The sequence below is a fragment of the Streptomyces toxytricini genome, from assembly GCF_014649915.1.
Taxonomy (GTDB): domain Bacteria; phylum Actinomycetota; class Actinomycetes; order Streptomycetales; family Streptomycetaceae; genus Streptomyces; species Streptomyces toxytricini.
The window spans coordinates 1-230,686 of sequence record NZ_BMTY01000005.1 but is presented as its reverse complement, the minus strand read 5'-3'; the positions used below and the strand labels follow the sequence as shown (position 1 = coordinate 230,686).

Genomic DNA, 230,686 nt, shown 5'->3' with positions numbered 1-230,686 from the left:
GTCGTCCCGGACGGACCGCACCGAGGTTGGATCCCCATCGAGGTCGACGGCTGCGATCGTGCGGCCGCCTGCGCGGAGATCCGCGGCGAAGGCGTCGTCGAGGAAGCCCTTGGAGTGGGCAAGGTAGACGGTGCGCACTCCGTCGCCCGGGAGGCGGTCGAGCCACGTGCGGAAGCGGCGGTACATGGCGTTGGCCGTGGCCCTGGTCGGCAGTGCGACGAAGCAGCCGCCGGCCCGCGTACGGGAGGCGAACACCTCGGCCACGGCGAGGGCCGCCTCGGTCTTCCCCTCCCCCATCGGCGCCTCGATGATCATCAGGCCGGGGGCGGGGGTCGCCCGAGCCAACCGGACGGCCTCCGCCTGCAGCGGCCGGACGGTGGAAAGCCCGAAGCGGGATACAAACAGTCCCCGCGAACTGCCCCCTACAGCCGGCGCGGTCCAGGGCGGCGGCAGCTCGATGCCGCGCCATGCGGCCTCGATGCGGTCGGTGTCGCCGCGGTGTCGTTCCTCGGGGTAAAGGAGAAAGAGGTCGGAGTTGCTGGCGATCCAATCGGCGAGGATCACGAGGCCCGACAGCACGACCTGGACGGGCTGGGGCAGCTTGACGACCTTCCATTCGTGCAGGCGTTCCTGCACGCCGTAGGCCGTGGTGGCCGCGTCGAGCAACTCGGTCTGCACGGCTCGCCACAGGCCTTCGGAGGGGCCGGGGGTGCGCAGCAGCTCGGGGTGCTGGTGCAGGGCGTGGAAGTGCTCGTGGCCGGGCAGCACCCCATGGTGCCCGCCGACGGCCCCGGCGAACGCCATCGCCGCCCGCGGCGACCACCCGCGCCCCTCCAGCCACTCCTCCACGATGACCTGGCCAGCCAAGCCGTGCGGGGCCCGCCTGCGGGCATCGCCGAACTGCCGGGCCGTCGGCATGTCCAGCCCGGCCGACCGCATGCGGTCGGCGAGCTGGTCGACCTGACAGGCGAAGGCGGGCGTTGCCTTTCCGATGTCATGAACGGCCGCCAACCACACGGCGAGCCGCCTCGCATCGTTCTCACCACCAGGGAGGCTCTCCGCCACGAGGCGCCGGACGTGGTGCGGTAGCCACACGTCCCACAACCGCTCCGCCATCGCGGCGGAGTCGGCCATGTGCCGCCACAGCGGCAGCCACTTCGCGGTCGACGCCTCGTGCTTGGCCCATACGGTGCGCGCCGCAGGAGACAGCGAAGCGCTCCAGTGCGGTGCGTCGTTGCACATCTCGATCCCCCAGGCCCCCGGTACGCGCGCCCGGGCGGGAATCCCCATTCCCGCCCCGGAAGCGGACTCCCAGACTGACCGCGCGAGCGAAACGGGAGCTCGTTCATGATCTGGGCAGGAGGCGCATTCCGAACGCCACTTCCCAGACATCACCCATATGGGTGAACGACGCGTGCCGGCGACGACCCACGCAAAGGCCTGCCGAAAACCAGGCGGCGGGCGGTCCCCGATCACACACTTGACCTCAACCACAGTCGAGCTTTTAGCGTCGAGCCGACTGGCAGTACGAGGGGCGGGAGGACTCCAAGGTGACGACGCTGGTGACGGGGGCCACGGGAAACACAGGGCGGCACGTGGTGGCGGAACTGCTGCGCAGGGGCGAGGCGGTACGGGCTCTCACCCGCGACCCGGCTGCGGCCGCGGCGCTGCTCCCGCAGGGAGCCGAGCTGGTCCAAGGCACGCACACACAGCCGGATCAGCTGACGGACGCCGCGTTCCGCGGCGTAAGCCGCCTGCACGTCACGGTGACGGCCGGCCTCGCCGAGGTCGGCCCGCAGCTGGTCCGCAGAGCGGTGGACGCTGGGATCGAACGGATCACCGTCCTGTGGGGCGGCTGGATCGGGCCGGTCGAAAGGGCGGTGGAGGAGTCCGGGGTGGAGTGGACGCGCCTGGAGCCGCAGGAGTTCATGTCCAACACGCTGACGTGGGCGGACTCGGTGCGGCAGGAGGGCGTGGTGCGCGAGCCGTACGATTTCCCGAGCGCCCTGGTGCACGAAGCCGACATCGCGGCGGTGGCGGCCACCGCCCTGCTGGAGGACGGCCACACGGGCAAGGCCTACAACCTGACGGGCCCCGAGGCGCTCACCCCAAGCGAGCGGATCACGATCCTGTCGCGGTCGATTGGGCGCGACATCAACCTGGTCCGCATCACACACGAACAGGCGATCGAGCGCCTGATGGCGACGGGCGTATCGCGGGCGGACGCGGAGTACGTGGTGGGCTGGTACGCGAAGCCGACCGAGGACTCCACGACGGTGGTCAACACGGTCGAGCAGGTGACGCACCACCCGGCCCGCACCTTCACCCAGTGGGCCGAGGAACACGCGGCCGACTTCCGCCACCGGGCGTGACGCCGAGGCGCCGAACGAAGCCCGATCCCCCGCTTGCAGGCGGAGACGACCTCTGGCCAGGCTTCCAGGGGCGCGCCCGCCTGCGCGGGGAGCAGTCGACGCCGAGGGTGCGGGCCCACTCCTCGTCGGGGTCATCCCCGCGTGCACAGGGATCAGATGGGGGTGCACAGCGGCAGCCATCCGGCCCGGGGGTCATCCCCGCATGTGCGGAGCATGACGTCGAGGTCGTGAGGTACGGCCGGGACGAGGGGTCATCCCCGCGTGTGCGGGGAGCAGGCATAGGGGTCTCGGCGGTGCAGGATGGGCAGGGGGTCATCCCCGCGTATGCGGGGAGCAGCGGGTGCCGGCGCGGGGGATCGCGCGGCGCTGGGGGGCATCCCCGGGTGTGCGGGGAGCAGCGCAGGGTCGCGGCTGTTCGCAGCGGCCGCGGGGTCATCCCCGCGTGTGCGGGGAGCAGAGCGGCAGGTAGCCGTGGTGGTCCTTGGCGTGGGGGTCATCCCCGCGTGTGCGGGGAGCAGATGAGCCTGCCGAATCGCCGTCGCACCGTCTCGGGGTCATCCCCGCGTGTGCGGGGAGCAGTTGGCGATCTCCTTACGGGCGGCGCGGCGGCGGGGGTCGTCCCCGCCTGTGCGGGGAGCAGCACCCTGGGCCACGCCCCGGAAGAAAGGGCCCGGGGTCATCCCCGCGTGTGCGGGGAGCAGTGCCCCTGCGTGGCCTCGGGCGGCAGCAGCCCGGGGTCATCCCCGCGTGTGCGGGGAGCAGGGCCCCGCCTACGAGGTTAAGTGAACCGTCACGGGGTCATCCCCGCGTGTGCGGGGAGCAGGCCACGACCTCCACACCGGTCGTGTTGGCCGCGGGGTCATCCCCGCGTGTGCGGGGAGCAGACCTTCAGCGTCCAGACCACGACCGTCGGCCCGGGGTCATCCCCGCGTGTGCGGGGAGCAGATCCGTGCCAAGGGTGGCGACGTACAGATCGTGGGGTCATCCCCGCGTGTGCGGGGAGCAGCGCTGCGGTGGTTGCCGCGGGCTCGGGCGTAGGGGGTCATCCCCGCGTGTGCGGGGAGCAGGCGTGGGTGCAGCACCTCCCCGTCGCGCCGCCGGGGTCATCCCCGCGTGTGCGGGGAGCAGGGCGGCGCGGGCGTTGGTGACCGGGTCGAAAAGGGGTCATCCCCGCGTGTGCGGGGAGCAGTGCAGCGCGCTGTACTGCGCCACGACGGGGCTGGGGTCATCCCCGCGTGTGCGGGGAGCAGAGGCCGCACCCTTCAAGGGTGCGGCCTCCTCTGGGGTCATCCCCGCGTGTGCGGGGAGCAGATGGCCGGCCTGTCGGAGGCCCAAAGGCAGCGGGGGGTCATCCCCGCGTGTGCGGGGAGCAGCGCCCGAGGTAGCGGCCCAGGATCATCGCGACGGGGTCATCCCCGCGTGTGCGGGGAGCAGACTACGTGAGCTGCGATGTTATGCGACAAGGGACGCGGTTCCGAGTACTTTCGCAGTATCCGGCATTTCGTGTTTACGACTCAAATCAGGTTTTTCGTTTGCGAGGAACAGCAGGGTCGGCGCGCGTGCGCCGCGGTGGCCGGCAAACGGCAGGGGCGACCGTCACCCCGTCGTCAGGGCGTCCTCCACCGCCGCCATGAACGCCGGGTCCAGCATCGTGTGCACCGCCGTGTCGCGGGCCGGGTCCAGGCCCGTGTCGTGGCATGCCGTGCTCAGCAGGTAGCGGTCGGCCAGGACCGGGTGGGTCGCGAACGCCCATTCCCCGCCGCCCGCCGGCGTGCCGTCCGGGGCGATCAGGCCGCCGCTGCGCAGGCCGAAGCCGAACTCGGTGAAGCCGAGCTGGAGGCCCTGCCCGAGGGCCTTGGTATAGGCCTCCTTCAGCGTCCACAGCCGCAGCAGCTCCGCGGTCTGCCGCTCCCCCGACATGCGGGCGAGTTCGGCGTGTTCGGCCGGCGTGCACATGTGGCCGCGGAGCAGCTCGAAGGACATGCGGCGGTCGGCCGGTTCGACGTCGACCCCGATGCGGCCGGTGCGGCAGACTCCGACCGCGATGAGGTCGTCGGTGTGGCTGAGGCTGATGTCGATCTGGTCGAGGCCGCGGATGAACGGGCGCCCGCCCAGCTTGTACGCGAGGTCGAACTCGGCGGGGCCGGTGCGCAGCGCGGCCGCCGCCGTGTACTTGATGATCATGCGGGAGGTCAGGAAGCGGTAGCGGATCGCCGCGTCGGCGGTGCCGCGGTAGCGCTGCCAGTCGTGGCCGAGCAGCGGGCGCAGGCCCGGTTCGGCGAGCGCGGCGGGCAGCCATTCGCCCCAGGTCGCGTACACGACGGCGCTGCCGAACCGGTCCAGTCCGCGGTGGACCTCGTCCCACGGCCCCTGCGGGCCGGGGACGTGGACGGGCGGCGCGATGCGCGTCGGCGCGGTGCGCGGTGCGTCCGTGGCGGTGCGCGGTGCGTACGGGGCGTACGCGTCCGGTGCAGTACGCGGCTGGTCCGGCATGGGCGGGCTCCTCCTGTGGGCGGTTCTGGGGCCGGTGCGGGGCGGGGGCTTCGCCGGACGTCACCGCGCGAGCGGGAGCCCGTCGAGGTCGCAGCTGCGGCCGTCGCGGTAGCGCGCGGACAGTTCGGCGAGCATCCGGTCGAGGACGCCGTCGGGGAGTTCCGGCACCGGGATGCCCATGCGGCGGCCGAGGCGCGTCAGGGCGAGTACGGCCCAGGCCGGGTCGGCGAGGAACGGGTCGCGGCCGTCCTGCGACCGGGACTCCCACACCCCGAGGACGCTCGCCGCGGCGAGGACCAGGGCGTACCGGTCGGAGAGGGTGACGACGGCCGGGTCGGTCAGCGCCTCCCGCGTCTCGGGGATGCGCAGGCAGCGGGCGCGGAGCCCGCGCAGCTCGTTGACGAACGTCTCGGCGAGCTCCGCGAGCACGGCGAGGTCGGTCACGGGGCCGCCGTCGGCGCGGTGCGGTGCGAGGCGTTCGGCGGCGCCGGCGAGGGTGGCGGAGAGGAAGTCGTCGCCGCTGGCGATGCCGAGCAGCCGGTAGTCCAGTACGGGCAGGGGCGCGCCGGCGCGGAACAGCGCGGGCGGCGGCTCCTCGGCGCTGAACCAGGAGCGTTCGGCGAGGCTGCGCAGCTGCGGGACGATGACGGCCTGGCAGGCGGCCGTGCCGGTGTGGCCGAGGCCGGCGACGGGCAGGTCGCGCACCAGCTTGTCGAGGGAGCCGTACTGGGGGCTGCGGTGCTCGTACCCGTGCGAGCCGAGGACGGACGCGAGGGCTTCGAGGTCCTCGCGCAGCAGGTCCGGTACGACGTACTTGACGGCGGCGGCCAGGACGTGGCTGCGCTCGGGCAGCAGGCTGAGCGCGCGCAGCGCGGTCGTCGCCATGCTGTCGCAGGCCAGCAGGTCGGCGAAGACGCCGGTGAGCGGCTTGTACCAGCGGCGTACGGTGCGCCCGCCGCGGCCGGGGGTGACGGCGCGGACGGCGGAGTGCAGGACGGTGTCGGCGGCCGCGACGGCCAGGGCGGGGATCAGGCAGCGGTTGACCTGGAAGGTGCGCAGGGCGAGGGCGACGCCTTCGCCGGGCCGGCCGACGAGCGCGGACGACGGCACGGGCGCGCCGGTGAACTCCAGGCCGGAGAACAGCCCGCCGCGCATGCCGGGGGTGGGGACGCGGGGCAGGCGGGTGACCGTGCCGGCGGGGAGGTCGGCGGGGTCGAGGAGGAGGACGGAGTGGCTGCGGGGGCCGCGTTCGGGCGCGGTGCGGGCCCAGACGACCCAGGCGGCGGAGCGGGACGCGTTCATGATGACGTCCTTGCGCCCGCTGAGGGTGAAGCCGGAGCGGCCGGGGGTGGCGGTGAACTCGTCGCGGAGGATGGCGTTGGCGTGGGCGACCTCGTGGTGGACGATCGAGGCGCGGCCGCCGCGCAGGAGCAGCCCGGCGGTGTCGGCGCGCTGCCGCTCGGTCCCGGCGGCCCAGACGGCGGCGGTGCCGAAGAGGGACGTGATGCCGTAGCCGAAGCCGAGGGCGACGTCGCGGCGGAAGACGGGGCGGAGCACCTTGGCGAGGAGGTCGGCGCGGGTGAGGCGGCCGCCGAACTCGGCGGGCACGAACTCGGCGCCCAGCCGGGCATCGGTGAGCAACTGTTCGGTGGCGACGGGGGGTTCGCCCCGGGTGTCGGCGGCGAGGAGCTCGGCGAGGCCGTGCGGGTTGGCGGGGTCGAGCGGATCGCCGAGCAGCGCGTCGAGCCGCGCGGCCCGGGCGAGGGCGGCGGCCTCTTCGGGCGCGACGGCGGGCGGCCCGGCGGGGACGGCCCGGCCGTGGGCTGTGCCGACGGGGCCGGGGACGGCGGCAGCGGTCCCGGCGGTGGTCTCGGTCGTCGTGGCCATGGCGGCGTGGATCAGCTCCTTCGTCACAGGGCTCGGGGGCTCGGGCCTCACGGAGCCGCGGGGCCGGGCTGTTCCGTAGCCGGTCCGTAGCTGGTCCGTACGGACGACCAGCGTCGCGACGCCCACTCGACATCCACTCGAACCCCCGTCCAGTCCCGGCGGCGCTCCCCTCCACCGCCGCGGGCGGTGGGCGGCCCTGTCGGCAGGCGCGGTGCGGTTCCCGCCCGCCGCGCGGCGATACGCCGCTCAAGGGAGGTTCGAAGGGAACACGATGCGGGCTGGGGAGATTGGCCCGTGCCAGTGGATGCGTACGGGAGGTGCCATGAGCGCGAGGAGCGCGGGCCGCGGGACGTGGGTGCGCCGGTTCCATCCGGCGCCGGATGCGGCGGTGCGGCTGGTGTGCCTGCCGCATTCCGGGGGGTCGGCCAGCTACTTCTTCCCGTTCTCGCGGGCGCTCTCCCCCGCCCTCGAGGTGCTCACCGTCCAGTACCCGGGGCGGGGTGACCGGCGGGCGGAGCCGTTCGTGACGGACGTGCGGGAGATGGCGGACCAGGTGTACGCCGAGCTGCTGTCCTGGTCGGACCGGCCGCTCGCGTTCTTCGGGCACAGCATCGGCGCGACCGTCGGCTTCGAGGTGGCGCTGCGGCTGGAGGCGGCCGGCATCGAGCCGCTCGTGCTGTTCGCGTCGAGTCGCCGGGCGCCGTCGACGCACCGGGAGGGCGAGTACGACAACATCGCCGATGACGAGTGGGTGCTGTCCACCGTGAAGGACCTCGGCGGCACCCCGGACGAGTTGCTCACCGACGACCGGCTGCTGCGGCTGAGCCTGCCCGTGCTGCGCGCCGACTACGAGGCCGCGCGCTCCTACCGGTACCGGCCCGGGCCGCCGCTGCGCTGCCCGATCGTGGCTCTGGTCGGTCAGCGCGACACGAAGGTGTCGCTGCGGGAGGCGGCGGCCTGGCGCGGGCACACGGACGCGGAGACGGAGTTCCACTGGTTCGACGGCGGGCACTTCTACCTCAACGACCACGTCGAGGACGTCGTGGGGATCGTCAGGGAGCAGTTGCTGCCCGCCGCCGTCTGAGTGGTCGTCAGCCGCCGTCGGAGGGCGGTGCCGCCGTGCGCAGGGTGCGGGCGAGGCCGCGGGCGGATGCGGCGACGGCCACGGGCGGCGGGCGCCAGCCGTGTGCGCCGATGCGCCGGGCGACCTCGTACGCGAGCTGCCCGGCGCCGGAGTAGCCGCCGAGCAGCAGCGGTTCCCCGGCGGCGAGTGCGGGCCGCAGGGCGCGCAGGCAGGCTGCGGCGTCCGCGGGCGGTGCGACGGTGGCGAGGGCCTGAGGGCCGCGGTGGGCGTCGGCGACGCCGGCGTAGCAGTCGGCGGTCGCGCCGGGCGGCGGGACGAGCAGGACCGTCCCGGCGCCGGGATGCGCGGCTGGCCGCAGCTCGACCAGGCCGGTGCCGCGGACCGCGGGCGGGCCGGTGGGGGCGGCCGGCCCGGCGGCCTCCGCGAGGAGGCGCAGGAACTCCCTCGCGGGCGTGGTGCCGTCGGCGTCGGCCGGCAGTTCGCGCAGCAGCAGCGCGGTCTGCGCGAGCGCCGCCTCGGCCTCCCGGTCGGGGATGCGGGTGCGGTCGTTCACGGCGGTCAGCACCAGCCCGCCCTCGCAGTCGTGGTGCGCGCGGATGGCGATCGGCAGCGCCGTGTACGCGTCGACGGCCTGGGGCCGCCCCAGCTGTACGCCTTCCTCGGCGAGCTCGGCCTCGACCGCGGCCGGCGGCCCCGGGTGGAAGGGCGGCCCTTCAGGCGGGTCGAACGCGAGGAGCGAGGCGGTCAGTTCGCTGTCGGTGCTGCGGCCGCTCCAGGTGTGGATCTGCCCGTGCGAGACCCATTCGTACGAGGACGCCCCGAGCGCCGCCCCGGCCAGGTCTGCCAGCAGCCGGGTGACGGGCGCCGACGGGTCGACGCGGACGTGCAGCGGCAGCGGCCCCTGGAGAGGGGCGGGCAGGCCGGCGGCGCCGCGGAGGGTGATGCCGCGCCCGGACGCGGCGACGGCGAACGCGACGGGTGCCGGCCGGAACCCGGAGCCGGTCCCGCGGTGGAGCAGCAGCGCCCAGGCGGCGCCGAGCGCGGTGGACTCGGCGGCGCCGTGCCGTGCGGCCCATTCACGCAGCCGGACGGCCTCGCCGGGAGTCAGCCGGATCCGGGCGCGGCCGTGCCCCGTGCGGGCGGGTCGGTCGTCGCGGGCTGCGGCGGCCGTGGCGGCCGTGGCGGCGGGCAGGGTGCGGGAGTCGGGCGGGGGGACGGCGCGGGCCCAGTAGGCGCGGGGGGCGGTGTCGTCCTGGCGGGCGAGCCAGTCGAGGTGGTCGCGCACGTCGGGGCGGCGTTCGCCGCCGCGGGTGCGGCCGGCGGCGAGGTAGGCGCGGTAGAAGGAGCGCAGCAGCAGCCGGACGCTCCACCCGTCGAGCAGGGCGTGGTGGAAGGTGAGGATGACGCGGGTGGGGCCGGCGGGGCCGGCCTGCTCGTCGAGCAGCGCGATGCGCAGCGGGCCGGGGTGGTGCAGGTCGAAGGGGCGGAGGCGTTCCCCGACGAGCAGCGAGTGCCAGTCGGCGGAGCCGTACGGGTGGCGTACGGGGTCGGGGGCCGCGTCCGGGTGTACGACGACGCACGGCCCGGCGGCGGCCGAGTCGGCGGCGTGTTCGGCGAACGCGGCCCGCAGTACGGGCTCCTGCGCGGACACCGCCCGCCATGCGTCGCGGAAGCGGCGGGTGTCCAGGGGCCCGTACCAGCGCCAGTGCAGCTGCTCGACGTGCAGCGGCGCGGCCCCGGACCGTGCGGTGAGCGCATCGAGCAGCACTTCCCGCTGCCGGGCGGATGCGGGCATCCCGAGTGGCGGGACGGCCACGGCCCGGCCGGTCCCGGCGCGAGCGGCCGCACCGCCGGCGCCGGCCGCGTCGGCCGTACCTGTGGCTCCTGCCGCGCCGGCGACATCGGCCGTCCCGGTGGCAGGGGTCGCGGTCGCGCCGGCGACATCGGCGGCACCCGTGGCATGGGGCACATCGGCCGCAACCGCACCGGCGGCACCGACGGCAGTCGCCGCGCCGGCGGTACGGGCCGTCCTGGCTGTGCCGCCCGCATCGGGCGCACCTGCGGCACCGGCTGAACCAGCCGAACCAGCCGAACCATCCACCCCTTCGGCGCCGACAGTGCCTCTGGCACCAGGAGCACCGGCCGTACCAGTGGCGCCCGGACCGCCCGCACCGATGAGCCGGCCCGCAACAGCCACGCCGGCCCCACCACCCGCACCTGCCACCCGCGTCCCCGCTTCCTGCGGTGCGGCGCGGTGGGCGGGCAGCGCGTGCCCCGTCGGCCCTTCCGTGTCCTCGCGTGCGGCAGTGTCCGGCGCCGCGGCGTCCGCATCAGCGGTAGCCCGCGGCGCTCCGGCGGTCAGCAGGTCGGCGAGGGCGCCCGGCGGGCAGTGGCCCGGCTCCAGGTGCAGGGTGTGGTGGGTCGCGGAGTGCCGGTGCAGGGTGTGGGTGCTCGGCGGGAGTGCCGCCAGCGCGGCCTGCAGGGCGCCCGGGTCGAGTGGGCCGCGCAGGTCCAGGGCCGGTGCGGAACCTGGGGCGATGACCACGGTCAGGGCGGCTGCCATGCGTCCCCCTCCTCGGCGTCGGCCTGCAAAGGGGACCATGATGCATGCCCATGCCACGTATCGCTGACACGGCCTGACGTGCCACCGGGGTGACGGCGGAGCCCCGCCGGAGGGGGCGTGGGTGGAAGGGTTCCGGCGGGGCCCTGCCGTGCCGCGGTCGCAGGCACCGCGGGTCTGGGGCCGGCCTGCCGCACGGAGCAGCGGGCCGGGTTGGCGGCCGGCCCGCCGCGGGCGGTCGGCCTCGTTCGAGGGCCTGCCCTCGGGACGGTGGACCGGGTCGGCGCACCGGCTCACCGGGCGGCAGGCCGAAGGCGGCGACCGACCCGTGGCACGGGGTGGGCGGTCGGGACCGACCCGCTGGGCGGCGGGCCGGAGGTGCGGTCGGTGATCCGCGGGAAGCGACCGGCCGGGGTCGGAGCCGACCCACCGGCCGGCGGATCGGGGCCGCGGCTGACCCACCGGCCGGCGGATCGGGGCCCGGCTGACCCGCAGGCGGCTCACCGGCAGGCGGCCCACCCGCCGGATGCGGCTGCCCGCAGCGGCAGCGTGCCGGGTCGGAGGCGACCCACCCGTCGGCGGGGCGCGGCCGCCTGCCCGGTGTAGGCGCCCGGCTCCGGACGAGTTGCTCCGAGCGGGCCGGCCGCCGACTCCGGCCCGCTGCAGCCCGTCGGCAGGCAGGCCACCGACTGGGCCGACTGCTGCCTGTGGGCCGGCTTCCCGCACGCGGACGCCCAGGTCGGTGGTGGCCCGGCGGAGGTGGCGGCTGCCGCGGCAGACCCGACGCATGCCCCGCGGCCCCCGCTACAGCGTCCGCACCGCCGTCTCCGCGTGCTGCTTCGCCAGGGTCAGCGTCGCCGTGCTGTTGCGGCCCAGCGCCTCGCGGACGTACGCGCGGGCCTGCGCAAGCGACGTTCCGGGGCCCAGGACCCGCTCCACCGCCTCCTCACGCAGCAGGACGCTGTGCTGCGAGACCGCGGTGACGCCCGTCTCGTCCGGGATGACCGACCACTCCCCCGTGTGCGCGGCCATCAGCGCGGGCCTGGTCGTCTGCTTGTAGACGATGCGGCCGGCGTGTGGGAAGCAGACCCGTACCGACTCGGTGGTGTGCACCGAGCCGTCCGCGGTCAGGGTGTCCATCGCCATCAGCTGCACCCCGGGCTCGTCCTCCCTGACGTCGAGCCGGGAGACGTGCGGCAGCAGCCGCGGCCAGTCGGCGACGTCGTACAGGAAGGCGTACACGAGTTCCGCGGGGCCGTCGATGCGGACGGAGTCCTCGAAGGTGAGGAGCAGGTCGTCCAGGCGGCTCCACTGCTCGGCGGTCTCCTTCAGCTGCTCGAGCTCCGCGCGGCTGTTGGTGTCGGTTGCCCGCCGGACCCATGCGGCGTCCGCGGCCCGGTCCCCGTCGACGGTGAAGTCGTGTTCGAGGAGCAGGCGGCAGCGGCCCGGCCCGCGCGGTTCGACCGTCCAGCTGCCGCCCATGGCCGTGGTGGGGGCCGCGGGCAGCTCGTGGCGGAAGTCGATGCGGTGCCGGGTGGCGTCGAGGGTTCGGCGGGAGAGCCAGGACCGGACGGTTCCGTTCGCCGTGGCCCACATGTGGAACCGGTCGTGGACGCCGTCGAAGTCCAGGCGCTCCACGTGGATGCTCGCGGGGACGAACAACGGCCACTGGGTCGTGTCCGCCACCAGCCCGTAGACCACGCCGGCCGGCGCGGCGACGTCCATGGTGTAGGACGCGCGGTGCACTCGCTGGACAGCCATCACACACCTCTCTCACGCTTGATGCAGAGTCTGTCGGAGTCCGCTGGAGCCCCCGTGGAGCCGTCTTGGAGCCGCCGGGCGCAGACGTGCCTCACGCCGCGCGGGCCACCGGAACCGCTGCCGCCGCCGCGCGCGCCGCGGCCTCCGCGTCCCGCTTCGCGTGCGTCATCGTCACCGTGCTGTTGCGTCCCAGCGCGTCGCGTACGTAGCGCCGGGCCGCCGCCAGGTCGGCGGTCGGGCCCAGGACGCGCGTCACGGCGTCCGGCCGCAGGACGACGCCGTGGCGGGAGGTGACCGTCGACCCGCGGGCGTCGCCGGCGACCGTCCAGGCGCCGGTGTGCGCGGACATGAGGGCCGGCGGCCGGGTCTGCTTGTAGACGATGCGGCCCGCGTCGGGGAAGCACACCCGCACCGACTCGGTGGTGTGCGACGACCCGTCCGCGGTCAGGGTGTCCATCGCCAGCAGCTGCACCCCGGGCAGGGCCGGGTCCTCGGTGAGGTCGAGGCGCGCGACGTGCGGCAGGAGGACGGGCCACCGGTCGGCCCGCTCCAGGAAGGCGTACACCCGCTCCGGCGGGGCCTCGACCCGGACGGTGTCCTCGAAGGTCATCACGAGCTGGTCCATCAGCGCCCACCCGCCGGCGATGCGGGCGAGGCTGTCGAGTTCGGCGCGGCTGTTGGCGTCGGTGGCGCGCTCGACCCAGGCGATGTCCTCGGGGCTGTCGCCGGTGACCCGGAAGTCGTGCAGCAGCGTCAGCCGGCACCGGTCGCCGCCCAGCGGCTGCACCTCCCACGTGCCGGTCATCTCGCTGAGCGGCGGCGCGGCGGCGTCCTGCCGGAACTCGATGCGGCGGTTCCCGGCGTCGAGGACGCGGCGCGAGGTCCACGTCTTGACCTGGCCGTTCGCGGTGGCCCACATCCGCAGGTGCTCGTTGGTCCCGTCGTGCGCGAGGCGCTCCACGTACACGTTGGGCGGGAAGAGCAGCGGCCACTGCACGGGGTCGGCGATGAGCCCGTAGACGACGCCGGCCGGCGCGTCGACCTCGATGTCGTGCACCGTCCGGTGCATCTCCCCCACTGCCTCGGCGATCTTCGTCACGGTCGTTTCCGCCCCTCTCTGCGCCATCAGAAGTTCCCCAGTCCGCCGCAGACGTTGAGCGCCTGCGCCGTCACCGATGCCGCCAGGTCCGTGGTCAGGTAGCCGACCATCGCCGCGACCTCCTCGGGTGTCGCGTACCGGCCGAGCGGGATCTTCGCCTCGAACTGCTCCTGCACGTCCTCGACGGTCGTCCCCCACGCCGCCGCGTAGCCGGCGCGGACCCGCTCCGCCATGGGCGTCTCCACGTACCCGGGGCAGACGGCGTTCACCGTGACCCCCGTCGGCGCGAGCTCCTTGCCGAGGGCCTTGGTGAAGCCGACGACGGCGTGCTTGGAGGCCGAGTAGGGGGCGCCGAGCAGGACGCCCTGCTTGCCGGCGGTGGAGGCGATGTTGATGATCCGGCCGTTCGCGGCGTCGGCGAGGCCGCCGTTCCTCAGCACCTCCCTCGTCAGCAGGAAGACGCCGTTGAGGTTGGTGTCGATGACGTCGTACCAGAGCTCGTCGCTGATCTGGGCGGTCGGTCCGCCGCCGCTGCGTCCCGCGTTGTTGACGAGGACGCCGATCGGCCCGAACCGTGCGACGCAGGCCGCGACGAGCGCGGCGACCGATTCGCCGGAGCGGATGTCGGCCGCGGTGCCGTCGACGTCGAGGCCTTCGGCGCGCAGTTCGGCGACGGTCTTCTCGACGGCTTCGGCGGTACGGGCGCACAGGAAGACGCGGTGGCCGCGCCGGCCGAGGTCGCGGGCCACGGCGAGGCCGATGCCGCTCGTGCCGCCGGTGACCAGGGCGACCGGCCGGTGGGGTGCCGGAGCCGGTGTCGGTGCTGTCATCGCTGACCCTCCAGGACTCGTGGTGTGGACTCGACCGTGTCGCGGACCGCTGGAGATCCGCCGGACACCTGCTGGAGGACCTGTCGGCGCTGCTGCTCCGCCAGTGCCTCCGCGCGTGCTTCCGCGCGCGCCTCGGCGTACGGCCGCAGCTCGTGGACCTCGGCGAGCCGGCCGAGCGGGGCGAGCGCCCGCTCCAGGGCCCGCCAGCCGAGGACGGTCCCGCCCGCGGCGGCGTAGCCGTCGGGCCGGATGAGGAGCCAGCCGCCCGGTCCGAGGGCGAGGGTGCGGCGCAGCAGGCCGTCGGGGTCGGGCAGGGGGGAGGGGCCGCGGCCGGTGGTGTCGCCGACGGTGCGCACGGAGAGCCAGTCGCCGTGCTCGGCGGCGGTGGCGCGGGCGACGCGCAGGGCTTCGCCGGGTCCGGCGGCGGCCCACAGCAGGGTCCAGCGGGGGTCGCGGAGTTCGGCGGTGAGGGCCTGCGCGCCGGGGGCGTCGGGGTGCCGGGCGGCGGCGGCCGCGGCGCGGGACCCGGCGGGCAGGCCGGGGCCGGCGGCGGGCGTGGACAGGGGGCTGTCGGGGTAGGCGAGGCGCAGCCCGGACATGCCGCCGAGGACCTTGCGCTGGATGGCGCGGCGCAGGGGGGTGATGTTGCGGACGAAGGTGAAGACGACGGGCAGGGCGACGCCGGCGAGCCGGTTCTTGAACTGGACGAGGAAGGTGGCCTTGCGGGTGGAGCCGAGCAGCGCCCGCCCGACGGGGACGCGCTCCATGCCGTACGTGGCGAGGAGCTCGGGTCCGGCCTGTCCGCGGTCTGCCATGGCGAGCTTCCAGCCGAGGTTGTAGGCCTCCTGGATGCCGGTGTTCATGCCCTGCCCGGAGGCGGGGCTGTGGACGTGGGCGGCGTCGCCGGCGACGAAGCAGCGGCCTTCCCGCATCCGCGGGACCATGCGCTGCTGGAAGGTGAAGACGGAGCTCCAGGAGGGTTCGCCGACGGTGACGGGGCGGCCGAGGCCGGCGCTGAGCTTGCGGGAGAAGCGTGCGGCGACGTCGGCGGCGTCGTAGGGGTCGCCGGGGCGGCGTACGGGCGCGGTGTCGAGGAGGCGCCACCGCCCGGCCTGCTGGTAAGGGACCATCATCAGGGCCTGGCCGCCGGTGTGCGCCCAGTAGATGGTGTCGGGCGGGAGGTCGGTCTCGACGGCGGCGTCGGCGAGTTCCCAGGTGTCGCGGGATTCGCCGATCAGGGGCAGGCCGAGCTGTTTGCGGACGGTGCTGTGGCCGCCGTCGCAGCCGACGAGCCAGGGGACCTCGTACTCCTCGCGGGTGCCGTCGGCGTGTTCGAGGGTGGCGCGGACGGCGCTGTCGTCCTGGTCGAGGGCGGTGAGCCGGACGCCCCATTCGATGGTGACGCCGAGCCGGGAGACCGCCTCGCGCAGCAGTTCCTCGGTGCGGGTCTGCTCGATGACGAGGCTGTACGGGTGCCGGGTCGGCATCGTCTCGTAGTCGGCTTCGAGGCGGACGAGGCGCCGGCCGGCGGCGTACATGGTGAAGGCCTGGTTGCGGCGGCCTGAGGCGAGGAAGGAGTCGACCAGGCCCATCTGGTCGAAGGTCTCCAGGGTGCGGGGGTGGACGGCGACGGCGCGGCTGGTCGCGGCGGGGCCGGGGGCGGCGTCGACGAGCCGTACGGGCAGGCCGCGGCGGGCGAGTTCGTGGGCGGCGGTGAGGCCGACGGGGCCCGCGCCGACGACGAGGACGCGGGCGGCCCGGCCGGCGGGCGGCGCGGTGGGCGTGCCGGTGGCTGCCCGCAGGGCGGTGGTGGGCCGCGGGGGCGTGGTGGTCCGGGTCCGCATGGAGGTGGCTCCTCTGGTCGGGCGGTTCGGGCGGTTCGGGCGGGTCACAGGACGGCCTCGGCGGGAGCCGGAGCGGCACCCCCGGCAGCTGCTTCGGCGGCGGCGCGGGCCCGGATGTCCTTGCGGAGGCCGGCGCGTTCGGGCTTTCCGGCGTGGTTGCGGGGGACGGCGTCGAGGACGTCGACGCGGCGGATCTGCTCGAAGCCGGCGAGGCGCTCGTTGGCGGCCTCGACGACCGCGTCGGCGAGGTCGAGCCGGCGGGCGGCGGGCGCGGCCGCGTCGCGCAGGACGAGCCCGAGCCAGACGACGGCCCCGTGCACGGGGTCGGGCCAGCCCGCGGCGACGCAGTCGGCGACGCGCGGGTCGGCGGCGACGATCCGCTCGACGGCGGTGGGCGAGACGAGCTCGTTGTCGTACTTGAAGACGTCGCCGAGCCGGTCGACGAGGAACAGCGAGCCGTCCTCGGTGCGGTAGCCGACGTCCCCGGTGGAGAACCATCCGTCGGGGGCGAGGGCGGGGCAGGGCCGGTCGAGGTAGCCGGCCGTCACCTGCGGTCCGCGGACCTGCACCTCGCCGGTGGAGTACACGTCCAGCGGGGTGCGCGTCTCCAGGTGGACGATCCGGAACTCGGTGCCCGGTACGGCCTTCCCCACGGACCCCGGCTTCGGGTCGTGCGGGTCCTGGCAGTGCGAGAGCGGCGACAGCTCGGCCATCCCGTACCCCTGCACGACGGGCACGCCGAGCCGCTCCTCCAAGGCGCGGGCGGCGCTCGGCGCGAGCGCGCTGCCCCCGGACAGGACGGCGGTCAGGCCCGTCCCGGCGGGGAACGGGCCGGCGACCCGGTCGTCGGCGGCGAGGGCGTGCAGGCGGGCGGGGAGCCCGTAGTAGTGCGTGGCGGACACCTCGGCCGCCAGCGCGAGCGAGGCGACCGGGTCGGGGTCGGGGCACAGCACCTGGAAGGCGCCCGCGAAGACGGCCGAGTTGAGGTGCATCACGTGGTACAGCGGCAGGTGGTTGAGGGTGACGGAGTCGCTGCCGAGCCGGTGCGCGGCGGCGATCTGCGCGGCGTTCGCGACGAGGTTGCGGTGGCTGAGGCGGACGCCCTTGGGGCGGCCGGTGGTGCCGGTGGTGAACTGGATGCACGCGTCGGCGTCGAGGTCGGCCCGCCCGGGCGGCAGGCAGGCCCGCTCGGCGGGGCAGTCCAGCACGGCGGCCAGCGGCACGGCGTCGCCGGGGACGACCCCGTCCGGCGCGTCGGTGACGACGACGGTGCGCAGCGCGGGCAGCCGGTCGGCGAGCTTCAGCAGCGTCTCGGCGGTCGCGGTGGGCACGAACGCGATCTCGACGGCGGCGGCGGTGCACACGTGCAGCAGGCCCGCCTCCTTGAGCAGCGGGTTGACCAGGACGGCCGTGTTGCCGCTGCGCACGGCCCCGTAGTAGGCGGCGGCGAAGCCGGCGTCGAGGGTGTTGGCGACGCCGATGCGGGCGCCGCGGCGGCCGCACGCCTCCTCCAGCCAGGCGGCGACCCGGTCGGTGCGGGCGTCGAGCTCGGCGAACGTGACGGTCCCGGCCCCGCCGGCCCGGCCGTGGCCGGCGCGGATCGCCCAGCCGGCGGGGTCGCGGACGGCGGCGCGGCGCAGCAGGCCGTCCAAGGGGAGTTGCGGGTACACGAGTGTCGGCATGGTGCGTCCTCCTGCTGGCTCCCGATGGGGCGGTCGCGGCTGCGGCACGCTCACCACCCTGGGGAGGAGTGCTTGAGGAGGCTTCGAAGGGTGCTCGACCTGGGCCGCAAAGACTGTGGTGACCCGACGGAGGGAGTCCCATGAGCACCGGCACCGAAACCGGCATCCGCCCCGAAACCGCACCGGCCACGTCCGAGTTCGGCCCGCTGTACGCGGAGGTCCAGCAGTTCTACGCCCGCCAGATGCAGCTGTTCGACTCGTTCGAGGCGGAGGCCTGGGCGGCGACGTTCACCGCGGACGCGGTCTTCGACGTGCCGACGCTGCCGGAGCCCGTACGGGGCCGGGCCGGCCTGCAGGCGAACGTACGCCGCAACCGGCAGGCGGAGGAGGCGACCGGGGACCGGCTGCGGCACTGGATCGGCATGCTGGACGTCCGTCCCGCCCCGGACGGCACGCTCCGCACCCGCGCCTACGCGCAGGTCCACCTGACGCCGCGGGGCGGGGAGCCGCGGCTGTACCGGATGTGCGTGATGGAGGACACGCTGGTCCGCGCGGAGTCGGGCTGGCAGGTGGCGCGGCGCCTGGTGACCCGCGACGACCTGCGCTGACCGCCCCGGGGGGGATCCCCGGCGGGTGGCCGTCGTACGGCGAAGAGCCACCGCCGGACCGGACCGGGTGGGCACCCGGCGGTCTGGCGGTGGCTCTCGCGCCCGTCGTCGTCTTGGTACGGGGGGCGCCGGAGGCGGCGCCGGCCGCTCAGACGGGGGCCCGTTCCGAGAGGACCCGGTTGACCATGTCGAGGTAGCGGCGGGGCGTGTCGGCCTCGTCGAAGTCCTCGCCGTCGAGGACGATGCCGAACTCCCGCTCGATGTAGCCGGTGGTCTGGAGCACGGCGAGGGAGTCGTAGCCGAGCTCGAACCAGTACTGGTCGAGGACGTCGCCGTCCAGGTCGACGCCCTCCTCCTCTCCGGCGCACTCCCGCAGGATGCGGGTCAGACTGCTGAGCTCCAGGCGGTTCATGCAACACCTCTGTTCGGTGGTCGAGGGGGTGTGGGGAAGGGGGTGACGACGTACGAAGGGGCGGCCGGGGGTTTCAGGCCGCCGGGGCGCGGACGACGACGGCCGAGTTGAAGCCGCCGCGCCCGCGGGCCAGGACCAGCGCGGTGCGCAGCCGCAGCCCGGTGCGGGGGGTGCCCGTGACGAGGTCGACGGGGCAGTCGTCGGCGGGGGCGGAGGTTCCGGTGGTCGGCGGGACGACCTGCTCGTGCAGGGCCATCAGCGCTGCGGCGAGGTCGAGGGCGGAGCCGCCGGCGGCGAGCCGCCCGGTCATCGACTTCGGGGCGGTGACGGGCACGGCCCTCGGCCCGAACAGCTCCGCGAGGGCCTCGGCTTCCAGGCGGTCGGCGGCGCGTTCTCCGGCGGCGTCGGCGAAGACGACGTCCACGTCGCCGGGCCCGATGCCGGCGTCGGCGAGCGCGGCCCCGGCCGCGGCGCCCAGCCGACAGCCGCCCCCGGCCCCGCCCGCGGGTCCGTCGAACGCGGCCCCGTGCCCGGCGACCAGCCCGTAGATGCGCGCTCCGCGCTCCCGCGCCCGGGCGGCGTCCTCCAGGACCAGGTGCGCCCCGCCTTCGCCGACCACGTACCCGCTCGCGTCCGGGTCGAAGGGCAGGTAGGCGCGCGCCGGGTCGGGCTCGGTGCTCAGCCCGCCGCCCGCGAGGTGCGCGGCCCACCCCCAGGGGCACAGGGAGGAGTCGATGCCGCCGGTGACGACGAGGTGGGCGCCCTTGCGGATCTGCCGGCGGGCGTGAGCGGTCGCGTCCAGCCCGCCGGCCTGCTCGGTGACGATGACGCCGCTGGCGCCGCGCAGCCCGTGCCGGATGGAGATCTGGCCGCTGTTGACTGCGTAGAACCAGGCGAAGGACTGGTACGCGCTGACGTGCCGGCCGCCGCGGCTCCACAGCGCCTCCAGCTCGCGCTGCCCGAACTCGAACCCGCCGGCGGAGTTGGCGGTGACGACGCCTGCCGCGTAGTCGGGCAGGTCGGCGGGGTCGGCGCCGGCGTCGTCGAGGGCTTCCTTGGCGGCGGCGAGCGACAGGCGGGTGACCCGGTCGGTCTGCTGGAGGAGCCGGCTCGGGACGTGGTCCTCGTCGACGAACCCGGGCACCTCGCCCGCGAGCCGCACCGGGTAGGGGGAGGCGTCGAAGCGGGTCAGCGGGCGGATGCCGCTCTCGCCGCGCAGGACGGCGGCCCACCAGGCCTTCAGGCCGAGCCCGTTGGGGGCGGCGACGCCGATCCCGGTGACGGCGGGGGCGGTGGCTGCGGTGGTGCTCATCGGTCAGTCCTCGGCCTTCGGGGTGAGTCCGGGGTCGGTCAGGATCATCGCGCTCTGGAAGCCGCCGAAGCCGCTGCCGACGGTCAGGACGGCGTCGGTGCGCCGGGAGCGGGCGGTGAGCGGGGTGTAGTCGAGGTCGCAGGCGGGGTCCGGCTCGTGCAGGTTCGCGGTCGGCGGGACGGTGTCGTGCTCGATGGCGAGGGCGCAGGCGGCGACCTCCAGTGCGCCGATCGCACCGAGGGAGTGGCCGATCATCGACTTGATGGAGCTGACGGGCACCTCGTACGCGTGCTGCCCGAGGGCCCGTTTGAAGGCCTCGGTCTCGTGCTTGTCGTTCTGCTTGGTGCCGGAGCCGTGCGCGTTGACGTAGTCGATCCGGTCGGGTGCGAGGCGCGCCTCGTCGAGGGCGGCGGTGATGGCGGCGGCCATCTCGACGCCGTCGGGGCGCAGTCCTGTCATGTGGTACGCGTTGCTGCGCGAGGCGAAACCGGCGATCTCGGCGTAGATGTGCGCGCCGCGGCGGCGGGCGTGCCCGTACTCCTCCAGGACGAGGACGGCGCAGCCCTCGCCGAGGACGAAGCCGTTGCGGGTGGCGTCGAAGGGGCGGGAGGCGGTCGCCGGGTCGTCGTTGCGGGTGGAAGTGGCGCGGATCGCGTCGAAGCAGGCCGCGGTGATCGGGGTGATGGGCGCTTCGGTCGCGCCGGCGAGCATGACGTCGGCGCTGCCCTCGCGGACGAGGTCGACGGCGTGCCCGATCGCGTCGAGGCCGGAGGTGCAGCCGGTGGAGACGAGCGCGACTGGCCCCTGGGCTCCGGCGGCGCGGGCCACCTCGGCGGCCATGGAGCTGGGAACGAGGTAGTCGTGCAGGTGGGCGACGGCCTTGGTGTGGTCGACGAGGCGGCGCGTGCCGCGCTCGCTGACGACGCCGTACTCGGCGTCGAGCCCGGTGGTGCAGCCGAGGGCGCTGCCGAGGGTGACGCCGGTGCGGACGGGGTCGAGGGCGGCGCCCGCGTCGGCGACGGCCTCGCGGGCGGCGGTGAGGGCGAACAGGGCGGCCCGGTCGAGGCGCGCGGACTCCTCGGCGGTGAAGCCGTGGGCGAGGGGGTCGAAGTCGGCCTCGGCGGCGACGCGGGAGCGGAAGGAGGAGGCGTCGAAGAGGCTGACCGCGCGGGTGGCGGTACGCCCCTCGGTCAGCAGCGACCAGAACTCCCGGGTGCCGGGCCGGCCGGGGGCGACGACTCCGATGCCGGTGATGACGACGCGTCTCATCGCGTCCCTCCCTGTTCCCGATCCTGCTGCTGCTGTTGCTGTTGTTGCTGTTGCTGTTGCTGTTGTGTGCGGGCGCGCCGGACGACGCGGGCGGCCCGGCCGAGGAGGCGCGGCAGCTCGCGGTCGCGGACGAAGAAGTGGCCGCCGGGCAGGGTCCGCTGCACGAACCGGCCGGTGGTCCAGTCCCCCCACGCGGCGAGCGCGTCCGCATCGGCGAGGCGGTCGTCGGCGCCGCCCACGGCGAGCAGCGGTACGTCGACGGGCCCGTCGGCGGCGGCGCGCAGCGACAGGGCGAGGCGCAGGTCGTCGCGGAGGACGGGCATGACGTGCCGGTGCCACACGTCGCCGGGGCGGGTGTCGGGCGGTGCGGCGCCGTATCGGTCGAGGACGGCGAGGAGTTCGGCGTCCGGCAGTTCGGCGGCGGCCGCGAGCACGGCGGGCGTGCCGGGCGGCGGGCAGGCCCCGACGGCGAGCAGCGCGGGCTGCGGAAGCCCGGTCTGCCGGAGGGCGCGGGCGACGGTGTAGGCGATTGTCGCGCCGAGGCTGTGCCCGTACAGGACGTACGGGACACCGGGCTCGTCGGCGATGTGCTCGAACAGCGGCCCCAGGTCGGCGAGGAGCGCCTCTCGGGTGGTGACGCGCGGCTCGCGGCGACGCCTGTCACGGCCGGGCAGCGGCCAGGCGATGGTGTCGACGCCGCTGCCCGTGCTCCGGCTCCAGCGCCGGAACGCGGAGTCCCCGGCCCCTGCGTGCGCGAAGCAGTGCAGTCGTACCGCCATCTCCACCCTCCCCGTTCCGCGATGTCGTCCCGACCCTCGCGGAAGCCGCTGGAGACCTGCTCGAACCCCGCTGCGCGCCTGCTGGACCGGCACCGCGCGGCCCGGTACGGCGGCACGGCAGGGGCAGGCGCAGGGGGAAGGCAGCGGCTGCGGGCGCCGGGCCCCTAGGCGGCGTACAGGTCGAAGGTGGACACCCGGCGCGGTCCGGCGACCACGTCGAGGGCCGGGTCGACGGTCAGCATCGCCTGGTGCAGCCGCTGCAGCTGCGGCGACGGCTCCACGCCCAGCTCGTCGATCAGCCGGGCGCGCAGCCTGCGGTAGACGTCGAGCCCGGTGGCCTGGCGGCCCGAGCGGTACAGCGCGACCATCGCCTGCGAGTGCAGGCCCTCGTGCTGCGGGTGCCGGGCGATCAGCTCGGCGAGCTCGGCGAGGAGTTCGGTGTGCCGGCCGAGCCGCAGGTCGGCGTCGATGCGCCGCTCGACGGTGACGAGGCGGCTCTCCTCCAACCGCATGACCTCGATCTCCAGGATCGGGCCGACCCGCACGTCGACGAGGGCCGGGCCCTGCCATATGGCGAGGGCCCTGCGCAGCATGTCGGCCGCCTGCTCGTCGTCGCCCGCCTCGAAGGCGCTCTGGCCGCCCGAGACGAGCGTCTCGTACTCGTGGACGTCCACGGACTGCGGCTGCACCTGGAGCAGGTACCCGCCGTGCCGGGTCGCGAGGACGTCCTTGGCGCTGCCGGGAGTGCCGGGGCCCATGGCGGTGCCCAGCCGCCTGCGCAGCTGGAGGATGTACGTCTGGAGGGTCGTGAGCGCGCTCTGGGGCAGGTTGGTCCCCCAGATCTCCTCCATCAGGGTGGGCACGGGCATCACGCGGCCCGGGTACAGGGCGAGCAGCGCCAGGATCTGCCGCGGCTTGCCGGCCGTCGGAACAATCGACGCCCCGTTGACTTCGGCACTCAACGGACCCAGAACCTGAATCTTCATGGATTCCTCCGCCTGTTTGTCGAGTCCCATCGATTTTCAGACTCCGAACGGGAACGGTAGCCCGGCCCCGGACAATGTCCCGGAATTCTTGAGCAGGCATCGAGCGGGCCTCCGACGGCGGTGCTTGCAGCGCCCGTTCGAGCTGCTAGATTCCGAACCGGGGTCGGTTTTTGCGCGCATCCCACCGGATCTCCGGGAGGAGGCAGCATGGAATTCGGCGCGTACAGCGGCAGCGGGGTGGAGTTCCGCATCCTGGGCCCGGTGGAGGTCCACGACGGCCGGACCGGGGCGCGGGTCGTGCCGTCGGGCCCGAAGCAGCGGACGCTGCTCGCCGCGCTCGTCGTTCGGGCCGGGGAGGTGCTGGCCGCGGACCGGCTCATCGACGAGCTGTGGGGCGACCGGCCCCCGGCGTCCGCCGCGAACGCCCTGCAGGCGCACGTGGCGCGGCTGCGCCGGCTGCTGCCGCAGGGTCCGGCCGGCCCGGACGGCGACGCGGCGGAGTGGATCAGCACGCATCCGCTGGGCTACCTGCTGCGGCCGGACGGCGCGTCGAGCGACGCGCAGCGCTTCCAGCTGCTGTCCGCGGAGGGCCGCGCGCTCCTCGCCGAGGACCCGGACCGGGCGACCGGCCTGCTGCGGTCGGCGCTCGCGCTGTGGCGGGGGCCGGCCCTGGACGGCGGGGCGCGGGGGCCGATCTGCGCGGGCGAGGCGGACCGGCTGGAGGAGCTGCGGCTGACGACGCTGGAGACGCTGTACGAGGCGCGGCTGCGCTGCGGCCGGCACGCCGATGCGGTGCGCGAGCTGGAGCGGCTGACGGCCCGTCATCCGCTGCGGGAGCGGTTCTACGACCTGCTGATGCTGGCCTTGTACCGGTGCGGCCGGCAGGGCGAGGCGCTCGGCGTGTACGAGCGCGCCCGCCGGCGGCTGGTCGACGGGCTCGGCGTGGAGCCGGGGCCGGCGCTGCACGGCCGGATGGAGGAGATCCTGCGGCACGCCCCCTCGCTGGCGGCCCCGGGCCCGGCCGCGGCGGCGTACGCGGGCCCGGATCCGGCGGCGTACGCGGATGCGGAGGCGGAGCTGCCGGCGCTGCGGCGGGAGATCGCACTGCTGGGCGACCGGATCGCGGTGCTGGGCCGACAGCAGCAGGTCCTGCTGCGGCGGCTCCAGGAGCTGTCCGGCGCGACGGCCCGCCCGCGCCTGCCGCAGCGGGTTCCGGATGTCGGCAGGCGGGCAGCGAAGGCGCTCGCCGATCCGTCGTGGGGACTTTCCCCGACCGTCAATTCGGACAGGCCCTGAGCACCCCTCGGATAATCGTGCGGTATTTCCCGTCCGATTCTCTACCGGCAAGCCACACGGCGGAGCAGCCCGACACCCCGGAAGAGTTATCCGGTTCGGGAACCGGAAAAAGACCGGACGACGCCCGGAAGGCCCGCGGAAGGCGACTCGAGGGCGGTTCGCCATCGAGTACGGGAAAAACAGGGCGCGGTCCGGCCCGGTCCGGTCCGCCGCCCCGCGGCGGGTGTTCGGCACGGGCCGCGCCCGTGGGTGCTACCGGGTGGGGCCGCCGCCGAGCCAGTGGGTGCTGCGCAGGAACGCCGACGGCGGCAGCGGGACGACCACCGCCCCCGCGCCGGACCGGCCCTGCTCCAGAGCGGCCCAGTCCACGTCGACGCCGGCCAGCCACAGGTCGCGGAGCTGGTCCAGGCGGCGGCCCGCCCACAGGGCGGCAAGGTAGGCGCGGGTCTCGGGCACGGCGCCCAGGCGCAGCGGGTCGGCGCCGCCGTGGCGCAGGTCCGTCGCGTCCTCGGGGGCGAGGCCGGCGAGCCGCCGGGCCAGCCGGTCGGTGTCGGTGGCGAGTGCGGCGTACCGGCAGGGCATGGCGGCGCGGCCGGTGCGGAGGCTGCGGGCGAGGGCGGCCAGCCCGGGCCGCGGGCCGGGGGCGGTGAGGAAGGCGGCGAAACGGTGGGCGGTGGCGGCCAGATGGGCCGGGGTGGGTGCGGAGAGCAGCACCAGCTCGGCCTCCTGCCCGCCCGGTTCCCCGGCCCGCTCGCGGGTCCGTACCCGTACGGTCTCGGCGGCCTGCGGCAGCGGTGCGGCCCGCTCGGGGGCGTACTCCTCCAGGACCGCGTACGCCTCCACGCCGCCCGCACCCCGTACGAAGACCGCGGCACGCACCGGGCCCGCCGTGCCGGCCGGATCCGGGTCCTCGGCCGGCTCCCGGCCGGGCCGGGGAAGCGGCGTGCCGTGGCGCAGCAGGAGGACGGCCCGGGCGAGCACGGCCATGCCGGTGGCGGCCCCGGCGGCGCCGACGGCGGCGGCCACCGAGGCGGCGTCCTCCACGGGCGGCGCCGCGGCCGTACCGGGCCCGCTCTCGCGGAGGGCGGCCCGGACGAGCCGCTCCGCGGGCCCGCCGGCCGCGCCGGGTCCGGCGGGGACGTGCCCGACGGCGCTGCCGCGGATCAGGCAGTGCACGGTGTCCCCGTCGGCGAGGGCCCGTTCGAGCGGCTTCAGCACGACGGCGCCGACGGCCTCGCCCGCTCCGGGCGGCCGGCCGGAGGGGTGCAGCAGCAGCCGTACGCCGCCGACGAGGGCCGCCCGGCACTCTCCGCGGCGCAGGGCGGCCAGCGCGTGGTGGAGGGCGACGAGGACGGACGACTCGGCGGTGTCGAGGGTGAGGCCGGGGCCGGTCAGGTGGAGCAGCGCGGACACGCGGTTGGCGAGGTTCCAGGTGTCGGGGCGGGGCGCCGGGCGGCCGCCGTCCCGCTCGCCGGCCGCGGCGGCGGCAGCGAGCAGTGCGTACTCGCCGCTTCCGGCGGCCGCGTACACGCCGAGGCTGCGGGGTGTCCCGTCGTCGGTGCGCAGGGCGTCGAGGCGGCTGCCGGTGCAGCCGGCGTCTTCCAGCGCCTCCCAGGCGGTTTCCAGGAAGAGCCGTTCCTGCGGGTCGGTGAGCGCGGCTTCGGCGGGGTCGATGCCGAAGAACTCGGCGTCGAAGTCCTCTACGGCGTCCAGGTAGTGGCCGGTGCCGGTGGCCGTCCGGCCGGGCGGCGGGCCGGAGGCGGTGGAGTGCCCGCGGCGCAGCTGCCGCCACACGGCGGAGGTGTCGGGGGCCTGCGGCTGGCGGAGGGCCATGCCGACGACGGCGACGGGCGCGACGGCGCCGGCCTCCCCGCCGCACGGCACGGCGGGCGCGGCGGGTGTCCGGGCGGCGGTGGCGCGGGCGGGACCGGACGGCGCCGCTGCCGGAACGGCCGGTGCGGCCGCGGCGGCAGGTGCGGCAGGGGCTCCGGCGGCGACCGGCACGGCCGCCGGGACGACCCCGGCGAGGAGGGCCATGGCCTGTCCGCGGTCCAGGGTCCCGTCGCGGAACCGGGTCAGGATCTCCCTCTCGTCCATCCGGACGCGACTTCTGCTAGCCGTGCCGCGACAGCAGGACGAGCGCCTCGTCCACGGTGAGCCGGTCGTCGCGCACGGCGTCGAGGAGGACGTCGAGCTCGCGCGCGCCGAGGGTGGCGGGCGTGCGCGGCGCGGCCCGCAGGGTTGCGGCGACGTGCTCGGACAGGGCGGCCAGGTCGGGGTGGTCGTAGAGGACGACCGCGCGTTCCCGCAGGCCGAAGGTGCGGTTGAGGGTGGCGACGAACTCGGCGCCGAGGACGGAGTCGAGGCCGAGGCCGGTGAAGTCGGCGGCGGGGCCGATCTCCCACACGTCGCAGCCGAGGACGGCGGCGAGCTGCTCGCGCAGCACCTCGGCGACCCCTCCGGCGGGCGGGGACGGCGGCAGGCCTGCTTCCGCGGGGGCCGGCGGCGTGTCCGCCGGGAGGCGGCCGGAGCCGTGGCCGGGGCGGGGGGCGGCCGCCCGGTGAAGCTCCGCGGCGACCTGCGCGGCGAACGACTCCGGGGTGGGGTGGTCGTAGAGGTCGGTCGGCAGGATCGCCGTGCCGTGGCGGGCGTTGACGACCGCGACGAGTTCGACGGTGAGCAGGGAGTCCATGCCGAGGGACTGGAAGGTCTGCCGCGGGTCGATCCGGGCGGCGTCGATCCGCAGGACGTCGCCGAGGACGCCGACGACGTCGGCCAGGACGTCGTCTGGCACGGGCGCGCCGGCCGCCACGGCAGCGGGCATGGCGGCGGCGTCGGGGAGCGGGTGTTCACCGGTCGTCATCGGCGGCACTCCAGGGGTTCGGCGGTACCGGGGCGGCGCGGCGCCGTCGCGGGCACGGACGGCCCGGCCGACTCCTCCCCCGGCGGGTGGACGGCGTACGCGGCGGCGGTGCCGGGGACGAGGCCGGGCAGCAGCAGCTCCCACATGGCGGCGACCCTGCTGCGCAGTTCGTCGTTCGGCATGCCGGCGGCGGCGAGGGCCTCGATGCCGCAGGCGGCCGCGGCGACGAGCGATTCGGCGCTCTCCCAGCCGAGGCCGGGGCGCAGTTCGCCGGCGTCGCGGGCCTGCCGCAGCAGGGTGCGGACGGCGCCGAGCCACGCCCGGTGGAAGTCCGCGGTTCCGGCGGGCCGGCCGGTGCACTCCTTGGTGATGCGGAAGCTCGCCGGGACGGCGGGGTCGTCGTGCAGGGCGCGGGCCAGCCAGTGCGTGGTGGTGACCAGTGCCTGCAGCGGGGAGGCCCCGGCGGCGCGCAGCTCGCGCACGGTGTCGCCGAGCAGGGCTGCGCCGCGCTGCTGGACTGCTTCTGCGAGTTCGTCCTTGGAGCCGAAGTGGAAGTACAGGGCGCCTTTGGTGACGCCGGCGGTGCGGGCGATGTCGCCGAGCGTGGACTGCGCGTAGCCGTTGCGGTGGAACATCTCGGCGCCGGCCCGGACGAGCCGCCGGCGGGTGCGCTCCGACCTCTCCTGCACGGCTCCGCCTCCCCGGACCGCGGTCCTGCCGCCGGCCCTGCCCGCGCTGCCCGCGGCCCCGGCCCTGCCTGCGGTCCCGGCCGCGGTCCTGCCCGCGGTCCCGGCCGCGGCGCCCGTGGCCCCGGCTGTGGTCCTGCGCGCGCCGGCCATGTCAGCCGACGCGTACGAGCCGCTCGCTGGCCGCCTTGGCGGCGCTGTCGAGCTGGTTCTCCGGGGCCGCCATCAGGATGGAGCGCTGCAGTCTGCGCAGGGCCGCGGAGGGTTCGATGCCGAGCTCGCGCACGAGGGTGGCGCGCAGCCGCTGGTAGACGTCGAGGGCTTCGCCGCGGCGGCCGGAGCGGTGCAGGGCCAGCATGAACTGGCCGTGCAGGTTCTCGTGGGTGCGGTAGCGGCTGACGAGGACGGTGAGCTCGGCGAGCAGCTCGCGGTGCCGGCCGAGGCGCATGTCGGCCTCGATGCGCTGGTCGAGGGCGCAGAGCCGGGTCTCCTCCAGCCGCCGCGTCTCCATGTCGAGCTGGACGCCGCCCTGGACGTCGGCGAAGGCCGGGCCGGACCACAGGGACAGCGCCTCGCGGAGCAGCCGGGCCGCGCCGGGGAAGTCGTCCGCGTCCATGGCGCGGTAGCCCATGCCGGCGAGGCGGTCGAACTCGCGGACGTCGCTGGTGCCGCCGCCGCTGTTGAGCAGGTAGCCGCCGGGCAGGGTGACCAGGACGTCCTTGGCGGTGCGCCGGGCTGCGGCCGCGCCGCCCTCCGCGGGGTGCCCGTCGGAGCCGCTCTCGGCGGACCGGGCCGCGGCCTGGTCGAGGGCGGCGGCGATGAGGGCCCGCAGCTGGAGGACGTACGTCTGGAGGGTGGTGCGGGCGCTGCGCGGCGGGGTGCCCGCCCACAGCTCCTCGATGAGGGCCGAGACCGGGACGACCTGGTCGGCATGGAGCGCGAGCAGCGCCAGAACCTGTCGCGGCTTGGGGGCGGTCGGCGTAATGGAGACGCCCTGTTCCCGAACCGCCAGTGTGCCCAGTACTTCGATGTCCACGCCGTACTCCCCTGGTTCGTGGATGAGCCGCACTCAGTAAAAAACAGGTCCGACGGTTTGTCAATACAAAACCGACCGTGCTGTTTTGACCCGTCGTCATGCTTGAGGACCGCTCAACTTGCCTGTTCAGGCGGTCAGTTCACTGGCATACGGCCAGGTGGCGACCTTGTGGACCACACCCGCATCCCACCGGAATCATGCCGCGTCCCGCCTGAAACAGACCGGAGGGTCTCTACAGCGGGCAGCCTCCGGCGACCTCGATCCCCTCGACGACCGCTTCCGGGACGAGGGCCGGCAGCAGCAGCCGCCAGAGCCCGGCGACCGCGGCGGCCGAGAGCCATTCCGCGTCGCGGACGCCGAGGACCTCCAGGCCCGTGGTGGCGGCGGCCACGGCGGCCGCCGCGTCCCGCACCGCCACCCCGGCGCGGAGTTCGCCCGCAGTCTCCGCGCCGCGCACCGCCTCCTCGACCCAGGCGCGCCAGTGCCCGCGCAGGTCGTGCCGCGGCGGGCGGGAGGACTCGCCGGCCAGCTGGAAGCCGGCCCGCAGCACGGGGTCGGTCCGCAGGGCGCCGGCGAGGCGGTGGGTCGTGTCGACGAGGTGCTGCACCCGACCCTTGCCGGGCGGCGGGAGCGGCCCGCCGACCAGATCCGCCAGGCGTGCGAGTGCGGCGGCCTCGACGGCGTCGGCCAGGACGGCCTTGCTCGCGAAGTGGAAGTGCAGGGCCCCGTTGCTCACCCCGGCCAGTGAGCTGATGGCGGCGAGCGAGGCGACCGAGTACCCCTCTCTGCCGAAGACCTCGGCTGCGGACCGGATCAGGGTTCCACGCGTGCGGACGGCGCGCTCCTGCTTGGTCATCGACTGCTCCGTCAGTGCCGGGGGGTGCCGTGCTCGCCGAAGACGGACCGGAGTCGTGCTCGGAAGCCGCGGCGCACGGAAGGGGGCAGGCCAGCAGCCCCAACTGACGACGACTCTAACAAACCGCCCGAGCGGTTTTTACTGCATGGCGGCAGGCAACCGGCCACAAGGGCGCAGTTCGGACAGGCCCGCCCTCCCGTCACGGCAATCTCCATTCGAGGTCCCCTCAAGGGCCACTCAGGGCCGACTCATCCCCCTCCCTCACCCCCACACCACAGCGACCAGCGGAAACGCCGGACGGGGTCCAACTGGCAGGCAAGGAGCGGGCAACTCGGAGTCAACGCCTCCGCCAATTTCGGCAACGCACTCCGACAGCCACTAGAAATTAAACCGGTTGGTATGTAGTTTTCCCGGCCAAGGGCAACCCGTACCCGACTCGCTCTCAAACGGACCCAGGGGGGATCGATGTCTGCGAGCACGTTCCAGGTTGAGCGCACCACGTTCGACGGAGACACGAGGGGGGCCTTCGCGGCGTTCGCCGCCCGGCCCGGCAGCTCCTTCTCCACATCTCTGACGACGACGGTCCCGAAGGAGCTGGTGCACCGCTCGGCCGTCGCCGAGGTGGTGCTCACCGACTGGGCCAGGGTGGACGACACCCATTTCGTGATGGCGGCCCAGTGGCCGCGCGGCCACAGCTTCTTCACCCCCGTCGCCGGCGGATACCACGACCCGCTGATCGCCTGCGAGACCGTCCGCCAGATCGGAATCCTGCTGGGACACGCCGAGTTCGGCGTGCCTTTCGGCCACCACTTCGCCATCCGGGACATCTTCATCGACGTCGAGCCCCGGCACCTGCGGGTCGGCCTCGAACCCGCTGCACTGACGATCGACGTCACGTGCACGGAGGTCAACCGGCGCGGAACCGCTCTGTCAGGTCTGCGCTTCGAGGCGGTGCTGCACCGGGACGGCCACGTCGTCGCCACCGGCGGCGGCTCCTTCTCCTGCATGGCGCCCGCCGTCTACCGCCGCATCCGACGCGGCCACACCCTCGACGGCGACTGGTACCGGCTGCCGCTGATCAGCCCGGCGGCCCCGCAGAGCGTGGGCCGCATGTCGCCCATGGACGTCGTGCTCTCGCCCACCGGCGAGCAGGACCGCTGGCAGCTGCGCGTGGACACGAGCCACCCCGTGTTGTTCGAGCACGCGGTGGACCACGTGCCGGGCATGGTCCTGCTGGAGGCCGCCCGCCAGGCCACGGCCGCCGCGCTCGGCCGCTCCTCCTACCTGCCCCTCGGCCTGGCCAGCGAGTTCACGAAGTACGCGGAGCTGGACGCCCCCTGCATGATCGAGGCGGTGCGCGCCCCGCACACCGGCCCCGAGGGGGAGGAGACCGTGGTGGTGACGGCCCTCCAGGCCGGCGAGGCCGTCTTCACCTCCACGGTCAGGGCGGGCCGCCACGAGTCGTGACGGCCCGGCCGGTCCCGGAGCGGCGCCGCCGCGCCCGCAGCCCCCTCCGCGCCCTCCGCGCCCTCCGCGCCCTCCGCGCCCTCCGTCCGGCCGTCACCCGCCGGCGAAGGCCGCCAGGTGGTCGGCCGCCCACCGGTGGAAGGAACCCGCGGGCCGCCCCAGCAGGCGCGGAACCGTACCGTCCACCCCGGCTTTCGCCCCGGCCCGCTGCCGCTCCGCGCTCTTCAGCAGCGCCTCGACGACCTCCGCGGGGTGGCGTGCGGCGAGCGCGGCACGCGCCCGCTCCGCGCCCAGCTCCTCGAAGCGCAGCGGCCGCCCCAGCAGCCCGGCGAGCACGGCCGTCTGCCCGGCGGCGGTGAGCGCCTCCGGGCCGGTCAGCGTGTGCGCCCCGCCCGGCGGTATCCGCCCGGTGAGCGCCCGAACGGCCACCTCGGCGACGTCCCGGGGGTCGACGCAGGAGTTCGGCGAGCGGCCGTGGAGGGCCCGTACGACCCCCTGTTCGCGGACGGACCCGGCCCAGGAGAGCGCGTTCGACATGAAGGAGCGGGGGCGCAGCAGGGTCCAGGCCGTGCCGCAGGTGCGCAGGAGTTCCTCGTTGCGCCGCTGCCAGCGGGTGACGGCGTCGTCGGCGAGGGGGTCCTCGACCGCGGCGGCGGAGAGCTTGACGACGTGCCGCACGCCGGCCGACCGCGCGGCCTGCAGGAACCGGCCGTCATCCTCCTCCACACGGTTGGTGACGAGGAAGACCGCGTCCGCCCCCGCCAGGGCGGCTTCGACGGAGCGCGGATCGCCGAAGTCTCCGCGGACGACCTCGGCGGCCGCGGGCGCTCCCGCGATGCGTTCCGGCACCCGGGCCATCACGCGAACGCGCACGTCGGAGGGGAGGAGGCGGAGCACTTCGCGGCCGATCGCGCCGCTGCCGCCGGTCACAAGGATCATGGGCGTCCCAACTTGACTGAAAGTTACACCTGTTAGTGGTGCGGGGTCCTCGGAGCCGTTACGCTTTGTAAAATACGAACTGGACGGTTTTTTCTGAGCCTTCATCGGTTCGCCTAACCCGAGGAGGTAGGTGCCACGTGGCTGAGCAGGTCCGTGCCATCCGCACACGCAAGACGATCCTCTCCGCAGCGGCCAAGATCTTCGAAGAGCGCGGTTACCAGGCGGCGACGATCTCCGAGATCCTCACCACCGCAGGGGTGACGAAGGGGGCACTGTACTTCCACTTCCAGTCGAAGGAAGACCTCGCGCAGGGAGTCCTCGCCGAACAGGACCAGCAGCTCTCGGTCCCGCCGCGCGCGTCCAAGATGCAGGAGATCGTGGACGTGGTGATGCTGCAGGCCCACCGCCTCCAGACCGACCCGATGGTGCGCGCCGGCGTCCGCCTGTCGATGGACCAGCTGGCCCAGGGCCTGGACCGCAGCGGTCCGTTCCTGCGGTGGGGCGAGGTCGGCCTGGAGCTGCTCCAGCGGGCGCAGGCCCAGGGCGAGCTGCTGCCGCACGTCGTGCCGTCCGAGACGGCCGACGTCATCGTGGGGTCCTTCGCGGGCATCCAGTCGATGTCGCAGGCGATCTGCGAGTACCAGGACCTGGTGGGCCGGGTGTCGGCGCTGATGCGCCACGTCCTGCCGAGCGTGGTCATCCCGTCGGTGCTCGCCTCGCTGGACCTGTCGGAGCACCGGGGCGCCGCCGTGTACGCGGAGGCCCTGGAGAACCTCACCGCCGCCCGCGAGGCCACGCCCGCCGGCGCCGCCTGACGACCGCCGCCGCCGGGACCGGGGTACGCCGCGGCCCGGCGGGGGCGACCGCGGCCGCTCCGGCCGCCGCGCCCAACTGCCTTCCGCTCGGGCCCTCTCCGGGGCGGCGGGCGACAGTCACCGACCCTTCAGGATCCGGCCACTCCTGAGGGGCTATGGTCACGTCCGGTTAACATTCCACTCAAGGTTGAGGTGCTAGCGTCACCGTCAGGGGGCGGCCACCGCACCCCCGGTCCGCCGTTGTGTGCACCGACTCTTGCCGTGGGAGGAGCCGAGCCGTGACACGATCCCGAACCGGCCGGTTCCTCTTGGCGACACTGGCCGCCACCCTTCTGGCCCTGCTGTTCGCCCGCGGTGACGGGGCACCCGAAAGCCGCCCCCTGCCGGCGCTCGCCGTCGGCACGGAGACCCCGCTGTGCGACGAGGCCGCGCCCGCGGCGAAGTCCGCCCCGAGCCACTGCCGCAACGCCGTCCGCTCCGGATCCACCGGCGTGGACCGGCCCGGCCGGAGCGGCGACCGCCCGGCGGACCGTGAAAGGCCCGCAGCCGCCGCCGACACATCCGGCCCCTGCGTGCCGGCCCGCATGTCGGGGTCGAGACGCCTCGCGGCGATCCAGGCCTTCCGCTGCTGAACAGCGCCGTGCACCGCGCCACGGCGCCCGCCCCCGGCGGCTGACCCCGCCCCGCTCCGCCGTACCCTGCCGCGGCGCGTGCCGCCGTACGCCCGCACCCCGCGCCCCGCTGCCCGTACGCCGGAACGCCGGAACGGGTGCACCGGAACGCGTCGGCGGCCCACCGCCCCGCGCTGCTTCCGCACGCCCCTCGGCACGGCGTTCCGACGCGCTCGGAACGCAACCGACGCGCTCGGAACGCAACCTGCCTGCCACACGTACCGACGTTTTTCGGACTCATTCCATCCTCTAGCGCCCCTTGAGTCACTCCTTACTCACTTCACAGCACACGTCACACCGACGCGCCCTCAGACGCATCAGGAGGCATGACATGCAACACCTCATCGAGCACGCCCGCGCCTTCCCGGAGCTCGCCGTGCAGCCGGAGGAACTGAGCCGGCTCGCCTCCGGCCAGTCCCCGTACGCCCTGTTCATCACCTGCTCCGACTCCCGGGTCGTCCCCTCACTGATCACCGGGGCCCGGCCCGGTGAGCTGTTCGAGCTGCGCACCGCCGGGAACATCGTCCCCCGGTACGACCAGCCGCACCCCGCCGGCGAATCCGCCACCATCGAGTACGCCATCGAGGTGTTAGAGGTCTCCGACGTCATCGTGTGCGGGCACTCCCACTGCGGCGCCGTCGGCGCCATGGCACGCGGGGACGACCTCACGGCCGTGCCCGCGGTCCGCGAGTGGCTGGAGCAGGCCACTCCCCTCCCGGCCGGCGCCGACGCCGCGCCGGCCGACCTCTCCCGCCCGGTCCAGGCGCACGTCCTGGACCAGCTCGACCGGCTGCGTGCCTACCCGAGCGCAGCGGCACGCCTCGCCGACGGCCGACTGCGGCTGCACGGCTGGTTCTACGAGGTCCACACCGGTTCCGTACTGGCCCACCAGCCGGACGCCGACGCCTTCCTCGCCCTGTGAGCGCGCACGACAAGACCGCCGGACGGCGGCTGCCCCACCCGTCGGACCTGGCCCGCGACTTCGGGGCCTCGGTCGTCGTCTTCCTCGTCGCCCTCCCGCTGTGCGTGGGCGTCGCCGTCGCCTCCGGAGTGCCCGCCGAGCTCGGCCTGGTGACCGGGATCGTCGGCGGGCTCGTCGCCGGCGCGATGCGGGGCAGCAGCCTCCAGGTGTCGGGACCGGCCGCGGGCCTGACCGTGCTCGTCTTCGAAGCCGTCCAGGAGTTCGGGGTGGCCGCGCTCGGCGTGCTCGTCCTGTCGGCCGGACTGCTCCAGATGCTGATGGCCGCGCTGCGGCTCGGCCGGTTCTTCCGCGCCATCTCCCTCGCGGTCGTCGAGGGCATGCTCGCCGGCATCGGGCTGGTCCTCATCGCGGGCCAGCTGTACGCGATGGCCGAGGTCAAGGCACCCTCCGGCGGGCTGGAGAAGATCCTCCAGCTGCCGGGCACACTTGCCGGAGCCCTCGGCTCCGCCGCCTCGCCGGCCGCGCTCGCCGTCGGCGCCGGCACCATCGCCGTGCTGGTGCTGTGGAAGCGGCTCCCGAAGGCCGTGCAGACGGTGCCGGGGCCGCTGGCCGCGGTGGGGCTGGCCACTGCGGCCGTGTACCTGCTGGGGCTGCCGGTGGCGAAGGTCGAGGTGCAGGGGCTGCTGGACGCGGTGGACCCGCCGGGCGCGGGCGACTTCGCGCAGCTCGCCGGGATCGGCGCCGTCGGCACCGTCCTCGCCTTCGCCCTGATCGCCTCGGCGGAGAGCCTGTTCTGCGCCGCCGCAGTCGACCGGCTCCACGACGGGCCGCGCACCGAGTACGACAAGGAGCTCATGGCCCAGGGCGCCGGGAACGCCGTCTGCGGGCTGCTCGGGGCCCTGCCGATGACCGCGGTCATCGTCCGCAGCGCCGCCAACGTGCAGGCGGGCGCGCGGACCAAGGCGTCCCGCGTGCTGCACGGCGTGTGGCTGCTGCTGTTCGCGGCGCTGCTGCCGGCCGCCCTCGGGGTCATTCCGGTGGCCGCGCTGGCGGGCGTCCTGGTCCACGCCGGCGGCAAGCTGATCCCCGTACGGGAGATCGGGTCGCTGTGGCGGGAGCACCGCGGGGAGGCCGTCGTCCTGGTGGCCACGGCCGTCGCGATCGTGGCGGTGGGCATGTTCGAGGGGGTCCTCGTCGGGCTCGCACTGGCCGTGGCCAAGACGGCGTGGGAGACCTCCCACGTCCGCGTCGAGGTCGTCGACAAGGGCGCCGGCCCGATCCAGGCCCACCTGACGGGCAACGCCACCTTCCTGCGGCTGCCGAAGATCCTCGACACCCTGGAGTCGCTGCCGCACGACAGGCCCGTCGAACTGCACCTCGGCGGCCTGCGCCACCTGGACCACGCCTGCCGGACGGCGCTGGAGAACTGGGCCGAGCGGCACGCCTCGGAGGTGACGGAACCGGTCGGGGTGCCCTCGCCTGTCTGACCGGGCCCGGTCCGGGCCCGGACCGGGCTCGGACCTGCCGCCCGGAGCCGACGGGGCCCGCCGCGACCGTGCGGCGGGCCCCGTCCGCACACCCTCCGGAAGTTTCAATTCCGGTTCCGCTTCCCATTCCGGTTCCGTATGGCAGGCGCGGGACCGGTCAGGGCAGGACCGCCCGGGCGGGCGCGGCGAAGTGCGCCGACAGCGCAGCCTCCAGCCCCTCCCCACCCGGCGCCCAGGCCACGTACCCGTCCGGCCGCACGAGCAGCGCCTCGTACGGGACCTCGGGCACGGGGCGCGCGCGGACCACGCGTACGACGCCCTCCCAGTCGCGGGCCGTCTCCGGGTGTACGCCGCCCCCGTCCCCGAAGAGCAGCAGCAGTGGCCGGCCCTCCTGGAGCAGCCCGATCACGTCGGTCTCCCCCTGCTCGGTGTGGAGCGCGACGTTCGGCAGGAACGTCCCGCCTCCGGAGGGCGTGCGTCCGGTGCAGCCGGGGAGGACCGTGTCCTGGGCGCTGATCATGTTCCGCAGGAGTCCGGCGTCGCGGTCCGCCGACAGCAGGGCGGCGAAGAGCCCGCGGAGGGCGTCGAGTTCGGGGCCGGGCCGCATCAGGGCGAGCTGGGCCCGGGTGTTGTCGAGGACCCGGCGGGCGGCGGGCCTGCGTTCGCGGTCGTAGCTGTCGAGGAGGCCGGGGCCCGCCTGGCCGTGGACGGCGAGGGCGAGCTTCCAGCCGAGGTTGAGGGCGTCCAGCACTCCGGTGCTCAGGCCCTGGCCGCCGATCGGGAAGTGCACGTGCGCGGCGTCCCCGGCGAGGAAAACGCGGCCCCGGCGGAACTTCCCGGCCAGGCGGGCGAAGTCGCTGAACCGGCCGAGCCAGCGCGGCTCGTCCATCGCGATGCGGCGGCCGGCGATCCAGGCGACCTCCCGCCGCAGCTCGTCGAGGGTGGGCGGCAGGTGGCGCTCGCTGTGGGCGCCCGCGCAGTTGAGGGTGCGGATGTGCGTGTCGCCGGTGTGCGGATCGCTCTTGGCGACGATCCAGCCGTGCGGGGTGCGGTGCCAGCCGTCGGCGAGGGCGCCGTCGCGGAGGCGGACGGTGCCGGTGAGTGCGGAGACGGTCGCGGGGTGCGTCTCGGAGGTGATGCCCGCCTGCTCGCGGACCGTGCTGCGGGCGCCGTCCGCACCGACCGCGTAGCGGGCTGTCAGGGTCAGGGGGCCGTGCGGCCCCTCGGCTCTGACGGTCACCGCTCCCCCGTCCTCGGCGGCGCCCTCCGACCCCGCACACGGCGCCGGCGTCTGGCGGATCTCCGCGACCCGGTGGCCGCGGAGGATCCGCGCGCCGGCCTGGCGGGCCCGGGCCTCGAAGAGCCGCTCCAGCTCTGCCTGCGGCCATTTGAGGATGGGCTCCGGCTCGCCCTCCGGCGCCGTGATCACCAGGCCGGGCAGCCCGGCGAAGTGGAACGGGCAGCCGCAGCCGGCGCCGCCCGCGGACAGCGGCACGTGCTCCGGGAGGTGCCCGCGCCGGGCCAGGCACTGCACGGCCCGCGCGTGGAGGGTCGTCGCCTTGGGCCGCTCGGACACCGCGTCCTGCGCCTCCAGCACCACGGTGTCGACCCCGTACCCGGCCAGTTCGGCCGCGATGAGCAGCCCGACCGGCCCCCCGCCGATGATCACCACTTGTGCCTGCATATCCGATGCGCCCCCCTGCTCGCCTTCGACTGAAGCCGTGCCCGATCGGTGTGCGGGCGCCCGCCGGCCGGCGTCCCCCGCACGACGCGGAACCATACCGGATGGCCGGTTCTTTCGTAACGGCCTGAAGTAGGTGTAACTGCCTTGTAGCACAGGCGAGTTGCGGGGCCGTTTAGCATTTCGGCATGGAAAGCGAACTGCCGGACCACATGGAGGAACTGGTCGACCTCCAATGGGCGTACGACGCGGCACACGACATCGTGAAGCGCCTCCAGGAGGAGCTCGCCGGCGTGGAGGAGTGGACCGACGAGCAGCACGTGGCCTGGCGGGACGCGTGGGAGGACTGGCGCGAGGTCGGAGAGCCCCTGGAGGACATGCTGGAGCACTACGCGGAGACCCTCGGGCTGGACGTGGACGAGCTCCGGGCGGCGGTGGAGCGCGAGGCCGGCCACGACCCGCAGCCGGTCGGCGCCTGAGGGACCGGGCGCGGCGGCGCCGCCGCGGCCGGTCCCTCCTGCTTTCGGTCCCTGCACGGAACCGCAGGTCAAGCCCCTGCACCGGCGCCGGCAGCGACTGAAGCGACTCAAAGTTCCGATAAGTGAAGCGAACTACTGCGACGCGGGCCCGGCCTCGCCGGCGAGCAGCAGCTTCTTCTGCGGCTTGCCCATCGCGTTCCGCGGAAGCGACGCCACGAAGCGGACCTCTCGGGGCCGCTTGTGCACGGACAGGTGGGCGGCGACGAAGTCGGTGAGTTCGGCGCCGGTCACTCCCTCGGCGACGACGAAGGCCACGATCCGCTGACCCAGATCCGCGTCGGGCACCCCGACGACCGCCGCCTCCTGCACCTTCGGGTGGTCCAGCAGGGCGTTTTCGATCTCCCCGGCGCCGATCCGGTACCCACCGGACTTGATCATGTCGATGGAGGCCCGCCCCACGATCCGGTGCACCCCGTCCTCGTCGACGGCGGCGATGTCGCCCGTACGGAACCACCCGTCCCCGGTGTACGCGGCCGCAGTGGCCTCCGGCCGCCCCAGGTATCCGGAGAACAGCGTCGGCCCGGTGAGCTGGAGCTCCCCGATCTCCGCGCCGGGCTCGGCGGCGATCCGGGTGCGGATGCCGGGCAGCGGGGTGCCGACCGTGCCGGGGCGCACCTCCCCGCCGGCCCGACCGCTGACCGTGATCAGGGTTTCCGTCATCCCGTACCGCTCCACGGGCCTCAGCCCCGTCAGCCGCTCCAGGTCCCGGAAGACCGGCGCGGGCAGGGCTGCGCTCCCGGAGACCAGCAGCCGCGCCCCGGACAGGGCGCCCGCGGCCTCCGCGTCGGCGGCGATCCGGGACCACACCGTCGGCACCCCGAAGTACAGGCTGCCACCCGCCCCCGCGTACGCGTCGGGGGTCGGCTTCCCGGTGTGCACGAGCCGGCTTCCGGTGCGCAGCGCCCCGAGGACACCGAGCACCAGGCCGTGCACGTGGAACAGCGGCAGCCCGTGGACGAGGGTGTCGTCGGCGCTCCACTGCCAGGCTTCGGCGAGGGCGTCGAGGTCGGCGGCGATGGCGGCACGGGTGAGGACGACCCCCTTGGGCGCCCCGGTCGTCCCCGAGGTGTACAGCACGAGCGCCGGACCATCCGGTCCCCCGCCCGCACCGGCCGGGGCTGCGGCTGCCCGCCGCGCGAAGTCCACGTCCACGGTGACGGCCCCGGAGTCCTTCAGGATGTGCTCCCGCTCCGCCGGGCCGGCGTCGGGCGGCAGCGGCACGAACGGCACCCCCGCCAGCAGCCCGCCGACCACCGCGGCGACCGTCTCCAGGGACGCCGTCGCGGTCACGGCGAACGCCGGCGCCCCCGCCACGTCGGCCGCGACCGCGCGCGCAGCGGCGAGCAGCTCCTCGTACGAGGCGGCCCGTCCGGCGACGACAACCGCGTCCGCGCGGTCCCCGTACGCCCCGTCCAGTGCGGTCAGCACGCCCAGCCTCCTGCCGGTCGATGCCGGATGCCCTCACCCGGCGCTCCACGGCCAGGCTACGGCCTTTCAGCACGGCGCCCGACCCCAGAACAGGCCCCCGCGCAGCCCACGACAGCACCCGCGCCGCGCCGTTACGATCAGCACCCAAGGGGGATACGGACGTGGAACTCGCAGCACTCGCCTCGCTCATCGCCGCCACCGTCACGACGGGCCTCATGGCGGGCCTGTTCTTCGCCTTCGACGTGTCGGTGATGCCGGCGCTGAAGCGCTGCGACGACCGCACGCTCATCGAGGTGATGCAGCGCATCAACACCGCGATCGTGAACGGCTGGTTCCTCACCGGTTTCCTCGGCGCCCTCCTCTTCACCGGTCTCGCGCTCGCACTGCACCTCGCGGGCGGTGGCGCCGGCCGGGTGACCGCCCCGCTGACGGCCGCACTGATCGCGTACGCCCTCGCCCTCGCCGTGACCGGCCGGACCAACATCCCGCTGAACAACGCCCTGGAACAGGCGGGCCCGGCGGACCGCGTCCCCGACCCGGCGGCCGTCCGCCGGGCCTTCGAGTCCCGCTGGGTCCCCGCGAACCGCCGGCGCACGTTCCTCTGCACGATCGCCCTGGCCTGCCTTGCCTGGACCCTGACGGCCCGCTGACAAGGCTCCCCGCGTACGCGGCGAACCCCTGTCGCAGTGCGCCACCATGACGACCCGTCGCCGTGAACACCCCTACCGGGGGCCCGGATAGGGTGCGCCCATGAGCACTGCCGCACATGCACATCTGCGCTTGGAACCGGTGACCGCCGCCAACTTCGACGCCGTCTGCGCCGTCGAAGTCCGCCCCGACCAGACGCACCTGGTCTCCCCCGTGGTCAAGTCGCTTGCCGAGGCGTACGTCCACGGACCGGCCGCCTGGCCGCGCGCCGTCGTCGACGGCGAGAAGGTCGTCGGCTTCGTGATGGCGTTCCTGGACATTGCGTGGAATCCGGAGAAGGACCCGGCGGACATCCGCTCCGGCATCTGGCGCCTGAACATATCCGCCGCCCACCAGGGCAAGGGCTACGGCCGCTTCGCGGTCGAGGCGGTCACGGCGGAACTGGCCCGCCGTGGTGCGTCCCACGCCTACGTGACGTGGGAACCCGGCCCGGGCACCCCGGAGCCGTTCTACCTCAACCTCGGCTTCCGCCTCACAGGCGAAGCCTCAGGCGGCCAAACGGTCGGCGTCCTCCCCCTCACCCGCCGTTAAGGCGCCGGGCGTCCGCGTGGCCGCCCGGCGGCCCCGACCCCTCCGCGGCCTGGGAGCGGAAGCGGGCTTCCGCTCAGGGGGTTGAGATGGTCACGTCGCCGGAGGTGGCCCTGACAGTGAGCGTGGACGCCGCGGCCGGGTCCGTGGGGACCTTCACCTCGCGCCTGCCGGAGCTGGTGGTCACGTCGGCTTTGTACGGACCGCCCGGGACTTTCAGCGTCACGCTGCCGGACCCGGTGTCCGCTTCGACCGAAGAGGCGTTGGCGAAGTCCAGCCGGGTCGTGCCCGAGTCGGTGCGGACCACGGCGCTCGGGCCGGCCAGCGCGGTGCCCGTGACGGAGCCGGAGGAGGTCTCGACCGCGAGCGGCCCCGCGATTGCCTCGGCCTTCACCTCGCCGGAGCTGGCCCTGATCTCGGCAGCCCTGACACCGGTGACCTCGATCGCTCCGCTGGTGTTCCCCACGGTGACCTTGGCTGCGGCCGGAACCTGCAACTCGTAGTCGACGTAGCAGTTGTCGCAGCCGTTGGTGAAGGTCAGCACTCCCCCGGTGACCCCCTGCCTGGGCTTGGGCTCTGCGGCGTCGCGGTAGTGGACGGTGCGGTGGACGGTCACCCCGGGACCGTCGCCGGCTGTGATCCTGATGGATCCGCGGCGGGCGTCGGCCACCTCGACCGCGCTGACAGCCTCGGAGACCGTGGCGGCGGCGGTGGTCTTCAGCTGGTCGCCGCTGTCGGAACATCCGGTCAGCAGGAGGCTTGCGGCTAAGGCCGCGGTCAGCAGGGCGATCCGTCGGACGGTGGTCACGGCGTTGCTCCCCATAGGGGCAGGATCCCCTCACAGGGCCCTGGGCCTCGGCGCTGTCGTTCGTCACTGCGGTCAGGTCAGGGGCATCCTCGCAGAGCCGGCACAGCCTGTCGGGCCCCCGGAAGGCACGAAGTACCTCCCTGAGGTTCTCTTAGGCGAGCCCGACCAAGAGCCCGCCGCGTAACCCGTCGCGTACATCGCCTGCGTACCACCCCTCCCCCCACCGGGCAGCCAGCTGGCATTAACGCCGTTAACACCCGACACGCCATCCAGCGTCTCAGCGGTGGTCGCCGGTCACCCGGTGGGATCCATATTCCACACCGGCGGCAGGTCGCTGCCACAGAAGACTCAGACGAAGTCGTCCTCGCGCACGATGTTGTGCTCCCGGCAGCGGGTGCACCGTCGGAACACGACCTCATGGGTGAAACCCGACGGCCGCGGGAGCGCTACAGCGTCCAAAGCGCGGGCGACCTCTGCCCAGGAGCGGCCGTCCGGGCAGTAGCCCGTGGACTGGTTGCTGACCTCGCTCACAGCCCACCGACCTGCTTCGCGTACGAAGCCGATCTCCCCGGCGCTCAGAACCCGGTCCCCACCGGCGCAAGCCACATGCTCGCTTCGCCTCGGCGCCAGCCGGAGCACACCGTCCACCCCGACCACGAAGGTGAACGGCTCGGCCAACTCCTCCGCCGGTTGCTCCGCGATCCACCCATCAAAGTCAGCCGCCGAGCCGATCCGGCGCCCGCCCACACCAGACCGGACCGCTGCCATCAGTTCGGCCGGTCCGACGTACCGATAGCTCCGCTCCCACTCACCCACGGCAGCCAACCTAAAACACCCGACACGCCTTCACACGAGTCGCCACCGCGTGGACCGGCACCAGACCATTAACGCCGTTAACACCCCGCCGCGACAGCCCCTCCCCCGCACCACACACCCCACAGCCATTAACGGCGTTAACGCCTGCCCCTTCCCGGGCCACGACAGCCTGGCGCCCTGACCGTTAACGCCGTTAACGCTGAGAGCCGCGCCGCTTCCTCGGAAGCCCGAAGCCGAGCGAGGATTAACGCCGTTAACGCAAGCGCGCACCGGCGCACCTCCCCGCTGCCGCACGCGGCCGGACCGTTAACGCCGTTAACGCCCTGCGGTGCCGGCGCTCCCCCGTACGCCCACACGCCCGCCACCGTTAACGGCGTTAACGCCCGGCTCCGGTGGCTCGGCGAGGTCCGCGATCATTAACGGCGTTAACGCTCCCCCGCGCCGAGCGTTGTCGGCGGGCCCGCGGCGGCAGGGGGCTGGGTGCGGAACTGTCGGGGGCTGAGGCCGCGGACCCGTTTGAATGCCGTCGACAGGGCGAACGCCGAACCGTAGCCCACCCGTCGGGCGACGGTCGCCACGGTGGCGTCCGGTTCGCGGAGGAGGTCTGCGGCCAGAGCCAGCCGCAGCCCCGTCAGGTACGCGATCGGCGGCTCCCCCACGACCTCCGCGAACCGTCTCGCCAGCGCAGCCCGGGACACCCCGGCCTTCCGCGCGAGCTCCGCGACCGTCCAGCCGTGGGCCGGGTTCTCGTGCAGCAGCCGTACCGCCCGCCCGACCACCGGATCGGACTGGGCGCGGTACCAGCCCGGCGCGCCCGACCCCGGATCGGCGAGCCAGGCGCGCAGCACCCCGATCAGCAGCAGGTCGAGCAGCCGGTCGAGGACGAGTTCCTGGCCCGGCTCGTCGCGGGAGACCTCGGAGGCGAGGAGCCCGATCAGCGTGGCGTCGACCTCGGCCGCCGGTCGTACGAGGACGGTCGGCAGGGCTCCCAGCAGTCTCCGCCCGACCTCGCTCGGCTCGGTGTAGGTGCCGCTGAGCATGACGGCCGACCCGGATTCCGGCACCGTGGTGCCCCAGGTCCGGACGCCCAGGTCCATCGTCCCGTTGACGTCGGTGCCGTCCTGAAGGCTGCAGTTCTGCTCGACGTCCACGGTGATCTGCACCGGCGTCCCCGGCTCGTCCGCCAGCGTGTACGGCTCCGGGCCGCGTACGACGGCGACGTCCCCGGGTGCGATCCGGACGGGCGCGCCCCCGTCCGGGAGCAGCCAGCCCTCCCCGCGCACCATCGTCATGACGGTCAGCGGTGCCCGGTCCTCGATGCGGACCGCCCAGGGCGGATCGAAGACGGACTTCAGCAGGACGGCGCCCCGCGCCTTCGGTCCTTCGAGCAGCCCGCTCAACATGTCCATGCTGCCCCGCTCACACGTCCCAGACTCCGGTCGCCGCGGCCTCGCGCACGTACGCGGAGAAGTCCCGCGGCGGCCTGCCGAGCACTTCCTCGACGCCGTGCACGAGGTGGGCGTTGCGCCCGTCCAGCAGCAGCCCGAACAGGTCGGCGAAGTCCTCCGGCTGCCCCTGCTCCCGGAGGACCGCCCGGAAGTCCGCGTCGGAGACGGGCACGTACGTGATCTGCCGCCCGGTCGCCTTCGACAGCTCGGCCGCCACATCGCCGAAGGACAGCAGCCGCGGCCCGGACAGCTCGTAGGTGCGGCCGATGTGCCGGTCGTCCTCCAGTGCCGTGACCACGACGTCGGCGATGTCGTCGGCATCGACGAACGCCTCGACGGCATCGGCGGTCGGCAGCGCGAATTCACCGGCGCGGACGGATTCCAGGAAGAAGTCCTCGTCGAAGTTCTGGTTGAACCAGCTGGCCCGGACGACCGTCCAGTCGGCGCCCGACTCCTTCACCGCCTCCTCGGCCCGCTGCGCGGCCTGCTCCCCTCGCCCGGAGAGCAGCACCAGCCGGCGCGCCCCAGCGGCGACGGCCGCCTCCGCGAAGGCGCCGACCTGCTCGGCAGCGCCGGGGAACGACAGGTCGGGGTGGTACGTCACGTACACCCGGTCGACCCCGTCGAGAACGGCCGCCCAGCCGGCCGGCTCGTGCCAGTCGAAGGCGGGCTGCCCGCTCCGCGACCCGACCCGTACCGGACGGCCCTTGTCGCGGAGCCGGGCGGCCACGCGCCGCCCGGTCTTGCCGCGCCCCCCGATGACGAGGGTCGTACCGGTCGCTGATTGTGTCTGCGTCTCTGTCTGCGTCATGCCCCCAGTCAAGCCCGTCGCCCCGAGACGGAACATGGCCGAGAGGCTCGTCTGCATACGCGTGCGTCTAGCCGATGCGGACTTGTGTGTTCTGGCAGGCCGTCAGCAGCCAGCGGCCGTCGTCGCCGCGCGTCATCACGTACAGCGGCGCGCCTTCGCTCTCCGGGCGCCCTTCCGCGTCGGTGTACAGCTGGCGCACCTTCACGGCGGCGACGTCGGGCCGTAGGAACTGCGTGTGGACCACCTCGTAGGTCACCTCGCCGTCCCAGCTCGCTTCGGGCAGGACGGACCGGGTGAAGTCGGCTATCGCATCGAAGCCGATGAGGACCTTGCCGTGTGCAGTGGTCCACAGGGCGTCGGGGTGGAAGAGGGCGAGGAAGCCCTCCGCGTCCTTGGCTCGCTGGGTGCGCTGCACGTCGGCGACAACCTGCTCGATGGCCTTCAGGGCCGTGTCTTCTCCGCTCATGGCTCCGATCCTCGGCCCTCAACTGTGGTCGAGGTCAAGGAATGTGATCACATGTCGCTATGACCAGCACGAAAACGCTCTATCTGCTCTGCTCCGCCGCACCGCCCGTGTTCGACGTGGCCCACGTGATCGAGGACGCCCAGTCCCGCGGGTGGGACGTCTGCCTGGGACTCACCCCGACGGCCGCGCACTGGCTCTCCGGCAGCACCGACGGGCTGGCCGCCCTCACCGGGCATCCGGTGCGCTGGCAGTACAAGCTTCCCGGCGAGCCCGACGTCTGGCCCGCGGCCGACGCGGTGCTCTTCGCCCCGGCGACGTTCAACTCCGTGAACGCGTGGGCGCTGGGCCTGACCGACCGCTTCGCGATCGGCATCGCCGCCGAGGCGATCGGCAAGGGCACCCCGGTCGTCACCATGCCGTGTACGAACGCCGCCTTGGCCGCGCACCCGCAGTTCGAGCCGTCGCTGGCGACCCTGCGCACAGCCGGCGTGACGGTGCTCTTCGGCGAGAACGGCTTCGTCCCCGGCCCGGCGGGCCAGGACGCCCCGCCGCACTTCCCCTGGCAGACGGCCCTGAACGCCCTGGACGCACCGCCCGCTCCGTAGCCCGGCACCGCGAACGCCGCAGGGCTGTTTCGAGGCTGGACCGTTAACGCCGTTAACGCCCTCGCCCCCGGCGAACGGCGGCAGGGCATTAACGGCGTTAACGCTCGACCGGTCCCGGGCTGAACCAGCCACCTGATGGGGGAGGGGCGTTAACGGCGTTAATGCTCAGCCCGACCCTGGGAAGGCAACCCGGCCACCGGCGGGGGAGAGGCGTTAACGCCGTTAACGCTCGGCCCGCCCGCAGTCGGCCCGGTCGCCCAACGGGGAGAGCGTTAACGCCGTTAACGCCGTCGCACCCCTCCACCCGCTCAAAAAGTACCTGTCGACTGGTATTTTTTGGCGTCCTCCCACTACATTGGCTCCGGTGCAGGCCCGTCCCATGGCCCGTACGAGAACCGCCGCAGCGGCGCAGCCGCTCGGCTGAGAGCGGCAGGAGTGGCGTACGTGGCGAGGGCCCGGCAGGAACGTGCCGAGATCACCCGGCAGGCGATCCTCGACGGCGCCGCGAAGGCCTTCGACAGCAGCGGTTTCGGCGGGACCAGCCTCAGCGATGTCGTCCGGCACGCCGGAGTGACCAAGGGCGCCCTGTACTTCCACTTCCGCTCCAAGGAAGCCCTCGCCCGCACGCTGATGGACGAGCAGTTCCAGGTCTCCCCGGACGTCCCGGCCATCGAGGACCCGGGCCTCCAGACGGTCATCGACCTGTCGCACCAGATGGCGCACGGACTGCGCACGAACGTCCGCATCCGCGCCGGCATCCGGCTCGTCATCGAGTTCGGCTCCTTCACGAACCCCGACCCGGCGCCTTACGACGCGTGGATCGAGACGGTGCGCATGTGCCTGGCGCCGGCCCGGGAGCGGGGGGACCTCCTGCCGTCGCTGGACGTGAACGAGCTCGCGACGTGCCTCGTCGGCTCGTTCACCGGCATCCAGGTCACCTCGCACGTCCGCACCGGGCGCAACGACCTCCACGACCGGGTCAGCGACCTGTGGACGTTCCTGCTTCCCGGGATCCTCCCCGCGGACCGCATACCCCTCTTCGCGGCCGCCGGATCGCCTGCCCTCCGTGCCGAACTCGGGCTGCCGGTCGCAGAGTCGTCGGTGGTCGCGGCCGGCTGAGCCCGCCGGTCCGGCCGAGCCGGCCCGGCCCGATCGCGCCGCCCAGGGCGGCCTCGCATGCGCCGTGGTGAACCACGGGGGTGCTCGCTACGGCGTGTGCGAGGCCGCCCTGTCGGTTCTTCGGACCCTCCGTCACGCGCTCCCGCAGACCCGCGTATCCACACCTGGATCCAATTCGTTAGCAAAACCCAAGCGCGCCGCCCACACACACCGCAGAACGTTAGTAAAGTCCCTCTCATGACTTCTCCCACCCCGAGCGACCGAGAGAAGGTCGTCTCCAAGCTGCCGCCGTGGCTCCGCCAGGAGTTGAAGATCCGCACCGCCCAACTCCGGGTCGACATCCAGGACGCCGTCCACCAGGGCATCGCCCAGTGGAGCGCGCTCGCGTCCGCGCCGTCCTCCGTGGACACCTCCGGCGCCGAGTCGTTCTCCACCTGGCTGCCCGCCGGCCAGTGGGAGTCGTTCCGCGCCGATGCCAGGGACCGCGGCGTCTCCCTCATCCAGGGCCTGGCCCAAGCGGTCAGCCTCTGGCTGGAGATGAACCCGGCGCCCACGGTCCAGCGCCCCTCGGTCGTCCGCCGCATCGTCGTGTGCAACCAGAAGGGCGGCGTCGGCAAGACCGCCATCACCGCCGGCACCGGCGAGGCCCTCGCCGAGGACCCCGACTCCCTCCACCCGGTGCGCGTCGCCCGCCAGTTCGCGGTTCCGCCGGCCGCGGGCTCCGGCAGCTCGCTGGACCTGGAGGACCTGCCGGGTCTCGGGATGCGCGTCCTGCTCGTCGACTTCGACCCGCAGGGCCATCTCACCAAGCAGCTGGGCCAGCAGCCGCTGCCCATCGGCGGCGACAGCCTCACCTGCCACATGGCGGGGGAGGCCAAGGGCCCCCTAGCCGACCTCGTCGTCCCGATCCCGGACGAACGGTTCGGCGACCGCCTGCACCTGCTGCCCGCCTGCACGGACGCCTTCCTCCTCGACGTCCGCCTCTCCACGGTCCGCGCCCGTGAGGCCTCACTCGAACGGGCCCTCACTCCGCTGGAGTCGGACTACGACGTCGTCATCATCGACTGCCCGCCGAGCCTCGGGCTCAGCATGGACGCCGCGATCTACTACGGGCGCCGCCGCGAGAACGAGCAGCCGGGCGCCTCGGGCGCGCTGATCGTCGTCCAGGCGGAGGACTCGTCGGCCGACGCCTACGACCTCCTCACCTCCCAGATCAACGACCTGCGGGACGACCTCAGCCTCGACATCGACTACCTCGGGCTGGTCGTCAACCTGTACGACGGCCGCCGCGGCTTCATCGCGACGTCCTCGCTGCAGGCGTGGATGGACATAAAGGATCCCCGTGTCGTCGCGGTCGTTCCCGACCTGAAGGAACAGCGCGAGGCCGTCCGCGTGAAGCAGCCCCTCTTCGTCTACGCGCCGAAGGGCGACCAGGCGGTCGCGATGCGCGCCCTCGCCAGGGAGATCTCATGAGCAAGGCCGACAAGCTCGGGGTTTCGGCGTCCTTCGCCCGGGCCCAGCCGGTGGGCGTCAGCTCCCGCCGCGCCGCCATCGCGGAGGCTACGGGGGCCCCGACCTCCGGGGTCCAGCCGCCGTCGGAGGTGCCGATCGAGGCCCTCGCCCACAACCCGTTCAACCTCCGCGAGGACCTGACCGAGCTGGACGAGCTGGCCCAGTCCCTGCTCTCGCGCGGCCAGCTCCAGCCCCTCGCGGTCGCCACGCGCATGGCGTTCATGGAGGCGCACCCGGGGCAGACCGACGGCTTGGGCCGGGCCCCGTACGTGGTGATCGACGGCAACCGGCGCCTGGCGGCAGCCCAGCTGGCGGGCCTGAAGTCGATGCACATCCACGTGAACGACTCCCTCGCCGCCTCGGCCGCGGACATCCTCGAGTCGGCGCTCATCGCGAACGTCCACCGGGTCGACGTGGCACCCATGGACCAGGCGCGTGCCCTGCAGGAGCTCGTGGAAGTCCACGGTTCCCAGGCCCAGGTGGCCAAGCGGCTCGGGAAGACGCCGGCGTGGGTGTCGCAGCGGCTGGCGCTGCTGAACCTGACGCCGGAGCTCCAGGAGAAGGTGGACACGGGGGAGCTGAAGGTGGAGCCGGCCCGCCGGATCGGCCGACTGCCGCAGGAACAGCAGGAGGCGGCGGCCGCGGAAGCGGCGACGGTCACCCCGCGCCAGCGCACCCACACCCCGCCGCCCGCGCCGACCCCGGCTCCGGCACCGACTCCGGCCGCCCCGGCGACGGCCGCACCCGCGGCCCGTCCGACTCCGGTCGCACCGACGGGCACCCCGGCCGGCACGGCAACAGGCACGGCGGCCGGCACGGGTCACGCGTTCGGCCAGGGACCGTCGCCCGCTGGCCACCCGCGCATCATGATCGCGACGGACTCGCCGGAGACGATCGCGGACGCCCTGACGGCGCACCTCACGCCGGACGACCTGAAGGCCGTCACGGAGCTGCTCATCACCCGTATCTGAGGCGGCGCGGCGGCCGCCGGCGTTAACGCCGTTAACGGCGTTAACGCCTCGGCGCCCCCGCCGCCGACGACGGGGGAGGGATCGGGGAAGGGACCGAAGGGACTGAAGGGACTGAAATTCGCCATGAGCTTCAGTCGTCTTTCGGCCACTAATTCAGCTGCCACAGCGCCCGCCGCGTCAAGGACAACGACCTGAAACGCACCTGAAAGGGACCGGAACGAGACCCTCGGGCGACCGGTTCAGGCGACGGTCGGCGCGGACAGCCCGCGCTGCGACCGCGCGGTCTTCCTGCCGACCTGCCGCGGCTCGATCGTCCGCGGGTCGACGGCCTCACCCGGCGCGCCTTCCCGGTACAGGCCGTCGGGCTCGGCGTCACGGTCGTGGGGCAGCAGGTAGAAGACGCGCCGCTTCTGCAGGCCGCTGTCCGGGTCCGCCTCCGCGGTGTCGCCGAGCTCGGTGAAGCCGATCATGCGGCCGTCGCGGTGGTAGCGCGGCTTTCCGCGCCGGCGGGGGGTCTTGTCCAGGGCCTGGCGCACGTAATCGAGCTGTTCGGGGTCCTCCAGCCACACCACTTTGTCCTCGTGGGCGAGATCGCTTGCCGTCAGTAGCGAGCTCATGGCCTGGGTCCTTCCTCGTTCACGTCGGCCCTTCCGGGCCCCTTGTTCGTCCACGCCGGGGGCGGCGCCGAAACCGATATGCGGCAGTGCGCTGCGGGCCGCCGCCGCCCGGTGGGTCTGTTCATCTTCCTTGTCCATCGTAGGCGTGCCCGCCCCGGGGAGGCTGCACACGTCCGGCCGGTCACCTGGAACCTGCCCTGTTCGCCTCACGCGGTGGCTGTTCCTCGTCGGTGAGGAGGGCCAGACCGGGGTAGAACTTCTGGCCGTTCGAGCGGAGCATCTCGCTCGGTGACGCGACGCCGACCTCGGCCCGGATGCGTGTGGCGAACGCGCGGGTCGTGGCGGGGCGCAGTCCCTCGCCGTCGAGGCACCATGCACTGTACGCCCGGTAGAGGGCTCCCTGCTCCACTTTCAGATCACGGGGTTCTGCCAGGTCCGCCCCGGTGGTGCAGCATTCCGCGAGGAACCGCCCGATGTGGTCCTCGGTCGTCGCGTAGGCCTGGGTGGCGGTGCGGACGACGCTGGGGCCGGTCAGGGCGGGCTTCGTCGCGAGGTAGGCCTTCGCGCCCTGGATCATCCAGTTCAGGATGCCGGGGCCCTCCTCGGTCACCAGGATGTCCGCCAGGTTGTCGATCTTCCGGTGGTCGGGGACGACCCGCTCGAAGGGGATGAGCCGGATGCGCCGCCAGAAGGCGTGCCCGCCGGTGCCGACCTCGGGGCGGTGGTTGCCGAGGAGCCACAGCTTGTGCGTGGGCTCGAAGCTGAAGAAGTCCTGCCGCATCCGGCGGGCCTTGAGCCGGTCGCCGCCGGTGAGGAGCTTGACGCGGGCTTCGTCGAACTTGTCGTGCGGCTTGAGCTCGCTGCAGACGAACAGGCGGCGCCCGTGCAACTCCGTCAACTCGGTGGAGTGCTCGTTGAACTTGCCGCGCTCCATCAGGAAGCCGGGCGGGGCGACGTCCGCGTAGTCGCCGAGGATCTTGATGACGACGTCGAGGAGCGCGGACTTGCCGTTCGCGCCGACGCCGTAGAGGAAGGGCAGGACCTGGCCGCCGACGTCGCCGGTGACGGAGTAGCCGAGCAGGAGGTGCAAGAAGTTGATCATCTCCTTGCCCTTGTCGTCGTCCCCGAACGTCTGGTGGAGGAAGTCGTGGAACCGGGGCGTCGGCATGGCCTCGGGGGCCAGGTAGGTGGCGCGGGAGTGCAGGTCGCGGGTGGGGTCGGGCTTGCGCAGGTCGCCGGTGCGCAGGTCCACGACCCCGGCGGGGGTGCACAGCGCGTACTTGTCGCCGTCCAGTGTGTCGGGGTCGAGGGCGAGTTCGGGGGAGGCCTTCGCCTGGGTGAGCATGGCCTTCACGCCGGAGGTGGACATGGCGCGCTTGCGGTGCTGGGCCAGCTCCCGGTCGGTGAAGACGCCCCGCGGGTCGTGGGTGGGCAGGTCCTCGGCCATTTCGCCGGCTGCCCAGATGGCGGCCTTCTCCCCGCCGGTCCGCTTCCACCGGTACTCGTCCCACACGTACCAGCCCAGTCCCTCCACGTGCCGGAACCGGTGGTGGTGGAGGTGGGCGAAGAGCTTGGCGTTGCCGCGGTCGGTGAGGTTGCGCAGCAGGCCGCCCGCGATGAAGTCGTTGAGGGGGCCGGGCGCCTGGGCGCCGCCCTGCTGGGCGGGCAGGCGGCGGCCGGCCGCGGCTGCGGCGGCCGGTGCAGCCGGTGCGGGGTCCGGAGTGAACGCAGCGAGCTGTTCCGCCGCGGCCTGGGCGTTGAACCCGGTGCTTTCGGCGCTGCTCATGGGCATTCCTTGGGGTGGATGGGTCGGTCGCTTCCGGCGCGCAGCCCTGCTTCGACGATGAGGCGGTTCCGGCGCTGCTGGTGTGGTCGGGCGTGGTCGGCGGCTTCGAGGAGCAGGAGGCGGCCCTCTCCGTGGTCGAGGTGGCCCGCGGCGGCGAGCCCTCCGGCGGTGAACGCGGCCCGGTTGAGCTTCTCGCTGAAGGCCGTCCCGGCGGGGGCTGCTCCGCAGGCGCGTACGTCGTCGAGGAGCGGGCCGAGGAGGCGCCGCCCGGCCTTGCCGCGGGCCGCGGGCCGCGCGGGGCTCCGCCGGCCTGCCAGGGGGCCTCGAGGGGCCTCTGAGGGGCCTTCAGGGGCGGGCGGGGCCTCGTCCGGGGCGTGCCCGGTGCGGACGAGTTCGGCGGTCAGCCACAGGGGCAGCGCCGCGGGCACCCGGGCGCCGGGCAGCGCCTCGTACACCCCGGCCGCCGTGCGGGTGGTCGGCGCGACGATGTACCCGCCCACCGCACGTACGTCGACCTGCCAGGCGAGGGCCGCCCGTGAGCCCGAGCCGCTGGAGCTGCGGAAGGCCGGACCGTCCTGGGGGACCCGGTACCAGATGTGCATGCCGCCGGAGGGCGTGCGCACGCGCAGGGTCGAAGTGTCCTCACAGGGGTGGGGCCGGGAGCGGTACGCGGCCAGCAGCGCCAGGGTGTCGTAGCCGTTCCGCAGGCCGGTGAGGTCGACCCGGTCGTCGACGGGAATGCCGGGCAGCAGCTTCCGGCGGTCGGGCAGGGGGGCGGGGTGGGCGTCCACGTCGATGACGACGAGCCGGGCCGGGCCGCAGGAGACCCCGATGCCGAACCCGGGTTCGGCGCGCCACCAGCGCCGCAGGGTGCGGAGGTCGGTGGTGGCGGCGTGGAAGCCGTGGCACCAGCGGCCCTCGGAGTGGCAGGGACAGGCGGCGGGGGAGTGGTGGGCGCCGCGGCAGTCGGGGCAGTTGGCGGCGGGCGTCTTCGCCCCCGGGGCGAGCGGGTGGACGGGGTAGCCGCGTCGTGCCAGCCAGGTGGCCACGTCCAGTGCCGACCCGCCACTCACTGCGTGTGGCAGGCTCTCGGAATAGACGGGCACTGGCTCTTCCTTGACGCGGTGTCGGCGACGGTCGTTCCCATCCCTGAGCTGCTCCCCGAGGTGTGCGCTGGCCTGCGCCTCAGGGACCAGAGGGACTCAAGATTCACTATGCCGGAGGTTACCCCAGAGTCCGCGCCGACCTGGGGTGTAACGGCCGCACTATCCGGAATTCAGTCCCTTCAGTCCCTCAGACCCTGACTTTCTCACCTGGTTCGTCCCGAATGGCGCCTTCTCCGGCCAGGTGTGCGTCCGGGCGTGTCGCGACCGCCGCATGGATCGCTCCTCGACTCCTCCCCGAGCCGTGCTCGACAGTTCCTCCCTCGGAGGGGGTCTCCGTCGGCAGGGACCGAACGCCGACCGTCCGCCGGACCGACTGCTGGACCGAACCCGGCCCCGGGCGTTCGGTCCCTCCCCGCCGTAGGCGCCCGATCCGTCTCCGGGGTGGCCGTCAGTGGGGTCCAGGTACTGAAGGGGCTGGACCCTCGTTCAGTCCCTCTTCGTGTGGTCCCTTTGTAAAAGTGCAGGTCAGAGCGCTGGAAGGGACGGAACAGGGACTGAAGGGACTCGGAATCACTACTTCCACTCTTTATGTGCGTGCGTGTATGCGCGGGCGTAAGTATGACTGCATGTCTCTGGGTAGCTCATAACTAGCGATTTCAGTCCCTTCGGTCCCTGGGAAACGAGAGGGAGGCCGCTGACCTGCAGGTTTGCGCAGTGACTGAAGGGACAGGGACCGAAGGGTGCTCACCGGCGTTCAGTCCCCCCGGTGAGGGGAGGGAGTACAGGGGGAGGGGGCCCTCCGGAGAACCGCCGGAGGCTTCAGTCCCTGCCGCCGACCGACAGGGACGCAAGGGGAGGCGAGGGACCGACCGCGGCCGGGGGAGCGCTGCACGGCCCACCGGAGGGCCGGGGCTCCGAGCATGGCCTCCGCCCGGCCCCGTCCCGGGCGACACCGCCGCGAGGGCACCCGTGATTCCGTCCCCCGGCCGAGCCGCGGCCCCGACCGGCCCTTGAGGCCAGTGCCGCTCGGAAGGCCCTCAGGGCGCTCGTGGGGACCGCAGGTACGCCGAGGGCGCGCGCGGAGCCTCCCAGGGCCCGTCACGGTCCTTCAGAGGCCTCCAGAGGCCCCGAGGAGCCTCACCGGGCAGTGCCGCGCCCCCGAAGCGTCCGGCAAGCCGCCAGGGCAGGCAGGAGCCGCCTGGAGCGCCCTCACAAGCTCCGGGCCGCCAGCGACCTCGCAGCGGGCTCTACAGCTCGAACTCGACGTGTTCCAGGTCGGTGTACTCCACCAGCAGGCCCTGCGCGCGCCGCCCCTGGTCCTTGAAGTAGATCTCCTGCAGCCCCTCCGCGGCGATCTGCCGGAGCTGCTGCTCGGTGGCACCGGCCTCCTGGGCGTCGAAGAGGCGGCCCGCGAACTCCGGCGGCAGGGCCACCGTGAGGTGGCGCAGCCGGGCGTCGTCGGTGGTGCCGGGCGCGGCGGTGTAGCCGAACCGCGCCCGCGTGTCGATCATGATTCCGCCGGTGGTGGCGGCGGCCTTCCGGGCCCGCGCCCGGACCTGCGGCTGCCACCGCCTGCGCACCTCACGCTCCAGGCGGGCGGCGAGTTCGGGCCGGGGCCGCTTCAACTGGTCGCGCACGTACCGTTCGACGGTGCGCCGGCTGACGCCGAGGAGCCGCGCGACCTCTCCCGTACGGCCCTTGTACTGCCTCACCAGGTAGCGCATCTGCGCGCCCGCGCTCTTCGGGACGGGACGGGTGAACGCCGCCTGCAGGGCCCCTTCCAGGCCTTCCCCGACCGTGTCCATCGGGCGCCACCTACTCTCCGTCGTCGTGGGCGGTGATCCGGCCGTCCTTGATGTACCGGGCCAGGTTCAGGTCGTCCCCGTGCTCCTCGCGCACGCCCTCGGCCCACAGCACCGTCTGGGTGCCCTCGTGCTTGACCATGCCGGGGGAGACCCCGAGCTGGAAGCCGCCCTTGAGGGGCTTGCCGTCCTCGTAGGGGAGGAAGTCGAGCGGGCTCGGCCCGTCGGAAGCGTACACAGCGCAGTCCGACAGGACGGCGACCGGGAAGCGGCCCGTCGCGGCGGCGAGGTTGCGCATCTTGCGGTGCATGTTGACGCGGGCGCGGGAGATGACGGCCGCCCGGATGTCGGGGCGCCACGTCGGCCGCTGCAGGGCGGGCCAGGGCTGCCCGGGCCGCCAGCCGCCGCCCCTGGGGCGTTCGCGGAGCTTGCCGATGCCGCCCTTGACGGTCGCCTTGATCGCGGTCAGGACCAGCGCCAGCTCCGGGTCGACCTCGCGGTGCCGGGCCATCGCGTCGAGGAACGCCTGCGGCTCCATGCCGGTGGTGACGCCGAGGTCGGCCATCGTGGCGACGTACGCGTCCCGCAGCCGCCCGTACCAGGCGTCCAGGTAGCGGCCGGTCTCGGCACGCAGGTAGCCCTCCAGCGGCTGTACGGACCAGCCGAGCTCCACCGCGTACGCCACCGTCGGCGTCGCGTACCAGGCGGGCCCCTCCGGCCGGACCCCGGTCGGGGTGAACGGCGACGGCAGGCGCGGGTCGAGCTCGACGTGCGAGAGGTCGACGAGCCAGCAGCCGGGCACCTTCGCGTCGAAGGCCGGGCGGGAGACCCTGGTCGGCGCGCCGAGCCCGACGACGGCGCCGTTAGCACCCGCGGCAAACGCCATGTTCACGTCGATGCCCACGACGTACGGCTTCAGGCACTCCTCGTCGGTGAGGGGCCGCGCCCAGTCGTACGCCTCCTCGACCAGCATCTCGGCGGGGCCGCGCTGGTGGAAGCGGGGGAGGTGCGCGAGCAGGGGGTGCCCGTCGGGCGCCTCGGGCGGCGCGCAGTCGACGGGCTGCGTGCCCAGCGAACCGGGGTTGTGCTCGCTGTGGCGGCGCCCGGACGCGTCCGGCTCGCCGGCCCGGGTCGGCGGGTGCAGGGCGGTCATCAGCTCCAGGCCGTTGACCGCGGTCGAGCCCCGCGGAGTGATGACCCGGGTCGCGTACGTGCCCAGCAGCCGGGCCAGTTCGGCCGGCGGCAGGTCGGCGGCCCCGCCCCAGGAGCGGGCGTCGAGGGCGTCCCAGCCGAGGACGCACAGCTGCACGCAGGAGCGCCGGCCGCCCTGCGCGGGCCGGTAGATCCGGGCCCAGGGGCCGAGGCCGCGCCGGGTGAGCTGCCAGTCCGCCTTGGCGAGCTGCTTGACCGCCTTGTGGTCGTCCGGCAGCCGCCCGGAGAGCCGCTCCTGCGGCGAGAGGCGCGCGGGCAGCCCGTAGCGCTCGGCGGCGGCGTCGGTCAGCACCAGCACCGGGTCGGAGTCACGGCCGCTGCGGTGGAGGCGCGGCGCGCCGAGCATCGCCTCGCCGAGCGCCCACTCGACGAGGGCCGGCAGGGAGGCGGCGGGCACGTCCAGGACGATGCCGCCGACGCCGTACGCGACGACCTGCCGGTCGGCGTCGGCGTCGAGGACGACGAGCGGGCCGTTGGAGAACCGCGCCTCCCCGGCCACGGTGGCGGACTGGCGCCCGGGCCCGCCCGCAGCGCGGACGGCGGGCCGGGACCCGGACCGGACGTCAGCGGCGGCAGGAGCGGGGGCGGGGGCGGAAGCGGCGGGGGAGGGGGCAGCCGCAGGCGAGGGGACGGAGGCGGCGGCAGGGCCGGCAGCCGGGACTGAGGCACCCTCAGGCCCCGCGGCCCCGGCTCCGTCGGCCGTCGGGGCGGTCGGTTCGCCCCCAGCCCGGCCGGCAGGCCCGGCCTCTTCCCCTGCTCCGGCATCGGCGGCGGCCGCCTCCTCCTCGGGCGGAGGGAAGCGCTCGGCGAGGCCCTCCAGGAGCCGGGCGTACGCCGCGCGCTTCGGAGGGCGGGGATCCGTACGCCCGGCCTCCCACCCGCTGACCGTCTCGCGCCGGGTCTTCAGGGCGGCCGCGATCTGGTCCTGGCTCAGCCCCGCGGCCTCGCGCAGGCGCCGGCGCTCCGCGGGATGCGGCAGGGGATCCTGCGCGACCTGCTCCAGCAGCGCGTCGACCGCGCTGAACAGCTCGTTCTCAGTGGACACAGCGGTCACCTCCGCCCCCAGCCTAGCCGGAACGCTCGTGAATCCCGCACCCAACGCCACGCGGATCGCACACCGCAGCATGATCATCCGGACCGGATACCGTTCCCGGCAGAACAACCGCAGCAGGCAACGGGGGACACGATGGCGCGCAGGGCCGGCAAAGGCCGCCGACTGGCGGCGGACGACCGGACGTACATCTGGTCGGTACGCCACGCCCACACCCGCCGCGAGGACGGCGGCTCCGAATGCCGCGAGTCCCTGACGCTGACCCACGGCCGCGCCCGGCGCGCCGTGCTCAGGATCGTCTTCCGGGACAGCCCGGGCCGCTGGAAATCCGACGGACTGGCGCTGTCCGGCTTCGTGTTCACGTCCCGGGAGGAGTGGCTGAACCTCAACGAGCCGGGCACGGTCCTCGCCTCCTCGACGCGGCCCTCGTCGCGGGCTGGGACCCCGCCGCCCCGAAGGTGACGGAAGCGGACGGCTGGAACCTCTTCCACGCCGCCGTGGCCGCCCGCCGCCTCCCGCCGCGCCGTCAGGTCCGGCCCGCATCCCAGCAGGTCAGCGCGCGGGCCGTCCCGTGACCGCCTCATTTCCCCGCGGGCTGTGGCGCGCCCCGGGTCCCGCCCCGCAGTCTCGATGGCGAGCCGGCCGGAGCGGTCGGCCCACCCGCACCTCGGAGGGGGAAACAGCATGCGCTTCACCAAGAAGTTCGCCGCCGTCGCCGGAGGCCTCGCGCTCACCGGTGGTCTGCTCGTCGGCGGGGCGGGAGCCGCCAGCGCCGAGCCGCAGGCGGCATCGGACTGCCCGTCGGGGTACTTCTGCGTGTGGTCGGGCTCCAACTACACCGGCCGCAGGCAGCAGGTCGCGCGCACGAACGACGACCTCACCCAGTACCCGGTCTTCCAGAGCTTCAAGTCCTGGTACAACCGCGGCGCGTCCTGCGACTTCAAGTGGTACTCGGAGAAGAACCAGGGCGGATCCAGCGGCATCGTCCCGCGCGGCTTCAAGAAGTCCGACAACGCCACCCACTACATCAAGTCGAACACCTGGGTGAACTGCCGCTGACCCGGCGGCGGACCCGCCCGGGCAGCGGGGCGGCGTCCCACCGGGGCGCCGCCCTCCGGTGTCACTGCGCCGGCGGGTGTGCGGCGAGCCAGTGGCGGGCGATCTGCTCGCGCGTGGCGATCCACGCCCCGCCGAGCTGCGCGACGTGCCGCAGGAACCCGTCGAGCGCCCGGATCCGCCCGGGCCGGCCGATGATCCGGCCGTGCATGCCGACGCTCATCATGCGCGGCCGGTCGGCCCCCTCGGCGTGCAGCGCGTCGTACGTATCCACGAGGTAGGCGAGCATGTCGTCGGCGGTGGTGAAGCCGTGCACGATCAGGAACTTGAAGTCGTTCGCGTCCAGGCTGTACGGCAGGACCAGGTGCGGCCGGCCCGCCGCCTCGACGTAGTACGGCAGGTCGTCCGCGTAGTCGTCGGAGTCGTAGAGGAAGCCGCCCTCCTCGGCGACGAGGCGCCGCGTGGCCGCGCTGGTCCGGCCCGTGTACCAGCCGACGGGCCGGCGGCCGGTGAGCCGCTCGACCGTGCGGACGGTGTCCGCGATGTCGGCACGCTCGGTGTCCTCCGGCACGTCCCGGTAGTCGATCCACCGCCGGCCGTGGCCCGCCACCTCCCAGCCGGCGGCGCCCATCGCCCGCCCGGCGTCTGGGTTGCGCTCCAGCGCCTGCCCGACCGCGTGCACGGTCACCGGCACCCGGTGTGCCGACAGGGTGCGGTGCACGCGCCAGAACCCGGCGCGCGCCCCGTACGCGAACATCGACTCGGCGTTCAGGTCGCGCCCGCCGACCACGGGCGGCGCGCCCACCACCTCGTGCAGGTAGGCCTCCGAGGCGGCGTCGCCCTCCAGGACGCTGCTCTCGCCGCCCTCCTCGTAGTTCAGGACGAGGCTGACGGCGACCCGGGCGCCGCCGGGCCAGGCGGCGTGCGGCGGCTCGGCGCCGTAGCCGGCGAGGTCGGGCAGTGGCTCGGACACGCGCCGCACCCTACCCGTCCACCGCGCCCGGCCCCCGGACCCGCCGGGGCGCCGCGCCGACACCCGGCGCGGCGCCCCGGCGCCCGTACGGGGACCGCCTGGCCGCCGTCAGTACAGGATCCGCTTCAGGAACCCCTCCAACCCCTGGACGATCCGGGCGATCCGCTCGTCCAGGTCGAGCGTCTCGTCCATCTGCCCCATCGGAGCCGCGATCTTCTTCCGCGCGTACGCGGAGCAGGCCAGGTTCCGGCAGGCGTACAGCCCGACCGAGTTCCCCAGCCGGCCCTCCTTGCCGCCCTTGAGGGCGGAGAAGAGGGCCGTCCCGCCGACCGGGTGCGAGGTGTAGCACAGCCCGCAGATGGACTTCCGGCGGAAGTCCGCCGTCCGGCGGGTGGCCCGCAGCTCCACGCCGACCGGCCCGTCCGGCCGCTCGGCGACGAGGTAGGCGCGGCTGAGGTCGCGGCCGTCCGTCCACGCGTAGAAGTCGCGGTCCTCCCAGTCCACCCCGTCCAGGACGGGCACGGTCAGGGCCCGGGAGCGGCTCTTCGACATGTTCACGAACGCGCGGCGGATCTCGTCCTGCGTGACGGGCTTCACCGGTTCCCCCCGGCGGTACGGGCCGTGCGGGCGCGGCGGACGACACGGGGGCCGTCGGCGTCGGCGTCGGCCACAGGGGCGGCGGCGCCCGCTTCGACCGCCCGGGCCAGCCCGGCGACGGTCGGCTCCCGGAAGAACTGCTGGATCGGCAGGGCCACCCCGAACCGCGACCGGATCGCGTTCACGGCCCGCACCACCAGCAGGGAGTGGCCGCCGAGGGCGAAGAAGCCCTCGTCCCGGCCGACCCGCCCGACACCGAGCAGCTCCTCCCAGATCGCGGCCACCGCCCGCTCCGTCTCCGACTCGGGAGCCTCGTAGGGGCGTTCCGCCGCCCGGAGGTCCGGGTCCGGCAGCGCCTTGCGGTCCAGCTTGCCGTTCGGTGTCATCGGCAGCGCGTCCAGCACGCAGAACGCGGCCGGGACCATGTGCTCGGGCAGGGCCGCCGCCGCGTGTGCGCGCAGCAGCCCCTCCACCCCGGCCGCCGGAGAACCCGCCGCGGGGACGGCGTACGCGGCCAGCGCGAGCCCCGCGGACGGCAGGTCGACCGCCAGGACGCGGACCTGCTCGACCGCCGGATGCGCGGAGAGCACCGCTTCGATCTCGCCGAGCTCGATGCGGAACCCGCGGATCTTCACCTGGTCGTCGGTGCGGCCGAGGAAGTCCAGCGTGCCGTCCCGCTGCCACCGCACCAGGTCCCCGGTGCGGTACATGCGGGCCCCCGGCTCCCCGTACGGGCAGGCCGTGAAGCGTTCCGCGGTCAGCGCCGCGCGCCGCAGGTAGCCGCGGGCCAGGCCGGCGCCCGCCAGGTACAGCTCGCCGGCGACTCCGGCGGGCACCGGGTTCAGGTCCCCGTCCAGGACGTACGCGCGGATGTTCTCCATCGGGCGGCCGATCGGCGGGTTGCGGTCCCAGCTGCCCGTGCACTCCATGACGGTGACGGCCACGGTGCTCTCGGTCGGGCCGTAGCTGTTGACGAACCGGCGGTCCGCGGTGGCCCAGGCGGCGACCAGGCCGGCCGGGCAGGCCTCGCCGCCCACCGACACGAGCCGCAGGCAGGTCAGCCGGTCCGGGTCGAGCAGCGGCAGCAGGGCCGGGGGCAGGTCGGCGACCGTGACGCCCGCCTCGCGGATGAACTGCGTCAGCAGCTCCGGGTCCCGGCGCTGGTCGGCGTCGGCGACCGCGAGGGTGGCGCCGGCCAGCAGCGGGCAGAAGATCTCCAGCACGGAGACGTCGAACGTCGGCGTCGCGAAGTGCAGGACGGTGTCGGCGGCGGTCATCGCGTAGTAGTCGTTGGTGGTCTCCAGGAAGTTGACCACCGAGTGGTGCTCCACCACCACGCCCTTCGGGCGTCCCGTCGACCCCGAGGTGTAGATGACGTACGCGGGGTGGGAGGGGGTCAGCGGCCGCACCCGGTCGGCGTCCACCGGGTTCGCGGAGTCCTGCGCGAACCCGGCCGGCTCCGCCCCGTCCAGTACGGCGGCGACGTCCGCGGCGGTCAGGACGACCGCCGGAGCGGCGTCCTCCAGCACGGCGGCGGTCCGCGCCTGCGGGTGCGCGGGGTCCACGGGCAGGTAGGCGGCACCGGCCTTCAGCACGCCGAGCATGGCCGCGACCATCTCCGCGGACCGCGGCAGCACCAGCGCCACCAGGTCCTCCGGTCCGGCGCCCCGCGCGATCAGCCGCCGGGCGATCCGATTGGCCCGCGCGTTCAGCTCCGCGTACGTCAGCACCAGCGGTCCGGTGCGCAGCGCCACGGCATCCGGGGAGGCCGCCGCCCGCTCCTCGAACCGCCGGACGACCGTGTCCGGTTCCGCCGGGTGCCCGCTGCCGCTCCAGCCGGTGAGCAGGAGCTCGCGCTCCTCCGGCCCGAGCAGCCCGACGGCCGCCGTCCGCTGGTCCAGGTCCTCGGCGAAGGCGTCCAGCATGCGCACCAGCCGGTCCGCGAAGGACTGCGCCGTCTCCCGGTCGAAGAGGTCCTCGCCGTACTCGACGTAGCAGTCCATGCCGGCGGGCGCGCCGTCGGCGGCGCGGCTCTCGGTCAGGTCGAAGTGCAGGTCGAACTGGGCGGCGTCGATGTCGACGGGCAGCGGCGAGGCGGCCGCCCCGGGCAGGTCCGGCAGGTCCTCGGTGGTGTTGTGGAGGGCCAGCATCACCTGGAAGAGGGGGTGCCGGGACATCGAGCGGGCCGGGTTGAGGACCTCGACGAGCCGCTCGAAGGGCACGTCCTGGTTCTCGTACGCGGCGAGGTCGGCGGCGCGGACGCGGTGCAGGAGCTCGCGCGCCGTCGGATCGCCCGAGGTGTCCGTGCGCAGGGCCAGCGTGTTGACGAAGAAGCCCACGAGGTCGTCGAGGGCCTCGTCGGTGCGGCCCGCGATCGGGGTGCCGATCACGATGTCGGTGCTGCCGCCGAGCCGGGTCAGCAACGCGGCCAGCGCTGCCTGGACGACCATGAACAGGCTGGAGTCGGTCTGCTCGGCGACCTCCAGCAGCCTCCGGTGCAGCGGCGCCGGCACCCGGAACGGCGCCATCCCGCCCCGGTGGGAGGAGACGGGCGGGCGCGGCCGGTCGGCCGGCAGTACGGTCTCCTCCGCGACCCCGTCCAGGACCTCGCGCCAGTGGGCGAGCTGCCGGGAGACGGTGCTGTCCGGGTCGTCCTCGTCGCCGAGCAGCTCCCGCTGCCACAGGGCGTAGTCCGCGTACTGCACGGGGAGTTCCGGCCCGGTGTACGAGGCGCCGTCCAGACGGGCGGCGTACGCGGCCGACAGGTCCCGCCACAGCGGCCCCATGGACCAGCCGTCGCCGGCGATGTGGTGGACGACGAGCACGAAGACGTACGCGTCGGGGCCGGTCGCGAACAGGTGGGCCCGGACGGGCAGGTCGGCGGTGACGTCGAAGCCCTCCGCAGCCGCGCGGGCCACGGCGGCGGCCGCGTCAGCCTCGGCGACCTCCTCGGTGTGCAGGACCGGCCGGGCGTCCGCCGCGTCCAGCACCCGCTGCAGCGGGCCCTGCGGCGAGTCGGGGTAGACCGTCCGCAGGATCTCGTGCCGGGCGGTGAGGTCGCCGAGCGCGGCTTGGAGGGCCGGCACGTCCAGGGCGCCCGTCAGGCGGATCGCGGAGGGCATGTTGTACGCGGCCCGCTGGCCCTCGAACCGGTTGAGGAACCACAGCCGGCGCTGCCCGGAGGACAGCGGGACGGTCTCGGGGCGCTCGGCCCGGACCAGCGGCCTGCGCACCGCGTCCCCGCCCGCGGCGCCCGCCAGCGCCTCGGCGACGGCCGCCACGGTGGGCGTCTCGAAGACGGTGCGGATGGGGAGTTCGGCGCCGAGCTCGGAGCGGATCCGGCTGATCAGCCGGGTGGCCAGCAGGGAGTGGCCGCCGAAGGCGAAGAAGTTGTCGTCGATGCTGTCCCAGGGACGGTCCAGGACCTCCCCGAACAGGCCGCACAGCGCCCGCTCCAGAGCGGTCCGCGGCGGCCGGCCGGTCAGTTCGGCGTCGAGCGCCGGGGCCGGCAGGGCCCTGCGGTCCAGCTTGCCGTTCGGCGACAGCGGGAAGGCGTCCACGGCCACGAACGCCGTCGGCACCATCGCCTTCAGCAGGAACTCCTCCGCGTACCGGCGCAGCTCCTCCGGATCCCAGCCGTGCCCGGCGGCGGGCACGGCGTACGCGGCCAGGTACTTGCCGCCGGGCCGGTCGTCCCGGGCCACGACCGCGACCTGGGCGACCGAGGGGTGCCGGGACAGGACCGACTCGATCTCGCCCGGCTCGATCCGGATGCCGCGGATCTTCACCTGGTGGTCGGCGCGCCCCAGGAACTCCAGCTCGCCGCCGGGCAGGCGGCGGGCGAGGTCGCCCGACCGGTACACGCGGCTGCCGGGCGGGCCGTACGGGTCGGCGACGAACCGCTCGGCGGTGAGGCCGGGCCGGTCCGCGTAGCCGCGCGCCACGCCCTCGCCGCCGATGTAGATCTCGCCGGCGACGCCCGCGGGCACCGGGCGCAGCCGCTCGTCCAGCAGGTAGACGCGGGTGTTGGCGATGGGGCCGCCGATGGGGGCGGCGTCCGGCCAGTCGGCGCTGTCGCCGGTCAGCGAGTACACGGTCGCGCCGTGGGCCTCGGCCGGGCCGTAGAGGTTGTGCAGCCGGTGCGCGGGGTCGGCGTGGCGGGCGCGGGTCCGGCCGGTCAGGGTGAGCGCCTCGCCGGCCTGCTGGACGTCGGTCAGGGAGGGCAGGGCGAGGCCCAGCTCGTCCGCCGCCTCGTACACCGCGTCGAGGACCGGCGCGGGCGCGTACAGCTCGTTGACCCGGTGGCGGTCGAGCCAGCGGGCGAGCTGTTCGGCGCTGCGCCGGGTGTCCTCGGTGGGCACGACGAGGGTCTTGCCGCAGATGAGGCTGGCGAGGATCTCCTGCACCGACACGTCGAAGCCGACCGACGTGAACTGGGCGGTGCGGGCGCCCTTCATGCCCTGCATGGTGTCCCGCTGCCACAGCACCAGGTTCCGCGGGCCCGCGGCGGGCATCAGCACGCCCTTGGGGCGGCCCGTCGAGCCCGAGGTGTAGATGACGTAGGCCGTGTGCAGGTCGTGCAGGGGAGCGGTGCGGTCGGCGTCGACGGGGTTCGCCGCGGGGTGCGCCGCGATCTCGGCGGCCGTCGCCGTGTCGTCCAGCAGGAGGGTGGTGAGGCGGTCCGGGACCAGTTCCGCGGTCCGCGAGTGCGCGAGGACGAGGGCGGGAGCGGCGTCCTCCAGCAGGTACGTGATGCGGTCGCGCGGGTAGTCCGGGTCGACGGGCACGTAGGCGGCGCCGCTCTTGAACACCGCCAGCAGCCCCACGACCATGTCCGGCGAGCGGGGCACCAGCAGGGCCACCGACCGCTCCGGTCCGGCGCCGCGCGCGATCAGGGCGCGGGCCAGCCGGTTGGCGCGGGCGTTGAGCTCCGCGTACGTCAGCGTCTCGTCCTCGAAGAGGACGGCCGGTGCGTCGGGCGTCCGCTCGACCTGCGCCTCGACCAGTTCGGGCAGCGTGTACGGGGAGACGGGCGCCCCGGTGGCGTTCCAGCCGGCCAGCTCCTGCGCGCGCTCCGCCGGCGAGAGAAGGTCGACGTCGTCCACGCGGGTGTCCGGCTCGGTCAGCACGGCCCGCAGCAGGGCCAGGTAGTGGCCGGCCATCCGCTCGATGCGGTCAGCGTCGTAGAGGTCCCTGCTGTAGACGAAGCGGCAGACGGTGCCCTCCGCCTTCGCCTCGAAGTGCACTTCGAGGTCGAAGCGGGTGACGTCCTCCTCCACCTCCAGGACGCTGGTGGCCAGGCCGGGGGCGGCGGGCTCCTCGGCGAGGTCGAGGTAGTTGCACAGCACCTGGAAGAGCGGGTTCAGCCCGAGGTCGCGGTCCGGGGCGAGCTCCTCCACCACGCGGGCGAACGGCGCCTCCTGGTCGGCGTGCGCGGCGAGCACCGTGTCCCGGGTGGCGCGCAGCACGTCGCCGAGGGGCGCGTCGCCGGACACCCGGCAGCGCAGGGCCACGGTGTTCACGAAGAACCCCATGACGCCCTCGAACTCGGGGCGGGTCCGGTTGGCGACGGGAGCGCCGACGATGACGTCCTCCTCCCGCGTGTACCGGTGCATCAGCGCGTTGAATGCGGTGAGGAGCACGGCGAACGGGGACAGCCCCTCGCGCCGGCACAGCTCCCGCAGGCGCTCCTCCAGGTCCGCGGGCAGGGCGGCCAGGACGGTGCCGCCGGAGAAGGTGGGCCGGGGCGGGCGGGGCCGGTCGGCGGGGAGGCGGGGGGTCGGCAGCTCGCCCGCGAGGCGTTCGAGCCAGTGGTCGAGCCGGCGGCGCAGGTCGCCGCCGGCCAGCGATTCGCGCTCCCAGGCCGCGTAGTCGGCGTAGTGGAGCGGCAGGGCGGGCAGGGCGGCCGGCGTGCCGCAGACGTGGCCCTCGTACAGCTGCCAGAGTTCGCGCGCGAAGACGCCCTCGGACCAGCCGTCGGTGACCGTGTGGTGGAAGTTGATGAAGAGGTAGTGCCGGGTGGCGGCCGTGCGGTAGACGGCCGCCCGGATCAGCGGGCCCTGCGTGAGCGAGAACGGGATGCGGGCCGCCGCGCGGATGGCGCGCAGGACCTCCTCCTCGGCCGCCTGCTCCGTCGGGGCGCTCACCTCGGTGCACGGGACGTCGAGGGGGAGCCGGCCGGCGATGCGCTGGACCAGCTCGCCGTCCTGCTCGGCGAAGGAGGAGCGCAGCACCTCGTGCCGGTCGACGAGGTCCTGGAGGGCGGCGCGCAGGGCGGGGACGCGGAGGGGGCCGTCGATGCGGATGGCGAACGGGACGCTGTACGCGGCGCTGCTGCCGTGCAGCCGGTCGAGGAACCACAGCCGCTGCTGGGCGCTGGAGGCCGGGAGCAGGCCGTCGCGGGGGACCGGGCGGACGGTGTCGGGGGCGAAGAGCTCCTTCTTGTTGCCGAGCAGCATGCCGAGCAGCTCGGCCTGCAGGGCCTTGGCGGCGGCGTCCGCGGTGGCGGCCGCGCCGGTGTGCGCGCCGGTGTCCGGGGCGTCCTGGACGAGGTCGTGGGGAGTCATGTCAGCGGGTCCGGTCCTCGGTGAGTACGTCGCGGACGATGGAGACGGCCTTGTCGATGTCGGCCGCGGACACGCCGTTGTGCGTCACTGCCCGCAGCCTGCCGTGCCCCAGCTCGGCCAGGGAGAGCCCGCGGTAGCCGGCGGCCTCGACGAACGTCTGCCAGGTGAAGCGCGGGTCGGTGACCCGGAACATCACGATGTTGGTCTGCACGGCGGCGGGGTCGGTCTCGATCCCGTCGATTCCGGCCAGGCCCTCGGCCAGCCGGCGGGCGTGGGCGTGGTCCTCCTCCAGCCGGTCCAGGCCGTCCAGGGCGACGAGGCCGGCGGCCGCGATGATCCCGGCCTGCCGCATGCCGCCGCCGAGCATCTTGCGGGCCCGTCGGACCTCGGTGATGAAGTCCTCGCTGCCGGCCACCATCGAGCCGATGGGCGCGCCGAGGCCCTTGGAGAGGCAGAACTGCACCGAGTCGGCGTACTGGGCGATGTCCGCGGCGGGGATCCCGAGGGCGACGGCGGCGTTGAACAGCCGGGCGCCGTCCAGGTGCACGGCGACGTCGTTCTCGTGGGCGAACTCCCAGACCTCCTTCATGTAGGACTGCGGGAGCACGACGCCGCCGCAGCGGTTCTGGGTGTTCTCCAGGCAGATCAGGGAGGGCAGGGCGAACTGCTCGTCCTCGGGATCGTCGGGGAATCCGGCGCGCAGGTCGGACAGCAGGAGCCGGCCGTCGGGCTGGTTGGGGATGCGCTCGTACATCACGCCGCCGCAGACGGTCGCGCCGGCGGCCTCGTAGATGTAGATGTCGCTCTCGGCGCCGACCAGCATCTTCGAGCCGCGGGGCGCGTGCACCAGGATGGAGGCGAGGTTGGCCATGGTGCCGCTCGGCATCAGGCAGGCGGCCTGCTTGCCCAGCAGGTCGGCGGAGCGCTCCTCCAGCAGGCGGACGGTCGGGTCCTCGCCGTAGACGTCGTCGCCCAGCGGGGCGTCGTTCATCGCGCGCATCATCGCCGGGGTGGGCAGGGTGAAGGTGTCGCTGCGCAGTTCGATCATGGTCACGGGTCTTCTTCCCCTACTTCGCGGCGGACGCGTCGGCGTCCAGCCGGACGGTGATGTGCTGCCGGGCCGCACCGAGGGCGGCCGCGACCTGCGCGGCGTCGTCGCCGCGGGCGATGACGTGGCCGAGCCGGTTGTACGCGTTCTGCGGCGGGCGCACGGGCCGCCCCGCGGCCGCGGTGACGGTCACCCGCTCGACCCCTTCGGCGGCCAGCGCCCCGTCGGTGCCGTCGACGGAGACGAGCGTGCCGGGCCGGTCGGCGAGCAGGAAGCGGATGCCGGCGTGCCCGGACCGGCGGGCGGCGAGGTCCACCGGGAGCCCGGCGGCCGCCCGGATCTGCTGCTCCAGCAGGTCCGATCCGGTGGCGAGCCTGATCAGCTCCGGGATCATGCCGCCGGCCAGGCGCGGGTTGATCTCGATGACGGCCGGGCCCTGCGCGGTCAGCTTGACCTCGGTGTGCGTCGGCCCGAAGCGCATGCCGGTCGCCTTCAGCGCCCGGGTGACGGCGTCGGTGAGCGCCGCCCGCTCCACCTCCGGGAGCGCCGCCGGGAAGTCGTGCCCCGACTCCACGAAGTACGGGATGCCGGTGAGGTGCTTGGCGGTGACGCCGACGCAGACGGCGTCGTCACCGTCACTGAACATCTCGACGCTGTACTCGGGGGCGTCGACGTACTCCTCGACGAGCACGGTGCGGGCCGTGGGCAGGCCGCGGACATTGGTCTCGACGGCCAGGATGCGGGCGGCGTGCACGGCGGCCTCGGCGGCCGTGGAGCACAGCAGCACGTCGTTGGAGCCCGAGTCGTCGGCGGGCTTGACGACGCAGGGCAGGCCCACCGAGGCGACGGCCTCCTCGGCACGGGCGGCGTCCGTCACCACCGCGAAGCGCGGCTGGGGGACCCCTGCCGCCTCCAGCGTGCGCCGCAGCTCGGCCTTGTTGCGGCAGCGGTTCGCCGCCGCCTCGTCGTTGCCCGGCAGGCCCAGCCACTCGGCCAGTCCGGCGACGGCCGGCACGTAGAAGTCGCTGGTCGTGGTGATGCCGGCGACCTCCTCCCGCCGGAACCGCTCCTGGATGGTGCGGCGCAGCGCGGAGGCGTCGTTGGTGTCGCAGACCACGATCCGGCAGCCGGTCTCCGCGGCCCCGGCGTACCGGTCCGGGTTGCTCGTCAGCAGGACGGCGGTCAGGCCGAGCCCGGCCGCGGTGCGCAGCGCCTGGACGCCGGTGCCGCTGGTGTTCGCCTCGACGAACAGCAGGTGGCGGGGGCCGGCGGGCCGGCCGCCGAGGTCGGCGCAGGACCAGGAGCGGACCGGCGTGCCGTACTCCACGGGGACCGGGGCGTCGGAGCAGGCGAGCTCCTCCAGCCGGTGCGCCGCCCAGTGCTCGTCGCTGAAGACGGTCTCGGTGTAGCGGTCGCCGCGGTCGGGGAAGATGCCGACGATCCGGCTGCCCGGCTCGGCCGAAAGGGCCAGGTGGCGCAGGACCCGGTAGACGGAGCCGGAGGTGTTCCCGGCGAAGATCTGCTGCTCCCGGGCCAGTTCGCGGGTCGCGGCGAACGCCTCGCGGTCGTTCAGCCAGTGGATCTCGTCGATCGCGGTGCGGTCCAGGTTGTTCGGGTGGAGGCTGTTGCCGAGGCCGCTCTGCAGCCGGCCGGGCACGTCCGGCTGGTCGAACAGCGTGCTGCCCACCGAGTCCACGCCGACCACCCGCAGCCCGGGCAGGCTGCGCCGCAGGGCCCGGCCCGTGCCGCACAGCGAGCCGCCGCTGCCGACCGCCCCGACCAGGGTGTCGAGCGGGCCGAGGTCGGCCAGCAGCTCCGCGGCGAGCACCCGGTAGGCGCCGGGGTTGTCGGGGTTGCTGTACTGCTGGGGCCAGAAGGCGCCCGGCAGCTCGCGCATCAGCTCGGCCAGCCGGTCGAGCCGCGCCCCCTGCCAGCCGCCGTCCGCCATCGCGGCGACCACGTGGACCTCGCAGCCCAGGGCGCGCAGCTTCGCCAGCGTCGTCGGATCGGTCCGCGGGTCGGTGACGATGTGCACCGGGTGCCCGAGCGAGCGCCCGACCAGGGCGACGCCGAGCGCCATCGTGCCCGAGGAGCTCTCCACGATCGGCGCGCCGGGCCGCAGCACGCCCAGTCGGCGGGCCTCGGAGACGATGTTCCGGGCGACCCGGTCCTTCATCCCGAAGGCGTTGGCGAGTTCCAGCTTCGCGTACACCCTGGTGCCCTCGGAGGCGGGCACGTCCAGCCGGACCAGCGGCGTGTGGCCGACCGCGTCGTTCATCGATTCGAAGATCATGTTCATGCCCCCCAGGCAGATTCGGTGCTCGCCCCGCGAGCCGGCACGGGGGTCTCCCGCACCGTCACTTCCATGGAGCTGGCGCTCCAGACGTCTCCGCGGCCCAGCGACCGGTGCACCGTCGTCGTCCCCGGCAGGCCGGCGCAGGCCGCCAGCGCGGACCCGACCTTGACGGCCAGCTCCGGGTCGTCGGCGGCGTAGAGGATGCCGAGCACCGTGCCGCTGTGGGCACAGGCCACCCCGAGCCCGCCGGTCTCCGCGCAGATCCGCTGCAGCTCCGGCAGGCTGCGGCGCGACCGGGCGGCCGCGTTGAGCTCCGCGCTGCGGGTCGCGACCCGGCCCACGGCCGGCAGGTCGCCGGCGCGGACGGCCGCGCACAGCTCGTCCAGCAGGACGGCGTACTCCGCCTTCTCCGCCTCGCCGACCCGGCGGGACTGCCGGTTGTGCGCGATGGTGTCGACCTGGCCGCCCTCGTCGTGCCCGACGATCACCAGCGGCGGCAGCACGCCCAGTTCCTCGCGGAGTTCGGCCTCGCGGTGGTGGTAGGCGACGATCTGGTCGTACATCACCCCGTCCGTCGGCTCGATCCTCCGCATGAAGGACTCGATCTCCGCCGCGCCGAACGCCGTGCCCACCGCCGCGCCCACCGCGCGCACCGTGGCCACCAGGTCCGCGGACGAGCTCGCCATCCCCTTGCCCTCGGGCAGCTCGCTGCTCAGCTCCAGCGAGCCGCCCCCGGTCCGCCCGGCCGCCGCAAGCGCCAGCTCGGCGATCCGCACCGCCTTGCGCTTGTGCGGCGGCCAGACGGTGAAGCCCTCCCGGCCGGGGGAGTGGCGGAAGACCGCCCGGCTCCACCCCGCGACCGGGAACGTCACCATGAAGTGCCGGTCGCCCTCCGGCAGGACACCCTGGAGCAGCTCGCCGAACGTGCCGAACGCCGTACCGGTGCCGCAGATGTCGATCTCAGCCGCCATGGGGCTCGCGTGCGCTTCCATTCCCGTCCTCCCCCGTCGTGCCGGCGGTCGCCGCCGCCCGCTCCGCCCACTCCCGTACGAGCCGCTCGTGCTCCTCCTGCTGCGCCCCGAGCGCCGTGCGCACCGCGTCCGGGTGCGCCGACCCGCTGGACCGCATCCGGCGCAGCGCCTGGCCGACGTCGAAGGCGTCGCCCAGCGTGGCCGCCGGGTCGGCCAGCTCGTGGCCCTGGTCCAGCGCGGCCCGGCGCAGCAGCTCCGGATCGCCCTCGGCGGGCTTCCGGCCCGCCGCGACCGCCGCCACGATGTACCGGCCGGCGATCACCTGCGCCCGCCGCCACGGCACCTCCTCGCGCAGCGTCAGCGAGTTGGCCAGGGCGAAGCCGCCGAGGAACTCCCGCTCGCAGACCTCGGCCATCCGGTCGGTCCGGAAGGACAGGTGCCGCAGCACCTCCGTGAACAGCCGCATGGTGCTGCGCAGCGCCTCGAACGCCTGGTAGACGTGCGCCCCCGCCTCCTTCGACACCTCGACGGTGTTGGAGTACGGCGTGTTGCGCTGCCCCAGCGTCACGTCGATGTGGAAGGACGACAGGTGCGAGCTGCGGCCCCGGATGCGCTCCAGGATCGGGAAGTTCTTCTTCTGCGGCATCGCCGAGGAGATGCCGGACAGCTCGTCGGGCAGGTCGATGAACCCGTACTCGCTGCTGCCCCAGGCGAGCAGGTCCGTAGCGAACCGGCTCAGCGCCACGCCCAGCACCCCGAACTCGGCGGTGATCTCCAGGGCCCAGCCGCGGGAGGCCACCGACATCAGCGCGTTCGGCTGCGCCCGCCGGAACCCCAGCAGCGAGGCCATCCGGTCCCGGTCCCAGGGCAGCTCCTGCCCGGACATGGCGCCCGCGCCCAGCGGGCAGGCGTCGATGCCGTCGTACGTGGCCAGCAGCCGTCGCAGCGTGTGCTGCACGTGCTCGGAGACCGCCGCCAGGTAGAAGCCCGGCGTGATGATCTGGGCGGCCTGGTGGTGGGTGTAGCCCGGCATCGGCAGGTCCACCGTCGCCGCGGCCAGCTCCCGCGCGGCGGCCTGGAAGTCCAGCAGGGAGCGCGCCGCACCGACCAGCCGGTTGCGGGCGAACATCAGCTGGGCGCACGCCTGGAGGTCGTTGCGGCTGCGGTCCAGGTGCCAGGCCGGCACCGGCGCGGACAGGCCGCTCTCCACGTGCCGCTCCAGCGCGAACGCGATGTCGGACATGTTCGCCTGCTGCTGCCCCGTGATGACCTCGCGGGTGGCGCCGCAGAGCAGGCCGTCCAGCTCCCGCGCCTGCTCGGGCGAGATCAGCCGCATCCGCGCGTACTCGGCGACGAGCGTCCGCTCGATCTGCACGTAGTACGGGAGCAGGTGCTCTGCCTCGTAGGCGAACTGCGGGTCGAGCAGCTCGTCCCGGAGGAGGGCGCTGGGGCCGCTGGATATGCGGCCCGAGAGTGTGTTGTCCATGCTGTACCGCCTCACACCGCTACGGGTTCGGCGTCGGGGATCTCCCGCACCGACCGGACACCGGAAAGAAGGATCACGACACCGGAGAGCAGGACGCCGACCGCGCCGAGCACCAGGGTCTGCTGGGTGCCGAGGGCACCGCCGAGGAAGCCGCCGGCCAGGGCGCCGACCGGGGTCACGCCCATCACGGCCATCCGGATGGTCGCGTTCATCCGGCCCTGCAGGTGGTCCGGGGTGACCGCGGACCGCAGGCTGCGCTGGTTGACGTTGTAGATGATGATCATGGCCGAGTCGACGAAGTGCATGACCACGATGAGCAGCGAGGCCTCCGTCTTCGGCAGCTGCGTGGCCAGCGGGATCAGCAGGGCCGCGAGACCCGCGATGCCCAGCGAGACGACCATCGCCCGCCCCAGGCCCAGCAGCCGGCTCGCCCGCTCGGCGACCAGGGCGCCGACCAGGGCGCCGGCCCCGGCCGAGGCGAAGATCAGGCCGATGTAGAAGGGCTCCACGCCCAGCGTGCGCGTGACGAAGATCAGGAATACCGGCTCGATCACCAGCGTGAAGAGGTTGAAGACGAGGGTGGCGGTCACCAGGGTCCGCACCACCGGGTTCCGCAGCACCGGCTGCGCGCCCTCGGCGATCTCCCGCCACATGTTCGGCTTCACCACCGCCCCGCCGTCCGCCTCGGGGAGGGCCGGCGCGGGCTTGGCCTCACGGTGCCGGATCAGCGCCGTGAAAACGGCGGAGACCAAGTACGTCACCGAGTTGACGATCACCGCGAAGGGTGCGGAGATCATCTGGAGCAGGCCGCCGCCCATCGCGTTGCCCGCGATGTCGGACGCCGAACTGCTCAGCTCCAGCTTGCTGTTGCCCTCGACGAGGTCCTTGCGGTCGATCAGCAGCGGCAGGTACGAGGCGCTGCCGATGTCCGACACCACCGTGCAGGCGCCGACGGCCAGCGACACCGCGAGCAGCAGCGGGAAGGAGAGGAAGCCGCCCGCCCATCCGACGGGCAGGAGCAGCAGCAGCGCCGCCCGCACCAGGTCGGTGAGGATCAGGATGGGCCGCTTGGCACTGCGGTCCAGCCACACCCCGGCGAACAGGCTGATGAACAGGTACGGCAGGCCCTCCGCCGCCACCAGGACGCCCATCTCGAACGGCGTGGCCTCCAGGGAGACCGCGGCGATCAGCGGAAGTGCCACGGCGGTGACCTTGGAGCCGAACAGGGACGCGGTCAGCCCGAGCCACAGGTTGCGGAAGTCGGCGTGCCGCCACAGGGTGGTTCTCCTGTCGGTCACGGTCGGGGCCCTTCCCGGTTGTTGTCGTACATGTCTCTCGCTATCTCCTGGGCGTGCGCGCCGCGCACGATCCCGTAGTGGTCGGTGTCGAGGTCGCGTACGGTCAGGCCGGCTCCGGCCGTCCGCCGCCACGCCTCGGTGAATCCCGCCCGGATGCCGTCGGTGCTGCGGTAGAGGCGCACCGCTCCGGGGAAGACGGGTGGCCGGTAGGCCGCCGCGGCCCGCAGGTTCGCCCGGAACACCGCGTGGTGGCGGGCCAGGTCGTCCGGTTGCGGGGCGCCGCCCGGGTCCGCCGCGTGCAGTGCCCCGCGGATCAGCCGCAGGCCCTCGCCGGCCCCGCCGCCCGCGACCGCCGAGGCCAGCGCGGCAGCCGTCTCCGGCGGCACCTCCGCGCCCGCGGAGGAGGCCAGCAGGTCCTCCAGGAAGTGCAGGAGCACCTCCGCCTCCGCGCCCGGCGCACGGCCGCCGTCGGGGTGGCCGCTGTCCACCAGCGCGAGCAGCTCCACCCGCTCGCCCGCGGCGGTCAGCCGGACCGCCATCTCGTGTGCGACGAGCCCGCCGAACGACCAGCCGGCCAGGCGGTACGGGCCCGCGGGCCGGACCTCCCGGACGGCGCGCAGGTACGCCTCGGCCATCTCCTCGACGGTCTGCGCGGGCGCGGACCCGGCGTCGAGCCCCGCCGCGGCGAGCCCGTACACGGGCTGGTCGGCGCCCAGGGCCGCCGCGAGCTCGCGGTAGCACAGCACGCCGCCGCCCGCCGGGTGCACCAGGAAGAGCGGGTTCCGGCTGCCGGCGTCCCGCAGGGGCACCGCCGCCCCGGGCCGGACGGCCTCGCCGCCGCGGACCAGCTCCGCCTGCCGGGCGACCGTCGGGTGCGCGAGCACCGCCGAGACGCCCAGCCGCAGCCCGAACACCGCGTTGATGCGGGAGACGAGCCGCAGCGCGAGCAGCGAATGCCCGCCCGCCGCGAAGAAGTCGTCCTCCACACCCAGGTCGTCCGCGCCGAGCAGCTCGGTCCAGATGTCCAGCAGCCGCGCCTCGTCGCCGTCGCGCGGGCCGACGGCCGCGGCGGAGCGGGCGAGCGCCCCCTCGGCCGGCGCCGGCAGGGCCTTGCGGTCCAGCTTGCCGCTGCCGGTCAGCGGCATCACGGCCAGCTCCGTCCACGACGACGGCACCATGTACGCGGGCAGCGCGTCCGCCGCGTACGCCGAGAGCACCGCCGGATCGGCCGCGCCCGCGGCGCCCGGCCGCATGACCACGTAGGCGGCGAGCCGGTCCCCGCGCAGCAGCACCGCGCACTCGGCGACGTCCGGGTGGCCCGACAGGACCGCCTCGATCTCCCCGAGCTCGATCCGGAACCCGCGCAGCTTGATCTGCGCGTCGGTGCGGCCCCGGTACTCCAGCGCTCCGTCCGGCAGGTGCCGTACGAGGTCCCCGGTCCGGTAGAGCCGGCGCGCCACCCCGGCGCGGTCGGTGTGCCGGACGAAGGCCCGGTCGGTCAGGTCCGGCCGCCGGTGGTAGCCCTCGGCCAGCTGGACGCCTCCCAGGTACAGCTCGCCCGTCACCCCGCGCGGCACCGGCATGCCGTGCCGGTCCAGCACGTACAGCTCGGTGTTGGCGACCGGCCGCCCGATGGGCACCACGCCGCTGCCGTCGTCCGTGCACCGCCAGTAGGTGACGTCCACGGCCGCCTCGGTGGGCCCGTAGAGGTTGTGCAGCTCCGCGGTGAAGCGGGACAGGAAGCGCTGCTGGAGGTCGTGGGGGAGGGCCTCGCCGCTGCACACCACCCGCGTCAGGCTCGTGCACGCCGCGGCGGCCGGCTCCTCGACGAACGCCTGCAGCATCGACGGCACGAAGTGCACCGTGGTGATCCGCTCGGCCCCGATCAGCTCCGCCAGGTACACCGGGTCGCGGTGGCCGCCCGGCGCCGCCAGCACCAGCACGGCACCGGTCAGCAGCGGCCAGAAGAACTCCCACACGGACACGTCGAAGGTCGCCGGGGTCTTCTGCAGCACCGGCTCCCCGGGCCGCAGGCCGTACTCCTCCTGCATCCACAGCAGCCGGTTCACGATGGCCCGGTGGGAGACGACGACGCCCTTCGGCGTGCCCGTCGAACCCGAGGTGAAGATCATGTACGCGGCGTCCCCGGGCCCGGCGGCCCCGGCGCCGGCGGCTCCGGCCTCCGCGCCCGCGCCGGCGGCTCCGGCCTCCGCCGCGTCCGGGTGCAGCACGACGGTGCCCGGAGCGGAGACCTTCGCCTCCCACTCCGGCAGCGTGATCACCAGGGGGATGCCGGCGTCCGCCAGGATCCCGCGCAGCCGCTGCTCCGGGTGGTCCGGGTCGAGCGGGACGTACGCGGCACCCGACTTCAGCACCGCGAGGAGGCAGACCGGCAGCTCCGGCGAGCGCTCCAGCAGCACCGCCACGAATCCGCCCGGCCGGGCCCCGCGCGCCCGCAGCAGATCCGCCAGCCGCTCCGCCCGCTCGTCCAGCTCGCGGTACGTCAGCCCGCCGCCGCCGAAGCGGACCGCCGGGGCGTCCGGCGTGCGCCGGGCCTGCTCCTCGACCAGCGCGTGCAGCACGTGCGTCCGCTCGTAGCGGCGGGCCGTGCCGTTCCACTCCCGGAACAGCCGGTGCTCCTCCGCGGACAGCAGGTCGGCGGTCTCGTAGCGGCCCTCGGGATCGGTGGCCATGGCGGTCAGCGCGGCGGCGTAGTGGCCGTGGAACAGCTCGATCTGCGCGGCGTCGAACCGGGCCGTGTCCCAGCGCAGCCCCAGGCCGAGCCCGCCGTGCACCGCGTCCCGGTAGAACTCCGCCCCGAACGGGAAGTTGGTGTGGGCGACACCCCGCGCGTCGAGGACCTCCACCTCCGACTGGCCGTCCAGCTGCCGCTCGACGTGGAAGTGCGTGTAGTTGAAGAACGACTCGAACGGCTCGGACACCCCCGTGCACCGGATGATCTCCGCCAGCGGGTAGCGGCGGTGCCGCAGGATCTCCAGGTCCAGCGCCGCCGTCTCGCGCACCAGGTCGGACCAGCTGCCGCCGGCCAGCCGGCCGCGCACCGGCAGCGTGTTCAGGAAGACGCCCAGCGCCAGGTCGCCGTCGGCCTCCTCGCCCCGCCCGTTGTAGACGGCACCCGTCACCGGGTCGTCCGTGCCGGTCAGCAGGCCCATCACCCGCAGGTGCGCCGCGAGGAGCACCGTCCGCAGCGGCACGCCCAGGTCCCGGCCGAGCGCGGTCAGCCCTTCCAGCACCGCATCGGGCAGCGCCCGCTCGGTGAACTCCATGACCGCGCCGGCCGCGTCCTCCGGCCGCCCGGCGGCCACTGCGCCCCGCGGCAGCCTGGTCAGGGTGGCGCCCTCCAGCTGCCCGGCCCAGAACCGGCGGCTGTCCTCGTCCTCGACCGCCGCCCGCTCCAGCGCCACGTACGAGGAGAAGCGCGACCGCAGCGGAGCAGCGGACGGCGCTTGCGCGCCTGAAAGCGCGCGGCCGTAGCGCAGCAGCAGCTCGGCGTACAGGGAGCGCTCGCTCCAGCCGTCGAGGATCGCGTGGTGCTCGGTGATGTACAGCTGCACGGTGTCGTCGGGCCGCCGCTGCACGTGGAAGCGGATCAGCGGGGCCGTGCCCCAGTCGAAGCGCTCGGCGTTCTCCCGCACCCAGCGGCGCTCCGCCGCGGCGTCCGCCGCGTCGGGCGTGAGACCGCTCAGGTCCTCGAAGGTGACCGGCGGCGCCACGTCCGCGTGGACCAGCTGCAGCGGCTCCCGGAAGCCGCTCACGTCGAAGGACGTCCGCAGGATCTCGTGCCGGGCCAGCAGCCCCGCCACAGCGTCCCGCCAGGCGTCCTCGCTGTGGCCGGCCCTGATCCGGTACGTCGAGACGTTGTGGTACTCGCTGCCCGCCCCCGACAGGTCGCCGTGGAACAGCATGCCCTGCTGGAGCCGCGTCATCGGGTACGCGTCGTCCAGGCCGTCCGGGAGCTGCGCCCGGTCGGCCGGGTCCAGCAGCGAGAACGGCGGGTGCACGGCCGGCGCGGCGCCGCCCCCGGCGCCCTCCGCGGCGGTGGCCGCCGCGGCCAGCGCACGGACGGTCTGGTGGGCCATCAGGTCCTGGAAGCCGATCCGCAGACCGGCCTCGCCGGCCAGGGCCAGCAGCCGGATGCTGCGGATGGAGTCGCCGCCCAGCGCGAAGTAGTTGTCGTCGACGCCCACCCGCTCCACGTCCAGCACGCGGGCCCACACCTGCGCCAGCAGCTGCTCGGCGGGCGTGGACGGCGCCGCGTACGCGCGGCCCGAACCGGTCCGGGCGGCCTGCGGGGCGGGCAGCCGCTTGCGGTCCACCTTGCCGTTCGCGGTGAGCGGGAACTCCGGCAGCACCGTGAACGCCGCCGGGACCATGTGGACGGGCAGCCGCCGGCCGGCGTGCGCCCGCAGCACCTCGCCGTCCAGCGCCCCGGCGTCCGCTCCGGTCCGCGGGGTGACGTACGCGGCGAGCCGGGCGTGCCCCTCCGCGTCGGTGTGCACCAGCACCACCGCCTCGTGGACCAGCTCGTGGTCGACCAGAGCCGCCTCGACCTCGCCCAGCTCGATCCGGAAGCCGCGCAGCTGGACCTGCGCGTCGGTGCGGCCGCAGTACTCCAGGTCCCCGTCGGGCAGCCGGCGCGCCAGGTCGCCGGTCCGGTAGAGCCGCTCGGCCGGGTCGTCGGAGAACGGGTGCCGGACGAACCGCTCGGCGGTCAGCTCCGGCCGGTTCAGGTACCCGTCCGCCAGGCCGGCGCCGCCCACGTACAGCTCGCCCAGCACACCGGCGGGCACGGGCCGGCCCCGCGGGTCCAGGACGTACAGGTGCAGGTCGGGGATCGGCTCGCCGATGACGCTGCCGCTGCCGGCCTCCAGGTCCTTGAGGGTGATCGGGCGGTGGGTGACGTGCACGGTCGTCTCGGTGATGCCGTACATGTTCACCAGTTGCGGGGAGGCGTCCCCGTGCCGCTCGAACCAGCCGCGCAGCGAAGCCGGTTCGAGGGCCTCGCCGCCGAAGACGACGTAGCGCAGGGCGAGCTCCGACGGGTCGCCGCCGGCGGCCTCGTCGGCCCGCATCAGCTGGTGGAACGCCGACGGCGTCTGGTTGAGCACGGTGACCCGCTGTTCGCGCAGCAGCCGCAGGAAGGCCGCCGGCTCCCGGCTCGTCTCGTACGGGACCACGACCAGCCGGCCGCCGTGCGCGAGGGCGCCCCACAGCTCCCACACGGAGAAGTCGAACGCGTACGAGTGGAACAGCGTCCACACGTCGCCGGGACCGAAGCCGAACCAGTGGTCGGTGGAGGTGAACAGGCGGCTGATGTTGCGGTGCGGGATGAGCACGCCCTTGGGGCGGCCGGTCGAACCGGAGGTGTAGATGACGTACGCGAGGTCGTCCGGGCCCGCACCGCCGTCGACCGGCGTCTCCGGGTACGCCTCCAGCAGCTCCCGGTCGGCGGCCACGTCGACCACCGTGCCCTCGAAGGCTGCGGCGCCCTCCCCGGCCGGACCGGCCCACCAGCGCGGAACCGCACCGCCGGTCACGATCGTCCGCAGCCCGGAGTCCTCGACCATCAGGCGCAGCCGGTCCACCGGGTACGCCGGGTCCAGCGGCACGTACGCCCCGCCGGCCTTCAGCACCGCGAGCAGCGCCACCACCAGGTCCGCGCACCGCTCCATGCTCAGCCCGACCATCACACCGGGGCCCACGCCGAGCCCGCGCAGGTGGTGCGCGAGCCGGTTGGCCCGCCGGTCCAGGTCGCCGTAGCCGATGCGCAGCCCGCCGTCGACCAGCGCCACGGCGTCCGGCGTGCGGGAGGCCCACTCGGCGAACAGCTCGTGCACCGGCCGCAGCCCGGAGGCCGGCGCCGGGGACGCCGCGGGCGCGGGCGCCAGCACGGCGCACTCCTCCTCGGACAGCATCCGCAGCGCCGACACCGGGACGTCCGGCTCCGCGACGACGGCCTCGACCAGCCGGGCGTAGTGGCGGGCCAGGCCGTCCACCACGGACGCCTCGAACAGGTCCCCGCGGTACTCGAAGATCCCCGTCGCACCGTCCGCGGTGTCCGCCACGTCCAGGGACAGGTCGAACTTGGCCGTGCCGGAGTCCGTCGCCAGCGGTTCGCCCTCGATCCCGGCGAAGCGCAGCGCCTGGTCGCCGACCTCGTTCATGCCGAACATCACCTGGAAGACCGGCGACGACTCGGCGTCCCGGTCCGGATTCTTCATCCGGACCAGCTCCTCGAACGGCATGTCCTGGTGCTCCTGCGCCTCGAGGACCCCGTCCCGCACCCGGGCCAGCAGCTCCCGGAACGTCGGGTCCCCCGACAGGTCGGTCCGCAGCACCGTCGTGTTGACGAACAGGCCCACCGCGGACGCGAACTCGGCCCGGTGCCGGTTCGCGATCGGCGTGCCCACCAGGATGTCGTCGAGCCCCGTGTAGCGGTTCAGCAGCAGGTCGAAGACCGCCAGCAGCCCGTGGAAGAACGTCGCGTCCGCGTCACCGCACAGCTCCCGCAGCCGCTCGGCCGCCGCCGGCAGCGGGAAGGCGAGCGACGCCCCGCGCCGCTCGGGCGCCGCCGCACCGCGCGGCCGGGTCACCGGCAGCCGCATGACCGGAAGGTCCCCGGCCAGCCGCTGCTCCCAGTACGCGCGCTGCCGCGCCGCGGCCGGGCTGTCGAGCCACTCCTCCTGCCAGCAGGAGTAGTCCGCGTACTGGAACTCCACCTCCGGCAGCGCGGCGCCCGCCCCCGACACCATGGCCTCGTACACCTCGGACAGCTCGCGGAAGAGGATCTCGCACGACCAGCCGTCGGAGACGATGTGGTGCATGCCCACCAGCAGCACCGACTCCTCCTCCGCCACGCGCAGCAGCCCGACCCGGAAGAGCGGTCCCCGCGCGAGGTCGAACGGCCTGGCCTCCTCCGCCCGGACCCACGCCCGGACGACACCGTCGGTGTCCTCCGGCGCGCGGCCGAACCGGGCGGCCGCGGCCGCCACGTCCGTCTCCGCCCACTCGAAGGCGGCCTCCCGGGCGACGAGCTGGAGCAGCTCGCCGTCCTGGACCACGAACCGGGTCCGCAGCGCCTCGTGCCGCTCGACCAGCACGCGCGCCGCCTCGCGCAGCGCCCCGCCGTCCACGGCGCCGCGCAGCCGGTGGAAGAGCGGCATGTGGTACGTGGGCGCATCGCCCGCGAGCTGCTGCAGGAAGTACATGCGGTGCTGCGCCCGAGAGGCGCGGAACTCGTAGATCTCCTCTGCGAGTCCCTCTTCGGCTGCGCCGGGCAGTCCGGTGTTCACGAAGTCCCCATCCCTTGGTGCGGGGCGGACCGGGGCCGCCGGCCCCCGTCCGCTCTCGTCGTTGTCGTCGCCGTACGGCTCAGCGCAGCAGCGCCAGCAGCGCCTGCATCTCGTCCACGCTCATCCCGCTGATCCGCGACCTGAGGTGCTGGTCCACCTCGTCGGCGAAGTCCCGCAGGCCCGGCGCGGCGAACACCGTCCGCAGCGGCAGCTCCAGCCCGAAGCGGGAGCGGAGCCGGCCGGTCACCTTCGAGGCGATCAGCGAGTGGCCGCCCAGCTCGAAGAAGTTGTCGTCCGGGCCCACCGCGTCGAGATCCAGCACCTCGCACCAGATCTCGGCGACGGCCCGCTGCACGGGCCCCTCCAGCGGCGCGCGCCCGCGCTCGGCGCCGCCGGCCGCCTGTACCGGGTCGGGCAGCCGGTGCCGGTCGATCTTGCCGTTGGCGTTGAGCGGCAGCCGGTCCATCACCAGCAGGAACGGCGGCCGCATGTGCTCGGGCAGCCAGGCCGCCATGTGCCGGCGCAGCACGTCGGTTTCGGGCGCCGCGGCCGGGTCGAGCGGCGTGACGTAGGCCGCCAGCCGGTAGCCGGACGCCCCGCGCGAGGCCACGACCACGGCGTCCCGGACCAGTTCGTGGTCGCGGAGCACCGACTCGATCTCGCCCAGCTCCACCCGCATGCCGCGGATCTTGATCTGGTGGTCGTTGCGGCCGACGAACTTGATCGAGCCGTCCGCCCGCAGGTACCCCTGGTCACCCGTGCGGTACAGCCGCCCACCGGCGCCGAAGGGGCTCGCGACGAACGCCTGCGCCGTCTTCACCGGGTCGTTCAGGTAGCCGCGGGCCAGGCCGAGGCCGCCGATGTACAGGTCTCCGGTGACGCCGACGGGCAGCTCGTTGAACGCGGCGTCCAGCACGTGCACCGTGTTGTTGTCGAACGGCGCCCCGACGCTCACCGCGCCGCTGTCCGCCGCGTCCGCCGCTCCGCAGGTGCGGATGGTGGAGTCGATGGACACCTCCGTCGCCCCCCACGTGTTGTGCAGCGCGCCCGGCATCGTCTCGGCGAAGCGGCGCACCGCCGCCGGGGTGAGCGCCTCACCGCTGGACACCGTGTTGCGCAGCGCCCCGAGCGCGATCCGGTCCTCGGGGGTGACGGACTCCATCAGCAGGTTCAGCATGCTCGGCACGGTCTGCAGCAGCACCGTCCGGTAGCGCTTGGCCGCCTCCAGCACCGCCTGCGGGTCGCGGTGCAGACCCGGCTCGATCAGCGCGATCCGGCCCCCGTACATCAGCGGCCAGAACAGCTCCAGCGCCGAGTCGTCGAAGGTCAGCGTCGTCTTGTGGAGCACCGTCTCGCCGGGCCGCAGGGCGTGCTGCTTCTGCATCCACACCATCCGGTTGACCCAGCCCTCGTGGCTGCTGGCGACGCCCTTCGGGGCGCCGGTCGAGCCGGAGGTGTAGTAGACGGACACCAGGTTCCGCGGGTGCACGGCCACCTCGGGCCGGTCGCCGGGAAGCGCCGCGATCCCCGCCCAGTCGGCGTCGACCCGCACGACGTGCGCCACCTCGGGCGCGGAGTCGACCTGGCGGCCGAGGGTCAGGCAGACCTCGGCGCGCGCGTCGGCCGAGATCTGCGTCAGCCGGTTGCGCGGGGCCTCCGGGTCGAGCGGCAGGTAGCCGGCGCCCGCCTTCAGGACCGCCAGCAGGCCCACCACCAGCTCGGGGGAGCGGTCCATGCACAGGCCGACGACGTCGTCCGGGCGGACGCCCAGGCCGACGAGGTGGCGGGCCAGCCGGTTGGCGCGCCCGTCCAGTTCGGCGTACGTCAGCCGCTCGTCCCCGAAGACCACGGCCTCGGCGTCCGGAGTGGCGTCGACCTGGTCCTCGACCAGCGCGTGCAGGCAGCGGTCGGCCGGGAACTCCGCGGCCGTCGCGTTCCAGGCGTCCAGCTGCGCCAGCTCGGCCGGCGTGCACAGCCGGAACGAGGCGAGGCGGCCGTCCGGGGCGTCCAGGACCTGCCCGAGCAGCCCGAGGAAGTGCTCCACGAGCCGCTCGGCGGTGGCCCGGTCGTACAGGTCGGTGCTGAACTCCAGGTCGCAGTCGAAGGACCCGCCGGGCCGCCGCGTGACGAACAGCGTCGTGTCGAAGCGCGAGGTGGCGCCGTCCACCGGGACCGCCTCGGTCCGCAGCCCTTCCAGGGGCAGGTCCTGCGCCTCGTCGTCCTGGTACGCGAAGACGGTCTGCACGAGCGGCGCGTGGCTGCTGACGCCCTGGAGGCCCAGCCGCTGCACGATCTGCTCGAACGGCACGTCCTGGTGGTCCAGCACCTCCAGGCAGGTCCGGCCGACGGCGCGGACGTACTCCCGGAAGGTGTCCCCGGCGCGGTGGCGGGCCCTGAACGGAACCGTGTTGACGAAGAAGCCGACGAGCCCGTCGAGCCCCGGGTGGTGGCGGCCGGCGACCGGCGTGCCGACCACCAGGTCCTGCTGGCCGGTGTACTTGTGCAGCGTCAGCAGGAACGCGGAGAGCATCGTCACGTAGACGCTCACCCCGTGGTCCCGGCCCGCCTCCGCCACGCGGCCCCCCAGCTCGGGGGAGACCGTGAACCGCACGTGGCCGCCGGCGTAGGAGTGCACGGACGGCCGCGGCCGGTCGGTGGGGAACGCCGTCAGCTCCGGGGCGCCGGCGAGCTCCCGCTCCCAGAACGCCAGCTGGCGCCCGCCCGTCCCGCCGTCGAGCCAGTCGCGCTGCCATGCGGCGAAGTCCGCGTACTGCACGGCCAGGGGCTCGCCCTCCGCGGGCCGGCCCGCGCGGGCCGCCGCGTACCCCGCGCCCAGGTCCGCCAGGATCACCCCGGTGGACCAGCCGTCGGTGACGATGTGGTGGAAGGTGAGCAGCAGGTACGCCTCCCGGTCCCCGGTGCGGAGCAGCGCGGCCCGGAAGAGCGGCCCGGCGGCCAGGTCGAAGGGGGTCGCCACGTCGGCGAGGATCCGCTCGCGGGCCGCGTCCTCCGCGCCGCCCCCGGCATCCCGCAGGTCGGCGACGGCCAGCTCCACGGCCGCCCACTCCGCGGCCCGCTGCACGGGCCGGTCGTCCTCCGACACCATCGAGCTGCGCAGCACGTCGTGGCGGGAGGCCAGGTGGTGCAGGGCGGCCCGCAGCGCCTCGACGTCGAGGTCCCCGTGGATCCGGTACAGCATCGGCTCGTTGTAGGCGGGGGACTGCGGGTCGAGCTGGTGCAGCAGCCACAGCCGCTCCTGGGCGTGCGACAGCGGCCGCGCGGAACCCCCTGCGGCCTCGGACGCCCCGGCGGTCGCGGTGACGGCAGCGGCAGACTCGGCCTCGCCGTGCACGCGGACGCTGCCGTGCAGGGCGGCCGCCAGCCGGGCGGGGCTGCGCTGCTCGAACAGCCAGGCCAGCGGAACCTCGCCCGACACGCCCGCACGGATCCGCATCACGGCCCGGGCCGCGAGGATGGAGTCACCGCCGTGCTCGAAGAAGTCGGCCTCGGGCGCGACTTCCGGCAGACCGAGGGTGTCCGCGAACACCCGCGACAGCCAGGCCGCGGTGTTCTGCAGGGATTCCTGCGGTTCGACCCGCTCCTGTGGGTCCTGCGGAAGCTTGAGGGCAGCGTGAGAAGACAAGGGTGTTCCCCCGACGAAATAGGCACACGGCGCGAACGCGCGAAAAGGACGATCGAGGGCAGGCGGAAGGGGCCTCCCCCCGCTTCCGGGTTCCCTCAGGGCTCCCGGGCAAGGGTGGTCGCCGCTCGGCGGCCCGACGGTGGGTCGGCGGCCGAGCGGCCGGCGGTGCGGGCGCTGCCCGCTGCACGGCTCACCGTGCTGAGGCGGCCGGACCGGCGCGTGGTCTTCGGCGACCCGCCCGGCCGGACTCCGGTGACGGGCCGGGCGGGCGGATCACCGCAGCCGGATGCGGCGAGGCGGCGGGATCCGGCGGGGCCGGGTCAGAGACCCGCCGAGCCCTCCATGGCCTCGACGAGGCTGGTCGGCCGCATGTCGGTCCAGTTCTGCTCGATGTAGGCCAGGCACTCCTCGCGCCGGCCCTCCCCGAAGACCGCGGTCCAGCCCTCGGGCACGGTGACGAACGACGGCCACAGCGAGTGCTGGTTCTCCGAGTTGACCAGCACGAGGTAGGTGCCGTCGGCGTCCTCGAAGGGGTTGCTCATGGTTGCTCCTGATCTCTTCCTGGGGCCCGTCCGGCGGGCGCCGCCTCAGGCGTCGCGCCCGGGCGCTCCCCAGCCGGTGTCGATGCGTGCTGCCAGGTTCTTGGTGCGCGGTGCTCCCCAGCCGGTGTCGGTGCGTGCTGCCAGGTTCTTGGTGCGCGGTGCTCCCCAGCCGGTGTCGGAGACGCCGTCGGCCGCCTGTGCGGCGGTCGGCCGGACGAGGCCGGCGGCCGCCGTACCGGCCGCGCCCATGAGGACGGCAGCGGCGGCGGCGAGCACGCAGGTGTTCCGGACAACGGCGGTGAAGTGCCTCATTGCGTTCCTTAACAGCAGTTCTTCGGGGGAAACCTCACCGGCATCCCCCTGCGCCCCCTGGCACGCCCCTCACTCTTCCAAACCATCACGGCCGAATCTTTGCGAATGGTGGATCATCAACGTGCATGTCCGCATGATGAGCACTGGATGTACCTACGTGAACCCACGCCAAACGGACGCAACTGACGCCCCGCACCCCTCGGACGTCATGCGCGCCGCCTACCGCCACGCACTGCGCCGGCCCTCCGTCACCTCGGAGGACGTCGCGGCCGGCCTGGGCATCTGTCCGGCCGAAGCCGAGCGGGCCTGCACGGAACTGACCACGCTGGGCCTGCTGCGCGAAGACGCCGGGCGGCCGTCCGCCTACGTCGCCGTGGAGCCCGAATCCGCCGCCGAGCGCGTGATCGCCCCGATGGAGCGCGCCATCCGCGCGCAGCGCACGGCCGTCGAGACCCTCCGCGGGCAACTTCTGGAGTACAGCCGCATCTACGAGGAACGGCCCGCCCCCGGCGCAGGCCGCGAGGGTGTGGAGTTCGTCGCCGCACTGAGCGCCACGCGGGCGGCCATCGCCGAACTTGCCGCCCGGTGCGAGACGGAGGTCCTCACCTCCCAGCCCGGCGGCGGGCGCAGGGCCGAGGTCCTCCAGGAGGCCATCGCCCGGGACGAGGCGATGCTGGAGCGGGGCGTCAGCATGCGCACCCTCTACCAGCACACGGCCCGTTTCAGCCAGGGCACGCGCGAGTACGTGGAACGGGTCTCCCAGCGCGGGGCCGAGGTGCGCACGCTCGACGACCGCTTCGTCCGGTTGCTGGTGTTCGACCGCAAAGTGGCCGTCATCGGAGTGGAGGACGATCCGGGCGCCGCGATCATCGTCCGCGAGCCGAACCTGGTCCACTTCATCCTGAGCACCTTCGAACTGTGGTGGGTCAGCGCCACACCGTTCCCGCTGGAGTGGAACAACCGGGACGTCGCGGACATCTCCGAGCAGCTGAAGCAGCGAATCACACTGCTGCTGAGCGAGGGCCTGACCGACCAGTCCATCGCCACCCGCATGGGCATGTCCGTCCGCACCTGCCGCCGCCACATCGCCGAGATCATGGACCGCCTCGGCGTGAAGAGCCGCTTCCAGGCGGGCTACCTCCTCGGCGCCCAACGCGCGGCCGCCCGCCCGGACGCCCCGCCCACGCCGCCCGTCGGGGACTGACACCCGCCGCGAGAAACGGAGGCCGCCCCGTTCACCTGCGCGGTCAGTAGGATTCGGCCATGACTCACTCGGGGGACACAACGCACACCATCACCACGCGCGGCCAACTGACCGCACTCGCCCTCCTGCTGGCAGCCATAGCCGTACTGGCGAAATGGCACGACGGCCCGGCCTTCTGGGGCGGCGCCCTCCTGGGCCTCGCCGGCCTCGGCGGCTACTTCACCCGCTTCGACAGCCCCCGCGGCGCAGCCCAGTGGCTCCTGGCCGCGGTCGGCTTCTGCATGGTCGCCATGTTCACGATCCAACTCCTGATCGGCGTCTTCTCCTGACCCGCAGGAGGCCGGCCGGAAGGCGGCCGGTGTGGAACTGATCGGCTTCTACCGCGAGCTGCAGTCCGCGCCGCGGGACGTCTTCCGCAGCTCGCTGCGGGACCAGGTGAGGAGCGGGACCGCGTACCCGAAGGCGGAGGTCACGGGGTACTTCATGGCGGGCCATCCGGTTTTCGACGTCATGGAGAGCACGCGGGACGTCCTGGAGGGGCGGTTCACGGTGCCCGGAGGGTCCTCGCTGCTGTCCGACGGCCGCTTCGTGTGGCGCGCCGACCTGGCCCGGTACGTGGACGCCTACAACCTGGCGCTCCCGGCGGCGTTCCTCTCCTTCGCCGAGGGCAACGGGTTCTCCGTACCCGCCCCGGACCGCGAGCGGTTGCTGCGCATCTCCGTGGCCGCGGGGCGGGCACTCGGGTTCCGCGAGGCGGAGGGATCCGGCCCGGATCGGCGGGCGAGGGCGCCGCGGAGCGGCCGCGAGGCCGATCGGCCGGAAGGGGAGCAGCAGTGACCGGGGACGCGTTCCCGTGCATCGTCTGCCGGAGCCTGACCGTCGAAGTCCGCGGGCACCACGAGATCTGCCCCGTCTGCGGATGGCAGGACGACGGCGGGGACTACCGGGATCCCGACCGGTACGTCGGCGGCCCCAACCGCGTCACGCTCCGGGAGGCCCGCGAGAATTACCGCGCCTTCGGCGCGAGCGAGCGGCGGCGTGCCGGCCGGGTCAGGCCGCCGCGCCCCGAGGAGGCCCCACCGCCGGAGCCGCCCGCGAGGGAGACCCCCGTGCAGGCCCCCGGCTGGCTCGGCTTCGTCGCCGATCCGGGTCCGGTCCGCGAGGTGTTGGGCGGGCAGCCGGTGCCGGAGCTTGACGGTGTCACCGTGCGGGAGTTCACGTGGCAGGCGGGGCCCGAGCCCGAGCTGCTGATCCGGTTCGACATCCCGGTCCACCCGGCCGGCCCTCCCGGCGTGTGGAGTCCGTCCGGCTTCGACGCCGTCCGGGTGGAGCTCCGGCTCCTCGGCGCGGAAGGCGCGTTCGAAGCGGCCCGTGGCTGCGATCCCGTCGGCCGCATCACGCTGGGCGCGGGCGGCGTCTCCCCGATCGCCGTGTCCGTCGAGGCCGAGCGCTTCCGAGCCAGGGTGAACGCGCGGGCGGCGCACATCCGCCGGGTGACCGCCTACAGGCGGAACTGAGCCGCAACGGTCCTCAGCCACCGCACACCACCCGCAGCCGGCGGCGTCGCCAAGGCGAAAGCACCTCCCGCGGCCAGGACCGCGACGCCCGCGGCGAGCGCCGGGGCCGAGTCCGGGCGGTGCAGGACGAGCGCCCACGGTTCGGCCCCGCCGTCCGCCCGCCCCCCGACGCCGGCGCAGACCAGCGGGTAGGCCGCGGTCAGCGGTGCCGCGACGCGGTGGCCGACGACCGGGGTGAGGAGCAGGGCGATGCCCAGGTAGACGGCGGTGTTGCGGCCGACGGCGCCCGCGATGCCGGTGAAGCCCACGACGTAAGCGAGACCGCTGACGGCGAGGGCCGCCCCGGCGAGCCCGACGGCGAGCACGGCGTCCCACCGGTGCACGGCCCGCACGGCGGTGTGCTCTGCCGGTGATGCGGCGCGGCCGGTGCCGTTGGCCCACAGCACCGCGGGAAGCAGCGCGATCAGCCCCGCCAGCAGGAACGGAATCGACCGTAATGCCGGAATCTTCCACTCCACCGATCGCCGCCCGCAGATGGCCGAAACCCGACCGAGGGCGGCCAACACCGCCCCCGCGGAGGGCCGAGGCCAGGCGGGCTGCAAGGATCACCTCTGCACTCCCGACGGTGGCCGGGAGTGATCCGCCTACGATCCACCTACCCGAAAGACGGGAGGACCGGCCGTGGCCGGCACCGCCTTCCTGGCCTCCTTCATCACGACCGGCCGCCTGCACGGCATCGGCATCGGCTCGACCCTCGCCGAGGTGGACCGGGCCCTGCCGCACCGCCGCGTCGACGTCGTCGGCGAAGGCGGCGCCTCGCTGCGCCGCGACTACGGGTTCGTCGAGCTGTACTTCAACCCGGGGGACGAGTGGGTGGTGTCCGGCGGTTCCCTCGAGCTGCACCGCCTCGCCAACGCCCCCGACCAGGCGGCGCGGTGGGCCGTCGGCACCGGGGTCGCGTTCGACCGGTACACCGCCTGGGCCGACGTACGGGCTGCACTCTCCCGCATCCCGCAGGCCCCGGCGCTCACCCCCACCGGCCAGGGCGGCTTTCGGGAGTACCGGGCGGAGGCGTCCGGCGTCTCCGTGCTCGTCGTGGACGACGCCGACGAGAAGAGGGGCTACCACGCGGGCCACGGGGACGTGTGGAGCGTCAGCCTGTGGCGGCGCCAGAGCGGGCCGGCCGGCGCCGCGCGCTAACGCAACGCGGCCGCGACCAGGCCTTCCAGCGCCTCGCGCCGCACGTCGCCGCCGCTGACCAGCGCGTCGAAGACGAGCCCGTCGAGGCAGGTCAGCAGCGTGTGCGTGCGGTCCTCGACGTCCTCGACGCCCCGCGCGGCGAGAAACTGCCGGACGGCCTCGCGGCCGGCGTTGTCGCGCGGCGTGAGGATCTCGCGCAGCTCCGGATCGCGCACGCTCTCGACGGCGCAGGCGTACCGCGCGAGCGAGCGGCGGCGGCCCTCACCGCTGAGCCGCTGCCGCGCGAGCAGCTCCATGCCGCCCACCAGGTCCTCGACACCGCGCAGCGGCGGCAGTCCCTCGGCCGCCGCCTGCAATTCGGCTTGGTCGAGCCGGACCAGGCGCGTGACGAGCGCCGTGAGCAGGGCGGCCCGGGTCCGGAAGTACGCCGACGTCGTCCCGGGCGGCATCCCCGCCCTGCGGTCGACGGCCCGGTGGGTCAGACCGCGGATCCCCTCCTCGGCGAGTACGCCGATGGCCGAGTCCGCAAGAACAGTGCGCCGATCCGAAACCGTGGAAGCCATACCCCTTTCTACACCTGTAGATGCTCGGATAAGTTTCTCTTCTACAGGTGTAGAAGGCCGGGAGGGTGCGACGTGGTCGGCACGGCAGTGGTGGTCGGAGGAGGCATCGGCGGGCTCGCCGCCGCGATCGGCCTGCGCCGCATCGGATGGGACGTCACCGTCCTCGAACGCGCGGCCACCCTCGAGGACGCCGGCGCCGGCATCTCCCTCGCCGCCAACGGCCTGCGCGCCCTGGACGAGATCGGCCTCGGCCAGGCGGTGCGCGCCGCCTCCCGCGGCCAGTACACCGGCGGCACCCGCACCCCCCGCGGCCGCCGGCTGTCCCGGATGGACGGCGCGGCCCTGGAGAAGGCGGTCGGCTCGCCGATCATGGGCATCCCCCGCTCCACCCTGCACCGCCTGCTGCGCGCCGCCCTGCCCGCCGGGGCGCTGCTGACCGGCGTCCGGGCGGCCTCGGTCGAACAGACCGCCCCCGACCTGGTCCGGGTCGACTGCGGGGACACCACCCTGCACGCCGACCTGGTGATCGCCGCCGACGGCATCGGCAGCAGCATCCGCGGCCGCCTCTTCCCGGACCACCCCGGTCCCGTCCACAGCGGATCGACCGTCCTGCGCGCCATCACCGACCATCCCGTCGGCCTGGCCACGGACTTCGAGCTGACCTGGGGGCGCGGCGCCGAATTCGGGCACATCGCCTTCCCGGACGGGCGGGCCGAGTGGCACGCCGTCCTCGGCCTCCCGCCCGCCACCCGGTTCGCCGACCCCCTGGCCGAACTGCGCCGCCGCTTCCACGACTGGCACGACCCGATCCCCGCCCTCCTCGCCGCGACCCGCCCCGAAGCCGTCCTCCACCACGACGTGGCCGAACTCCTCACCCCCCTCCCGTCGTACGCCGTCGGACGGATCGCCCTCCTCGGCGACGCGGCACACGCCATGACCCCCCACCTCGGACAGGGCGCCTGCCAGGCGCTGGAGGACGCGGTCACCCTGGCCGCCGCACTCGCCGCCACCCCCGACGCCGACGCCGCGCTCACCCGCTACGACGCCGAGCGCCGCCCGCGCAGCCAGGCCGTCGCGCGGGCCGCCCGCCAGGCCGGGAGGATGGGCCGGCAGCTCTCCCACCCCGTGGCGGTAGCCCTGCGGAACACGGCGATGCGCCTGACCCCCTCCCGCGCCTCGACCCGCATGATCCTCCGCCACCACACCTGGACACCGCCCCGCCTGCCGTGACCCCCGGCCCGGCATTAGGCTCGTGACCGGTCACGTCCACCGACGACGGGGGGTTCCGGACATGCGCGGGAGAGTGACGGCGGTCAGCAGCAACGCAACGTACTCGTTCACCAAGCCGAACCGGGACGCCATCACCCTGCTCACCGGCCTCGGCGTGGAGGGCGACGTCCACGCCGGGGTGACGGTCAAGCACCGCTCGCGCCTCGCGCGGGACCCCACCCGGCCGAACCTCCGCCAGGTCCACCTCATCCACGAGGAGCTCTTCGCCGAGCTCGCCGGCGAAGGCCACGAAGTGACCCCCGGCGACCTCGGCGAGAACATCACCACGAGCGGCATCGACCTGCTCGGCCTCCCGGCCGGCACGCTCCTGCGGATCGGCGACTCCGCAGTCCTGCAGGTCACCGGCCTCCGCAACCCCTGCCTGCAGATCGACCACTTCCAGGACGGCCTGCTGAAGCACGTCGTCGGCCGCGACGCGGACGGCACCGTCATCCGCAAAGCCGGAATCATGGGCATCGTGAAGGAAGGCGGCGTCGTCCGCCCCGGCGACCCGATCGAGGCCCAGCTGCCCGCCGGCCCGCACCGCCCCCTCGACCGGGTCTGACCCGTCCGGCCGCCCCGCTACGCCCGCCCCCGCGCCAGCATCGCCGCCGCGGCGAGGCCGGCGAGCCCGATGACGCCCAGGGCCGCCATGGCGGCCGCGTACGCGCTGCTGCTCAGCCCGGCGACGAGGATCGTGCCCGCGATGGCCGTGCCCAGCGACGAACCGAGGTTCGAGACGCTGCGCGAGAGTCCGGAGATCTCGCCCTGCTGCGCCTCGGGGAAGCTGGACTGGACGACGTTCACCGACGGCGTGAGCATCGCGCCGAGCCCCAGGCCGATCAGCAGCAGCCCCGGAGCGAACGCCCACGGGTCGGTGAAGGCACGCGCCAGCAGGATCAGTACGGGGATCCCGGCGATCGTGAGCGCGAACCCGGCCAGGATCAGCGTCCGCTGCGGCCAACGCTTCGCCAGGCGCTCCGCGGCCAGCGACGACACGAGCAGGCCGACGGTGGCCGACGTGAAGATGACGCCGGTCTCGATGGCGTCGTGGCCGCGGACGACCTGGAGGTAGGTCGCCACCACGAACGACGTCCCCATCAGCATCAGCCACTGCACGTTCTGCGTGACCAGGCCGAGGTTGGAGGTGCGGTTGCGGAACAGGCCCAGCGACAGCAGAGGCTCCTCCCCACGCCGCTCCTTCGCCGCCACCGACCGGAAGAACCACAGCAGGACGAGCGCGCCGAGCACCAGCAGGGCGAGCATCAGCCACAGGTTGTCGTCGGCGGCCAGGATCCCCATAACCAGGAGGATCAGGCCGGCCGCGGAGAGGACCGTGCCCCGGACGTCGAAGGGCCGCGTCGGGTCCGGCGGCAGGGGGTCGTCGATCCGGCGGGCCAGCAGCAGGATCACGGCGATGACCAGGGCCTGGAACACGAACGCCGCACGCCAGCTGAGGGCGGTGGTGATGAGCCCGCCGATCAGCGGCCCGGCGGCCGCCCCGACCCCGCCGAGCGCCATGATCACGCCGAACGCCCGGGCGCGGGACGTCAGATCGGGGTGGAGCAGCGTCGTCAGGATGTAGACGGGCGGGATCAGCAGGGCCGTGCCGATGCCTTCGAGGATCGAGTTGCCGAGGATGAGGACGCCCAGCCCGGGCGCGGCCGCGCTCAGCAGCGCGCCGACGGCGTACACGAGCAGGCCCGCCATGAAGCAGCGCTTGCGGCCGTAGCGGTCGGTGAGCTTGCCGCCGGGGATCATCAGCGCGGCCATGACCAGCAGGAACACGGTGATCGCGGTCTGCACGCCCTGGACGGTCGTGTCGAGGTCCTCGCTGATGTCCGTGATCATCACGTTCATGTTGGAGCCGGCGAAGCTGCAGATGAACTGCGCGAGCGCCAGGGCGGTCAGCACGGTCCGCGAGGCGGGTGCGGGCCGGGCGGCGGGGGAGGGCGCCTCAGCCATCGACACCGCCGTGCACGCCCGCACCGGCGCCGGCCCCGCCCGCGCCGGTATCCGAAGCCTGTTGCAGCTGCTCGTCCAACGCCATCGCGGCCGCGACCAGCGCCAAGTGGGTGAAGGCCTGCGGGAAGTTCCCGAGCTGCTCGCCCGACGGGCCGATCTCCTCGGCGAACAGCCCGACGTGGTTCGCGTACGTGAGCATCTTGTCGAACGCATAGCGCGCCTGGTGCAGCTTCCCGGCGCGGGCGAGCGCCTCCACGTACAGGAAGCTGCACAGGTTGAAGGTGCCCTCCGAGCCGCGCAGCCCGTCCGGGGACGCCTCCGGGTCGTAGCGGTAGACCAGGCTGTCGCTGACGAGTTCGCCGTCCATGGCGGCGAGCGTGTGCTCAGCCATGCCGGGTCGCGGGGCGAGAGGAACCCCACCCGGGGCATGAGCAGCAGCGACGCGTCCAGGACGTGGGTGTCGTAGTGCTGGACGAACGCCTGCCGTTCCGTGTTCCAGCCGCGGTCGACGATCTGCCGGAAGACCGTGTCGCGGGCCTCGGTCCAGCGGGCGGTGTCGGCGGGCCGGGAGTGTGCGCGCGCCAGGCGGATGCCCCGGTCGAAGGCGACCCACGTCATGAGCCGGCTGTACGTGAAGTCCTGCCGGCCGCCGCGGGTCTCCCAGATGCCCTCGTCGGGGCGGTCCCAGTGGTCGGCGAGCCAGTCCAGGAGATCGCTGAACGTCTTCCAGCCGCGGATGTTGCCGATGTCCCCGGTCTGCGCCAGCGCGTCCGCGGCCTCGCCGTAGATGTCGAGCTGGATCTGGTCGGCGGCCGCGTTCCCGGCCCGTACGGGCGCCGAACCGCGGTAGCCCTCCAGGTGGTCCAGGACCTCCTCGGTCAGGTGCGGCTCGCCGTCGACCCGGTACATGATCTGCAACGGCTCACCGGACGCGGTGCCGCCCGCCTCCAACCGGTCGCGCAGCCACGCGCGGAAAGCGTGCGCCTCCTCGACGAACCCGAGGTCGATCAGCGCCCCGACCGACAGCGAGGCGTCCCGGACCCACGTGTAGCGGTAGTCCCAATTCCGCTCGCCTCCGACCTGCTCCGGCAGGCCCATGGTGGCCGCCGCGATCGGCGCTCCGGTCGGGGCGTAGGTGAGCAGCTTCAGGGTGATCGCCGACCGGTGGACCATGTCCTGCCAGCGCCCGCGGTACGTGCACTTCCGCAGCCATGACAGCCAGTAGGTGCGGCACGCCTCCAACTCGGCGGCGATGCCGTCCACATTCGGGGCGGCGGACAGTTCGGCGCCCGCCCCCGTGCTGGTCAGCACCACGGCCGCGGTCTGGCCCGCCTCCAGGGTGAACGACGCGGTGACGTCCTGCCCGTCCTCCGCCAGCGCGATGCCTTCGGTGGCCTGCACCTGCAGGTCGGTGCCGGGACCCGCGAGGACCGCCGTACGGTCGTCGACCCGGCGCAGGGTGTGGGCGGCGCGCGCGTAGTCGAAGCGCGGCCGGCAGACGAGCGTGAACGGCAGGCTGCCCCGCACGACCCGGACGACCCGGACGATCCGGTGCCGGTCGGTGGCGGCGGCGGAGTCGAGCGGCAGCATGAAGTCGGCGACTTCCCCGACCCCGCCCGGTGCCATGTACCGGGTCACCAGGACGGCCGTGTCCGACAGGTAGAGCTGCCGGACCGTGACCCCCTCGACGTCCGCGGACAGCCGGCAGTGCCCGCCCCGATCGGCGTCCAGCAGCGAGGCGAACACGCTCGGGGAGTCGAACCGGGGCGTGCACCACCAGTCGATCTCCCCGCGCGACGACACCAGCGCCGCGGTCTGCAGGTCGCCGATCAGACCATGCTCGGCGATGGGCGGGTAACGATCCACCGGCACTCCTCCACCACGACGTCCGGACCCGCACCGCGCCAGGCCCGGATTTCCTCACTCCACCTGATCGACGGCCTTCCCTGCCGGACCGCGCCTCCCAGCGTGCGCCGCGCCACCCCACCCCGCGCGCCGACCCGCCGACACCGCCCCCACGGACCAGCGCTTCGCCGGAACAGGACCGCTCGCCCGCGGCGGCTACTGGGGTGAGGCGGCTTCGCGCTGGTAGATGTCCGGGATGCCGTCGGCGTCGGCGTCGAGCGTCTCCTCCTCGTAGAGGCGCCTGTACACCGTGTTGCGGCGGCGCAGCATCAGTGCGGCGAGGACTGCGGAGAGCGCGGAGCCGATGAGGACGGCGGCCTTGATCTGCTCGGTGACGGCCTGACCGGGGAAGGCCAGTTCGCCGATGAGGAGGGAGACGGTGAAGCCGATCCCGGCGAGGACGGAGAGGCCGAAGACGTCGGCCCAGGCGAGGTCGGGGTTGAGGCGTGCGCGGGTGAAGCGGGCGGCGAGGTAGGTCCCGCCGAACACGCCCAGGATCTTGCCGACGACGAGGCCCACCACGACGCCGAGCGGTTCGGGCCGGGTGAACACGTCCGCGAGAGCCGCCCCCGAAATGCTGACCCCCGCGGCGAACAGCGCGAACAGCGGCACGGCCACACCGGCGGAGAACGGGTGGACGAGGTGGGCCACCCGCGACCCGGGGGAGGCGTCCTCGCCCTTGTCGGTGGTCGTGCGCAGGATCAGGCCCATGGCGACGCCCGCGACGGTGGCGTGGACGCCGCTGTTGTACATCAGGGCCCAGGTCGCGAGCCCGAGCGGGACGTACCACCACCAGCCGCGCACCCGGAACCGCTGGAGCACGTAGAAGACGGCGAGCCCGGCGAAGGCGCCGCCGAGGGCCCAGAAGTTCAGTTCGGCGGTGAAGAAGATCGCGATGACGAGGATGGCGCCGAGGTCGTCGACGACGGCGAGGGTCAGGAGGAACGCCCGCAGCGCGGCGGGCAGGTGCGTGGAGATGACGGCGAGGACGGCCAGCGCGAACGCGATGTCGGTGGCCATGGGCACGGCCCAGCCGTCGAGGCTGCCGCCGCCGAGGCCCGCGGTGAGCGCGTACAGGGCGGCGGGCACGGCCATGCCGCACAGGGCGGCGACGACCGGCAGCGCGGCGGTGGCCGGAGTGCGGAGTTCCCCGACGACGAGTTCCCGCTTGAGCTCGATGCCGGCGACGAGGAAGAAGACGGCGAGGAGGCCGTCGGCGGTCCAGTGCCCGACGGAGAGGTCGAGGCCGAGCGCGGGGATGCCGAAGTGGAAGTCCCGGACCTGCGTGTACAGGTCCCCGAGGGGGCTGTTGGCCCAGACGAGCGCGATGACCGCGGCGGCCAGGAGCACGAGCCCGCCGACGGTCTCGGTGCGCAGGGCCTCGGCGACGGCGCGGCGCTCCGGCCACGGCAGGAGGCCGAGGAACGGGGAGCGCTCGGGCGGCGGGGCAGCGGTCATGGCGGGAGAACCTCCGGGCGTCGGCAGTAGCAGGGCACACGGCCCCGAGGACGCCGACCAGACTTCCCGGCACACCCCGCGTCGGCCCTCGGGCAGGAGGGCGTCTTGACGCGTTCCTCACACCCTATCGGGACGGGCGGGATGTCGCCAGGGGGGCTTTGACGTGCAGCAATGGCAGTGAGGGCAGCGATGGCAGTGAGGGCAGCGAGGGCGGCAGTGGGTGGCGGTCCGGGCAGGGGAGAGGGCCCGTACCCCTCCAAGGCGCGAGGATGGGTACGGGCCCTCGAAGGAGCCGGGCCGCGGGGATGCGGTCAGACGGTGGTCTTCTCCGGCTCCTGGTCGGTGGTAGCGCCGTCCTCGTCCGTGTCGAGGCCGGCGTCGCGGCGGCGGACGAAGTCGAGGAAGGAGTTGAGCTCCCGCTTGACGACGGGGGCCAGCAGGTACAGGCCGATGATGTTGATGACGGCGAGCATGAACAGGACCGCGTCGGCCATGTCGATCAGGGTCTGCAGGGTCAGCAGCGAACCGGCCACCGCGACGAGCGTGTACATGACCTTGAAGGTGAGCTCGCTGGCCTTGCTGCGGCCGAACAGGTGCGTCCAGGCCTTCATGCAGTAGTAGCCCCAGGTCAGCACCGTGGAGATGGCGAACAGCATGACCGCGATGGTCAGGATGTACGGGAACCAGGGCAGGACGGTCGCGAAGGCGTCGGAGGTGATGGTGACGCCGCCGATGGACTCGCCCTTGCGGGCCTCGCCCCAGCTGGCCGGGTTGGCGATCACGATCGTCAGCGCGGTCATCGTGCAGATGATCACGGTGTCGATGAACGGTTCCAGCAGGGCGACCAGGCCCTCGGAGGCGGGGTGCTTGGTCTTGACCGCGGAGTGCGCGATCGGGGCGGAGCCGAGACCGGCCTCGTTGGAGAACGCGGCCCGCTTGAAGCCGATGATCAGCGCACCGAGGACACCGCCGGCGACGCCCTCCGGGTTGAAGGCGCCCTCGATGATCGTGGAGATCGCGGCGGGCACGGCCGTCACGTTGACGGCGATGACGACGAGGCAGGCGGCGATGTAGATGCCGGCCATGGCCGGGACGAGCTTGCTCGTGACCGAGGCGATGGAGCGGATGCCGCCGAGGAGCACGATGCCGACGAGGGCGGCGATCAGGATGCCGAAGAACAGCGCGCCCGCCGAGGAGCCGAGCATGCCGGACTCGCCGCCGGTGACGGAGACCAGCTGCGCGTAGGACTGGTTGACCTGGAACAGGTTGCCGCCGAAGAGGCCGAAGAACAGCACGAACGCGGAGGCGAGGACGGCGAGCACCTTGCCGAAGGTCTTGCCGCGGGCGCCGAAGCGGTCGGCGAGCCCCTTGGGCAGGTAGTGCATCGGGCCGCCGGAGACGGATCCGTCGGCGTGCACCTCGCGGTACTTCACACCGAGGGTCACCTCGACGAACTTCGTCGCCATGCCGAGGAGGCCGCAGAGGATCATCCAGAACGTGGCGCCGGGGCCGCCGATGGAGACGGCGACGGCGACACCGGCGATGTTGCCGAGGCCGACCGTGCCGGACACCGCGGCGGTCAGCGCCTGGAAGTGGTTGACCTCGCCGGCCGACCCCTTCTCGTCGTACTTGCCGCGGACGACGTTCACCGCGAGGCGGAACTTGCGTATCTGCACGCCGCCGAACCAGGCCGTGAAGACGACACCGGCGACGACCAGCCAGGCGACGATCAGCGGCAGCTCCGTGCCGGCGACCGGGACGGAGTAGAAGACGACCTCGCCGAGCCACTTGGCGATGGGCTCGAAGAAACCGCTGACGGCCTCGTCGACGGAGTCGGTGAAGGAGTCGAGTGACATGTGGCAAAACCTCGATGGCGCAGACCGGTCCTGTGCGGGGGACCGGTGTGAAAGTGCGGGCTTTGAGCGAACGCCGTTGTCCGATCGGCGACCCGTGGCGCCGCCGGTCCGCGGAATCGGACCGATGAGGGCGCCTTGGCCGTGCTGATGGAGCAGCGTGGTGCTGCCGCGGCCGGGTGGAGGCCGCCGCTCCGGATCTCCGGCGAGGGGTGGGCCGAAGTGGAGTTGCGAATTCCTAGCACGGTCTTTACGTAACCTTTAGTGATCGATCTCACATTGGCCGAAAATATGTGGTGTTTGCCCAGGTTCGGTGATCTGATCGTTATGCGGATCTGAGGTTCCGCTGAGCGAACGATCAAGAGATCCGTGACCCGGGCAACTCCGCTCCAGCCCTGCATACCCGGGCAAAGCCCCTGACGCGGCCCGATCCGACCCCTCAGCGCCGCCGCCCCGTCCGGTGCACCGGCCGCCGGACGGCCCGCGCAGGCCGCCCCGTCCGGGCCGGAATCCGGCCACCGGCGCGCCCGCGCCCCCCGGCCCCGCGCCCGTACGGAGCGGTGATCTCCGCCCAGCGCGCCGCCTGCTCCGGGGTGAGGGCGCCCCGCAGCGCAGCCAGCTTCAGCAGGTTGGCCTCCGTGCCCGTCGCGAGGGCCTGCGCCTCCGCCCGGTAGTGGTCGTCGACCACCGCGGCCGCCTCCGCCCCGTTCATGGCGGGGGACAGCCGCTCCACGATCCGGTTCATGTTCCGGTAGGAGCCCTGCAGCCGGAACGGCGGCTCCGTCCGGTCCGCGTCGGCCTGCGCCGCCGAGGCGATGTACGCGGCGTTCACGGCGAGCACGGTGCTCCGCGCGGCCGTCAGATGGCCGAGCAGCGCCGTGATCTCCTCCACCTCCGCCGGCGCGTACGGGTGCGACAGCCGGTCCGCGCGCGCATCCGGGTCCCCCTCGGCCAGCCGTACGAGGAGGGCGAGGTCGGCGCGGTCCCGTCCGGCGAGCGGCGCCAGCACCGGGTGCGAGGTCAGGGCGTTCTCGACGAAGCTGAACGCGAAGGCCTCCTCCCGCCCGGTCAGCACGTCCCCGAGGTTCCACACGTCCGCCCGGTTGGCGAGCATGTCGGGAATCCTGAACCGGTCCCCGGACTGCGTGTACGGGTTCCCGGCCATGCACACCGCGAAGCGCTTGCCGCGCAGGTCGCGGCCGTTCAGCGTGCGCGTCGCGTCGCACAGCGGGATGAACTGCTGGAGCAGCTCCGCGGACGTGTGCTGGATGTCGTCCAGGTACAGCAGCACGTTGTTGCCGGCGTCCAGCGCGAAGGCCACCTTCTCCAGCTCCCGCCGGGCCGCCGCGTCCGGCGCCGCCTCCGGGTCGAGGGAGGTGGTGGCGGGCCCGAGCGCCGGCCCGTCCACCTTCACCAGCAGCAGCCCGAGCCGCTGGGCGACGTACTCCACCAGGCTCGTCTTGCCGTAGCCGGGCGGCGACAGGAGCAGCAGCAGGCCGTGCGTGTCGGTGCGCCGTGCGTCGCCGGCCGCGCCGAGCTGCTTGGCGAGGCTGTCGCCGACGAGCGGCAGGTACACCTCGTCGATCAGCCGGTTGCGGACGAACGACGGCATCGGCCGCGGCCGGTACTCGTCGATCCGCAGCCGCTCCCGCTCGGCCGCGAGCAGCCCGGCCCGCTGCCGCTGGTGCGCCCGGAACCCGGGGACGTCTGCGGCCGCGAACGCAGCCGTTCGGGTGAGGAACTCCGCCAGCTGCAGCGGCAGGGCACGGTCCCGCACCCGGGCGTGCGCGCCGAGCAGCCCGGTCACGGTGGCGGCCGTGGCGCCCTCCACCGGGTACCGGGGCAGCGACGGGCACAGCTCGGCGGCCGCCGCCTCCTCCACCGTCCCCGCATCCGCGCGGTGCCCGGTCGCGGCCGCGAACGCGCCGAGCCAGCCCTCCACGAGCTGCCGCCGCTCGGCCAGCCCGGACAGGACCGCCAGGTCCTCGTCGTACGGGGCGCCCCCGCCACCGCCCGCGCCGCGGCGGAACGCATCCAGCAGCCCCCGGGCGGCCGCCGACAGGGCGAAGCCCTCCGGCCCGCAGGTCAGCTCCTCCAGCAGGTACGCGGCAGCCCCCTCCGGGTCGGCCCCGCCCGCCCCGAAAGCCCCGATGGCGCGGGCGAGTTCGTCCTGGAGGTCCCGCAGCGCCGGGGCCGCTCCGAACAGGTCGCGGGCACGCCCGAGCGAGACCGCCCGCCGGCCCAGCGCGTCGCGCTCACGTCCGCCCGGCCCGTGCGCCCAGAACAGCGCGGCTGCGGCCCGCTCCCGAGCCGGGTGCCGCAGCAGCCCCGCCTCCCGGTGCAGCCGCACCAGCACCCGCAGGACGGCGGCGGCGTCGTGGTCGTGGATCCCCCGCTCGTACCCCTCGTCGTACGCCTCCTCGGCCGCCCGCCGCACCAGTGCGTCGAGCCCGTCCCCCGCGGCGGCCAGCGCCTCCGGGCCGTGTCCGGACAGCACCCGCGCGGCCAGGTACTCGGCCCGGTACACCTGCGCCGACTCCGACGGCAGCACCCGGTCCCAGTACGGCCGGCTCTCCGCGAAGCCGGGGTCCGCGACCGGCCGCCGGTAGTCGGTGCCGGTCAGCGCGAACGCCATGCCGTCGCCGCAAGGCACCAGCGTCAGCTCGGCCGCCTGCCGGGTCACCGCGAACCGGTGCCGGCCCAGCCGGACCGTCCCGCCCCCGTCCGCGTACAGCTCGGCGCGGTCCCGCAGCGCCCGTCCCGCCTCCTGCCGGGCGGCGGCCAGGCGCCCCGTCAGCTCCTCCGCCCGCACCGAGTCGCCGAGCGCCCGCAGCCGCTCCACGGTCCGGCGCACCCCGGCCACCACCGGGTCCGAGCTGAAATACGTGTTCACCGCGTCGTCGTCGCCGAGCGTGCAGGCCCGGCGGACCACCGTCTCCAGCACCCGCTGCGCCGACGCCGCGAGGGACTCCGCGCGCCGCGCGCCCGCGTCCTGGAGGGTCTGCCGGCGCGCGGAGAACGCGTCCTGAACCTCGGCGCGCTTCTCCGCGATCCGCGCGGTGAACTCCTCGTTCTCGGCGAAGCGGGCTTCCAGGTTCTCCCACTGCACCAGCAGCCGGGCCAGCTGCGCATCGCACTCCTCGGGCGTGCCGGCCGCGGCCGCCGCACCCGCCGCCAACTGCCCCAGCAGCGCGAACTCCGCGGCGAACTCCGCGCCGCTCTCCTCGTGCAGCAGCTCCCGCCTGCGCGTCTCCAGCCCGGCCCGGGCCCGGTTCAGCGCCCCCAGCACTTCCCCGATCCGCTCCAGGACGCCCGCGCGCCCCGCGGGGTCGCCCGCCTCCAGCCCCGAGGCGACCTCGGTCAGCTCCTGCAGGCCGAGGACGAGGCCCTCCACCTCCCGGCGCAGCGGATCGGCCTCGGCGGCGGTGGTGATCGCCTCCGCGGCGTCGGCGAGCCGGCGGGCCTCGGCGGCGTGGCCGTCGAACGCGTCCGCCCGCCGGAGGAAGGCCATGGCGCGTTCGGCAGTGGAGCCGATGGCCGAGGCCACCTCTGCGGCCAGCGCCTCGACGGCGCCCGTGTCCGCGTACCGCATCCCGGTCAGGGTGACCAGGTGCCCCTGCGCCCGGCGCAGTTCGGTGATGCGCGCGATCCACTCCCCGGCCCCGGCCGGCGCCTCCCCGCGGATCCGGCGCAGCAGGCCCGCCACGGTCCGGCCGGCCTCGGCCAGCGCGTCGGCCGCCCGCGCGGTGAGCGCCCGTACCGCCTCGAACTCCGCCAGCACCTGTTCCGCCGTCGCCCGTACGGCCGCCAGCGCGGCGTGCAGGTCGACCGCGTCCGGCGCCGCGCCGGCGAGCTCCGCCAGCCACGGGAACCGGTCGCCGGCGCGGACGCAGTCCGCGAGCAGCGACTCGTACAGCGCTGGCGTCGCCGCGGAGGCCTCCGTCTCCCCGGCGGCCGCGGCGCGGCGGGCGACGGCCGTGGTGTCGGCGACGGCCCGCACCAGGTCCGGGTTCCCGATCCGGGCGAGCGGCCCCTCCGCCGCGGACGCCCCCTGCGTGTCCGACGTGAACGGCGTGCTCCACTCCTGTACGGCGTGGGACCGGCCGGCGCGCCCGTCCCCCGCCCGCAGCACCACCAGCGTGCCGTCCTCGAACCGGGCCAGCCCCTCGCACGGCAGCGGCGCCGCGACCTCCTGCCGGATCAGGCTGTAGGGGTGCAGCAGCCGGCGGTTCCCCGCCCGCTCCTGGAAGACGTACAGCACGTCCTCGCCGTTCGGGGAGGCCACCGAGTGGTCGAACTCCAGGCCGGCGGTGTCCGTGTCGAACGTCCGGACGGTGCCGTCGGCCAGGCAGTAGCCGCCCGGGAAGACGATGCCGCCGTCGTCCGGGAGCCGGCGGCAGGACAGCCCGATGCCGTCCAGCCGGACCACCGTCCCGGTCACCGCGTTGAAGACGAGGTGGCGCCGGGTCTCCTCCTTGTACGGCAGCACCCGCAGCAGCGTCAGCGGCCCGACGACCGCGTACGCGATCTCGGCGTCCGCGAGGGACTGGAGGGACTCGTCCACCGGCTCGCGGTGCACGAGCCCGGATCCGGTCTCCGTGTCGTCCTCCGTCCTGATGCTCAGCGCCCCGCCGACCGTGGAGACGTAGAGCCGCCCGTCGACCGCCGCATGCGGGTGCCGGCCCGGTACGTGGTCGTCCCGGGTGACCTCCCGCCACCGCACGTCGTGGGCCGCGGGGAAGACGTGGTCGCGCTCGCCCCGCCCGTCCAGGAAGCGCACCGCGCCGGCCGGGCCGGCCTGCCAGCGCAGGACCCGGATGTCCTCGGCCTGCTCGCCGGTGCGGAAGACGGCGAGCAGGGTGTCGTCGACCCGGCGGAGGCGCTGGAGGCGGGCCCCGTGGTAGTAGCGGTGGAGCTCGTCGAACTCCCGTCGGAACGCCGGGTCGTCGAGGAGCCCGGGCACCGCGTCCTCGGGCAGCGGCTCCAGGTTCCTGTCGTACAGCGCCAGCACGTCCCGTACGGACGTTTCGTCACCGCGCGCGGCGGTCCCGCGGTAGCCGAACAGCAGGCAGTCGCCGACGCCCACCAGGTCCGCCGGGATCCGGGCTTCCTCCGTGCGCAGGTGCCCGGAGCCGGCGAGCGCGACCCCGGCCGAGCCGAACGCCGCGACGCGGGCCGCGTTCAGGGCCTCGGCGCCGCGGGCCAGCTCGCCGGCCTGGGCGGCGAGCCGCCCGCGCAGCACTTCGCACGCCCCCGTGTCGGCGCCCGTGGCCGTGTCCCTGCCCGTGCTCATGCGTGCTGCTCCTTCGCGTACGAGATCGTGAGGGGCCGTGGAGCCGCCGCCCCCTCCGCGGCGGCTCCACGGCCGTCGACCGCACCCCCGTGGCGGTCAGTCCCGGGCGGCGCCGTCCACTCCGGCAGCCGCGGATTTCCCGGCGAGCTCGCCCACCGGCATGTCTGCCAGGCCCAACTCCCTGGCCTTGGCCATCAGCGCGTCCAGCTGCCCCGAGCCGGCCGGCATGAGCCGCATCAGCAGGGCCGAGACGGTCAGGTCGCGGACGCCCGCGGCGGACGTGTTCGCCACCGCGCGGGTGAGGTCGTCGGTGAAGGACCCCGAGCCGTCGAGCCAGGAGGCGGCCAGCGCCTGCGCCGTCTGCGAGTTCTCCACGAACCCGTCGACGGCCCGGCCCATCGACATCGCGCCCACGATCCGGTCGAAGAAGGCGGACTCGCCGCCGACGATGCTGATGTCGGCGCTCTCCAGCCCCGTCGCGAGGACCGTGGCCTGAGCCTGGGCAACCTGCCGCTGCGCGTCCAGCCCGGCCAGCCGGATCTCCTTCTCCGCCTCCAACCGCAGCCGGTACTCCTCGTGCGTCCGGGACGCCTCGTCCAGGGCGGCCATCGCCGCCGCCTTCTCGGTCAGACCCGCGGCCTCGGCCTTCAGCTTCTCGCCGACGCCCGCGGCCTGCGCCAGCGCCAGCTCGCGGGCGCCCTCCGCCTCGGCCCGCAGCCGGGCCGCCGTCGCCTCGGCCTCGGCACGGCCGGCCTTCTCGACGACCTCGGCCTCCCTCTCCCGTACGGCCACCCCCGCCAGGCCCGCCGCGGCCGCCTCGGCCTGGATCCCCTCGGCCAGGCGGATCTTGGAGCGCGCCTCCAGATCGGCCGCCTTGTTGCGGGCCTCGGCCAGCGTGAGCTCCTGCGCGGCCCGGTGCACGGCCGCCTGCTCCGCCGCCTCGGCGGCCTTGATGTCCTTGACCAGCCGCTCCTGCGCCTCCGCCTCCGCGGCGATGACGATCGCCTGCCGGCTGCGCTCGGCCTCCTCGACGGCCCGCAGCCGCTTGATGGACTCCTCCTGCTCCGCGACCGTGCGGTCCACGGCGATCCGCTCGCGCACGACCTCCGCGATGTCCCGCCGCTCGTTCTCGACCTCCTTGTCGGCGGCGATCCGCGTCAGCTCCGTCTCCCGCTCCCGCGCGATGACCTCCAGCAGGCGGTCCTTCTCGATGCGCTCGTTCTCCACCGCGATGACCCGCTCCCGGTTCTTCGCGGCGACCGCCACCTCGCGGGCCTGGTTCTCCCGCTGGATGCCGAGCTGCTCCTCCGTCTTGAGGAACGCGCTCTGCGCGCGCAGCCGCTCCTCCTCCACCACCCGCGCCGTCTCGGCCTCCTCCCGGGCCCGCGCGGTCTCCACCTCGCGCCGCTGCCGGATCTCGGCATCGGCCTGTCGGCGCTCCAGTTCGAGGATGGCCTCGCGGGCGTCGACGTTCTGGCGGGTGATCTCCTTCTGCTCGTTCTGCCGGAACTCGTTGGTGCGGACGTTCTCGATGGCGGTCAGCTCGGTGATCTTGCGGATGCCCTGCGCGTCCAGGATGTTCCCGGCGTCGAGCTGCGAGACGGGCGTCTGCTCCAGGTAGTCGATGGCCGCGTCCTCCAGGCTGTAGCCGTTGAGGTCGATGCCGATGATCTCGATGATCTTGAAGCGCAGTTCGTCGCGCTTGGTGTACAGGTCGGCGAAGTCCATCTGCTTGCCGACCGTCTTCAGCGCCTCCGAGAACTTGGCGTTGAACAGCTCCTGCAGGGTCGCCTTGTCGCTGGCCCGCGCGGTGCCGATGGCCTGCGCCACCTTGATGACGTCCCCCACCGTCTTGTTGACCCGGATGAAGAACGAGATGCGGATGTCGGCCCGGATGTTGTCCCGGCAGATCAGGCCGTCGCGGCCGGTGCGGGAGATCTCGATGGCCTTCACCGAGATGTCCATGACCTCGGCCTTGTGCAGCACCGGCAGCACGACCTGGCCGGTGAAGGTGACGTCGACCTTCCGCATCTTCGAGACGATCAGGGCCTTGCCCTGCTCGACCTTCCGGAACAGCCGGGACAGCACGACCACCGCGGCGATCGCGACGGCCAGGACGCTGAGCAGCAACAGGCCGAGGCCCGTCGTGACGACATCCATGAGTTACCCCCTCCACATCAGTGCCGGGCGGCTCAGCCGAACCGCTCCGCGAACCGGCCGACGCCGACCCCACCCGCAACCGGCGGGCAGAGGGCAGCGCCCCCCACGCCGCCCGCGAGGCCCCCATCCTGTTCCGCGGGCGGGCGCCCCCACATTGCCGAATCCCGGCAGTCTTCCCGCCCGTTCACCGCGCCGTCGCGGTGACCAGCCAGGCGTTGCTGCGCAGCCGCACCCCGTCGGCGCCTTCGCGGGGGCGGAGTACGTCGACCAGCCGCCTCCGCGCGTCGGCGGCCGTGGCGGGAGCGGCACCGGCGAGGAGGTGGCGCAGGGGTCCGGAGGACAGCAGGAGGTCGGCCGCGTGCTCGGCGTCGTCCCCCCATGTGCCGAGGGCCGTCACGTGCTCGGCGCGTACGTCGTCCCAGCCCGCCCGCTCCAGCAGCGCGACGGCGGCACCGGGCGCGGAGAGGGAGAACATGCCGGGCCCGCCGGCTCCGCCGAAGCCGTGCGGCGGCAGGAGGCCGGCGAGGGCGGCCAGGGCGGTCAGCCACTCGTTGCCCTCGGGCTCGGCGGCACACAGCAGGGCGGCGCGGCCGCCCGGGCGCACCGCGGAGGCGATGTTGCCGAAGGCGGCGACGGGATCGGTGAAGTACATGACGCCGAAACGGCTGATCACCACGTCGAAGGCGCCGCGGGGGAGGGGGTGGACCTGCGCGTCCCCCTGCTCGAAGCGGACGCCGGCGAGGCCCTCGCTCCCGGCGGCGGCCCGGGCCTGCTCCAGCATCGGGCCGGAGAGGTCCAGCCCCAGGGCGTTGCCGCCGGGTGCCGCGGCGCGGGCGGCCAGGCGGGTCGTGGCGCCGGCGCCGCAGCCGACGTCGAGGACGCGGTCGCCGGGCGCGATGGCCGCGGCGTCCAAGAGGGGCTGGTCGAAACCGGCGTTGACGGCGTCCCAGCGGTCCCGGTGGGCGGCCCAGTGGCTGCCCTCGTAGCCGTTCCAGGCGCGGGACTGGTCGGTGTTCGCGATGCCGTTCATGGGGTGGAACCTCCCGGTGCGCAGACGTGGCGGAGCCAGACAGGAGCCCTAGAATGGGCGCATGCCCAAACAGTATGGGCGCATGCCCATACTCGCAACACCCCTAATCTCCGGAGGACTTGATGTCACCACGCGGCGTCGCCATCCCCGATCTGCGCGCCCGGCTCTTCGAGGCGGCCGAGCGGGTCCTGGCCCGCGACGGGGCCGCCGCCCTGACCAGCAGGGCGGTCACCGCAGAGGCCGGCTGCGCGAAGGGCGTCCTGCACACGCACTTCGCGGGGCTGGACGAGTTCGTGGCCGAGCTGGTGCTGGACCGCTTCGCCCGCACCGCCGAACTCGCCGCGGCCCTGCCCGCGCAGGCGGGCGACGGCACCCCCGCCGGCAACCTCGCCGACGTGGCCTCGGCGGTGCTGGCCCTCGACCCCGGAGTCGTCGGCCTGGCGGTGACCCGCCCGGCGGCGGCCATGCGGGTCCGGGAGGCGTGGGCGGCGGGCGCTCCCGGCTTCGGCGCGATCCAGGCGTCGGTGGAGGCGTACCTGAACGCGGAACGCGCCCTGGGGCGCGTCGCCCCCACCCTGGACACCGTTTCCGCGGCCCTGGCCCTGGTGGGCACCCTGCACCACCTCCTGATGACGGCCCACCCCGCAGCGCCCCGCCCGCACACCCACGTACAACCCCTGCTCCGCACCCTCCTCGGCACCCCCTGACGGGCCCGGTCCGAAGGCGGGCACCGACGAACCGACGGCGCCCGCCTCGCCCGGGACGGCGAGACCCGCGCCGTCCTCCGACACCGGCAAGGCCACGAGCGCCGAGGCCGTCCGCCGCCTCAAGGACCCCGGTCTGACCCCGACCCTCCTCACCGGCGACAACCGGACCGCCGCCGAAGCCTTGTCCGCCGAGGTCGGCACCGAGAAGGCCATCGCCGAAGTCCTGCCCCGGGACGAGGCCGACGTCGTCAAGCAGCTCCAGGCCGAGGGTGCGGCTCGTGCGGCCGCCGGATCCGTGGCAGGCGGATCGCCGGAGGCGAGCACTACCCGGACCACCCGTACCCTGCCGCCGAATCCCCGGCCGTGGTCGTCAGCAGCCCGCACGGCGGCATGCCGACCCGTTGAACACCCGACGGCCGGCCGACCGTGCCCGGGCGGGGCGGTCAGTACGCCCCGATGGACCAGAAGACCCCGACCTCGTCGTCGGACACCGCGATCAGCCCCAGCTCATCGAACAGGTCGATGCCGCCCAGGTACTCGCCGGTGGTGAACCGGTGCGCCCTCGTGCCCCCGAGGCCGGCCCGGACGAAGTCCCGCCGGGGATCCGCGGCCGCGTCCAGGGCGTTCGTCCAGAACCGGGCGTCCGGCCCGAAGCGGTCCAGCAGGAACCGCGCGTCGGCCAGGAGCCCGTCGCGCTCCGGCCGGTCGCGCACGGGCCGTTCCTCCCACCACTCCTCCGCCATGACGGCGAGCGCACCGACGGCCGCACCGCGCTCCAGCTCGTACAGGCGGTCCGGGAACCCGGCTGCAGGCGGGGGCTCGAAGGGGTACGCCGGCACGACGGCGCGGGCACCGCTCGTACGGTCGCCGTAGAGCCGCAGCCAGCCGCGAGGGTCCGGGACCTCCCGGTGCATCACAGCCAGTACGTCCTCGGCCCAGTCCTCGTGCCGGCGCGGGCCGGTGGCGAGGAAGACGTACGGGTCTTCCAGCAGGCGCAGGGCCGCCGCGTTCCAGGGGCTTCGGCGCCGCCGGAGCTCCATGAGCACACTACCGGCACTCCAGGCGAACACGTCCGCCGGCGACCGCGGAATGCGGGCCAGCTCTGCGTACGCCCACCGCAGCAACTCCGCGGCCGCACCGTCCCCCGCGGCCGCAGCCGGCTCCCTCGGCACCTCCGGTACGGCGACCCGGTTGCCGCGCCCGAGCTCGACGGCTGCCAGCCACAGGTCCTCCAGCCGGGCGTCGAGGAGGTCGAGGGCGGCGCGCTGATCGTCCGACGTGCTCATGAGCCGACCCTAAGCCGACCCGGCCCGCCGTGACCCGCGGGCTCCCGGCCCCGGTACGCGGCGAGGGGCGCCGCCCGCGTGAGCACACGCGGGGCGACGCCCCTCCGCCGGTACGGGGATCAGCAGGCGCCCCCGCTCACGTGCGCGGCTCCCACCGGAACCGGCGGGCCGCGACCCACGCGAACAGCGCCGTCCACACGGCCGCGATCACGACCCGGACCACCGACTCACCGAGGCCCAGTTCACCGGTCCAGCCCGACCGGAACAGGTCCACCGTCGGGGACAGCGGCGCCCACAGCAGCGCGTCGGCCACCGGCTCCGGCAGCACCTCGCGCGGGATGTAGATCCCGGAGACCATCGGCAGTACGAAGATCGCGGGCAGCGTCGCGACCATGACGGACTCGGCGGTCCGGCACAGCGCGGCGGTGGCGGCGGCCATGGCGATCATCAGCACGATCCCCGTGACCAGCCCCGCGGCCGCGGCGCCCAACTGCCTCGGGGCCGCGCCGAACATGACGGACAGCGCGACGCCCACCACGACGATCTGCACCACGGCGACGGCGACGTACATGGAGGCGCCCCCGGCGAGGATCACCGCGTCCGAAGCCTCGCCCGTACGGAGCCGCTTCAGCACGAGCTCCTCCCGGCGCGCCACGTACAGCCCGGTCACCGACGAGTAGAGGGAGAAGATCAGCAGGATGCCGGCAGCCGTGGACACCATGAGCGGCCCGGGGTTCAGGCCGTGGCGGGCCAGGTCCATCTGATCCTGCACGTACCGCATCGACAGCAGGATCATCAGGGGAACGAACACGACGAAGACGTAATTCGCCTTCACCCTGTTGAACAGCGTCCACTCGATGCGGAACAAGGTCTTCATGTGCCGGATGGCGGGGCGGCTGTTCATGCCTCCTCCTGCGTTTCTGCCGCGTCGTCCGTGTCGTACGCGTCGTCGTCGGTGTCCGTCACCCGGGCGATGGAGATGAACGCCTCCTCCAGGGAGGCCGGCCGTGCCGTGAACCGGTCCAGCTCCACGTCGTGGTCCTCGGCCCAGGCCAGGATCCGGGCGGCGTCCTTCTGCAACTGCCCCGTGGTGACGGTGATGCGCCCGCCCCGCTCCTCGACCGCCCCGCCGACGGGGAGGTCCTGCGCGCTCCACTGTCCCGACAGGCCGAAGGTCAGCGTCGCAGGATGGCCGGAAACGATCTCCGAGACCGTTCCCGACGCCGCGATGCGCCCACGGTGCATGATGGCCAGCTCGTCGGCCAGCGACTCCGCCTCCTCCAGGTAGTGCGTGGTCAGCAGGATCGTCGAGCCGCGCTCGCGCAGCTCCTTGACCAGCCGCCAGGTCGCGTGCCTGCCCTCGGCGTCCATGCCCGCGGTCGGCTCGTCGAGGAACAGCACCTCCGGGCTGCCGAGCGTGGCGACGGCCAGGTCGAGGCGCCGCTTCTCCCCGCCGGACAGGTTCTTGACGAGCACGTCCGCCCGGTGCGACAACCCGGCGAGTTCCAACGCCTGCGCGACCGGCCGCGGCCGCGACGTCAGCCCGGCCCACATCTCGACGCTCTCCCGCGCCGTCAGATGCGCGGTGAAACCGCCCTCCTGCAGCATCGCGCCCGTACGGGGGCGGATCCGCGCGCGGTCGGCGACCGGGTCCAGGTCCCCGAACAGGCGTATCCGCCCGCGGTGCGGGGCGGCGAGGCCTTCCAGCATTTCGACGGTGGAGGTCTTGCCGGCGCCGTTGGTTCCCAGCAGGGCGAACAGTGAGCCGGGTCTGACGGTGAAACTGACACCGCGCACGGCCATGAAGCCGCTCTTGCCGCGTCCGTAACGACGCCAAACGTCATCGGCATGGATATGGCTGGATTCCGCTACTGCCATGGGGCCTTCCTCAAAGTGGGCGCGCCGGTGGCGATCCTCAAATCTTCCTCAGGCTCTTACCTGCACTGACCCAAGATTGAACCATGTGTGTTTAAAGTGATCTTGCCGCAGAGCGTCTGACCACCGCTCAAACGCCGCAGACAAAAGCCGCTGTCGCCTTCACTGTGGGCAGCGGCCGAGGGGGAGAACTGCTGTGCCCGACTATGCCATTGCACTGAGCCGCCCGGACTTGGACGCGTTGCTGCGTGACGTGATACCGCTGCTCCGGCGCCAGGCGTCGCGACTGCTCGGCGAGGACGCCGACGACGCCGTCCAGACCGCCTGCCTGAAGCTGCTGAAGGCTGCGGACGCCTGGCTCGCGCACCCCAACCCGACCGCGTACGCGATCCGCGCGGTCACCACGGCTGCCTACGACCTGAAGAGACGCCAGTCCCAGGACATGCCGGTCGGCCAAGTGCCCGACCGGCCGCAGGCCGGCGACGCCCTGGCCCTGCGCGAAGCGCGCTGGGAGGTCGAGCGCCTGCTGGCCGAGGTACCGCGCAAGCAGGCGGCCGCCATCTTCCTCGTCGACGTGCAGGACTACACGATCGACGATGCCGCAGCCGTGCTCGGCGTCCACCGGGGCACGGTCTCCCGCGCCAGGCAGCACGGCCTCCTCGCCATGCGGAAGAGGGCCCTCTGCCGGGGCGTCCGCCGGGCCTCCTGAACCCGCCGGAAAAAGTTTCCAGGGGCAGTCATACGAAGGGCGCCCCGCTGCGGTTGATCAGATGGAAGGGCCGCGGGGGCGGGCTCGATGGGCCGGAAGTCCCCGCGCTCGCGAACGGGAGGCCCTCGAGACGCGTACGAACGACCCACCCGCGCATGGAGGGAGTCCCATGTCCGACCAAGAATCCCGGAGTGCTCTCATGCTCTTGCACAAGGTGAACCAGAACGCCTCGCTCACCGGCCCGCTCTCGCAGCGGACCCTGGAGGGCGCTGTCTCGCCCGTCATGGCCACGCCGTCGCTGGTCTTCACCCCGTGCGCCGGAAAGGCGGCGGTCCTCGTCACCGCCGCGGCCGTCGGTTACGCCACCGCGAAGGTCAAGTAACCCGCCGTCGGCTCACCGCCGGCGCACACACCGCACATTCGGCATGCCACCGCGCCGCGCCCGAAAGGGCCGCCGGCCGCGCCGCGCGCCGCACAGCGCCTTTCCCGTGTCCGAACGTCCATGCCGCGTACCCGCATTTCCGCGGCACAGGGACACGGCCGGCCTTCAAGGCACGCGCGTCCGCGCACATCCCCACCCGCCCACCCCGAAACGGGAATTCGAAGCGGGACGGGTTCCACAAAGACTTCCCGCTGCCCGCTTCAGGCGGACAGCGGGATGATCCGCAATCCACAAAACAAGCCAGTAAAGGAAAAGCACCGTGCTGATCCAGAAGGTCAACCTGAACTCCGCCGTCAGCGGCGAGCTGCACGCCGGCTCCCCCGCGGGTGCCGCGGCGCCCGTCATGGCCACCCCGGCCATCATCGCCACCCCGGTCATCGCCAAGACGGCCGGCTACGTCGTCGGCGGCGCCGTCGTGACCGGCGCCGCCGCGGTGGCCTACAAGACCGCCACCGGCTGATCGAGGCGGCCCCGGCCGGTTCCGGCTTCCGGTCCCCGACACGGACCGCGCCCCGTATCCGGCCCGCATACGTGTGACCGGTGCCGGCAGACAGTCCACATGTCTGCCGACACCGGACGCACTCTTCCCCGTATTACCAGACAAGTGGAGGAACAGCCATGTCCGTGCTGATCGAGAAGGTCAACGCCGGTGCCGCCCGCGCCGCCGAGAGCCCGGTCGCGCCCGTGATGGCCACCCCGGCCGCGTTCACCGTCGGCTTCGTCGGCGGGGCCAAGGCCACCGCCATCATCGTCGCCGCCGCCGGCGTCGGTGCGGCCGTCAAGGCCTGCCAGAAGTAAGCGGACCAGGGGCGGCGAGCCTTCAGCGGTTCCCCCGCTCTCCGCCCCTGCACCCCTCCGGCCCTCCACCCACCCATGCTGCGATCAGGAACAGATCATGCTGTCACGTCTCCGCCGAGTCGCTGAAGCGGCGTGTGCGCACCCGCTCGCCACAGCGGAACGGCTGTCCGCCGCCACGCACCTGCTGTCCAGCCTCGAATACCTCGTCCGCCGGACCGACCGGCAGCCGGGCGGCCTGAACGACTGGAACCACACCAGGTCCCAGGTGCCCGGCCGCACGAAGGCCACCCAGGCGGTCAAGGACTTCGTCGCCCGCGAGCCGGTCACCCAGGCCGTCCACGCCTCGCGGGTCCTGGCCGCAGCCGTCCTGATCTCGCCGGTGCGGAACAACTCCGTACGCATGGCCGCCAACGCCTACCTGGTCGGCAGCCAGCTCCTCATCTACCCGCGGCACCTGTTCGGCACCGACGGATCGGACCAGGTGTCCTTCCTCGTGCAGACGGCCGCCGCCCTCGGCCGCGCGGGCGGCACAGACGCCACCCGCAACGCCGCCGTCCAGTTCATCGGCGCCCAGACCGTCCTGTCGTACGGCGCATCCGGCTGGGCCAAACTCCCCGGCGACGCCTGGCGTTCCGGCGACGCCCTCGCCAAGATCATGCGCACGCAGACCTACGGCGACGAGTGGTTCTTCAACAAGCTGGAGAAGTACCCCGCCGCGTCCCGCGCCATCTGCCACGCCGTGCTGGCCCTGGAGTGCGGCTTCCCCCTCCTGCTGCTGAAGAAGGGCAAGTACGTGGACGCCGGGCTGGCGGCCATGGGCGCCTTCCACCTGGCCAACGCCCGCTTCATGGGACTCTCCCGCTTCGCCTGGGCGTTCGTCTCCACCTACCCGTCCGTCCGCGCACTCGCCAAGGGCACCAAGGAGGCGGCGTGAAGCCCCTGACCTTCCCCCGCCTCACGGGCGCCGGCCTGGCGGCATGCCTCGCCGCCGGCGTCGCCCACCAGGCCTACGCCGAACTCGTGACCCGCACCCGCCGCCACGCCGGCTTCGAACGCCGCCGCGTCCGCTGCGACAGCGGCAACATCATCACGTACCACGTACGCCGCGGCACCCCGGGCGGCCCCACCCTCGTGTGCGAGGCCGGGCTGATGAACACCGCCACCTCCTGGCTGCTCCTCGCCGACTTCCTCGACCCGTCGATCTCCGTGCTCGTCTACGACCGGGCGGGCTACGGCAGCTCGCTGCGCCGCTGCCCCGAGGACTACTCCCTGAAGGAGTCCGTCGGCGACCTCCTCCAGGTCATCGCCGACGGAGTCGACACCGACGGCCCCTGCATCCTGGCAGGCCACTCGCTCGGCGGCTACATCGCCCACCGGGCGGCCGCCGAGGCCCCCGACCGCGTGGACGGCGTCGTCCTGGTCGACCCCAACCACCCGCGCGAGCTCATCCACTCCCGCAAGCAGCGCGAGGGCGCCCGCGCCGCCAACCTGACCATGAAGCTGGGCCCCTGGTCCGCGACCCTCGGCGCCGGACTGCTCATGGACAAGAAGGGCATGTTCGCCTTCGCGGCCGGCAGCCCCCACCACCGGGCGCTGCGCCTGGAGGGCTCCGCCCCCTCCACCTGGCGCGCCGCCCTGCGGGAGTGGAACTACTCGTACGCCTTCATGCTCGACGGCGGCCGCCCCCTCGACCGCCTCAGCACGCCGGTCTGGGTCATCGCCGCGGAGTCGACCGTCCGGGACATCCCGGAACACCACGACCTCTACGAGGAGTACGTCGCATCCGGCCACGGCGGCAGCATCATCACCGTCCCCGGATCCACGCACGTCTCCGTCACCGGCGGAATGGAACACGCCCCGCACACCGCCAAGGCGATCGAGCAGGCGGTCGCAGACGCCGCCGCCCGCCGCGGCGAGGACGACCCGAACCGGAGGGAAGCGGCATGAGCAAGGCGAAGACCGTGATGCAGCAGGCCGTGCCGGCCGTCCTCGCCGGATGGTTCGTCGCCTCCGTCCTCAGCCAGCACCCCGACCGCAGCTACGACAAGCTCCGCAAGGCCGACAAGACCGGGACCGGCATCCTCATCCCGAACTGGCGCTTCTTCGCCCCCAACCCGGCCGTCGACGACCAGCACTTCCTGTACCGGCTGGCCACCGCCGACAAGTCGGAGCACACCGAGTGGCGCGAGGTGTACTCCATCGCCCCGCGCAAGCTCGTCCACGCCTTCTGGTTCCCCGGCCGCCGCATCGAGAAGGCCATCTTCGACGTGGCGTCCACCCTCCTCCACAACCCCGGCGCGATGACACCCCTGCACCAGGAGGCGAAGGAGGGGGCCTACCACCTCATCAACGAGTTCGTGCGGCAGCGCCTCACCCCCGAACCGGGCTACCCCCTCTTCCAGGTGATGCTCGTCCGCTACTCCGGCTACGACCACAGCGAGGACCCCAAGTACGACATGGTCTTCGACTACGAAGAGGTGAACCGGTGACCCGGGACGTCCAGTACGGCACCGCCGTGGCATCCGTGTACGACACGCTGATCGCCCCCGCCATGCCCACCGGGGACGCAGTGGACCGGCTCCGGCCCCACGTCGCCGGCGGCCGCGTCCTCGAGATCGGCGTGGGCACCGGCCGCATCGCCGCCCCCGTCGCATCGATCGCCGCCCACGTGGTCGGCGTCGACAACTCGGAGCCGATGCTGGAGCAGTTCCGCGCCAAGGGCCTCCCCGGCAACGTCGAGCTGGTCCGCGCCGACTTCCGCCGCCCGCTCCCGGTCGCCGGCACCTTCACCGCCGCGTACTCCACCATGGGATCCCTGGCGTGCGTGTCCTCGCGCGACGAACTGACCCGCGCCCTGGCCCACGTACGCCAGGCCCTGGAGCCGGGCGCCACCCTCTCGCTCGAGTACTACTCCACCGCCACCTACCGCCCCCTCGTGGCCCTGCACACCCTGACCGTGCCGACCCCCGACCGCCCCGGCACCACCACCTTCACGGTGACCCTCGACGACGCGGACGTCCTCACCATGGACACCCGCATCGACGAGGACGGCAAGGCACCGGTGCTCTTCGGCGAGCAGGTCCTCCTCATCGAACGGGACGACGTCGAGGCCTGCCTCGCGCGCGCCGGCTTCACCGTCGAGGACGTCGCCCCGGCCGGCGAACACGAGCCCTACGACTGGTACACCGCCCGCGCCGACGGGTGACGGGCGCCGGGGCCGGCTCCGAGGCAAGGCAACGCAACTCTTCCGAATGAGGGCTGACGAGTGAACATATCCAAGATCGTCCGAGGGCACCGGCTGCTCCTGGCCGCCGGCGTCGTCCTCGGCCTGGCGGGCACCGCGGCCACCCTCCTCCAGCCGCTGCTCATCGGCCGGCTCATCGAAGCCGTCGCCACGGACAAGCCCACGACCTGGCCCATCGTCAGCATCGCGGCCCTCTTCCTCGCCGACGCGGCCCTGGCCGCCGCACACTTCTACCTGATCGGCCGCGCCGGCGAGAACATCGTCCTCGACATGCGGACCACGCTCACCGGCCGGCTGCTCCACTCCCGCATCCCGGCCTTCGACCGCCTGGAACACGGCGACGTGTTCACCCGCACCGTCGCGGACACCTCACTCGCCCGCGTCGCCCTCTCCTCCTCCGCCGCCCAGATCGTCACCTCCGGGTTCACCGCCCTCGGCTGCGTCGCCGTCATGGCATGGATCGACTGGAAGATGCTCCTCGTCACGGTCGGCTGCCTCGGCGCCGCCAGTGCGATCGCCCTCACCGTGGCCCGCGCAGTCCGCAAGGCCGCCGTCACCAACCGCGAGGACACCAGCGCCTACGGCTCCGGCCTCCTGCGCGTCCTGGGCGCCCTGACCACCGTCAAGGCCTCGCGGGCCGAGCAGCGCGAAGCCGAGCACCTGGGCGGCCTCGCCGAAGCCGCCCGCACCAGCGGCATCCGCGTCACCCGCCTGTCGGCGCTGCTCATGCCCGCCATGAACGTCGGCACCCAGGTCTCCCTCGCCGTGGTCATCACCTGGGGCATGGCGCGCACCGCCACCGGCAGCCTCCCGCCCCAGGACCTCACCGCGTTCATCATGTACCTCTTCTACCTGGTCGCCCCGCTGGTCACGTTCTTCATGTCGCTCGGGGAGTTCCAGCAGGGCCGGGCCGCCATCGACCGCGTACGGGAACTGGCCGCCATCGAACAGGAGCCGGACGGCACGGCAGCGCCCCGCACTCCCGCCCCCGGCCGGCCCGCGGTCGAGTTCGAGGACGTCACCTTCACCTACGAGGGCGGCGCCGCCCCCGCGACGAACGGCGTCTCCTTCTCCCTCCCCGCCACCGGCGTCACCGCCGTCGTCGGCCCCTCCGGCGCGGGCAAGACCACCCTCTTCCAGCTCATCGAACGCTTCCACACCCCGGACCGGGGCACCATCCGCCTCTCCGGCACCCCCACCGCGGCCATGCCCCTGGACGTCCTGCGCTCCCGCATCGGCCTCGTCGAGCAGGACGCCCCCCTGCTCCGCGGCACCGTCCGCGAGAACCTCACGTACGCCTGCCCGGACGCCGGCGAGGACGACATCGCCCGGGCCGTGGCCGCCGCCCACCTGACGGACGTCATCGACGCCCTGCCCGACGGCCTCGACACCCGCCTCGGCGAGGGCGGCAGCGGCCTCTCCGGCGGCCAGCGCCAGCGCCTGGCCATCGCCCGCGCCCTGCTCACCCGCCCCGACGTCCTCCTGCTGGACGAGGCCACCTCCCACCTGGACTCCGACTCCGAGCGGGCCCTGCGCGACGCCATCACCGAGATCAGCACCCGCTGCCAGGTCCTCGCCATCGCGCACCGCCTGTCGACCACCATCGGCGCCGACCGCATCCTCGTCATCGAGGACGGCCGCCTGCGCGCCAGCGGCACCCACGCCGAGCTGATGGAGCACGACTCCACCTACCGGCGCCTCGCCGAGGCCCAGCTCGCCCCCGTGGGAGCCGCCGCATGACCGACGCAGCAATCGTCGGCACCGGCCCGAACGGCCTGGCCGCCGCCGTGACCCTCGCCCGGGCGGGCCTGAAGGTGGCCCTGTTCGAGAAGGCCGACAGGCCCGGCGGCGGCCTGCGCAGCGTGCCGCTGTTCGACTCCGGCGTCGTGCACGACATCTGCTCCGCCGTGCACCCGATGGCCGCAGCCTCCGCCTTCTTCCGCCGGTTCGACCTCCAGGGCCGCGGCGTCCGCCTGCTCCAGCCCGACATCCCCTACGCCCACCCGCTGCCGCACGGAGGCGCGGCCGCCGCCTGGCGCAGCGTCACCCGCACCGCCGCACACCTGGGCGCGGACGCAGCCCGCTGGACCCGCCTCATGGGACCGCTGGTCGCGCACTCCCGGTCGGTCGTCGACCTGGTCCTCTCCGACCAGCGCACCCTCCCGCGCGATCCCGCCGCCGCGGTGCGGTTCGCCACACGGGTCCTGGAGCATGCGATGGGCCTCACCGCCTTCCGGACCGAGGAGGCCAAGGCACTCCTCACCGGCGTGGCCGCCCACGCCGTGGGCCGGCTGCCCTCCCTGGCCTCGGCGGCGGTCGCGATGCTCCTCGGCCACACTGCGCACAGCAGCGGCTGGCCGCTGCCCGAGGGCGGCAGCGCCCGCATCGCCGACGCCCTGACGGCCGACATCACCGCGCACGGCGGCTCCTTCCACACCGGGTGGCACGTCCGCGACCTGTCGGAGCTCGGCGACGTCCCGCTGGTCCTGCTCGACGTCGGCCCCAAGGAATTCCTGGCGCTCGCCGGCTCCCGCCTCCCCGCCCGCTACCGGCGCGCGCTCACCCGGTTCCGCTACGGCCCCGGCGCGGCCAAGGCGGACTTCCTGGTCGACGGCCCCATCCCCTGGGCGAACCCCCTCGTGGGCCGCGCCGGCACCGTGCACCTGGGCGGCACGCACGCCGACATCGTCCGGCAGGAGAACGCCACCGCGGCCGGCCGGAGCATCCCCGACCCCTTCGTCCTCGTCGTCGACCCCGCGGTCACCGACCCCGGCCGCGCCGCCGGAGCCAAGCGGCCCGTATGGGCGTACGCGCACGTCCCCCACGGCGACACCCGCGACCCCGTCGACCTGATCCGCCGCCGCATCGAGGCGTACGCCCCCGGCTTCACCGACACCGTCCTCGCCTCCCGGGGCATGTCGGCCGCCGCGTACGAGACGTACAACCCGAACTACGTGGGCGGCGACATCGCCGCCGGCGCGATGACCCTGCGGCAGTCCCTCGCCCGCCCCACCGCCCGCCTCGACCCCTACACCACCCCGCTCCCCGGGGTGTACCTCTGCTCGGCGTCCACCCCGCCGGGCCCCTCCGTGCACGGCATGTGCGGCCACCTCGCCGCCCTTTCCGCGCTCCGCCGCCACCACGGCGTCACCGTCCCGCCCTCTCTGGGCCCGAAAGAAAAGGCACTGCTCTGATGCGCATCCGCTCCTGGGCCACAGCGATCACCGCTGCGGCGTGCTGCACACTCCCCCTCGCCGCCCCGGCGGCCGCCGCCGACGAGAAGCCGGCCCGCGGCGTCGCATGGTCGGCCTCCCACGAGACGGCGACCGCCTCCGGCGGCCGCTGGGTGGAACGGTCCTCCACGGGGCTGCACCAGCTGGTCGCCGAAGGACGCCTGGCCAACACCGGCGACGGCTGCTACTCGGTGTGGGCGCGCTTCCAGTTCGACTTCGTGCCGACTCCGCCGCGCAAGCAGGCCACCGTGTGCGGCAACGACACCGTCGACGTCCGGGTGACCCAGTCGTACATGCCCACCACGACCGGCTCCATCGCCGTCTGCAAGGGTTCGGAGAACGCCCGGGACTGCGGCCCCTGGCAGAGCCTCACCTCCTGGCCCGTCACCCGCCCGTAAACCCCGTCCCGAAAGGAAGGAAGCCATGAACGGCATCGACAAGCAGGACCTGGACCAGCTCATCACCCACACCTACGCCGAGATCAAGACGGCGATCACCTCGCACAGCGAGAAGAGCCTCCTGATGTACAGCCAGGCGCTGAGCACCCTCCTGGAACTCCGCCGCCAGCTCACGGAGAACCCCCCGACCACCTGACCCACCCCCGACCGGCAGGGCCTGGCGGCTCCAGGCCCGGCCCTGCCGGCGGGTGGGATACAACAGCTGCATGACGGTCTTCCACTGCGCGAAGTGCGGTACGGCGCTCACCCCGGACCTGCGGGAACTCCGGGCAGTCCCGGACGCCGCGGCACCCGCCGCGAGACGGGGCCGCACGACGGAAAGCACCGCACCGTCGACGGTCCCGCGAGGCGCGTACGCGATCGACCCCGACCCCTGGGGCGCCCCCTTCACGACCCCGGACACGCAGCCGGCATCCCCCCACCCGGCCCGTGCCCTCCTCATGCCGCCCGGCATGACCGGCATGGTGCCCGCCGGCCCGAGGAACTCGGTGATCGTCCACCCGGAGGACGCTGCAACCCTGCAACTCGCCGACTCCCTCGGCATCCACCACGGCTGCTGCGGCCCGCTGGGCACCGGCGGCCCCAACATGACGTGCCCGTGCGGCGCGAAAGCGGCCACGCTCGCCGCGGACTGCATGGGCCCGCACGAACTCCACCTGGATCCCCTGCGCACGTACGCCGTCCCATCGGCATGAGGGCCGGCGCGCGCCCGGCTCAGCCGGTGGGCGCCCACCGCCGTCCCAGCGTGTCGTACTCGTACCGGGGCAGCCCCGCGATGGCGCTGGTGCGGAACGGCCGGCCTTCGTCATCGATCCGTACGGTGCCCTTGCGGCCCTGTGAGGACCAGTCCAGCTCCAGGTACCAGCGGCAGTCGCACGCCTTGGTCCCAGCGGTGACCAGCAGCACCTCGGGCTCCTTCGCCGACACCCGGTACGGCATGCTCACGGCGGGGATCGGCGTACCGGAGTCGTTCCCGGCGACCGCACGGGCGAGGGGCCGGTCCTTGTCCAGGTCCACGGCGAAGTACCGGGGCGTGATCGCCCCGCCGCAGCCCTGGCCCATGGCGTACGCGTTCCCCCGGACCGGCCCGGCCCGCCCGACCACCCGCACGCGCAGCGCCTCCAGCACCACGGCCGTGTCGCTGCGCCCCTGCACCGACAGCCGCACCGACGTCTCGCCGCCGTGCACCGCACCCTGCGCCGCCGCCCAGGGCATCCCGTCCTGCGGGGCCGGCGGCGGCGGAACCCGCCCCGGCGCCTCGGTGATGACGTAGTGGTGTCCGCAGTCGAACTCCCACCCGTGCGAGTCGACGACCCAGGTGAACGGCAGCGCCTCGGACGGCGGGGCAGAAGGAACCCCGGCCGGGCGCGAGGCGCCCGCCTCCCCTTGGGGCTCCCCGGGGCCCGCAGCCGACTCGGCGGCCTCGGCCGGCTCGGAGGCGGGGCCGCCGTCCGGCCCGGGCGAGGCACCCAGCCCCTTCGACCCCTCCACCACCGGGCCGCCGACCTGCGACGCGGAGGCATCGGCGGGCACCCGCCGCCCCTCCGGCAGCACGGACAGCGCCGCGAGCGCCCCGAGCGTCGCGAACACGGTGAAGACGGCGGCCAACCCGGCCACGGGACCCCGGCGGCGGTACCAGGGGCGGCGCCGCTGAACCGGAACCACGACGGCGGCCTCGCCGCCCGCAGGGCCCGTCCCGACGACCGGTTCGCCGTCAGGCTCCGCTGCCGCAGTATCCGGTCGGAGGGCCGGCCGCGACCGCTGCCGGGCAGCCACGGCCAGCAGCCACCGCCGGTGGAGCTCCAGACGCTGCTCCGACGTCGCCCCGCACAGCACCGCGAACCGCTCCAGCGGTGCGAAGTCGACCGGCACCGCATCGCCCGCGCAGTACCGGTGCAACGTCGAGGTGTTCATGCCCAGCCGGCGGGCCAACGAGGCGTAACTGCGGTCCGTCCGCTCCTTCAGCTCCCGCAGCAGCGCCGCGCACTCCGCCACCTCACCGCCGCCGTCGCCCTGTGCCGACACCGGTCCCCCCGTCCTCGTACGACCCCGCCCCGCCCGGGACGGCATCCCAGGCATCCCGTATACCTGCACGTCAGACGGCCTGGGATGGTTCCACCCCGCCGGACCGGCCGGAGGTCGTTGCGCCCGGCCGCCGCGATCACCGATGCTCTTGGTGTCGCACCGGCCGGGCCCGCGCCGACCAGCCGGCCCCGCCGCGGCAACCACATCTATGCAGCCACCCACGGGGGACACCCATGTCCATGCGCATCCGCACCAGCGCCCTCACCGCCGTCACCGCGACCGCGGTCGCGGCCGGCACGCTCCTCACCGCACCGGCCGCCGTCGCCGCGCCGAAGCCCGCCGCACCGAAGTTCCTGTCGGCGTCCCAGCTGCCGCCGCACCCTTCCTCGTCCTGGACCGCCGGCCCGGTCACCGAGGGCTTCCCGGAGACCCTCGGCCTCTGCGTGAGCACGGAGGGCGTGCCCTCCTACGACTACCGCTACCGCGAGTTCCGGACCGACCTGGACACCACCGCCGTGCAGCTGACCGTCGTGGCGGACACCCCGGCCCTCGCCAAGGCCCTGGCCAAGCACTACGACGACCTGATCCGCACCTGCGCCGCCCGCATCGAGAAGTCCACGCCCGACGTCGAGGCCGAGGGCCGCGACTACGGCAAGCTGCCGGTCGAGGAGGGCGCCCGCGTCCGCGGCCTGCACACCGAGACGTCCTGGGGCGCCAACGACATCGCCCTCTTCTCGGTGGGCCGGGACGACAAGACCGTCACGGTCGTCCGCTGGGCCCAGATGGGATCCTTCAAGGACGCCCCCGTCCCCGCCTTCAAGAAGACCACCACCACGGCAGTCGCCAAGCTCCACTGACCACCACCGACGCCGCCCTCCCGCACTCTGCCCGCGCAGAGTGCGGGAGGGCATGCGACCACCGCGGAAGCACCCTGGCGCAGATGACTGAGGAGTGCACGGTGCCTCACCTCGTTCGTCATGTCCGACTGGTCCCGGGTGAGTGCGACGAACCAGCGGGGTATCCGCCCTGGTCGTGCTCGGCGAGTATGAAGACCTCCGGTCGGTCGAAGGAGGAGTTCAACACCTTCGTGCCCAGGCGCCTGGCCACGTCGACGGCCGCGAGACTCGCCTTCAGCAGTTCTCGTGTCTCCACAGCCGTGAGCTCGGAGGCATCACCCCGGTTCGAGGAGGCTCTAACAGCTGAAGACCGCCGCAGCGTCGTCACTGCCGATCACCATGGGCACCGGACTCCGCCGGTCTCGTGACCGCCTCCCCCCGACATCCCCCTCCCGCGACGCCGCGCCACGACCGCGCCCGTACCCCGGTGGTGTGACCGTGGGACGGGCTCGGTCGCCGGTGAACGGCGTTCTACTTGGTCGTGGTGGCGGTGAGGTCGATCGGGCTGGTGAGGGTGCCGGGGACGGCACGCCAGTCGGTCCAGGTGCCCAGCGTGGTGTCGAGGGTGATGTTCTGGACCTTGCCGTCCGCGCCGGTGGCGTACACGAGGACGTTGTTGGCTGCGGCGGCGCTCGTGACGCGGGTCAGGCCGCTGCCGCCGATCTTGGTCCAAGCCGGCTTCCACCCGCGGGCCAGGTAGTCTCCGGTCTGCGTGTTGAGCGCGCCGTCGGAGCCGATGGCCTGGACATGGACGGTGTGGCCGGTGAGGGAGACCGCGATGTCGGTGGCGTCGGTGAGGTTGCCCGGCAGCTCGCCCCAGGCGGTCCAGTTGCCGGTGCGGCTGTCGAAGTCGCGACCGTAAACCCTGCCGCCGTTGATGCCGTAGAGGCGGACGAAGGGGCCGGCCTTGACACTGGCGATGCCGGTCAGGCCCTTTGCTCCGGCGACGGGGGTCCAGGTGTCGTTCCAGCGGCCGGCGTTGTAGTCGCCGGTCTGCGAGAACAGGTCACCGTTCGAGCCGATGATCTGGACGTGCAGAACGTTGTTGATCATGGCGGCGGAGACGTCCTTGACACCGGTGGCGCCACCGGGGACGGAGGTCCAGTTGCCCCAGGCGCGGGTGCGGGGGTCGTATGTGCGGTCGTAGACCCTGCCATCGGCGATGCCGACGTAGCGGACGACGCCGCCGTGGTCCACTGCGGTGAGGTTCGAGACGGTGGCACCGCCGACGTTGGCCCACTCGGCGCCGAAAGCACCGGTGTCCAGCCTGCCGCTCTGGCTGAACAGGGTGCTGCCGGCGGCTGCGGCGAGGGTCACCTTCGAAGGAGTGACGGAGACCGCGGCTCCGATGTCGGAAGCCCCCGAGAGACCGCCCTGGAGCTCGGTGAAGGCGCTCCACGAACCGGTGGTGGTGTTCATGGAAGCCTTGCTGACCCTGCCGTCGCCGACGGCGTAGAGCTCGACGCGGTTCCCGGACGGGATGCTGCTGATGCGGGTGAGGCCGGTGCCGCCGACCTTGGTCCAGGCGTCGTTCCAGCGGCCGGCGTCGTAGTTGCCGACCTGTGTCCAGATGCCGCCGTCGGAGCCGATGATCTGTACGTGGACGGTGTTGCCGATGGTGCTGGAGGCGATGTCGACGGCACCACTGACGCCACCGGGGACAGCGCCCCAGGCGGACCACTTGCCGGTGTGGGTGTCGTAGTCGCGGCCGTAGACACCGCCCCCGCCGATACCCTGGACGTGGACGGTGGTGCCGGTCACGGCGCTGGTGACATGCGAGAGCCCGACTGCGCCGACCGCGGTCCACTGCGTGTTCCAGCGGCCAGCCCTGTAGTCGGCGGCCTGCTGGTACAGGTTGCCGTCCGAGCCGACGATGAGCACGTGGACCGTGTCACCGACCAGGGCGGCGGAGATGTCCTTGGCTCCGGCGGCGTCGCCGGGGGGCTGGTTCCAGCCGGACCACTTGCCGGTCGAAAGGTCGAGGTCCTGGCCGTAGACGCGCCCGCCCGCGATGGCATAGGCACGGACGGAATCCCCGTGGCGCACGGTGCTCACCCGGGAGACGTCCTGACCGTCGACCTTCCCCCACGACGCGCCGTACTCGCCGTACCCGAGGTCGCCGACTTGTGACCACATGGTGCCGCCGCCGGCTGCGAGCAGTGAGACCTGGTCGCCGTTGCGGGGGGCGACGACTTGGGCGATCCAGGCACCCAGGTCGTCGACACGCGCGGATACGGCGCCGGTGCGGGTCTCGGCCGGGTTCGTGCCCAGACATCCACCCTGCCAGGAACGGCTATTGACGGCCACGATTTCCCCGGCCGCGTCCAGTAGCGGGCCGCCCGTGTCGCCCTTGCAGAGGGCGTCGGCACCCTGGCCGGATATCGCCAGCGTTGTGGCGTCGGAGCCGTTGACGGTGAAGGCGCCGGTGTGGAGCTTGCCGGGGACCCACTCGGTCTTCGTCCGACCGAAGCCCGCTGCGGTTACGGGGGCACCGGCCGCCGGAGCCCTGTCGGCGCGCTTGGCCGGGGTGATGCCGGCGGCCGGGGTGGCGAGTCGAGCCAGGACCACGTCCCGGTCGGAGGCGCTCCCGGAGACCTCGACGATGTCACGAGTCTGACTGTTGCTCAGCACGGCGGTCGACCTGAAGGCCGGCGTGCCTGCCGGGACCGGCTTGTCGGGCGTGGTCGCGAAGCAGCTGGCGGCGGTGAGGACCCAGCGCGGGTCTATCAGCGTGCCGGTGCAGGACCGGCTGTCGGCCTCGTCACCGATGGCAAGCTTCACGGTGTGGGCGTACTGGTCCGCAGCGGCTTCCGGCCCGGTGACCGCCTGAGCGGGACCGGCCGATACGAGAGCCGCGGCGACCGCGGTGGCGGACACCAGGAGACCGTTCATCCGCGCGGAGCGCAGATGGGGTGCAGACATGGTTCTCCCTAGAAAACAGGGCGCCGGCACACGGGTTGGTGCCGAGCGGGCCGAGGCGTCCGCAGGACATCGGCCATGCGGTTGCTCGGACACGGGAAAGTGCATTGGACTTCAGTTCAGGCTCTTGACCTGATGCACGCCAGGGCCTGAGGTGCTGAGGGCCGCGAATGGTGGAAGAAATCCAACGGCCGTGGTGATTACTTGGCCGTCCGAATTTCCATGAGCATGAAGTCGCGGCCCTGGGCGTCAGCACTCTCGCCGACCGGAGTCCACACGTTCTTCTTCACCTCGAACGTCTTCTCTTCTGTGCCGGCCGACATCTCCACCTGAGTGTTGTAGCTGTTACCCATGACGAAGTAAACCGCGGGGATTTCCAGGGCCAGGTAGCCACTGGGGCCGCTGACGCTGAAGCAGGTCTTTCCGTTCTTCCGGTCCCAGACCTCAAGCAGGTCGGTCGCGCTCCCGCAGTCGGCGAGGAGGATGTTGCCATCACCGCGCTTGAGCGTTATGCGCCGCTCCGCGAGGATCTTGTCGGCGTTCGGGTAGGCGAAGTCTTCAATCGCGTAACCAGGGCTTTCGTCGGCGATCGCCTTCATCGCGGTCGCTTCCGAGGCGGTTCCGCCCTCAACTCCGCTCGCCATCGCGGCCCACGCCAAGACGCCGGCCGCCGCAGCCGCGCCACCGGTTCGCACCATTGCCTTACGTGCCTTCATCGCTGTCCTAGTCGTCGGTTTCGAAGAATGTCTAAAGGTGCTTCAACGCTGGAGGTGAAGGCCGTTGGTCGGCCGACGGGAAACGGTGCGTGTACGGACCATCTCTCCCTGGAATCCTCCACCCCAGTCGGATCGTAACTGCTCGAACACGGTCCCCCTAATCGGAGGAATAAGTTCCGGGTCTGTCTTTGGCTCAAAGCGTGTCGTCCACTCCAGGTCGCAGGTGTTGAATACGCCGGGGGCCGCATATGGTCACCTGTCGTGGCCCGCCCGACTTCCGCGCGAACATGGGGCACCTGAGCGCGGCCAAGGCAATTCCCCGTCTGGCGACGCGCCGCCGTGCGCATGTCCCTCGACCCCAGACGCTGATCCCGAAGGACTTTTTTTGGACACCATTTACTGGAGCAGGCGGCGTGTCCTCACAGCTGCCGCTGCCACCACGGCTGTCGTCACGACCTCCAGCCTCGTGCTCAACCCCACAGCGGCATGGGCCGATACACCGCGGCCGACTCCGGATGGCGACGGCGGTGACCCTTTCAGGCTGCCCGACACCCCCCGGGCCAAGGCCGTCAAGGCCTGGCTGCTGGGTGGCAAGGGGGTCCGCGCCGCCGCGGAGGCGGCACTGGCGGGGACGGACGCCGATGTCCAGACCTTCCTGACCGTCACCCTTCCCGCGGAGACCGCGGTGGACAACCGCGTCGCCGTCGTCAGCTCCCTCGCGCGGGGCGGCAAGGGCACCCGGCGCGACGCCATCGCGGCGCTCCAAGCGGGCGACGCCGCCATAGCCGCCTACCTTGCGGGCGGATACAAGTCGGCCATCACCGAAGACCTCCGCGTGGCCACCGGCATCGTGATGGCCAACGGCGGCAAGGGCGTGAACCGCGCAGGGAACGACGCCGTGAACGCCGGCACCCAGGCCGCGCTGGAGGAGTTCCTCAACGAGGGCCAGTACACCGCCCGCGAACAGGACATGCGCGTCGAGGTCGGCCGGCTCTCCTTCCTTGGCGGTCCGGAGGTGCAGAAGTACGCCTCCCGTGCCATGTCCGGCACCGCCGCCGACATCGAATGGTTCCTTGAGACCGGCCAGCACATCGCACGCGCCCGCGACCAGGAGGCCTCCAAGATCGAGGAACTCGTCGCAGTCGTCGAACGCGAAGGCAAGAAGGCCGACGCGATGACGAAGCAGGCCGAGGAAGCCTCGGCCCGCGCCATCAAGGCCGCGGACCAGGCCAAGCAGGCGGCGGAGAAGGCCGCGTACGAAGCCCAGCAGGCTCAGGCCGATGTGGTTAGGTCCGGCAGGGCGGCCCGCAGTGCCGCCGACGCCGCGAAGGACGCGGCCGACTCGGCGCGCGTCGCGACCAGTGCCTCCCACGCCGCCGTTCAGGCATCCCGGCGCGCCGCTTACGCCGCCGCCGCGGCGAGCCAGGCGGCGGCCACTGCCGGCTCCGCCGCCGCCCGTGCGTACGGCGCCGCCATAGCCGCGTCCAAGGACGCGTCCCAGGCAGCCGCAGCCAAGGACGCCGCCATGGGCGCCCGCAACGCCGCGGCCCGGGCCCGCAGTGCGGCGTCAGCGGCCGACTACGCCGCCAACGCCGCATCCCAGGCTGCAGGCGCTGGAGCCGCCGCCGCGTCGGCCGCTCGCAACGCTGCCGCCGCCGCGCGGTCGTCGGCGGCGGCAGCCGAAGCCGCAGGTGTCGCCCAGTCCGAGGCCGCGACGGCCAAGCGTGAAGCCCAGATCGCCAGCACGAACGCCCAGATCGCCACCAACGCCGCCGGCATGGCCCAGACCCTCGCGAACAAGGCGGCGACAGCCGCCCGCACCGCCCGCGACGCGGCGAACAGCGCGGCCGACCACGCCGAGAAAGCCGCGACTGCAGCGGAATGGGCGGTCCAGTACGCCGGCCAGGCAGTGGAGTACGCGAAGAAGTCGACTGAGTTCGCCAACGAGGCCAGCCAGGCGGCGAAGGTCGCCACCGACGCCGTCGCCGAAGCGGTCAAGGTGGAGCGGGCCGCGCGGGAGGCCGAGTGGCAGCGCCTAGAGCAGGAAACGCAACAGGCCATCGAGGAGACCCGCCTGCTCAAGCGTATCGAGGACCTGGAACGCGCGGAACTCGCCGAGAAGCGCACCCAGGCCGAGCAGGCCGAGCAGGCACAGAAGGACCTCATCGCCCAAGCCGAGTCAGCGCTCAAGGCCGGAGAGCTGGACCGGGCTGCCACCCTCGGGCGCAAAGCCGCCGTCGCCATGCTGCGTTCCAAGGGTACGTGGTCCCTCGAGGCGGCGAGGTTCGCCCTGGCCGGCACCGACTCCGACGTCCACGTCTGGATCGACACCGCCCGGCGCCTTGCCCAGCGGCAGGATGACAGGGAGACCAGCCTCTACCTCGCCCGGACCTGTGCCCCGGACATCGCCGAAGCCGCGACCAGAGCGCTGGCAAGCACCGACGGGGAAGCCGCCACGAAGTTCCTCGCAGGTGGTGCCATCGAGGCCGCCGCGACGGAGAACCGCGTCATGGTCGGCCGCATCCTGGCCGGCAACCCCGGCAAGGCGGTGACGAAGGCGGCGCAGGAGGCACTGAACGCCGGAACCGCCCAGGCCCTGCACGACTTCGTCAACATCAAGCACGAGGTGGCGCAGCAGGAGGACGACTCGGTCGCCACCGCAACCCTCATCGGCACGGGGGGCCCGTACACCCAGGCCCATGCCAAGGCCGCGTTGGAAGGCCCGGCGTGGATGCGCCGCAACTTCATCGCCTCGGTCCAGTACAAGACCGCTCTCCTCGACTACGACTCCGCGACCCACATCGCTGCCATGCAGGGAGCGATCGCCGCCGCCACGAAGATCGCGTACGCGGCCCAGGAGAGCGCCCACCGCGCCCAGGAGGCGGCAGCCAAGGCCCGTGACGCCGCTGCCGAGGCTGTCCAGTGGGCGGACAAGGCGAAGCAGTCGGCAGTACAGGCCGCCACCTACGCACAGCAGGCGAACACGCACGCGAACAACGCCGAGCAGTCGGCGGCGTCTGCGCAGGCTTCGGCCGACCGGGCGAAGAAGGCGGCGGCCACTGCGCGTACCGCCGCGCGCGCGGCGAACTACTCCGCCAACCGCGCCTTGGACGCCGCCCGCAGCGCGGTCGCCTCCGCCAACGCCGCTCAGGCGTCGGCTGCTTCTGCCCACGCCTCCGCCGTCCAGGCCGGTAAGGACGCGAAGACGGCGGCGTCGGCAGCGAGCGAAGCGCACCAGATCGCCACGGACAAGCGGACGGCCGAGATCGCAAAGGCCGCCAGGAAGGCGGCCGAGGAGGCGCGCGCGGACAAGGAAGCCGGGAGGAACCCGGCGGACACCCCCGACAACGACTCCGTCAAGAACGACCTTCCCTGGTGGAAGGACGTGAAGTGGTGGGCAAATGCCGCGAACTGGGCGAGCATCGGCACCGGATTCCTCGCCGCCGGCTTCGGTGTCGCCGGCATCTTCTTCCCGCCGTTGGAGTTGGTCGCCGGTGGCCTGGCATGGACCTCCCTCGGTCTGTCCGCCGTCAGCACTGTGCTCACCGGCATCGGCTACGGATGGACGAGCGGCGAGTTCAAGACGTCCCTCGGGGGTACCGCTCTGGGACTCCTCACCTTCGGCCAGTCCAAGTGGATCGGCGCGCTCAGCAAGGTCGACGGCAAGGTGGTGGCCCCCGTGGCCACCAAGATCACACAGTTCGGACACGACCTGATCTCTCCGGTCACCGGCCTGTTGGGCACACTCGGCTTCTGAGGCAGCCGAGGCAGGTGCGCGGTCCTGGGCCGGCGGAGTTTGGCGCTGCCGGCCGTACCGCATCCCGCTCGGCTCGGGCATCGCGGTCCGCAGTTCGAGCACCCCCGGTTGGTGAGGGACACCGGTTCCACCCGCCACGATGTGCGTCCCCTCGCTTTCGCGCCATTCTCAGCGTGGCCGCCACGAAGCGGATTTCATGTGATCGAATGGACGCATGGCGGATGCACGTACAGCCCTGGGGCCGCTGGAACGGGTTGAAGACCTCTGGGTGGTGGGAGACTCACGCCGCGTCGGCGGATCGTGGCTCGAGTTCCGGACGGAGGGGCTGTACCGGCAAGCGCCCGAGGGCGGCGAGCTGATCCCCTGGTTCAGAATCATGCTGGGCGTCGGCGTCTACCTCGGACGCGGCTACCCGCGTTCAGGCCAGTACACGATGGCGGGCATGCTCGGCAACATGCCCGGCCCCTTCAGAGGGCATGGTGGCGGCCACCTCGACATGACGCTCCGCCACCCCTACGAGGACCGCAAGCTGACCTTCCACCGGCACGCACGTGCCTACCGGATCATTGACACGTTCCTCTTGGAACAACTCCTGTCGCAGCTCGTGACCGCAAACGAGGCACACCGCCTCGGTGACCCGGACTGGCTGAGCCGCGTGGTCGCCCGTCTGACACCGCTGAGCCCCTGGCTGACGCGCAGCCGGCTCACCCGAGCGGTGGAGGAGGCTTGGCAGGGCTGATACACGTGGTAGCCGGGCCGTGCGCACCAAGGGTGCCTGCGAATAGGGGTTGTCCTGGAGGTAGGAGGGAGGTATCCCGCCGGATCCTGCGGTGGCGGGACCGCGGTGTTCAGCGCGTAGGCCTCGCCGCCCAGCGGGCCGGCGGGCGCCCGCCTTACCACCAACTGGCGGGATCGCGAGTGTCCTTCGTCGACGACGAATCTGGTCATCTTACCGGTCGGCGCCGAAGGGGCGATCAGCGTCTCTGACGGAGCCTGGTCTGACAGGGACGTCGTGGCTACGTCGTCGGTCACTACACGAAGGACGGGAAGGCGGCCTTCCCACCGCACGGTCCCTACCGCTGCTTCCCCCCGTCTGCCCTCTCCTGCTCCAACGGAGTGGGGCGCCATTCAGCCCCGTCCGGCCGGGGAGGCAAGGTAGGCTGCTTCTGCCCGCGCCGTTGCCGAGCGCGGAACAAGCGGGGGTACGGGTTACTCCTCACAGCCGCCTCCACACCGCCCACCGCACGGATCTCCACGAGATCCGCGGTGCCCGGGTGTACGGGCATCGATAGGATCGGCACTTACTTCGCAGTAACAACGGTGTCGCTGACACCGCCGACTCCCCGAGGTTTCATGTCCGACCGGCCTGTCCTTGCCGGGGATCGCGGCCCGGCGCTCGCCGAGGCAGCACCCCTCCCTGCCCAGCTCTCCAGGAAGCCTTGGTTGGGCGGTGGGAGAGCCTGGCGGTCGACCCGTGAGCGCGGGTCTGACCGTGCGCCGCGAATACTCGTCCTGGACGGGCTCCGGCTGCTTGCCGCCCTGTCGGTGGTCCTGTTCCACTACCTGGCAGGCTCCGGGACCATCCCATGGCAGAGGACAGCGGTCGAGCTCTTCCCCACCCTGCACCAGGTCGCGGAGTTCGGCTGGCTCGGCGTCGTCTTCTTCTTCATGATCAGCGGCTTCGTGATCTGCATGTCCGGCTGGGGCAAGTCGCTCCAGCAGTTCTGGCAGGGCCGGATCCTGCGCCTCTTCCCGCTCTACTGGGTCGCCGTCGTCCTCTCGTCGGCCGCTGCCCGCCTCGGGCCCCAGACTCCGGGAGAGCCGCGGGTCACCGTCGGCCAGATGTTCACGAACCTCACGATGCTCCACGAGCCGCTGGGCGTGGCGAGCATCGACAACGTCTACTGGACGCTCTGGATCGAGCTGCGCTTCTACCTCGTCTTCTCACTCGTGGTGTTGCTGGGCACCACCCACCGCCGCATCGCGAACTTCTGCTGGCTCTGGGCCCTCGGCTCGGTCCTGGCCCCCGCATCCGGCATCGCGCTGCTGGACCAGCTCCTCGTCCCCCGCTGGGCGCCCTTCTTCATCGCCGGCATCGCCTTCTATCTGATACGCCGCGCGGGCCGCGTCGAAGGCGAGACGTTGGGCATCCTCGCCCTTTCATGGCTGCTGATGCAGCACCACCTCCGGGCGATCATGGAAGGGGAGGGGCACGGCATCAACTGGAAGGTCTGCCTGACCGCGATCACCGCCATGTACCTCCTCATGGGCCTCGTCGCACTCGGCAAGCTCGACTGGGTCCAGTGGCGCTGGCTTCCCGTCGCGGGAGCCATCTCGTACCCCCTGTACCTCGTGCACCAGTCCCTCGGCGTCCGGGTCATCTGGCGGTGGAACGAGCAGTGGGGCGCATGGCCCACCCTGCTCGGCGTCATCGGCGGCGTCGTACTGGCCGCCTGGCTCCTGCACCGCTTGGTGGAGCGCCCGCTGACCCGACTCCTGCGCCGAATGATGAAGCCGACCACGCCTGCATCCGCATAACCGGGAGAAGGACCTCCAACGGGGCAGCCCACAGCGCCCCCGAAGCGCAGCCCGGCATCCCGGCCCCACCTGCCCACGGGGGCATGCCCCCGTGGGCTTTTTCGCGCCCGCCGACTGGTCGGCCCGACACGCCGGTGCCAAGCCCAAAGCAGTCGGATCCGAAACGTTTCCGCCACACAAGCACTTTCCAGCCGGAGAGACAACGACCTTGTCGGTTTCGCGCAATGCGCGGAGCCAACCGGAGAAAGGGGTCATGGCCGGAGGGTGGTCGATTGTCGGTCATGAATTTTCGCAAAACAGCTGCAACCATGCCCAACTGTGCTGTAACTCACGCATGGTGAGCTGGATTTCTGCAGCAACACCCCATTTGCCCTCTTGGGTACCGCAAGGCTTCCTGATTTGATGCGGATGATCGTTTAGGTCGACCGCGGGGGTTCGGCGTTTCGTCGGATGTGGATTCCTTTCTCTCAATTTTTGGATCCGCAGCATGAATGAGGGGGTTTTCGCTACTGCCCAGAACGGGCTCCGGTTCGCTTGACGCATGTGTTTGCGCAGTTCTTGAATCGGCTAAGAGGGCGAAAATCAAGGCGGGCGGCACGCACCTTCGGCAGCTCGTCCGCCCGGCCGTCGACCAGGGGCTGCGATACCTGCCGAGCCGAGCTCGACATGGCAGTCGGCAACGTCCGCACCGATCCGTTCGACGCCCCCCTCGACCCGATACCCGGAAGACCGCCGGCTACCAGCACCCGTTTCGAAGGAAGAAGCATGCTCGCGCTCCGTCCGCGCTCGGCGCGGATCACCGGCCTCCTGGCCGCGACCGCCGTGTCGTCGCTCGCCCTGGTCACCACCACTCCTGCCATGGCCGTCACCGGCCCCGAGACACCCGCTGACGCGCATCCCTACGCCGTGCAGCTCCACCTCGGCGATGACGCCAGTGCCCGCGCCTGCACGGGCACCCTGGTCGACCGCTTCTGGATCATGACCGCTGCCAGCTGCTTCGCCACGACGCCCGGCAGCCCCGTCTCCTCCGGCAAGCCGGTCCTCAAGGCCAGCGCCGCTCTCGGCAACGGCAAGGCTGTCGACCTCATCGAGATCGTCGTACGCGCCGAGCGCGACGCTGCCCTCCTGCGCCTGGCCAAACCCGTCGTCGACCTCAAGACCGCCAAGGTCGCCGCCTCCGCCCCGGCTCCCGGCCCCGACCTGACGGCTGTGGGGTTCGGCCGCACCAAGACCCAGTGGGTACCGGGAAAGCCCCACACCGGAACCTTCACGGTCAAGTCGACCGATGCCACCACCCTGGCCCTTGCCGGCAAGGGCACCGACGCCCTCTGCAAGGGCGATACAGGCGGCCCGCTGGTGAATGCAGCCGGCGAGCTGGTAGGGGTGAACAGCCGCTCCGGGCAGGGCGGCTGCCTCGGCACTCCCGCCACCGAAACCCGTACCGAAGCCGTCTCTACCCGCGTGGACGGCCTCGGTGAATGGGTACAGCAGGTCCGCCTCACGACCGCCTCCGTCCAGAACGCCAACAGTCAGCGCTGCCTGTTCGTCGGCTGGCGCACCCCCGAGAACAACGCCCCGGCACTGCAAGCCGACTGCGACCCGCAGTTCGCCGACCAGCTGTGGAAGTTCGAACCGGTCGCCGGTGGCGGCTACCAGGTCCGCAACGCCTACAACAACCGCTGTCTTCTGGTGTCGTGGCGCACCCCTGAGGAGGGCGCTCCGGTCACCCAGTACGACTGCCACCCGAACTACAGCGACCAGGTCTGGAAGCTGGAGCCGGTTGACGGCGGCGGCTACCAGATCCGCAATGCCCTGAGCAACCGGTGCATGTACGTGTCATGGCGTACCCCCGAGGTCGGTGCGCCTGTGGTTCAGGTGGACTGTGACCCGCGGTACGCCGACCAGGTCTGGAAGGTCTGACGTTCCTGCGGAGGCCGCTCTGCTCGACCGGGGTGACCTCCGCTCCCACCCTCGGCCTACCCCTCCCGGGCGGTGCGGTCCGGGTGAGCCGTGTCGTTCCGTTGGGTGGTGGTGGTGTGCTGCCGGAGGTGAGTGGGAAGTGCCCGGGCCACCTCGGCCGGAGGTGTGTCCGGGGTCCAGACGTGGGTGCCGAAGCGCGGGCCGACAGCATCGCGAGGCAGCGGTCGAGCTGGCGCCCCTCCCGGCTCAGCTCCGCCACTCGTCCGCCTCCTCCCCACCGCGGGGCCACCAAGAAGGTAAGGGAGGCGATTCCGTGTGAGAAAACCACCGACGTGCAGTTCTCGCTGACGGGCACACCCAACAACACGCCTGCCCGCTGAAGCACGCCGTGAGCGCTGCAGTCCCGGCCAACAGCGCGCAGCTCTGCCGACATGTCCCGCCCGACCGCCCCTGCACGGTGCCTCACGTTCCGCCATCGCGCGAGAACGACTGAGGGTCCCGCCAGTGATCGGTCGGGACCCCCAGGCCATGCGTCGGCGGATCAGTAGGCCTCGTAGGCCCCGAAAGTGTCGACGATCAGGTCGACGTCCTTCCAGCCCTGGTTCCAGAAGTTCAGGATGCCGTGCTCACCGCCGCTTGCCTGCACGAGGTTGGCAACGGTCTTGCCGGCCGTCCAGTTCAGCGTGGAGGCGTCCGGACTAGGCGGTACCGGGGCGCCCGGCTGGTCGTTGTGCAACCACGGGAACGGGCTGGGAGCGACGGAGAGGAAGCCGGCCTCCGCCGCATTGGTCACGGTCGTGTTCAGTACGTATGCCTCACCGCCCCTGGCCTCGGGGTCTCCCCACATGGAAACGTACCCTTGGGCCGGCAGGCGCCCGCCGTACCACCAGCTGGCGGGATCGCGGGTGTCGAACCACCGGCGGGGTTCGTACGGACGGTAGGCCGCCTTGCCGTCCTTCGCGTAGTGACCGACGACGTCGACCACGACATCCGTTTCAGCCCAGGCTCCGTTGAAGACGCTGATCGTCCCGTCGGGGCCGACGGGCACGATGACTGCGTTGGCCACCGTCTCCCCGGCGGCGAAGTTCAGGCTGGAGGTCGTCGGAGGCTGGCCGCCTCCCGGGTAGACCGACAGGTGTCCGGCCTGCCTGGGGCCGGTCACCGTCACGTTGAGCGCCACCGCCGTGACATCCGCAGGCACCCCCTTCAACCCGCCGATCCGCGTGGAGAACGCGCTCCGCGAGGCGAGCCCGCCCTTGGTGGTGCCGACACCCGTGCGGGTGTCGACGAATCGGGTCGGGGCCATGGGCGTGTAACCGCTGGACGAGGAGCGGGTGAAGTAGCCCGTGACGTCGGCGAGGAGGTCGACCGCGCCCCAACCACCGTTGAACAGCTCCACGTAGCCGTCGGTGCCGACCGGCACGATGACCAGATTCGGGACGGACTGACCGGCCGCGTAGTTGAGGTTCGACGTGTTGGGCCGCGTGGAGCCCTTGCCCGGGAACACCGTGACGTGCCCGTCGGTGGTGGTGTTGGTAACCGTGACGTTGAGGACGACCGCGCGGACATCGGCGGGGATCCTGGCGTTTCCGGCGATCTTCACCCGGGTCGTGCCGCGGGCGGCGACCTTCCCCGCCTGCACACCGGTGCCGTCACGCGTGTCCAGCAGCCGGGTCGGAGCGTGCGGGGTGAAGTCTGAGCCCGGGGTCAGGTACGCGAACCCGTTCTCGGCGACGACGCCGTTGACGGCGTCCGTCACCTTCACCGACACCTGGTACTGGCCGACCTCGGCGTAGCTGTGCGCGAAGTCCGGTTCGGCGGAACCCTTGACGGTCTGCTTCTCCGTCTTGCCGTCACCCCAGTCGACGACGACCTCCAGCGCGTCGTCCACGCTGGTGATCTTGGTGCGGAGGTGGAGCCCGAGCGCTGTGTAGCCGGCCCCGTCCAACTGGACGGCCAGGTCCGGGTTGCCCTTTCCGACACCCGCCACCTGCGGCGCGACGGCCTTGCCCTCAGCCGCACCTCGCACCGTGCGGACGGTCCGCTCGGCAGGACTGTGCCACGTCTGCGCGGCGGCCCGTTCGCCCTTGCCTGCACCGGCCCCGGCAGCAGACTTGGTCAGGCCCTGTCCGACGGCCGTGCCCGGCCTCTCGGCGGCCGAGGCCATACCCGGGACGAGCCCGAGCCCCGCCGCCACGAGGGCAGCGGTCATTACGAGTCGGTGATTGCGCACCGGCCCCCCATTTTGTTCGTACTTAAAGACAAACTGATCAGTCATCACCAGACTACCCGGGCGAAGGCAACTCGCGACGCACCTCGCAGGCGACGTGGGCCGGGGCGATCTGCAGTTCGAGGCCGCTCATGACCTCGGCGCCGGCTCCCTGCTGGAGGGTGAGGCATGCCCTTGGGCAGCAGCTCTCGACGGCGGCGAAGGTGCGGTGGCCGGGGAAGCGCGCGGTCCTGGGCGTCGACGGTGCGGTAGTTGTCGCGGACCCGGCTGCCGAAGTACCAGATCAGCGGTGCGCACGAGTCCTCGCAGAGGTCGAAGCCGACCGTCGAGCAGGCGCGGACCGATGGGCGCCCGTTCGACGCCGGGATCGGCGTCCGGGAGCGGGCCGTCGATCGGATGTAGATCGGCGGCGGGCCGCCGGGTGGCAGAGTGCGCAGCGTTCTCCCCGCACCCGGGACGGAAGGCCCCTTCATGAACCACCGACGCACGTCCACCCGCCGCCCGAAGAGCGTGTCGGCCCTGGCCGCCCTCTGCCTGACGGCCGTCGCGGCCGCCGGGGCGGTGCTGTGGGCGGACCGGCCCGCGCCGCGTCCGTCCACGGTGGCCGAGGGCATCGAGCCCGCGTGGAACAACACCGGCAACGAGGTGCACCCGCGGATCCACTGACCGCGCCCATGCCCCGGACGGGCGGAAGGGGAGGGCGCCGTCCGCACGGGACGGCATCCCTCGCCTCCGTTCCGGGCCTGCGGCCCGGACCCCCGGTCAGGCGGGGCCGGTCAGGGACTCCAGCAGCTCCTCCGCGTCGCGGCGTTCGGGAAGCCCCAGCCCGTCGAAGACGTGCAGGGCCTGCCGGAGGTACACCTGCGCCCCCTCCGCGTCGGAGCGATCCGCGAGGACCCTTCCGCACACCAGCAGTGCCTGCCCCTCGCCGGGTTCGTCGCCCCGCCGGCGCGCCAGCGCGACGGCCTCGCGGGCCGTGGACTCCGCCGCGGAGAGACGTCCGAGCAGGCGCAGTGCGTCGGCCAGCCGGTAGCGGGCGTGGACCTCGCGGCCGTCGTCACCGGCGCGGCGGCAGGCGTCGAGGGCCTCGGTGAGCGCCTGGACCGCTTCCTCGTACCGTCCGGCGCCGGTCAGCGCCACGCCCCGGACGTACAGGGCGTACGCCAGCGCGGAGTCGTCCTCCAGTTCGCGGACGGCGTCGACCGCCTCCTGCGCCGTGCGCAGCGCGGTGTCCGTACGGCCCAGCCGCACGTGCGCGAGGGCACAGTTGAGGCTGATGGCGATCTCGCCCGAGCGGTGTCCGAGCCGGCGGGCCAGGGCGAGCGCCTCCTCGTAGTGCGCGATGGCCGCGTCGAAGTCCCGGAGGGTCACGGCGATCAGCCCGAGGTCGTTCAGCGCCTGGCGCAGGATCGCCACGTCGTCCGCCGCGCGGGCGGCCCGCACGGCGTGTCCGGCGTGGGCGCGGGCGGCCGACAGCCGTCCGGCCCGCAGCGCGAACGAGCAGCTCAGCCACTGGGCGCGGCCGAACGAACGCCGGTCGCCGCGGCGTCCGGCCGCATCGCAGACGCGGAGCGCGGCCGGGGCCAGCTGCTCGTGGCGCAGGTCGCCGACGAACGGGCTCAGGGCGACCAGCAGGTCCGTCGCGGCGGGCAGCAGCCTGCCGAAGGGCTCGTCGTCGGCGTGGTCGGCGCAGGCCTGGACGGCCAGCACGGCGGCCTCGAAGTGCTCGGCGGCCCACCGGCGGGCGCCTTGGGCGTCGGCGAACTCCGAGCCGCGGGCGCCGAGCGAGGCCATCGAGTCGACGACGGAGTCCCCGGGGACGATCTGCGCGAAGGCGTTGCAGGCCGTGGCGAGGAGGTGGCCGAGCAGGTTCTCGACGGCGAGGTCGGCCTCGGCCCTGTCGTGGGCGCGGGCCCGGGCCCGCCCGAAGACCCGGAGCAGGTCGTGGACGCGGTACCGGCCCGGCGCGGGCGATTCCACCATGGAGGCGCTCACCAGGGCCTCCAGGAGCTCCTCGGTCTCGCGCTCGCCGGTCTGCAGGATCGCCGCGGCGGCCTGCGGCCCCACGTCGGCCGCGGTGGCGACCGCGATCAACCGGAACGCCCGCGCCTGGGCGTCGGGCAGGTGGTGGTAGCTGAGGTCGAAGGCCGCCTCGACGGCGAGGTCCCCCACCTTCAGCTCGCTCACCCTGCGCGTCTCGTCCGTGAGCCGGGCCGCCAGGGCCGCGATCGGCCAGCCGGGACGGGCGGCGAGCCTCGCGGACACGATCCGGGTGGCCAGCGGCAGCTGCCCGCACGCCCCGACCAGGGCCCGGACGTCGGCCCGTTCGGCGGCGAGCCGGTCGGTGCCGATGATGCGGCCGACCAGGGTGACGGCGTCCTCGTGCAGCAGCCGGCTCAGACCGAGCTGGACGGCGCCTTCGAGGTCGGGCAGTTGGGCGCGGCTGGTGACGAGCACGGCGCAGCCGGGCGCCCCGGGGACGAGATGCCGCACCTGGGCGGCGTCGGCGGCGTTGTCCAGGACGATCAGGACGCGCCGGCCGTCGAGGACGGTCCGCAGCAGCCGGGCCCGGGCGTCGACGGTGTCCGGAAGCAGGTGGAGCGGGCATCCCAGCCCGTCCAGGAACGCCCCGAGCACGATGGCCGGGTCCTCGGGGTCCGGGTCGAGGCCGCGGAGGTCGGCGTAGAGCTGTCCGTCGGGGTAGTGGTCGCGGACCTGGTGGGCGACGTGCAGGACCAGGGAGGTCTTGCCGATGCCGCCCATCCCGGAGACGGCGGCGAGCGGCAGGCTGTGCCGGTCCGGCACCGGAGCGGTCAGGAGGGTGCGCAGGGTCTCCACTTCGGTGCTGCGGCCGACGAAGTCGGGTACGGAGCGCAGGAGCTGGGCGGGGACGACCCGTGCGAACCCGCCGCCGGATGCGGTCCCCGACGGCGCGGCCGGGCCGGAGCCGGGGGAGGGCGACGCGGCGGCCGCCGGGGAGCCGGGGCCGGCGCCGACCGCCCGCGCACCGGCTCCCGTACGGTCGCCCGTGCCGCCACCCGCCCGCGGGCCGTCGGCGTCCGGGCGGGCACCGGAGCCGGCGCGGGTCCCGCCATCGCCCGCGGCGGTGTCCCCCGCCCCGTCCCGGCGGTCCTCGGTGTCCTCCAGGATGCGCCGGTGGACGGCCGCGAGTTCGCGGCCCGGCTCCATCCCCTGCTCTTCGACGAGTGTGCGGCGCACCCGCTGGAAGAGGCCGAGGGCCTCCGATGTGCGGCCCGTGGCGTGCAGGGCCCGCATCAGCAGGCCGTGGAGCCTTTCGCGGCCGGGGTGTTCGGCGGCCAGGGCGGTCAGCTCGGGGATGACCGCCCTGGAGCGGCCCCGTGCCAGCTCCAGGTCGTACCTCTCCTCCAGGAGCGTGGTCCGCAGTTCGTTCCACCGCTCCCGCTGGCGTTCGGCGAACGGCCCCGGCACCTTCGCCAGGGGCTCGCCGCGCCACAGCCCGAGGGCGTCCGCGACGAGCTCGCCGGCCCGGTCGGGGTGCCCGCCCTCCCGCGCGGCCGCGGCCCGGTCGGCCAGCTCCACCGCCCGGAGCGCGTCGACGGAGCAGCCCGGCGCGTCGAGCCGGTAGCCGTCGCCGACGGACACCAGGAGTCGCGGCGCGGCCGGATCCGGTTCCAGCAGCCGGCGCAGCCGCCAGGCGTACGTACGCAGGTTGGAGACCGCGCAGTCCGGCGGGTCGTCGCCCCAGACCCCGCTCACCAGATCCCACATCGGAACGGCGAGGCCCGGGCGCAGCAGCAGCTGGGCGAGGACCGCCTGCTGCTGCGGCGCGCCGGGCCGCAGTTCCCGCTCACCGCTCCTCATCCTCAAGGGGCCCAGAATCCGGAACCCCAGTACCTCGTCGTCCTCACCGTGCGCGGCTTCCGGCACGGGCATCGCCCCCTGTACACCACCGACCAGCAGGACCGTTTCCCCTGGTCGTACGTCCGTGGTCGAGCAGACGCCACCCGGCTGGTCGGACCGGGTGCGTCGCCGCGGCGGGGGAGGGGCGCGCCACGGCTCGGCCCTGCTCCTGCACGGAACGCCCTGCCGCGCTCCCGCGGGCAGGGGCCGGGCATCGCCACGGGCCCACCATGCTATAGAACGGATGATCACATTCCACCCGGCTCGGGCACACGCGGGCCCGGGCGGCGTGAACCCGCACGCTCCCCGCGCGCCGCCCGGCCCCCCACCGGCCCCGCCCTCCCGAAAAGACGGCCGGTTTCCCTTGCTGCGCCGTGACGGCGGCACGATCCGCGTCACGCGGCGCCACGGCGTCAGAGGGCTTCGACCACCACCAGGCAGGTGTCGTCCTCCAGCCGGTCCTCGGCGTACCGGGCGACCACCGCGTCGAGGGTCTGGCGGGCGTCGCCCCCGGCGCAGTCGGCGAGGTGGTCGAGCAGCGAGTTCACACCGGCCTCGATGTCCTCACCGCGCCGCTCGACCAGCCCGTCGGTGTAGAGCAGCAGCAGGTCGCCCGGTTCCAGCGGCAGGGAGGCCGTCGCGTACGCCTCGCCCGGGAGCAGCCCCAGGAGCGGCCCCCGGTGCCGGGTGTCCAGCGCGGCGGCCGTACCGTCGTGCAGCAGGAGCGGCGGCGGGTGCCCGGCGCAGGCCCACACCAGGCGGCGGTCGTCGCCGAGGTGCCCGATGACCGCGGTGGCGGTCTCCGCCGAGGTGTCCGCGCACACGAGTTCGTTGAGCCAGGTGGTCAGCTGCCCGGCGTCACTGCCCGGCGTGTGCGCCAGGCCCGCCAGGGCGTGCCGCTGCTGCGCCATGCGCGCGACCGCGTCGAGCCCGTGGCCGCAGGCGTCCCCGATGGCCAGGAGGATGCGCCCGTCGGGCAGCGCCCGGCACTTGTACCAGTCGCCGCCGACCGCGGCGTCCTCCTCGACCGGCAGGTACGCGGCCGCCACGGCGTACCCGAGCCGGGCGATCTCCGAGGAGTGCGTCGGGAGCAGCGCCTCGCGCAGCGCGGCCGCGACCCGGTGTTCTGCCGCCGCCTCCTCGCGGAACCACTCGGTCTGCCGACGGGTGGCCGCGAGCCGCTGCCTGCTGCGGATGACGGGCGTGAGGTCGCGTGCGATGAGGTGCAGGGCCCACGCCAGGCCGTCCGTCGAGATGACCGGCCGGCCGATGACGTGGAGCGTCCGGACATCGCCGTACACGGTGAACCGGATGTCGGAGCCCGGGGGCTCCTCCCCGTCGAACAGCGCGCGCAGCAGCCGCGCCCAGCGCGGCACGTCCTCCAGCAGCACCGCGTCGCACAGGTCCAGCAGGCCCATGGGCCGGCCCGGAGCGGTCCTGAAGATCGTGCCGAGCCCCTCGGACCAGGTGGTCTCGCCGGAAAGGAGGTCGAAGTGGGCCCACCCCATGGAGGCGATGTACTGGGCCTCCAGCGACATCAGCTCGGCCGGGTTGTGGGCCGGGCGCCAGGTGGCGAGCACCTGTCCGGAGCAGGACGCGGCGTCGTACAGGAGCTTGGTGCGGTGCAGGCCGTCAGGCCGCCGCTCGGTGTAGTCCACCGGGAAGTTCCGCAGCGCGCGGCCGGTGTGCAGGACCTCCTTGAGGGAGTCCAGGAGCCCGCTGCCGTCCACCCCGGGCCGCACCTCCCGGAGCCGCTTGCCGACCTGCCGGTCGGGGGAGTCGAGCCATTCGACGGACCGGATGTGGTTCCCGGCCCGGATGACGAAGTCCTCGGTCTTCCCGTCGCCGTCCGCGACGGGCGCCAGCAGCGCCGCGGAGGCCGGAATGGCGGGGAGGGCCGCGCAGACGCAGGCCCACGGGTCGTGGTCCCCGCCGCCCTCCGCGCACGAGTGGCCGTGGCGGGAGACGGCCCCGCAGGAGCAGGCGGACAGCGCTTCGGACTCCGCGATCTCGGCCGGGGTGGCGGGGCTCGGCCGCACCCCCGCCGAACGGCCGGCGGCTGCGCGCAGCAGGGCCACCTCGCGGGTGATGAGCTGCTTGAGGGCCTCGGGATCCCGGGGAACGGCCGGACTCATGGTCATCTCCCTCCGCCGCGGCGACGGCCCGGACCACCGGCACCTGCCCCCCGCACACGGGTTCACTCGTCACGGTGCGAAGGCGTACGTCGCCGTACGTGCACGCGCCGTCGGCCGCGCCGCGGCTCGAAACCGTCCGTCCGCCGTGGCGCCCTCCGGGGCTGAGTGGTTGTCATACCGGCGCGCTACAGTGTGCGCCGCGGTCGAGACGGCTGACCACCGTGCTCCTCGGGCAGGGCCCACCGCAGACCCCCGGCATTCCGCCGGGGGCGGGGGAGGGGCCGGCCGCCCGGCTGTTGCGGCACGTCCCCGTTCGAAACCGAGAAACAGCCAGGAGACCCATGAGAAAGAGAGCGCGGAGAGCGAGCATGCTTGCCGCCGCCACCGCCGTCGCGGCCACGGGCATGTTCATGGCCGCACCGAACGCGAGCGCGGGCCCGTCCGATGTGGCGAACCCGGGCTTCGAGAGCGGCAACGCGTCCTGGCACGAGAAGGTGACCCCGTTCGCCGGGCATCCCGTCAACAACTCCTCGGCGTGGCCGGCACGCACGGGCACCGGCAAGGCCGAGCTGGGCGGCCAGGGCCTGACCGGCATGAGCCGCATCTCGCAGCAGGTCACCGTACCGGCGTCCCGGGTACCGGTCCTGTCGTTCTGGGTGCGCAGCGACGTGGTCCACAGCGGGGCGAGCGGCTTCGGCTTCCGCCAGCTGGTCGTGGAGGCCACCGCGGAGGACGGAACGCCCTACGAGCTGCACGACCGCATGAACAAGGGCGGGACCAACGGCTCCTACGAGCAGGTGACGGTCACCCTCCCCGACGCCTTCTACCGGTCCGCCCCGCAGAAGGTGAACATCAGCTTCACGGTGATCGAGGACGCCGCGAACCGCATGCCGTTCCTGATCGACGACGTGGCCATGGAGTACCGCTTCAAGCGGATCGACCGCCCGGTGACCATCCCCGGCGGCATCTTCCGGCCCGTCGGCGGCTGACCCCTCCCCGCCGGCGCGGTCCGGGCCCGCCCCACGGCCGCGCCGGCCCGGCGGCGGGGAACCCGCCGGCCGGTCCCCCGCCTCGCCCCGAGCGCTCCCGTCCCGCGGGCGAATGCCACACCGGCCCCGAAGGCGGCCAAGGGCCCTGGTCCACGACCCTAAGCACGCGCTTTGGTCGCACACCTTTGCGGACGCTAGGGTCTGACGCCGTCAACCGGAAGGGTGGGAATGGGGCTCATGGACGCGGACCACGCGGGCCTGGTCGTCGCGGCTCAGGCCGGGGACGACCGGGCGCGCGAAGAGCTGATCGCCGCCTACCTGCCGCTGGTCTACAACATCGTCCGGCGGGCGCTGAGCGCACATGCCGACGTCGACGACGTCGTCCAGGAGACGCTGTTGCGCGTGGTGCGCGACCTTCCTGCCCTGCGCGCTCCCGACAGCTTCCGCTCCTGGCTGGTGTCGATCACGCTCCGCCAGATACAGACCCACTGGCAGCGGCAGCGCGCGGTCGCCAACCGGACCGCCGTCATCGACGAGGCGCTCGACCTGCCGGATGCCGGCTTCGAACCCGAGGACGCGACGATCCTGCGCCTCCGTGTGTCGGACGAGCGCCGTCGGATCGCCGAAGCCGGCCGGTGGCTCGACCCGGACCACCGCGCCCTGCTGTCCCTCTGGTGGCAGGAGCACGCCGGGCTGCTGACCCGGGAGGACATCGCGGCCGCGACGGGCCTCACCGCCGCCCACGCCGGAGTGCGCCTGCAGCGCATGCGCGAGCAGCTGGACCTGAGCCGGACGATCGTCGCCGCCCTGGAGGCCCACCCGCGATGCCCGCAGCTGGGCGAGACCGTCGCCGGCTGGGACGGCCTGCGTACCTCGGTGTGGCGGAAGCGGATCGCGCGGCACACCCGCGACTGCCCGGTCTGCACGGCGACGACGGCGAACCGGGTCCCTGCCGAGCAGCTGCTGCTCGGCCTCGCGCCGCTGGCCGTCCCCGCCGGACTCCTCGCCACGCTGACCGCCAAGGGCCTGCTGTCGGGTTCGGCCGCGGGCGCCGCCGCGCCTGCCATGGCGCCGGTCGCGGCCGGCGCGGCGGTGAAGGCAGGCGGTCTGCACGGCGCGGCGACCGGCAAACTCCACGCGGTGACCGCTCACCCGCTGGCAAGCATCGCCGCCGGTGCGGTGCTCATCACCGGAGCCGCGACGTACGCAGCCTGGCCGGAGCCGACGCCCCGGGCGCCCGGCGTCACCGCCGCCCCCACCGTCGCGCCCACGGCCGCCGCTCCCGCGCCGGTCCCGTCGGGCACCCCCACGCCGGCCGCACCGCCACCGGCGAGTCCGTCCGCCGTCCCCGCGGGCACGGTTCCGCTGGGCGCGCACACACTGGAGTCCGTCGACCAGCCCGACCTCTACCTGACGTACGCCGGCGACTTCGCGACGCTCGGCCGGGCCGCCGACTCCGGCAGCACGCAGGCACGGCAGCGCGTCACGTTCACGGTGGTCCGGGGGCTGGCCGACGGGCGGTGCGTCACCTTCCGCGCGGCCGACGGCCGTTACCTGCGGCACCACTACCTGCGGCTGCGGCTGAGCACCGACGACGGCAGCGAACTCTTCCGGAAGGACGCGACCTTCTGCCCCCGCCCCGGAGCGGTCGCGGGGTCGGTGACCCTGTACTCCCACAACTACCCGGGATCGGTCGTCCGCCACCGCGACGGCGGCATCTGGCTCGACGGCTCCGACGGCACCCGGGCCTTCGCCGGCCAGGCCTCCTTCGTCGTCCGCAAGGCCCGGCCCTGACCACCGTTCGCTGACCACCGATCGCCGGGCACCGCCCGCCGACCACCGCGGACGGTGCCGCGCAGCGACGGCCGGCGGGCCCGCCCCCGGCTCCGGCACTGCGCACTCCCCCTCCGGGCCGACCGGCCCGCGTCGACGCACGACCGGACCGCGGGGCTCGGCGTAACACTTTTCTCCTGCGAGATGGATCACGGGGCGATCACCGGGGTGACGCGGCTTTTCCGTTACGCGGCCACGCGTTCGCAAGCCTCCACTTCGTGGGGTTCTTCCCGCCGCTCACCATGCGAGCCGGCGCCGGAGGCCCCCCACCCATCGGCACATCCCCGGAAGAAAGCGCACCATGACGCGAGATACCCGTGAACGCCGCACGCCCCGTACGCAGGAGCGGCCCCTCTCCGAGGCGCCCCGCAACAACGGAGGAGCGGCATGAAGGGCCTGCACCGGCGCGGCCGGCGCCGCCGGACACTGGTCGTCGGACTGGCGGCCGCGGCGCTGGTCGGGGGTGCCGTGACGCTCCTGCCCAGTTCCGCCGGAGCCGCGACACCCCTCGGCACGCAGGCGGCGCCCTCCGGCAGGTACTTCGGTACCGCGGTGGCCGCCGGCAGGCTCGGCGACGCGAAGTACGCCGCCATCCTGGACCGGGAGTTCAACATGGTCACCCCGGAGAACGAGATGAAGTGGGACGCCGTCGAACCGTCCCGCGGCAGGTTCACCTTCGGCCCGGCCGACCAGATCGTCGACCGTGCCGCGGCGCACGGCCAGCGCCTGCGCGGCCACACCGCGGTCTGGCACTCGCAGCTCCCGTCCTGGGTCGACTCCATCCGCGACGCGAACACGCTGCGCGGCGTGATGAACAACCACATCACCACCCTCATGACCCGCTACAAGGGCCGGATCCACTCCTGGGACGTGGTCAACGAGGCGTTCGCCGACGGCTCCACCCAGCACCGCAGCTCGGTCTTCCAGAACGTGCTGGGCAACGGCTTCATCGAGGAGGCGTTCCGCACCGCCCGGGCGGCCGACCCCTCCGCCAAGCTCTGCTACAACGACTACAACATCGAGAACTGGTCGGACGCCAAGACCCAGGGCGTCTACAGCATGGTCAAGGACTTCACGTCCCGTGGCGTGCCGATCGACTGCGTCGGGTTCCAGAGCCACTTCGGCACCGGCGGCCCCCCGGCGAGCTTCCGGACCACCCTGGCCAACTTCGCCGCCCTGGGCGTCGACGTCCAGATCACCGAGCTGGACATCGCCCAGGCGTCGCCGACCCACTACGCCGACACGGTGAAGGCCTGCCTGTCGGTCGCCCGGTGCACCGGCATCACGGTCTGGGGCATCCGCGACAGCGACTCCTGGCGCAAGGGCGAGAACGCCCTGCTGTTCGACGGAAACGGCAACCCCAAGGCCGCCTACACCGCCGTCGTGAACGCCTTCAAGGCAGCCACCGGCACCAGCTCCGGCACCGGAACGATCAAGGGCGCCGCCTCCGGCCGCTGCATCGACATCAAGGGCTCCACCAGGGCCAACGGAACCCAGGCGCAGCTGTGGGACTGCCACGGACGGCCCAACCAGCGCTGGACCCACACCTCCGGCAAGCAGCTGACCGTCTACGGCGACAAGTGCCTTGCCGCCAAGGGCAACGGCACGGCCAACGGCACCGCGGTGGTCATCGAGGACTGCAACGGCAGCACCGGCCAGCAGTGGAACGTCAACGCCGACGGCACGATCTCCGGGGTCCACTCCGGGCTGTGCCTCGACGCCATCGGCGCGGCCACCGCCAACCGCACCGGGATCCAGCTGCACTCCTGCTGGTCCGGCGGCAACCAGAAGTGGACCGGCCCGTCCGGGACGCCGGCCACGGCAATGCCCGCCCCGACGGGCACCTGTGCCCTCCCGTCGCGGTACCGGTGGACGTCGACGGGCGCGCTGGCGCAGCCGGCGAACGGGTGGGCCTCGCTGAAGGACTTCACCCACGTGACGCACAACGGCAAGCACCTGGTCTACGGGTCGAACTTCTCGGGATCCTCGTACGGCTCCATGATGTCCGGGCCGTTCACGAACTGGTCGGACATGGCGTCGGCCCGCCAGACCGGCATGAGCCAGGCCGCGGTGGCCCCCACGCTGTTCTACTTCGCGCCCAAGAAGATCTGGGTGCTGGCGTACCAGTGGGGCCCGTGGCCCTTCATCTACCGCACGTCGAGCGACCCGGCCAACCCCGACGGCTGGTCCGCGCCGCAGCCGCTGTTCACCGGCAGCATCCCCCGCTCCGAATCGCCCACCGGCCCGATCGACCAGACCCTGATCGCCGACGACCGGAACATGTACCTGTTCTTCGCCGGTGACAACGGCAAGATCTACCGGGCGAGCATGCCGATCGGGAACTTCCCCGGCAACTTCGGCTCCTCGTACACGACCGTCATGAGCGACACGGCCGACAACCTGTTCGAGGCGCCGCAGGTCTACAAGGTCCAGGGGCAGAACCAGTACCTCATGATCGTCGAAGCGAGGGGCGCGAACCAGGCCCGCTACTTCCGCTCGTTCACGGCGCCAAGCCCGAACGGCCCGTGGACCCCCCAGGCCGCCGACGAGAAGAACCCCTTCGCCGGCAAGGCGAACAGCGGCGCCACCTGGACCGACGACATCAGCCACGGCGACCTGGTCCGCGACAACCCGGACCAGACCATGACCGTCGACCCCTGCAACCTGCGGTTCCTCTACCAGGGCAAGGCCCCCGCGGCAGGCGGCCCCTACGACCGGCTGCCGTACCGGCCCGGTCTCCTCACCCTGCAGCGCTGACCCGCCCCGATCCACCGCACCACGCAAGGAGAACAACCCCCATGAAGAACCCCCCGCACGGCGGGCGCCGCGGACGCCACCGCCGCCGCTGGACCGGGACCGGCCTGCTGCTCGGTGTTCCCGCCGTCCTCGTGCCCTACCTCCTGTACGTACAGGACGACTCGCAGGCCGCGACCGTCGACGGCAGCGCCTCCTACCGGCTGGTCTCCGTACGCAGCGGCAAAGCGCTGGACGTCAACGCCTTCTCCACCGCCGACGGCACCCGCATCCAGCAGTGGACGGACCAGAACACCGCCAACCAGCAGTGGCAGCTGCGCCCCACCGGGGACGGCTACCACGAGCTGGTCAACCGCAACAGCGGCAAGGTGCTGGGCATCACCGGCGACTCGACCGCCCAGGCGGCCGCCGCCGAGCAGCAGACCGACAGCTCCTCCGCCTCGCAGGAATGGCGGATCGACCCCGTGAGCGGGTCGGACGCCGTCGTCCTCACCTCCCGCAGGAGCGGCCAGGTCCTGGACGTCTCCGGCGGGTCCACGGCCGACGGCGCGGCAGTCATCCAGTACCGCGGCCACGGCGGTACCAACCAGCAGTGGAAGCTGGTCAGGACGGCCGGGCCCAAGGCGCCCGGATCCGGACCGTACCGGTGGCGGAACGCCCAGGTGGTCGGCGGCGGCTACGTCACCGGACTGGTGTTCAACCCCAAGGAGAAGGGCCTGCTGTACGCGCGCACCGACATGGGCGGCGCCTACCGCTGGGACACCGCGGCCGAACAGTGGATCCCGCTGACCGACTGGATCGGCGAGAAGGACTGGAACCTGCTGGGCATCGACGCCCTGGCCACCGACCCCGTCGACCCCGGCAGGCTCTACCTGGCCACCGGCACCTACACCAACAACTGGGCGGGCAACGGCGCAATCCTCCGCTCCAGGGACCGCGGCCGCACCTTCCAGCGCACCGACCTGCCCTTCAAACTGGGCGGCAACGAGGACGGCCGCGGGGCGGGCGAACGGCTGGCGGTCGACCCCGCGGCCAACGGCACCCTCCTGCTGGGCACGCGCAAGAACGGCCTGTGGCGCAGCACCGACCACGGGGCGACCTGGAGCCAGGTCCCCTCGTTCCCCGTCAAGGACGGGGCGGGCAGCGGCGCGGGCATCTCCTTCGTGACGTACGGCCCGGCCGGCAGCAAGACGGTGTACGTCGGCGTCGCCGACAGGACCACCTCCCTCTACCGCTCCACCGACGGCGGCAGCACCTGGCAGGCCGTCCCCGGGCAGCCCACCGGACAGCTGCCCCAGCACGGCGTGCTCTCCGGCGACGGCTCGCTGTACCTGACGTACACCAACGCCCTCGGCCCCAACGGCGTGACGGGCGGCTCGGTGTGGAAGCACACGCCGGCCGGCGGCACGTGGCGGAACGTTTCCCCCTCCCAGGGCGACTACGGGTTCTCCGGTCTGGCCGTCGACCCGCGCAAGCCCTCCACGGTGATGGTCACCACCCTCGGCCGCTGGTGGCCGGAGGACGAGGTCTACCGGACCACCGACGGCGGCACGACCTGGAAGGCCCTGGCCGACAAGTCGGTACGGGACGCCTCCGCCGCCCCGTACGTGGGCACCGGCACCGGGCACTGGATGACCGCCCTGGCCATCGATCCCTTCGACTCCGGGCACGTCCTGTACGGCACCGGCAGCGGCATCCTGCGCAGCAAGGACGCCCACGCCACCGACAGCGGCGGCACCAGCCACTGGAGCGTGGGCGCCCGCGGACTGGAGGAGACCGCCCTGCTGGACGCGATCGCCCCGCCCGGCGGCGCCCACGTCATCACCGCCATGGGAGACCTGGGCGGGTTCCGCCACGACTCCCTGACCGAGGTGCCCGCCGGGCGGCTGAAGAACCCGATGATGACGAACAGCACATCCATCGACTTCGCCCAGTCCAACCCCTCGATGATGGTCCGCGTCGGCCGGGGCGGCGCGCAGGACGGCGCCTACTCCACCGACGGCGGCCGCAGCTGGAACGGCTTCGCCTCCGAACCGGTTGCCGGCGCCGACAGCGGCCGGGTGGCGCTCTCCGCCGACGGCTCGGCCATCGTCTGGACACAGGCCGGCCAGGCCCCGTACCGCTCGACCGACAGGGGAGCGAGCTGGTCGAAGGTCAGCGGCCTGGGCACGGATGCCGCCGTCGTCGCCGACCGCTCCTCGGCCGGGACGTTCTACTCCCTCGCCGGCGGCACGCTGTACGCCAGCACCGACGGCGGAGCGACCTTCACCGCCCGCGCGGCCGACCTGCCGGCCGGCGGCCGGCTCAAGGCGCTCCCCGGAGCCGCAGGCGACCTGTGGATCGCCGGCGGCTCCCACGGCCTGCTCCACTCCACCGACGGCGGCCGCACCTTCACCCGGGTCGCCCCGGTGAAGTCGGCCTCCGCCATCGGCTTCGGCAAGGCCGCACCGGGCGCCTCCTACCAGGCCCTGTACCTGATCGGCACCGTCAAGGACACCACCGGCGTCTTCCGCTCCACCGACAAGGGCGCCACCTGGCTGCGCGTCAACGACGACGCCCACCAGTGGGGCGGCATCGGCGGCACCGGCGTCATCACCGGCGACCCCGACGCCTTCGGCCGCGTGTACGTCGGCACCAACGGCCGCGGCCTCCAGTACGGCGACCCTTCCTGACCCGGCACCCGACGGGGCCGCAGACCCACCGGCCTGCGGCCCCGTCCGCGCCGGGACACCCGACGGCTACAGCCGGGAGCCCGGCGACAGCCAGCGGTACGCGGTCCGGGCCTCCGCCTCCAGCCAGCCGTTCACGCTCGCCAGGCCGCGCTCGTTGATCTGTGCGTCGTGGATGCCGACCGCACGCTCCGGCCCCACCCCGCGCACGAACTCGATGGCATCGCCCACCCGCATCCAGGGGGCGTGCAACGGCACCAGCAGGGTCTCCACCGGGACCGCGGGCACGTGCAGGGAGTCCCCGGGGTGGTAGAGGCGGTCCTCGACCACATAGCCGAGGTTCGTGCAGTCCGGCAGGTCTCCGTAGATCGTCGCGTGCCTGCCCCCGTGCGCCGTGATCCGGTAGCCGGCGGCGGTGAACTCCTGCCCGGCGCTCACCCCGACGGTGTCGAGCCCGGGCAGGACCACCCCCTCGGGGGCGTACACGGGCACGCCCAGCCCGGCCAGCCGCAGCACGTCGACGTGGTCGGCGTGTTCATGGGTCACCACGACCGCGTCCGCACCGCGCAGCGCGTCGGGCTCGCTCCAGACGCCCGGATCGATGACCAGGACGCCGTGGCCCTCACTCTCCAACCGGACACAGGAATGGGTGTACTTGACGAGGCGCATGAGCCTGACGCTACGTCCGGGAACCCGCGCTCGACAACGGTCCACCCGCCCGAGCCTGAAAGCGGAACGGAGAGCACGAGCGCCGCTCCCGGAAGGAGGCGCCGATACCCTCCGGAACCCGGACCGCGCAACCCACGTGACGCCCGTTCCCGCCCGGGACCAGGCTCCCGGTCCTCCTCCCAGCGGCCGATGAGGCAAACCCCCGGCCCGGTCGGGGGGCGCAGCGGATGGTCCGGCGCGCCCCCGCACGGCGAAGGTGGGGCCCATGAACACGCACAAGGCCCTGCTCGCCGCCCTCCTCGTCCCGCTCGGCGCCGCCCTGGCCGTCGCCCCGGCCGCCTCCGCGGCCGTCCCGCCCGTCCCGCCCGCCGCGTCGGCCTCCGCCGGCGCTTCCGCGCCCGCCGCCCCGGAGGAGGCCGCGGCCGCCGCGTTCCGCTCCCCCGAGGCGGCCCTCGGCCGGGTGGCCCACCCGCTGCACACCACCGAGCCCCGCGGCGGCCTGGCCGACCTGCGCCCGTTCGGCCGGATGGTCGGCGACGCCCGGGTGGTGGGCCTCGGCGAGGCCACCCACAACTCGCACGAGTTCTTCACCGTGAAGCACCGGGTCTTCCGGTACCTGGTCGAGGAGAAGGGCTTCCGGGCCTTCGCCCTCGAAGCCCCGTGGAGCACGGGACTGCGGCTCGACGCCTACCTCCTGCGCGGCGAGGGCGACCTGAAGCAGATCATGGACGAGGAGTTCCAGGGCACCTACCACTGGTGGAACAACGCCGAATACCGTGACCTGCTCCAGTGGATGCGCGCGTACAACGTCAAGCACCCGAAGGACCCGGTCCGCTTCGTCGGCGACGACGCCGGTTTCGCCGGTGCCGAGCTGTACGACAAGGTGGGCGCCTATGCGGCCGAGGCCCGTCCCGACCTCGCCCCGCGCCTCACCGAGCTGTACCGGGGCCTGCGTCCGACCACCGACGCCACGACGTACGTCAACGCCTACCTGTCGAAGCCGATCACCGAACGCAAGGAGCTCGCCGAGCGGACCGGCCGGGCGGTGGACCTGCTCAAGCAGCGGCCCGGCACGGGCGCCGACGCCGACGCGCACGCCTGGGCCGTCCAGCACGCCACAGCGATCCACCAGATGACCACCCTGCACGCCTTCGATTGGGACGACCCCCGGCAGATCGGCGACGCCATGCTCTACCGCGACCGCACCATGGCGGAGAACGTCGCCTGGTGGCAGCAGCGGACCGGCCTCAAGACCGCCCTCGCCGCACACAACGGCCACATCGCCCTCAGGAGCTACGTCCCCGGGCCCTACCCGAAGGTCCAGGGCGAATTCCTCCGCGAGCAGCTGGGCGACGGCTACCTGAGCGTCGGCCTCACCTTCGACCGGGGCTCGTTCAACGCCTTCGACCCGGACGGCGCCGCCCGCCGCTTCACCGTCGGCCCGGCCGCACCCGGCACCGCCGAGCACACCCTCGACCGGGTACGGTTCCGCGACTTCGTGGTGGACCTGCGCAACGCCCCGACCGCGGCCCGCACCTGGCTCGCCGCGCCGCACACCGTCAAGAACATCGGCGCGACCTACCCCGGAATCGCGGACGCCCCGCAGATCCGTCTCGCGGAGGCGCACGACGTCGTGATCCACCTCCACCAGGTGGAGGCGGCCCGCATGCTCAGGTAACACCAGGGCCTGCGTGCTGCCGGTGCCCTCGGGCACCGCGATCGGCGGACCGCCGGCAGCCGGCCGAGGGGACGGATGCGGAGGCAGGAGTCCGGTCGCAACCCGTGTCCTCCCGGCATCCGGAGTGCGGCGAAGATCACTCGCGGATATCGCCGGTCCGGGCCATGCCGGGCGTGGCTCTGCTTGGCTGGTGGCTCTGACGATCACAGGAGGTCGAGACGCATGGCGCTCACGCACTGGGGTTTCGTCTACACGGCGGACGGCAGCACGGCGGGCGGCGATGTCAAGGTCGTGGACACGGGCAAGTGCCGCAGTGTCTTCGTCGGGGTGGAGACGCCCGAGGAGGGCATCGAGGTCGCGCGCCGCCTGGTGGGGGAGGGGGTGCAGCTGATCGAACTGTGCGGCGGTTTCGGTCCGGTGTGGGCCGGCCGTGTCATCGAGGCGATCGACGGCGCGGTTCCCGTCGGCACGGTCGGCTACGGGCCCGAAGCGGTCGATCAGGTGCACGCGATCTTCTCCTGACGTGCGCTGCCCCCTTCTCCTGAAGGGGGCAGCCCCGTGCCCCGGGGAGGGCAGGTACCGGCGGACTCGGCCTGCCCGGACCGTCCCGGCGGGTTTGCGGCGGGCGATCGGGAGCAGGAGAGCGGTCACGACCAATCCGGTACAGCAACGAGGAGGTCCCCGATGTCGGGCACGGAGAAGGGCAAGGCGCACGCCGAGCAGGCCAAGGGCAAGGTCAAGGAGGCCGTGGGCCGGGCCGTCGGCAACGAGCGCATGACCGCCGAGGGCCAGGCCGACCAGGCGAAGGGCAACGCCCGCCACGCCAAGGAAGACGTCAAGGACACGTTCCGCCACTGACCGGCAACTCCGCCCGGGCCCCGACCCCTTCCCCCCGGGTCGGGGCCCGGCCGCGTCCTCGCCCCATCAGGTTCGAGCGGCTGCGCCGTGACGGGGGCGGACCGGTCAGCCGGGGGCGATACGGCTCAGGTGCTCCCAGGAGCGGTACAGATCCGCTCGGGCCCGGCCCATTTCCATGACGTGGTCGAAGGATTCGCTGCCGACGATCAGCCGTCGCGGCGGATCCGGCAGCGCGGCCAGCTCCATGATGACCGGGGCAGCCGTGTCCGCCTCCGGGGCGACGGCGTCGCCCCACATCGCTTCCATTTCGGTGCGCAGGGACTGGTACGGCGCCAAGGGCTGGGTGGCCGTGGTGCCCGTGGTGAACAGGCCGGTGTTGTAGCCGCCCATCTGCACGATGGTGACCTTGATGCCGAACCCTTCGACCTCCCTCGCCAGCGCCTCGCTGACCGAGTCCAGTGCGGCCTTGCCCGCCCCGTAGAAGCCGACGGTGGCCATGCCGCCGCCGCTGCCCATCGAGGTGACCTGGAGAAGCCGTCCTCCGCCTTGGGCGCGCAGGTGCGGAAGGACCGCCTGGGCCACCCACACGGCACCGAAGAAGTTCACATCCATGTGCGCCCGGATCTGCTCCTCCGTGGCTTCCTCCACCATTCCGTAGAGCATGCCGCCGGCGTTGTTGACGACGACGTCCAGCCTGCCGAATGCGGCTGCCCCCCGTTCCACGGCATCGAACACGGCCCGGCGGTCGGTGACGTCCAGCGCCAGCGGTACGAGGTGGCCGAGGTACTTCTCGGCCAGTTCGCCCAAGGGCTCGACGTTGCGGGCGGCAGCCACGACGCGGTCGCCGGCCGCCAAGGCGGCCTCGGCGAAAGCCCTGCCCAGGCCGCGGGACGCGCCGGTGATGAGCCAGACTCGCGGGTGCGTCACGATGCCCCTCACTAGACGAAACGGTTCGTATCGAATCGTCGCGAGCCTAAGGCATTCCTCCGGTTACGCAATACGGACCGTCTCGTTTCGTGTAGGCCGGCAGTGGGTGCACGCTCGCGGTGAGCGTCCCGGACGGCAAGACGGCCGGGGAGCACGCCACCGACCTGTTGGGGCCCGCTCCGGCTTCGCATCCGCAGGCTGTGAACGGGCGCAGAGCCGAGGGCGACGCCTCTGCCTCGCACCGGACCCCGGACGGTCGCACCCGCACCGCTCCTACCCGATTGGGCGACTGTGCCGCGGCTCGGTCCAGGCCATGATCATCGGGTGAGTTCCTCTCTGATGCGCCGTGCGTGCGCCGCCGCCCTGCTGCTGACCTCGACCCTGGCCCCCGCCGTGGCCGCCGCCGCCCAACCCGACGCCCCGGGGCAGCAGTTGGGCCGCGCTGTACAGGCCCGCCTGCTCGGTGAGAAGACCGTCCCGCACAAGCTCGTATTCCAGGACACCACGGTCGGCGGCCTCTCCGGCATCGACCGCAACCCGTGCACCGGCGAGTACGTGTTCATCAGCGACGACCGCTCGTACCTCCAGCCCGCCCGTTTCTACACGGCGAAACTGAACGTGGACGCCGGCGGGGTGCACGCGGTCGACTTCACCGGCACCCACCCCTTCCTCCAGCCCGACGGCGCGGTCTACCCGTCCCCGACCGCCGGCGACGGCAAGGCCGTCGACCCGGAGGAGATCCGGGTCGACCCGCGCAGCTGCGACTACTGGTGGGCCCAGGAGGGCGACCGGCCCAAGGTGGCGGGCCCGCCGGTGGTCCAGCCGTCCATCCAGTACGCCTCCCCCGTCGGTGACCACTTCGGCCGGTTGCGGCTGCCGGCGAACTACGAGGTCACGATGGAGGAGCGCGGCCCGCGCCGGAACCAGGCGATCGAGGCGTTCACCTTCGGTTCCAAGGGCAAGGTCGTGACCAGCGCGGTCGAAGGCCCGCTCCTCCAGGACGGCCCGGAGCCGGACGTGAACAACGGCGCGCTGGTCCGCGTCACGCAGCAGGACCGCAACGGCCGCGTGCTCGGGCAGTTCGCGTACCCGCTGGAGAAGATCTTCGCCGAGAACGACCCCGACAGCCCGTGGGGCCCGGACACCGGAGTCCCGTCCATCCTCGCCTTCCCCGACCAGCCCCACCGCTACCTCGTGCTCGAACGCACCTGGGTCGCCGGCGCCGGCTACAAGATCCGCCTCTTCGACGCCACCACGCGCGGGGCGACCGACGTCCGGGCGACGGAGTCGCTGGCCGGGCAGACCATCGTGCCGATGCGCAAGGAGCTCGTCGCGGACTTCGACACCCTGGGCCTCTCCGCCGTCGACAACACCGAGGGCATGACGTGGGGCCCGGACCTGCCCTCCGGCGAGCGGCTGCTGATCCTCGTCAGCGACGACAACTTCGCCGAGGAGGCGATCACCCAGATCGTCGCCCTCGGCATCCGCTGACCCACCCGGGTGAAGCCTCCGATCGCCTGCCGGACGAGGGGGTTTGCGGCGGGCGATCGGGAGCAGGAGAGCGGTCACGACCAATCCGGTACAGCAACGAGGAGGTCCCCGATGTCGGGCACGGAGAAGGGCAAGGCGCACGCCGAGCAGGCCAAGGGCAAGGCCAAGGAGGCCGTGGGTCGGGCCGTCGGCAACGAGCGCATGACCGCCGAGGGCCAGGCCGACCAGGTGAAGGGCAACGCCCGCCACGCCAAGGAAGACGTCAAGGACACCTTCCGCCACTGACCGGCAACTCCGCCCGGGCCCCGACCCCTTCCCCCGGGTCGGGGCCCGGCCGTGCGTCCTCCTCTACTCCCACCCTCCCCGAGAGCGGGACGACTCCGCGCACTCGGCACGCCGGCGCACCCGCACGGCTCAGGCCGAGGCAGGCGTGCGGGACAGGGCCGTGCGCAGGGCGAAGAAGCCGAGCAAACCGCCTGCCGCGAACCGCTGAGCGGTCATCACCCGGGGCCGGGATGCCAGAAAACCGGACATCCTTGCCGCGCCCAGCATGATCAGCGCGTTCACGGAGAGCCCCACGAAGATCTGCACGCCACCGAGCTGCAGCAGCTGCGCCCAGGCCGGACCCGCCTGCGGATCCATGAACTGCGGCAGAAGAGCGGCGTACATGAGAGCGATCTTGGGGTTGAGCAGATTGGTCAGGAGTCCCATCGAGAACAGGCGCGCATCGGAGACGGGGGGCAGGTCCCGAGCCGGAGCGAAGGGTGAGCGGCCACCGGGCTTGAGCATGTCCCACGCCAGGTAGGCCAGGTAGGCGGCTCCGGCAAGCTTGACCACCGTGAACGCCAGCGGTACGGCGGCGAACAACGCGGACAGGCCGGCGGCGGCGGCCACCAGATAGCACAGGAAACCCACGGCGGTCCCGCTCAGGCTCACCAGGCCCGCCCTGCGGCCCTGGGCAATCGCCCGAGAGGCGAGATGGATCATGTTCGGTCCCGGAGTCAGAGCCATGCCCAATTCGACCAGGGCCACTCCTCCCACTGCGGCAAGGCTGATCACTGGCCAACTCCCCTTCATCCGACGGGTACCCGGTAGGCCCGGCGTGGGCGGCGCCCGAGGACAACGCAGGGCTGCGACGCACCGACAGCACCTGCGTCGCTCTCAAGATACGGCCCTGCCCTTCGCCGACTGCGAGCCCCTGCCCCCAGCCGAGACCACGACCGCCCTCGCCCCGGACAACGCGGGCAGCGGGCGCCGCCGCGCCGCCTTCACCATCGGCGCCGATCCGCCAGGCGTACCGTCGTGCGGCCTCCAGCCGCGGAACCGGCGACCCCGACTGCGGCCATTGCCTCCGCGGCCGGGACGCAGCCGTGCACTGCGGCAGGGAGAGCCGAGGACGGCCTCGCCGTGGTGCTGGTCCGCCAGGACACGGGCGGGTTGCTGCGGTGGGGTGAGCGGTGTCATGGCTGGTCCTCGCTGTCGGGGGTCTTCCTGGAGAAGGGGTGCAGGCTCAGGAGGTCTTTGGCTGCCTTACCCCTGCCGCTGTCGGGGCTGATCAGCACGATCAGCACGAGCAGCACGTAGGAGGCCGCAAGAGGGCAGGCAAGGATCAGAGCGGCGCTGGCATCGGCGTGGAGGAATTCGTGGATAGACATACGTTTGGCGAGCAGCCCCTGTCGGGGGTGCTCGGGTAGGCGTCAGGGGGGAGGGGAGCGGCCGTCGGCCGTCTGGCCGGTGATCGTGGTGGTGAAGGCGAAAAGAGGTCGGTTCATGGTGCCGGTCATGCCGGGGGTCCTTCCGGTGTGCGAGTCGTGGCCGGCGGGCAGTGTGCCCGCGGCCTGTGTCCATTACCTCCCGGCAGCAGGTCCCGGGTCGCGTCACGGACGTTCGGGACTTGACAGCCGGCGAAATGCCTGTTCAAGCCGCGTGCCCGGGGCATCGCGCGGCCGGGGCCCCGCTTCGCGGAACCTCGGAGCGCAGCCCTCGCGGGCGCTTCATGCACAGGGGTGCCTGGGGTGGGTGCGCCCGGTGGCCGACCCGGCCCGGCGCCGCAGCTCAGGGCGAGCGGCAGGGGCTCTGCCCTGTGTCTCCGGCTTCTGGCGTCCTCGACGTGCGGCGAAGGTGGTCCCGCCCACGCCGTAGCGGGGCGCCGGAGGGCGGCACGGGGCGGTCCCCCGAGCACCTGGGCGCGCACGGCCGCCGGAGAAGCGCCCCTCTCGGGGTGGTGCCCGAGCGCCTGCGGGCTGCGGACATCCCGGACCACCTGGCGGCATGGACCGGGGAGGACGTCGATGCCTCCCCTCACCCGGGCGGGAAACGCACAGCTGTCGGGGCCGGGGCTCGACGCTCCGCTGACGACGTAGGCGGCGGCGGGCCTACTGCCTGCGGTTCTTCGGCACGGCGGATGTCCGCTCGAAAGCCGGCCTAGCCGCCTTCGGCAAGACAAGGCCTGCGTGGAGTGGCACGACGCGGCCTCCGACTCGAAGGGCAGGGACGTCTACCACGCACGTCGATCTCGGACGCCGCCGCAGCCCGAAGCATCCCCCGGTCCAGCACACCCGTGCGAGACTGCATGATCGGGTCACCGGTACAGAAGGGCAGGCCGCTCGCCATGTCGGACGCCATACCGCTGCCGCGGCATCTGGACGAGGTGGTGGACGGGCTGGCGAGAAACCCCGCTTTGCCGCCCGAGCTCGTGCGCCGCCTCCTGGGCTGCCGCAAGGGCCTCGGCCCGGTGGCCAAGCGGCCGGACTTGAGCGATGACCTGATTGCCGGGATCCTCGCCACAGACGACCACTGGCTCACCCACTCTCTCGCCCTGAACCACAGCCTCCCGCAGGCCTTCCGGATGGCGCTCGCCGAGCACCCGGATCCCGCGATCCGCACGGCTGTGGTCGTTGCGGCGGACGGCGCACCGCGAGAGCTGTTCGAGCGGCTCTTCGACGACCCCGCCCCGCAGGTCCGTGAGCACCTGGCCGAAAGCGACCACGTGCCGGCAGATCTGCGGGCCCGGCTGGCGACGGACCCGAGCCCGCACGTCCGCGCAACTCTCGCCCGGTGGTGGACGACCGCACCGGAACCGGTGCGCCGACTGCTGCTGACGGACCCCGACGACTCCGTACGGGCAGGTGCCTGCGCGACCTACTTCTGCCGGACTCCCCACCCAGTCCCGCCGCCGGACCTCCTCCCACAGCTGCTGGCCGACCCGGTCACCCGCGCCGGCGCGGTGCGCCACTGCACACTGGACGCTGCCACCGCCCACCGCCTGGCCGCCGACCCGGACGACGACGTCCGCCGGGAGCTCGCGAAACACCCTGACCTTCCCCCGGCACTGCGCGACGAGCTCGCCGAGGACCCCAACCCGAGCGTCGCGCTCCGCATCTTCGCCCGCCAGGACACTCCGGAAGCGACTCGAGCCGCGATCCACACACGGCTCGTGTCCGACAAGCACCCACTGCACTGGCTTGCGCACGACCACGACCTGGACGACGACTCGCTCGAACGGGAAATCACGGGCGAGCTGGCCCGCGCGGAACTCCGAGCACTGCACCTGCCATGGGTGACGACCGACCCCCTGCCGCACGTGGACTCGCCCTACGCCTGCTTCCGCGCCTCGGCAGCCGCGTCCGGCCGTCTCCCGCCACCGCTCGTCGCCCGACTGCTCGCCGACGAGGAAAGCAACGTCCGCACCACGATGGCCCTCAACGCCCGAGACCAGGTCGATCCCGACACCGCCGAGCGCATCGACCGTACGTACCGCCCGGACAAGCGGACCGGATGGCGCCCGGCCGACTCCTTCCCCCTGCCCACGACCGTGCTTCGACGCCTGGCCACGGATCCAGACCCGAGAATGCGGCAGCTGGCGCCGCGCGACCCCGACCTGCCGGTGGAGTCCGCACGCCGTCTGGCAGCCGACCCCGACCACACAGTGCGCCGTGCCATCGCAGCCCATCCCCGGCTCCCTGCCGAGGATCTGACGCGCCTGCTGGCCGACCCTTCGGAATCCGTCGCGGCCACCGCAGCCGCCAACCCCAACCTGCCCACCACAGCGATGCACCAGCTCCTCGCCCACGCAGGCCTGTGACGCGAGAACCGGTCGCCGACACCGGATCACGACGCTGAGCCCTGTCGAAGCCGCGTGCCGGGGCCGGCTTGCGAATCGGCATGCCGGGCCTCCAGCGGGCAGGGGGTGCCGCTGCGCGGCCTGCCGGCGCAGGCGGTGGCGCGCGGCTCCGCGGTGTCGTGCCGCGCTGGGAGCAGCCCATCGACGCGGTCTGGGGAGCCGGACGGCTCCCCCTGGTCCAGGGCGGGGAGCGCCGGCTGCGGGCGGTGAAAGCCACCGACCGGCTCAACGCCGGACTCGGCTCCGACACATCGGGGCGACAGCCGGCCACCGGCAGGCCGCCTGCGTTCCCGTGTCAGGGCCCGGCTGCCGTGACGGCTGCGGTCGCGCCGTCCCGCGCGCCACCGCGCACCCGGCCCGGCCCGGCCCCCCGCCAGGGCGACATCGCTCGCCCGGGCGAGGCTTCAAGCCCCCTGTCAGAGCCGCCGCCTAGGCTCGTCTCAGGACTTGATCAAGGAGCAGGGCAGTGCGAATAGAGCGTCACCAGGTGGACGAAGCGGTCGTGCGGGCAGCGCGCGAGGACTTCACGAACCGCATCGAGGGCCAGGTTTGGTCGATGTCGAGGGCCGGTCGGATGGCCACCTACGAGTGGCAGGCGATAGCCGGCGAGTTCCTCGACTACCTGGGCGCGCTCTCCGTCGAAACGCCCGACCTCGACACCGCGGAGGCCAAAGCCGCCCTGAAGGACGCCTCCGAGGCCGCGGTCGGCGCCGTCGCCTACGCCGCCTACCACCCGCACTGCACCTTCCAGGTTTTTCTCGACTACGTGAACTTCGGCAGGGGCTACGACCCGGGGGAGGACGCCCCCGCGGAGAGCGTCACGCCGTCGGAGTGGATCGACGCGTTCTGCCTGGCCGTCCTCAGGGACAAGGCCGAGTGGCACGGCGAGGCCTTCCACTTCGCCCGGCAGAAGTTCGCCGAGCAGGCGAAGGGGACACCCGCCGGAGAACTCGCCACGGCGCTGACGGCCGTGGTCCTGCACCACACCGGCGACGACGAGGACTACCCGCCGAGCGCGCAGGCCAAGCTCACCGCCGTCGACGCGGCCCTGAACCGCATCCGGATCCGCGCCGAGGAGACCGGCGAGCCGCCGGTGGACCGGCCGGACAGCACGGCACTGCGCACACTGCGCGCCCTGGCCGCCGAGGACCGGGAGGCCTTCAACGCCGGGCTGGCCGATCTCCTGGCCGGGCACGCGGCCCCGCAGGGCCCCAAGGCCTCCCCGAGCAGCCTCCTCCCGCTCGTCCCCATCGCCCTTGCCGCGCTCGCGTACCGGACCATGGGCTGGGCGCCCGCCGTCCACACCGACTACCTCCCGCACGCCCTGGTCACCGGCTTCGAGACCCGCGGCCCCCGGGTCGCAGGGTTCGGCCGGGGCCGGCGGCCCGACGCGGTCGCCGCGCTCGCCGCCGGCCCGCTCGTGGTGGAGCGGCCCGCCTGTCGGCGCGAGGAGATCTCCCAGGTCGAGGCCATGTACGAGGAACACCTCGAGGAGGCGTTCACCCCCGTCGACGGAGCACCTCTGGCCGTCTGGCGGCTCGCGAGCGTCCTGGAGGATCAGGGGCGTCTCTTCAAGTGGCGTGCGGGAGGCGCCGGCGACGATACGGACGCCCAGCTTGCAACCCTTCGCACGGCCTCCCAGACGGGGGCGGCCCTGTTCCGCATCGCCATGGCGGAACCGGGAACCGAGGTCGAAGTGGAGGTGGACGGTCGCGTACTGCGCTACCCCGCCTCCCGGGGCAGGGAAGCAGGCGCCGGCTACTGGCAGATGGCGACCGCCTTCGCCCTGATCACCGGCGCACGGGAGGACCTCGCCCCGCTTGTCCTCACCGGCCCCACCTTCGCCAGGCCGGACGGCTCCGCGTTCACCGCGTACCGGGAGGCCCTGCACGCCTACCTGAAGGGCGCCGAACCCGAAGCAGCCGCGCAGCGGGCGCTTCAAGAGGCGGAGAAGGCCGAGGACTGGGGTTTCGCCATGCCGCCGGCCGTGCTGCTGTCGCAGCTGGTGGACGGCGACGAGGAGAGCTTCAACCTGGCCCTGGCCGACGCGCTCGAAACCCACCGCGCGTACTACCAGGTCGCCGACCGCGCCGACCATCCGGACGTCTCCGTCAACCTCGACGTCCTCGCCCTGGCCTGCCACGCCCGCCGCCGCGGTTGGGCCATCCGTGTCGAATCGCCCTACCTCCCGCAGCGCCTCCTGCAGACCGCCGAACCCTTCTAGGGCCTGTCGTCAACTCCCGCCTGCCCCGCGACGCCCGGCACGCGCTCTCGCCGCACCGGGCGAAAGCCCGTCCGGTACGCGGGCTTCCGCCCGGCACTCCGAGAGCACGCACCAAACGCCGCGGGGCCGCCCTCCGGGCGACGACTGGAGTTTGACGACAGGTCCTAGCCTGATCGCGGCAGACGCCCCGGCGGCGGTACTCCCTGCGTCCCGAGGGGAAGGCCGCCGAGAGCTGGCCGCATGCTGGTCCGGGGGCTCCTCGTCTCGGGGATGCGGAGCGCCTCGCCGCACCTGAGGCCGATGCCCGCTCCGCGCGGTACCCGTGCGAAACGCTGTGCGACGGCAACGACATGCCACCCCGCCTGCCGGACGTTCGTCGTGCCGCCGCAGGCGGCCCGCCAGACGTTCCCGGTACGCGCCCCCCGCTCCCGGAGGCGAACGGGCACCCGGCTGCGGCCGGCCCCCGGCGTCCGAAAACGCGAATGCGGCTGGTCGGGTGGTCTGGGATCATTCGCGGATGCCCCACCCTCTCGAAGCCCTGGTCATCCGGCACACCCACCGCCTCCCCGCCCCCTCCGGGCCGGCCGGGCAAGGCGGCACTGCAGCGCGGCAGTTCGACGCAGCGCTGATGTCCGTGGGCTTCAAACTCTCGGGGGAACTGCTGGAGCGCCTCTCGGGGCTGGCCGAGGAGACCGTCCTCGACACCGCCTCACGCACGCTCGACACCGTTCGCGCGATGGTCGGCGACCACGTCCGGCACAACGTCCGCTTCGTCGACTTCCCCGCCAACGTGCCGGACACGCTCGACTTCTGGATGCAGTGCATCCGCGAGGCCCTCGACGACGACGCCTCCCGTCCCGGCACCCTCGACCAGCTCCGGTCCGGTGTCGTCGACCTGCTGACCCTTCCGACGTACGGGACCTACCGGCACACGTACGAAGAGATGCTCTCCGCCCACGACGAGCTGATCGCCGCCGCCGGCGACCGCATGACGGTCCTGCACGCGGGCGGCGCACCCGAAGCCGAGGCCACCGCCCTGTACCTGGCGCTGGCAGGAAGTGCCGCGCCGCTGGGCGAGGAGGACTTGCGCGACCTCGCGGTGCTCGCCGGGCACTGCGCCGACGGCCCGCAGCCCGCGCAGATCCCGGTCCGGGAGAACCGCGCCGTCGTCAACCGTGCCCGCCTCGACCGCGGCGCGGACCTCCTGCTGGACACCGTCACCGACGCCTTGCGCCTGGCCTGCGCCCTGTCGGACGGCGACGTGACCCTCGCCGAACCGACCCGCTTCCGGTCGCTGCCCCGGCCGGTCCGCCGCGCCCTCCTCGCCGGGCTCGACGCTGTCGTCGCCGCGTCGCCCGCCAAGCTCGCCGACGTCACCGCGCACCGCGAGGCGTTCAAGCGCCTCGGCGAGCGCCTCCACCCGCACGAGTACCCGCACTGGCCGCACGCCGCCGACGTCTTCGCCGTCGCCCGCGGCGAGAAGGAGGCCCGGACCCTCGACAGCCGCGTCGAGGAACTGCTCGGCGCCGACGACGTCACGGGCGCGGCACTGCTTCTGGCGTCCGCCGCCCCTGGCAAGCTGCTGCGCTCCCTGGACCGGCTGCTGCGCGCCTGCCCCGGGCAGGTGGAACGCGACGCGGTCACGGCCGCCGCCGAGGCGGCGGCCCCGCAGGTCTCCGGCCGGGTCCTGCTGTCGGTACGCGAACACTTCCACAACCGCACCCTGGAGCGGGTACCGCGCCCGCGCCGCTTCTTCGTCAACCGCGGCGGCCGCGCCTGGGTCACCACGGACACCCGCCCGCCCGTTCCGGAACCCGAGACCAAGCGCCTCGTCGCAGCCCTGGACGCCGAGACGCGGCGCCGGCTCCCGGAGCCGGGGCACCTGCTGGTCGACCCCGCCGTCCTCGACGTCGCACTGCCGCTCAGCGGCAAGGCGACGGCCGCCGGGCTCGGCGTACTGCCCCGCGGCTCCGTCTCGCCCGTCGACGGGGAGCTGCTGCGGTTCTTCGTCCACTGGCGGCAGGCGCAGCGCAGCACCGACTTCGACCTGTCCGCCCTCATGCTGGACGGGTCGTACGAAACGGTGACCTGGCTGTCGTACACGGCCCTGCAGGACCTCGAAGGCGAACACTCCGGGGACATCACCGACGCGCCGGCGCCCGACGGCGCCTCGGAGTTCATCAACCTGCGCCTGGACGCCGTACGCGGCGACTTCATCGTCCCGCAGGTCAACATCTTCTCCGGGGAGGGCTTCGAGGAGGTCGCCGAGTCGTTCTTCGGGTTCATGCTGCGCGACGCCGATCAGCAGGGCCGCCCCTTCGAGCCGCGAACGGTCCGCATGAAGTCGCAGATGCGGGGGACGGGCAGGGTCGCCCTGCCACTGGTGTTCCTGCGCGGCGACGACGGCAGGTGGCGAGCCAAGTGGCTGCACCTGTACCTGAAGGGCAGCCCGAGCGCCAACCGGGTCGAGGGGAACAGGGTGTCGGTCGCCACCCTGGTGCGCGGCATCGTCGAACGCGACCAGCTGACGGTCCGGCACCTGATCGGCCTGATGGCCGACCGGGCCGCGGCCACCACGTGGTGGGACGGCACGCGGCTCCCGAACGGCCCGGTCACGTACATCGGCCTGGAGCGCCCGGAAGGACTCCACCCGCAGTCAGTGGTGATCACCCCGGAAAACCTGCGCGCACTGATCCCGGCCTGACTGCTACCGTTGGCCGCGGCGAGGCCATGGGCGGACTTCCTTCTCACCACTCCACTGAACTAGTCCCCCCGCTTTCCTCGCCGCCGACGGCGAAGCCGGGATGCCTACGGGCACCCCGGCTTCGCCGCTTCCCGCCCGATGCTCGACGGCGTCGGCAAGGCCGTGGCCTCTGGGGTCCCAGTGCGCCCGGCAGCCTCTCAGACACCGAAGGCGGTCGCCCTGTGCGGGGCGAATTGCCTTCGCCCGTGAGCCGCAGAAGCGCAACCTCCGGAACCCGCGCCGGCGCCCGCCGTGTCGGCAGTAGCGTGCCGGGAATGACCACTTTGATCATCGGCGGCAGCGGCTTCCTGGGTGCCGAGCTCATCCGGCAGGCGACCGCCGCCGGGCACACCACGGCCGCCACCTACGCGACCCGGCCCGGCACCACGGCTGCCACTGTGTGGCACCCCTCGACCTGCGGGACGCAGACGGCATCGACGCCCTGCTCACGCGGGTGCGCCCCGACACCCTCGTCAACGCATCGAGTGGCGGGGCGGACTGGCGGGTCACCGCGGAGGGCCCGGTCCGGCTGGCCATCGCCGCGGCGAAACACGGCACCCGCATGGTCCACGTCTCCAGCGACGCCGTCTTCTCCGGCACCCGCGTCCACTACGACGAATCCAGCCTCCCCGACCCCACCACCCCCTACGGAGCAGCCAAGGCAGCGGCCGAGACCGGCATCCTCGCCATCCACCCCGAGGCCGCCGTCGTCCGCACCTCGCTGATCATCGGCCACGGACGCTCCACCCACGAAAAGCTCGTACACGACCTCGCCACCGGCACCCGCGACGGCGTCCTCTTCACCGACGACTTCCGCTGTCCCGTGCACGTCTCCGACCTGGCCGCCGCCCTCTTGGAACTCGCGGCCGGCGAGACGTCCGGCATTCACCACGCCCGCCGGCGCCGACGCCGTCAGCCGCCACGAACTCGGCACCCTCATCGCCCAACGCGACGGCCTCGACCCGTCCCGGCTCCCCACCGCCCTACGCGCCCACAGCCCCCACCCCGGCCCCCTCGACGTACGCCTCGACAGCCGCGCGACCCAGCGGATCCTGCGCACCACCCTGCGAGGCGTGCGGCGGTTCACCGACCGGGCAGAGCGGACGGCCCCACGGCTCCGCCACTGTTGACCGGCCAGTGATCGGCGAACCCGGTCCGCGGCATGACGCGATGTCAGTGCTCCGCGCCACACTGGCCCCGTCGCCGACCAGCAGGAGGCAGCGTGGCGTTCAGGGCCGTACACGCCGAGTGGGGAACCGTCTTCGCGCACCTGTCCGACCTCGGGTGCGGACGCGGCTGGGAAGCGGTGTGGAAGACCCGACCACCCGCCCCACTGACCTGCGACGAGTGCCGTCATCCGATGTACGCGAAGACCTCCCGCGGCGGCTTGCGGTTCTTCGCCCACGCTCCCGGAGCCCCCACGTGCGCGCTCGGCCTGGAGTCCGTCGCCCACCACCTGCTGAAGCTGGAGCTGGCGAACGCGGCGCGGGACGCCGGCGCCCACGCCGAACTCGAAGTCCCCGGCCCCGAAGGCACCTGGCGGGCCGACGTCCTGGCCACCGATCCCGCCGGGAACTGGGCGACCGCCCTGGAAGCCCAGCTCGCGCCGATCACCGGCGTCGACATCACTGCCCGCACCGACAGGATGCGTGCCGACGGCGTCACCTCGATCTGGTTCAGCGACCGGCCCCGCCCTCCCTGGCTCGGCATCGTCCCCTCCGTCCGCCTGGAACGGTCCGAGGCAGCCGGGCACCTGGCCGTCGCCGAAGGCCTGATGAAGTTCGAGAGCCGCAGCTGGAAGCCAGTGCCCGCCTCCCTCATCCAGTTCCTCACTTGGGCGTTCACCCAGCGGATCGTCCCGCACACCCCGCGAACCCCGACGCAGTACCCCCAGCGGCCTCTCCCCACGGTGTGGACTGCACCGCAGTACGTCTCCGCCGAGGACACCCACCTCGTCGAGGAGGAGCGCCGACAGCGCGCGTACGAGACCCGCATGGCCGCGCTACGGGCAGCCCAGGAGAGGAAGCGGGAGGAGATCCGCGCCCAGAACGCCATCTCCCGCGCGAAGGCTGTGGACGAAGCGACCACTGCCGAACGAGCCGCCCGCGCCGCCCGGACCGGCAGACTGCGGGAGATTGCCATCCGCTTCCGCCCCGGCATCGACCTGGCACTGGCCAAACTCGCCGACGAGCGCGGCGTCACGGCGACCGTGGGTTTCAGCACCGGCGACCCCCGCTACGCCGGCGGCGTACCCCTCGTCGACGAGAACGGCGTCACCGCCGCCGTCTTCGACCCCGACCCCGGGCGGGTACGGGGCCACGCCTTCCGGCTCCTGGCCGGCCTCCTCCTGATCTTTCCCAGCCAGACCAGCCAACGGCGCTTCGAGAAGGCGACGAAGCGCACGAAACACAAGCCGATCGACGGCTACCGGACCGACTTCGTCGACGCCCCGCCCTCCGGCCCCGCCGGATCCCCCCGGCGCATCGTGTCGAACGCGCACACCTGCATCTGCACTGCACCGCAGCTCGTCGCGAGAATCCGGAACGCCGAGTACCCCGCCGAGCCCAGCGATCAGATGGACCCCGCTGCCACCCTCTTCCGGTGCCGGTGCCGAGTGTGCGGCGGCACGTACGAGAAGCCGTGGCGCCGGACCGGCAGCACACCCGCCCACCGGACAACCCGCGCGGGGGAGTGAGGGGGGCCGGAGCGGAAGGGTCCGTACCGATATCGGTGCTCACTCCGAGTTATGCTCTGGCCTGCGAGTTCGCGGCGCGCGGACGCCGCACCGCACCGAGGGCGACGAGTTCAGGAGACACCAGTTGATCGGTCGTCAGAGGGAGCGGGCGGTCATCGCCGAAGCGCTCGCGCCGAGCGCCCCCGTCGCGTCACTGCTGCTCCTCGGGGAGCCCGGGGTGGGCAAGACGACCCTGCTCGACTCGGCGGTCGACACGGCCTCGGCGGCAGGCGCCACCGTGCTCAGGGTGCGCGGCAGCGCCGCCGAGACCGAACTCGCCTTCGCCGGACTGCACCAGCTGCTGTTCCCCGTCCTCGACCGCGCGGAGGGCCTGCCCCTCCGCCAGCGCGCCGCCCTGCTGAGCGCCTTCGGCCTCGGCGACGACCCGGCGCCGCCCGACCTGATGATGATGAGCCTCGCCGTGCTGACCCTGGCCTCCCAGCTCGCTTCGGCGAGGAGGCTGCTGCTCGTGGTGGACGACGTCCAGTGGCTCGACCACGGGACCTGCCAGGTGCTGGGCTTCCTCGCCCGGCGCCTCGCGGGCGAGCCCATCGGGCTGCTCCTCGCCGCCCGGGGCACGCGCCGCCCCGACTGGCTGGACCGGTCCGTGCCGGAGCTGCCGGTCCCGGCCCTCCCGCCGGCCGACGCCGAAGAACTCCTGAGCACCCAGCCGGACGCCCCCGCCGGGCCCGCCCGGCGCAGGATCCTCGACACGGCAGCCGGCAATCCGCTCGCCCTGGTCGAGCTCGCCCGGCAGGCGGCGCGCGACGGCGGACTGCCGGCGACGGGCCACGTGCCGGTGACCGACCTGCTGGAGCGCACCTTCGCCGCCCAGGTGGACGAGCTGCCCGCGGCGTCCCGCGGGGCGCTGCTGCTCGCCGCGGCGGCGGAAGGCGCGGGCCTCGCCGACGTCATGGCCGCGCTGCCGCCCGGTACGGACGTCGAGGTGTGGCGGCCGGCGGAACAGGCGGGCCTGATCCGCCTCCACCCGGACCGCATCGACTTCCGCCACCCGCTGGTCCGGTCCGCCATCTACGGTGCGGCTCCCTTCGCCGAACGCCGGAGCGCGCACCTGGCGCTGGCCGCCGCCCTCCGGGGCGATCCGGACCGGCGGGCCTGGCAGCTGTCGGCGGCCACCGTGGCGCCCGACGCGTCGGTCGCCGGCGCCCTGGAGGAGACCGCACTGCGCGCGGTGGCACGGGGGGCGATGGCCGAGGCGGTCGCCGGTCTGGAGCGGGCCGCACAGCTCGGCACCGACCCCGCCGACCGGGTCCGCCGACTGGCCACCGCGGCGTACGCCTCGGTGCTGGTCGGCGACCTCGGCCAGGCGGAGGCCTTCGCCGCACTGGCCCTCGAAGCGAACCGCGACCCGATGACCGCGGGATGGATCTCCGGCCTCAGCGGCCTCGTCGCCATGCTCACCCTGCGGTTGGAGAGGGCGTTCGCCCTCGTCGACTCGGACGGGCTGATGCACCCGGCGGCGATCGGCGCCGGCGTGTCGACCATCGCGACCGGCATCGCCTACCATTCGGGCGCCCCCGCCCAGCGCGCCCGCCTGCGCGCCCTGCTGGACCGGCGCGAGGCACAGGACATCGCCTCCCACCCGTTCCACCTCTGGGACCTCGGGGTGACGGACCCGTTCGTGCACGGCGCCTCGATCCGCGAGGTGCTGCCCGCCGTCGCCGCGGCGCCCGGCCGGCTCCCCACCGAACTGCACACCCTCGGCGTGCTCTGCCTGGTACTGGACGAGACCGAGACCGCAGTGAGCCTGCTCGGCGAGCTGGTGAACCCGCAGTGGGAGGACGCGGACGCCTTCCACGCCGGAATGACCGCCGCCGACCTGGCGTGGGCGAACGTGGACGGCGGCCGGTGGGCCGACGCGCGGCTCGGCGTCGAGCGCCTGGCCGCGCGGTTCCTGGACGGTGAGCACACCCTCGGCTCCGTACGGGCCGTGACCGTCCTGGCCACCCTGCACGCCCTCACCGGCGAGCCCGAGCCGGCGCTCCGGCACGCGGCGGCCGCACTGGCCGTGACCGAGCCGGCCGGCGCGCTCGGGACCGTGGTGCGCGCCCGCCGCGCCGCCGGCCTGGCGGCCACGGCCCTGGGCGACCACGCCTCCGCCCACCGGCACCTCCGCGAGGTCTTCGACGCCGCAGGCCACCCGCTGCACCACCACCTCTCCTGCTACGCGGTCGCCGACCTCGCGGCCGCCGCCGTGCTCACCGGGCAGGCCGACGAGGCCCGCACCGTGCTGGCGCGGGTGACCGCCGAGGTCGGCGACGGGGCCTCCGCCCGGCTGCGGCAGACCCTGGACCGGGCCGCGGCCCTGCTGGCCGACCCGGCGGACGCCGGGCCGCTGTTCCTGGCCGCGCTGGCCGACCCGACCGGGCAGCGGTGGCCCTTCGAGCGGGCGCAGGTATGGCTGGAGTACGGCGAATGGCTGCGCCGGCAGCGCCGGATCGCGGACGCCAGGGAGGCCCTCACCAAGGCCCGGGAGATCTTCGACGGCCTCGGCGCCGTGCACTGGAGCGCCCGGGCCGAGGCGGAGCTCAGGGCGGCAGGCGTCACCGTCGCGCAGGGCCGGCCCAGCGCCCTGCGGTCCCTGACGCCGCAGCGGCAGCGCATCGTCCGGCTCGCCGCCCAGGGCCTGACGAACCGTGAGATCGGCGAACGGCTGTTCCTGTCCCCGCGCACTGTGGGCACCCACCTCTACCAGGCCTTCCCCGCACTGGGCGTCTCCTCGCGCAGCCAGCTGCGGGACGTGGTGGAGCAGGACGCGGCGGCCGGCCCCTGAACGGCAGGAGCGGCGGCGCGGCCGGCGCCGCACCCCGCGGTGCGACGTACACGGGGCAAGTCATGTGACGGATGGCTGCGGCGGCCGGTGGTCCGAGAGTGGTTGCAGAAGCACCCCCCAACCCACCCGGAGATCATGTTGTCCCTGGTCAGCACCACCGCAGCCCTCCCCGTCACCGAACGAGCCGACTACTGGCACAGCCTGGTCTCCGGCACCTTCATCCCACTGGACGTCGCCCTCCACGAACCGGAGCCGGCGGTCGGCACGATCGTCAGCCGGCACGTCGGCGCCCTGCAGATCTCCGACGTCGAAGCCGGACCGCAGGCCGTCATCCGCAGCCGGCGCCGCATCGCACAGGGCGGCGGGCAGTACGTGACCGTCACGCTCCAGCACCGGGGAACGGCGCGGCTGACCCAGCACGGGCGGCAGGCAGTGGCCGTCCCGGGGACGTTCACCTGCTCGGACGCCGGCCGGCCGTACCGCCGGGAGCAGCCGGACGAATTCCGGTTCACCGCGTTCCGCGTTCCGAAGAAGGACATCGGCGTCTCCGACGACGACCTCGGCGCGGTGACCGCCACCGTGTTCGACGGCCGGTCCGGGACCGCCGGGCTGCTGGCCGGCTACCTCACCCGGCTCGCCGAGCAGGCGCCCGGCTTCGACGCCGACACCGGCCACCGGCTCGCCCTGACCGCCGCCGACCTGCTCGCGGTGCTGGTCCGCGAACGGCAGGGCCGGCCGGACCCGCACGCGCCGGAGGCCGCCCGGGGCATTCTGGCCCGGATCAAGGAGTACGTCCGGCGGCACCTGGCGGACCCCGGGCTGACCCCGGAGCGGATCGCGGCCGCGCACCACATCTCGGTGCGCCACCTGCACCGGCTCTTCGAGGCGGAGGGCACGTCCGTGGGCCGGTGGATCCACGCCGAACGCCTGGACCGCTGCCGCCGCGACCTGGCCCGCCGCGCCGGGACCGGGCCGACGGTATCGGCGGTCGCGCAGAGCTGGGGCTTCGTCAGCCCCTCGCACTTCAGCCGGTCCTTCCGCGCCGCGTACGGCATGACGCCGCGCGAGTGGCAGGCGGCGTCCCGGGGGCCGGCCGGCACCGGCTGAGCGGGCCGCGCCCGGCCGCCGCCGGGCCGGCACGACTCAGCACCTCACCCGGGGCCGGCCCGCAGCGCCGCGAGCTGCTCCTCGACGCGGGCGGCGGAAAGCCGGCGGCCGGGTGGTGGGCGATGTCGACGGCCAAGGGCCGCAGTTCGACCACCGTGGTGTCCACGGACGCGGCGGAATCCCCACCAGGCGCTCCACGGCGGCGGCGGGCCGGTCGGCCAGTGCCGGAGCGGGCGGGACGCGGGCGCCGGGCCGGTTCACAGGGTGCGGCGGACGCCGGCCTGCCGTTCCAGGTTGCGCAGCTGCACCGCGAGGTCCCCCTCGACGGCGTGGTGGGCTGGCCCGCTCCGGCCGATGGGGAGGACCTCCTCGCTGCGCATGTCCTCCAGCATCAGGGCGAACGCCGCGTAGGCGGCCGCGAGTGCCACGGCCAGGCCGAGGGCGCCGGCGGTCCGGGTGAGGGCCTCGGAGCCCGTCAGTCCGCCGAGGCCGGTGGCGGCCCACCGGGGCAGGGAGGCCACGATGACGATCCAGAGCGCGCGTTTGGGCCGGGTGACCGCGGCCATGAGCGCCCCGAGGACGAGGAAGGCCAGGTTGAACACGCCGAGCACCCTGGGCCCGCCCGCCGCGCCGGTTCCCATGACCAGCGCGTACGCCAGCCAGCTGCCGGCGAAGACGCCCATGAGGGTGGCCGCGACGACGTCCCGGGCGCTGAAGGCGAGGATGCTCACCAGGAACTGCAGCGCGAACGCGGGAAGCACGCACAGGGCGACGGCCCGCCGCTCCGACTCGTCGAACACACCGAGTTGCAGGCAGCCGGTCATGACGGAGGCGATCGCCACGGTGAAGAAGCCCAGCGGCATCGGGGAGGCCATCGGGCGCAGGTTGATGCGGGTCATCGCGCGCAGGTCGGGTTCGAAGCGGCGCCCCGATCCGCTGCCGGAGGCGTTGTCTGTACTCATGTGCGGGTCACTCTCGGTCAGGGGGCGAAGCAGGGGTCGACGGCGGCGGGCCCGGGCTGCGCCGGGGGCAGGGCGCCGCGCGCCGCACGCCACCGGCGGTGCTCCTCGGACTCGGCGACCGCCTCGGCCATGGCCTCGGCCTGGCGGGCGCCGGCCGGCCGGTAGCCGCCGAAGCGGGCGACGGGGCTCCAGTCGGGGCGGACCGGCGGCAGGGGCTCGTCGAGGCCGGCGTACTCGGCGCCTGCGTGGACGATGCGCCCTCCGACCACGGTGAGGACGGACTCGATGTCCGGGATCGCGGCCTCGGGCACGGTGAAGTAGTCCGCGGACAGCACCGCGAGGTCGGCGAGGAAGCCCTCGCGCAGCATGCCCTTGGTGTCGTCCTCGCCGGTCAGGCGGGCGCCGCCGAGGGTGTACAGCTCCAGCGCGGTCTGCCGGTCGAGCAGGTGCGCGGCGGGGCGGAGGGCGGTGCCGCCCACGGTTCGGCCGGTCACCAGCCAGTGCAGGGAGACCCACGGGTTGTACGAGGAGACACGGGTGGCGTCGGTGCCGGCGGCGACGGTCAGCCCGCGCCCCAGCATGGCCCGGACGGGCGGGGTGCGGGCGGCGGCCTCGGCCCCGTAGCGCTCCAGGAACGCGGTGCCCTGGAAGGACATCCGGTTCTGCACGGACAGGGCGCCGCCGAGGGCGGCGATCCGGTCGAGGCTGTCGTCGGAGGCGGTCTCGGCGTGGTCGAAGAGCCACCGGCTGCCGGCGGGGAAGAGTCCCTCGGCGGCGAGCTTCTCGAAGACCGCGAGGTCGCGGCGGATGGTCTCGTCATAGGTGGCGTGGAGGCGGAAGCCCCACCCGTGCTCGGCCAGCAGCCGGACGGCCTGCTCGAACTCGACCTCGTAGCCGGGGGTGAGCTCCGGCCGCGGTTCGGAGAAGTTCTCGAAGTCGGCGGCCGCCCACGTCAGGTTCTCTCCGGCGCCGCCCAGGCGCAGCCACTCGTCGCCGTCGCCGGGCCGCACGGTCTGCGTCCAGCGCCGCAGGTCCGCGAGTTCCTGCCCGGCGGTCTGCGGGAACAGGTGGTAGGTGATGCGCAGTGACAGCTCGCCCGAGCCGGCCAGGTCGACGACGGCGGCGTAGTCGTCGGGGAAGTTCTGGAACCCGCCGGCGGCGTCGACGGCCGAGGTGAGCCCGAAGCGGTTGAGTTCGCGCAGGAAGTGGCGGGTGGAGGCCCGCTTGTCGGCGGCGTCCAGGACGGGAGCCTTCGCGAGGGTGGAGTAGAGGAGCAGCGCGCTCGGCGCCGCCAGCAGCACCCCGGTCGGCTCGCCGTCCCGGCCGCGGACGATCTGCCCGCCGCGCGGATCGGGGGTCTCGCGGGTGTAGCCGGCGGCCCGTACGGCGGCCCGGTTCATCAGCGCCGACTGGTACAGGTGCAGGACGAAGACCGGGGTGTCGGGCGCTGCGGCGTTCAGTTCGGCGACGGTGGGCATCCGGCGCTCGGCGAACTGCTCGGCGGTCCAGCCGCCGACGACGCGGATCCACTGCCCCTTGGGGGTGCGGCCCGCCTGCTCGCGGAGCATCGCCAGGGCCTCGCGGAGGCTGGGCACGCCGTCCCACCGCAGTTCCAGTACGTAGTTGAGGCCGCCGCGGATGACGTGGAGGTGGGAGTCGTTCAGTCCGGGGACGACCCGGCGGCCGAGGGCGTCGACGACCCTGGTCGCCGGCCCGACGTGGGGGGCCAGGTCGTGGTCGTCGCCGAGGGCGAGGATCCGGCCGTCGCGGACGGCCAGCGCCGTGGCGGCGGGCCGGGCCGGGTCGCCGGTGTGGATCCTCGCGTTGCGCAGCAGGAGGTCGGCGGTGGCGGGGCCGCCGTGGTGGGCCGCCGGGACGACTCCGGCCACTGGCATGCTCGGGCCGGGCGTGCCGGTCGCGGGGGCGCCGGTCATGCCAGGGCCTCGCGCAGGGTGTCGACGGCGAGCCGGATCGCCAGGCCGGCGGCCCGCGTCTCGCGCAGGGCGTTCAGCATGACGAAGTCGTGGATGGTGCCGAGGACGCGCACCGCGGTGACGGGCACGCCGGCGGCGCGCAGTGCCGCCGCGTACGCCTCGCCCTCGTCGCGCAGGACGTCGGCTTCGGCGGTGATCACCAGGGCCGGGGGCAGGCCGGCGAGCTGCTCGGTGGTCGCGCGCAGTGGCGAGGCGGTGATCCGGGCCCGGTCGGCGGTGTCTGCCGTGTACTGGTCCCAGAACCACCGCATGGCGTCGCGGCGCAGGAAGTAGCCCTCGGCGAAGGCCTCGTAGGAGGGGGTGTCGAAGGAGGCGTCGGTGACCGGGTAGAAGAGCACCTGCTGCCGCAGGACGACATCCCCGCGCTCCTTGGCCATCAGGGTGAGCGCTGCGCTCATGTTGCCGCCGACGGAGTCCCCGGCGACGGCCATCCGGCCGGCGTCGAGCCCCTTCGCGGCGCCCTCGCGGACGATCCAGCGGGCGACTGCGTAGTTCTGCTCGATCGCGACGGGGTAGCGGGCCTCGGGCGACAGGTCGTACTCGGGGAAGACGACGGCCGCGCCGGTGCCGGCGGCCAGTTCACGCACCAGCCGGTCGTGGGTGCGGGCGTTGCCGAACACCCAGCCGGCGCCGTGGAGGTAGAGGACGACGGGGAGGGGGCCGGCTGCACCGCGGGGGCGGACGATGCGGGCGCGGACGGAGCCGGTGGGCCCGCCCTCCACGGTGATCCACTCCTCGTCCGTCCCGGGCAGGGACACGCCCTCGCCGTTCTGGACGTCGCCGACGGCCTTGCGGCCGTCGGCGACGGGGATCTCGTAGAGGAAGGGCGGCAGGGCCGTGGCGTCGGCGAAGGCCTGGGCGGCGGGCTCCAGCACGGGGTCGTGCGGCATGGGGAACTCCTTCGGCGGAAGGCGGGTGGGGTCGGCGGCGGGGAAGCGCACGGGATGGCGAGCGCGCCGGGGCGGGCGCGGGTCCGGCGGCGGGGCGCGCCGGCGGCCGCTCCCGGTGCGGGAGCCGGCCTCCGGCGCGCCCCGGGCGGCGTCCGCTCAGTCCAGGAAGGCGAGCAGGGCGGCGTTCACCTCGTCCGCGTGGGTCCACAGCAGGCCGTGCGGGCCGCCGGGCACGATGGTCAGCTGGGCGCCCCCGATGAGCTGCGCGAGCGGGACGGCGGTGGCGTCGACGGGCAGGATGCGGTCGGCGTCGCCGTGGACGATCAGGGTGGGGACGTCGATGCGCGGCAGGTCGTCGCGGAAGTCGGTCAGCCAGGCCTGGACGCAGTCGAGGGTGCCCTTGGCGGAGGCGCCGACGGCGACGTTCCAACTGGCCTGGACGGCCTGCTCGCTGATGCGCTCGCCGCCCAGCACGTCGGTGTTGTAGAAGTCCGCGAGGAACGAGGTCATGAACGCGAACCGGTCGGCCGCGATGGCCTGCTCGATCCCCGAGAAGACACTGCCGTCGACGCCGCCCGGGTTGTCGTCGGTCTTGAGCAGGAACGGCGGGACGACGCCGATCACGACGGCCTTGGCGACCCGCTCCGAGCCGTAAGCCCCGAGGTAGCGGGTCACTTCGCCGCTGCCCATGGAGAAGCCGACGAGCACGGCGTCGCGCAGGTCGAGCGTGGTGAGCAGGGTGTGCAGGTCGGCGGCGAACGTGTCGTAGTCGTAGCCGTCCGCCGGCTGGTCGGAGCGGCCGAAGCCGCGCCGGTCGTACGTGATCACGCGGTGGCCGGCGGCGAGCAGCGCGGCGGTCTGCTTCTCCCAGGAGGCCCCGTTGAGGGGCCAGCCGTGGATCAGCACGACCGGGCGGCCGGCGCCGTGGTCCTCGTAGTACAGGCGGACGGGGGCGCTGTTGCCTTCGGCGACGTCGATAAAGGGCATGGGTCAGTCCTTCGGTGCGTTTCCGGCCGCCGCGGCGGGCGGGCGGACGGTGGGTGTCGGGTGGGAGGGCCGGTGGGCCGGCGGAGGAAGCGGTCGGGAACGGGAGGGGCTGCGGGGCCCTGCTCCGCGCACCTCTGTCAGGGCCTCGGCGCCGGGGTGTCCGCGAGAGTGGCGGCCGCGAACCAGACCTGTGCCTCGCCGGTGCGGACGACGCCGGACACCAGGAGGTCGGCGGTCCCCTCGTCGCCCTCGGCGGCGATCCGGGCCGCGGCGTCGCGGGCGTCGACGAGGATGCGCTCGTGGGCGTCGAGGAGGCGCGCCAGCATGGCGGGCACCGGCTCGACGCCGTCCGGCGGGCGGGGTACGGAGGTCAGCTCCGCCACGTGCCGCGGGTCGCCGACCGCGACGCCGCCGAGGGTCTGTACCCGCTCGGCCAGGGCGTCGACGAGGGCGAGCTGCTCGTCCGCGTGCCGGTCGAGCATCAGGTGCAGCGAGTGGAAGGTCGGCCCGTGCACCAGCCAGTGGTGCTTCTTGTAGAGGGAGTGGAGGACCTGGGTGTCCGCGAGGAGGCGGTTCAGGCGCCGGCAGGCGTACGCCCGGGTGTCGGGGGCCAGGCCGAGCGGCAGCGGCCTGAGCGTGCCGAAGGCCTGGAGCTGGACGCCCTCGGCGTCGAGGTGCGCCGGGCCGCCGCCGGGGACGAGGGCCTCTGCGGGTGAGGGGTGCATCGGGGGATCGCTCCGAACGGGAAAGGAATGGGGCGCGCGCACGCGCGCGGGCGGGGCCGGTCCGGCGGGGTGCGGCCGGTCCGGCCGGTACGGGGGGCCAGGTGCGGCGGGTCCGGCCGCCCGCCCTGGTCGGGGAGGCGGGCGGCCGGCCCTGTCCGGGCGCGGCCGCGGTCCCGGGCCGTCCCTAGGCGGCGGGCCGGTGCAGGACGAGCCGGGTGAGCAGGCCGCCGGCGACACCCGCGGCGAGCACGGGGACGGTCCACCACAGCGGGTAGGGCGCCAGGCCGAGCAGCCGGTCGAGGGACCAGGCTCCGGGGCCCGTGGCGGCCAGCGCGGCGGCGGCGCCGATGAGGACGAGGGGGTATTCGTAGCCGTCGTTCTGCACCCACAGCCCGTTGGGCCGCTTCACGGTGAGGGCGACGGTCATCACCCCGATGGCCCCCGTCGCGGCGAGCGGCGTCAGCAGTCCGGCGGCGAGCAGCAGCCCCGAGCCGATTTGGCCGCCGCCCGCCGCGAGTGCGGTGAGGGCGCCGCCGCGGAACCCGTCGGCACGGAACTCCTCGGCTCCGCCCGCCAGGCCCCGGCCGCCGAGGTGCGTGCTGACCTTCTGCACCCCGTGGCCCGCGATGAGCAGGCCGACGAGCAGCCGCAGGACCAGGAGGCCGGTGTCCACGGGGTCAGCCGGCGGCGTGCGCGCCGAGGATGCTCTGCGCGTACACGACGCCCAGGCCGTAGGCCCCCGCGTGTTCCTTGACGACCTCCATGACGGCGCCGTAGGTCTCCTGGCGGGCCCAGTCGCGCTGGAGCTCCAGCAGCACCTGCACCCACGTCACCGGAACGGCGCCGGCGGCCGCCATGCGGGCGATCGCGTGCTCGTGGGCGGCCGGGGTGACGCCGCCGGAGGCGTCGGTGACCACGTACACCTCGTAGCCCTGCGCGAGAGCGGACAGCGCCGGCAGCACCAGGCAGACCTCGGTCCACAGGCCGGACAGGACGATCTTCTTGCGGCCGGTGGCCTTGACCGCCTCGACCAGGGCCTCGTCCTCCCAGGCGTTCATGCTCGTACGGTCGATCGGCTTCTCGTCGGGGAAGACGGCGGCCAGCTGCGGCAGCAGGGGGCCGGAGAAGGACTCGGCGGCCACGGTCGTCAGGATTGCCGGAACGCCGAAGGCGCGCGCCGCCTTGGCCAGCCCGACCGTGCTGTTGATGATGGCGGCACGGTCGCCGCTGCCGGTTCCGAAGAACATCTGCGGCTGGTGGTCGACGAACAGCATCAGGGCGTTGTCGGGGGTGAGGAGGTCTGCGCTCGGGGCGGCGTGGACCTGGGTGACGTCGAACATGGGGGTCCCCTCTGCTGTGTGCAGGGTCGGCTGGCGTGGTCGGGTGCCCGCCGCGCGGTTCCCCGCGCCGGGCACCACCCGAACGTACGGCCGTACCGGCGGGGGGAGTTGACCCTCCGTGCCCGGCGACTGTCCCGGGAGCGCAGAGCGTTTCCGTCCTGGCTCGGTCTGGCGGTCAGGCCGTGTCGGCTTCCGCGCGCCGGCGGAGACGTCCGGTTCGTTCGAGCCGGGACAGCCGCCGGTGTTCCCGGGAGGCCCAGCGCCGGACACGGTCGGGTTCGAGGGGGGTGCCGTGCCCGACGTGGAGCCGGGCGGGGTCCAGGGCGAGCATCTTCCGCAGGCTGGCGAGGTTGAGCAGCGGGTCGTCGTGGAAGGGAGGGTTTGCCGGCCGGCCCCGGACGAGACCGAAGAAGGAGTTGGCGATCAGGTCGCCGGCGACGAGGTCTCCTTCTCCGGTGAGGACCGAGACCGATCCGGCGGTGTGTCCGGGGGTCGGCATGATGCGTGCCGTGACGCCGAAGTCCTCCAGATCGGTTTCGCCGGTCACGAGCACCTCGGGTTCGAACGGTTCGACCTTCAGGTGCAGGTTCCTGTGCCGGGCCATGAGGCGGCCCATCGGACCGGTGGGCAGGTAGGGTTCGCGGGCCCGTCCGGCGCGGAAGGGACCGAGGTCGGCGGTGTGCCCCGCCACCGGCGCCCCGGTCAGGCGGTGCAGCTCGGCGGCGGCGCCGAAGTGGTCGATGTGGCCGTGCGTGACGACGATCAGGGACACGTCGGCGGGGTCCACCCCGTGTGCGGCGACCTGGTCGTGGATCCTGCGGCCGCTGCCGGGCGTCCCCGCGTCCACGATCACGGGCCGGCGGCCCAGCAGCAGGTACGCGTTGACGGTGTGCCGGCCCATGACCGGTATCGGGATGACCTTGGTGCGGGACACGCTGTTCTCCTTCGGGCATGGCGGTCGCCCGCCGCGCGGTGATCCGCGGGCGGTCGGGGGGTGCGGGGTCTAGCGGAAGCGGCGCCGGTATTCGGCGGGGGTGGTGCCGAGGCGGCGCCGGAAGGAACGGTGCAGGCTCTCCACGGAGCCGAGGCCGCTGAGGGCGGCGACCTCGGCCAGGCCGTGGCTGCTGTCCTGGAGCAGCCGGCGGGCTGCCTCCAGCCGGACGGATTCGACGTAGGCGGCCGGGGTGACGCCGGTGCGCCGGAGGAACAGCCGGGAGAAGTGGCGCACGCTCACGTGCAGCCGCCCGGCCAGGGCCTGGGCGGAAAGGTCCTCGGTGAGGTGTTCGCCGATCCAGACGCGCAGGCCGTCGATCGGGTCGCCGGGGTCGGCCGGAACCGTGAGCGGCACACTGAACTGGCTCTGGCCACCGGCGCGTTTGACGTACATGACCATCGTGCGGGCGGTGGCCAGCGCGAGTCCGGGTCCGTGGTCCTCGGTGACCATGGCCAGTGCCATGTCCATTCCCGAGGCGATGCCTGCGCAGGTCCACAGACGGCCTTCCCGGATGAAGATCGGGTCGGAATCGACCGTGACACGCGGGTGGTCGGCGGCCAGCCTCGCGGCGGTACGCCAGTGGGTGGTGGCGGACAGCCCGTCCAGCAGGCCCGCCGCGGCCAGCAGGTGCGCGCCCGAGCAGACGGAGGCCACCCGGTGGGTACGGGGCGCCGCCTCACGCAGCCAGTCGATGATCCCGCCGTCGAGCACCGGCTCCACTCCGTGGCCGTCCACGCGGACGGCTCCGGACACGAGGAGGGTGTCCACGTCGCCGTGGACCTCGTCCAGCGTCAGGTCGGCCATCAGCCGGATCCCGCTCGCGGTGGCCACCGGTTCGCCGGCGGCGGTCGCGATGCGGACGGTGTACCCGGGCCGGGCCGTGCCGGCGACCCGGGTGGCTATCGAGAACACCTCGGCCGGACCGGTGACGTTGAGCAGTTCGACGCCGGGGAAGGCGGCGATGACGACCCTGTGCGGTGGGAGCATGTGCCGATCATTTCGCCCTGCTGCGGCGGCCGCAATGACCATGTTCTGTCACATCCGGACACGGTCGTGTGGCCGGCCTGCCGCCGGGCTGCTGCCCCCGGGCCGCCCGACCGCCGGCGCCGGTCGGCCGCCGCCCGCTCGGCCCGGTGCCGCAGGCGGTCAGGCGGGCCGCGGGACGTACGCCAGGCCGTGGGCCCCGGGTTCGCCGAGCTTGGCGATGTCCAGCCGGGCCAGGCGCTCCAGCGTCTCCAGGTCGACGACGTCGACGGTGGAGGAGACGACACAGGCCACGTAGCCGAGTCGCCCGTCGGGCGAGGACGTGATGGTCAGCGGGAAGAGGCCGACCCCGACCTCGCCCAGCCGCTTGCGGGTGTCGGCGCAGAACACGGTGAGGCGGCCCGGTGCGTGGCGTCCCAGTTGCGCTCCCGGGGCGGCCGTCATGCGCAACTCGCCCGCGAGCAGCTTGCCCGTCGACGTCAGGTGCACCGGCAGGACGACGTTCTGCGTCGGCAGGGTGTCGACGACGGACGCCGTCCGGGGGTCGATGACGCGGATGCCGGTGGCCGGCCGCTCGCCGGCGCTGCCGGCGAAGTTGCCGTACGGCGCGGCGACGAAGGCGTGAGTGCCGTCGGCGGAGACGGCGAGCCCCTCACTGCCCGGGACGTCGACCTTCGCGGTGAGGGTGCCCCGTTCGAGGTCCACGACGGACACGAACGGCGCTTCCTTGTTGGTGGCGCACCCCGTCCGGCCCGCCGGGTCGATCGCGAACCAGTGCGGGCCGGGAGCGCCCGTGTCGATCCGGCCCAGGGGCCGGCGGGTCCCCGTGTCGATCACCACGACGCCTCCGGGCCGGTCCCGGGCGCCTTCCACGCTGACGTAGAGCAGCCCGCGCGCCGTGTCCAGCGCCAGACCGTGCGGCCCGTGTTCCGGGGCGAGGTCGACGACCTCGACGACGCGGCGGCTGTCGGGGTCGATGACCGCCAGCTCGGTGCGTCGGCCGCCGTTCGCGTGGTAGTAGCCCGAGTGGTACGTCAGCGTGCACCACAGCAACCGCTGCGCCGGGTCGTAGCACAGCTCGTGCGGCTCGGCGGGGACGTGCACGTCGCCGAGGCGGCGGTCGGAGGCGGCGTCGAAGAACGAGACCGTCGGTCCGCTCTGACTGACGACGGCGAGTACGTCGCCCTCTCGACCGGTACGGGCGGACTGCTGCACAGCGGCTCCTTCAGTGGGGCGAAGCGGGAATGCCGCGCGTTTTTCGCGGCCGCCTCCACTCTCCGGTTTCGGTGGGAGCGGCAGCAATGCAAAGATTGACACTCAGTCATTGCCCCAAACGCAAAAATGCAGTTCAGGAAAGTACTTCAATGGACCTCAACCTGCTGCGCGTGTTGGACGCCCTGCTCCAGGAGCACAGCGTGACCCGCGCCGCGGAGCGGCTGGGCAGCTCGCAGGCGGCGGTCAGCCGGGCCCTGGCGCGGCTGCGCCGCACCGTCGGCGACCCGCTGCTCGTCCGGGCCGGCCAGGGGCTGGTCCCGACCCCGCGCGCCGTGGAGCTGCGGGAGGAGGTCGGCGCGCTGCTGCGCAGCTGTGACCGCGTGCTGCGGCCCGGTGCCGGGTTCGACTCCGCGCACCTCCGGCGCACGTTCACGGTGCAGGCCGCCGACCTGATGCTGGTGGGCGTGGCCGGGAGCCTGACCGAGCGGATCCACGCGGAGGCCCCGCAGGTGGACGTCGTCTTCCTGCCGGAGGCGGTGGAGGGCGGCCCGGGGCTGCGGCAGGGCTGGGTGGACGTCGAACTGGGCGTCCTCGGACACCTGGACCCGGAGATCCAGACCCGGCCCCTCACCCGGATGCCGCTGGTCGGCATCGCCCGCAGCGGGCACCCCCTCTTCGACGGGCCGATCGACGCCCGCCGCTTCGCCGCGGCCGACCACATCGGCATCTCCCGACTCGGCAAACGCCTCGGGCCCATCGACAGCGCCCTCGCGGCACTCGGACTGCGCCGCCGGACCGCAGTCGTCGTACCCAGCCACACCAGCGCGATGATGCTGGCCCGGGACACCGACCTCGTCGCGCTCAGCCCGGCCGGCTGGCTCCCCGACACCGTCGCGGCCCTGGGCCTGCGGACGTTCCCCGTCCCCCTCGACCTGGAACCCCTGCACCTCGGAATGGCCTGGCATCCCCGCAACGCGACGGACCCCGGTCACCGCTGGTTCCGCGAGCACGTCGCCTCTGCCGTCCTGGCCCCGCCCGGAGCGGGGCCGGCCGCCGCCCGCCTTCCCGGCTGACCGCACCGGCCTACGGGGCGCCGAAGGGCCGGGACCGCAGGATCACCGGCCGCAGCTGTACGGCCACCCGGAGGCGGTCCCGCAGGTCCTGCGGACCGTGCCGTCAGCCACCGCACGCCCGCTCTGCCGGCCGGACAGCGGACTCGGCCCCCGCGACCCACTTCCCCGGCATGTGCCGCTACAGTCGCCGTGCGCCGTGGCGTCCCGAGCCGGGCCGGGCCTGCCGGGCACGTGTCTTCGACGCCGGGCCCGGAAGGAGCAGGATGACCAGCACGGAGCGCATACCCGCGCCCGCGGACGGCGGGCAACGCGGCGGAAATGCCGGTGACCGGGCCGCGCGGCTGCGGCGGCGGCTGGAACGCCTGATCGGCATCGCGGCGACCGAGGGGAACGCGCTGGTCGCGCTGCGCAACGGCGACGAGATCTTCCCCGCCATGCTGGACGCCATCCGGTCCGCCGAGTACACGGTCGACATGATGACGTTCGTGTACTGGCAGGGCGACATCGCCCGCCAGTTCGCCCACGCCCTGTCCGAGCGGGCCCGGGCCGGACTGCGGGTACGGCTGCTGCTGGACGGCTTCGGCAGCCGGCTGATCGAAAAGGACCTGCTGGACGACATGGACCGGGCCGGTGTCCAGGTCGCGTGGTTCCGCAAACCGCTGCATCTGTCGCCGCTCAAGCAGAACCACCGCTGCCACCGCAAGGTCCTCGTCGTCGACGAACAGACCGGCTTCACCGGAGGCGTCGGCATCGCCGAGGAGTGGTGCGGCGACGCCCGCAACCCGCACGAGTGGCGGGACACCCACGTCCAGGTCCGCGGGCCGGCCGTGGACGGCATCGCCGCGGCCTTCGCGCAGAACTGGGCCGAGTGCCACGACGAGCTCTTCGACGAACACGACCGCTTCACCGACCACCGGCCTCAGGGCGACGCGGTCGTGCAGGTGGTGCGCGGCTCGGCCAGCTTCGGCTGGCAGGACATGCAGACCCTGATACGCGTCATGATCGAGTCCGCGGAGGAGCGGTTCCGGCTGGCCACCGCCTACTTCTCCCCGGACGCCTACTTCATCGACCTGCTGTGCGCCGCCGCACGACGCGGAGTCGAGGTGGAGATCCTGCTGCCGGGCCCGCACACCGACAAGCGGGTCTGCCAGCTGGCCGGACAGCACTTCTACGAGGATCTCCTCGCCTGCGGGGTGAAGATCCACCAGTACCAGCCGACCATGATGCACGCCAAGGTCATCACCGTGGACCGCACCGCCGCCCTCGTCGGCTCGACCAACTTCAACCGGCGCTCCCTCGACCATGACGAGGAGGTCATGCTCGCCGTCCTCGACGAGGAGTTCACCGCCACTCTGGACGCCCACTTCGACGCCGACATCACGGCCAGCACGCGCATCCGGGCGGGCCGCTGGAAGAGACGCTCCCTCCTGCAGCGGACCCGCGAGGCCGCCGTCCAGCCCATCCGCCGGTTCCTGTGAACCAGAGGACACGGGCGCGAAAGGGGCGCGCCTCCGGCCGGCTACACCTCGTTGAAGCCACGCGCCGCGTCGTAGATGTCGAGTTCGATGACGACGACGTAGAAGCTGGTGACGACGTAGTGGACCATGACGTGGTCCTCCCAGACTGAGCGAGTCACTGTGTCGGTCGTGTAGGCGAGGTGGCTGCCGGCACCTTCGGGGTCGGCTGCGATCCTGTCGACCAGACGCAAAAACGCCTTGCGATCTTCGGCCGGCATGTAGTCGCGGAACCGCACAACCTGCTCGGTGAACTGCACTCGTCTCTCCATCGAGGCAGGACTCTACGGACACGGCGGACGCCCCCGCCATGGAGTTTCGGCCTGCCCGCAGGGCAGCGCAGGCGGCAGCTTCCTCCCGAGTGCCGGAGACCAGGCCGGCCGCGCTCACCGCCTGGCAACGGGACCGCCGCGCCACGTCGGGACTGCGGTGTCTCGCCAACCAGCACGGCAACACGGTCGTCGTCCCGGCCCGTGACTGCGGCCGTTGGCGGGTGCCTCCGCCGCCCGCACCCGGCTCGCCGCCTCGGACCGCCTGCTCTCAACGCAGGACTCAGTCGCCGTCGGCGCCGTGGCCGCCGTTCTTCCGGGACAGCCGGTGGAGACGGAGGGCGAGCTGGAGCTCCAGGGCGCTGTCGGGGGTGTTCCAGTGGGGGCCGAGGAGTTGGGCGACGCGGTCGAGGCGCTGCACGACCGTGTTGACGTGGACGTGGAGGGCGTCCTTGGCGCGGGCGAGGCTCGCGCCCTGGGCGTAGTACGCGTGCAGGGTGCGGACGAGTTCGGTGCCGCGTTCGGCGTCGTAGGCGAGGACGGGGCCGAGGACGCGGTCCACGTACGCGGCGGTGTCCGCGCGGTCGCCGAGCAGGACGCCGATGAAGCCGAGGGCGGCGGCATCGGCGCCCTCCCCGGTGCGGCCCAGGGCGTGGAGCGCGGTGAGGCACCGGAGCGCCTCGGCGTGGAGGGCCGCGTGGCGGTCCGGGGCGGTGCCGGGCCCACCGGTGCCCACGGTGACCGGTGCGCCGATGCTCCGCGCAAGGCCGGCGGCGAGGTCGCGGGCGAGGATTCCGGGGCTGTCGCAGGGGACGAGCAGGACGGTGCGGCCCTGGCGTGTGCCCGCCAGTCCGCCGAGGCCCCGCGCCACACGGGCGGCCTCCGCCACGAGCTGGGCGCGCAGGGCGGGTTCACAGTCGGCGACGGCGACGGCGTGGGGGCGGGCGAGGTCGACGCCGAGGCGCCGGGCGCGCAGGGTGAGGCTGCCCGGGTCCCAGTGGGCCGAGGCGGCGGCGCCCGCGAGCAGGTCGTCGAGGAGTTCGCCGCGTACCCGGTCCTCGGTCTCGGCGACCGAGCGGCGGACCAGCAGCAGCATCGCCGTGACGAGCGCCGACCGTTCGAACAGCCGGCGGTCCGCCTCCGGCAGGTCCTCGCGCCCGGTCAGCACGATGCTGCCCAGCCGCTCCGCGCCGGCGAGGACGGCGCAGGTCCAGAAGCCGTCGGTCCGGACCGCCCGGCCCTCGGCGTGCGAGGCCGCCAGGCTTGCCGCCGAGGGCGTGACGGGTCCGGTGCCGACCCGGGCGAGTTCGCTGCCGTCGGTGTCGTGGACGGCCACTCCGCCGCCGAGCAGGGCCGCGATCTCGGCCGCGACCTCGTCGGTGCCGGCGCCGCGCAGCACCAGCTTCGAGAGCCGGTCGTGGGCGTCGGATGCCTGGTGCAGCGCTTCGCTGTGGGCGCGGGCGGTCGCGTTGGCGGCTTCGAGCCGGGTGAGGGCGGTCTGTGCGGCCTCCAGGCGGCGCGCGCTGTCGATGGCGACGGCGGCGTGGTCGGCGAGCGAGGCGAGGAGGGCGATCGCGTCGGGGGTGAAGTCGCGCGGCGTGCGGTTCGCCGCGAAGAGCACGCCGATGACCTCCTCGCCCAGGCGCAGCGGGACACCGAGGATGCCGCGGAGCCCTTCCTCGGCCACGCCGTCGTCGATGGGGCCGGTGTGCCGGAAGCGGCGGTCGGTGCGGTAGTCCGTGCTGGCGTACGGGCGGGCGGTCTGCGCGACGAGGCCGCCCAGGCCCTCGCCCATGCCGAGCCGCAGCTGCTGGAAGGCGGCGGAGACGGACCCTTCGGTGACCCGCATGAACGTGTCCTGTGCGTCGGGGTCGTTGAGGGTGAGGTAGGCGACGTCCGAGCCGAGGAGGGTCCGGGCGCGCCGGACGATGGCGCGCAGGACGGCGTCGAGGTCCCGCAGTCCGGCCAGGTCCCCGGCGGTGTCGTACAGCGCGACCAGCTCCGCCTCCCGGCGCCGGTACTGGTCGAGCACCCGCCGCACCGCCAGCGCGGCCCCGCAGGTCTCCTCGATCCAGGCGACCTCGTCCGGAGCGGCTCCGCCCGCCCGGGCCTTGGCGGGCTGTGCGGCGAGTTCCTCACCGGGCGCGCCGGAGGCCAGGAGGTCGAGCATGCGTCGCGCGGCGGCCTCGGTGGGCGACGGCGTCCGGGCGTCGGTTCGACGGCCGGCGGTCATGGGGCCTCCTCGAGGGCGGACGAACGGACAGGCAGGCGGACAGGCGGGCGGAGGTGCTGCGGGGGTGCGCCCGGCCCGCCGTCACGACTCCCATCATGACGGCGGGGTACGAGCCCGCTGCCGGGCGGTCTCAACGGTCTGCCGCGGCTGCGGCAGGGACCTCGTCGCGGCTGTTGCGGCTGAGGTCGCGGCCGAGGGTCTCGCGGGTGACGGCGACCGTGACGGTGGTGACGACGGCCGCCGCGCAGAGGTAGATGCTGATCGGCGTCGAGCTGCCGTGGTCCTTCAGGAGCTCCACCGCGATGATCGGGGCGAGTGCGCCGGCGAGGATGGAGGCCAGCTGGGAGCCCATGGAGGCGCCGGAGTAGCGAACCTTGGTGTCGAACATCTCCGAGATGAACGCGGCCTGCGGCCCGTACATCGCGCCGTGCAGCAGCAGACCGGCCGTGACCGCCAAGGTGATCACCACGAACGACTTCGAGTCGACGAGCCCGAAGAAGACGAAGGCCCACACCGCCATGCCCGCCGAGCCGATCAGCGTGACCGGGCGGCGGCCTATCCGGTCGGAGAGCGCACCCCACAGCGGAATGGCCACGAAATGGATCGCGGAGCCGATCAGGACGGCGTTCAGCGCGGTGCTCTTCGGCAGTTCCAGGTGGACGGTGACGTACACGAGGAGGAAGGAGGTGAGGATGTAGTACGAGATGTTCTCGCCGAAGCGGGTGCCGATGGCCGAAAGCACCTCGCGCCAACTGCGCCGGAAGACCTCGACGACCGGTGCCTTCTCCTTGGCGCCCGCGGCAGCCGCGGCCTCGGCCTTCGCCTGGGCCTGAAGGAACACCGGGGACTCGGAGACGGAGACGCGGATCCACAGGCCGATCACCACGAGCAGGCCCGACAGCAGGAACGGGATGCGCCAGCCCCACGCCTGGAAGTCGGACTCCGACTGGACTGCGGCCAGCAGCGCCAGGACGCCGGTGGCGAGCAGGTTGCCTCCGGGCGCGCCGGCCTGCGGCCAGGACGCCCAGAAGCCGCGGTGCCTGTCGCCGCCGTGCTCGGAGACGATGAGGACGGCCCCGCCCCACTCACCGCCCAGCGCGAAGCCCTGGACGAGGCGCAGCACCGTCAGCAGGATCGGCGCCCACACGCCGATGGTGTCGTACGTGGGCAGCAGGCCCATCGCGAAAGTGGCGCCGCCCATCATCAGGAGGCTGAGGACGAGCAGCTTCTTGCGGCCCGTCTTGTCGCCGTAGTGTCCGAAGACGATGCCGCCGAGCGGGCGCGCGGCGAACCCGATGGCGTACGTGATGAAGGCGATCAGCGTGCCCACCAGGGGGTCGGCGCTGGGGAAGAACAGCGTGTTGAAGACGAGCGCGGCGGCCGAGCCGTAGAGGAAGAAGTCGTACCACTCGATGGTGGTGCCGATCAGGCTCGCTCCGACGATTCTCCGGATGCCGGATGGCGCCGGTGCGGCGGCCGTTGCGGGGGAGGTCATGTGCACCACTTCCGGGGGTCTGCGGGGACGTCCGTGTGGCCACACCATAGGAACACGCAGGTCAGCGGCGTATGTGGCGGACCACCACAGTTACGGGCCGCGACATGCCCCCGACCACCACAAGGGACCCTGCTCGGCCTGTGGCGCGTGTGTCTGGCGGCTCCGGCAGAGCCCGCCGGATATGCCCAGTGCGGCCCGGTTTGACAAACGCCGGTGCTCCTCTGAACCGGATGTGCGGCTGCCTTGAGGCATCGCGGCGACGGCAGGCAACGGACCGGGGCGCGGTCGGGCCCACCGCACCCGGACGGATGTCTTCCGTATCGCGTGCGCCGTCCCGACGGCCAGACCCCTGCCGACAGGCCCTGCCGGCAGTCATCACGCCACCCGCTCGCCCCGCACGCAGACGGCTGCGCCCGCCCCGGCGGTCTGCCGGCCCGGAATCCGGGAAACACCTCACGGGCGGCTGTCCGGCTCGAATATGGTGCGATCGTCAAGCCGGCGTGAGGAGGGGCGTGTGATCGATGGCTGAGATCCCCGCACAGGCAGTACAACGGGCCGCATTGGCAGCCGTGGAACGCGTCGGCGGCAGCGACAGCCTGCGCGCGGACGTCCTGGCCCGCCTACACTCCCCCGACGGCGGCGCGCAGAGCTACCTCGACCTCGTCGAACTCGCCTCACTCATCGTCACCGTTGCCAGTTCGGGCTGGATCGTCGTCCAAGACCTGCGCAAGCGGGGAGCCGACCTGCGCCGCGAAGTCCTGACACGGCGCATCCGCATCGAGCTGGACAGCGACGGGACCGTGTCCGCCGCGGAGCGGGACGCGGTCATCGAGGCAGTCGTGGAGCAGATCGTGCGCGAGGGCACCAGCCGGCAGGAGCACGGCCAGGAGCAGAGTGGCACAGGTCAGCTTCCCTGAACCCGGACGGGCCGTCGTCCTCCCTGCCGAGGACGACCTTGCGTTCCTCGGCGACACGGGGCCGGCCGACCTGCGCTGGTATCTGGAGGACTATCCGCGTGCCCCGTTCGGCGAGTACGCCGAACGGGGCAAACGGATCGCGGCCGGGCTGACCGACTGGGGCCGGTCGATGTTCACCGGCGTCTTCGGCAGTGCCTCCGACCGCTACCACACGTGGCGCACCTCGCCGGCTCCCCTGCTGGAACTGCGCTCCAGCAGCCCGGCGTGGCTGGGCCTGCCCTGGGAGCTGATGGCCGACCCTGCGCGCCCCACCCCGCTCGCGCTGGACGGCGTGCGCTTCACCCGGATGCTGGACACATCCGACAGCATCCCCGGCTTCGGTGTGACCGGACCACGGCTGCGGGTGCTGATGGTGATCTCCCGTCCGTCCGGAGCACGCGATGTGGCCTTCCGTACGATCGCCCGGCCCGTGCTCGCGGCTGTCGACGGCGGCACGGTCGAGGTCGTCGTCGTCCGGCCCCCGACGCTGGACGGCCTCGCCGACGCCCTGGCCGCCGCTGCGGACGAAGGACGGCCCTTCCAGGTCGTCCACCTGGACTGCCACGGCGAACTCGCCGACGAGGCCGTGCTCCTGTTCGAGAAGCCGGGTGCGGGTGCAGAGCGCGTCCGTACCTCGCAGGTGGCGCGGGTGCTCGCCGACGCCAGAGTCCCCGTCGTCGTGCTCAACGCGTGCCAGTCGGGTGCGGTGGGCTCCGCCCTGGAGACGGCAATCGCGACCAGGCTCGTCTCCGACGGCGTCCTCGCCGTCGTGGCCATGGCGTACACCGTGTACGCGGTCGCCGCAGCGCAGTTCATGACAGGCTTCTACGCGAACCTCTTCGCTGGCGGCAGCGTGTCCGATGCGGTCGTCGCCGGACGCGCCAGAATGGCCCGCCACCCGGACCGCCCCGCCCCCATGGGACGCATCCCCTTGCAGGACTGGCTCATACCCGTGCACTACGCCCGCTCCGAAGTGCGCTTCCCCCGCTTCGGCGTCCCCGCCCCCGGGACACCGGGCAGGGACCCCCTTGAAGGGGTCGGAACGTTCGTCGGACGCGACCACGAGTTCCACGAGCTGGAGGCATCGGCCGCCGCCCGCTCCGCAATCCTGCTCCACGGTACGGCGGGCACAGGGAAAACGGAGCTGGCAAAGGCATTCGGCCGCTGGTGGCGCGACACGGGCGGGGTTCGGGAGCCCGGACACGTCGTGTGGCACACCTTCGAACCCGGGCTTCCCGCCCTCGGCGCCTCTGCGGTGGCGACGGGCATCGGGATGCGCATCCTCGGTGCACCCTTCGCCGCCGCGGATGAAACCCGGCGGCACACCATGGTCCGGGAACTGCTGCGCCGTGAACGGCTGCTGCTCATCTGGGACAACGTCGAGGCACTGGAGGACGAGCACCTCACCGGGATCAGGGAGTTCCTCGACGACCTCGGCTCCAGCGTCGTACTGATGACAAGCCGCACGCCAGAAGGCCGCCTCGGCGAGCTGCGCCGGATCGAACTCACCGGACTGTCCGCCGAGGAGAGCTCCGCCTACATCGACGAACTCCTCGCCCCGTACCCCGATGCCCTCCCGCGGCGTGCCGCTCCGGCCTTCGCCGAACTCCTCACATGGCTCGGCGGGCACCCCCTGACGATGCGTATCGTCCTGCCCTACCTGGACACCACCAACGCTGACGTCCTCCTCGCCGGGCTACGCGGCACCACCGCGCTGCCGACGGGATACGGCACGGGCCGCACCGGATCACTGACCGCAAGCCTCACCTACTCCACCGCCCGGCTGACCCCCCGTACGCGCAGCCTCCTCGCCTCGTCCGCCCTGTGCCACGCTGTCATCGACACGGACGTCCTTGCCCTGTTGTCCGCCTCCAGCGCCTCCGGACGTTTCCACCGCATCACACACGAACAGTGGACCGCCGCCCTGGCCGAGGCCGCCCACGCCGGGCTGCTCGTCGCACTCGGCGGTGGCATGTACCGGTTGCACCCCGCACTGCCCGCACACTTCCACGACCAGTGGCGAGCCGAAGCCGCAGGCGAAGGCGCGGACTTCGACACGGAACTGCGCGCCGCGAAGCACTCCTTCGTCTGCGCCATGGCGAACTTGGCCGGCTGGGCGTACACACAGATCCAGTCGGGCAACGCAGCGACCGGGCACACCATCGCGGTGCTCCACGCAGCCAACCTCGTGCACGCGCTCCGCGAAGCGCTCAACCAGCAGCGGTGGCCTGCCGCACAGCAGCTCGGCCGGCTGCTGCACACCGAATGGGTCCGCACCGGCCGCACCGGAGAACTGCGGCACTGGGCCGACAGGGTCCGGCTGGCCGTCGAGGACGACGAGGGCAACCCGCCCCGGACTCCTGAGGAGGGCATCGGACTCTGGCTGATGTTCGTCATTGCCGAGCTGACCGTCTTGCCGCTTTCGGACTTCGCCGCCGCCGAGGGCCTCTACCACCGGGCATACGCCCTGCTGCTCACCCAGAGCGACGACGAACCACGTCGGCGCCTCATGGCCGTCATCTCCTACGAACTCGGCAGGATCTACATCCAGGCGGGACGCCTCGACGAGGCCGGACAGTGGCTGGACCGGGCGCTCACCACCGCACGCGAGGTCGGACACCAGCAGAGCACCGCCACCATCCAGCTGTCGTTGGGAGACATCGCGGTCGCCGAAGGCCGCTGGAACGACGCCGACAGCTGGTACGAGCGCGCCCGGGTCCTGAGCGAAGCCGGCCAGAACCAGGACGGCACCGCAACCGCGCGGCAGAAACTCGGGTGGGTGGCATGGATGCGCCGGCGCTGGGACGAGGCCGAACAGCACTACCGCGCAGCGCTGGCGATGCGCCAGGCCCTGCAGGACCGGCCTGGCCAGGCGGCCGCGACACTGGCGCTCGGCGAGGCCGCCCACTACCGGGGCGACCTTGACACCGCCGAGCAGCTGTACCGCGACGCCCTCGTGATCCGGGAGGAACTGGGCGACACCGAGGGCACTGCCCGCGTCGACTACATCCTCGGTGAACTGGCCCACCAGCGGGAGCGCTGGGATGAGGCTGAAGGGTGGTTCCGCCGCAGCATTCCCGCGTTCAGCGCCACCGCCAACCGCTCCTCACTCGGAACGACACACCACGCCCTGGGGCGGCTCGCCGAGGCACGCTCCCGGTACGCCGAAGCTGAATCCTGGTACCGGAAGGCCCTCGCCGACTTCGAAGAGACGGACAACAGGCCCGGCACTGCGACCAGCCACGGGGCGCTCGGGGCACTGGCCGAGAAACAGGGCGACCTTCCGGCAGCACTGGAACACGTCGTACGGTGCGTGACGCAGTTCGACGACTTCCCCAGCCCGGGTGCGGGGCCGGGAGCGGAACACCTCCGCCGCCTCACCGCCGCTCTCGGTCTCGACGCCCTGTCCCGTGCGTGGACCGCCGTGACGGGCGCAGAGCTCCCGGCTTCCGTCCACACGTACGTCATGGCCGGCTGAACCCCGCGCAGTTCGGCCGCGTGCGGGTGCGCCGGCCCGTGCGGTGCATCCGCGCGCGGGAAGGAGGGGGCGTCAGCCGGCGGTCCAGCCGCCGTCCAGCGGCAGGGACGTCCCCGTGAGGCAGCCCGAGTGGGGCCCGCACAGCCACAGCACCGCGGCAGCGACCTCCTCGGTCTCCAGAAGCCGCTTGACGGGCGAGCGGGCCAGCATGACGTCCGTGAGGACGTCGCCCTCGCTGATGCCGTGCGCGGCGGCCTGGTCGCGGACCTGGCCCTCGACCAGCCGGGTGCGGACGTACCCGGGATTCACGCAGTTGCTGGTCACCCCGTGGGGAGCGCCCTCGAGTGCGGCGACCTTGCTCAGGCCCTCCAGGGCGTGCTTGGCGGCGACGTAGGCGGACTTGTAGGCGCTGGCCCGCAGCCCGTGGACGCTGGAGACGTTCACGATCCGGCCCCAGCCGCGGGCGTACATGTGCGGCAGCGTCCTGCGCATCAGCAGGAACGGGGCGGTGACCATCACCTTCTGGATCAGCTCGAACCGGTCCGGCGGGAACTCCGTGAGCGGCGCCACGTGCTGGAGGCCGGCGTTGTTGACGAGGACGTCGACCTCGGCGGGCAGCAGGTCGATCGCGCCCGCGTCGGCGAGGTCGGCCACCTGCGCCCGGCCCCCGACGGTCTCGGCGACGGCCCGTGCCGCATCGGCGTCCCGGTCCACCACGTGGACGAAGGCCCCCGCCCGGGCCAGCGCCAGCGCACAGGACCGGCCGATGCCGCTGCCGCCACCGGTCACCAGGGCCGTGCGGCCGGTGAGGTCGGTGCCGGCGCCGGGTGGTGGCAGAGGGTTCGGGGTGGGAAAAGTCTTCGTCATGGCGGGAACAGTAGAGAGAGCCGCCCGCTCGGCCCATGGACGCGTCCACCACAGTGTGCAGTGGTGCAATGGCGCGCAACACCACAGGTGCAGGGCAGCGTGCGCAGGACGGAGCGCCGCGTTCTCGGATGGGTGGCTGTCGTTGCGGCGGTGCTCCGGCTGCGGCGCCCGGCGCGGCCGGGTCAGTCCCAGACCATCGACGTGCCGCCGGCCAGGCAGAGGGACGTCTCGCCGGTGCGCTCCAGCCAGTGGGTGACGAGGGCGACGAGCACCTCCGTCAGCCGGGCCTGCAGTGCGGCCACCACCGTTTCCGCGAGGCGGCGAGGGGCAAGCGGACGGGGGAGGTGGGCATGAACACTCGTACGCTTTCGTTCCCTTGGCGCGCCAAGGCGCGTGGTGCGGCGAACAGTTCGGCGGTCGGCATCGCGGCACGGTGGGGCTTCGCCGCCAGGGGCGTCCTGTACGTGCTCGTCGGGCTGATCGCCCTGCGGATCGCCTTCGGTGATTCGGGCGGGGAGGCCGACCGGGGCGGTGCGCTGGCCGTGCTGTCGGCTCAGCCGCTGGGGTCGGTCCTGCTGTGGGCCCTGGGGGCGGGTCTTGCCGGGATGGCCGTATGGCGCCTGTCGGAAGCCCTGTTCGGTGCCGCCGGCGAGGGCGGGCACAAGGCGGGCAAACGCCTGGCGTCGGCGGCGCGCTGCGTCTTCTACGCGTTCGTCGCGTACTCGGTGCTGATGTTCGCCGCCGGCGAGAGCGGCTCCGGCTCCGGCTCCGGCGACCAGCAGTCCAAGGACGTCACCGCACGGGCACTGGACCTGACAGGCGGCCGGTGGCTGGTGGGCCTCGCCGGAGCCGGCATCGTCGTCGCCGGCGTGTGGATCGCCGGCCGGGCCGCGCTGCGCAAGTACCACAAGCACCTGAAGCTCGGCGCGATGTCCCGGAAGGAACGGCGGTTCACGGACGTCACGGGTGTCGTCGGGGGAGTGGCGCGCGGCGCCGTCTTCGCGGTCGCCGGCGTCTTCGTCACGCGCGCCGCCCTGACCTACGAGCCGAACGAGGCCAAGGGCCTCGACGACGCCCTGCGCTCCTTCGCCGAGACGCCGACGGGCCCGTGGCTGCTGGCTCTCGTCGCCGCGGGCCTGGCGTTCTTCGGGCTCTTCTCCTTCGCGATGGCACGGTGGCGCCGGGTGTGACCGGCTCTCCGCCGTGCCGGGAGATCAGGCAGGACTCGTCAAGAGGTCGACAGTGCCCTTTGCGCCTTCTCCGCTCACATGGGTTGGTCAGTCGGCGGGTCACGGCCATGCGGCGCGCCCCGTAGTGCCTTGTGGTAGGCGAGGCGGCCGAGGGTGGAGGCGGAGAGCGGATCCTACCTCGCGCCGGCAGCCTTGCTGCCACTGGTCGAGTCGGCCGATTCGTCCCCCCGCGACCTCCGCGACCCCACGACCAGGGGGTTCGTGGTCCAGCCCCGCCGCGGGTCGTCGAGCGAACGTTCGGCCGGCTCATGAACCACCGCCGCCTCGCCCGCGGCTACGAAGCCCTCCCGGCCCGTTCGGAAGCCATGATCCACGTCGCAAGACCCACCCGGGTTTACGGTAGAGGAGTGGAAAGGTTGCCACGCTCCCACGGTCCGGACCGGGTGCCGGCCATCTCGCCGGATGCCTTCCTCGAAGCCGCCTTCGCGCGCCCGCCCTCTCCGGCGGCGTCGCCCCGCAGCCTGGCCTGTCGCTGCCGTGCTCGGCCGGGCCCGTGCCTCAGGAGGTGAGGGCTGTCGTGCATGCCCGCGATCTGGCTGAGCCGTATCCGTTCGTCACGACGGACGACGACGCGGTGGCCGCGGCCCGGCTGCTCGCGCAGGAGTCGCTGCCCGCTCTGCTCGTGTTGGACTCCGACGGCCAGCCCTACGCGATCGTTCCCGGATCCCAGGTGCTGCGCCAGGCACTGCCCGAGTACGTGGTCGACGACCCCCTGCTGGGGTCCGGGCTGCACGGCAACGCGGACCGCGAGGTCGCACAGCGGCTGGACGGCCTCACCGTGGCCGAGTGGCTGCCGCGCCGCCTCTTCCCGCCCCTGTACGTCGGGCCCGACGCCCTGCCCATGGAAGTCGCCGCGCTCATGGCCCGCACCCACAGCCCCCTGGTCGCCGTGATCCGGCGAGACGGCGACCAGGTGCACCTCCTCGGCTCGGTGACCGCCGCCCGCCTGATGAGCTTCTTCCTGACGGGCACGGGCACGGGCACCACACCTCCTCCCGAATGACCTGCGCTCCGTCGAGGAGATCCGCTTCCCCATGGCGGAGGCACGAGGGCTGTCCGGGCGGCCGGCCGGTTAGGAGGCCGGGGTGGACGTCCGCTTCCCGGGGTAGGTTGGTGGTAGCCATTGGTGTGACCCGCGCTGCCGCATCCCCCTGAGCACGGTGGGGTGCTTCCGGTACGGACCTCCTCGATTTCGTGGCCCCGGATGGTCGCGTGCTTCCTTCCCGTTCGCGGAAGGGGAGGGCTTTTCCTTCTACGGAACGGGCAGCCATGAACCGGCACACCCCGCAGTCCCCCCATGACCTGTCGCGTGCCCCTGCCCGGGTTGGAACCCGATGCCGGCAAGGGCCGCCGGAAGCGGTACGGGCCTGCAGCCCCCCTCTGGCCGGCCTGCTTCCTCCTCCGGCAGGGGCCGCGTCGTGAACGCGGCTGAGGGCTCCGGCCCGGGCCGTGGGCCTGCCGCTCCTGCTTCGGGGATGTGGGCTCAGGTGTCGGCCTTGGCGGCCGAGGCGGGGCAGCTGGTGCAGGACGGGGCGTGGGAGGTGGCGCCGGAGGATGCGGAGCTGGCCTGTCGGGCGGCGGAGGACCTGGCCGCGGCCGTCGGCCCGCCGGCACGGCAGCAGGAGCTGTCCGGTCTCGAGCGGCTGGAGCACCTGCGCGAGGCCTTGGCCGTCCTGGCCCTCACCACCGCCCGCACCCACGGATACCTGGCATGGTTCCTGGCCGGGACCAGCACTGCGCTTGTCCCGGTGCTGCGCTGGCGTGCCCTGACGGCGGAGCCGGGCCGCTCCTTCGGCACGGTCCTGCCCTCTGCTGCGGAACTGACCGACGCCGAGGAAGCGGTCCGCCACCTCCGCTCTGCCCTCGCCGGGATAGCCGGCATGGCGGACGGCGGGAACACCGCGGCGGCCAGGAACCCCGACCCCCTGCCCTGACGACGGCCCGCTCCGCGCCGGCAAGGCCGGAGCCCCAGCTCAGCAGCTGTTGCCGCCTCGGGCAGCGTGGGCCTGCCCCCTTGGTGGTCGCGCTGCTGGTGTCCGAGGCGTCTCCGGATCCGGCAGTCAGGGCGCCCGCCGAGCCATCCGACTCTCCTTCGCGCCCAGCGACCCCGTGCTGCTCGATGCCGCCCGGGACGTGCGGCCTGTCCGGCTCGCTCGGCCTCTCGTCGGCCAGTGGTTCGCCGACGCAGGGATGGGCAGGTGTCGGGTGGAGCATGGAAGCGACGGATACGGCTGTGCGGGTGGTGGCTGCGGCCCAGTATTGTGCTGTGGCCCCAGGTCACGTCGGCGTTTCGGAAGGGGGTCGGGGTGAGATCGGTGCGGGCTTTGGCGACGCTGGACGAAGTCGAGCTCGGTGACCACGTCTGCTGGCGCATGGACCCGGCCGACGCGTTCGCCGGTGCGCGTTCCTACGTGGCCGATGGAGCTCTGTACGGGGACAAGGTCGTGGTCATCGGCTCGCTCGGCACCGATGCTGTGCGACGGGACCGCCTCCCGACAACCTCCGTGATCCTTGATTTTCCGAACCCGGCCGATACCGACGTGATGCTGGCCGCGGTACGGCGGGAAGCAAGCGCGGCGGTGCGCGAAGGCTTCCGATCCGTACGTGTCCTCGCCGAGCAGACCCCGCTGGCGGAGCCCCGCGACACGGAGGCCCTGCTGGCTCGGGAGCTGAAGCTCGAGGAGTTCGCCTCCGAGAGCGGGGCGATCGTGGTGTGCGCGTTCAGGGCCGCGCAGTGGGAGACGTCCACGCTGGAGCAGGCGGCGTGTGTGCATCCGCAGGAGACGGGCACACGTGCTGCGCGTCCGGCGTTCCGGATGTTCAGCACAGGCACCGACAGCTGGGGTGTGGACGGAGTGGTCGATTCGGAGTGCGCGACCGCGTTCAACGCCGCGGTCCGCGCGGTGATACGCCGCACCCCCACGGTGAAGCTGAGGTTCGACGCCGTGGAGATGATCGATGCCGCCGGCATGCACGCCCTCGTCGATGCGGCCCGTCACCTCCCGGACCGCCGGATCGTCGTGGAAGGCGCCAACGAGATCGTGCGCCTGTGCTGGGACCTCGCGGGCTACGCCACCGAGAGCGTGCCGGTGGTGATGGCGGCATGACCGCGACCATGCCCTCGACGCCGGACCGTCCCGACGGCGCCCCGTTCCGCCACGAGCTGTACCCCTACCGCGGGGAGGACCAGTTCCTGACCGGGACCCTGAGCTACATCCACGAGGCACTGGAAGCCGACGAGGCCGTCGTCGTCGCGGTCCCCGAGGACAAGACCTCGCTCCTGCGTGGTGAACTCGCAGACGAACCGGCCGTCACCTTCGTCGACAGCACGACGGCGGGCCCGAACCCCGGCCGGCACATCGCCGCCTGGTCCGCGTGGATGAACCAGCGCGGTGAAGGCGGCAGGCCCGTACGGGGAATCGGGGAAACCGCCTGGCGGCAAGCGCGGAGCGCCGCGCACCTCTCCGAGCTCCGCTACCACGAATGGCTGCTGAACCGGGCCTTCGCACGCAGCTCCGCCTGGTCGATGATGTGCCCCTACGACGCGGCCGACGAGGACCAGGACGCGCTGCGGTCGCTGTCCCGCTGCCACCCGCAGATCCGCCGCGACGGCCAGTACGCGCCCAACGAGGACTACCTCTCCGGCAAGGAGTACAGCTTCGCTGCCCTGGCCGACCCGTGCGATCCGTTCCAGGAGCTGAGCTACACGCACGGCGACCTGGCCGCGATCCGCTCGAAGGTCTCCCAGTGCGCCTTGGACGCGGGCGTCCCCGAGGACCGGATGCCGAAGCTCGCCGTCGCCGTCACCGAGATCGCCACGAACAGCATCCGTCACGGCGGCGGCCGCGGAACCCTGCGCACCTGGGCCCAGGACGAGACGTTCCTCTGTGAATTCCGCGACTCCGGCTACATCCCCGACGCGATGATCGGCCGCAGCCGCCCCGAAGCAAGCCAGATCGGCGGCCGCGGCCTGTGGCTGGCACACCAGCTGTGCGACCTCGTCGAAATCCGCTCCACGCCCGACCTGGGAACGACCATCCGCCTGCACATGGACGCCGGACAGCGGTAGAAGCCGCCATCCTGCCCCGGCATGCACCGGGCCGCCTCGTCGACGGCGCCCGGGCGCGCGCCCGGCCTCACGGCCCCCGCGCCCCGACCAGTTCCGGCATCGCCGATCGGGCTCGCTCCGGCCGCTCGGGGCACCGCTTCGAGGGGCTGCGGTTTACCACGCCGAGTGTGCCGCGCGAGCTCGAACGTTCGTTCTGGGGGAGTCGCGGGCGAGTGGCCGGATCGAGTGGCCGCCGCCCGCCGCGAGCTCGCCGAACACGGGCCACCGTGGAGTCCCGAAGGCCGTCCGGACTTCGCCACCGTCCCGCTGCCGGAGCGTGACCGTGATCAGGTACGTGACGTCCTGGTGGAAGAGCGAGTCGGCACGGTCGTCGAGATCGGGCTCGCCTATGCCGGCTCGGCGCTGGCGATCGGCGAGGCGCTGCTGCGCACCGGTTCCGAAACCCGCGGCATGTGGTGACCGACCCGTTCCGGTACACGGCGTACGGCCGGCGGGCGTTGTCGGGTGACATCAGCTCGGGCAGTCGGGCGGGTTCGACGAAGTCGACCGCCTCGATCTCGCCTGCGCGGGGCCGGATGGCGGCGATCTGCTGGTCGTCCCACGTCCCGCCGTCGAAGACGTGCAGGACCTCGCCGGGAAACCGCGTGGCGGGGCGCGCGTTGGCGCCGGCGGCGGAGACCCAGTCCACGGCAGTCAGGCGAGAAGCCGGGACGGATCGCCCGCGACGGGGCCGGGGGTGAGCCTGGTGAAGGACTCGGTTCCGATGATCTCGTTGCGTTCGGATTCGGGCAGGCGGGCGAGGATGCCGGGCAGGGGCCGTTCGCGTGCGACCTCCCCCTGGTGGGCAAGGACGGCCGCCCACTTCACCCCGGCCCACGGGCTGACGTCGACGGTCGTGGTCACATACGCGTCAGGGACGGTGAGCACGCTCTTCCCGACCCTCTCCAGCAGGGTCCCGAGCCGGCCCACGCCAGCCTCCGAATGCGTGGCCGCGTACAGCGCCGACGGTTGCCAGGGGGCGCCCGCCTCGGGGTAGAGGGGCTCGAGACCGGCGGCCCCGACGGCGAGCAGGGTGATCTGGTGGGTGCGCACGTGGTCGGGGTGGCCGGTCAGCTGGCCGACCGCGTCGTGAGTGACGACGACCTCGGGGCGGAAGTCGCGGATGTGGGCGACGAGACGGCTGACGGCCTCGTCGAGGGGAGCGTCGACGAGGCGGGACTCACCGGGGGCGGACTCGGGGTTGCGGGCATCGCCGTAGCCGAGCAGCCGCGGGGGACCGGCGCCCAGGACAGCGAGGGCCGCGGCGAGTTCGGGCGCGCGCCTGCTGGCCGACGCCCAGGTGGCGGTGACGACACCGGTGCGCGCCCCGCCGGAGTGGTGCTGTGCGAGTACGCCGCCGGCCAGGAGGCTCTCGTCGTCCGGGTGCGCGAACACCCCCAGCAGCGAGGGCAAGGGCGGGCTGTTCATGACGACGGGGTCTCCTCGAAGCGGTGGACGGGGCAAAGGGGTCAGATGACCGGCGGCCGCCCGGCGGCAGTGAGCCGGTACACGGTGCGCCGGTTCATCGGGCGCCGCGTCTGCGTACGCCGGGTCGCCCAGCCCTCGCGCATCCCGCGCAGCGTCTGGGGCAGTCCGCCGCCGCGTACGGCCCGGGCCAGGGTGATCACGGTCCACGTGCCCAGGTAGAGGGGAATGAGCGGGGCGGGGAGGTTGCGGTGGGCGATCCAGATCCGGTTGCGGGCGGCGAGCCGGTGGTACAGCGCGTGGCGGGCCGGTGTGGTGAGCGGGTGGTGCATACGGATGTCGGCCGCGTACCAGCCGCTCCAGCCCGCCGCGTACAGCCGCCAGGCCAGGTCGGAGCCCTCGTGGTACAGGAACAGGCTGCCTTCCCAGCCGCCGACCTCGTCGAAGGCCTCCCGCCGGATCAGGACGACGCCCTCGGTCATCGAGGTGACCCTCCCCGGCCGGCCCGGGTTCGCCGCCCGCAGCCGGGGGACCCAGCGGCGCGGGGTGGTCACATCGTCCGGGCCCGTCAGCCGGGGTTGCACCCAGGCGGCCTCGGGATGCCGCTCGGCCTCGGCGACCAGCCGGGCGAGGACGTCGGGGCGGGGGAAGGCGGCGTCGTTGTCGAGGAAGTACAGCCAGTCGGCCGGATCGCCCGCCTCGTGCAGCGCGTCGGCCCCGGCGTTGCGACCGCCGGGGATGCCGATGTTCTCGGGCAGGCACACGGTGAGCGCACCAGGTGGCACGACCTCGGGCTTGCAGCCGTTGCCGACGACCACCACCCGCACGTCGACGCCGCTCTGGGCGAGGAGTGTCGCCTGCGCAGCTGCTTCCTCCACAGGGCGATCGTTCATGGTCAGAACGACGACGTCGACGCGTGGGCGGGCCACGGGTTCCTCCAGGCTGTCGGGTCCGGTCAGGGCGTGGGACGGGGGGTGCCGGTGAGGTGCTCGGCCTGGCGGGCGACGAGCGGGGCGAGGTGAGGGCGGACGCCCCGGAAGCACGCCTGGAGAAGTTGTCCGAGGGCGATGAGCTCTCCGGTCCGGCCGGCGTCGGTGTCCAGGGCGTGGCCGAACGCGCGACGGATCCGGGCGGCGGTCGCCGGCGCGGCCGGCGAGTACGCGTGGAGCAGGCCGAGGCCGTAGCCCGCGGGCACCATGCCCCCGTTCTCCCAGTCCAACAGGACCAGGGGCGCACGCGTCAGGTTCGCCCGGTGCAGATCGGCGTGCCCGGTCGTCGTCTCACCGATTCGGATGGGGTCGATGCCGAGGAAGCGGCGGAAGTTCCGGTCGACCCGGTTCTGCCGTACCGATTCCCGGTCGGTGGGCACCGCCGCGAGCGTCCCGAGCGCGGACTTCAGCTCCGACCACCACGAGTCGGGCAGAGCGATGTCCTGGTCGAGCGCGGGAGCGCCACTGGTGACCGGCTGGCCGGAGACATGCTCGGTGAGCTCCGCCCGGTAGGCGACGTCCGGTGAGGTCCAGTCGGGAACGCCGCGAAGCCGCGGACGCGGTACCGACCGCGGCACATGCGTGTCAGCGATCGCCGTCCCCTCCCACAGCCGTCCGCCCGCCTTGCCGACCCCGGCGCAGACTATGCGCAGCCGGCAGTCCCCGGCCCGCCGCCCCAGGGTGCGGCCCTGCCACCCCCACACCTCCGGCCCCGACGCGGACACCCAGAACCGCTTCGCGGCGGCCGCGTGCGCGCGACGCATCCGGTCGAGCTCGCCCCGCTCTGCCGGGGCGGCGAACACCGTCTGACGCACGGCCCGTTCCACCGTCACACCCCCTCCGCCACGACGTCGGCCTCAGGACGGTCAACGGGGCCGGGCAGCACCGCGTCACGCCCCGGCCACCGGAAGACCAAGCGGCAGTGCAGCTTGTCCAGGACGTCGCCGGCGGGCAACGCATCGTCGGGCGTGCCGGCCGGGTGGACCGTCAGGACGGGATCGGCATGCTGGTCGTTGTCGTCGGCGCGGATGTGGCGGGCCCAGGCACGGACCGTGGCCACCAGCCGCTCGGCGAGCTCGGGCCCCTGCTCGCCGAAGGCGCGCACGACCCACTCCCACTCCTTGCCCTGCGGGCTGTCGCCGCCCTTGGTCTGGACGTGGAGCAGGTAGGCCAGCGACGCCTCGCCGACGATCGCGGGGGCGTCGCGGTTCTTCGCGATGCCGGTCATCCCCTCCTCCGGGCCCTGGTGGGCCACCAGGCGGCAGAAGCCCGACAGGGTGGTGGCCGCGTACAGCTGAAGGGAGCCGAAGTAGGAGTTCGCGCCCATGGTCACGCCGGTCGCGACCTCGTGCCGCCGCCCGCGCAGCGCCTCCTCCAGGCCCTCCGTGCCGGCGGCGGAACCGTCGTCGAAGCGCAGCGCCAGCGCTCCGCCGAGCAGGGAGACGACCAGGGCCGGGCGGGCCTGCTGCCCCTGGTCGCGGACGAAGCCGCAGTTGGTGAAGCGGCGGGCGTGCAACACCTCGCCACGCCGCTCGAACGCGATCGCCCGGGTGTAACCGCCCATCTCCAGCGGCATGACCAGACGCCCGCCTTCGGCCAGCTGCTCGCGCCAAGCCGGGGCGATGTCCCAGCAGTTGTAGGTGATCACGCTGCCGTCGAAGCCGCCGCGGGGCACGAGGTCGGCGGGTGCGCCAAGTGGGGCGTCGGCTTCGACGGCGGTGACGCGCCCGCTGCCGGCCTCCGTGAGGAAGGCGCGGGTGCGGCGTACGACCCACGGGTCGATGTCGACGCTGACCACGCGGCCTTCCGGCCCGGCGGCGTGGGCGATCAGCTCGGCGTTGTAGCCACCGGACCCCGCTTCGAACACGATCGCACCCGGCCCGAGACGCAGGCTCTCGAGCATGTCGGCCTGCAGCCACGCCGCGGACACCGAGCTGATCGCCGTCCCGGTCTCGTCGCGTCGGGTGATGACCGCCCGGTCGCCGCCGTCGTACGCGGCCGCCAGGTTCACCTCCGGGGCGAAACGATGGCGGGGCACCGTGCGCAGCGCGTCGCGGACGGGCTCGGACGGGGCCCAGCCGCCGTCGATCACCGTCTGGGCCATTGCTTGGCGCAGCCGGACGGCCTCACCCGGCTCACCCGGCACGGGCGGCCGATCGGCGGCGAGCGGGTAGGAGACCACAGGCGGCAGATCCGGGATGACGCCGGGCCACACGCTGTCGATCGCGAGGGCGGCCGGGACGAAGACGTCCCCGACGCAGGCGAGAGCGTGCAGGTCGAAGAACTCCCAGCGGACGGACTTGTCCGCCTCCGCATTGGTCAGCGTTCCCGTCCACGCGGTGATCCGGACGACGGCCGTGAGCCGCGGGATGCCGTGGCTGTCGTCCACCAGCATCGTCACCGTGTGTGCATCCGCCGGGTCGGCGACCAGGCCCGTCTCCTCGGCGAGCTCGCGGACCGCCGCGGCGGCGAAGTCCTCCGGGCCGGAGGACTTGCCGCCGGGAAGCTCGAGCATGCCGCGGCGGGACCGGCCGAGCAGGACCCGGCCGGCGTCGTCGGTGACGACCGCGAGGGCGCCGGTCAGGGCATGGGCGGTGGCCGGCCGCTTCTCGACGGCCCTCGTGTCGGCGTGGCAGGGGCCGCGCAGGACCAGGACGGCCAGGCCGTCCGCGTCCAGCCGCTCCACCGTCTCCCAGCCGGCGGCGAGCACGGCGATCTCGTCCTCGTCCAAGGCGATCCCGCGCCGCTCCTCAGGCGTGTTCGCCGCCACCGGCGTGATCACGACGAGAGCGCCGCCGTCCCGCAGCCGCTCACCCAGCCCGTGGACGACGCGCCCCCTGTCCTGCACGAACGGGTACATCAGGCGGAGCGTGACCAGGTCATACCCCTCTTCACGCAGCTGGGTTGGGTCGCCGCGCTCGATGTCCAGGTGCAGCCAGCGCACGCCCTCGACGCCGGCGTGCTCCTCCCGGGCCCGTGCGAGCGCGCTGTCCGCGAAGTCGCACGCGTCCACGGTGTAGCCGAGGGCGGCGAGGTAGGCGGCCAGCTCGCCGGTGCCACATCCCACATCGAGCGCCAGGCCGCCGCCGTTCGGGACGGGGGTGTGCTCGGCGAGGAGCTCCCGCTCCCGCTCACCGACCTGCCGGAAGTTCCGGCCGTCGCTGTAGTGCTGCTCCCACTCGTCGCGGGCGGTGTGCGTCAACGTGCTGCTCCTCGTGCGTGGGTGTGGTGACGGTCAGGGGCGCCGTGCGGCGCGGAGCCGGGCCAGCGTGCGCAGGCCGCGCTCGACGAGCTCGGGGTCGCCGTGGGCAGCGCCGTGGGAGATGCCGGAGACGGAGTCCAGGACGGACAGGACCGCGAGCTGGGTTTCTTCCTCCGGGGTGAAGGGGCGGCCGTAGCCGTCCATCACGGCTTGCAGGAGGTCGGGGCGGCCGTGCCAGGAGTCGGAGAGCCGTACGAAGTCCCGCACGGCAGGGCCCCGTTCGGCGCGCTCGAAGTCGAACACGTACAGGGAGCCGGCGGCCGTGTCCCACCTCAGATTGCGGGGCTGGAAATCGCCGTGGGTGGGCACCGTGTCCGGGGCCGGAAGGGTGGCGGCCTTCTTGGCGGTGGCACGGATGAACTCCTCGTCCCCGGGGGCGAGGCGGGGCCGGGCTCCGGCCAGGTGCCGTTCCAGCTTCCCCAGGGGCAGGGTGCCGGCGGCCGGACGCGGTGGGGCGCTGGTGTGGATGGCGGCGGCGAGCTGCCCGATGTGGCGGAAAATGAGGCGCTGCTGCTCCGGCGAGTGGACGGCGCCGTGCAGGGATCGTCCTCCCACTGCGGTGAGCACCACGGCCCGCAGCGTCGGGTCGGCAGCCACCAGCCGGGGCGCCGCCGGGCCGAGGCCGGGGACCCAGCCGCGGAGCGCCGTCACTTCACGCCGGTGGAAGCGGTCGTTCTGGTGGATCTTGACGTACCAGGTGCCGCCCTCGGCGCCGTCCGCCCTCCACACACGGCTCTCCGCCCGCGCCCAGGACACGTCCGTCCATGCGGTGATCCGGCCGACCGCCTGCTCGGCGAAGGCGCGCACCTCCTGATCCGGGACCACGCCGCGGTCGGCGGGTTCCGGGACCAGGACCAGCCGGTCAACGGTCGGGTCGTAGGCGATCGGATCGCCCGGCTCCTGGAAGTGCACGGCCATCCGCGCACCGGCCCGGTAGGCATCCAGCCCCGCCCGGCAGTACGCGACCATCGGCTCCGGCAGCCTGTCGAACGCGAACCACTCTATGGCGTCGCACACCCGGTGCTCCATGACCTCCGGGATGCCGTCCCAGCACCTCACCTCGAAAAACACCCCCAGTCGGGCACCGCCCGCGGGGGAGCGGTGGTGCACGGTGACAGCCGCACGGACATCGGCCGGATCGACGACGATGCCGGCCTCCTCGCGGGTTTCGCGCACCAGGGCCGTCACCGCGTCCTCCCACGGACCGTCCAGATGCCCGCTGACCAGATGCCAGCACCCGGCCGCGTACACGTCGCCGGCCCGGCGGGACAGCAGCACCTCGGGCCCGGCCGGGCCGTCGCGCAGGGCGATGAGGTGGACGTCGAGCGGCTCGGTGTGCCGCCGGGCGCCGGTCACGCGTCATCGCCGGGGCGGCGAGCGAGCAGCAACGTGAACTCTGTGTCCTCCGTCAGCACGCCACCGCGCGCATGGCCCTGGAGGAGGCGGAGCGCCTCGTCCTCGAACTCGTGGTGGGCGGGGTGGGCGAAGCTCGTGGTGCGCAGGTATCCGATGACGTTCTCGGGCCTCCGGGCGCGGGCGACGGGGAAGCGGTGCTCGGCCACGTCGCTGAACGCCGAGTCGGCGAGGCCCTCTTCGTAGGAGCGGCCCCGCCCGGCGTGCGCTCCGCGGGTGCCCGCGCGCCGGTCCTTGCCGGGGCAGGTCTGGATCAGCCCCCGAAGGGCGGCGGTCCAGTCCGTTTCGTGGGTCCACAGGCTGCCGTCTCCCATGATCGCCACGACGGCGTTCGGCGCGGCCACCCTGGCCGCCTCACCCAGGGCCGGCGCCTGCCGCTCTGCCTCCACATCGGTCCCACGGGGGTAGGCCTTCACGAACCACCGTCGGCCCGTGCGGTCCTCGGCGACGTGGTTGCGGGTCGCCGTCCCCGCCGGGCCCTCGCTGAGCGCGGCCTGCGTGATCCGGTACAGCAGCGCCAGGATCCCGGCCGCGACCGTGACGTCGGACTCGGCGCTCACCCCGGCACCCCCAGCGGCGCCGGCGTGCGGACGGCCCGAGCCCGCCGCCCGCTCCCGGTGGGCGTGCTCACGCCGGTCACCGTCCCAACTGGGAGTAGAAGCGGCCTTCGGCGATGCCGACCATAGCCGTCCGGGTGTAGGAGACGAGCCGTTCCGGGAGCTCGTGGGGCGGCCACCACTTCCAGGCCAGGCACTTGTCGGCCTCCAGCACCTTCGGCTCTCCCTTCCAGCGGCGGGCACGGAACACGAGCTGCATCAACGGCGGCCCGCCCGGGGCGTCGACGACGTGGACAACGTGCGCGAGTTCCACGTCCGCGGGGTCGATGACCAGCCCCGCTTCCTCCCGCGCCTCCCGTACCAGCGACGCGACAGCGGACTCGCGTTCGCACTTGCCGGCCAGGTAGTGCCAGGTGTTCCCCGCGAAAGCCGAGTCGGGGTGGCGCAGGCCCAGGAGCACCCGCCCTTCGTCGTCCTCCAGATGGAGGTGGACGCCGATGCCGTTGAGCACGGGCCGCCTGCCTCCCTCGTGCAACGGAGTGGCGGCGCCGGGTGCACCGCCCGGAGGGCTCTCGGCCGCATGCCGGCGGATGAGGTCTCGCGTCGCGGGACTCAGGCGGAGCCGGTCCAGTATGTCGGGGGTGAACCAGCGCAGCAGCACGCCCTCGTGAAGCCGGTGCCGGTCGGGGTCGCCGCGCCAGATGCCGGTGAACACCTGGATCGGGACGCTGAGGCCGTCGAGGCTGGTGGCCGTCTCCACGGCGTACGGCCGCAGGTCCGCCGGGAGGAGGTCGGGGACCTGCTCGGACAGCTCCCGCAGCAGCGTGCCTTCAAGGTCCCGGTCGTCGTGCGTGCGGCCGCCGCCGAGCAGGGCGAACGCCCCCGGCTGCCAGATGCCGGGCTTGTGGTCGCGCAGGTGGAGCAGGTAGCGGCCCTGCCCGTCGTGAATGAGTGCGGATGCGTTCACCGGCTCCGGCTGCCCGTCCAGCCGGGCCCGGAGGAGCTTCTCGCGCAGCGTCGGCGAGGTGACCTCCGACTTGTCGCTGCCTGGTTCGACCAGCGTCAATGTGTTCCCCCTTCGTGGACGCGGTGGTGCGTCGACGTGCTCAACGACGCCGCACGATTTCGAGCACCTGTTCCTTTCGGACGGGTTGCGCACCCTGTGATTCAGCGGGTTTCCGAAGGTGTGCGGTGCACCGACCCTTGCCGCACATGGACACGCGGCTCGGGGGCGGTTGGCCGAAACGCCGAGGCTCGGCCGTTGGGGCCGGGAGGCCGGCAGGAGGCCCGCCCACCTCCGCCTCCTGCCGCACCCGCCCGCAGGCCTCCATTGAGGCGTCGGCGATGTGCGCCGGCCTCGACGGCGTGGTCGTCAGACTGAAGGACACCGCCGAGCAGCGCTCGGCGGGTGTGCGGACGCGCTTCCCGCACCGGGCGATCGCCGTCAAGCTGCCCGCGGTGGAACGGCAGACGGTGCTGGAGGCGGCGGAGTGGGAAGTCGGCCGGACGGGGTGCCCGCACCGACCGCGGTCCGAGCGGAACCCGGGGCGGAAGACACATCCCCGCAGGGCCCCGACTCGCAGCCACCGTGCAGCGTCAACTTGCCTCCGCTTCGATCACCCTCGCCAGTGCATGTGCCGGGCCGGTTCGGGTTTCGTTCCGGCCGTGCGGCATGGGGCGGCTGGTGGTGGCCGGGCATGAGGTTCCCGGCGGCCCCGGGGAATCGATCGACGGGGGCGGTGACGCGCCGTGGTTGTCCCGGAATATGCCCGGCAAACGTGCTTCACGGGTTTGGCCGGGAGGGAATCGCGGTCTCTTCCCGCCCACCGCTGCGTGCGGTGTGCTTTCGGCGTCTCGGCGGCCGCTCCCTCTGCACGGGTGCGGCCCCGGTCGGACGGCACACCCAGGCACGCAGGACGAAGGGGAGGATCGTGAGCACACCCATTCCGCTACGAGTAGCGCTGGTCAACGGCAGCTTCGAAGAGCCCGTCGTGACCGATGTCGAAATCTTGCCGGACTCCACGCAGACCCAGACAGCCAAACGGGTTCCCGGCTGGCGTACGACAGCAGCCGATCACCGGATCGAGCTGTGGCGCTCGGGTTTCCAGGGCGTCCCGGCGGCTGAGGGAACGCAGTTCGCCGAGCTCAACGCCAACGAGGTCTCCACTCTCTACCAGGACCTGGCGACGACGCCCGGCACGAAGCTGTACTGGCGCCTGCACCACAGGGGCCGCCTCGGCCAGGACACCATGGCGCTGGACATCGGCGCGCCGGGCGCGGCCGTGGAGCAGGGCCGGTTCACCGACGGCACCACCGCCTGGGGTTACCACACCGGAACGTACACCGTGCCGGCGGGCCAGACCACGACCCGGTTCGCCTTCCGCTCGGTGGCCGCCGCCGGCGGGGCCCCCACGGTCGGCAACTTTCTGGACGGCGTGTTCTTCGGCACCGCGCCCCTGGTCGTACTCACGAAGGTCGCCACCCCGCAGGGCCCGCTGCAGGTGGGCGACGTCATCACCTACCGCATCACCGCCAAGAACGAAGGCGGAGGCGCGGCTGAAGCGCTGACGCTGAGCGACGCCATTCCCGCCGGCACGACCTACCTCCCCGGGTCCCTCCGCATCGTCGAAGGCCCCAACGCCGGAGTCAAGAGCGACCACAGCGGAGACGACCAGGCGCACTTCGACGCCCAGGGCAACCAGGTCGTGTTCCGTCTGGGCATCGGCGCCACCGGCGGGCAGCCGGGCAGCCTGCCCAGCACCGTCACCATGGCGGCGGGTACCACGGTGGAGTACCGCGTCACCATCGACGAGGCCGGCGCCGGCGGGCAGGTCACCAACACGGCCACCGCCACCTACGAAAACCGTCTCGGTCCCACCCCCGAGCCGCTGACCGCCACCTCCGACGCGGCCGTCACCGACGTACTGCCGGCCGTGGACCTGAACGTCGTGAAGTCCGCCGACGCCACCACCGTCACCGTCGGCCAGACGGTGACCTACCGCATCACCGTCTCCAACACCGGTCCGAACGACGCCACCGGCGTCACCGTCACCGACCGGCTCCCCGGCCCGCTCGTCTTCCTGTCCGCCGGCGCCTCCGCGGGCACCTACGACTCCGACACCGGCCTCTGGACGGTCGGCGACCTCGCCAACGGTGCCACCGCCGCGCTCACCCTGCGCGCCAAGGCCACCACGGCCGGCTCGGTCACCAACACCGCCACCGCCCGTGCCGACGAAAAGGACCTCGACCCCTCCGGCAACACCGACGCCGTCACCATCTGCGTCGAACGCGCCCCTTCCTGCTGCACCCCCTGCGCCTGACTCCCTCCACCACCGGCGGGAGCGCCGTGACCCGGCCCCACGGGGCGGGGCCACGGCGCAAGGGCCGCCGCCCCGGGTCGGGGCGGCGGCCCTTTGCTGCGCCCGAAGGGCCCGTGGGGGCCGCCACGGGCGCCCGCGCGGCTGCGCTGCATCCTCGCTGAGAGCGGTCGGCCGTGTCGTGACGGGGATGGCTGCCAGGGTGGGGTCACCGTAGTCGCGGGTGAAAGGCGGTTGCAGTGGAGATCACGGTGCAGTGGATCAGGACGTCATGGACGAAGCTTTCCCGGGGCGGGGACGCTGCTGCCCGCAGGAACGCGGTGCCGGCTGGCTTCCCGGTATCGCAGGTGCCGCCTTCCTTCGCGCACTTCGTTGAGATGTCGGAGTGGGACGGGTTCGTCCCCCATGAGTCGGTGAAGGATCTCGGCGAAGTCGGGGTCGGCTTGCGCGACGAGGGCGACCGCTTGCGGGTGCTGGCGTGCGAGGAGCGCGTGTACGGTATGCCGCCCCGGTCGCGCAGGCCACCAGCAGTGCGCCTGAGTCCATGCCAGTGGGTCCGCTGGCAGTTGAACTACCGGTTCAGTGGCATCGGACACGGAGACTGGTCATACTGGCTCGACACGTTCAACGTTGCTTACGGACCCGTTGAGCCGGACGTGTTCCTGTCGCAGCCGACCGTGTTGGTCGACGAGTGCGGTCCGGTTCGATAGAGCGCGGCCAGCGCTCAAGGCGGCGCCCCTGGGGTCCGCCCTGGTTGCGCCAGGCCGCTGCTCGAACACCGCCGCACCGCGGCTTCCGTATGGGGCAGCCTTGCTGCGGCGAGGCTCCCGTCCAGGAGATCGGCGTCCGGGCCCCGGCCTCCATGAGAGCCGACCTCCAGGGCGCCCGGGCCGTCAACCACCTCCGCCAACGGGTCTGCCAGCCGTGCAGCCGCCCACCGACCCCTGCATCGCCCACGCCGGGAACCTCGCCAACGGTGGTCACCGCGTGGGTGTCAGGGCGGCGATCCGGGTCAGGTGCCGGCCGAACAACAGGAGGATCGCCCCGGCTCCGCGAACGTCGTGCGGCAGGTCGGCGTCGGTCAGGCACTGGGTGGAGGAGATCCCACCGGGAGTCCTCGTCCGATGGCCGATACCCGACTGAAACGCAACTGCGGGCCCCTCGAAGGGGCCTCCTGACGCCCTGGAAGCGCGCCTCACCGACGCTGTGCCGGTACCGGATCACCGGCTTACGAGATACCGGAAGGCAAATGCCGTGCTGAGCACTCCGTACCGTTCCCAGGCCAGCAGGAAAGCGGAGCAGCCCGCCCCGCCTCCGCCTCCGCCGCCGTCCGCCAACCGCCGCCGCGTACCCCTGCCCACCGGCCGTGGCCGCGGATCACTGATCGCCGCCGCCGCGGTGTGTGCGGCGCTGATGATGGCCCTGCACACCAGAATCCCGAACGGGGCCGCCAACTTCGGCAGCCTGTTCCAGACCTTCCTGCCCTGGGTCGGCCTGACCGTCCCCGTCCTCCTCGTGGCGGCGGCGGTACGCCGCTCCCGGCTCGCCGCCGTCGCCGTCCTGGCCCCCCTGACCGTCTGGGGCTGCCTTTTCGGAGAGACCCTCACCGACAGGCGATCCGAGCGGCCCGGCAGCGGGAACTTCACGGTGGTCAGCCACAACGTGGACGAGGAGAATCCCGATCCGGCGCGGACCGCGCGAGCGCTCGCCGCATCGGGTGCGGACGTGCTGGCCCTGGAGGAGATCTCCTCGAAAGCCACGCCCGCCTACGAGCGCGAGCTCGCCGCCGGCTATCCGTACCGCTCCGACACCCTCGGCGTCAGACTGTGGAGCAAGCACCCGCTGAACGGCGTGGAAGCGGTGCCGATCATGCCGTGGACGCGTGCCGTACGGGCCACCGTCGAGACCCCCCACGGCCCTGTCGCGGTCTTCGCCGCCCACCTCGCTTCGGTACGCCTGACCCCGGACGCCGGATTCACCGCCGACCGCCGCAACGACGCCGCCCGGAAGCTGGCCGCGGCCGTGCGGGCGGAGCCGCTGGCCCGGGTCGTCGTGATGGGTGACTTCAACGGGACGGCCGATGACACGGCCTTGCGACCGGTGACCTCCCAGCTGACCTCCGCACAGCGCGAGGCGGGCGCCGGTTTCGGTTTCACCTGGCCCGCTCCGTTCCCCGTGGTCCGCATCGACCAGATCCTGGTGAAGGGGATGAGCGCGACCTCCTCGTGGACCCTGCCCGCTACCGGCAGCGACCACCTCCCCGTCGCGGCCTCCCTCCGGCTGTGACCGCACCGCAGGCCCCACTGACTAGGATGGACTATGCAAATGTCCGTTTCTGAGCAGGTAGGTGGCGTGTCGGCACCCCGGGTCCCGGACCCCGTCAGCGTCCTCGTCGTCGAGGACGACGCCACCATCCGCCGCGCCGTACAGCTGTCCCTCGAACGGTACGGCTATCGGGTCGCGGTGGCCGTGAACGGACTCGACGGCCTGGAGGCGTTCCGGGCCGGCAGCCACGACCTGCTGATCCTGGACGTGATGCTGCCCGAACTCGACGGCATCGGGCTGTGCCGCCGGATCCGCGAGCAGAGCCTGGTCCCGGTCCTGATGATGTCCGCGCGCGGAGACGCCCTCGACGTGGTCTCAGGGCTGGAGGCGGGTGCCGATGATTACGTCGTCAAACCCGTCGACACCCCCGTCCTCGTCGCCCGCATCCGGACGCTGCTGCGCCGTGCCACCTTCCGGCCCGCCCAACCGGAGACGACTCCGGCGCGCGGGGCCGCACCGACCAACCCCGCAGCCGCCTCCGCGGACACCGGGATACCACCTGCGGAGCTGGTCTTCGGGGACCTGTCCGTGAACACCCTCGGCCTGGAGGTACACCGGGGCGGACAGCCCGTTGCGCTGACCCCCACCGAGCTGCGGCTGCTGCTGGAGTTCGCGGCAGCCCCCGGCGCCGTACTCGACCGCCGCCGCCTCCTGCGGGACGTGTGGGACTACGGCTGGGAGGGCGACACCCGCGTCGTGGACCTGTGCGTGCTGAGACTGCGCAAGAAGATCGGAGCCGAGCGGATCGAGACCGTCCGGGGCTTCGGCTACAAACTCGTCCGCGACTGAGGGGCCGTCCCCACCCATGCCACTCCTCAACCCGCGCGCCCTGCGCTGGAAGATAGCCGCCCTGACCGCGGCCGCCTGCTGCGCCGTGGCCGCCGTGATCGGCGTCCTCGTCCACCAGGCGATGGCCGAACGAAGTGAACACACAGGCAACGAACGCCTCTCCGCGCGCCTGGCAGCCGCGGAGCGCGAGTACACCCGCACGGGCAGCGCGCCGCTCGAAGTCGAAGTCCTCACTCCCGAGCAGCTCGACGCACCGCTCGCCCGGGCGCTGGCCACCAAGGATCCGGCCGCTCTGTACGCGACCTGGAACGACCGCAAACCCCCCAACTGGTACTGGATGTGGGCGGCCATGCCCGTCGACGGCGGCCGGGTACTCGTCGCCCGGACGGACATGAGCTCCGAGGTACGCGGCCTCCAACTCCTGGACCGCAGCATCGTCAAAGCCGTGTTCGCCGCCCTCCTGGTCGTCGTACCGCTCGCCGCCCTCGCCACCGAACCGATGAACCGCAGGCTGCGCCGGGGATCCCGCACGGCCCGGGCCATCGCCGACGGCGACCTCGGCGCCCGGATCGGACCGGGCGGCCGGGCCCGGGACGAGATCACCGAGATGTCGGCGGCCGTGGACGAGATGGCTGCGGCCCTGCAGCACAAGCTGGAGGGCGAGCGCCGCTTCACCGCGGACGTCGCACACGAACTGCGCACCCCGCTGATGGGGCTGTCCACCGCAGCCGGCCTCCTCCCGGAGGGCGACGAGGCGGCCGAACTCGTCCGGGACCGTGCCCGGGCCCTGAACGGGCTGGTCGAGGACCTCCTGGAAATCTCCCGGCTCGACGCCGGAGCCGAACAAGCCCGGACCGACGCGGTGCCGCTGGCCGAACTGGTCACCGACATCGTCCGCCGCACCGGGACGCCGACCGCCGTGGCGATCCGTGCCACCCCGATCGTGGAGACCGACCCGCGCCGGGTGGAACGGATCGTGGTCAACCTCGTCACCAACGCACACCGGCACGGAGCCGACCCCGTCCGAGTCGCCGTGGAGGCCACCGCCACGGGCGCGCGGATCCTCGTACGGGACCAAGGGCCCGGCTATCCCGCTGCGCTGCTCACGGAAGGCCCGCAACGCTTTCGGACGGGAACCCCCGAGCGAGGGCGGGGGCACGGGCTCGGGCTGACCATCGCGCTTGGGCAGGCGAAGGTCCTCGGCGCCAGGCTGGCCTTCGCGAACGCTCCGGAGGGGGGCGCGGTCGCCACCCTCGACCTGGACGGCGGACGCGGTTCCGTCCCTGCCGGCGCTCGGTGACCCGGCAGACCGCGCCGCGGCTTCGTGCGCCAGTACGCCGTGACCAGCAGAGCCCGGGCCTCCAGCGGAAGGCTCCACGGCCGGCCCCTGCGGACCGCGTCCCCACCCCCGTGAACCGTCACGCGCCTGCCGAACTGTCGCGGGCAGCCCGGTGAACGGGGCTGTCCAGGAGGATCTCGCTGCGGGGCCCGCCTCTCTCTGGCTGGAGACATCTCAGTCGCCCGGGCGGATTCGGCATGAGAGCCTCACGCCCGTGGCTACTGAAACCGAGGTGGGAGAGCTGTTGCACCAGCGCGGCTGGCGGACGGCATTCAGGGTCGCTGAAATGGTGAACGCATGGGCCGCGCTGGTGAGCGCCGTCGAGCGCGGCTACGGCGACGACATCTACGAGTACACCAACGACCTCTACTGCCGAAACTGGCTGCACGAGGCGTGGCTCCTGCTGGACGACCACATCGTCCAGCTCTGGACCCCGCAGATAAAAGCTCTGGACGACCAGTACAAGGCCGCCACCGTCGACGACGACGGCATGGCACTCGACCAGTTCCACGGACTTCCCGGTCCCGACCTGTGGTGGTGGCGGCGACACCCCCGCATCCTCACCGGAGACCTCGGGCGTTCGCTTCGCTCGGCCGGGGCCATCGGCGCCGACCCGGACACAGCTTGACCCTCAGCGTCACGTGATTCGCGGGACAGCACTTGGGTGCAGTGGCGTCCCGAAGAATCCGTGGAACTCCCTGCGCCCCGCCCGGCCTCGGGTGCCGCTCACGTCAGCGATGTGGGCGGCCACACAGTACGAGTAATACGTGAAATTGCGGGCCGAGGCGGAGAGGATCTTGCTCGGGAAACTCATCGGCGACGGCTACCGAAATGCCGAAGGGTTCGACGCGGAAGGGGAACGCCGGTATTTCGGCGACAAGGCTGGCGCGTATCATTGGGGCGATAAGCTCGGAGAGGGCGGCCGGGTTCTTGGCATGGTGCGGATAATGGGACGGGGACCTCCCCCACCTCCAAGTCCACACTTTTCCGAAATCTCCGTGTGGTGGCGAAATCATCCGAATATTCCGGGGAGAGGGGCAGTGAATGCGGATGCAGGCGGCAAATCGCCTTACCATGACAAAGGCAGGCATCACGGCCCGTATTGCGGCGCACGAGCCGGGGCGAGTCGCCTGGGTTGCCGTGTATCCCGTGGACGGCGGGTTCATGGTTTTCACGGTGGAGATTCCCGAACACCTGGCGGATGACAGCGTGTGCTTCGGCCAGGAATCCATCTCGCGGCGCAACGTGGGCACGTTCCCGACGATCGAAGAAGTCGACGAAGCCGTCGCCAACCTTGGCATCAACCCTGACGAACTGGATTCCCCCTGGCGCAACGACTATCCGCTGTAGCTGCGCTGGCTTGTTCCGAAGGGCGGCCAGTAGTGCGCCACGGGCGCGACGAGCTATCGACTCCGCACCCGACGCTGTTCAGCAGCGCACACTGCGACCATATGTGTAGCGCCACAGCCTTCCGCGCGCCCGGTATTTCGGCGCGGCCTCCCGCGATGAACTCCTCCTTCACCGTGCAGATCCCGAAGGTCACGCCCCCGGCGGAGACGACGACTACGGCTACGAAACAACCGCCTACCCGCCCGGCTGGTGGCCGCCGCCCGGGCCGCGATCACCGCAGATGCGCCCGCACTGCTGCCCCTCCTCGGCGCCCCGCCCCCGCCGGTCGCCTTGACGCCGCCTACGTCCTGGCGACCGCGACCACATCGTCCGGACCGTCGAGGCTGGCAGGCCGAGGATCGGTCCGATGCCGGCGGGGTGAAGCTTGCGGTCGGTCCGCAGGCGGCAGACCCGTGCCTCGAGTCCGGCCGGGGTGCGGTGGGGTGTCGTGACCGGCCTGCTGGGACGGTCGTGCAGGCCAGCCTCGCCCCCGGCCCGCCAGCGGCTGATCCACGTGTGTGCGGTCGGGCAGGATATGCCCATCTCGGCCGCCACGTGCGCGACCGGACATCCTGCGAGGACGCGTTGGACCAGGATCCGCCTGCCGTGAACGGTCAGCCGGGCATTACGGTGGGACACGAAGACTTCCGTGTGCGGTGCAGCCTAGACACGTCCACCACACCGGGGGGCTTCGTCATGATCAAGCCCCGGGCCCTGTCGACGACACTCGTGGTCAATACACCTAGCTGCCGGCCGCGGCGACTGTGATCACCGTGACTGCGACCATCGCCGCCTGCATGTCGCGGATGGCGGCGCGGACGCTCTCGGCCGCCCATTGCCCTGTAGCGACCTCCTCCATCCGCGAGGCAACCTGCTTGCGGTGGCCGTCGGGGAAGGACAGACGGTGCAACTTGGCCGAGTGGATCAGCGCGATGAGGCCAGCTGTCCGCGTGTCCGGCTCGGCGCCGTCCAGTACCACGGCCCGGAGCCGCTCACGCAGTTCCCGTTCCACCGCGCCGTCGGCCTCGGGGTAGCGGCGCATCGGGAACAAGCCCAGTGCCCTGTGTTTCTCCTCCACGACCACCCCACGCTTGCACAGGCTTTCGAGAGCCGCAGCGACGGCCTTGGGCTGGTCCTTCGTCAGCCACTCCGTCATCCGGCGCTTGCCGCGACCCCGCATCCAGGTCTCGATCAGCGCCGTCCGACTGTCGAGCAGCGAGTCTCCGGTCGGAGTCGTGTCCACCAGCTCGAAGTGCTTACCTACGACCGAAACCCTCCCGGCCAACACCAGTTCGAGCAGGATCCCGCCCGCCACCGCCCACCCGGCGGCTTGCCGCTGCTTTGCCGATCCGGACTCGTCGTCCAGGGACAGCAGCATGATCTCCTCGGCCAGTGTGACTGCCACAGTCGCTACCCCCCGTACACCCAGTGATCACTTCCCCACTGGTCAGACGCCCGGTTCCCCAGAGAAGTTCCCGAAGGGCGAGGGTCTTCAGCGGATCGGCCTGGGTTCTGGCTCTTTGGTCAGCGTCGGGTCCAGATGAGGATGCCGGCGAGGTTGAGTGCGGCCTGGTAGACGCCGGCGAGCTTGTCGGTTCGTATGGCCCTGCCGCGCCACTGCTTGAGCAGGTCGATGCACCGCTCGACGGTGTTCCGCTGCTTGTAGACCTCGCGGTCGAAGCCGCGCGGACGGCCGCGTTGGCGGCCCCGCTGCAGGGTGTGGCCGACGCGCAGGCGGGACACCGCGCTCTCGAAGGCAGACGCGTCACTAGCCTGATCTGCGGTGACAGCGAATGCGAGAGGTCGCGCCCCGCCATCCGCAGCCAGGTGGACCTTGGCGCTCAGCCCGCCGCGCGAGTGTCCGAGGGCGTGATCGACGGGCTCACCGGATCGAGCCCCCCTTTGGGCCTCGTTTCACTTGGTGAGCCGCCGGTAGTTGATGAGGCCGATGGCTGTGAAGGCGAGGAAGTGCTCGGGCTTGCGCTCGTAGCGGCGGTGGAGCCGACGGCAGCCGGCCAGCCAGGACATGGTCCGTTCCACGACCCATCGATGACGCCCCAGTCGCTGTGATGTGCCGATCCCCCGACGGGCGATCCGGGGCGCGATGCCCCGACCGCGGAGCCATCGCCGCAGGTGAGGGTAGTCGTAGCCTTTGTCTCCGTGGAGCTTGCCGGGTCGCCTGCGGCGGGGACCGCGACGGCTGCGGACCGGCGGTATCGACGCGACGAGCGGCTGCAGAGCGAGACTGTCCTGGGTGTTGGCCGAGGAGACGGCGACCGCGACCGGCAGACCGGACCGGTCGGTGACGAGGTGGATCTTCGATCCGTTCTTGCCGCGATCGGTCGGATTCGGTCCGGTCAGGAGCCCCCTTTGAGGGCCCGGACACTCACCGAGTCGATGGCGAAACGCGACCAGGCCAACTCTCCCCGGGCGCCGAGTGCATCGAGGATGACCCGGTGCAGACGGGCCCGGACCCTGTCCTTGCTCCAGCGGGCGAACCTCCGGTAGACCGTCGGCCAGGCCGGCCCGAACAACGGCGGCACCTGCCGCCACGTGCACCCCGACGTTGCCACGAACACGATCGCGGCCAGATACTCACGATCGCCGGCCCGTCGAAGGCCACCTCCTTGCGGGCGGATCACCACCGTCTCCGGCACCACCCTGCGGAACAACTCCCACAACTCGTCTGCAGAAGCTGCGCGGCTACGTGGACGAGCGGCTGGTGATGGCAGCGCCCGCGATGACGTTCCGCGAGCCCCGCCAGCGGTACGAGGCCCAGTGGCCGCACCACGCCGTCCTGGGTGGTGGCGTCTACACCCCGCCGACGCCGTAGCGGTCGCCCCGCCGCTCGGTCTGCCGGGCCCCTCGCGGGACCCTGCGGATGACGGTGCTCCCCGCCGACGCGACCGACCTTGCGCTGCTCCTGTTCGACGAGGGTCTCCCGGTACCCGAAGCAGACGGTCCGGGCGGCATTCACTGCGGCGGTGGACACCCTCACCATCCCCGGCGACGACGAACCGGACACCGACCCGGAACAACGGCTCGACGACCTCGCCGGGCACAACGCCGACACCGGCCTGACCGTGACCTTGGTCCCGGCCCGGGCCCGGCGGATCGACGACGGCATCGCCCGTCTCGCCCCCGCCGGCGGACACGCCTGGCCCCCGCCCGAGCTCGCCGCCGTCTACGAGAACCCCGGTCCGCCGACTGCCACACCCAGGGACGCTGCGCTGTCCGCGGGCGCCGCGGCCCTCAACGGGACGATGTCCCGGAGGACATCGGCGGTCTGCTGCGCGCGATGAACCCCACCGCCACGGCCAACCCGATCGCGTCCCTCGTCGTTAGCGGTGTTCGCCTGCTTGAGCACGTCCAGTGGGCGGGCGGGGGTGCGGCGGCCATCACCGTTGATGGCGGCGCTTCCCCGGCCTCGGACGAGGCGTCAGACTGTGCCCGGGCGGGCGTCGCGGGAGGTGGCCTGGTCCTGGAGGGTCCGCAGCAGGTCGAAGGCTGGGGCGTCCACGGGGCGCTGGGTGTTGCTCAGGACGATCGCGGCCGTGCCGGTCTCGGGATCGAACCCGACGAAGGACGCGAAGCCTCCGGTTCCGCCGTTGTGCCAGATCTGCAGGTGGGCACCCTGCCGGGGGTGCAGGCGGTGGGCCCGCCAGCCGAGGTGCATCCAGGAGAAGCGGTTGTCGCGGTGCTCGACCTGCCGGGTGAGGCGGACCGCCTCCGCCAGCTCGGTACCGCCGCAGTCCAACTGGGCGCGTACGTAGGCCACGAGGTCGGTCGCGGACGACCGCAGGCCTCCCGCCCCGGCCAGATCAGCCAAGTGCCACGGCCGGGTGGGGCGGCGCCTGCTGTCGTGGCCCTGGGCGAGTCGGCCGGGTCGGCTGGCGTCACCCGCCACCCCGGTCGCGGACATGCCGAGCGGGGCGCACACCTGGGTGGTGACCAGCTGCTCGTAGGTGGTGCCCGCGCGGCGGGCGAGGGCCAGCCCGAGGAGGCCGGCACCGAGGTTGGAGTAGCGCACCCGTCGGCCCGGGGTGGAGCGGAGGCGGGTGCGGGCCAGCCCGGACAGCAGTACGTCCGCGGTGCAGCCTGCGTACGGATCGGGGGTGCGGGGGCGCAGCAGGGCCCGCAGCATCATGCCCTTGGGCAGCCGGGGCAGACCGGAGGTGTGGGTGGACAGGTGCCGCAGGGTGATCTCCTGTCCGCCCCGCGAGGGTACGGCCGCGCCCTCGGGCAGGAGCCGGGCCAGCGGCTCGTCGAGCTCCACCGTGCCGGCGACCGCCATCCGCGCCAGACACAGCGCGGTGAACGTCTTCGTCACCGAGCCGATCTCGAAGAGCGTGTCGGCGCTCGGTGTCCCGCCGTCGGCCCCTCCGGTGGTTCCCGCCGCCGCATGCGCGACCTGTCCGCCGGCTACGACGGCGACGGCGACGCCGACGTGCCGTCGGGCGAGCCGCTCCGCGGTCGCCAGGGCGAGCACGTCGAGGTCTTGAGCTTTGTCCATGCCCGGATCATGCAGGAGTGCGCACACCCGCCGACAGCGTCCGGAGACTGATTCCCGAACCGTCGCAGCGCGCCCTGAGGAGGAGAACGCCCGAGACCAAAGGGTGTTGCAGAAGGCTCAGTGCTGGGCATTTTGCCTGTATGGGTGGGGCGTTGCGGGCTGAGTCGTTGTGGGTCGAGACGTTCACGGGCTTGCGCATGGACAGGTTTGAATCTGGTGAAGGTGGTCCGTGAACGGGGTGGGAACGGGCCCGGCGGCGGCCGGCCGTGGTGCCTGCCGCTGGCTGATCGGGTGTTACTGGTAGCCGTTACTACCGTACCAACCTCACGATGCGGCAGCTTGCCCCGCTCTTCGGGATCTCTTCGGCGACCGTCTGCCGGGTCATCCAGCGCCTGCGTCCGATGCTGGCACTGGAGCCGGCCCCGCGGCCGGTCGCTGACGTGGACCGGCTGTGGATCGTGGACGGCACCTTGATCCCTGTCCGCGATCGCACGGTCGGCGCCTCGTCGAGGAACTACCGGTTCTCGGCGAACGTGCAGGTCATCATTGATGCCGACAGTCGCCTGGTCGTGGCCTCCGCCCGGCCGGCGCCGGGCAACAAAGCCGATGCCCACGTCTGGCGGGAGCCGCAGCCGCGTATCGAGCACATCCTCCGGCGTCTGCCCATACAGTATCGTCGCGTTCCCCGCGACCGCCGCCCGCGCCCGAAGTCACCGACCGCACCCTGCTGCCCTTCCTCGTTGACCAGGCCGAAAAGCCTGTGATCGACCACCGCATCCAATTCGTGCGGCACCACTACGACAGCCACTTTGACCTCTCTCGGCGTCCTAGGATCCTGCCCTCCGCGATGGCGGCTTGCCCAGGGCCTTCGGTTACAAGTCTCCCCGTCCCAGCGCAGCGCGTCGGCGTATACCCGGGCACCAACACCAGGCTCGCCGGGACCCGGCGAACTGTGCCCATTCCCAAAGCCGACCACCGATCCTCCAGCGCGGCCCTGAAGGCCCGGACGGAGTCCTCGTCCCCGACGGTGGTGCCCAGCACCACCAGGTCGGGCTCCGATGTGCTGCTCGTCGATCGGTGCACGTTCCGGCTGATGAGGTCCTGGAGAAGCTCGCGGATGGGCGGCGGCATCAGGCCCTCGGTGGCAAGGAGGTGCCACTGTCAGCCGGGAACGGAGAGCGTTCGTAGACGAGTTACAGGAGCAGTCGTTTGCCCCTGGTGCCGGGAATGCTGATGAGATTCGGTTCTGGCTCGCTTTCCGTGATGCGCGCACACTGAGTGACGGCTGACGCTCCAGTCAGGCTCGGGGAAGTTGCCTGAAAATGACCAGGGCCGATCTTGGTGTGGTCGACAGTGCGGCGTCGTGGAAGAGATGTCGCCCCGTCTGGAGGGCCTGCTGTTACCGTCCATCGCGGACGTGTCCGTGCTGTCGTTAGACGTGAGTCACGAGGCGATACGCGTCGACGTTTGCAGTACGGCGGCCGGGGCGGCATGCCCGGACTGTGGGAGCGAGTCGTCCCGGGTGCACAGCTCTTACCTGCGGTTTCCTGCGGACGTGCCGAGTGGGGGACGTCTGGTGGTTCTACAACTTCGAGTTCGGTGTCCGGAGTCTTCGTGTGCTCGGCGGACGTTCGCTGAGCAGATGCCGGGACTGACCCGGCGGCACAGCAGGTGGACGGAGCGGTTGCGGTCGACTCTCGCCGCGGTAGGTCTCGCCCTCGCCGGCCGGGCTGGCGCCCGGATGGCACGGGCCTTCGGGGTGTCCATCAGCCGCAGCGCGGTGTTGCGGCTGCTCGATGCATTGCCCGAACCCGAAGTCCCGGCCCCGCGGGTGGTTGGTGTTGATGAGTACGCCACACGCAAAGGACGGGTCTACGGCACGGTGCTCGTCGACGTCGAAACCCGTCGGCCGGTGGATCTGCTGCCTGACCGGGAGGCGTCCAGCCTGGCCGCATGGCTGGAGAAGCGACCAGGGATCGAGATCGTCTGCCGGGACCGTGCGCCGTTCTTCGCGGAAGGTGCCACAGCCGGGGCACCCCAGGCGACGCAGGTCGCCGACCGCTGGCATCTGTGGCACAACCTCGGGGAGGCCGCTGAGCGGGCTGTCGCCCGCCACCGCCATTGCCTTCGCGTCCTGGTCCCCGATCGCGAGGGGAAGGCCGACGAACCGGCGCCGCCAGGGGAGAAGGCGGACTCTCCATGGCGGAGCGAGCGGTTCGCCAACCGTGTCCGAGCCAGGCACGCCACGGTCCACGCGCTGCTGGAAGCCGGCCACAGCCGCCGTTCCATCGGGCGTCAGCTCCAGATGACCCACCGCACCGTCAAAAGCCTCGCCGACGCTGCGAAGCCGGAAGACCTCTTTCGCGGCCAGTGGCAGCACAACAGGACCTCCGTTCTCGACGAGTACAAGCCCTACCTGGACGAACGTTGGGACGAGGGCTGCACCAACGCCTGGAAGCTCTGGGAGGAGATCGTTCCCTTGGGCTATCGGGGCAGCTACGGCCGGGTCAGCGCCTACCTGCGAGAGAAGCGCACCTCGCCACGGCCGGTCACCGCGCAACCGCCGGCACCCCGCGTGGTGACGAGATGGATCCTCAGCCGACCCGAGACGCTGACCGAGATCGAGCAGCTCCGGCTCAAGGCCGTCCTGGCCAACTGCCCTGAACTCGACGCCCTGACCGGTCACGTCCGGTCCTTCGCCCACATGCTCACCGAGCGGCAGGGGGAACGACTTCCGCAGTGGCTCGACGCCGTCCGCCAGGACGACCTTCCCAGCCTCCACACTCTCGCGGCTGGCATCGACCGAGACCGCAACGCAGTCATCGCCGGCCTGACCCTGCCCTGGAACTCCGGCATCGTCGAAGGACACGTCAACCGGATCAAGATGCTCAAGCGACAGATGTTCGGTCGCGCCGGCTTCGCACTGCTCCGCAAGCGGGTTCTCCTCGCACCGTGACCGATGTCAGTGGCTCCTGGAACCATGTCTTCGTCCGAGACAGCCATATCAGGAGCCATGCATGGGAACGTGGGGAACCGGCCCGTTCGACAGCGACCTCGCCGCAGACTTCGTCGATGGACTTGAGGGGCTCACCAACCAGCAGGTCATTGACGTGCTGGAGCGGGCATTCCACCGAGTCACCGACTCGGGAGAACGCGTCGATGGCGGAGACGGGGCCGAAGCCATTGCCGCTGGCGCCCTCGTCGCCAGCACCCTCCCGGACAGCCCCATCGTGATTGACCCCGATGACGGCCCCAGGCAACCGCTGCCCGCACTCCCGGCCTCCCTTCGGGCGTCGGCGAGACTCGCACTGCATCGGGTTCTCCAGGACGGATCTGAAATGGCAACCGGCTGGGTGGACAGCGCCGACGCCGACCAGTGGCGCCAGGAAGTGCGACAGATCCTCCAAGCACTCGAAACTCCCTCTGATCACTAGTCGTGACCGCTTCACGGAAGTCGTGCCAGAACCACAACCCGTGAATAAAGCCAGCTCGGCAGCTGCACGGGGGGCGTCCGCGTCTCCGGCCGCGTGGTGGGCCAGGAACACCTGCCGGTGCAGAAGCTCGTTGTCCTCGGCGGCGAGGAGCCCCGATGCGCGGCCCAGAGCGCGCCGGTGTAATCGGCGGCCTCTCGACGGCGGGTGGACAGCGCGCTGGCGACATCGGTGATGGCCGACACCATCTCCTGGATGGGCGGCTCGGCCCAGGCGTAGCGGCTTCCGTCAGCATGTGCCCGCCCACCGTCCGAGGCCGGCCGCTCCGTGTCCACGTGGTCCTCTCGCCTGATGACGGAGGCTCATCTGGCCCCTACCCCCGCGGTCATCGGGCGGCAGCGTTACGGGTCCGGTACCTTGTTCGCTCGCTCGAGCACGGCATCAGCCAGCTTGTGCGAGGGCAGTTCACCATCCAAAAAGATGGTGTCCTGCGAGAGTGTGGCGGCAGTCGCCAGGCATGCCGGGATCTGTGCTTTGCACCATGCGCGGACCTGCTCGTCCCGAGAAGGATCGTCTGGCGTGAAGCTCCGCCCGTCGATGCGCTCGACCAGAACCTCCGGGGGAACCTTCAGGAAGAAGTGGAGCACTTCCACGCCCGACTCCCTGAGGGCACTGAAGATTTCGTCGACGTGTGCCGGGTCGATCAGGGTCATGGGCACCAGCACCGGCTGTCGGTACTCCTCGACAAGACCAATTGCCATGGTGGCCACTTGGCGGCGCCACAGCGTCAGGTCTTGGAAGTTTCCGGTCGGCACGTCCACGATCCGCCGAAGCACGAAACCGATCATCTCAGGGTCGAACACCAGTGCATCCGGCCAGCGTGACCGCAACTCCTCCACGAGTGTGGTCTTCCCGCTGCCGAACGCGCCATTTATCCAGACGAGCACAGTTCCCCCTTCAGAACGCAACAACAGGCGTGTGCCAGGCCGACAGCGGCCGAACCCCCACACTCTTAATGATCTTCACGCAGCGCACGATCCGCGGGTTCCACGACGGGGCGGTTTGGGGACGCTGTAGGCCTGCCCGTGGCCTCTCCCCGTCCGGGGTGGGACGTACCTGCACCACGTGGTGCAACGACCAGTGGAATGCCCCCTGCCCGGGCGCTGGGAGCCCACCCCTTCCACGCCCACCCCGCCTGGATCTGCTGACCCGGTTGCTTCGTCAGGACGCGCTCCTCCCGGTTGCGCCAGTGGGCGACCGCGGTCATCGCCCGTCATCCGGCCGTCAGCGCACGCAGTTCATGCCCGGGGTCGGACACGCCCTGTGGAACGGCCTGGACGGCAATGACGAGCGAGCCGCCGCCGTCGTCAGCGCGGTCTTCCAAGACCGGCCGGCCCCCTGCGCGCGCGAGGCGATCCCGGCTTCCTGGCCGACCGCAGATGAGGAGCGCGGCCGGTCCGCGGTCGGCAGCGGCGGATGGGCCTTCGAGGCCGTCCTGCCGTTGTCCCGGGCGTGGTGGCGAGGGCGGGAGGCCACGGCTCGCGTGCTGGTGTGGCCTCTCGTGGCACCGGAGCGGGAGCCGGTGGCGGCCTCTGGGCAGGCGTGCTCCGGCACGCAGTTTTCAGACGGGGTCCCGGTCACCCCTGTGCTGTTCTTCCGGGCCGCTGTCGCGGGCTGGCGGTTTGCCGGTCGCGGGGGTCGCCGGAGCGGTGCCTGGGGGAAGGAGGGCTGCGGTGCACTGCTCGGCGAGGTCTTCTGCGTGCGGGGGGAGTTCCGCGCCCGCGCGGAGATGGCGGCGGACGATGGACAGCGGGAGGTCGATCAGGGCGAGCGTGATGCGCTCGCGTGCCTGTTCGCCGTTGGCGCCGAGGGCCTCGCCGAGGTCGTGGACGGCGGTGAATGTCCGGCGGTTGCCGGCGTCGGCGCGTGCGGTGTGCTCCGGCGACCAGTGGGCGCGGTCGAAGTCGGCGGCGCCGTAGAGGAGCAGGGCGGCCTCCTCGGGGTGGTGGCGGCTCCAGGCGATCACGTGCCGGGATGCCGCGCGCGCCGCGAGAGGTGGGTCGTCGTGGCTGCGCAGCACAGCCGTGTAGCTCTCCTGGAAGCGCTCTACCGTGCGCAGCCACACCTCGGCGAGCAGGGCGGGGCGGCCGCTGAAGCGGTGGTAGACGGATCCGCTTGGCGCCCCGACGGCCTGGGCGACCGCCGACATCGTCACACTGGCCGGTCCGCCGCTCGCGGCGAGGCGGACGGCGGCGTCGAGGAGCTGCTCTGTGTCGAAGCGGGGTGGTCTCGCCATGAAACAGAGAGTACCCTCCAATTTATTAGAGGCATGTCTCCAATACCGTCTGGAGGAGAGAGCATGGGTGTCTACAACGTCCACGAGCGCCTGCTGGCCGCAAAAGCCTACGAGGTGGGCGCACTCATCGACACGCTGGCCGGCGGGGAAGACGACCGGCTCTGGCCCGGCCGCCACTGGTCGCCGATGGAGTTCGACCGCCCGCTGGGCCCCGGCGTCGCGGGTGGTCACGGACCGGTCCGCTATACCGTGGCCGGATACGTGCCGGGGCAGTGGATCCGCTTCGAGTTCACCGGCCCCAGCGGTTTCCACGGCTTCCACGAACTGGCCGTCCTGCCCGCCGGCCCGGACCACACCCGCCTGCACCACACCCTGACCATGTCCCCCCGCGGCCAGGCCCGGATCACCTGGCCGCTGGTCTTCCGCCCCATGCACGACGCCTGCATGGAGGACGCCTTCGACCGCGCCGAACTCGCCTGCACCGGCACCGTCTCCCGCCCCGCCCGCTGGTCGCCCTACGTCCGCTTCCTCCACGCCCTGGCCTCCCGCGCCCTGCGCCGCAGCGCGGAACCCGTCCCCCACCCCTGAGAAGGCATGCTCGGCACGAGGAGCGAAGCGCCAATGGAAAAAGCGTCTCAGGGAGCCGGCTGTCTGGCACCGTGGACCTCGAACCGGGAGATGGTGCGGCCGTCGACGTCCATTTCCCGGTAGCCCGCGAGCCGGTGCTCCCCGGCGTTCCAGGCGAGAGCGTAGGTACGTCGGCCGATCGCGGGGAAGTCGCCGACGTCGACGGGTGTGGTGAGGATCAGCCCGTCCTCGCAGACGAGCCGTCCGGTACGGGCGTTCGAACCGGGGGCTGCCCAGCCAGACCGTGAGGCCGGGTACGCCTAGTCTCACGGGCGGTCAGCAGGGCCCCCAGCGGCTGCCGTCGCCGTGGTCGGCCTCCAGCAGGGGGTAGCGAGCCGGCGGGTACGGCGTGCTGCCGCGAAGGACGGCCCACCGCATCGTGCCAGGCAGCCAGTACCGCACAGTGCGGCCCAGTTCCGGGGCTTCCTGCACGCGTGCCAGGTCCCCAAGACTGCACATCCGGCGTGGGAGGAAGCCAGGAGCCGGGCATGGCGCCACGAGAAGCTCGACACATCCCTCAGCGAGATCACGGGCGGGCACCACGGTCCGTTCCGCATGGGCGATGGTCTCAACACGCACTCGCCCTCGTCTTCCGCCATCACCTGGGGCAAGGCGGTAACCCTGCCGGACCTTTCAAGGCCGCTGAGCGGAATCCGTTCCCGACGCAACATCGGCGCCGCCTCCACTGCCCGGAGCGCACCGGAAGGCTGTCCGTGTGGTCCGCCGAGGCGGCCCGGATCCGGATCCCGGATCAGCCCGCCGGGAAAACGTGTTTTGTCCCGTCCGGGAGCCTTCCGGCCGCGTACGAGGCCGGGAAGCTCCCTGATTACGAGCTGATCGGTGATCGCGACGTCCGATCCCCCTCAGCAGTGGTTGGGGGGCGGGTTGGAACTCGACGTACTTCGTGGTCGTTACGACCTTCTTGAGGACCTTGCCCTGATGGTTCTTGGTGGTCTTGGTTGCCGTCTTGGTGGTGGTGACCATGACCCGCCCGTCATTCAGGGTGGTCTTGACCTCCTTGTACGTGGTGCTCGTGGTCGTCTTGTTGTCGATCTGGCGCCCCTCCGAATCCCCCTGGTCGTCTGGACGGCCGCTGTCTGCGGCGTGGCGGGCGCGGGCCGAGGCGGTGGAGGGGAGGACCGCTCCGCCGGCGGCGAGGGCTCTGCAGGCACCGGGGAGGGCGAGACGCTGGGTGAGGTTGGTACGGGTCATGGGTGTCTCCTGGAGGGGTAAGCAGCCGGTGCACACGCCCGGCCGATCCGATGCGCCCCCTCCCGAGGCCTTGCTTCCATTGGGCCTGGCGGTCGGCGCCAGTGCCAGGCCCCTGGATGTCGGGGCCCCACACCCTCCTCCTCGCGGTACCCGGTCCGCTCCGCTGCACTCGGCTGGACGGGTCGGCTCCCGACGCGGTCGCAGGACCGACCGCCCCGCCACACCTGCGGTGCATCCGCACCACCTGACCGCCCGTCCTCGCCTGGCACCATCCGCGGCGGCCCGGCCGGGGCAATCGCGGCCAGGTGGCGGAGGTCAGCCGTGGCTGCCGGTTCCCGCGCCGCCCTCGTGGCCCGTGAACGGGCACGCCACCATGCCAACGGCCTGGAACAGGTACCGGGGCGCGCCGCGGCGGGGCCGCGGTCGGACCGTTTCCGGAGTGGCATTCCGGTGATGGCGTCGCGTCGGACAAGGCCGGCTGCGAGGCAGGCGCGGACCACGACTGCCGCCGCGCCGCGCCGCGCTGCGCCGTTCGTCCGGCGCCGGGCGAGCCGTCTCTGACGGCGGTCCGGCCCCGTTGAGGGGTCAGGCCGCGAGGTCGGCGCGGCGGGCGTACCGCAGTCCGGCGAGGTCGGCGTGGTAGAGCTCGCCGTCGTCGTTGTCGGTGACGGTTCCACGGGCGGGCCCGCCGCCACCCAGGCCGCGGAAGAAGGCCCGCAGGCCGTAGTACGGCTGGAGGGGCAGCCAGCACAGGCCGCACAGCCATCGGTACGCGGCGTGCCAGAAGCCGGGGCGCCGCCCGTCGGCGGCGCGGATCACGCGGATTCCGGTGAGGAGTTTGCCCGTGCTGGCCCCGAACAGGGCGGTCAGGATCACCTGGTTGAAGAAGGAGGCGGCGGCGAGCACGGCGAGGGCCGTGAGCGGGCGGCCTTCCTCACCGCCGGCCAGGACGTAGGGGACGCTGATGGCGAGGGCGAGGTCCAGCGTGGTGGCGAGGAGCCGCCGCGTCTGGCCGGCGGGGTGCGGCACGCGCCGCGGCCGGGGGGCGTGGGGCGGCAGGCCGCCGTACGGCTGCCACGGCGGGCCCTGGTGGGGCGGGTACGGCTGGTACGGCTGGTTCGCCGGTGACGTGCTCATGCCCATATTCTTGCCGCATTCACACGGGGCCGGGCCCCCTCGCCCGCCACCCGCGGCCACCGCGGCACGGATGGCCGAACCCGGCCCCTGGCCGCGCCCCGCCGGCTTCTGCGCTTTCGCTGTCTCCTGTCAGGGCCATCACGGAGTAACGCTTCCCGAATTGAATCCCATAACGCTGATGGGCCGGGCTCCCGATCTCCAGAAACCCGACCCATCAAGGCGTTCCCGGACCAGTGGTGGTGTCCTCAGAAGGTTGTGTCGCCGGGAATTTTGTTACTGGTGGCCGCGAAGGTGATCAGCCGACGGCACCATACAGGATCATGAAAGGGGCGAGCTGCTGCCTGTTGTGATCGGCATTTCGGAAATGGTGAAGGTTTTCGTACCATGTACCGCCGATGTTCACTGCATCTTGAGGTCGGAGTGTGCCATTGAGTTCGCGGGCGGCGAGATGGGAAAGTCGCCCCCAGTTGTTTTCCAGGGCCACCCCGAACCCGCCCAGGGTGGTCTGCCTGCCCTGGCCGTCATCATGAGCGCCATGTCGGATGACCATCGTAATGCGGAGTCGGATCCAGTCTATCCGGGCCGCTTCCGAAGTGGCAGCGATGATATTGGCCATTGCTCGCCTGCGCGTCGCGTCCCAGACATTGCCGTCCCTCGTGGCGATCATCGAATCGATGTACGAGGTGACGTTGTAGGAGTGCCACTCAGCTGCTCCGCGGACGGCTGCGGTTGCCCCCAGATCGACGTATCCCCCGTTGTACGGAAGGGTCTGCCACAGGTAGCCGCCCGGAGCTCCGTAATAGTTCTGGAATTCGGTCACCAGGTCTTGGTTGGGATCCGTGAAGCGATAATTGCGGCCGTTTGTGGTGAATCCCTCCAGGTAGAGATTCTCCACGCGGAAGTAAAGGCTCAGCTGGTGGGGGACTGCGTTGTTGTTGTTGTTGATGACCCGCATTTCGATGAAGCGCGGAGTCGCGTCGCGCATCCATTCCAGGGTTGATCCTGGGTCGTGGATTGATGCACGCTCAGCAGCTGTGTTCCCGCGAGCGCTTCGGTCTGCTCGTCTCGGCAGCGGGGTCCGCTGGGCCTGTGCCGCCACTCGCCCCCCACTGCCGGCTTCGCCCCCGGAGCGCAGCGGAGGGGGTGTGCTCGAATCCGGGATTCTATACAGCACCGCAGGTGATGCACCGGGTTGAGCCGCCGGGGCCGGTTGAGCGCAGCCGGCTGCCCGCGCAGCGGGCCCCGGGCGCGGCACGCGCCCGGCCCTCCGGGTGGAGCGCAGCGGAACCCGGTTCCGGTCCGGCGCAGCCGGACCGGAACGCCCCCGCGCAGCGGGGGCGGTGACGCTCCGTCACTTGCCCCCGGCGAAGCGGGGGCCGTCCCTGCCTAGCGCGCAGCGCTAGGGGTCCCGCTCCGCGGG

General features: G+C 73.1%; 176 protein-coding genes, 8 pseudogenes and 1 CRISPR repeat array (1 of these 185 cut by a window edge). Of the genes and pseudogenes, 87 read left to right on the top strand and 97 right to left on the bottom strand.

Annotated features, from left to right (window positions below):
• Positions 1–1,242, bottom strand: the 5' portion of a protein-coding gene (gene casA, locus IE170_RS08450; RefSeq protein WP_189808668.1) for a type I-E CRISPR-associated protein Cse1/CasA. It extends 3,303 nt beyond the left edge of the window; only the first 1,242 of its 4,545 coding nucleotides appear in the window; its start codon is at positions 1,240–1,242; the stop codon falls past the left edge of the window.
• 308 nt (positions 1,243–1,550) lie between these two features.
• Between casA and IE170_RS08445 the strand changes: the two genes are divergently transcribed.
• Positions 1,551–2,372 (top strand): NmrA family NAD(P)-binding protein, encoded by an 822-nt coding sequence (locus tag IE170_RS08445; protein ID WP_189808667.1) that lies wholly within the window; start codon positions 1,551–1,553, stop codon positions 2,370–2,372.
• Positions 2,373–2,619: 247 nt separating this feature from the next.
• Positions 2,620–3,806: a CRISPR direct-repeat array (repeat unit 29 nt; unit sequence GGGGTCATCCCCGCGTGTGCGGGGAGCAG).
• Positions 3,807–3,968: 162 nt separating this feature from the next.
• Here the strand turns inward: IE170_RS08445 and IE170_RS08440 are convergent.
• Both IE170_RS08440 and IE170_RS08435 read right to left on the bottom strand, forming a co-directional pair.
• On the bottom strand, positions 3,969–4,865 hold the full coding sequence (locus IE170_RS08440) for a 4'-phosphopantetheinyl transferase family protein (protein WP_189808666.1): 897 nt from the start codon (positions 4,863–4,865) through the stop codon (positions 3,969–3,971).
• Positions 4,866–4,925: 60 nt separating this feature from the next.
• Complete coding sequence (locus tag IE170_RS08435) at positions 4,926–6,752, bottom strand: acyl-CoA dehydrogenase family protein (protein ID WP_189808665.1); 1,827 nt, start codon at positions 6,750–6,752, stop codon at positions 4,926–4,928.
• Positions 6,753–7,074: 322 nt separating this feature from the next.
• Between IE170_RS08435 and IE170_RS08430 the strand changes: the two genes are divergently transcribed.
• A complete protein-coding gene (locus tag IE170_RS08430) occupies positions 7,075–7,836 on the top strand; it encodes a thioesterase II family protein (protein ID WP_189808664.1) in 762 nt (253 codons plus the stop codon).
• Between the two features lie 7 nt (positions 7,837–7,843).
• Here the strand turns inward: IE170_RS08430 and IE170_RS08425 are convergent, their stop codons facing one another.
• The 6 genes from IE170_RS08425 to IE170_RS08400 all read right to left on the bottom strand — a co-directional run bounded on the left by IE170_RS08425 (position 7,844) and on the right by IE170_RS08400 (position 17,612).
• Entirely contained in the window at positions 7,844–10,399 is a 2,556-nt protein-coding gene (locus IE170_RS08425; protein WP_189808663.1) for a condensation domain-containing protein, read from the bottom strand.
• Between the two features lie 801 nt (positions 10,400–11,200).
• Entirely contained in the window at positions 11,201–12,157 is a 957-nt protein-coding gene (locus IE170_RS08420) for an aromatase/cyclase (protein WP_189808662.1), read from the bottom strand.
• A gap of 91 nt (positions 12,158–12,248) precedes the next feature.
• Positions 12,249–13,256 carry an aromatase/cyclase gene (locus IE170_RS08415; RefSeq protein WP_308428372.1) on the bottom strand — a complete coding sequence of 336 codons (1,008 nt, stop codon included), beginning with the start codon at positions 13,254–13,256 and terminating at the stop codon, positions 12,249–12,251.
• Between the two features lie 26 nt (positions 13,257–13,282).
• Complete coding sequence (fabG, locus tag IE170_RS08410; RefSeq protein WP_189808661.1) at positions 13,283–14,086, bottom strand: 3-oxoacyl-ACP reductase FabG; 804 nt, start codon at positions 14,084–14,086, stop codon at positions 13,283–13,285.
• Positions 14,083–15,930: an FAD-dependent oxidoreductase gene (locus IE170_RS08405; protein ID WP_189808660.1), complete on the bottom strand. Its 1,848-nt coding sequence runs from the start codon at positions 15,928–15,930 to the stop codon at positions 14,083–14,085. Before IE170_RS08405 ends, fabG begins: the two co-directional genes overlap by 4 nt.
• A gap of 44 nt (positions 15,931–15,974) precedes the next feature.
• Positions 15,975–17,612 carry a class I adenylate-forming enzyme family protein gene (locus IE170_RS08400; protein WP_189808659.1) on the bottom strand — a complete coding sequence of 546 codons (1,638 nt, stop codon included), beginning with the start codon at positions 17,610–17,612 and terminating at the stop codon, positions 15,975–15,977.
• A gap of 140 nt (positions 17,613–17,752) precedes the next feature.
• On the opposite strand from IE170_RS08400, the gene IE170_RS08395 reads away from it, so the two are divergent.
• Positions 17,753–18,220 (top strand): nuclear transport factor 2 family protein, encoded by a 468-nt coding sequence (locus IE170_RS08395; protein WP_189808658.1) that lies wholly within the window; start codon positions 17,753–17,755, stop codon positions 18,218–18,220.
• Positions 18,221–18,368: 148 nt separating this feature from the next.
• Here IE170_RS08395 and IE170_RS08390 read toward each other — a convergent pair whose 3' ends face one another.
• From IE170_RS08390 to IE170_RS08370, 5 genes are all read right to left on the bottom strand, one after another.
• On the bottom strand, positions 18,369–18,632 hold the full coding sequence (locus IE170_RS08390; RefSeq protein ID WP_114059254.1) for an acyl carrier protein: 264 nt from the start codon (positions 18,630–18,632) through the stop codon (positions 18,369–18,371).
• Positions 18,633–18,705: 73 nt separating this feature from the next.
• Entirely contained in the window at positions 18,706–19,944 is a 1,239-nt protein-coding gene (locus IE170_RS08385; RefSeq protein ID WP_189808657.1) for a ketosynthase chain-length factor, read from the bottom strand.
• A 3-nt stretch (positions 19,945–19,947) separates the two neighbouring features.
• Positions 19,948–21,213, bottom strand: coding sequence for a beta-ketoacyl-[acyl-carrier-protein] synthase family protein (locus IE170_RS08380; protein WP_189808656.1), 1,266 nt, complete (start codon positions 21,211–21,213; stop codon positions 19,948–19,950).
• Positions 21,210–21,992: a thioesterase II family protein gene (locus IE170_RS08375; protein ID WP_189808655.1), complete on the bottom strand. Its 783-nt coding sequence runs from the start codon at positions 21,990–21,992 to the stop codon at positions 21,210–21,212. The genes IE170_RS08380 and IE170_RS08375 overlap by 4 nt, the downstream gene beginning before the upstream one ends.
• A gap of 164 nt (positions 21,993–22,156) precedes the next feature.
• Positions 22,157–22,978, bottom strand: a complete 822-nt coding sequence (locus tag IE170_RS08370) for an AfsR/SARP family transcriptional regulator (RefSeq protein ID WP_189808654.1) — start codon at positions 22,976–22,978, stop codon at positions 22,157–22,159.
• A 207-nt stretch (positions 22,979–23,185) separates the two neighbouring features.
• Here IE170_RS08370 and IE170_RS08365 point away from each other — a divergent pair, with 207 nt between their 5' ends.
• The gene (locus IE170_RS08365; protein WP_223855662.1) at positions 23,186–24,274 is read left to right on the top strand and encodes an AfsR/SARP family transcriptional regulator; all 1,089 of its coding nucleotides are present in this window, start codon (positions 23,186–23,188) and stop codon (positions 24,272–24,274) included.
• 252 nt (positions 24,275–24,526) lie between these two features.
• Here the strand turns inward: IE170_RS08365 and IE170_RS08360 are convergent, their stop codons facing one another.
• The 5 genes from IE170_RS08360 to IE170_RS08340 form a co-directional block, all read right to left on the bottom strand.
• Complete coding sequence (locus IE170_RS08360; RefSeq protein ID WP_189808653.1) at positions 24,527–26,371, bottom strand: beta-ketoacyl [acyl carrier protein] synthase domain-containing protein; 1,845 nt, start codon at positions 26,369–26,371, stop codon at positions 24,527–24,529.
• Positions 26,372–26,387: 16 nt separating this feature from the next.
• Positions 26,388–27,137: an acyl carrier protein gene (locus IE170_RS08355; protein ID WP_223855661.1), complete on the bottom strand. Its 750-nt coding sequence runs from the start codon at positions 27,135–27,137 to the stop codon at positions 26,388–26,390.
• The gene (locus IE170_RS08350; protein ID WP_189808652.1) at positions 27,134–27,826 is read right to left on the bottom strand and encodes a ScbR family autoregulator-binding transcription factor; all 693 of its coding nucleotides are present in this window, start codon (positions 27,824–27,826) and stop codon (positions 27,134–27,136) included. Before IE170_RS08350 ends, IE170_RS08355 begins: the two co-directional genes overlap by 4 nt.
• 151 nt (positions 27,827–27,977) lie before the next feature.
• Positions 27,978–28,859, bottom strand: coding sequence for an AfsR/SARP family transcriptional regulator (locus IE170_RS08345; protein ID WP_189808651.1), 882 nt, complete (start codon positions 28,857–28,859; stop codon positions 27,978–27,980).
• A 232-nt stretch (positions 28,860–29,091) separates the two neighbouring features.
• Positions 29,092–29,715 carry a ScbR family autoregulator-binding transcription factor gene (locus tag IE170_RS08340; RefSeq protein WP_189808650.1) on the bottom strand — a complete coding sequence of 208 codons (624 nt, stop codon included), beginning with the start codon at positions 29,713–29,715 and terminating at the stop codon, positions 29,092–29,094.
• Positions 29,716–30,180: 465 nt separating this feature from the next.
• On the opposite strand from IE170_RS08340, the gene IE170_RS08335 reads away from it, so the two are divergent.
• Positions 30,181–31,182: a ScbA/BarX family gamma-butyrolactone biosynthesis protein gene (locus tag IE170_RS08335; RefSeq protein WP_189808649.1), complete on the top strand. Its 1,002-nt coding sequence runs from the start codon at positions 30,181–30,183 to the stop codon at positions 31,180–31,182.
• Between the two features lie 93 nt (positions 31,183–31,275).
• On the opposite strand, the gene IE170_RS08330 is transcribed toward IE170_RS08335, so the two are convergent.
• The gene (locus IE170_RS08330; protein ID WP_189808648.1) at positions 31,276–32,121 is read right to left on the bottom strand and encodes an NAD(P)H-binding protein; all 846 of its coding nucleotides are present in this window, start codon (positions 32,119–32,121) and stop codon (positions 31,276–31,278) included.
• 137 nt (positions 32,122–32,258) lie between these two features.
• Here IE170_RS08330 and IE170_RS08325 point away from each other — a divergent pair, with 137 nt between their 5' ends.
• From IE170_RS08325 to IE170_RS08310, 4 genes are all read left to right on the top strand, one after another.
• Positions 32,259–32,936, top strand: a complete 678-nt coding sequence (locus IE170_RS08325; protein ID WP_125542817.1) for a ScbR family autoregulator-binding transcription factor — start codon at positions 32,259–32,261, stop codon at positions 32,934–32,936.
• A 278-nt stretch (positions 32,937–33,214) separates the two neighbouring features.
• Positions 33,215–33,568, top strand: a complete 354-nt coding sequence (locus IE170_RS08320) for a hypothetical protein (protein ID WP_189808647.1) — start codon at positions 33,215–33,217, stop codon at positions 33,566–33,568.
• Positions 33,569–33,938: 370 nt separating this feature from the next.
• A complete protein-coding gene (locus tag IE170_RS08315) occupies positions 33,939–34,529 on the top strand; it encodes a carbonic anhydrase (protein WP_189808646.1) in 591 nt (196 codons plus the stop codon).
• The gene (locus tag IE170_RS08310) at positions 34,526–36,016 is read left to right on the top strand and encodes a SulP family inorganic anion transporter (RefSeq protein WP_189808645.1); all 1,491 of its coding nucleotides are present in this window, start codon (positions 34,526–34,528) and stop codon (positions 36,014–36,016) included. The genes IE170_RS08315 and IE170_RS08310 overlap by 4 nt, the downstream gene beginning before the upstream one ends.
• A 157-nt stretch (positions 36,017–36,173) precedes the next feature.
• Here IE170_RS08310 and IE170_RS08305 read toward each other — a convergent pair whose 3' ends face one another.
• The gene (locus tag IE170_RS08305; protein WP_189808644.1) at positions 36,174–37,700 is read right to left on the bottom strand and encodes an FAD-dependent monooxygenase; all 1,527 of its coding nucleotides are present in this window, start codon (positions 37,698–37,700) and stop codon (positions 36,174–36,176) included.
• Positions 37,701–37,885: 185 nt separating this feature from the next.
• Here IE170_RS08305 and IE170_RS08300 point away from each other — a divergent pair, with 185 nt between their 5' ends.
• A complete protein-coding gene (locus IE170_RS08300; protein WP_189808643.1) occupies positions 37,886–38,176 on the top strand; it encodes a hypothetical protein in 291 nt (96 codons plus the stop codon).
• Between the two features lie 132 nt (positions 38,177–38,308).
• Here the strand turns inward: IE170_RS08300 and IE170_RS08295 are convergent, their stop codons facing one another.
• On the bottom strand, positions 38,309–39,664 hold the full coding sequence (locus IE170_RS08295; protein WP_189808642.1) for an AMP-binding protein: 1,356 nt from the start codon (positions 39,662–39,664) through the stop codon (positions 38,309–38,311).
• 161 nt (positions 39,665–39,825) lie between these two features.
• On the opposite strand from IE170_RS08295, the gene IE170_RS08290 reads away from it, so the two are divergent.
• Together IE170_RS08290 and IE170_RS08285 are read left to right on the top strand one after the other, a co-directional pair.
• Positions 39,826–40,314: an anthrone oxygenase family protein gene (locus IE170_RS08290; protein WP_229884645.1), complete on the top strand. Its 489-nt coding sequence runs from the start codon at positions 39,826–39,828 to the stop codon at positions 40,312–40,314.
• A 100-nt stretch (positions 40,315–40,414) separates the two neighbouring features.
• The gene (locus IE170_RS08285; protein WP_189808640.1) at positions 40,415–40,903 is read left to right on the top strand and encodes a GNAT family N-acetyltransferase; all 489 of its coding nucleotides are present in this window, start codon (positions 40,415–40,417) and stop codon (positions 40,901–40,903) included.
• Between the two features lie 73 nt (positions 40,904–40,976).
• Here IE170_RS08285 and IE170_RS08280 read toward each other — a convergent pair whose 3' ends face one another.
• From IE170_RS08280 to IE170_RS08260, 5 genes are all read right to left on the bottom strand, one after another.
• Positions 40,977–41,708 (bottom strand): DUF4097 family beta strand repeat-containing protein, encoded by a 732-nt coding sequence (locus IE170_RS08280; protein WP_229884644.1) that lies wholly within the window; start codon positions 41,706–41,708, stop codon positions 40,977–40,979.
• A gap of 348 nt (positions 41,709–42,056) precedes the next feature.
• Positions 42,057–42,476 (bottom strand): hypothetical protein, encoded by a 420-nt coding sequence (locus IE170_RS08275; RefSeq protein ID WP_189808773.1) that lies wholly within the window; start codon positions 42,474–42,476, stop codon positions 42,057–42,059.
• 473 nt (positions 42,477–42,949) lie between these two features.
• A complete protein-coding gene (locus IE170_RS08270; RefSeq protein WP_189808638.1) occupies positions 42,950–43,933 on the bottom strand; it encodes an AraC family transcriptional regulator in 984 nt (327 codons plus the stop codon).
• Between the two features lie 10 nt (positions 43,934–43,943).
• Positions 43,944–44,783 (bottom strand): NAD(P)H-binding protein, encoded by an 840-nt coding sequence (locus IE170_RS08265; protein ID WP_189808637.1) that lies wholly within the window; start codon positions 44,781–44,783, stop codon positions 43,944–43,946.
• Positions 44,784–44,850: 67 nt separating this feature from the next.
• Positions 44,851–45,249: an SgcJ/EcaC family oxidoreductase gene (locus tag IE170_RS08260; protein WP_189808636.1), complete on the bottom strand. Its 399-nt coding sequence runs from the start codon at positions 45,247–45,249 to the stop codon at positions 44,851–44,853.
• Positions 45,250–45,308: 59 nt separating this feature from the next.
• On the opposite strand from IE170_RS08260, the gene IE170_RS08255 reads away from it, so the two are divergent.
• From IE170_RS08255 to IE170_RS08240, 4 genes are all read left to right on the top strand, one after another.
• Positions 45,309–45,854 carry a flavoprotein gene (locus IE170_RS08255; RefSeq protein ID WP_189808635.1) on the top strand — a complete coding sequence of 182 codons (546 nt, stop codon included), beginning with the start codon at positions 45,309–45,311 and terminating at the stop codon, positions 45,852–45,854.
• A gap of 444 nt (positions 45,855–46,298) precedes the next feature.
• On the top strand, positions 46,299–46,973 hold the full coding sequence (locus tag IE170_RS08250; protein ID WP_229884643.1) for a ScbR family autoregulator-binding transcription factor: 675 nt from the start codon (positions 46,299–46,301) through the stop codon (positions 46,971–46,973).
• Positions 46,974–47,210: 237 nt separating this feature from the next.
• A complete protein-coding gene (locus IE170_RS08245; RefSeq protein ID WP_189808634.1) occupies positions 47,211–48,446 on the top strand; it encodes a ParA family protein in 1,236 nt (411 codons plus the stop codon).
• Positions 48,443–49,456: a ParB/RepB/Spo0J family partition protein gene (locus IE170_RS08240; RefSeq protein WP_189808633.1), complete on the top strand. Its 1,014-nt coding sequence runs from the start codon at positions 48,443–48,445 to the stop codon at positions 49,454–49,456. The genes IE170_RS08245 and IE170_RS08240 overlap by 4 nt, the downstream gene beginning before the upstream one ends.
• A gap of 239 nt (positions 49,457–49,695) precedes the next feature.
• Here the strand turns inward: IE170_RS08240 and IE170_RS08235 are convergent, their stop codons facing one another.
• The 5 genes from IE170_RS08235 to tap form a co-directional block, all read right to left on the bottom strand.
• The gene (locus IE170_RS08235; RefSeq protein WP_114059230.1) at positions 49,696–50,073 is read right to left on the bottom strand and encodes a DUF6009 family protein; all 378 of its coding nucleotides are present in this window, start codon (positions 50,071–50,073) and stop codon (positions 49,696–49,698) included.
• A gap of 181 nt (positions 50,074–50,254) precedes the next feature.
• Entirely contained in the window at positions 50,255–51,859 is a 1,605-nt protein-coding gene (locus tag IE170_RS08230) for a DNA primase family protein (RefSeq protein WP_189808632.1), read from the bottom strand.
• On the bottom strand, positions 51,856–52,965 hold the full coding sequence (locus IE170_RS08225) for a bifunctional DNA primase/polymerase (RefSeq protein WP_229884642.1): 1,110 nt from the start codon (positions 52,963–52,965) through the stop codon (positions 51,856–51,858). Before IE170_RS08225 ends, IE170_RS08230 begins: the two co-directional genes overlap by 4 nt.
• 1,247 nt (positions 52,966–54,212) lie before the next feature.
• Positions 54,213–54,770 (bottom strand): telomere-protecting terminal protein Tpg, encoded by a 558-nt coding sequence (tpg, locus tag IE170_RS08220; protein ID WP_189808631.1) that lies wholly within the window; start codon positions 54,768–54,770, stop codon positions 54,213–54,215.
• 10 nt (positions 54,771–54,780) lie between these two features.
• Positions 54,781–57,024, bottom strand: a complete 2,244-nt coding sequence (gene tap / locus IE170_RS08215; RefSeq protein WP_229884641.1) for a telomere-associated protein Tap — start codon at positions 57,022–57,024, stop codon at positions 54,781–54,783.
• A 141-nt stretch (positions 57,025–57,165) separates the two neighbouring features.
• Between tap and IE170_RS08210 the strand changes: the two genes are divergently transcribed.
• Together IE170_RS08210 and IE170_RS08205 are read left to right on the top strand one after the other, a co-directional pair.
• Positions 57,166–57,492: a hypothetical protein gene (locus tag IE170_RS08210; RefSeq protein ID WP_189808630.1), complete on the top strand. Its 327-nt coding sequence runs from the start codon at positions 57,166–57,168 to the stop codon at positions 57,490–57,492.
• Between the two features lie 222 nt (positions 57,493–57,714).
• Positions 57,715–58,089: a peptidase inhibitor family I36 protein gene (locus IE170_RS08205; protein WP_189808629.1), complete on the top strand. Its 375-nt coding sequence runs from the start codon at positions 57,715–57,717 to the stop codon at positions 58,087–58,089.
• A 61-nt stretch (positions 58,090–58,150) separates the two neighbouring features.
• On the opposite strand, the gene puuE is transcribed toward IE170_RS08205, so the two are convergent.
• From puuE to IE170_RS08145, 12 genes are all read right to left on the bottom strand, one after another.
• Positions 58,151–59,059 (bottom strand): allantoinase PuuE, encoded by a 909-nt coding sequence (gene puuE / locus IE170_RS08200; protein WP_189808628.1) that lies wholly within the window; start codon positions 59,057–59,059, stop codon positions 58,151–58,153.
• Between the two features lie 108 nt (positions 59,060–59,167).
• Positions 59,168–59,656 carry an FBP domain-containing protein gene (locus IE170_RS08195; protein ID WP_189808627.1) on the bottom strand — a complete coding sequence of 163 codons (489 nt, stop codon included), beginning with the start codon at positions 59,654–59,656 and terminating at the stop codon, positions 59,168–59,170.
• Positions 59,653–66,222, bottom strand: coding sequence for a non-ribosomal peptide synthetase (locus tag IE170_RS08190; RefSeq protein ID WP_189808626.1), 6,570 nt, complete (start codon positions 66,220–66,222; stop codon positions 59,653–59,655). The genes IE170_RS08195 and IE170_RS08190 overlap by 4 nt, the downstream gene beginning before the upstream one ends.
• 1 nt (position 66,223) lies before the next feature.
• On the bottom strand, positions 66,224–67,270 hold the full coding sequence (locus tag IE170_RS08185; protein ID WP_189808769.1) for a GntG family PLP-dependent aldolase: 1,047 nt from the start codon (positions 67,268–67,270) through the stop codon (positions 66,224–66,226).
• A 19-nt stretch (positions 67,271–67,289) separates the two neighbouring features.
• The gene (locus IE170_RS08180) at positions 67,290–69,569 is read right to left on the bottom strand and encodes a pyridoxal-phosphate dependent enzyme (protein ID WP_223855659.1); all 2,280 of its coding nucleotides are present in this window, start codon (positions 69,567–69,569) and stop codon (positions 67,290–67,292) included.
• The gene (locus tag IE170_RS08175) at positions 69,566–70,537 is read right to left on the bottom strand and encodes a GHMP family kinase ATP-binding protein (protein ID WP_223855658.1); all 972 of its coding nucleotides are present in this window, start codon (positions 70,535–70,537) and stop codon (positions 69,566–69,568) included. The genes IE170_RS08180 and IE170_RS08175 overlap by 4 nt, the downstream gene beginning before the upstream one ends.
• On the bottom strand, positions 70,527–72,023 hold the full coding sequence (locus IE170_RS08170; protein WP_189808624.1) for an argininosuccinate lyase: 1,497 nt from the start codon (positions 72,021–72,023) through the stop codon (positions 70,527–70,529). The genes IE170_RS08175 and IE170_RS08170 overlap by 11 nt, the downstream gene beginning before the upstream one ends.
• Positions 72,024–72,034: 11 nt before the next feature.
• Entirely contained in the window at positions 72,035–73,321 is a 1,287-nt protein-coding gene (locus tag IE170_RS08165) for an MFS transporter (protein ID WP_189808623.1), read from the bottom strand.
• Positions 73,318–80,634 carry a non-ribosomal peptide synthetase gene (locus IE170_RS08160; RefSeq protein ID WP_189808622.1) on the bottom strand — a complete coding sequence of 2,439 codons (7,317 nt, stop codon included), beginning with the start codon at positions 80,632–80,634 and terminating at the stop codon, positions 73,318–73,320. Before IE170_RS08160 ends, IE170_RS08165 begins: the two co-directional genes overlap by 4 nt.
• A 79-nt stretch (positions 80,635–80,713) precedes the next feature.
• Complete coding sequence (locus IE170_RS08155) at positions 80,714–84,277, bottom strand: non-ribosomal peptide synthetase (RefSeq protein WP_189808621.1); 3,564 nt, start codon at positions 84,275–84,277, stop codon at positions 80,714–80,716.
• Between the two features lie 320 nt (positions 84,278–84,597).
• A complete protein-coding gene (locus IE170_RS08150; RefSeq protein WP_189808620.1) occupies positions 84,598–84,819 on the bottom strand; it encodes an MbtH family protein in 222 nt (73 codons plus the stop codon).
• A gap of 45 nt (positions 84,820–84,864) precedes the next feature.
• The gene (locus tag IE170_RS08145) at positions 84,865–85,131 is read right to left on the bottom strand and encodes a hypothetical protein (protein WP_189808619.1); all 267 of its coding nucleotides are present in this window, start codon (positions 85,129–85,131) and stop codon (positions 84,865–84,867) included.
• A 208-nt stretch (positions 85,132–85,339) separates the two neighbouring features.
• Between IE170_RS08145 and IE170_RS08140 the strand changes: the two genes are divergently transcribed.
• Genes IE170_RS08140 through IE170_RS08125 form a run of 4 tightly spaced genes read left to right on the top strand, consistent with a single transcriptional unit; the run spans position 85,340 to position 87,852 of the window.
• Complete coding sequence (locus IE170_RS08140) at positions 85,340–86,335, top strand: helix-turn-helix domain-containing protein (protein ID WP_189808618.1); 996 nt, start codon at positions 85,340–85,342, stop codon at positions 86,333–86,335.
• Positions 86,336–86,394: 59 nt separating this feature from the next.
• Positions 86,395–86,664: a hypothetical protein gene (locus tag IE170_RS08135; RefSeq protein WP_189808617.1), complete on the top strand. Its 270-nt coding sequence runs from the start codon at positions 86,395–86,397 to the stop codon at positions 86,662–86,664.
• 31 nt (positions 86,665–86,695) lie between these two features.
• Entirely contained in the window at positions 86,696–87,172 is a 477-nt protein-coding gene (locus IE170_RS08130; RefSeq protein ID WP_189808616.1) for a hypothetical protein, read from the top strand.
• A complete protein-coding gene (locus IE170_RS08125; RefSeq protein ID WP_189808615.1) occupies positions 87,169–87,852 on the top strand; it encodes a CPCC family cysteine-rich protein in 684 nt (227 codons plus the stop codon). Before IE170_RS08130 ends, IE170_RS08125 begins: the two co-directional genes overlap by 4 nt.
• Here IE170_RS08125 and IE170_RS08120 read toward each other — a convergent pair.
• Entirely contained in the window at positions 87,837–88,370 is a 534-nt protein-coding gene (locus tag IE170_RS08120; RefSeq protein WP_189808614.1) for a hypothetical protein, read from the bottom strand. The genes IE170_RS08125 and IE170_RS08120 overlap by 16 nt on opposite strands.
• Positions 88,371–88,533: 163 nt before the next feature.
• Between IE170_RS08120 and IE170_RS08115 the strand changes: the two genes are divergently transcribed.
• The gene (locus IE170_RS08115; RefSeq protein ID WP_189808613.1) at positions 88,534–89,052 is read left to right on the top strand and encodes a hypothetical protein; all 519 of its coding nucleotides are present in this window, start codon (positions 88,534–88,536) and stop codon (positions 89,050–89,052) included.
• Here IE170_RS08115 and IE170_RS08110 read toward each other — a convergent pair.
• Positions 89,049–89,615: a TetR/AcrR family transcriptional regulator gene (locus IE170_RS08110; protein ID WP_189808612.1), complete on the bottom strand. Its 567-nt coding sequence runs from the start codon at positions 89,613–89,615 to the stop codon at positions 89,049–89,051. The genes IE170_RS08115 and IE170_RS08110 overlap by 4 nt on opposite strands.
• Positions 89,616–89,687: 72 nt before the next feature.
• On the opposite strand from IE170_RS08110, the gene IE170_RS08105 reads away from it, so the two are divergent.
• Positions 89,688–90,845: an FAD-dependent monooxygenase gene (locus tag IE170_RS08105; protein ID WP_189808611.1), complete on the top strand. Its 1,158-nt coding sequence runs from the start codon at positions 89,688–89,690 to the stop codon at positions 90,843–90,845.
• Between the two features lie 61 nt (positions 90,846–90,906).
• Positions 90,907–91,449, top strand: a complete 543-nt coding sequence (locus IE170_RS08100) for an MOSC domain-containing protein (protein WP_189808610.1) — start codon at positions 90,907–90,909, stop codon at positions 91,447–91,449.
• 17 nt (positions 91,450–91,466) lie between these two features.
• Here the strand turns inward: IE170_RS08100 and IE170_RS08095 are convergent.
• The 7 genes and pseudogenes from IE170_RS08095 to IE170_RS08065 form a co-directional block, all read right to left on the bottom strand.
• Positions 91,467–92,774: pseudogene (locus tag IE170_RS08095) on the bottom strand (MFS transporter); the annotation flags it as partial.
• A gap of 67 nt (positions 92,775–92,841) precedes the next feature.
• A pseudogene (locus IE170_RS08090) lies at positions 92,842–94,715 on the bottom strand (glycoside hydrolase family 15 protein).
• 195 nt (positions 94,716–94,910) lie between these two features.
• Complete coding sequence (gene nhaA, locus IE170_RS08085; RefSeq protein WP_189808608.1) at positions 94,911–96,212, bottom strand: Na+/H+ antiporter NhaA; 1,302 nt, start codon at positions 96,210–96,212, stop codon at positions 94,911–94,913.
• Between the two features lie 311 nt (positions 96,213–96,523).
• Positions 96,524–98,068 (bottom strand): alanine/glycine:cation symporter family protein, encoded by a 1,545-nt coding sequence (locus IE170_RS08080; protein ID WP_189808607.1) that lies wholly within the window; start codon positions 98,066–98,068, stop codon positions 96,524–96,526.
• A gap of 436 nt (positions 98,069–98,504) precedes the next feature.
• The gene (locus IE170_RS08075; RefSeq protein ID WP_189808606.1) at positions 98,505–103,358 is read right to left on the bottom strand and encodes a DNA repair ATPase; all 4,854 of its coding nucleotides are present in this window, start codon (positions 103,356–103,358) and stop codon (positions 98,505–98,507) included.
• 96 nt (positions 103,359–103,454) lie between these two features.
• Entirely contained in the window at positions 103,455–105,518 is a 2,064-nt protein-coding gene (locus IE170_RS08070; protein WP_189808605.1) for a flotillin family protein, read from the bottom strand.
• Between the two features lie 184 nt (positions 105,519–105,702).
• Positions 105,703–106,548: a class I SAM-dependent methyltransferase gene (locus IE170_RS08065; protein ID WP_189808604.1), complete on the bottom strand. Its 846-nt coding sequence runs from the start codon at positions 106,546–106,548 to the stop codon at positions 105,703–105,705.
• A gap of 122 nt (positions 106,549–106,670) precedes the next feature.
• On the opposite strand from IE170_RS08065, the gene IE170_RS08060 reads away from it, so the two are divergent.
• Complete coding sequence (locus IE170_RS08060) at positions 106,671–107,255, top strand: TetR/AcrR family transcriptional regulator (protein WP_189808603.1); 585 nt, start codon at positions 106,671–106,673, stop codon at positions 107,253–107,255.
• A 97-nt stretch (positions 107,256–107,352) separates the two neighbouring features.
• Positions 107,353–107,805, top strand: a pseudogene (locus IE170_RS08055) (hypothetical protein); the annotation flags it as partial.
• Here the strand turns inward: IE170_RS08055 and IE170_RS08050 are convergent.
• From IE170_RS08050 to IE170_RS08040, 3 genes are all read right to left on the bottom strand, one after another.
• The gene (locus IE170_RS08050; RefSeq protein WP_189808602.1) at positions 107,699–108,541 is read right to left on the bottom strand and encodes a hypothetical protein; all 843 of its coding nucleotides are present in this window, start codon (positions 108,539–108,541) and stop codon (positions 107,699–107,701) included. The pseudogene IE170_RS08055 and the gene IE170_RS08050 overlap by 107 nt on opposite strands.
• Before the next feature lie 136 nt (positions 108,542–108,677).
• Positions 108,678–109,445, bottom strand: a complete 768-nt coding sequence (locus IE170_RS08045) for an ABC transporter permease (RefSeq protein WP_189808601.1) — start codon at positions 109,443–109,445, stop codon at positions 108,678–108,680.
• Entirely contained in the window at positions 109,442–110,419 is a 978-nt protein-coding gene (locus IE170_RS08040) for an ABC transporter ATP-binding protein (protein ID WP_189808600.1), read from the bottom strand. The genes IE170_RS08045 and IE170_RS08040 overlap by 4 nt, the downstream gene beginning before the upstream one ends.
• Positions 110,420–110,648: 229 nt before the next feature.
• Here IE170_RS08040 and IE170_RS08035 point away from each other — a divergent pair, with 229 nt between their 5' ends.
• The 13 genes from IE170_RS08035 to IE170_RS07975 all read left to right on the top strand — a co-directional run bounded on the left by IE170_RS08035 (position 110,649) and on the right by IE170_RS07975 (position 119,995).
• Positions 110,649–111,125: an RNA polymerase sigma factor gene (locus IE170_RS08035; RefSeq protein ID WP_189808599.1), complete on the top strand. Its 477-nt coding sequence runs from the start codon at positions 110,649–110,651 to the stop codon at positions 111,123–111,125.
• 199 nt (positions 111,126–111,324) lie between these two features.
• The gene (locus tag IE170_RS08030) at positions 111,325–111,507 is read left to right on the top strand and encodes a hypothetical protein (RefSeq protein WP_189808598.1); all 183 of its coding nucleotides are present in this window, start codon (positions 111,325–111,327) and stop codon (positions 111,505–111,507) included.
• A gap of 319 nt (positions 111,508–111,826) precedes the next feature.
• Positions 111,827–112,027 (top strand): hypothetical protein, encoded by a 201-nt coding sequence (locus tag IE170_RS08025; protein ID WP_189808597.1) that lies wholly within the window; start codon positions 111,827–111,829, stop codon positions 112,025–112,027.
• 158 nt (positions 112,028–112,185) lie between these two features.
• A complete protein-coding gene (locus tag IE170_RS08020; RefSeq protein WP_114059199.1) occupies positions 112,186–112,365 on the top strand; it encodes a hypothetical protein in 180 nt (59 codons plus the stop codon).
• A 97-nt stretch (positions 112,366–112,462) separates the two neighbouring features.
• The gene (locus tag IE170_RS08015) at positions 112,463–113,299 is read left to right on the top strand and encodes an HTTM domain-containing protein (RefSeq protein ID WP_189808596.1); all 837 of its coding nucleotides are present in this window, start codon (positions 112,463–112,465) and stop codon (positions 113,297–113,299) included.
• The gene (locus IE170_RS08010) at positions 113,296–114,312 is read left to right on the top strand and encodes an alpha/beta fold hydrolase (RefSeq protein WP_189808595.1); all 1,017 of its coding nucleotides are present in this window, start codon (positions 113,296–113,298) and stop codon (positions 114,310–114,312) included. Before IE170_RS08015 ends, IE170_RS08010 begins: the two co-directional genes overlap by 4 nt.
• Positions 114,309–114,854: a hypothetical protein gene (locus tag IE170_RS08005; RefSeq protein WP_189808594.1), complete on the top strand. Its 546-nt coding sequence runs from the start codon at positions 114,309–114,311 to the stop codon at positions 114,852–114,854. Before IE170_RS08010 ends, IE170_RS08005 begins: the two co-directional genes overlap by 4 nt.
• Positions 114,851–115,570 carry a class I SAM-dependent methyltransferase gene (locus IE170_RS08000; RefSeq protein WP_229884640.1) on the top strand — a complete coding sequence of 240 codons (720 nt, stop codon included), beginning with the start codon at positions 114,851–114,853 and terminating at the stop codon, positions 115,568–115,570. Before IE170_RS08005 ends, IE170_RS08000 begins: the two co-directional genes overlap by 4 nt.
• A 60-nt stretch (positions 115,571–115,630) precedes the next feature.
• On the top strand, positions 115,631–117,349 hold the full coding sequence (locus tag IE170_RS07995) for an ABC transporter ATP-binding protein (RefSeq protein WP_189808593.1): 1,719 nt from the start codon (positions 115,631–115,633) through the stop codon (positions 117,347–117,349).
• Complete coding sequence (locus tag IE170_RS07990) at positions 117,346–118,803, top strand: phytoene desaturase family protein (RefSeq protein WP_189808592.1); 1,458 nt, start codon at positions 117,346–117,348, stop codon at positions 118,801–118,803. The genes IE170_RS07995 and IE170_RS07990 overlap by 4 nt, the downstream gene beginning before the upstream one ends.
• Positions 118,803–119,240: a hypothetical protein gene (locus IE170_RS07985; RefSeq protein WP_189808591.1), complete on the top strand. Its 438-nt coding sequence runs from the start codon at positions 118,803–118,805 to the stop codon at positions 119,238–119,240. Before IE170_RS07990 ends, IE170_RS07985 begins: the two co-directional genes overlap by 1 nt.
• 25 nt (positions 119,241–119,265) lie before the next feature.
• Positions 119,266–119,436, top strand: a complete 171-nt coding sequence (locus tag IE170_RS07980) for a hypothetical protein (protein WP_189808590.1) — start codon at positions 119,266–119,268, stop codon at positions 119,434–119,436.
• Positions 119,437–119,506: 70 nt separating this feature from the next.
• The gene (locus IE170_RS07975) at positions 119,507–119,995 is read left to right on the top strand and encodes a hypothetical protein (protein WP_189808589.1); all 489 of its coding nucleotides are present in this window, start codon (positions 119,507–119,509) and stop codon (positions 119,993–119,995) included.
• Positions 119,996–120,014: 19 nt separating this feature from the next.
• Here IE170_RS07975 and IE170_RS07970 read toward each other — a convergent pair whose 3' ends face one another.
• Complete coding sequence (locus IE170_RS07970; RefSeq protein WP_229884639.1) at positions 120,015–121,325, bottom strand: helix-turn-helix domain-containing protein; 1,311 nt, start codon at positions 121,323–121,325, stop codon at positions 120,015–120,017.
• Between the two features lie 233 nt (positions 121,326–121,558).
• Between IE170_RS07970 and IE170_RS07965 the strand changes: the two genes are divergently transcribed.
• Complete coding sequence (locus tag IE170_RS07965; protein WP_189808588.1) at positions 121,559–122,182, top strand: hypothetical protein; 624 nt, start codon at positions 121,559–121,561, stop codon at positions 122,180–122,182.
• Between the two features lie 510 nt (positions 122,183–122,692).
• Here the strand turns inward: IE170_RS07965 and IE170_RS07960 are convergent.
• Positions 122,693–125,143, bottom strand: coding sequence for a trypsin-like serine protease (locus IE170_RS07960; protein WP_189808587.1), 2,451 nt, complete (start codon positions 125,141–125,143; stop codon positions 122,693–122,695).
• A gap of 197 nt (positions 125,144–125,340) precedes the next feature.
• On the bottom strand, positions 125,341–125,856 hold the full coding sequence (locus tag IE170_RS07955) for a hypothetical protein (protein WP_189808586.1): 516 nt from the start codon (positions 125,854–125,856) through the stop codon (positions 125,341–125,343).
• 385 nt (positions 125,857–126,241) lie between these two features.
• Between IE170_RS07955 and IE170_RS07950 the strand changes: the two genes are divergently transcribed.
• The 4 genes from IE170_RS07950 to IE170_RS07935 all read left to right on the top strand — a co-directional run bounded on the left by IE170_RS07950 (position 126,242) and on the right by IE170_RS07935 (position 134,071).
• Complete coding sequence (locus IE170_RS07950; RefSeq protein ID WP_189808585.1) at positions 126,242–129,613, top strand: hypothetical protein; 3,372 nt, start codon at positions 126,242–126,244, stop codon at positions 129,611–129,613.
• A 214-nt stretch (positions 129,614–129,827) separates the two neighbouring features.
• Positions 129,828–130,352 (top strand): hypothetical protein, encoded by a 525-nt coding sequence (locus IE170_RS07945; protein WP_223855656.1) that lies wholly within the window; start codon positions 129,828–129,830, stop codon positions 130,350–130,352.
• Between the two features lie 704 nt (positions 130,353–131,056).
• Positions 131,057–132,151: an acyltransferase family protein gene (locus tag IE170_RS07940; RefSeq protein ID WP_189808584.1), complete on the top strand. Its 1,095-nt coding sequence runs from the start codon at positions 131,057–131,059 to the stop codon at positions 132,149–132,151.
• Positions 132,152–132,916: 765 nt separating this feature from the next.
• Positions 132,917–134,071 carry a trypsin-like serine protease gene (locus IE170_RS07935; RefSeq protein ID WP_189808583.1) on the top strand — a complete coding sequence of 385 codons (1,155 nt, stop codon included), beginning with the start codon at positions 132,917–132,919 and terminating at the stop codon, positions 134,069–134,071.
• A gap of 541 nt (positions 134,072–134,612) precedes the next feature.
• On the opposite strand, the gene IE170_RS07930 is transcribed toward IE170_RS07935, so the two are convergent.
• Complete coding sequence (locus tag IE170_RS07930; RefSeq protein ID WP_189808582.1) at positions 134,613–136,283, bottom strand: PKD domain-containing protein; 1,671 nt, start codon at positions 136,281–136,283, stop codon at positions 134,613–134,615.
• 270 nt (positions 136,284–136,553) lie between these two features.
• Between IE170_RS07930 and IE170_RS07925 the strand changes: the two genes are divergently transcribed.
• Both IE170_RS07925 and IE170_RS07920 read left to right on the top strand, forming a co-directional pair.
• Positions 136,554–136,703 carry a hypothetical protein gene (locus tag IE170_RS07925; RefSeq protein ID WP_189808581.1) on the top strand — a complete coding sequence of 50 codons (150 nt, stop codon included), beginning with the start codon at positions 136,554–136,556 and terminating at the stop codon, positions 136,701–136,703.
• A gap of 69 nt (positions 136,704–136,772) precedes the next feature.
• A complete protein-coding gene (locus IE170_RS07920; protein ID WP_189808580.1) occupies positions 136,773–136,967 on the top strand; it encodes a hypothetical protein in 195 nt (64 codons plus the stop codon).
• 96 nt (positions 136,968–137,063) lie between these two features.
• Here the strand turns inward: IE170_RS07920 and IE170_RS33150 are convergent, their stop codons facing one another.
• Positions 137,064–140,144 (bottom strand): AfsR/SARP family transcriptional regulator, encoded by a 3,081-nt coding sequence (locus IE170_RS33150; protein WP_189808764.1) that lies wholly within the window; start codon positions 140,142–140,144, stop codon positions 137,064–137,066.
• Positions 140,145–140,596: 452 nt separating this feature from the next.
• Entirely contained in the window at positions 140,597–142,318 is a 1,722-nt protein-coding gene (locus IE170_RS07910; protein WP_223855655.1) for a PP2C family protein-serine/threonine phosphatase, read from the bottom strand.
• Between the two features lie 368 nt (positions 142,319–142,686).
• On the opposite strand from IE170_RS07910, the gene IE170_RS07905 reads away from it, so the two are divergent.
• The 4 genes from IE170_RS07905 to IE170_RS07890 all read left to right on the top strand — a co-directional run bounded on the left by IE170_RS07905 (position 142,687) and on the right by IE170_RS07890 (position 150,566).
• A complete protein-coding gene (locus IE170_RS07905; RefSeq protein ID WP_189808578.1) occupies positions 142,687–143,307 on the top strand; it encodes a hypothetical protein in 621 nt (206 codons plus the stop codon).
• A gap of 237 nt (positions 143,308–143,544) precedes the next feature.
• Positions 143,545–145,101, top strand: coding sequence for a sigma-70 family RNA polymerase sigma factor (locus tag IE170_RS07900; RefSeq protein WP_189808577.1), 1,557 nt, complete (start codon positions 143,545–143,547; stop codon positions 145,099–145,101).
• Positions 145,102–145,527: 426 nt separating this feature from the next.
• On the top strand, positions 145,528–147,897 hold the full coding sequence (locus tag IE170_RS07895) for a non-reducing end alpha-L-arabinofuranosidase family hydrolase (RefSeq protein WP_189808576.1): 2,370 nt from the start codon (positions 145,528–145,530) through the stop codon (positions 147,895–147,897).
• A 41-nt stretch (positions 147,898–147,938) separates the two neighbouring features.
• Positions 147,939–150,566, top strand: a complete 2,628-nt coding sequence (locus IE170_RS07890) for an RICIN domain-containing protein (RefSeq protein ID WP_189808575.1) — start codon at positions 147,939–147,941, stop codon at positions 150,564–150,566.
• 66 nt (positions 150,567–150,632) lie between these two features.
• Here IE170_RS07890 and IE170_RS07885 read toward each other — a convergent pair whose 3' ends face one another.
• On the bottom strand, positions 150,633–151,232 hold the full coding sequence (locus IE170_RS07885; protein WP_189808574.1) for an MBL fold metallo-hydrolase: 600 nt from the start codon (positions 151,230–151,232) through the stop codon (positions 150,633–150,635).
• Positions 151,233–151,497: 265 nt separating this feature from the next.
• Here IE170_RS07885 and IE170_RS07880 point away from each other — a divergent pair, with 265 nt between their 5' ends.
• The 3 genes from IE170_RS07880 (at position 151,498) to IE170_RS07870 (ending at position 153,768) form a co-directional block, all read left to right on the top strand.
• The gene (locus IE170_RS07880; protein ID WP_189808573.1) at positions 151,498–152,910 is read left to right on the top strand and encodes an erythromycin esterase family protein; all 1,413 of its coding nucleotides are present in this window, start codon (positions 151,498–151,500) and stop codon (positions 152,908–152,910) included.
• Between the two features lie 222 nt (positions 152,911–153,132).
• Positions 153,133–153,432, top strand: a complete 300-nt coding sequence (locus IE170_RS07875) for a DUF6506 family protein (protein ID WP_189808572.1) — start codon at positions 153,133–153,135, stop codon at positions 153,430–153,432.
• 162 nt (positions 153,433–153,594) lie between these two features.
• Positions 153,595–153,768 (top strand): CsbD family protein, encoded by a 174-nt coding sequence (locus tag IE170_RS07870; protein ID WP_189808571.1) that lies wholly within the window; start codon positions 153,595–153,597, stop codon positions 153,766–153,768.
• 105 nt (positions 153,769–153,873) lie between these two features.
• On the opposite strand, the gene IE170_RS07865 is transcribed toward IE170_RS07870, so the two are convergent.
• Positions 153,874–154,695, bottom strand: coding sequence for an SDR family NAD(P)-dependent oxidoreductase (locus IE170_RS07865; protein ID WP_189808570.1), 822 nt, complete (start codon positions 154,693–154,695; stop codon positions 153,874–153,876).
• Positions 154,696–155,019: 324 nt separating this feature from the next.
• Between IE170_RS07865 and IE170_RS07860 the strand changes: the two genes are divergently transcribed.
• Both IE170_RS07860 and IE170_RS07855 read left to right on the top strand, forming a co-directional pair.
• A complete protein-coding gene (locus tag IE170_RS07860; RefSeq protein ID WP_229884638.1) occupies positions 155,020–156,186 on the top strand; it encodes an esterase-like activity of phytase family protein in 1,167 nt (388 codons plus the stop codon).
• Positions 156,187–156,297: 111 nt separating this feature from the next.
• Positions 156,298–156,471, top strand: coding sequence for a CsbD family protein (locus IE170_RS07855; protein WP_189808569.1), 174 nt, complete (start codon positions 156,298–156,300; stop codon positions 156,469–156,471).
• A 129-nt stretch (positions 156,472–156,600) separates the two neighbouring features.
• Here IE170_RS07855 and IE170_RS07850 read toward each other — a convergent pair whose 3' ends face one another.
• Together IE170_RS07850 and IE170_RS07845 are read right to left on the bottom strand one after the other, a co-directional pair.
• Positions 156,601–157,245 (bottom strand): LysE family translocator, encoded by a 645-nt coding sequence (locus IE170_RS07850; protein ID WP_189808568.1) that lies wholly within the window; start codon positions 157,243–157,245, stop codon positions 156,601–156,603.
• Positions 157,246–157,646: 401 nt separating this feature from the next.
• Positions 157,647–157,841, bottom strand: a complete 195-nt coding sequence (locus IE170_RS07845; protein ID WP_189808567.1) for a hypothetical protein — start codon at positions 157,839–157,841, stop codon at positions 157,647–157,649.
• A gap of 956 nt (positions 157,842–158,797) precedes the next feature.
• Between IE170_RS07845 and IE170_RS07840 the strand changes: the two genes are divergently transcribed.
• From IE170_RS07840 to IE170_RS07810, 7 genes are all read left to right on the top strand, one after another.
• On the top strand, positions 158,798–160,270 hold the full coding sequence (locus IE170_RS07840) for a hypothetical protein (protein ID WP_223855653.1): 1,473 nt from the start codon (positions 158,798–158,800) through the stop codon (positions 160,268–160,270).
• Between the two features lie 505 nt (positions 160,271–160,775).
• Positions 160,776–162,533 (top strand): immunity 49 family protein, encoded by a 1,758-nt coding sequence (locus IE170_RS07835; RefSeq protein ID WP_229884637.1) that lies wholly within the window; start codon positions 160,776–160,778, stop codon positions 162,531–162,533.
• Positions 162,534–163,050: 517 nt separating this feature from the next.
• Positions 163,051–165,237, top strand: coding sequence for a TerD family protein (locus IE170_RS07830; protein ID WP_189808565.1), 2,187 nt, complete (start codon positions 163,051–163,053; stop codon positions 165,235–165,237).
• 439 nt (positions 165,238–165,676) lie between these two features.
• The gene (locus IE170_RS07825) at positions 165,677–166,417 is read left to right on the top strand and encodes a sugar nucleotide-binding protein (RefSeq protein WP_308428371.1); all 741 of its coding nucleotides are present in this window, start codon (positions 165,677–165,679) and stop codon (positions 166,415–166,417) included.
• Between the two features lie 81 nt (positions 166,418–166,498).
• Entirely contained in the window at positions 166,499–167,971 is a 1,473-nt protein-coding gene (locus IE170_RS07820) for a competence protein CoiA family protein (RefSeq protein WP_229884636.1), read from the top strand.
• A 124-nt stretch (positions 167,972–168,095) separates the two neighbouring features.
• The gene (locus IE170_RS07815; RefSeq protein ID WP_189808564.1) at positions 168,096–170,804 is read left to right on the top strand and encodes a helix-turn-helix transcriptional regulator; all 2,709 of its coding nucleotides are present in this window, start codon (positions 168,096–168,098) and stop codon (positions 170,802–170,804) included.
• A 135-nt stretch (positions 170,805–170,939) separates the two neighbouring features.
• A complete protein-coding gene (locus IE170_RS07810) occupies positions 170,940–171,911 on the top strand; it encodes an AraC-like ligand-binding domain-containing protein (protein WP_189808563.1) in 972 nt (323 codons plus the stop codon).
• 257 nt (positions 171,912–172,168) lie between these two features.
• On the opposite strand, the gene IE170_RS07805 is transcribed toward IE170_RS07810, so the two are convergent.
• The 10 genes from IE170_RS07805 to IE170_RS07760 all read right to left on the bottom strand — a co-directional run bounded on the left by IE170_RS07805 (position 172,169) and on the right by IE170_RS07760 (position 182,002).
• A complete protein-coding gene (locus IE170_RS07805; RefSeq protein ID WP_189808562.1) occupies positions 172,169–172,873 on the bottom strand; it encodes a GPR1/FUN34/YaaH family transporter in 705 nt (234 codons plus the stop codon).
• A gap of 17 nt (positions 172,874–172,890) precedes the next feature.
• Entirely contained in the window at positions 172,891–174,807 is a 1,917-nt protein-coding gene (locus IE170_RS07800) for an amidohydrolase (protein WP_189808561.1), read from the bottom strand.
• Positions 174,804–175,757 carry an alpha/beta hydrolase gene (locus IE170_RS07795; RefSeq protein ID WP_189808560.1) on the bottom strand — a complete coding sequence of 318 codons (954 nt, stop codon included), beginning with the start codon at positions 175,755–175,757 and terminating at the stop codon, positions 174,804–174,806. Before IE170_RS07795 ends, IE170_RS07800 begins: the two co-directional genes overlap by 4 nt.
• A gap of 156 nt (positions 175,758–175,913) precedes the next feature.
• A complete protein-coding gene (locus IE170_RS07790) occupies positions 175,914–176,744 on the bottom strand; it encodes an alpha/beta fold hydrolase (RefSeq protein WP_189808559.1) in 831 nt (276 codons plus the stop codon).
• Between the two features lie 137 nt (positions 176,745–176,881).
• Positions 176,882–177,469, bottom strand: a complete 588-nt coding sequence (locus IE170_RS07785) for a Dps family protein (RefSeq protein WP_189808558.1) — start codon at positions 177,467–177,469, stop codon at positions 176,882–176,884.
• A 184-nt stretch (positions 177,470–177,653) separates the two neighbouring features.
• Entirely contained in the window at positions 177,654–178,142 is a 489-nt protein-coding gene (locus IE170_RS07780; RefSeq protein WP_189808557.1) for a DoxX family membrane protein, read from the bottom strand.
• 4 nt (positions 178,143–178,146) lie between these two features.
• The gene (locus IE170_RS07775) at positions 178,147–178,809 is read right to left on the bottom strand and encodes a hydrolase (protein ID WP_189808556.1); all 663 of its coding nucleotides are present in this window, start codon (positions 178,807–178,809) and stop codon (positions 178,147–178,149) included.
• Positions 178,810–178,984: 175 nt separating this feature from the next.
• Complete coding sequence (locus tag IE170_RS07770) at positions 178,985–179,743, bottom strand: MBL fold metallo-hydrolase (protein ID WP_189808555.1); 759 nt, start codon at positions 179,741–179,743, stop codon at positions 178,985–178,987.
• Between the two features lie 69 nt (positions 179,744–179,812).
• Positions 179,813–180,790 (bottom strand): GlxA family transcriptional regulator, encoded by a 978-nt coding sequence (locus IE170_RS07765; protein WP_189808554.1) that lies wholly within the window; start codon positions 180,788–180,790, stop codon positions 179,813–179,815.
• 159 nt (positions 180,791–180,949) lie between these two features.
• Positions 180,950–182,002 (bottom strand): YncE family protein, encoded by a 1,053-nt coding sequence (locus tag IE170_RS07760; protein ID WP_189808553.1) that lies wholly within the window; start codon positions 182,000–182,002, stop codon positions 180,950–180,952.
• Positions 182,003–182,151: 149 nt separating this feature from the next.
• On the opposite strand from IE170_RS07760, the gene IE170_RS07755 reads away from it, so the two are divergent.
• Both IE170_RS07755 and IE170_RS07750 read left to right on the top strand, forming a co-directional pair.
• The gene (locus IE170_RS07755; RefSeq protein ID WP_189808552.1) at positions 182,152–183,075 is read left to right on the top strand and encodes a LysR family transcriptional regulator; all 924 of its coding nucleotides are present in this window, start codon (positions 182,152–182,154) and stop codon (positions 183,073–183,075) included.
• A 263-nt stretch (positions 183,076–183,338) separates the two neighbouring features.
• The gene (locus IE170_RS07750) at positions 183,339–184,553 is read left to right on the top strand and encodes a phospholipase D-like domain-containing protein (protein ID WP_189808551.1); all 1,215 of its coding nucleotides are present in this window, start codon (positions 183,339–183,341) and stop codon (positions 184,551–184,553) included.
• Between the two features lie 41 nt (positions 184,554–184,594).
• Here the strand turns inward: IE170_RS07750 and IE170_RS07745 are convergent, their stop codons facing one another.
• From IE170_RS07745 to IE170_RS07735, 3 genes are all read right to left on the bottom strand, one after another.
• On the bottom strand, positions 184,595–184,849 hold the full coding sequence (locus tag IE170_RS07745; RefSeq protein ID WP_189808550.1) for a hypothetical protein: 255 nt from the start codon (positions 184,847–184,849) through the stop codon (positions 184,595–184,597).
• Positions 184,850–185,141: 292 nt separating this feature from the next.
• Positions 185,142–187,091: a helix-turn-helix domain-containing protein gene (locus IE170_RS07740; RefSeq protein ID WP_189808549.1), complete on the bottom strand. Its 1,950-nt coding sequence runs from the start codon at positions 187,089–187,091 to the stop codon at positions 185,142–185,144.
• A 130-nt stretch (positions 187,092–187,221) separates the two neighbouring features.
• A complete protein-coding gene (locus IE170_RS07735; RefSeq protein WP_189808548.1) occupies positions 187,222–188,586 on the bottom strand; it encodes an MFS transporter in 1,365 nt (454 codons plus the stop codon).
• Positions 188,587–189,146: 560 nt separating this feature from the next.
• On the opposite strand from IE170_RS07735, the gene IE170_RS07730 reads away from it, so the two are divergent.
• Together IE170_RS07730 and IE170_RS07725 are read left to right on the top strand one after the other, a co-directional pair.
• Positions 189,147–189,503, top strand: coding sequence for a hypothetical protein (locus tag IE170_RS07730; RefSeq protein ID WP_189808547.1), 357 nt, complete (start codon positions 189,147–189,149; stop codon positions 189,501–189,503).
• On the top strand, positions 189,481–193,020 hold the full coding sequence (locus IE170_RS07725) for a tetratricopeptide repeat protein (protein ID WP_189808546.1): 3,540 nt from the start codon (positions 189,481–189,483) through the stop codon (positions 193,018–193,020). The genes IE170_RS07730 and IE170_RS07725 overlap by 23 nt, the downstream gene beginning before the upstream one ends.
• Positions 193,021–193,092: 72 nt before the next feature.
• Here the strand turns inward: IE170_RS07725 and IE170_RS07720 are convergent, their stop codons facing one another.
• Positions 193,093–193,887: a 3-hydroxybutyrate dehydrogenase gene (locus IE170_RS07720; RefSeq protein WP_189808545.1), complete on the bottom strand. Its 795-nt coding sequence runs from the start codon at positions 193,885–193,887 to the stop codon at positions 193,093–193,095.
• A gap of 350 nt (positions 193,888–194,237) precedes the next feature.
• On the opposite strand from IE170_RS07720, the gene IE170_RS07715 reads away from it, so the two are divergent.
• The 7 genes and pseudogenes from IE170_RS07715 (at position 194,238) to IE170_RS07690 (ending at position 199,665) form a co-directional block, all read left to right on the top strand.
• Entirely contained in the window at positions 194,238–195,077 is an 840-nt protein-coding gene (locus IE170_RS07715; RefSeq protein ID WP_189808544.1) for a DUF1206 domain-containing protein, read from the top strand.
• A 237-nt stretch (positions 195,078–195,314) separates the two neighbouring features.
• A pseudogene (locus IE170_RS32470) lies at positions 195,315–195,457 on the top strand (IS5 family transposase); the annotation flags it as partial.
• A gap of 197 nt (positions 195,458–195,654) precedes the next feature.
• Complete coding sequence (locus IE170_RS07710) at positions 195,655–196,140, top strand: CBS domain-containing protein (protein WP_189808543.1); 486 nt, start codon at positions 195,655–195,657, stop codon at positions 196,138–196,140.
• Between the two features lie 493 nt (positions 196,141–196,633).
• Positions 196,634–197,071, top strand: a complete 438-nt coding sequence (locus tag IE170_RS07705) for a hypothetical protein (protein ID WP_223855651.1) — start codon at positions 196,634–196,636, stop codon at positions 197,069–197,071.
• Positions 197,072–197,443: 372 nt separating this feature from the next.
• Positions 197,444–198,244 (top strand): MEDS and STAS domain-containing protein, encoded by an 801-nt coding sequence (locus tag IE170_RS07700; protein ID WP_189808541.1) that lies wholly within the window; start codon positions 197,444–197,446, stop codon positions 198,242–198,244.
• Complete coding sequence (locus tag IE170_RS07695; protein ID WP_189808540.1) at positions 198,241–199,206, top strand: anti-sigma factor RsbA family regulatory protein; 966 nt, start codon at positions 198,241–198,243, stop codon at positions 199,204–199,206. Before IE170_RS07700 ends, IE170_RS07695 begins: the two co-directional genes overlap by 4 nt.
• Before the next feature lie 225 nt (positions 199,207–199,431).
• Complete coding sequence (locus IE170_RS07690; protein WP_189808539.1) at positions 199,432–199,665, top strand: hypothetical protein; 234 nt, start codon at positions 199,432–199,434, stop codon at positions 199,663–199,665.
• Positions 199,666–199,899: 234 nt separating this feature from the next.
• Here IE170_RS07690 and IE170_RS07685 read toward each other — a convergent pair whose 3' ends face one another.
• The 7 genes from IE170_RS07685 to IE170_RS07655 all read right to left on the bottom strand — a co-directional run bounded on the left by IE170_RS07685 (position 199,900) and on the right by IE170_RS07655 (position 207,957).
• Positions 199,900–200,673: a PIG-L deacetylase family protein gene (locus IE170_RS07685; RefSeq protein WP_189808538.1), complete on the bottom strand. Its 774-nt coding sequence runs from the start codon at positions 200,671–200,673 to the stop codon at positions 199,900–199,902.
• A gap of 41 nt (positions 200,674–200,714) precedes the next feature.
• Positions 200,715–201,563, bottom strand: coding sequence for a glycosyltransferase family 2 protein (locus IE170_RS07680; RefSeq protein ID WP_189808537.1), 849 nt, complete (start codon positions 201,561–201,563; stop codon positions 200,715–200,717).
• A 62-nt stretch (positions 201,564–201,625) separates the two neighbouring features.
• Entirely contained in the window at positions 201,626–202,474 is an 849-nt protein-coding gene (locus tag IE170_RS07675) for a hypothetical protein (RefSeq protein WP_229884634.1), read from the bottom strand.
• A gap of 14 nt (positions 202,475–202,488) precedes the next feature.
• Positions 202,489–204,861 carry a methyltransferase, FxLD system gene (fxlM, locus tag IE170_RS07670; protein WP_189808535.1) on the bottom strand — a complete coding sequence of 791 codons (2,373 nt, stop codon included), beginning with the start codon at positions 204,859–204,861 and terminating at the stop codon, positions 202,489–202,491.
• 33 nt (positions 204,862–204,894) lie between these two features.
• Positions 204,895–206,277 (bottom strand): phosphotransferase, encoded by a 1,383-nt coding sequence (locus IE170_RS07665; RefSeq protein WP_189808534.1) that lies wholly within the window; start codon positions 206,275–206,277, stop codon positions 204,895–204,897.
• On the bottom strand, positions 206,274–206,894 hold the full coding sequence (locus tag IE170_RS07660; protein WP_189808533.1) for a hypothetical protein: 621 nt from the start codon (positions 206,892–206,894) through the stop codon (positions 206,274–206,276). Before IE170_RS07660 ends, IE170_RS07665 begins: the two co-directional genes overlap by 4 nt.
• A gap of 76 nt (positions 206,895–206,970) precedes the next feature.
• Entirely contained in the window at positions 206,971–207,957 is a 987-nt protein-coding gene (locus IE170_RS07655) for an NUDIX domain-containing protein (protein ID WP_223855649.1), read from the bottom strand.
• A gap of 865 nt (positions 207,958–208,822) precedes the next feature.
• On the opposite strand from IE170_RS07655, the gene IE170_RS07650 reads away from it, so the two are divergent.
• From IE170_RS07650 to IE170_RS07630, 5 genes are all read left to right on the top strand, one after another.
• Positions 208,823–210,211: a CLIPPER-2 domain-containing protein gene (locus tag IE170_RS07650; protein WP_229884633.1), complete on the top strand. Its 1,389-nt coding sequence runs from the start codon at positions 208,823–208,825 to the stop codon at positions 210,209–210,211.
• Positions 210,212–210,447: 236 nt separating this feature from the next.
• Positions 210,448–210,918: a hypothetical protein gene (locus tag IE170_RS07645; RefSeq protein ID WP_189808531.1), complete on the top strand. Its 471-nt coding sequence runs from the start codon at positions 210,448–210,450 to the stop codon at positions 210,916–210,918.
• 643 nt (positions 210,919–211,561) lie between these two features.
• Positions 211,562–212,494: an endonuclease/exonuclease/phosphatase family protein gene (locus IE170_RS07640; RefSeq protein WP_223855684.1), complete on the top strand. Its 933-nt coding sequence runs from the start codon at positions 211,562–211,564 to the stop codon at positions 212,492–212,494.
• A gap of 39 nt (positions 212,495–212,533) precedes the next feature.
• Positions 212,534–213,322 (top strand): two-component system response regulator CseB, encoded by a 789-nt coding sequence (gene cseB / locus IE170_RS07635; protein ID WP_189808530.1) that lies wholly within the window; start codon positions 212,534–212,536, stop codon positions 213,320–213,322.
• 16 nt (positions 213,323–213,338) lie between these two features.
• Positions 213,339–214,622: a sensor histidine kinase gene (locus tag IE170_RS07630; RefSeq protein WP_189808529.1), complete on the top strand. Its 1,284-nt coding sequence runs from the start codon at positions 213,339–213,341 to the stop codon at positions 214,620–214,622.
• Positions 214,623–214,645: 23 nt separating this feature from the next.
• On the opposite strand, the pseudogene IE170_RS07625 reads toward IE170_RS07630, so the two are convergent.
• Positions 214,646–214,769: pseudogene (locus IE170_RS07625) on the bottom strand (IS5/IS1182 family transposase); the annotation flags it as partial.
• Between the two features lie 106 nt (positions 214,770–214,875).
• Between IE170_RS07625 and IE170_RS07620 the strand changes: the two are divergent.
• Both IE170_RS07620 and IE170_RS07615 read left to right on the top strand, forming a co-directional pair.
• Positions 214,876–215,289: a hypothetical protein gene (locus tag IE170_RS07620; RefSeq protein WP_189808528.1), complete on the top strand. Its 414-nt coding sequence runs from the start codon at positions 214,876–214,878 to the stop codon at positions 215,287–215,289.
• A 416-nt stretch (positions 215,290–215,705) separates the two neighbouring features.
• Complete coding sequence (locus IE170_RS07615; RefSeq protein WP_189808527.1) at positions 215,706–216,011, top strand: hypothetical protein; 306 nt, start codon at positions 215,706–215,708, stop codon at positions 216,009–216,011.
• A gap of 321 nt (positions 216,012–216,332) precedes the next feature.
• Here IE170_RS07615 and IE170_RS07610 read toward each other — a convergent pair.
• The 4 genes and pseudogenes from IE170_RS07610 to IE170_RS07595 all read right to left on the bottom strand — a co-directional run.
• Positions 216,333–216,689, bottom strand: a pseudogene (locus IE170_RS07610) (helix-turn-helix domain-containing protein); the annotation flags it as partial.
• 103 nt (positions 216,690–216,792) lie between these two features.
• On the bottom strand, positions 216,793–217,455 hold the full coding sequence (locus IE170_RS07605) for a GOLPH3/VPS74 family protein (RefSeq protein WP_189808526.1): 663 nt from the start codon (positions 217,453–217,455) through the stop codon (positions 216,793–216,795).
• Positions 217,456–217,574: 119 nt separating this feature from the next.
• Positions 217,575–217,934 (bottom strand): annotated as a pseudogene (locus IE170_RS07600) (transposase family protein); the annotation flags it as partial.
• Between the two features lie 30 nt (positions 217,935–217,964).
• A protein-coding gene (locus IE170_RS07595) for an IS5 family transposase (protein WP_223855682.1) occupies positions 217,965–218,782 on the bottom strand; the annotation gives its coding sequence in 2 pieces (ribosomal slippage) (positions 217,965–218,417 and positions 218,420–218,782; 816 coding nt in all).
• On the opposite strand from IE170_RS07595, the gene IE170_RS33145 reads away from it, so the two are divergent.
• Together IE170_RS33145 and IE170_RS07590 are read left to right on the top strand one after the other, a co-directional pair.
• On the top strand, positions 218,758–218,883 hold the full coding sequence (locus IE170_RS33145; RefSeq protein WP_263406954.1) for a hypothetical protein: 126 nt from the start codon (positions 218,758–218,760) through the stop codon (positions 218,881–218,883). The two genes, IE170_RS07595 and IE170_RS33145, sit on opposite strands and share 25 nt — an antisense overlap.
• A gap of 151 nt (positions 218,884–219,034) precedes the next feature.
• On the top strand, positions 219,035–219,352 hold the full coding sequence (locus IE170_RS07590; RefSeq protein ID WP_189808788.1) for a hypothetical protein: 318 nt from the start codon (positions 219,035–219,037) through the stop codon (positions 219,350–219,352).
• Between the two features lie 137 nt (positions 219,353–219,489).
• Here the strand turns inward: IE170_RS07590 and IE170_RS07585 are convergent, their stop codons facing one another.
• Positions 219,490–220,563, bottom strand: coding sequence for a serine hydrolase domain-containing protein (locus tag IE170_RS07585; protein WP_189808525.1), 1,074 nt, complete (start codon positions 220,561–220,563; stop codon positions 219,490–219,492).
• Between the two features lie 140 nt (positions 220,564–220,703).
• Here IE170_RS07585 and IE170_RS07580 point away from each other — a divergent pair.
• The 3 genes and pseudogenes from IE170_RS07580 to IE170_RS07570 all read left to right on the top strand — a co-directional run.
• A pseudogene (locus IE170_RS07580) lies at positions 220,704–221,186 on the top strand (transposase family protein); the annotation flags it as partial.
• A 749-nt stretch (positions 221,187–221,935) separates the two neighbouring features.
• A complete protein-coding gene (locus IE170_RS07575; protein WP_223855681.1) occupies positions 221,936–223,519 on the top strand; it encodes an ISL3 family transposase in 1,584 nt (527 codons plus the stop codon).
• Between the two features lie 61 nt (positions 223,520–223,580).
• Positions 223,581–223,997 (top strand): DUF4259 domain-containing protein, encoded by a 417-nt coding sequence (locus IE170_RS07570; RefSeq protein WP_189808523.1) that lies wholly within the window; start codon positions 223,581–223,583, stop codon positions 223,995–223,997.
• 398 nt (positions 223,998–224,395) lie between these two features.
• Here IE170_RS07570 and IE170_RS07565 read toward each other — a convergent pair whose 3' ends face one another.
• Both IE170_RS07565 and IE170_RS07560 read right to left on the bottom strand, forming a co-directional pair.
• A complete protein-coding gene (locus IE170_RS07565; protein ID WP_189808522.1) occupies positions 224,396–224,941 on the bottom strand; it encodes an AAA family ATPase in 546 nt (181 codons plus the stop codon).
• Positions 224,942–225,615: 674 nt separating this feature from the next.
• Positions 225,616–226,290, bottom strand: coding sequence for a TetR/AcrR family transcriptional regulator (locus IE170_RS07560; protein WP_189808521.1), 675 nt, complete (start codon positions 226,288–226,290; stop codon positions 225,616–225,618).
• Positions 226,291–226,353: 63 nt separating this feature from the next.
• Between IE170_RS07560 and IE170_RS07555 the strand changes: the two genes are divergently transcribed.
• Positions 226,354–226,878: an SRPBCC family protein gene (locus IE170_RS07555; protein WP_189808520.1), complete on the top strand. Its 525-nt coding sequence runs from the start codon at positions 226,354–226,356 to the stop codon at positions 226,876–226,878.
• Between the two features lie 1,836 nt (positions 226,879–228,714).
• Here IE170_RS07555 and IE170_RS07550 read toward each other — a convergent pair.
• Together IE170_RS07550 and IE170_RS07545 are read right to left on the bottom strand one after the other, a co-directional pair.
• Positions 228,715–229,266, bottom strand: coding sequence for an RDD family protein (locus tag IE170_RS07550; protein ID WP_189808519.1), 552 nt, complete (start codon positions 229,264–229,266; stop codon positions 228,715–228,717).
• A 295-nt stretch (positions 229,267–229,561) separates the two neighbouring features.
• Complete coding sequence (locus tag IE170_RS07545; RefSeq protein ID WP_189808518.1) at positions 229,562–230,251, bottom strand: ribosome-inactivating family protein; 690 nt, start codon at positions 230,249–230,251, stop codon at positions 229,562–229,564.
• Between the last annotated feature and the right edge of the window lie 435 nt (positions 230,252–230,686).

Bases quoted from the DNA above. Each gene is read 5' to 3' on its own strand.
- IE170_RS07975 (WP_189808589.1), top strand. From the start codon at position 119,507: ATGACGGTCTTCCACTGCGCGAAGTGCGGTACGGCGCTCACCCCGGAC.
- IE170_RS08140 (WP_189808618.1), top strand. From the start codon at position 85,340: ATGCGCGCCGCCTACCGCCACGCACTGCGCCGGCCCTCCGTCACCTCG.
- IE170_RS07555 (WP_189808520.1), top strand. From the start codon at position 226,354: ATGGGTGTCTACAACGTCCACGAGCGCCTGCTGGCCGCAAAAGCCTAC.
- IE170_RS08335 (WP_189808649.1), top strand. From the start codon at position 30,181: ATGTCTGCGAGCACGTTCCAGGTTGAGCGCACCACGTTCGACGGAGAC.
- IE170_RS07575 (WP_223855681.1), top strand. From the start codon at position 221,936: ATGTCGCCCCGTCTGGAGGGCCTGCTGTTACCGTCCATCGCGGACGTG.
- IE170_RS08360 (WP_189808653.1), bottom strand. From the start codon at position 26,371: ATGGACGAGAGGGAGATCCTGACCCGGTTCCGCGACGGGACCCTGGAC.
- IE170_RS07800 (WP_189808561.1), bottom strand. From the start codon at position 174,807: ATGACCGGCGCCCCCGCGACCGGCACGCCCGGCCCGAGCATGCCAGTG.
- IE170_RS07830 (WP_189808565.1), top strand. From the start codon at position 163,051: ATGCCCCACCCTCTCGAAGCCCTGGTCATCCGGCACACCCACCGCCTC.
- IE170_RS08255 (WP_189808635.1), top strand. From the start codon at position 45,309: ATGACCAGCACGAAAACGCTCTATCTGCTCTGCTCCGCCGCACCGCCC.
- IE170_RS08275 (WP_189808773.1), bottom strand. From the start codon at position 42,476: ATGGCAGCGGTCCGGTCTGGTGTGGGCGGGCGCCGGATCGGCTCGGCG.
- IE170_RS07985 (WP_189808591.1), top strand. From the start codon at position 118,803: ATGCGCATCCGCTCCTGGGCCACAGCGATCACCGCTGCGGCGTGCTGC.
- IE170_RS07845 (WP_189808567.1), bottom strand. From the start codon at position 157,841: ATGTCTATCCACGAATTCCTCCACGCCGATGCCAGCGCCGCTCTGATC.
- IE170_RS08170 (WP_189808624.1), bottom strand. From the start codon at position 72,023: ATGGACAACACACTCTCGGGCCGCATATCCAGCGGCCCCAGCGCCCTC.
- IE170_RS07920 (WP_189808580.1), top strand. From the start codon at position 136,773: ATGAACCACCGACGCACGTCCACCCGCCGCCCGAAGAGCGTGTCGGCC.
- IE170_RS08045 (WP_189808601.1), bottom strand. From the start codon at position 109,445: ATGAACAGCCGCCCCGCCATCCGGCACATGAAGACCTTGTTCCGCATC.
- IE170_RS08385 (WP_189808657.1), bottom strand. From the start codon at position 19,944: ATGAGCACCACCGCAGCCACCGCCCCCGCCGTCACCGGGATCGGCGTC.
- IE170_RS07855 (WP_189808569.1), top strand. From the start codon at position 156,298: ATGTCGGGCACGGAGAAGGGCAAGGCGCACGCCGAGCAGGCCAAGGGC.
- tpg (WP_189808631.1), bottom strand. From the start codon at position 54,770: ATGGACACGGTCGGGGAAGGCCTGGAAGGGGCCCTGCAGGCGGCGTTC.
- IE170_RS07550 (WP_189808519.1), bottom strand. From the start codon at position 229,266: ATGAGCACGTCACCGGCGAACCAGCCGTACCAGCCGTACCCGCCCCAC.
- IE170_RS07875 (WP_189808572.1), top strand. From the start codon at position 153,133: ATGGCGCTCACGCACTGGGGTTTCGTCTACACGGCGGACGGCAGCACG.
- IE170_RS07905 (WP_189808578.1), top strand. From the start codon at position 142,687: ATGCTTGCCGCCGCCACCGCCGTCGCGGCCACGGGCATGTTCATGGCC.
- IE170_RS08040 (WP_189808600.1), bottom strand. From the start codon at position 110,419: ATGGCAGTAGCGGAATCCAGCCATATCCATGCCGATGACGTTTGGCGT.
- IE170_RS07795 (WP_189808560.1), bottom strand. From the start codon at position 175,757: ATGCCGCACGACCCCGTGCTGGAGCCCGCCGCCCAGGCCTTCGCCGAC.
- IE170_RS07840 (WP_223855653.1), top strand. From the start codon at position 158,798: ATGTCGGACGCCATACCGCTGCCGCGGCATCTGGACGAGGTGGTGGAC.
- IE170_RS07750 (WP_189808551.1), top strand. From the start codon at position 183,339: ATGACCAGCACGGAGCGCATACCCGCGCCCGCGGACGGCGGGCAACGC.
- IE170_RS08210 (WP_189808630.1), top strand. From the start codon at position 57,166: ATGGCGCGCAGGGCCGGCAAAGGCCGCCGACTGGCGGCGGACGACCGG.
- IE170_RS08190 (WP_189808626.1), bottom strand. From the start codon at position 66,222: ATGACTCCCCACGACCTCGTCCAGGACGCCCCGGACACCGGCGCGCAC.
- IE170_RS07630 (WP_189808529.1), top strand. From the start codon at position 213,339: ATGCCACTCCTCAACCCGCGCGCCCTGCGCTGGAAGATAGCCGCCCTG.
- IE170_RS07560 (WP_189808521.1), bottom strand. From the start codon at position 226,290: ATGGCGAGACCACCCCGCTTCGACACAGAGCAGCTCCTCGACGCCGCC.
- IE170_RS08405 (WP_189808660.1), bottom strand. From the start codon at position 15,930: ATGCGGACCCGGACCACCACGCCCCCGCGGCCCACCACCGCCCTGCGG.
- IE170_RS08285 (WP_189808640.1), top strand. From the start codon at position 40,415: ATGAGCACTGCCGCACATGCACATCTGCGCTTGGAACCGGTGACCGCC.
- IE170_RS07980 (WP_189808590.1), top strand. From the start codon at position 119,266: ATGAACGGCATCGACAAGCAGGACCTGGACCAGCTCATCACCCACACC.
- IE170_RS07775 (WP_189808556.1), bottom strand. From the start codon at position 178,809: ATGTTCGACGTCACCCAGGTCCACGCCGCCCCGAGCGCAGACCTCCTC.
- IE170_RS08375 (WP_189808655.1), bottom strand. From the start codon at position 21,992: ATGGCGGTACGACTGCACTGCTTCGCGCACGCAGGGGCCGGGGACTCC.
- IE170_RS07785 (WP_189808558.1), bottom strand. From the start codon at position 177,469: ATGCACCCCTCACCCGCAGAGGCCCTCGTCCCCGGCGGCGGCCCGGCG.
- IE170_RS07685 (WP_189808538.1), bottom strand. From the start codon at position 200,673: ATGAACAGCCCGCCCTTGCCCTCGCTGCTGGGGGTGTTCGCGCACCCG.
- IE170_RS07930 (WP_189808582.1), bottom strand. From the start codon at position 136,283: ATGACCGCTGCCCTCGTGGCGGCGGGGCTCGGGCTCGTCCCGGGTATG.
- IE170_RS08100 (WP_189808610.1), top strand. From the start codon at position 90,907: ATGCGCGGGAGAGTGACGGCGGTCAGCAGCAACGCAACGTACTCGTTC.
- IE170_RS07755 (WP_189808552.1), top strand. From the start codon at position 182,152: ATGGACCTCAACCTGCTGCGCGTGTTGGACGCCCTGCTCCAGGAGCAC.
- IE170_RS08015 (WP_189808596.1), top strand. From the start codon at position 112,463: ATGCTGTCACGTCTCCGCCGAGTCGCTGAAGCGGCGTGTGCGCACCCG.
- IE170_RS07890 (WP_189808575.1), top strand. From the start codon at position 147,939: ATGAAGAACCCCCCGCACGGCGGGCGCCGCGGACGCCACCGCCGCCGC.
- IE170_RS07735 (WP_189808548.1), bottom strand. From the start codon at position 188,586: ATGACCTCCCCCGCAACGGCCGCCGCACCGGCGCCATCCGGCATCCGG.
- IE170_RS07910 (WP_223855655.1), bottom strand. From the start codon at position 142,318: ATGAGTCCGGCCGTTCCCCGGGATCCCGAGGCCCTCAAGCAGCTCATC.
- fabG (WP_189808661.1), bottom strand. From the start codon at position 14,086: ATGACAGCACCGACACCGGCTCCGGCACCCCACCGGCCGGTCGCCCTG.
- IE170_RS08260 (WP_189808636.1), bottom strand. From the start codon at position 45,249: ATGAGCGGAGAAGACACGGCCCTGAAGGCCATCGAGCAGGTTGTCGCC.
- IE170_RS07935 (WP_189808583.1), top strand. From the start codon at position 132,917: ATGCTCGCGCTCCGTCCGCGCTCGGCGCGGATCACCGGCCTCCTGGCC.
- IE170_RS08380 (WP_189808656.1), bottom strand. From the start codon at position 21,213: ATGAGACGCGTCGTCATCACCGGCATCGGAGTCGTCGCCCCCGGCCGG.
- IE170_RS08425 (WP_189808663.1), bottom strand. From the start codon at position 10,399: ATGGCAGCCGCCCTGACCGTGGTCATCGCCCCAGGTTCCGCACCGGCC.
- IE170_RS07715 (WP_189808544.1), top strand. From the start codon at position 194,238: ATGAACACTCGTACGCTTTCGTTCCCTTGGCGCGCCAAGGCGCGTGGT.
- IE170_RS33150 (WP_189808764.1), bottom strand. From the start codon at position 140,144: ATGAGGAGCGGTGAGCGGGAACTGCGGCCCGGCGCGCCGCAGCAGCAG.
- IE170_RS08240 (WP_189808633.1), top strand. From the start codon at position 48,443: ATGAGCAAGGCCGACAAGCTCGGGGTTTCGGCGTCCTTCGCCCGGGCC.
- IE170_RS08065 (WP_189808604.1), bottom strand. From the start codon at position 106,548: ATGAACGGCATCGCGAACACCGACCAGTCCCGCGCCTGGAACGGCTAC.
- IE170_RS07740 (WP_189808549.1), bottom strand. From the start codon at position 187,091: ATGACCGCCGGCCGTCGAACCGACGCCCGGACGCCGTCGCCCACCGAG.
- IE170_RS07880 (WP_189808573.1), top strand. From the start codon at position 151,498: ATGAACACGCACAAGGCCCTGCTCGCCGCCCTCCTCGTCCCGCTCGGC.
- IE170_RS08005 (WP_189808594.1), top strand. From the start codon at position 114,309: ATGAGCAAGGCGAAGACCGTGATGCAGCAGGCCGTGCCGGCCGTCCTC.
- IE170_RS08305 (WP_189808644.1), bottom strand. From the start codon at position 37,700: ATGCAGGCACAAGTGGTGATCATCGGCGGGGGGCCGGTCGGGCTGCTC.
- IE170_RS07570 (WP_189808523.1), top strand. From the start codon at position 223,581: ATGGGAACGTGGGGAACCGGCCCGTTCGACAGCGACCTCGCCGCAGAC.
- IE170_RS08110 (WP_189808612.1), bottom strand. From the start codon at position 89,615: ATGGCTTCCACGGTTTCGGATCGGCGCACTGTTCTTGCGGACTCGGCC.
- IE170_RS08150 (WP_189808620.1), bottom strand. From the start codon at position 84,819: ATGAGCAACCCCTTCGAGGACGCCGACGGCACCTACCTCGTGCTGGTC.
- IE170_RS08080 (WP_189808607.1), bottom strand. From the start codon at position 98,068: ATGTCACTCGACTCCTTCACCGACTCCGTCGACGAGGCCGTCAGCGGT.
- IE170_RS08030 (WP_189808598.1), top strand. From the start codon at position 111,325: ATGCTCTTGCACAAGGTGAACCAGAACGCCTCGCTCACCGGCCCGCTC.
- IE170_RS08060 (WP_189808603.1), top strand. From the start codon at position 106,671: ATGTCACCACGCGGCGTCGCCATCCCCGATCTGCGCGCCCGGCTCTTC.
- IE170_RS08020 (WP_114059199.1), top strand. From the start codon at position 112,186: ATGTCCGTGCTGATCGAGAAGGTCAACGCCGGTGCCGCCCGCGCCGCC.
- IE170_RS07895 (WP_189808576.1), top strand. From the start codon at position 145,528: ATGAAGGGCCTGCACCGGCGCGGCCGGCGCCGCCGGACACTGGTCGTC.
- IE170_RS08175 (WP_223855658.1), bottom strand. From the start codon at position 70,537: ATGGCGGCTGAGATCGACATCTGCGGCACCGGTACGGCGTTCGGCACG.
- IE170_RS08365 (WP_223855662.1), top strand. From the start codon at position 23,186: ATGGAATTCGGCGCGTACAGCGGCAGCGGGGTGGAGTTCCGCATCCTG.
- IE170_RS08145 (WP_189808619.1), bottom strand. From the start codon at position 85,131: ATGAGGCACTTCACCGCCGTTGTCCGGAACACCTGCGTGCTCGCCGCC.
- nhaA (WP_189808608.1), bottom strand. From the start codon at position 96,212: ATGACCGCTGCCCCGCCGCCCGAGCGCTCCCCGTTCCTCGGCCTCCTG.
- IE170_RS08430 (WP_189808664.1), top strand. From the start codon at position 7,075: ATGAGCGCGAGGAGCGCGGGCCGCGGGACGTGGGTGCGCCGGTTCCAT.
- IE170_RS08395 (WP_189808658.1), top strand. From the start codon at position 17,753: ATGAGCACCGGCACCGAAACCGGCATCCGCCCCGAAACCGCACCGGCC.
- IE170_RS07955 (WP_189808586.1), bottom strand. From the start codon at position 125,856: ATGAAGGCACGTAAGGCAATGGTGCGAACCGGTGGCGCGGCTGCGGCG.
- IE170_RS07965 (WP_189808588.1), top strand. From the start codon at position 121,559: ATGTCCATGCGCATCCGCACCAGCGCCCTCACCGCCGTCACCGCGACC.
- cseB (WP_189808530.1), top strand. From the start codon at position 212,534: ATGTCCGTTTCTGAGCAGGTAGGTGGCGTGTCGGCACCCCGGGTCCCG.
- IE170_RS07695 (WP_189808540.1), top strand. From the start codon at position 198,241: ATGACCGCGACCATGCCCTCGACGCCGGACCGTCCCGACGGCGCCCCG.
- IE170_RS07945 (WP_223855656.1), top strand. From the start codon at position 129,828: ATGGCGGATGCACGTACAGCCCTGGGGCCGCTGGAACGGGTTGAAGAC.
- IE170_RS07765 (WP_189808554.1), bottom strand. From the start codon at position 180,790: ATGCTCCCACCGCACAGGGTCGTCATCGCCGCCTTCCCCGGCGTCGAA.
- IE170_RS07870 (WP_189808571.1), top strand. From the start codon at position 153,595: ATGTCGGGCACGGAGAAGGGCAAGGCGCACGCCGAGCAGGCCAAGGGC.
- IE170_RS08270 (WP_189808638.1), bottom strand. From the start codon at position 43,933: ATGGACATGTTGAGCGGGCTGCTCGAAGGACCGAAGGCGCGGGGCGCC.
- IE170_RS08135 (WP_189808617.1), top strand. From the start codon at position 86,395: ATGACTCACTCGGGGGACACAACGCACACCATCACCACGCGCGGCCAA.
- IE170_RS08230 (WP_189808632.1), bottom strand. From the start codon at position 51,859: ATGAGCAGCGCCGAAAGCACCGGGTTCAACGCCCAGGCCGCGGCGGAA.
- IE170_RS08205 (WP_189808629.1), top strand. From the start codon at position 57,715: ATGCGCTTCACCAAGAAGTTCGCCGCCGTCGCCGGAGGCCTCGCGCTC.
- IE170_RS07885 (WP_189808574.1), bottom strand. From the start codon at position 151,232: ATGCGCCTCGTCAAGTACACCCATTCCTGTGTCCGGTTGGAGAGTGAG.
- IE170_RS08185 (WP_189808769.1), bottom strand. From the start codon at position 67,270: ATGATCGAACTGCGCAGCGACACCTTCACCCTGCCCACCCCGGCGATG.
- IE170_RS08180 (WP_223855659.1), bottom strand. From the start codon at position 69,569: ATGAACATGATCTTCGAATCGATGAACGACGCGGTCGGCCACACGCCG.
- IE170_RS07585 (WP_189808525.1), bottom strand. From the start codon at position 220,563: ATGGACAAAGCTCAAGACCTCGACGTGCTCGCCCTGGCGACCGCGGAG.
- IE170_RS08355 (WP_223855661.1), bottom strand. From the start codon at position 27,137: ATGACGACCGGTGAACACCCGCTCCCCGACGCCGCCGCCATGCCCGCT.
- IE170_RS08245 (WP_189808634.1), top strand. From the start codon at position 47,211: ATGACTTCTCCCACCCCGAGCGACCGAGAGAAGGTCGTCTCCAAGCTG.
- IE170_RS08420 (WP_189808662.1), bottom strand. From the start codon at position 12,157: ATGGCTGTCCAGCGAGTGCACCGCGCGTCCTACACCATGGACGTCGCC.
- IE170_RS07810 (WP_189808563.1), top strand. From the start codon at position 170,940: ATGTTGTCCCTGGTCAGCACCACCGCAGCCCTCCCCGTCACCGAACGA.
- IE170_RS08235 (WP_114059230.1), bottom strand. From the start codon at position 50,073: ATGAGCTCGCTACTGACGGCAAGCGATCTCGCCCACGAGGACAAAGTG.
- IE170_RS08265 (WP_189808637.1), bottom strand. From the start codon at position 44,783: ATGACGCAGACAGAGACGCAGACACAATCAGCGACCGGTACGACCCTC.
- IE170_RS07545 (WP_189808518.1), bottom strand. From the start codon at position 230,251: ATGCGCGACGCGACTCCGCGCTTCATCGAAATGCGGGTCATCAACAAC.
- IE170_RS07615 (WP_189808527.1), top strand. From the start codon at position 215,706: ATGCGGATGCAGGCGGCAAATCGCCTTACCATGACAAAGGCAGGCATC.
- IE170_RS08340 (WP_189808650.1), bottom strand. From the start codon at position 29,715: ATGACCAAGCAGGAGCGCGCCGTCCGCACGCGTGGAACCCTGATCCGG.
- IE170_RS08390 (WP_114059254.1), bottom strand. From the start codon at position 18,632: ATGAACCGCCTGGAGCTCAGCAGTCTGACCCGCATCCTGCGGGAGTGC.
- IE170_RS08330 (WP_189808648.1), bottom strand. From the start codon at position 32,121: ATGATCCTTGTGACCGGCGGCAGCGGCGCGATCGGCCGCGAAGTGCTC.
- IE170_RS08435 (WP_189808665.1), bottom strand. From the start codon at position 6,752: ATGGCCACGACGACCGAGACCACCGCCGGGACCGCTGCCGCCGTCCCC.
- IE170_RS07805 (WP_189808562.1), bottom strand. From the start codon at position 172,873: ATGAGTACAGACAACGCCTCCGGCAGCGGATCGGGGCGCCGCTTCGAA.
- IE170_RS07900 (WP_189808577.1), top strand. From the start codon at position 143,545: ATGGACGCGGACCACGCGGGCCTGGTCGTCGCGGCTCAGGCCGGGGAC.
- IE170_RS07790 (WP_189808559.1), bottom strand. From the start codon at position 176,744: ATGCCCTTTATCGACGTCGCCGAAGGCAACAGCGCCCCCGTCCGCCTG.
- IE170_RS07990 (WP_189808592.1), top strand. From the start codon at position 117,346: ATGACCGACGCAGCAATCGTCGGCACCGGCCCGAACGGCCTGGCCGCC.
- IE170_RS08070 (WP_189808605.1), bottom strand. From the start codon at position 105,518: ATGGATGTCGTCACGACGGGCCTCGGCCTGTTGCTGCTCAGCGTCCTG.
- IE170_RS08315 (WP_189808646.1), top strand. From the start codon at position 33,939: ATGCAACACCTCATCGAGCACGCCCGCGCCTTCCCGGAGCTCGCCGTG.
- IE170_RS08075 (WP_189808606.1), bottom strand. From the start codon at position 103,358: ATGAGCACGGGCAGGGACACGGCCACGGGCGCCGACACGGGGGCGTGC.
- IE170_RS08300 (WP_189808643.1), top strand. From the start codon at position 37,886: ATGGAAAGCGAACTGCCGGACCACATGGAGGAACTGGTCGACCTCCAA.
- IE170_RS08440 (WP_189808666.1), bottom strand. From the start codon at position 4,865: ATGCCGGACCAGCCGCGTACTGCACCGGACGCGTACGCCCCGTACGCA.
- IE170_RS08400 (WP_189808659.1), bottom strand. From the start codon at position 17,612: ATGCCGACACTCGTGTACCCGCAACTCCCCTTGGACGGCCTGCTGCGC.
- IE170_RS08370 (WP_189808654.1), bottom strand. From the start codon at position 22,978: ATGAAGATTCAGGTTCTGGGTCCGTTGAGTGCCGAAGTCAACGGGGCG.
- IE170_RS07680 (WP_189808537.1), bottom strand. From the start codon at position 201,563: ATGAACGATCGCCCTGTGGAGGAAGCAGCTGCGCAGGCGACACTCCTC.
- IE170_RS07720 (WP_189808545.1), bottom strand. From the start codon at position 193,887: ATGACGAAGACTTTTCCCACCCCGAACCCTCTGCCACCACCCGGCGCC.
- IE170_RS08050 (WP_189808602.1), bottom strand. From the start codon at position 108,541: ATGAGCACGTCGGACGATCAGCGCGCCGCCCTCGACCTCCTCGACGCC.
- IE170_RS07960 (WP_189808587.1), bottom strand. From the start codon at position 125,143: ATGTCTGCACCCCATCTGCGCTCCGCGCGGATGAACGGTCTCCTGGTG.